General features: G+C 61.0%; 201 protein-coding genes, 1 other RNA gene and 1 pseudogene (2 of these 203 running past the window's edge). 100 read left to right on the forward strand and 103 right to left on the reverse strand.

The genetic code is table 11. The annotated features are described in order from the left end of the window. Positions 1–271, reverse strand: the 5' portion of a protein-coding gene (locus N5D61_RS03035; RefSeq protein WP_108239298.1) for a hemerythrin domain-containing protein. 173 nt of this gene lie to the left of the window's left edge; the window shows 271 of its 444 coding nt (coding positions 1–271); the start codon lies at positions 269–271; the stop codon falls past the left edge of the window. 209 nt (positions 272–480) lie between these two features. Here N5D61_RS03035 and N5D61_RS03040 point away from each other — a divergent pair, with 209 nt between their 5' ends. From N5D61_RS03040 to N5D61_RS03050, 3 genes are all read left to right on the forward strand, one after another. After that, positions 481–1,422, forward strand: coding sequence for an aliphatic sulfonate ABC transporter substrate-binding protein (locus N5D61_RS03040; protein WP_279890711.1), 942 nt, complete (start codon positions 481–483; stop codon positions 1,420–1,422). An 18-nt stretch (positions 1,423–1,440) separates the two neighbouring features. Continuing rightward, positions 1,441–2,766 carry an LLM class flavin-dependent oxidoreductase gene (locus N5D61_RS03045; protein ID WP_279890712.1) on the forward strand — a complete coding sequence of 442 codons (1,326 nt, stop codon included), beginning with the start codon at positions 1,441–1,443 and terminating at the stop codon, positions 2,764–2,766. Positions 2,767–2,979: 213 nt separating this feature from the next. Then, positions 2,980–3,699: a dienelactone hydrolase family protein gene (locus N5D61_RS03050; RefSeq protein WP_108239297.1), complete on the forward strand. Its 720-nt coding sequence runs from the start codon at positions 2,980–2,982 to the stop codon at positions 3,697–3,699. Between the two features lie 138 nt (positions 3,700–3,837). Here N5D61_RS03050 and N5D61_RS03055 read toward each other — a convergent pair whose 3' ends face one another. Then, a complete protein-coding gene (locus N5D61_RS03055; RefSeq protein ID WP_108239174.1) occupies positions 3,838–4,560 on the reverse strand; it encodes an SDR family oxidoreductase in 723 nt (240 codons plus the stop codon). 68 nt (positions 4,561–4,628) lie between these two features. Then, positions 4,629–5,816, reverse strand: coding sequence for an MFS transporter (locus N5D61_RS03060; protein WP_108239296.1), 1,188 nt, complete (start codon positions 5,814–5,816; stop codon positions 4,629–4,631). Between the two features lie 234 nt (positions 5,817–6,050). Between N5D61_RS03060 and N5D61_RS03065 the strand changes: the two genes are divergently transcribed. Together N5D61_RS03065 and ligD are read left to right on the forward strand one after the other, a co-directional pair. Further along, positions 6,051–6,968 carry a Ku protein gene (locus tag N5D61_RS03065; RefSeq protein ID WP_108239173.1) on the forward strand — a complete coding sequence of 306 codons (918 nt, stop codon included), beginning with the start codon at positions 6,051–6,053 and terminating at the stop codon, positions 6,966–6,968. A gap of 98 nt (positions 6,969–7,066) precedes the next feature. After that, positions 7,067–9,709 carry a DNA ligase D gene (ligD, locus tag N5D61_RS03070; RefSeq protein WP_108239172.1) on the forward strand — a complete coding sequence of 881 codons (2,643 nt, stop codon included), beginning with the start codon at positions 7,067–7,069 and terminating at the stop codon, positions 9,707–9,709. Between the two features lie 36 nt (positions 9,710–9,745). On the opposite strand, the gene N5D61_RS03075 is transcribed toward ligD, so the two are convergent. Beyond that, the gene (locus tag N5D61_RS03075; RefSeq protein WP_108239171.1) at positions 9,746–10,666 is read right to left on the reverse strand and encodes an AraC family transcriptional regulator; all 921 of its coding nucleotides are present in this window, start codon (positions 10,664–10,666) and stop codon (positions 9,746–9,748) included. A 113-nt stretch (positions 10,667–10,779) separates the two neighbouring features. On the opposite strand from N5D61_RS03075, the gene N5D61_RS03080 reads away from it, so the two are divergent. Continuing rightward, the gene (locus tag N5D61_RS03080; protein ID WP_108239170.1) at positions 10,780–11,121 is read left to right on the forward strand and encodes a carboxymuconolactone decarboxylase family protein; all 342 of its coding nucleotides are present in this window, start codon (positions 10,780–10,782) and stop codon (positions 11,119–11,121) included. Between the two features lie 117 nt (positions 11,122–11,238). Here the strand turns inward: N5D61_RS03080 and N5D61_RS03085 are convergent, their stop codons facing one another. The 3 genes from N5D61_RS03085 to N5D61_RS03095 all read right to left on the reverse strand — a co-directional run bounded on the left by N5D61_RS03085 (position 11,239) and on the right by N5D61_RS03095 (position 13,270). Beyond that, complete coding sequence (locus tag N5D61_RS03085; protein ID WP_279890731.1) at positions 11,239–12,102, reverse strand: SDR family NAD(P)-dependent oxidoreductase; 864 nt, start codon at positions 12,100–12,102, stop codon at positions 11,239–11,241. A gap of 63 nt (positions 12,103–12,165) precedes the next feature. Continuing rightward, positions 12,166–12,738, reverse strand: coding sequence for a TetR/AcrR family transcriptional regulator (locus N5D61_RS03090; RefSeq protein WP_279890732.1), 573 nt, complete (start codon positions 12,736–12,738; stop codon positions 12,166–12,168). A 196-nt stretch (positions 12,739–12,934) separates the two neighbouring features. After that, positions 12,935–13,270 carry a hypothetical protein gene (locus tag N5D61_RS03095; protein ID WP_108239167.1) on the reverse strand — a complete coding sequence of 112 codons (336 nt, stop codon included), beginning with the start codon at positions 13,268–13,270 and terminating at the stop codon, positions 12,935–12,937. A 286-nt stretch (positions 13,271–13,556) separates the two neighbouring features. On the opposite strand from N5D61_RS03095, the gene N5D61_RS03100 reads away from it, so the two are divergent. Next, positions 13,557–14,375, forward strand: coding sequence for an aldo/keto reductase (locus tag N5D61_RS03100; protein WP_347881573.1), 819 nt, complete (start codon positions 13,557–13,559; stop codon positions 14,373–14,375). 20 nt (positions 14,376–14,395) lie between these two features. Here the strand turns inward: N5D61_RS03100 and N5D61_RS03105 are convergent, their stop codons facing one another. The 5 genes from N5D61_RS03105 to N5D61_RS03125 form a co-directional block, all read right to left on the reverse strand. Then, on the reverse strand, positions 14,396–15,472 hold the full coding sequence (locus N5D61_RS03105; RefSeq protein WP_279890737.1) for a nucleoside hydrolase: 1,077 nt from the start codon (positions 15,470–15,472) through the stop codon (positions 14,396–14,398). A gap of 95 nt (positions 15,473–15,567) precedes the next feature. Next, positions 15,568–16,881 (reverse strand): MFS transporter, encoded by a 1,314-nt coding sequence (locus N5D61_RS03110; RefSeq protein ID WP_108240635.1) that lies wholly within the window; start codon positions 16,879–16,881, stop codon positions 15,568–15,570. A gap of 380 nt (positions 16,882–17,261) precedes the next feature. Further along, on the reverse strand, positions 17,262–17,894 hold the full coding sequence (locus N5D61_RS03115; RefSeq protein WP_279890740.1) for an N-carbamoylsarcosine amidohydrolase: 633 nt from the start codon (positions 17,892–17,894) through the stop codon (positions 17,262–17,264). 66 nt (positions 17,895–17,960) lie between these two features. After that, positions 17,961–18,779 carry an alpha/beta hydrolase gene (locus N5D61_RS03120; RefSeq protein WP_279890743.1) on the reverse strand — a complete coding sequence of 273 codons (819 nt, stop codon included), beginning with the start codon at positions 18,777–18,779 and terminating at the stop codon, positions 17,961–17,963. Next, a complete protein-coding gene (locus N5D61_RS03125) occupies positions 18,776–19,924 on the reverse strand; it encodes an FAD-dependent monooxygenase (RefSeq protein ID WP_108240638.1) in 1,149 nt (382 codons plus the stop codon). Before N5D61_RS03125 ends, N5D61_RS03120 begins: the two co-directional genes overlap by 4 nt. A gap of 340 nt (positions 19,925–20,264) precedes the next feature. Between N5D61_RS03125 and N5D61_RS03130 the strand changes: the two genes are divergently transcribed. The 4 genes from N5D61_RS03130 (at position 20,265) to N5D61_RS03145 (ending at position 26,242) form a co-directional block, all read left to right on the forward strand. Then, positions 20,265–21,314 carry a 2,5-dihydroxypyridine 5,6-dioxygenase gene (locus N5D61_RS03130; RefSeq protein WP_279890745.1) on the forward strand — a complete coding sequence of 350 codons (1,050 nt, stop codon included), beginning with the start codon at positions 20,265–20,267 and terminating at the stop codon, positions 21,312–21,314. A gap of 143 nt (positions 21,315–21,457) precedes the next feature. Continuing rightward, positions 21,458–21,916: a MarR family transcriptional regulator gene (locus N5D61_RS03135; RefSeq protein WP_279890747.1), complete on the forward strand. Its 459-nt coding sequence runs from the start codon at positions 21,458–21,460 to the stop codon at positions 21,914–21,916. A gap of 255 nt (positions 21,917–22,171) precedes the next feature. Then, positions 22,172–22,660 carry a (2Fe-2S)-binding protein gene (locus N5D61_RS03140; RefSeq protein WP_108576229.1) on the forward strand — a complete coding sequence of 163 codons (489 nt, stop codon included), beginning with the start codon at positions 22,172–22,174 and terminating at the stop codon, positions 22,658–22,660. A gap of 15 nt (positions 22,661–22,675) precedes the next feature. Further along, positions 22,676–26,242 carry a molybdopterin cofactor-binding domain-containing protein gene (locus tag N5D61_RS03145; protein WP_279890753.1) on the forward strand — a complete coding sequence of 1,189 codons (3,567 nt, stop codon included), beginning with the start codon at positions 22,676–22,678 and terminating at the stop codon, positions 26,240–26,242. A gap of 114 nt (positions 26,243–26,356) precedes the next feature. On the opposite strand, the gene N5D61_RS03150 is transcribed toward N5D61_RS03145, so the two are convergent. The 4 genes from N5D61_RS03150 to N5D61_RS03165 form a co-directional block, all read right to left on the reverse strand. Continuing rightward, positions 26,357–27,013, reverse strand: coding sequence for a TetR/AcrR family transcriptional regulator (locus tag N5D61_RS03150; protein WP_108239883.1), 657 nt, complete (start codon positions 27,011–27,013; stop codon positions 26,357–26,359). Continuing rightward, positions 27,010–28,353, reverse strand: a complete 1,344-nt coding sequence (gene pssA, locus N5D61_RS03155; protein ID WP_279890755.1) for a CDP-diacylglycerol--serine O-phosphatidyltransferase — start codon at positions 28,351–28,353, stop codon at positions 27,010–27,012. Before pssA ends, N5D61_RS03150 begins: the two co-directional genes overlap by 4 nt. A gap of 141 nt (positions 28,354–28,494) precedes the next feature. Beyond that, a complete protein-coding gene (locus N5D61_RS03160; protein WP_279890757.1) occupies positions 28,495–28,815 on the reverse strand; it encodes an EscU/YscU/HrcU family type III secretion system export apparatus switch protein in 321 nt (106 codons plus the stop codon). After that, a complete protein-coding gene (locus N5D61_RS03165; protein ID WP_279890759.1) occupies positions 28,815–30,425 on the reverse strand; it encodes a flagellar hook-length control protein FliK in 1,611 nt (536 codons plus the stop codon). Before N5D61_RS03165 ends, N5D61_RS03160 begins: the two co-directional genes overlap by 1 nt. Positions 30,426–30,566: 141 nt before the next feature. Here N5D61_RS03165 and ccmA point away from each other — a divergent pair, with 141 nt between their 5' ends. The 10 genes from ccmA to N5D61_RS03215 all read left to right on the forward strand — a co-directional run bounded on the left by ccmA (position 30,567) and on the right by N5D61_RS03215 (position 38,108). Beyond that, positions 30,567–31,202, forward strand: coding sequence for a cytochrome c biogenesis heme-transporting ATPase CcmA (gene ccmA / locus N5D61_RS03170; protein WP_279890761.1), 636 nt, complete (start codon positions 30,567–30,569; stop codon positions 31,200–31,202). Then, positions 31,199–31,870: a heme exporter protein CcmB gene (gene ccmB, locus N5D61_RS03175; RefSeq protein WP_279891116.1), complete on the forward strand. Its 672-nt coding sequence runs from the start codon at positions 31,199–31,201 to the stop codon at positions 31,868–31,870. Before ccmA ends, ccmB begins: the two co-directional genes overlap by 4 nt. A 117-nt stretch (positions 31,871–31,987) precedes the next feature. Next, positions 31,988–32,791: a heme ABC transporter permease gene (locus N5D61_RS03180; protein ID WP_279890764.1), complete on the forward strand. Its 804-nt coding sequence runs from the start codon at positions 31,988–31,990 to the stop codon at positions 32,789–32,791. Continuing rightward, positions 32,788–32,964, forward strand: a complete 177-nt coding sequence (ccmD, locus tag N5D61_RS03185; protein ID WP_108239878.1) for a heme exporter protein CcmD — start codon at positions 32,788–32,790, stop codon at positions 32,962–32,964. Before N5D61_RS03180 ends, ccmD begins: the two co-directional genes overlap by 4 nt. Further along, positions 32,961–33,428, forward strand: coding sequence for a cytochrome c maturation protein CcmE (gene ccmE / locus N5D61_RS03190; RefSeq protein WP_108239877.1), 468 nt, complete (start codon positions 32,961–32,963; stop codon positions 33,426–33,428). The genes ccmD and ccmE overlap by 4 nt, the downstream gene beginning before the upstream one ends. A 3-nt stretch (positions 33,429–33,431) precedes the next feature. Continuing rightward, entirely contained in the window at positions 33,432–35,405 is a 1,974-nt protein-coding gene (locus tag N5D61_RS03195; RefSeq protein ID WP_108239876.1) for a heme lyase CcmF/NrfE family subunit, read from the forward strand. Next, positions 35,402–35,938, forward strand: a complete 537-nt coding sequence (locus tag N5D61_RS03200) for a DsbE family thiol:disulfide interchange protein (protein WP_279890769.1) — start codon at positions 35,402–35,404, stop codon at positions 35,936–35,938. The genes N5D61_RS03195 and N5D61_RS03200 overlap by 4 nt, the downstream gene beginning before the upstream one ends. Then, complete coding sequence (locus N5D61_RS03205; protein ID WP_279890771.1) at positions 35,935–36,441, forward strand: cytochrome c-type biogenesis protein CcmH; 507 nt, start codon at positions 35,935–35,937, stop codon at positions 36,439–36,441. Before N5D61_RS03200 ends, N5D61_RS03205 begins: the two co-directional genes overlap by 4 nt. Continuing rightward, positions 36,438–37,637 carry a c-type cytochrome biogenesis protein CcmI gene (gene ccmI / locus N5D61_RS03210; protein WP_279890773.1) on the forward strand — a complete coding sequence of 400 codons (1,200 nt, stop codon included), beginning with the start codon at positions 36,438–36,440 and terminating at the stop codon, positions 37,635–37,637. Before N5D61_RS03205 ends, ccmI begins: the two co-directional genes overlap by 4 nt. 57 nt (positions 37,638–37,694) lie before the next feature. Beyond that, positions 37,695–38,108 carry a hypothetical protein gene (locus N5D61_RS03215; protein WP_108239873.1) on the forward strand — a complete coding sequence of 138 codons (414 nt, stop codon included), beginning with the start codon at positions 37,695–37,697 and terminating at the stop codon, positions 38,106–38,108. A gap of 104 nt (positions 38,109–38,212) precedes the next feature. Here N5D61_RS03215 and N5D61_RS03220 read toward each other — a convergent pair whose 3' ends face one another. The 8 genes from N5D61_RS03220 to N5D61_RS03255 all read right to left on the reverse strand — a co-directional run bounded on the left by N5D61_RS03220 (position 38,213) and on the right by N5D61_RS03255 (position 44,526). After that, entirely contained in the window at positions 38,213–39,211 is a 999-nt protein-coding gene (locus N5D61_RS03220; RefSeq protein WP_279890777.1) for a sulfate ABC transporter substrate-binding protein, read from the reverse strand. 111 nt (positions 39,212–39,322) lie between these two features. Then, positions 39,323–40,180 (reverse strand): ion transporter, encoded by an 858-nt coding sequence (locus tag N5D61_RS03225; protein WP_279890779.1) that lies wholly within the window; start codon positions 40,178–40,180, stop codon positions 39,323–39,325. Between the two features lie 46 nt (positions 40,181–40,226). Further along, positions 40,227–41,108 (reverse strand): urea transporter, encoded by an 882-nt coding sequence (locus N5D61_RS03230; RefSeq protein ID WP_279890781.1) that lies wholly within the window; start codon positions 41,106–41,108, stop codon positions 40,227–40,229. A gap of 95 nt (positions 41,109–41,203) precedes the next feature. Next, positions 41,204–41,575: a glutathione S-transferase N-terminal domain-containing protein gene (locus tag N5D61_RS03235; RefSeq protein WP_279890783.1), complete on the reverse strand. Its 372-nt coding sequence runs from the start codon at positions 41,573–41,575 to the stop codon at positions 41,204–41,206. Positions 41,576–41,627: 52 nt separating this feature from the next. Next, positions 41,628–42,173 (reverse strand): GTP cyclohydrolase I FolE, encoded by a 546-nt coding sequence (gene folE / locus N5D61_RS03240; protein WP_279890785.1) that lies wholly within the window; start codon positions 42,171–42,173, stop codon positions 41,628–41,630. Positions 42,174–42,688: 515 nt separating this feature from the next. Then, positions 42,689–43,249 carry a Smr/MutS family protein gene (locus N5D61_RS03245; RefSeq protein WP_108239868.1) on the reverse strand — a complete coding sequence of 187 codons (561 nt, stop codon included), beginning with the start codon at positions 43,247–43,249 and terminating at the stop codon, positions 42,689–42,691. A 96-nt stretch (positions 43,250–43,345) separates the two neighbouring features. Beyond that, entirely contained in the window at positions 43,346–43,666 is a 321-nt protein-coding gene (locus tag N5D61_RS03250) for a hypothetical protein (RefSeq protein ID WP_108239867.1), read from the reverse strand. A 236-nt stretch (positions 43,667–43,902) separates the two neighbouring features. After that, positions 43,903–44,526 (reverse strand): cysteine hydrolase family protein, encoded by a 624-nt coding sequence (locus tag N5D61_RS03255; RefSeq protein ID WP_108239866.1) that lies wholly within the window; start codon positions 44,524–44,526, stop codon positions 43,903–43,905. A gap of 254 nt (positions 44,527–44,780) precedes the next feature. Between N5D61_RS03255 and prmB the strand changes: the two genes are divergently transcribed. Beyond that, a complete protein-coding gene (gene prmB / locus N5D61_RS03260; protein ID WP_279890788.1) occupies positions 44,781–45,689 on the forward strand; it encodes a 50S ribosomal protein L3 N(5)-glutamine methyltransferase in 909 nt (302 codons plus the stop codon). 110 nt (positions 45,690–45,799) lie between these two features. Here prmB and N5D61_RS03265 read toward each other — a convergent pair whose 3' ends face one another. Together N5D61_RS03265 and N5D61_RS03270 are read right to left on the reverse strand one after the other, a co-directional pair. Continuing rightward, positions 45,800–46,573: a hypothetical protein gene (locus tag N5D61_RS03265; protein WP_256602106.1), complete on the reverse strand. Its 774-nt coding sequence runs from the start codon at positions 46,571–46,573 to the stop codon at positions 45,800–45,802. A gap of 136 nt (positions 46,574–46,709) precedes the next feature. After that, the gene (locus tag N5D61_RS03270) at positions 46,710–47,705 is read right to left on the reverse strand and encodes an alpha/beta fold hydrolase (RefSeq protein WP_279890791.1); all 996 of its coding nucleotides are present in this window, start codon (positions 47,703–47,705) and stop codon (positions 46,710–46,712) included. Between the two features lie 129 nt (positions 47,706–47,834). On the opposite strand from N5D61_RS03270, the gene aroC reads away from it, so the two are divergent. The 4 genes from aroC (at position 47,835) to N5D61_RS03290 (ending at position 51,799) form a co-directional block, all read left to right on the forward strand. After that, positions 47,835–48,926 carry a chorismate synthase gene (gene aroC, locus N5D61_RS03275; protein WP_108239862.1) on the forward strand — a complete coding sequence of 364 codons (1,092 nt, stop codon included), beginning with the start codon at positions 47,835–47,837 and terminating at the stop codon, positions 48,924–48,926. 37 nt (positions 48,927–48,963) lie between these two features. Beyond that, positions 48,964–50,109: an MFS transporter gene (locus N5D61_RS03280; RefSeq protein WP_279890793.1), complete on the forward strand. Its 1,146-nt coding sequence runs from the start codon at positions 48,964–48,966 to the stop codon at positions 50,107–50,109. A 101-nt stretch (positions 50,110–50,210) separates the two neighbouring features. Beyond that, positions 50,211–50,741 (forward strand): acireductone dioxygenase, encoded by a 531-nt coding sequence (locus N5D61_RS03285; RefSeq protein WP_108239860.1) that lies wholly within the window; start codon positions 50,211–50,213, stop codon positions 50,739–50,741. Between the two features lie 341 nt (positions 50,742–51,082). Then, a complete protein-coding gene (locus tag N5D61_RS03290; protein ID WP_108239859.1) occupies positions 51,083–51,799 on the forward strand; it encodes a LuxR family transcriptional regulator in 717 nt (238 codons plus the stop codon). Between the two features lie 158 nt (positions 51,800–51,957). Here the strand turns inward: N5D61_RS03290 and N5D61_RS03295 are convergent, their stop codons facing one another. Beyond that, a complete protein-coding gene (locus tag N5D61_RS03295) occupies positions 51,958–52,236 on the reverse strand; it encodes a DUF3509 domain-containing protein (protein WP_108239858.1) in 279 nt (92 codons plus the stop codon). A gap of 580 nt (positions 52,237–52,816) precedes the next feature. On the opposite strand from N5D61_RS03295, the gene N5D61_RS03300 reads away from it, so the two are divergent. The 9 genes from N5D61_RS03300 to N5D61_RS03340 all read left to right on the forward strand — a co-directional run bounded on the left by N5D61_RS03300 (position 52,817) and on the right by N5D61_RS03340 (position 61,521). Beyond that, on the forward strand, positions 52,817–53,353 hold the full coding sequence (locus N5D61_RS03300) for an ankyrin repeat domain-containing protein (protein ID WP_279890797.1): 537 nt from the start codon (positions 52,817–52,819) through the stop codon (positions 53,351–53,353). A gap of 93 nt (positions 53,354–53,446) precedes the next feature. Then, positions 53,447–53,974 (forward strand): hypothetical protein, encoded by a 528-nt coding sequence (locus N5D61_RS03305; protein WP_108239856.1) that lies wholly within the window; start codon positions 53,447–53,449, stop codon positions 53,972–53,974. A gap of 118 nt (positions 53,975–54,092) precedes the next feature. Beyond that, a complete protein-coding gene (locus tag N5D61_RS03310; protein ID WP_108239855.1) occupies positions 54,093–54,284 on the forward strand; it encodes a PLD nuclease N-terminal domain-containing protein in 192 nt (63 codons plus the stop codon). Positions 54,285–54,666: 382 nt separating this feature from the next. After that, positions 54,667–56,739: an LTA synthase family protein gene (locus N5D61_RS03315; protein ID WP_279890801.1), complete on the forward strand. Its 2,073-nt coding sequence runs from the start codon at positions 54,667–54,669 to the stop codon at positions 56,737–56,739. Between the two features lie 255 nt (positions 56,740–56,994). Next, positions 56,995–57,231, forward strand: a complete 237-nt coding sequence (locus N5D61_RS03320; RefSeq protein WP_108239853.1) for a hypothetical protein — start codon at positions 56,995–56,997, stop codon at positions 57,229–57,231. A 251-nt stretch (positions 57,232–57,482) separates the two neighbouring features. Further along, positions 57,483–57,821, forward strand: coding sequence for a ribonuclease E inhibitor RraB (locus N5D61_RS03325; protein WP_108239852.1), 339 nt, complete (start codon positions 57,483–57,485; stop codon positions 57,819–57,821). A gap of 494 nt (positions 57,822–58,315) precedes the next feature. After that, complete coding sequence (locus N5D61_RS03330; protein ID WP_108239851.1) at positions 58,316–59,725, forward strand: circularly permuted type 2 ATP-grasp protein; 1,410 nt, start codon at positions 58,316–58,318, stop codon at positions 59,723–59,725. A 12-nt stretch (positions 59,726–59,737) separates the two neighbouring features. Next, complete coding sequence (locus N5D61_RS03335; RefSeq protein ID WP_108239850.1) at positions 59,738–60,697, forward strand: alpha-E domain-containing protein; 960 nt, start codon at positions 59,738–59,740, stop codon at positions 60,695–60,697. Continuing rightward, on the forward strand, positions 60,694–61,521 hold the full coding sequence (locus N5D61_RS03340) for a transglutaminase family protein (protein ID WP_279890805.1): 828 nt from the start codon (positions 60,694–60,696) through the stop codon (positions 61,519–61,521). The genes N5D61_RS03335 and N5D61_RS03340 overlap by 4 nt, the downstream gene beginning before the upstream one ends. A gap of 50 nt (positions 61,522–61,571) precedes the next feature. On the opposite strand, the gene N5D61_RS03345 is transcribed toward N5D61_RS03340, so the two are convergent. Further along, positions 61,572–61,943: a rhodanese-like domain-containing protein gene (locus tag N5D61_RS03345; RefSeq protein ID WP_108239848.1), complete on the reverse strand. Its 372-nt coding sequence runs from the start codon at positions 61,941–61,943 to the stop codon at positions 61,572–61,574. Between the two features lie 701 nt (positions 61,944–62,644). On the opposite strand from N5D61_RS03345, the gene N5D61_RS03350 reads away from it, so the two are divergent. The 3 genes from N5D61_RS03350 to N5D61_RS03360 all read left to right on the forward strand — a co-directional run bounded on the left by N5D61_RS03350 (position 62,645) and on the right by N5D61_RS03360 (position 66,906). Then, the gene (locus N5D61_RS03350) at positions 62,645–63,850 is read left to right on the forward strand and encodes an acetyl-CoA C-acetyltransferase (RefSeq protein ID WP_108239847.1); all 1,206 of its coding nucleotides are present in this window, start codon (positions 62,645–62,647) and stop codon (positions 63,848–63,850) included. Positions 63,851–63,922: 72 nt separating this feature from the next. Then, a complete protein-coding gene (locus N5D61_RS03355; protein ID WP_108239846.1) occupies positions 63,923–66,064 on the forward strand; it encodes a 3-hydroxyacyl-CoA dehydrogenase NAD-binding domain-containing protein in 2,142 nt (713 codons plus the stop codon). A 119-nt stretch (positions 66,065–66,183) separates the two neighbouring features. Further along, positions 66,184–66,906 carry an amidotransferase gene (locus N5D61_RS03360; protein WP_108239845.1) on the forward strand — a complete coding sequence of 241 codons (723 nt, stop codon included), beginning with the start codon at positions 66,184–66,186 and terminating at the stop codon, positions 66,904–66,906. Between the two features lie 188 nt (positions 66,907–67,094). On the opposite strand, the gene N5D61_RS03365 is transcribed toward N5D61_RS03360, so the two are convergent. The 11 genes from N5D61_RS03365 to ccoN form a co-directional block, all read right to left on the reverse strand. Continuing rightward, positions 67,095–68,066 carry a magnesium and cobalt transport protein CorA gene (locus N5D61_RS03365; protein WP_279890809.1) on the reverse strand — a complete coding sequence of 324 codons (972 nt, stop codon included), beginning with the start codon at positions 68,064–68,066 and terminating at the stop codon, positions 67,095–67,097. A 92-nt stretch (positions 68,067–68,158) separates the two neighbouring features. After that, on the reverse strand, positions 68,159–68,917 hold the full coding sequence (locus N5D61_RS03370) for a 1-acylglycerol-3-phosphate O-acyltransferase (protein WP_279890811.1): 759 nt from the start codon (positions 68,915–68,917) through the stop codon (positions 68,159–68,161). A gap of 121 nt (positions 68,918–69,038) precedes the next feature. After that, positions 69,039–69,722 (reverse strand): sulfite exporter TauE/SafE family protein, encoded by a 684-nt coding sequence (locus N5D61_RS03375; protein ID WP_279890814.1) that lies wholly within the window; start codon positions 69,720–69,722, stop codon positions 69,039–69,041. A gap of 129 nt (positions 69,723–69,851) precedes the next feature. Then, the gene (ccoS, locus tag N5D61_RS03380) at positions 69,852–70,064 is read right to left on the reverse strand and encodes a cbb3-type cytochrome oxidase assembly protein CcoS (protein WP_108239842.1); all 213 of its coding nucleotides are present in this window, start codon (positions 70,062–70,064) and stop codon (positions 69,852–69,854) included. Beyond that, positions 70,043–72,517 (reverse strand): heavy metal translocating P-type ATPase, encoded by a 2,475-nt coding sequence (locus N5D61_RS03385; protein ID WP_279890816.1) that lies wholly within the window; start codon positions 72,515–72,517, stop codon positions 70,043–70,045. Before N5D61_RS03385 ends, ccoS begins: the two co-directional genes overlap by 22 nt. A gap of 4 nt (positions 72,518–72,521) precedes the next feature. Next, positions 72,522–73,061, reverse strand: a complete 540-nt coding sequence (locus N5D61_RS03390) for a FixH family protein (protein WP_279890818.1) — start codon at positions 73,059–73,061, stop codon at positions 72,522–72,524. A gap of 12 nt (positions 73,062–73,073) precedes the next feature. Beyond that, positions 73,074–74,483, reverse strand: a complete 1,410-nt coding sequence (ccoG, locus tag N5D61_RS03395) for a cytochrome c oxidase accessory protein CcoG (RefSeq protein WP_279891119.1) — start codon at positions 74,481–74,483, stop codon at positions 73,074–73,076. A 176-nt stretch (positions 74,484–74,659) separates the two neighbouring features. Next, entirely contained in the window at positions 74,660–75,640 is a 981-nt protein-coding gene (gene ccoP / locus N5D61_RS03400) for a cytochrome-c oxidase, cbb3-type subunit III (protein WP_279890820.1), read from the reverse strand. Continuing rightward, positions 75,637–75,828: a cbb3-type cytochrome c oxidase subunit 3 gene (locus N5D61_RS03405; protein WP_108239838.1), complete on the reverse strand. Its 192-nt coding sequence runs from the start codon at positions 75,826–75,828 to the stop codon at positions 75,637–75,639. The genes ccoP and N5D61_RS03405 overlap by 4 nt, the downstream gene beginning before the upstream one ends. Positions 75,829–75,833: 5 nt before the next feature. After that, a complete protein-coding gene (gene ccoO, locus N5D61_RS03410) occupies positions 75,834–76,445 on the reverse strand; it encodes a cytochrome-c oxidase, cbb3-type subunit II (RefSeq protein WP_108239837.1) in 612 nt (203 codons plus the stop codon). After that, a complete protein-coding gene (gene ccoN / locus N5D61_RS03415) occupies positions 76,445–77,887 on the reverse strand; it encodes a cytochrome-c oxidase, cbb3-type subunit I (RefSeq protein WP_108239836.1) in 1,443 nt (480 codons plus the stop codon). The genes ccoO and ccoN overlap by 1 nt, the downstream gene beginning before the upstream one ends. Before the next feature lie 1,037 nt (positions 77,888–78,924). Here ccoN and N5D61_RS03420 point away from each other — a divergent pair. Next, a complete protein-coding gene (locus N5D61_RS03420) occupies positions 78,925–79,620 on the forward strand; it encodes an alpha/beta family hydrolase (protein WP_279890824.1) in 696 nt (231 codons plus the stop codon). Here N5D61_RS03420 and N5D61_RS03425 read toward each other — a convergent pair. The 3 genes from N5D61_RS03425 to N5D61_RS03435 all read right to left on the reverse strand — a co-directional run bounded on the left by N5D61_RS03425 (position 79,567) and on the right by N5D61_RS03435 (position 84,052). Further along, entirely contained in the window at positions 79,567–80,082 is a 516-nt protein-coding gene (locus N5D61_RS03425) for a hypothetical protein (protein ID WP_279890825.1), read from the reverse strand. The two genes, N5D61_RS03420 and N5D61_RS03425, sit on opposite strands and share 54 nt — an antisense overlap. Before the next feature lie 114 nt (positions 80,083–80,196). Continuing rightward, the gene (locus tag N5D61_RS03430; protein WP_279890826.1) at positions 80,197–82,107 is read right to left on the reverse strand and encodes an Ig-like domain-containing protein; all 1,911 of its coding nucleotides are present in this window, start codon (positions 82,105–82,107) and stop codon (positions 80,197–80,199) included. A 76-nt stretch (positions 82,108–82,183) separates the two neighbouring features. Continuing rightward, the gene (locus N5D61_RS03435) at positions 82,184–84,052 is read right to left on the reverse strand and encodes a hypothetical protein (protein WP_279890827.1); all 1,869 of its coding nucleotides are present in this window, start codon (positions 84,050–84,052) and stop codon (positions 82,184–82,186) included. A 353-nt stretch (positions 84,053–84,405) separates the two neighbouring features. On the opposite strand from N5D61_RS03435, the gene N5D61_RS03440 reads away from it, so the two are divergent. Further along, positions 84,406–86,697, forward strand: coding sequence for an autotransporter outer membrane beta-barrel domain-containing protein (locus tag N5D61_RS03440; RefSeq protein ID WP_279890828.1), 2,292 nt, complete (start codon positions 84,406–84,408; stop codon positions 86,695–86,697). 106 nt (positions 86,698–86,803) lie between these two features. Here the strand turns inward: N5D61_RS03440 and N5D61_RS03445 are convergent, their stop codons facing one another. The 5 genes from N5D61_RS03445 to acnA all read right to left on the reverse strand — a co-directional run bounded on the left by N5D61_RS03445 (position 86,804) and on the right by acnA (position 94,311). Beyond that, the gene (locus N5D61_RS03445) at positions 86,804–87,457 is read right to left on the reverse strand and encodes a hypothetical protein (protein ID WP_108239833.1); all 654 of its coding nucleotides are present in this window, start codon (positions 87,455–87,457) and stop codon (positions 86,804–86,806) included. Positions 87,458–87,877: 420 nt separating this feature from the next. Continuing rightward, positions 87,878–88,531: a hypothetical protein gene (locus N5D61_RS03450; protein WP_146749685.1), complete on the reverse strand. Its 654-nt coding sequence runs from the start codon at positions 88,529–88,531 to the stop codon at positions 87,878–87,880. Between the two features lie 245 nt (positions 88,532–88,776). Next, positions 88,777–90,342, reverse strand: coding sequence for a PAS domain-containing methyl-accepting chemotaxis protein (locus N5D61_RS03455; RefSeq protein WP_279890829.1), 1,566 nt, complete (start codon positions 90,340–90,342; stop codon positions 88,777–88,779). Positions 90,343–90,445: 103 nt separating this feature from the next. Beyond that, a complete protein-coding gene (locus tag N5D61_RS03460; protein ID WP_108239830.1) occupies positions 90,446–91,237 on the reverse strand; it encodes a CPBP family intramembrane glutamic endopeptidase in 792 nt (263 codons plus the stop codon). 332 nt (positions 91,238–91,569) lie between these two features. Further along, positions 91,570–94,311, reverse strand: coding sequence for an aconitate hydratase AcnA (gene acnA, locus N5D61_RS03465; RefSeq protein ID WP_279890830.1), 2,742 nt, complete (start codon positions 94,309–94,311; stop codon positions 91,570–91,572). A 239-nt stretch (positions 94,312–94,550) separates the two neighbouring features. On the opposite strand from acnA, the gene rlmM reads away from it, so the two are divergent. Both rlmM and N5D61_RS03475 read left to right on the forward strand, forming a co-directional pair. Continuing rightward, the gene (rlmM, locus tag N5D61_RS03470) at positions 94,551–95,618 is read left to right on the forward strand and encodes a 23S rRNA (cytidine(2498)-2'-O)-methyltransferase RlmM (RefSeq protein WP_108238471.1); all 1,068 of its coding nucleotides are present in this window, start codon (positions 94,551–94,553) and stop codon (positions 95,616–95,618) included. Between the two features lie 78 nt (positions 95,619–95,696). Beyond that, positions 95,697–96,260 carry an XRE family transcriptional regulator gene (locus N5D61_RS03475; protein ID WP_279890831.1) on the forward strand — a complete coding sequence of 188 codons (564 nt, stop codon included), beginning with the start codon at positions 95,697–95,699 and terminating at the stop codon, positions 96,258–96,260. Between the two features lie 22 nt (positions 96,261–96,282). On the opposite strand, the gene guaD is transcribed toward N5D61_RS03475, so the two are convergent. The 4 genes from guaD to xdhA all read right to left on the reverse strand — a co-directional run bounded on the left by guaD (position 96,283) and on the right by xdhA (position 102,479). After that, complete coding sequence (guaD, locus tag N5D61_RS03480) at positions 96,283–97,587, reverse strand: guanine deaminase (RefSeq protein WP_279890833.1); 1,305 nt, start codon at positions 97,585–97,587, stop codon at positions 96,283–96,285. Positions 97,588–97,611: 24 nt separating this feature from the next. Beyond that, a complete protein-coding gene (gene xdhC / locus N5D61_RS03485; protein WP_279890834.1) occupies positions 97,612–98,457 on the reverse strand; it encodes a xanthine dehydrogenase accessory protein XdhC in 846 nt (281 codons plus the stop codon). 148 nt (positions 98,458–98,605) lie between these two features. Next, on the reverse strand, positions 98,606–101,014 hold the full coding sequence (gene xdhB, locus N5D61_RS03490) for a xanthine dehydrogenase molybdopterin binding subunit (protein ID WP_279890837.1): 2,409 nt from the start codon (positions 101,012–101,014) through the stop codon (positions 98,606–98,608). Further along, the gene (gene xdhA, locus N5D61_RS03495) at positions 101,007–102,479 is read right to left on the reverse strand and encodes a xanthine dehydrogenase small subunit (protein ID WP_279890839.1); all 1,473 of its coding nucleotides are present in this window, start codon (positions 102,477–102,479) and stop codon (positions 101,007–101,009) included. The genes xdhB and xdhA overlap by 8 nt, the downstream gene beginning before the upstream one ends. A gap of 307 nt (positions 102,480–102,786) precedes the next feature. On the opposite strand from xdhA, the gene N5D61_RS03500 reads away from it, so the two are divergent. From N5D61_RS03500 to N5D61_RS03540, 9 genes are all read left to right on the forward strand, one after another. Further along, positions 102,787–103,446, forward strand: coding sequence for a GntR family transcriptional regulator (locus N5D61_RS03500; protein ID WP_108238465.1), 660 nt, complete (start codon positions 102,787–102,789; stop codon positions 103,444–103,446). 3 nt (positions 103,447–103,449) lie between these two features. Continuing rightward, positions 103,450–106,938, forward strand: a complete 3,489-nt coding sequence (smc, locus tag N5D61_RS03505; protein ID WP_279890841.1) for a chromosome segregation protein SMC — start codon at positions 103,450–103,452, stop codon at positions 106,936–106,938. A gap of 392 nt (positions 106,939–107,330) precedes the next feature. Continuing rightward, complete coding sequence (zipA, locus tag N5D61_RS03510) at positions 107,331–108,188, forward strand: cell division protein ZipA (protein WP_108238463.1); 858 nt, start codon at positions 107,331–107,333, stop codon at positions 108,186–108,188. A 101-nt stretch (positions 108,189–108,289) separates the two neighbouring features. Next, complete coding sequence (gene ligA / locus N5D61_RS03515) at positions 108,290–110,650, forward strand: NAD-dependent DNA ligase LigA (RefSeq protein WP_279890843.1); 2,361 nt, start codon at positions 108,290–108,292, stop codon at positions 110,648–110,650. Positions 110,651–110,859: 209 nt separating this feature from the next. Next, positions 110,860–112,026, forward strand: a complete 1,167-nt coding sequence (locus N5D61_RS03520) for a putative zinc-binding peptidase (RefSeq protein WP_108238461.1) — start codon at positions 110,860–110,862, stop codon at positions 112,024–112,026. A gap of 165 nt (positions 112,027–112,191) precedes the next feature. Then, positions 112,192–113,997 (forward strand): GGDEF and EAL domain-containing protein, encoded by a 1,806-nt coding sequence (locus tag N5D61_RS03525; RefSeq protein WP_279890846.1) that lies wholly within the window; start codon positions 112,192–112,194, stop codon positions 113,995–113,997. A gap of 144 nt (positions 113,998–114,141) precedes the next feature. Further along, positions 114,142–114,238: signal recognition particle sRNA small type (gene ffs, locus N5D61_RS03530), an RNA gene on the forward strand. Between the two features lie 328 nt (positions 114,239–114,566). Then, a complete protein-coding gene (locus tag N5D61_RS03535; protein ID WP_108238450.1) occupies positions 114,567–114,974 on the forward strand; it encodes a hypothetical protein in 408 nt (135 codons plus the stop codon). Positions 114,975–114,980: 6 nt separating this feature from the next. Beyond that, on the forward strand, positions 114,981–116,942 hold the full coding sequence (locus N5D61_RS03540; RefSeq protein ID WP_279890849.1) for a hypothetical protein: 1,962 nt from the start codon (positions 114,981–114,983) through the stop codon (positions 116,940–116,942). 8 nt (positions 116,943–116,950) lie between these two features. Here the strand turns inward: N5D61_RS03540 and N5D61_RS03545 are convergent, their stop codons facing one another. Further along, entirely contained in the window at positions 116,951–117,157 is a 207-nt protein-coding gene (locus tag N5D61_RS03545) for a hypothetical protein (RefSeq protein WP_108238448.1), read from the reverse strand. A 115-nt stretch (positions 117,158–117,272) separates the two neighbouring features. Next, positions 117,273–118,604 (reverse strand): hypothetical protein, encoded by a 1,332-nt coding sequence (locus N5D61_RS03550; protein ID WP_279890851.1) that lies wholly within the window; start codon positions 118,602–118,604, stop codon positions 117,273–117,275. A gap of 358 nt (positions 118,605–118,962) precedes the next feature. On the opposite strand from N5D61_RS03550, the gene coaA reads away from it, so the two are divergent. From coaA to N5D61_RS03575, 5 genes are all read left to right on the forward strand, one after another. Beyond that, positions 118,963–119,889 carry a type I pantothenate kinase gene (gene coaA, locus N5D61_RS03555; protein WP_108238446.1) on the forward strand — a complete coding sequence of 309 codons (927 nt, stop codon included), beginning with the start codon at positions 118,963–118,965 and terminating at the stop codon, positions 119,887–119,889. Next, complete coding sequence (locus N5D61_RS03560; protein ID WP_279890855.1) at positions 119,889–120,257, forward strand: Rap1a/Tai family immunity protein; 369 nt, start codon at positions 119,889–119,891, stop codon at positions 120,255–120,257. The genes coaA and N5D61_RS03560 overlap by 1 nt, the downstream gene beginning before the upstream one ends. A gap of 96 nt (positions 120,258–120,353) precedes the next feature. Continuing rightward, entirely contained in the window at positions 120,354–120,935 is a 582-nt protein-coding gene (locus tag N5D61_RS03565; protein ID WP_279890857.1) for a helix-turn-helix domain containing protein, read from the forward strand. A gap of 46 nt (positions 120,936–120,981) precedes the next feature. Then, complete coding sequence (locus N5D61_RS03570) at positions 120,982–122,205, forward strand: MFS transporter (RefSeq protein WP_279890860.1); 1,224 nt, start codon at positions 120,982–120,984, stop codon at positions 122,203–122,205. Between the two features lie 129 nt (positions 122,206–122,334). Continuing rightward, complete coding sequence (locus tag N5D61_RS03575) at positions 122,335–122,619, forward strand: hypothetical protein (protein WP_279890862.1); 285 nt, start codon at positions 122,335–122,337, stop codon at positions 122,617–122,619. A 92-nt stretch (positions 122,620–122,711) separates the two neighbouring features. Here N5D61_RS03575 and N5D61_RS03580 read toward each other — a convergent pair whose 3' ends face one another. The 4 genes from N5D61_RS03580 to N5D61_RS03595 all read right to left on the reverse strand — a co-directional run bounded on the left by N5D61_RS03580 (position 122,712) and on the right by N5D61_RS03595 (position 126,594). Beyond that, positions 122,712–123,548, reverse strand: a complete 837-nt coding sequence (locus N5D61_RS03580; protein WP_279890864.1) for a PhzF family phenazine biosynthesis protein — start codon at positions 123,546–123,548, stop codon at positions 122,712–122,714. Between the two features lie 123 nt (positions 123,549–123,671). Then, on the reverse strand, positions 123,672–123,977 hold the full coding sequence (locus N5D61_RS03585) for a hypothetical protein (RefSeq protein ID WP_279890866.1): 306 nt from the start codon (positions 123,975–123,977) through the stop codon (positions 123,672–123,674). 12 nt (positions 123,978–123,989) lie between these two features. Further along, on the reverse strand, positions 123,990–125,708 hold the full coding sequence (locus N5D61_RS03590; RefSeq protein WP_108238440.1) for an acid phosphatase: 1,719 nt from the start codon (positions 125,706–125,708) through the stop codon (positions 123,990–123,992). A 112-nt stretch (positions 125,709–125,820) separates the two neighbouring features. After that, entirely contained in the window at positions 125,821–126,594 is a 774-nt protein-coding gene (locus N5D61_RS03595) for a transporter substrate-binding domain-containing protein (protein ID WP_108238439.1), read from the reverse strand. A gap of 156 nt (positions 126,595–126,750) precedes the next feature. Here N5D61_RS03595 and dnaX point away from each other — a divergent pair, with 156 nt between their 5' ends. The 4 genes from dnaX to recR all read left to right on the forward strand — a co-directional run bounded on the left by dnaX (position 126,751) and on the right by recR (position 131,207). Beyond that, a complete protein-coding gene (dnaX, locus tag N5D61_RS03600) occupies positions 126,751–128,919 on the forward strand; it encodes a DNA polymerase III subunit gamma/tau (protein WP_108238438.1) in 2,169 nt (722 codons plus the stop codon). Positions 128,920–128,985: 66 nt separating this feature from the next. Then, on the forward strand, positions 128,986–129,312 hold the full coding sequence (locus N5D61_RS03605) for a YbaB/EbfC family nucleoid-associated protein (RefSeq protein ID WP_108238437.1): 327 nt from the start codon (positions 128,986–128,988) through the stop codon (positions 129,310–129,312). A 197-nt stretch (positions 129,313–129,509) separates the two neighbouring features. Further along, positions 129,510–130,538 (forward strand): NADP-dependent oxidoreductase, encoded by a 1,029-nt coding sequence (locus N5D61_RS03610; protein ID WP_108238436.1) that lies wholly within the window; start codon positions 129,510–129,512, stop codon positions 130,536–130,538. Positions 130,539–130,604: 66 nt separating this feature from the next. Continuing rightward, positions 130,605–131,207, forward strand: coding sequence for a recombination mediator RecR (gene recR / locus N5D61_RS03615; protein WP_279890871.1), 603 nt, complete (start codon positions 130,605–130,607; stop codon positions 131,205–131,207). A 60-nt stretch (positions 131,208–131,267) separates the two neighbouring features. Here recR and N5D61_RS03620 read toward each other — a convergent pair whose 3' ends face one another. From N5D61_RS03620 to rarD, 4 genes are all read right to left on the reverse strand, one after another. Beyond that, a complete protein-coding gene (locus tag N5D61_RS03620) occupies positions 131,268–131,801 on the reverse strand; it encodes an adenine phosphoribosyltransferase (RefSeq protein ID WP_108238434.1) in 534 nt (177 codons plus the stop codon). 65 nt (positions 131,802–131,866) lie between these two features. Beyond that, complete coding sequence (gene fnr, locus N5D61_RS03625) at positions 131,867–132,601, reverse strand: fumarate/nitrate reduction transcriptional regulator Fnr (RefSeq protein WP_108238433.1); 735 nt, start codon at positions 132,599–132,601, stop codon at positions 131,867–131,869. 120 nt (positions 132,602–132,721) lie between these two features. Then, positions 132,722–134,104 (reverse strand): oxygen-independent coproporphyrinogen III oxidase, encoded by a 1,383-nt coding sequence (hemN, locus tag N5D61_RS03630; RefSeq protein ID WP_279890874.1) that lies wholly within the window; start codon positions 134,102–134,104, stop codon positions 132,722–132,724. A 155-nt stretch (positions 134,105–134,259) separates the two neighbouring features. After that, positions 134,260–135,144: an EamA family transporter RarD gene (rarD, locus tag N5D61_RS03635; RefSeq protein WP_279890876.1), complete on the reverse strand. Its 885-nt coding sequence runs from the start codon at positions 135,142–135,144 to the stop codon at positions 134,260–134,262. Between the two features lie 263 nt (positions 135,145–135,407). On the opposite strand from rarD, the gene N5D61_RS03640 reads away from it, so the two are divergent. Further along, positions 135,408–136,049, forward strand: a complete 642-nt coding sequence (locus N5D61_RS03640) for an HD domain-containing protein (protein ID WP_108238480.1) — start codon at positions 135,408–135,410, stop codon at positions 136,047–136,049. Positions 136,050–136,239: 190 nt separating this feature from the next. Beyond that, positions 136,240–137,391: an MFS transporter gene (locus N5D61_RS03645; RefSeq protein WP_108238430.1), complete on the forward strand. Its 1,152-nt coding sequence runs from the start codon at positions 136,240–136,242 to the stop codon at positions 137,389–137,391. A 51-nt stretch (positions 137,392–137,442) separates the two neighbouring features. Here the strand turns inward: N5D61_RS03645 and N5D61_RS03650 are convergent, their stop codons facing one another. After that, positions 137,443–137,877 carry a carboxymuconolactone decarboxylase family protein gene (locus N5D61_RS03650; RefSeq protein WP_108238429.1) on the reverse strand — a complete coding sequence of 145 codons (435 nt, stop codon included), beginning with the start codon at positions 137,875–137,877 and terminating at the stop codon, positions 137,443–137,445. Positions 137,878–138,114: 237 nt separating this feature from the next. Between N5D61_RS03650 and N5D61_RS03655 the strand changes: the two genes are divergently transcribed. Beyond that, positions 138,115–138,990 carry an alpha/beta hydrolase gene (locus N5D61_RS03655; protein ID WP_108238428.1) on the forward strand — a complete coding sequence of 292 codons (876 nt, stop codon included), beginning with the start codon at positions 138,115–138,117 and terminating at the stop codon, positions 138,988–138,990. A 30-nt stretch (positions 138,991–139,020) separates the two neighbouring features. On the opposite strand, the gene N5D61_RS03660 is transcribed toward N5D61_RS03655, so the two are convergent. After that, positions 139,021–139,497, reverse strand: coding sequence for a multidrug/biocide efflux PACE transporter (locus N5D61_RS03660; protein WP_108238427.1), 477 nt, complete (start codon positions 139,495–139,497; stop codon positions 139,021–139,023). Between the two features lie 108 nt (positions 139,498–139,605). On the opposite strand from N5D61_RS03660, the gene N5D61_RS03665 reads away from it, so the two are divergent. Next, complete coding sequence (locus N5D61_RS03665) at positions 139,606–140,493, forward strand: LysR family transcriptional regulator (protein ID WP_108238426.1); 888 nt, start codon at positions 139,606–139,608, stop codon at positions 140,491–140,493. Between the two features lie 70 nt (positions 140,494–140,563). Here N5D61_RS03665 and N5D61_RS03670 read toward each other — a convergent pair whose 3' ends face one another. The 4 genes from N5D61_RS03670 to N5D61_RS03685 all read right to left on the reverse strand — a co-directional run bounded on the left by N5D61_RS03670 (position 140,564) and on the right by N5D61_RS03685 (position 144,718). Then, positions 140,564–141,490, reverse strand: coding sequence for a LysR family transcriptional regulator (locus N5D61_RS03670; RefSeq protein ID WP_108238425.1), 927 nt, complete (start codon positions 141,488–141,490; stop codon positions 140,564–140,566). 178 nt (positions 141,491–141,668) lie between these two features. Next, on the reverse strand, positions 141,669–141,887 hold the full coding sequence (locus tag N5D61_RS03675) for a hypothetical protein (RefSeq protein WP_108238424.1): 219 nt from the start codon (positions 141,885–141,887) through the stop codon (positions 141,669–141,671). Between the two features lie 14 nt (positions 141,888–141,901). Then, positions 141,902–143,530, reverse strand: a complete 1,629-nt coding sequence (locus N5D61_RS03680) for a methyl-accepting chemotaxis protein (protein WP_108238479.1) — start codon at positions 143,528–143,530, stop codon at positions 141,902–141,904. Positions 143,531–143,692: 162 nt separating this feature from the next. Next, a complete protein-coding gene (locus N5D61_RS03685; protein WP_158541441.1) occupies positions 143,693–144,718 on the reverse strand; it encodes an AraC family transcriptional regulator in 1,026 nt (341 codons plus the stop codon). A gap of 534 nt (positions 144,719–145,252) precedes the next feature. Between N5D61_RS03685 and N5D61_RS03690 the strand changes: the two genes are divergently transcribed. The 6 genes from N5D61_RS03690 (at position 145,253) to N5D61_RS03715 (ending at position 151,939) form a co-directional block, all read left to right on the forward strand. Then, entirely contained in the window at positions 145,253–146,488 is a 1,236-nt protein-coding gene (locus tag N5D61_RS03690) for an OprD family porin (protein WP_108238422.1), read from the forward strand. A 79-nt stretch (positions 146,489–146,567) separates the two neighbouring features. After that, complete coding sequence (locus N5D61_RS03695; RefSeq protein WP_279890882.1) at positions 146,568–147,296, forward strand: DUF969 domain-containing protein; 729 nt, start codon at positions 146,568–146,570, stop codon at positions 147,294–147,296. Continuing rightward, the gene (locus N5D61_RS03700) at positions 147,293–148,243 is read left to right on the forward strand and encodes a DUF979 domain-containing protein (protein WP_279890883.1); all 951 of its coding nucleotides are present in this window, start codon (positions 147,293–147,295) and stop codon (positions 148,241–148,243) included. Before N5D61_RS03695 ends, N5D61_RS03700 begins: the two co-directional genes overlap by 4 nt. 295 nt (positions 148,244–148,538) lie before the next feature. Continuing rightward, the gene (gene rbsK / locus N5D61_RS03705) at positions 148,539–149,459 is read left to right on the forward strand and encodes a ribokinase (RefSeq protein WP_108238419.1); all 921 of its coding nucleotides are present in this window, start codon (positions 148,539–148,541) and stop codon (positions 149,457–149,459) included. A gap of 81 nt (positions 149,460–149,540) precedes the next feature. Next, a complete protein-coding gene (fucP, locus tag N5D61_RS03710; protein WP_279890885.1) occupies positions 149,541–150,872 on the forward strand; it encodes an L-fucose:H+ symporter permease in 1,332 nt (443 codons plus the stop codon). After that, complete coding sequence (locus N5D61_RS03715; protein WP_279890887.1) at positions 150,869–151,939, forward strand: aldose 1-epimerase family protein; 1,071 nt, start codon at positions 150,869–150,871, stop codon at positions 151,937–151,939. The genes fucP and N5D61_RS03715 overlap by 4 nt, the downstream gene beginning before the upstream one ends. Positions 151,940–152,319: 380 nt before the next feature. On the opposite strand, the gene deoR is transcribed toward N5D61_RS03715, so the two are convergent. Next, a complete protein-coding gene (deoR, locus tag N5D61_RS03720; RefSeq protein ID WP_279890889.1) occupies positions 152,320–153,090 on the reverse strand; it encodes a DNA-binding transcriptional repressor DeoR in 771 nt (256 codons plus the stop codon). A 133-nt stretch (positions 153,091–153,223) separates the two neighbouring features. On the opposite strand from deoR, the gene deoC reads away from it, so the two are divergent. After that, positions 153,224–153,904, forward strand: coding sequence for a deoxyribose-phosphate aldolase (gene deoC / locus N5D61_RS03725; protein ID WP_279890892.1), 681 nt, complete (start codon positions 153,224–153,226; stop codon positions 153,902–153,904). A 257-nt stretch (positions 153,905–154,161) separates the two neighbouring features. Beyond that, positions 154,162–155,061: an alpha/beta hydrolase gene (locus tag N5D61_RS03730; RefSeq protein WP_279891122.1), complete on the forward strand. Its 900-nt coding sequence runs from the start codon at positions 154,162–154,164 to the stop codon at positions 155,059–155,061. 129 nt (positions 155,062–155,190) lie between these two features. Here N5D61_RS03730 and N5D61_RS03735 read toward each other — a convergent pair. Then, positions 155,191–155,907: pseudogene (locus tag N5D61_RS03735) on the reverse strand (CatB-related O-acetyltransferase); the annotation flags it as partial. A gap of 223 nt (positions 155,908–156,130) precedes the next feature. Here N5D61_RS03735 and N5D61_RS03740 point away from each other — a divergent pair. Next, positions 156,131–156,967 carry an AraC family transcriptional regulator gene (locus tag N5D61_RS03740; protein ID WP_279890893.1) on the forward strand — a complete coding sequence of 279 codons (837 nt, stop codon included), beginning with the start codon at positions 156,131–156,133 and terminating at the stop codon, positions 156,965–156,967. 132 nt (positions 156,968–157,099) lie between these two features. Here N5D61_RS03740 and N5D61_RS03745 read toward each other — a convergent pair whose 3' ends face one another. After that, on the reverse strand, positions 157,100–157,987 hold the full coding sequence (locus N5D61_RS03745; RefSeq protein ID WP_279890895.1) for a LysR family transcriptional regulator: 888 nt from the start codon (positions 157,985–157,987) through the stop codon (positions 157,100–157,102). Between the two features lie 127 nt (positions 157,988–158,114). Between N5D61_RS03745 and N5D61_RS03750 the strand changes: the two genes are divergently transcribed. The 8 genes from N5D61_RS03750 to dctM all read left to right on the forward strand — a co-directional run bounded on the left by N5D61_RS03750 (position 158,115) and on the right by dctM (position 167,229). Then, positions 158,115–158,954, forward strand: a complete 840-nt coding sequence (locus tag N5D61_RS03750; RefSeq protein ID WP_108238412.1) for a MaoC family dehydratase N-terminal domain-containing protein — start codon at positions 158,115–158,117, stop codon at positions 158,952–158,954. Positions 158,955–159,042: 88 nt separating this feature from the next. Further along, complete coding sequence (locus N5D61_RS03755; RefSeq protein ID WP_279890898.1) at positions 159,043–160,206, forward strand: acyl-CoA/acyl-ACP dehydrogenase; 1,164 nt, start codon at positions 159,043–159,045, stop codon at positions 160,204–160,206. A 10-nt stretch (positions 160,207–160,216) separates the two neighbouring features. Then, positions 160,217–161,581 (forward strand): MmgE/PrpD family protein, encoded by a 1,365-nt coding sequence (locus N5D61_RS03760; RefSeq protein WP_279890900.1) that lies wholly within the window; start codon positions 160,217–160,219, stop codon positions 161,579–161,581. 138 nt (positions 161,582–161,719) lie between these two features. Continuing rightward, positions 161,720–162,919, forward strand: coding sequence for a CaiB/BaiF CoA-transferase family protein (locus N5D61_RS03765; protein ID WP_279890902.1), 1,200 nt, complete (start codon positions 161,720–161,722; stop codon positions 162,917–162,919). A gap of 167 nt (positions 162,920–163,086) precedes the next feature. Then, a complete protein-coding gene (locus N5D61_RS03770) occupies positions 163,087–163,917 on the forward strand; it encodes a CoA ester lyase (RefSeq protein WP_279890903.1) in 831 nt (276 codons plus the stop codon). Between the two features lie 300 nt (positions 163,918–164,217). Next, a complete protein-coding gene (locus tag N5D61_RS03775; protein ID WP_108238407.1) occupies positions 164,218–165,213 on the forward strand; it encodes a TRAP transporter substrate-binding protein in 996 nt (331 codons plus the stop codon). Positions 165,214–165,313: 100 nt separating this feature from the next. Then, entirely contained in the window at positions 165,314–165,946 is a 633-nt protein-coding gene (locus N5D61_RS03780) for a TRAP transporter small permease (RefSeq protein WP_108238406.1), read from the forward strand. Beyond that, complete coding sequence (dctM, locus tag N5D61_RS03785) at positions 165,946–167,229, forward strand: C4-dicarboxylate TRAP transporter large permease protein DctM (protein WP_108238405.1); 1,284 nt, start codon at positions 165,946–165,948, stop codon at positions 167,227–167,229. The genes N5D61_RS03780 and dctM overlap by 1 nt, the downstream gene beginning before the upstream one ends. A gap of 271 nt (positions 167,230–167,500) precedes the next feature. Here dctM and N5D61_RS03790 read toward each other — a convergent pair whose 3' ends face one another. After that, positions 167,501–168,430, reverse strand: a complete 930-nt coding sequence (locus N5D61_RS03790; protein WP_108238404.1) for a hypothetical protein — start codon at positions 168,428–168,430, stop codon at positions 167,501–167,503. Positions 168,431–168,819: 389 nt separating this feature from the next. Between N5D61_RS03790 and N5D61_RS03795 the strand changes: the two genes are divergently transcribed. From N5D61_RS03795 to N5D61_RS03805, 3 genes are all read left to right on the forward strand, one after another. Continuing rightward, positions 168,820–169,296: a GNAT family N-acetyltransferase gene (locus N5D61_RS03795; protein WP_108238403.1), complete on the forward strand. Its 477-nt coding sequence runs from the start codon at positions 168,820–168,822 to the stop codon at positions 169,294–169,296. 365 nt (positions 169,297–169,661) lie between these two features. Beyond that, complete coding sequence (locus N5D61_RS03800; protein ID WP_279890906.1) at positions 169,662–169,925, forward strand: DUF1652 domain-containing protein; 264 nt, start codon at positions 169,662–169,664, stop codon at positions 169,923–169,925. Between the two features lie 228 nt (positions 169,926–170,153). After that, complete coding sequence (locus N5D61_RS03805; protein ID WP_279890908.1) at positions 170,154–170,576, forward strand: hypothetical protein; 423 nt, start codon at positions 170,154–170,156, stop codon at positions 170,574–170,576. Between the two features lie 2 nt (positions 170,577–170,578). Here N5D61_RS03805 and N5D61_RS03810 read toward each other — a convergent pair whose 3' ends face one another. Further along, positions 170,579–170,899: a hypothetical protein gene (locus N5D61_RS03810; RefSeq protein WP_108238400.1), complete on the reverse strand. Its 321-nt coding sequence runs from the start codon at positions 170,897–170,899 to the stop codon at positions 170,579–170,581. Positions 170,900–171,134: 235 nt separating this feature from the next. After that, positions 171,135–172,280 carry an MFS transporter gene (locus N5D61_RS03815; protein ID WP_279890911.1) on the reverse strand — a complete coding sequence of 382 codons (1,146 nt, stop codon included), beginning with the start codon at positions 172,278–172,280 and terminating at the stop codon, positions 171,135–171,137. Positions 172,281–172,384: 104 nt separating this feature from the next. Here N5D61_RS03815 and N5D61_RS03820 point away from each other — a divergent pair, with 104 nt between their 5' ends. The 3 genes from N5D61_RS03820 (at position 172,385) to N5D61_RS03830 (ending at position 176,543) form a co-directional block, all read left to right on the forward strand. Beyond that, complete coding sequence (locus N5D61_RS03820; protein ID WP_108238398.1) at positions 172,385–173,134, forward strand: IclR family transcriptional regulator; 750 nt, start codon at positions 172,385–172,387, stop codon at positions 173,132–173,134. A gap of 852 nt (positions 173,135–173,986) precedes the next feature. Beyond that, positions 173,987–175,417, forward strand: coding sequence for a pyridine nucleotide-disulfide oxidoreductase (locus N5D61_RS03825; RefSeq protein WP_108238397.1), 1,431 nt, complete (start codon positions 173,987–173,989; stop codon positions 175,415–175,417). 184 nt (positions 175,418–175,601) lie between these two features. Beyond that, positions 175,602–176,543: a ketopantoate reductase family protein gene (locus N5D61_RS03830; protein ID WP_279890914.1), complete on the forward strand. Its 942-nt coding sequence runs from the start codon at positions 175,602–175,604 to the stop codon at positions 176,541–176,543. On the opposite strand, the gene N5D61_RS03835 is transcribed toward N5D61_RS03830, so the two are convergent. Beyond that, the gene (locus N5D61_RS03835; RefSeq protein WP_279890916.1) at positions 176,540–177,799 is read right to left on the reverse strand and encodes a YbfB/YjiJ family MFS transporter; all 1,260 of its coding nucleotides are present in this window, start codon (positions 177,797–177,799) and stop codon (positions 176,540–176,542) included. The genes N5D61_RS03830 and N5D61_RS03835 overlap by 4 nt on opposite strands. 158 nt (positions 177,800–177,957) lie before the next feature. Here N5D61_RS03835 and N5D61_RS03840 point away from each other — a divergent pair, with 158 nt between their 5' ends. Continuing rightward, positions 177,958–178,536, forward strand: a complete 579-nt coding sequence (locus tag N5D61_RS03840; RefSeq protein ID WP_279890918.1) for a helix-turn-helix domain containing protein — start codon at positions 177,958–177,960, stop codon at positions 178,534–178,536. A 100-nt stretch (positions 178,537–178,636) separates the two neighbouring features. Further along, positions 178,637–178,879, forward strand: a complete 243-nt coding sequence (locus N5D61_RS03845; protein ID WP_279890919.1) for a DUF465 domain-containing protein — start codon at positions 178,637–178,639, stop codon at positions 178,877–178,879. Positions 178,880–179,109: 230 nt separating this feature from the next. Here N5D61_RS03845 and csrA read toward each other — a convergent pair whose 3' ends face one another. From csrA to N5D61_RS03860, 3 genes are all read right to left on the reverse strand, one after another. Continuing rightward, positions 179,110–179,301: a carbon storage regulator CsrA gene (gene csrA / locus N5D61_RS03850; RefSeq protein WP_108238392.1), complete on the reverse strand. Its 192-nt coding sequence runs from the start codon at positions 179,299–179,301 to the stop codon at positions 179,110–179,112. A gap of 507 nt (positions 179,302–179,808) precedes the next feature. Further along, positions 179,809–181,161 carry a GntP family permease gene (locus tag N5D61_RS03855; RefSeq protein ID WP_108238391.1) on the reverse strand — a complete coding sequence of 451 codons (1,353 nt, stop codon included), beginning with the start codon at positions 181,159–181,161 and terminating at the stop codon, positions 179,809–179,811. 115 nt (positions 181,162–181,276) lie between these two features. Next, positions 181,277–181,792 (reverse strand): gluconokinase, encoded by a 516-nt coding sequence (locus tag N5D61_RS03860; protein WP_177411062.1) that lies wholly within the window; start codon positions 181,790–181,792, stop codon positions 181,277–181,279. 269 nt (positions 181,793–182,061) lie between these two features. Here N5D61_RS03860 and N5D61_RS03865 point away from each other — a divergent pair, with 269 nt between their 5' ends. Continuing rightward, positions 182,062–183,078 (forward strand): LacI family DNA-binding transcriptional regulator, encoded by a 1,017-nt coding sequence (locus tag N5D61_RS03865; protein ID WP_279890922.1) that lies wholly within the window; start codon positions 182,062–182,064, stop codon positions 183,076–183,078. A 40-nt stretch (positions 183,079–183,118) separates the two neighbouring features. On the opposite strand, the gene N5D61_RS03870 is transcribed toward N5D61_RS03865, so the two are convergent. The 3 genes from N5D61_RS03870 to N5D61_RS03880 form a co-directional block, all read right to left on the reverse strand. Continuing rightward, entirely contained in the window at positions 183,119–184,432 is a 1,314-nt protein-coding gene (locus tag N5D61_RS03870; protein WP_279890924.1) for a HAMP domain-containing sensor histidine kinase, read from the reverse strand. Next, positions 184,429–185,169, reverse strand: coding sequence for a response regulator (locus tag N5D61_RS03875; protein ID WP_279890925.1), 741 nt, complete (start codon positions 185,167–185,169; stop codon positions 184,429–184,431). The genes N5D61_RS03870 and N5D61_RS03875 overlap by 4 nt, the downstream gene beginning before the upstream one ends. Positions 185,170–185,345: 176 nt before the next feature. Further along, positions 185,346–185,873 carry a nucleoside 2-deoxyribosyltransferase gene (locus N5D61_RS03880; protein WP_279890927.1) on the reverse strand — a complete coding sequence of 176 codons (528 nt, stop codon included), beginning with the start codon at positions 185,871–185,873 and terminating at the stop codon, positions 185,346–185,348. A 150-nt stretch (positions 185,874–186,023) separates the two neighbouring features. Between N5D61_RS03880 and N5D61_RS03885 the strand changes: the two genes are divergently transcribed. Continuing rightward, positions 186,024–187,682 (forward strand): VRR-NUC domain-containing protein, encoded by a 1,659-nt coding sequence (locus tag N5D61_RS03885; RefSeq protein WP_279890929.1) that lies wholly within the window; start codon positions 186,024–186,026, stop codon positions 187,680–187,682. Positions 187,683–187,782: 100 nt separating this feature from the next. Here the strand turns inward: N5D61_RS03885 and N5D61_RS03890 are convergent, their stop codons facing one another. Genes N5D61_RS03890 through mfd form a run of 3 tightly spaced genes read right to left on the reverse strand, consistent with a single transcriptional unit; the run spans position 187,783 to position 194,566 of the window. Beyond that, entirely contained in the window at positions 187,783–190,488 is a 2,706-nt protein-coding gene (locus N5D61_RS03890; protein ID WP_279890930.1) for a DEAD/DEAH box helicase, read from the reverse strand. A gap of 13 nt (positions 190,489–190,501) precedes the next feature. Next, positions 190,502–191,092: a CsiV family protein gene (locus N5D61_RS03895; RefSeq protein WP_279890932.1), complete on the reverse strand. Its 591-nt coding sequence runs from the start codon at positions 191,090–191,092 to the stop codon at positions 190,502–190,504. Positions 191,093–191,101: 9 nt separating this feature from the next. After that, the gene (gene mfd / locus N5D61_RS03900; protein WP_108238382.1) at positions 191,102–194,566 is read right to left on the reverse strand and encodes a transcription-repair coupling factor; all 3,465 of its coding nucleotides are present in this window, start codon (positions 194,564–194,566) and stop codon (positions 191,102–191,104) included. A gap of 181 nt (positions 194,567–194,747) precedes the next feature. Between mfd and N5D61_RS03905 the strand changes: the two genes are divergently transcribed. Then, positions 194,748–196,211, forward strand: coding sequence for a glyceraldehyde-3-phosphate dehydrogenase (locus N5D61_RS03905; protein WP_108238381.1), 1,464 nt, complete (start codon positions 194,748–194,750; stop codon positions 196,209–196,211). A gap of 203 nt (positions 196,212–196,414) precedes the next feature. On the opposite strand, the gene N5D61_RS03910 is transcribed toward N5D61_RS03905, so the two are convergent. The 8 genes from N5D61_RS03910 to N5D61_RS03945 form a co-directional block, all read right to left on the reverse strand. Then, positions 196,415–198,019 (reverse strand): inorganic phosphate transporter, encoded by a 1,605-nt coding sequence (locus N5D61_RS03910; protein WP_279890936.1) that lies wholly within the window; start codon positions 198,017–198,019, stop codon positions 196,415–196,417. Positions 198,020–198,337: 318 nt separating this feature from the next. Continuing rightward, entirely contained in the window at positions 198,338–199,354 is a 1,017-nt protein-coding gene (locus N5D61_RS03915) for a transporter (protein WP_279890938.1), read from the reverse strand. Between the two features lie 151 nt (positions 199,355–199,505). Further along, positions 199,506–200,339, reverse strand: a complete 834-nt coding sequence (locus N5D61_RS03920; protein WP_279890940.1) for an aldo/keto reductase — start codon at positions 200,337–200,339, stop codon at positions 199,506–199,508. A 161-nt stretch (positions 200,340–200,500) separates the two neighbouring features. Next, complete coding sequence (locus N5D61_RS03925) at positions 200,501–201,943, reverse strand: TolC family protein (RefSeq protein ID WP_279890941.1); 1,443 nt, start codon at positions 201,941–201,943, stop codon at positions 200,501–200,503. Further along, entirely contained in the window at positions 201,940–202,845 is a 906-nt protein-coding gene (locus N5D61_RS03930) for an HlyD family secretion protein (protein WP_108238376.1), read from the reverse strand. The genes N5D61_RS03925 and N5D61_RS03930 overlap by 4 nt, the downstream gene beginning before the upstream one ends. Position 202,846: 1 nt before the next feature. Then, on the reverse strand, positions 202,847–203,056 hold the full coding sequence (locus N5D61_RS03935) for a DUF1656 domain-containing protein (RefSeq protein ID WP_279890943.1): 210 nt from the start codon (positions 203,054–203,056) through the stop codon (positions 202,847–202,849). Next, positions 203,053–205,152 carry an FUSC family protein gene (locus N5D61_RS03940; protein ID WP_279890945.1) on the reverse strand — a complete coding sequence of 700 codons (2,100 nt, stop codon included), beginning with the start codon at positions 205,150–205,152 and terminating at the stop codon, positions 203,053–203,055. Before N5D61_RS03940 ends, N5D61_RS03935 begins: the two co-directional genes overlap by 4 nt. Further along, positions 205,149–205,601: a MarR family transcriptional regulator gene (locus N5D61_RS03945; RefSeq protein ID WP_108238373.1), complete on the reverse strand. Its 453-nt coding sequence runs from the start codon at positions 205,599–205,601 to the stop codon at positions 205,149–205,151. Before N5D61_RS03945 ends, N5D61_RS03940 begins: the two co-directional genes overlap by 4 nt. Before the next feature lie 546 nt (positions 205,602–206,147). On the opposite strand from N5D61_RS03945, the gene N5D61_RS03950 reads away from it, so the two are divergent. Next, complete coding sequence (locus N5D61_RS03950) at positions 206,148–206,816, forward strand: polysaccharide lyase family 7 protein (protein ID WP_108238372.1); 669 nt, start codon at positions 206,148–206,150, stop codon at positions 206,814–206,816. 36 nt (positions 206,817–206,852) lie between these two features. Here the strand turns inward: N5D61_RS03950 and N5D61_RS03955 are convergent, their stop codons facing one another. Together N5D61_RS03955 and N5D61_RS03960 are read right to left on the reverse strand one after the other, a co-directional pair. After that, complete coding sequence (locus N5D61_RS03955) at positions 206,853–208,262, reverse strand: heavy metal sensor histidine kinase (protein ID WP_279890948.1); 1,410 nt, start codon at positions 208,260–208,262, stop codon at positions 206,853–206,855. Continuing rightward, a complete protein-coding gene (locus N5D61_RS03960) occupies positions 208,235–208,930 on the reverse strand; it encodes a heavy metal response regulator transcription factor (protein WP_108238370.1) in 696 nt (231 codons plus the stop codon). The genes N5D61_RS03955 and N5D61_RS03960 overlap by 28 nt, the downstream gene beginning before the upstream one ends. A 246-nt stretch (positions 208,931–209,176) precedes the next feature. Between N5D61_RS03960 and N5D61_RS03965 the strand changes: the two genes are divergently transcribed. The 3 genes from N5D61_RS03965 to N5D61_RS03975 all read left to right on the forward strand — a co-directional run bounded on the left by N5D61_RS03965 (position 209,177) and on the right by N5D61_RS03975 (position 211,361). After that, positions 209,177–209,782 carry a hypothetical protein gene (locus N5D61_RS03965; protein ID WP_108238475.1) on the forward strand — a complete coding sequence of 202 codons (606 nt, stop codon included), beginning with the start codon at positions 209,177–209,179 and terminating at the stop codon, positions 209,780–209,782. A gap of 192 nt (positions 209,783–209,974) precedes the next feature. Beyond that, positions 209,975–210,598 carry a cytochrome b/b6 domain-containing protein gene (locus N5D61_RS03970; protein ID WP_108238369.1) on the forward strand — a complete coding sequence of 208 codons (624 nt, stop codon included), beginning with the start codon at positions 209,975–209,977 and terminating at the stop codon, positions 210,596–210,598. Further along, complete coding sequence (locus N5D61_RS03975) at positions 210,591–211,361, forward strand: molybdopterin-dependent oxidoreductase (protein ID WP_108238368.1); 771 nt, start codon at positions 210,591–210,593, stop codon at positions 211,359–211,361. The genes N5D61_RS03970 and N5D61_RS03975 overlap by 8 nt, the downstream gene beginning before the upstream one ends. A 91-nt stretch (positions 211,362–211,452) precedes the next feature. Here the strand turns inward: N5D61_RS03975 and efeO (N5D61_RS03980) are convergent, their stop codons facing one another. The 5 genes from efeO (N5D61_RS03980) to N5D61_RS04000 form a co-directional block, all read right to left on the reverse strand. After that, entirely contained in the window at positions 211,453–212,274 is an 822-nt protein-coding gene (gene efeO / locus N5D61_RS03980; protein ID WP_108238367.1) for an iron uptake system protein EfeO, read from the reverse strand. Between the two features lie 27 nt (positions 212,275–212,301). Next, a complete protein-coding gene (gene efeB, locus N5D61_RS03985) occupies positions 212,302–213,618 on the reverse strand; it encodes an iron uptake transporter deferrochelatase/peroxidase subunit (protein WP_108238366.1) in 1,317 nt (438 codons plus the stop codon). 64 nt (positions 213,619–213,682) lie between these two features. Continuing rightward, positions 213,683–214,894 (reverse strand): iron uptake system protein EfeO, encoded by a 1,212-nt coding sequence (efeO, locus tag N5D61_RS03990; RefSeq protein WP_108238365.1) that lies wholly within the window; start codon positions 214,892–214,894, stop codon positions 213,683–213,685. Between the two features lie 8 nt (positions 214,895–214,902). Next, positions 214,903–215,772 carry an iron uptake transporter permease EfeU gene (gene efeU, locus N5D61_RS03995; RefSeq protein ID WP_108238364.1) on the reverse strand — a complete coding sequence of 290 codons (870 nt, stop codon included), beginning with the start codon at positions 215,770–215,772 and terminating at the stop codon, positions 214,903–214,905. Between the two features lie 159 nt (positions 215,773–215,931). Beyond that, positions 215,932–216,828, reverse strand: coding sequence for a LysR family transcriptional regulator (locus tag N5D61_RS04000; protein WP_108238363.1), 897 nt, complete (start codon positions 216,826–216,828; stop codon positions 215,932–215,934). Positions 216,829–217,078: 250 nt separating this feature from the next. Between N5D61_RS04000 and N5D61_RS04005 the strand changes: the two genes are divergently transcribed. From N5D61_RS04005 to N5D61_RS04015, 3 genes are read left to right on the forward strand one after another with little or no spacing between them, the layout of a single operon-like run. Beyond that, a complete protein-coding gene (locus tag N5D61_RS04005) occupies positions 217,079–218,371 on the forward strand; it encodes a citrate:proton symporter (protein ID WP_279890954.1) in 1,293 nt (430 codons plus the stop codon). After that, positions 218,372–219,730 (forward strand): DUF1446 domain-containing protein, encoded by a 1,359-nt coding sequence (locus N5D61_RS04010; RefSeq protein ID WP_279890956.1) that lies wholly within the window; start codon positions 218,372–218,374, stop codon positions 219,728–219,730. Next, complete coding sequence (locus N5D61_RS04015; RefSeq protein ID WP_279890958.1) at positions 219,727–220,056, forward strand: hypothetical protein; 330 nt, start codon at positions 219,727–219,729, stop codon at positions 220,054–220,056. Before N5D61_RS04010 ends, N5D61_RS04015 begins: the two co-directional genes overlap by 4 nt. 62 nt (positions 220,057–220,118) lie before the next feature. Here N5D61_RS04015 and N5D61_RS04020 read toward each other — a convergent pair whose 3' ends face one another. Beyond that, entirely contained in the window at positions 220,119–220,841 is a 723-nt protein-coding gene (locus N5D61_RS04020) for a DUF3142 domain-containing protein (protein WP_279890959.1), read from the reverse strand. After that, positions 220,841–223,006, reverse strand: a complete 2,166-nt coding sequence (locus tag N5D61_RS04025) for an outer membrane assembly lipoprotein YfiO (RefSeq protein WP_279890962.1) — start codon at positions 223,004–223,006, stop codon at positions 220,841–220,843. Before N5D61_RS04025 ends, N5D61_RS04020 begins: the two co-directional genes overlap by 1 nt. Positions 223,007–223,226: 220 nt before the next feature. Between N5D61_RS04025 and N5D61_RS04030 the strand changes: the two genes are divergently transcribed. Then, positions 223,227–225,416, forward strand: a complete 2,190-nt coding sequence (locus tag N5D61_RS04030) for a TonB-dependent siderophore receptor (protein ID WP_279890963.1) — start codon at positions 223,227–223,229, stop codon at positions 225,414–225,416. A 96-nt stretch (positions 225,417–225,512) separates the two neighbouring features. Here N5D61_RS04030 and N5D61_RS04035 read toward each other — a convergent pair whose 3' ends face one another. The 3 genes from N5D61_RS04035 to glcF all read right to left on the reverse strand — a co-directional run. Further along, positions 225,513–227,690, reverse strand: coding sequence for a malate synthase G (locus N5D61_RS04035; protein WP_279890965.1), 2,178 nt, complete (start codon positions 227,688–227,690; stop codon positions 225,513–225,515). A 101-nt stretch (positions 227,691–227,791) separates the two neighbouring features. Beyond that, complete coding sequence (locus N5D61_RS04040; protein WP_108238355.1) at positions 227,792–228,199, reverse strand: heme-binding protein; 408 nt, start codon at positions 228,197–228,199, stop codon at positions 227,792–227,794. Between the two features lie 44 nt (positions 228,200–228,243). Next, positions 228,244–228,764, reverse strand: the 3' portion of a protein-coding gene (glcF, locus tag N5D61_RS04045) for a glycolate oxidase subunit GlcF (protein WP_279890968.1). The gene runs 703 nt beyond the window's last position; the window shows 521 of its 1,224 coding nt (coding positions 704–1,224); its start codon lies off the right edge, out of view; its stop codon occupies positions 228,244–228,246.

A 228,764-nucleotide genomic window follows, 5' to 3' on the forward strand; every position in this document is an offset into this window, starting at 1 on the left:
TGGACATGTCGGTCTCGTCGAGCTCTTCCATCATCTCGTCCATCTCATGGTGTTCCGATATGGCGTGTCGGCTGAGATCGACGCCGTTGTCGTAGGCCATGAGAGGAATGTAGAAAAAACGTTCTTCGGCAGTTTCGTGGGCTTGCAGCTCGGCCTTCAACTGCTCGTAGGCGTCGGCTCGCTCTTTCGTGTCGCCGTGGGTCTTGATCAAGGCATCGGCGTAGCCGCGCTGACGGTCATGGCTTTCTCTCAGGGCTTCAAAAATATTCACGATCACTTCCTCGGTCGGGCTCACCTCATCCTAGACCTCGCGGGGGTGTGAGGCGTTCCACTCGGTGCCCGGCATAAGCTTAGATCTATACGTTTCTTTAATAATTCTCCGCGGTTTTTATAATCAAAAATAACTTACATGGCCGGCACTCATGCCTTTCGGTGCTGAACGCGTCGGGCCCTTCTCTACAACCGCCCCCAAGGATCGTCATGCCCCTTCGTAAACTTTTCCTGGCAGCTGCTCTGCTGCTGACCACCGTGGCGGCGCAGGCCGAGCAGGTGATCGATATCGGTTACCAGCGCTCATCGACGCTCTGGATCTTGCTCAAGAATGATGGCCAGCTCGAACAACGCCTCAAGCCCTTGGGTTTTACCGTCAACTGGCATGAGTTCAGCAGCGGCCTGTTGAGTGCGATGAATGCGGGAAGTGTCGACCTGCACGCCGATGTGGCGGATGCCTTCGCGCTGTTCACCCAGGCTGCCAATACCCCGTTGACCTACTACGCCCGAGAGAACCCATCGCCGAGCGCGCAGGCGATCATCGTCCAGGACGCCTCACCCATCCGCACGGTGGCCGATCTCAAGGGCAAGCGGGTGGCGGTCTCCAAAGGTTCGGGCAGCAATTTTCTGCTGATTTCGGCGCTCAAGAAAGCCGGGCTGACGCTGGCAGACATCACACCGGTGTATCTGGAAGCGCCGGATGGCGTGGCGGCATTTTCCAGCGGCAATGTCGATGCCTGGGCCATCTGGGACCCGTTCCTGGCGACGCAGCAACGCGAACACCATGTTCGGGTGATTGCCGACGGCAAGGACGGCATCGCCAACTACAACCGCTTCTACGTCGCCAATACGCGCTTCGCCAAGGCTCACCCGGATGTGCTGCAAGTGGTGTTCGACACCCTTCGCCACACGGGGCAGTGGGTCAAAGGCCATCCCCAGGAAGCGGCCAAGAAGCTGGCGCCGCTGTGGGGCAACATCCCGCCTGAGACCGTGGAATTGGCCAACAGTCGGCGCAGCTACGACATTGTCCCGGTCAAGGTGGACCAATTGGCCGAGCAGCAACGCATCGCTGACTATTACTACGAGGCCAAGCTGATTCCCAAGCCGCTGACCATTTCCGATATCGCCGTCTGGACGCCCCAGGCTCACTAAGCAGGGCAGGAGAACTTCATGAGTCGCCAAATTCACCTGTCGGCCTTCCTGCTCAGTGGGCCGGTCATTCACAGCCACGCCGTCTGGCGCCACCCGGAAACCCTAGGCAATTACCTGGACCCCGAGTATTACAGCCGCACCGCCCAGGTGGTGGAGGAGGGGTTGTTCGACTTCCTGTTCTTCGCTGACCGCCTGGCCGTGGGCGACCAGATGGGCGGATCCCGCGACACTGCGCTGCGCTATGGCGCACAGGATGCCACCCGGCTGGACCCGCTGCCGATCCTCTCTTATCTGGTGAGCCAGACCCGCAAGTTGGGGCTGGGGGCCACTCGGTCGACCACCTATTACGAGCCTGCGCATATCGCCCGCGAGTTCGCGACGCTCGATCATCTGTCGAAGGGGCGTGCTGCCTGGAACATCGTCACGTCGATGAATGACAGCGAAGGGCGTTTGTTCGGCAAGGACAAGCACCTGGAGCATGACTTGCGATACGACCGCGCCGACGAATTCGTCGAGGTCGCGCTCAAGCTCTGGCGCAGTTGGGCGCCGGGCGCATTGAAACTGGACCGTGAAAACGGCGTATTGGCCGATCCATCGAAGATCATCTCCGTGCAGCACCAGGGTGATTGGTTCCGGGTGGAAGGGCCCTTGAATATTCCGCGTGGCCCGCAAGGCCGCCCGGTCTTGATTCAAGCCGGCTCGTCGGGCCGCGGGCGGCGTTTCGGGGCGCGATGGGCTGAGGCGATTTTCACCATTCATCCGCATTTGAAAGCCATGCAAGCGTTTCGCGAAGATGTCCGCGGCCAAGTGGTACAGCAAGGACGCAGCGCGGACAGTTGCAAGGTGTTGACGGCGGTGATGCCTTTTATTGGCGGCAGCGAAGCGGAAGCTCGAGCCAAGCGCGACAAACACAATGCGCTGGCGCGGCCGGAGTTGGGGCTGGTGACGCTGGCGTCGCAGTTGAACGTCGATTTGTCGCCCTTTTCCCTGTCATCGACGCTGGCAGAAGTCGCGCGAGCGCCGTCCATTCATCCGGCTGCCGCGGAAAAGCTGCTGATGCAGGGGGCCGACACCACATTGGAAGCATTGGGAAGGATCTTTGCCAGCAGCGTCCGCGTGCCGCAATTGGTGGGCACCGGAGCCCAGATCGCAGATCAGTTGGCTGAACTCTTCACTCAGGGCGGGTGCGATGGTTTCGTAATTTCCCCCGCCTATTTGCCGGGGTCGTTCAGCGAATTCGTCGAGAGTGTGATTCCGCACCTGCAGCGCAAAGGATTGTTCCGCACGGCCTACGAAGGCTCGACGTTACGCGAGCATTTGGGGCTGGCTGCACTCCAGGACTGACGCTGAAGGGTTGGGCCTCGAACGCCGCACGGACATTCTGCAGGGCGTGCTGACCTGATCTGAGCCCATGGCCGGGCCCGCCTCAGGTGTTCGTACAGGCCTATTGGCGGGCTGTACAGCTTCCCGACAGCCTTTACCCGTCGATTGCGGGCTGACATCCGATGCCTGCTGCGTATGATGGGCCCGACGTTTTCCTCAAAGGGCCCGTTTTCAATGAAGAGTTTTTTCGCCGCGTTGCTGTGCGTGTTCACAGGCTTCGCCCATGCCGCCCCGGCCTTGCTGACTGATCTGGCGTTACCCTATCTCGCCGCAGCCCCTGCCGACACCCATGACAAGCCCCTGATCATCTTCTTGCACGGTTACGGCAGTGATGAGCGTGATCTGTTCGGCATCAAGGACGAGTTACCCCGCGATTTCAGCTACCTGTCGGTGCGTGCGCCGTTGGAGGTCGACGGCGGAGGGTACAAGTGGTTCACCCAGGACACCGATCAAGCCGAATACGAGGGCGTGACCCGCGATGTCGACACGAGCACTGACCTGCTCAGGACCTTCATCGAACAGGCGACGGAGAAGTACCGTACGCAGCCGGACAAAGTGATCCTCGTGGGTTTCAGCCAAGGCGCCATGATGACCTACCAGATCGGCCTGCAACATCCGGAACTGGTGCGCGGGATCGCGCCACTGAGCGGGAAAATCCTTTCGGCGCTCAACGCCAGGCTGCAACCGGACGACCGCCTGAAGTCTCTGCGTGTCTTCATCGGGCATGGCCAGGCAGACAACCGCGTGCCGTTCACGGGTGCCACTGAGGCGCGGACCGTGCTCGAGAACCTGCTGATCAACCCTGCGTTCCACGCCTACCCTGGCGCGGGGCACACCATCACGTCCAATGAGGTGGAGGATCTGAAGGGCTGGATTGCCGCACAGTTGAAGTGACCACCGACGCTCGAAAGCGTCGGTGGTTTGCGCTCGCGCGTTAAAGACGCGGGCGGGCGGGAACGGGGGGAATACGCTGGCGCCTCTGATTCTCGCGCGGCGCCGCTACACGCCGAAGGCCTCGGGCGGTCCAATCCTTCAAAATGCGGCTTTGCCGACCGAGGCGCCCCCATCGACGAACAGGGTCTGGCCAGTAATGAAGCCGCTCTGTTCCGACAACAAGAAGGCGATGGCTGAGGCAATTTCTTCCGGCTGGCCGAACCGCCCCATGGGCACGCCGGCGAGGTAGCGTTTCTCGCCTTCGCTTCCCACGGGGTTGTTCTGCCGGAACAGCTCGGTTTCGGTCGGACCGGGGGCGACGGCATTGACGGTGATGCCCGTCTGCGCAAGCTCCAGCGCCCATGAACGAGTGAAGCTGATCAGTGCTGCCTTGGCGGCGGCGTAGGCGGTGCGCTGGGTAATCCCGAGCACCGTCAGGCTGGAAATATTGACGATGCGGCCCCAGCCTTGCTGGCGCATGTGCGGCAGCAAGGCCTGAGTGGCCAGCAGGGCCGAATGCAGGTTGACGCTCATCACCGCGTCGAAATCGTCTAGCTGGATCTGCCCCAGCGCCTGCGGGCGCACCAGGCCGACATTGTTGACCACGCCATCGAATGGATAATGCTGCGCCAGCTCGGCCAGGCCACAGCGGGTCTGATCCTTGTCGCTCAGGTCCATGGCTTTGAGGACGCCGGGGAAGGTCGGGTCGTCGGCGTGGCGGGCGATGCCCACCACTTGGTGGCCGGCGGCGACAAGGGTCTCGGACAACGCACGACCGATGCCTTTACTGGCTCCGGTGATGAGGAAAGTGCGGCGGGTCATGACATCACTCCTTGAACTGTGTGAAAGGTGCTGACCGGTTCAGGCCAATCACCTGTGAGAACCCCGTCTCATGCGGGGCGCGCGGCGGTGGCGTTTTTCAGGAAGGCCAATAGCGCCAGCAGTGGGAAAGCGCTGCCCGCGATCACGATCCAGCCCCAGCCGCCGTGGTCGTACAGGGCGCTGGCGATCACCGAGCCGATCGCGCCGCCGATGAAAATACTGGTCATGTACAACGCGTTCAAACGGCTGCGGCTTTTGGCATCCAGGGCATAAACGGCGCGCTGGCCGACCACCATGTTCATCTGCACACAGAAATCCAGCACCACGCCCGTCAACGCCATGCCGATGACCGCGTAGGCCGGTTCTACAAGGCTGGGAAGAAAACTCAGCGCCGCGAACAGCATGGCGCACAGACTGGCGACCCGGCTGTGACCCGCATCTGCCAGGCGGCCGGCAATCGGCGCTGCGACGGCGCCAATGGCCCCGACCAGTGCGAACAGGGCAATCTGGCTCTGGGACAACCCATGGTTGCGCGCCAGCTCCAGCGGCACGGCGGTCCAGAACAGGCTGAACGTGGCGAACATGCACGCTTGATAAAACGCGCGCTGGCGCAACACCGGCTGCTTGCGCAGCAGGGTCCACAGGGATGTGAGCAATTGCCCATAACGGGCGCTGTGGGTGGGTTGGTGTTTGGGGATGGTCGTTGCCAGTACCAGGGAAATGACCAGCATCACGACGGCCGCGGTACCGAACACTGCGCGCCAGCCGAGATGATCGGCGATCAGACTGGAGGCCGGCCGCGCCAGCAGAATGCCAAGCAACAGGCCACCCATGATGCTACCCACCACCCGCCCACGGCTCTCTTCGGGCGCCAGATGGGCGGCGAGGGGAATCAGGATCTGCACGGCCACTGAGCTGAAACCCACCAGCAGGGAAGCCAATAGAAACACATCGGGGGACTGGGAGAACGCCGCGCTCAGCAAGCTCAGGAGCGCCACGCCGGTGGTGACCATCATCAAGCGACGGTTCTCCAGCAGATCACCCAAAGGCACCAGGAAAAACAGCCCCAGCGCGTAGCCAATCTGCGTCAGCGAAACAATGAAGCTCGCCACGGTGCTCGACAGGCCGATATCGGGCGCAATCAGGCCAATGATCGGTTGAGCGTAATAGATGTTGGCGACGATCGCGCCGCAGCAAAAGGCGAACAGTGTCGCCAGTCCCTTCGTCATGGTAGTGCCGTGGGACGGATGAGGCATCGAAGTCATGAGCTACTCGGTTGACCGTGAGGGTGTCGACAGCTTGCGCCATCGGAAGACAAGGGTTGAGGACCAGAGGCTAACGCTTTTCCATAGCCTTAAGAAGGTCTAGCGAATCGATATGAGCTATGCCTGAAAGGAATGGCATGACCTCGTCGGGAGGGCGTCAATCGGCCGAAACTTTTCCACTTTCTGTCCGGTCATTCCTGTACACACCCCAAGGGAATTCAGGCAATGGCTCGGGCAATCTGGAAGGGCGCGATCAGCTTCGGACTGGTGCACATACCGGTGGCGCTGGTGTCGGCAACGTCCCATCAAGGGGTCGATTTCGACTGGCTGGACAAGCGCAGCATGGACCCGGTCGGCTACAAGCGGGTCAACAAAGTCACCGGCAAGGAAGTGACCAAGGAAAATATCGTCAAGGGCGTGGAGCACGAGAAGGGCCGTTATGTGGTGATCAGCGAAGATGAAATTCGCGCCGCCCACCCACGCTCGACTCAGACCATCGATATTTTCGGCTTTGTCGACAGCGCGGACATCCCCCTGCAGAACATCGATACCCCGTACTTCCTGGCACCCGACAAACGCGGCGAGAAGGTCTACGCTCTCTTACGGCAGACGTTAGTGGACACCGGCAAGGTGGCACTGGCCCATGTGGTGATCCGCACCAGCCAGCACCTGGCCGCCGTGATGCCGCTGGACTCGGCGATCATGCTGGTGCTGCTGCGATGGCCTGCCGAGGTGCGTGGGCTGGACAGTCTCGAATTGCCCAAGGAAGTGACCGACGCGAAGCTCAATAAAAGCGAGTTGGACATGGCCAAGCGGCTGGTCAAGGACATGAGCGCCGATTGGACACCGGACGCCGACGAGTACCGCGATCGTTTTCAGGAACAGATCATGGCGCTGGTTGAAACCAAGGCCCGGGAAGGCAAGATCGAAGATGTGGAAACCGACGCCGGTGAGGACGAGCGCAAATCCGCTGATGTCATTGATTTGACCGAATTGCTCAAGCGCAGTCTGGGCAGCCGTGGAGGCTCTTCCAAGGCAGAGGCCAAGACCAAATCTGCCGGCAAAAGCAAGGCAGCCGCCGACGAGGCAGGCCCCACCAAACGACGAGCGCCGGCCAGGAAGAAAACCACCAAAGCGTCCTGACGGACGAAGCCTTGCGTACAGCCGTGCGTTGGCATCGATCTGTGAAACGGCTCTGTGAAACGGCTCTTTGAAATAACGGTGCAGAGGTTGAATCGACCATGGCCAGACCCGTGAGTGAATACGCCCGCAAGCGCAACTTCGACATCACATCCGAGCCCCCCGAATCCGACGTCTCGGCCAGTGACGAGAAGGGCCGCGCATTGACCTTCGTGGTTCACAAGCACGACGCCCGCAACCTGCATTACGACTTTCGCCTGGAGCTGGACGGCACCCTCAAGAGCTGGGCGGTCCCCAAGGGGCCTAGTCTGGACCCCAAAAACAAGCGCCTTGCCGTTCACGTTGAAGACCATCCGCTGGATTACGGCAGCTTCGAGGGCCACATCCCGGAAGGCCAATACGGCGGCGGGGATGTGATCGTTTGGGACCGCGGCGTCTGGCAGCCCCATGGCGACCCCCGCGAGACGTACAAGGCTGGCAAACTCAAATTTACCCTGATCGGTGAAAAGCTCACCGGGGATTGGGCGCTGGTGCGCACTCACTTGCCTGGCAGCGGCGACAAGGAACAGTGGCTGTTGATCAAGGAGAAAGACAGCGCCGTGCGGTCAGCCGACGATTACGACATTGTGGTGGACAAGCCGCTGAGCGTGGTCAGTGGCGCCACGGTGGGTGACAAGCGCGCGACAGCCAAGACGAACAAGCGTAAGACGGCCGCCGCCGCACCAGCGGCAGCGGAGAAGAAGGCGTCCGGCAACACGGCGTCGCCCCGATCCTCGTCGGCCGGTTCATCGCCTGTTCCAGAAAAGTTTTCGCCGCAACTGGCCACCCTCATGGACACGCCGCCAGAGGGCGAGTGGCTGTACGAAATCAAGTACGACGGCTACCGGATCCTGGCAAGGATCATCGGTGGTGAGGTGCGGATGATCACCCGCAATGGCCATGACTGGACCGACCGTCTGCCCCTGCAAGCCAAGGCCATCAGCGAGCTGAACCTGGGTGATGGCTGGCTCGACGGCGAAGCGGTGGTGCTCAACGACGACGGCCTGCCGGATTTTCAGGCCTTGCAAAACGCATTCGACCGCGGCCGCAGTAACGACATCGTGTATTACCTGTTCGACGTGCCGTTCATCAATGGCGAGGACATCCGAGAGCGGCCGGTGGAAGAGCGCCGTGCGGCCCTAAAAAAGCTGCTGGGTAAACAGAAAAAAGGCCCGTTGCGCTTTTCTGAGGCGTTCTCTGCCAGCCACCGGGACATCATCGAGAGCGCCTGCTCGCTGTCCTTGGAAGGGGTGATTGGCAAGCGGGCGGGCAGCGCCTACCAATCTCGCCGCAGCCCGGACTGGATCAAACTCAAGTGCACGTTGCGTCAGGAGTTCGTGATCGTCGGGTTCACCCAGCCCCAAGGCACTCGCAGCGGCTTCGGCGCGCTGCTGCTGGCGGTCAACGAAGAGGGGGCCGGGTTGGTGTATGCAGGTCGAGTGGGCACCGGTTTCAACCAGAAAATGCTTGGCGAAATGGCCGAACGCCTGAAGGCGATGGAACAGGACACCTCACCTCTGGCGAAGAAACTCACCAGCGCCCAGGCGAAGGGGGTGCACTGGGTCAAGCCGTCGTGGGTGGGCGAAGTCCAGTTCAGCGAATGGACCCGCGAAGGGATCATCCGCCACGCCTCGTTCATTGCGTTGCGCAACGATAAGCCCGCGAGTGAAGTGGTGCACGAATACCCCAGAACGCCGAAGGACATCAAAGCCCCGTTCAAGCCCCGCGCCGGAAAGTCAGCCTCAGGCAAGACGAAAGCGTCCACCGAGCAGGCCAAGCCCGCGGGCAAGCGCTCAGGCAAAGACAAGATCGAGGTGGCGGGCGTCCCGATCAGTCATCCCGACCGGGTCATCGACAGCCAGAGCGGCTTGCACAAGATCGATCTGGCGCATTATTACGAGTCAGTCGCCGACTGGATCCTGCCTCATCTGGATCACCGGCCAGTTGCGTTGTTGCGTTGCCCGGAGGGCGTGGAGGGCGAGCAGTTCTTTCAGAAGCATGCCGATCGGCTGGCCATTCCTCATATCAAGCAGCTCGATCCTTCGCTTGACCCCGGCCACGCACGGTTGATGGAGATCGACAGTGTGCAGGCCCTGGTGGGCGCAGCGCAGATGGGCACGGTGGAGCTGCACACGTGGGGCGCGACCTACGACAAGATCGAGTTGCCTGACCACTTTGTCCTGGACTTGGACCCGGACCCCGCCTTGCCATGGCGCAGCATGATCGAAGCGACGCAATTGACCTTGTCGGTGTTGGATGAAATAGGGCTGGATGCGTACATCAAGACCAGTGGCGGCAAAGGCATGCACATCGTCGTCCCGCTGGCGCGCAAGGCCGACTGGGAGACCGTCAAAGCCTTCGCCAAGGCGCTGGCACAGTTCATCTCCCAACAACTGCCTGAACGCTTCACCGCCACCTCCGGCCCCAAGAATCGCGTGGGCAAGATCTTCATCGATTACCTGCGTAACTCACGGGGAGCGAGTACCGTGGCCGCTTATTCCGCCCGCGCACGTCCGGGCCTTCCGGTGTCGGTGCCGGTGACCCGAGAGGAGCTCACTGGCCTGAAATCTTCTGCGCAGTGGAACATCGGCAATGTGCTCAAACGGCTGCGCAAGCTCAAGGCCGACCCGTGGGCCGGGTACAAGAACACCCAACGGATCACCAAACCGATGTGGAAGAGGTTGGGGGTCAAAGCGCCGGGGTGACGCGTCGGTGCCAGGCCATGGCCGAGGTGGCACCCATCACCCCGATTTAACGCTCGCCAGACTGCGCCGCATCTGCCCCGGCGCCAGGCCATAGGTGTCTTTGAACACTTTGGCGAATGCCGCTTGTGATTGATAGCCCACTTCAGCGGCGATGTCGCTCAACCCGCTGCGCGACCGGCTGAGCAGCCCGAACGCCATCTGCATCCGCACTTGGGTCAACAGGACCCAGGGTGAGCTGCCGCTGACCTTGCTGAACGTGCGCATGAACGTTGCGCGGGACATGGTCGCCAGTTCCGCCAGGCCTTCGACGGTCCATTGGTGGGCAGGGTTGGCGAGCATCGCCTGCCAGGCGCGGCTCAGACGGCGGTCGCTCAACAAGGCCAGGCTGCCATTGCCCTGGGGCGACTGAGCCAGATGGGCACGCAGGACCAGCGTGAACAGCGCCGAGGTCAGCGCATTGACCATGTATTGGCCGCCCGCCTGATCCGTATCGGCTTCGCTGCGCAGCAAGGCGACCAGCGCGCCAAGCGCGTGCTCTGTGCCCAGTGCGTGAGTCGAAATCAACACGTGATCGGGCAGCGCCGAGAACAGCATGGAACCCTGTTGGTAGTGGAAGCTGCCGCACAGCAAATCGAGATCGGCGCCGTCGCCGAATCGCTTGACCTCCAACAAACCACCGGGCTCTCTGCGCGGCACTGACGGCATGACCCGCTTCCCAGGGCTGCGAAGGGCATGGGCCGCGCCTCCCGGTAGCACGAGGATGTCGCCCGCCACCAGCTTCACGTCGCGACGGTCTGGCAATTCAACGTGGCATTCACCTGCCAGGACAATGTGATAAGGCGCGGTACCCGGGGCTTCGGGGGGATGATCCAGCGCCCAGTCGCCCTGAAACTGGCAGCGCAGATCAAGGCTGCCCCGGACATCCGCGAGGGTAATGAGCGTGTCGATCGCGTTCATATGAGACGTTCGAACAAAAAAATGAGTAAAACAGGCAAGTTCCACCAGCGCAACGGAGGGAAACTGGTCGTGTTCCCGGCGCAGTCTAGTCGCCGCTCTCAGGAGATACCACCATGTTCAGCAATTGGCCCGACCTCGTTTCCACCATCAAGAAATCCTTCGGTTCACTGTCCAAATCCAACCCGAAAATGGTCAAGGCCTACATGGCGCTGGGCGATGCCGCCGCGGAGAACAATGTCCTCGACGCCAAGACCCGCGAGCTGATTTCCATCGCGGTGGCGATCACTACCCGTTGCGACGGCTGTATCGGGGCCCACTCCGAAGCCGCCATCGCGGCGGGGGCCACTCGAGAAGAAGTGGCCGCGGCCCTGGCGACCGCCATCTCCCTGAACGCAGGTGCGGCCTACATTTACTCGATGCATGCGCTAGAGGCGTACGACGCCTTGAAGAAGTGAGGCGGTCCCGCTTCCCCGCAACACGGCTGAGCGGCGACGCGTCCCTCGGCCGTGTTGTTTGACTGCACGGGCTGGACGGCGCTGCCGTATTCCGTTTGGCGCAGTGCGCAGCGGCTGTCAGCTTTCGGGTAAGGCGGGCACGGGCCCGACGCAACTGAAATCTACCGATTCACTGACCTCTTTCCAGCGCTCGGCGGTGTCGGCCCTGTTCGCCTCTACGGGTGCCAGGTAGTGCCGCGCATCGCTTCCCAAGAGCAGACGCAGCGGTGGCTGGGGGTGTTCGACGAGCTTGAGAATCACTTGGGCGACCCGCTCAGGGTCGCTGTTTTCGTTGCCCATGATCGTCCGTAACAAGGCACGCATCTGGCCGACGTTCTGTTCATACGCCGACATGTAGGGCACGTCGCTGCCGCGGGCACGGACGGCCCATTGGGTGCGCATGCCGCCAGGCTCCAGGGTGGTCACGTGCACGCCCAGTGGCTTGAGCTCTGCAGCGAGCACATCAGAGAAACCGCCCACCGCCCATTTGGCCGACTGATAGGCGCTCAAGCCCACCGTGGCCATCCGTCCACCGACCGAGGAAATCTGTACGATCCGGCCCGCCCCCTGTTCCCGCAAGACCGGGACGGCGGCTCGGCACAGATTCACCACGCCGAAAAAGTTCGTCTCGAATTCCAGGCGGAAGTCCGCGTCGGCGATTTGCTCGAACGGCAACATGTGACCGAAGCCCGCGTTGTTGACCAGCACATCCAGCCGGCCAAAGGTCGACACCGCTGCGTCTACCGCCGCCTTGGCGGCGGAGGCGTCGGTGACATCCAGTTCAAATGGAAGGATGCGCGACGGGTAGCATTGCTTGAGATCCTCAAGGCGATCGATTTGACGGGCGGCGGCGAGCAGGCAGTCGCCTGATTGCAGCACGGCTTCGGCAATGTGGCGGCCAAGGCCACTGGCGCTGCCAGTGACTAACCAGACTTTAGACATGATGAACTCCTAGCAGGTGAATAAGGTTATGAGTAAGTAATCACTCATTTAAAAGCACATCTATCAGTCCTTTGCAATTGCATTCCAGTAAGCCTCGAAGCCTGCGTCGCAGTAGCGCTCGGCGTGCTCCGGTTCGTTGGTCATGAAGTCCATGGTGGTTTCTGCCAGCGACCGCATGATCGCGGCGATGAACGCCGTGGGCTGATCCCGCAGCACGCCGCGGGTGGTGCCTTCTTGCATGTGGCGCTGAATGTCGCCGAACGCCTCGCTTCCAGACCGTCGGCTCGCTTCGGTCAGGCGGTCGCACATCATCAGCAGAGCCATCGCTTTGCGTTCGAGAGGGTGGGCCACGCCCCAGTTGACGTAGGTGTGCCAGGCATGGTGCAAGCGGCGTTTGAGGTCTTGATCTTTCGGGTAACCCGGAATCATGGCATCGCGCAGTTGCGCTTTGACGTCCAGATACACCTGATTGAGGAGGTCGTCCTTGGTCTCGAAGTAGTTGAAGAGCGTGCCTTCGGATACACCCGCGCCTTTGGCAATCCTGGAGGTCGGTGCGCCGAGGCCCTGTTCGGCGAAAACGCGAACAGCGGATTTCACGAGTGCAGTACGCTTGTCTTCGCTTTTGGGACGAGCCATGGGAAATCAGGAATTGAGTGAGTAGTTACTCATTTATACGCCGGAGTTTCTCGGGTGACAAGCGGGTGGTGGACGCTTGGTCGGAAACTCCGGCACCAGGCAAGTCCTGGCAACTGCCGCGTCGTTCGTCAAACGGCAATGATCAACCTTGCGTCGAAAGGCAGCAGCCTGGGCCGGGCGGTCGTCCCGTAACGCATCAGCCGATCGAAGCGAGCCCGTCACCGGTCTCTGCCGGGTAGAACTCACCTTGTAAATTCAGCGTGTTCAAGCGCTGGCGCACCGTGTCTTCGATCTCGATAACCTGGTCCGGGTCGTCGATGTCATCCACCACCAGCCAGACACCGTGCAGGTTCTGGTCGTGGGTACCTTCGCTGAGCATGTCGTGGGTGTAGGCTTGGTTCGAGCGCCACAGGCACATTTCGTCTTCCCTATGGCCGCTCTCCGTGAGCGCTTCGGCAGAGGTCAGCCAGACTTCCTTGTAGGGGCGCAAATCCGCTTCGGCAAGTTCCTTGAGGGTGATCACTGTCTTCATTTCGGGCCTCCTGGGTCTGTGCATAACGTGTGACGCGTGCTCGCGCGCAGTGTTCCATCGTCCTGTGCCTGTGGGCCGATGGGCGGTTGAACCGATGCCGACAGCGGAGGGTCGATCAGTCATTGTCCGATCAGGAGGCACGGTCATGAGGGACTCGGCGCTGTTTACCCGTCGACGTTTGCTGAGAGTGGCTGCGGGGGTCTCGGCGGCGTTGGCGTTCGACGCACTGCCGGTCATGGCTGACGAACGAATAAAACCTTCAGGCAACAGCACAGGAGCCCGGAACATGTTGACCCGAGACATTCCCTCCAGCGCAGAGCCATTGCCGATGATCGGTGTCGGCACCTATCGCGGTTTCGACGTAGCGCCCGGTGACCCAGCGTATCAGGCGCTGCCTGAGGTGCTGTCCGAGTTGTTCAAGGCCGGCGGAACGGTGGTCGACAGCTCGCCCATGTACGGGCGAGCCGAACAGACCACAGGAGAGTTGCTGGCGATCCACCGGCCACGCTCGCCCGCCTTTCTCGCCACCAAAGTCTGGACCCGTGGCGCTCAAGCGGGCATTGCGCAGATGGAGGCGTCGTTTCGGCTGCTGCAGACAGATCGCATCGACCTGATGCAGATCCATAACCTGCTGGACTGGAAAGCCCACCTGCCGACATTGCGCCAATGGAAGGAACAGGGCCGTATTCGCTACATCGGCATCACCCATTACACCCCGTCGGCGTATGACGAAGTCGAAGCGGTCATCAAAGCCGAGCCACTGGACTTTCTGCAGATCAATTACGCGCTGGATGACCGCGCGGTTGAGTCGCGGTTGTTGCCCCTGTGCCGGGACCGCGGGGTGGCCGTCATCTGCAACCGGCCGTTTGGCGGTGGCGAGTTGCTCGGGCGCTTGCGGGGCAAGCCCTTGCCGGGGTGGGCGGGGGAGGTGCAAGCCAGCAGTTGGGCCCAACTGGCGCTGAAGTTTCTCATCGCTCATCCGGCGGTGACCTGTGCGATTCCTGGTACTGGAAACCCGAAGTACATGAAGGAGAACGCCACCGCCGCGCAGGGGCCGTTGTTGACCGATGCGCAGCGCCAGCAATTGATCGCGCTGGTGGGTTGAGCCAGCCGTGCCGACACGCCTCAGCGCTTGACCGGCACCGGCAGGGTGACCAGGTTGACGTACTCGTCCCAGAATTTTTTCTGATCCACCGCATACACCACCTTGGCTTTCTGGGTGCCCACCGGGGCGCCTTTCGCGTAGCCCAGCGAGCGGCCGTAATCCGGGCCGAAGTGGGTATCGATGTCCAGATTCAAGTCCTTGGAAGCGGTGACCAACTCCGGATACACGAGGTACAGGGCAGGCAGGCTGTCCCAGGTGAAGCTCTGATAATGGGGGTCCTTGTCGAATGCCGGACCGAGGACGGCTTTGTACAGGTCGGGAATGACACCGGGCTTGGCCACGATCCGCTTGTAGATCGACGCATCGAAGGTGACCTTCTCACACACGTCGTTGGGGAATACCACATGCTCGATCGGTGAGCGCAGGACGATCTTCGCCGCTTCGGGGTCGAACCACCAGTTGAACTCCGCGGCGGGCGTGGTGTTGCCGGGAATTTCGATGGCGCCCCCCATGTACACGATGCGCTTGATCAGCGGCACGATTTCCGGCGCACTGCGAATGGCCAGCGCGAGGTTCGTCAGCGGGCCGACGGCGAGGATCGTCACTTGGTGCGGGTTCTTCTTCACGCTGTCGATGATGAATTGAGTGGCCGATTCATCTCGCAAGCGGGTGTGACTGGCCAAGCCGTCTGGCGGTGCAACCAACTGCGCGGGCGACGTGGGGCGGGGATGTTTGAACGCCCCCGGCCATCCTGCACCGAACAGTGCTTTTTCCTGCTCGTAGGTGGCGAAGTCGTGCAGCAGCGGGTATGCCGCGCCGGAATATACGCCGATGTCCTTCTCCACTCCCATACGCTCGACGGCCTTGAGCGCATCGACCTGTTCCTGATCGACCCAGGCGTTGCCGCTGACCAGGGTCATGCCAAGCAGGTCGATGCGCTTCTGCGCGTGCAATTGCGCGAGCATGATGAAGGCCTGCCCATCGTCGTTGAGCACGTTGAAATCGGTGTCGAAAATAACTTTTTCCGCCGCCTGCAACGAGGTGGCGGACAGGCCCAGGGAGAGGGCCAGGGCGCAGCGTTTGAGGAATGCCTGCATGGGTGGGTTCCAGGGTTCGGGAAGGGAAGGGGGCTGAAAACGGTGGGGGCGCGTCTCGCCGACAACCTTCGGCCAGACGCCGTCCCACCCAACTTTCAGCGGTTGACGACCTTCGCAGGCAGCGCCACCACCAGCAGGCTGCTCAGCACCAGGCAGCCGGCGAAGAACCACAGCGCTCCCGCGCTGCTGCCCGTCACGTCGATGGCGATGCCCATCATCGAGTTGCTGACCAAACCGGCGATGTTGGCCAATGAGCATGCCAGGGCAAAACCGGTCGCTGCAGCGCGGCCCTTGAGGAAGGTCGCAGGCAGGCTGAAGAACACCGGTACCGCGCCGATGATGGCCGCCGAGGCGATGGCGAACAATGCCACGGTCGCCACCACGTTGTGGGTGAAGAACGGGCTGGCGGCCATGGCGACAGCGCCGACCCAGAAGGGCAGGATGATGTGCCAGCGACGCTCGCGGCGGCGATCCGAGCTGGCACCGATCATCAGCATCCCGATCAGCGCGGCGACACTGGGCAGGGCCGTCAGCACGCCAATGTGAAACGTATCGGTCACGCCGGCGTTCTTGATGAAGGTGGGCATCCAGAAACCCATGGCGTAGGCGCTGAGCAGGATCGAAAAGTCGATGCCGCCGAGCATCCACACCTTCAGGTTGAAGAAGCCGTCGCGAAACGTGTGCTTGCTGTCTTTGCCCTCCGCATCGTCCAGGCGCAGCTCACCATCCAGCAGGGTTTGCTCCTGAGTGCTCAGCCACTTGGCGTCTTTTGGCGCGTTGGGCAAAGCCCAGAACGTCAGGATGCCCAGCAGCACGCTGGGTATGCCTTCGATCAGGAACAGCCACTGCCAGCCGCGCAACCCGGCCGCTTGGTCGAAATGGCCCATGATCCAGCCTGACAGCGGCCCCCCGATGACACTCGACAACGGCAAGCCGATCATGAACAGCGCAATGATGCGGCCGCGGCGGTAGGTCGGAAACCACGTGGTCAGGTAGAACAAGACGCCTGGCAGAAATCCGGCTTCCGCAGCGCCCAGGAAAAAGCGCAGCACATAGAATTGCATCGGTGTGGTGACGAACAGGGTACACACCGACAAGGCGCCCCAGGTGATCATGATCCGGGCGATCCAGATCTTGGCGCCCACTCTCTCCAACACCAGGTTGCTCGGCACTTCGAACAAGATGTAACCGACGAAGAACAGCCCGGCACCCAGGCCGAAGGCGGTTTCGCTGAAGTGCAACTGGTCGAGCATCTGCAGCTTGGCGAAACCGATGTTGATGCGGTCCAGGTAGGCGGCCAGGTAGCAGAAACACAGGAAGGGAATGAGCTTCCAGGTGATCTTGTGATAAAGCGCTTTGATCGGATCCGCGGCGCTGGCCACGGAGGTTTCTACATTCGCAGAGGGCATGGGTTATCTCCTGGCAATTACAGGCTCGGTGCGAACCGCGATCGTCGCATCGTGCCTGTGGCCGGTGAACGCAGTGGCAGGTGATAGTGCCTGTGTTCGCTGCGTTCTCATACGGCCCTTTATGGTTTTTGTTAGCCGCACATCAAGTGCTTTGGCAAGCACCGAATGGCGACTTCCAAAGGCAGTGTCAGAAGACTGGACGGCGCACGCTGTCCAGTGGTGTGCGCATCCGGTTGCGCGACCCGTGCTCTGTGGCCGGGTTCTAATGGGGGCAGCTTTTTGCGGGAGCGCGCATGTCGGCGATGACGGGGTGGCATCCATCGCAAGGGTGACAAACCGACGGCTGTCGCGGGCAAGCGCGCTCCTGACGAAATTCCACGCTATTGGCTGAGCTGCTGAATCGCTTCCTGCTTGCTCACCACATCCCCGTATTTGCTGTCGATGTCGAACAGGTTCGCCTCATGCGGGTCGGGGTGACGGTCGCCCACGCATTCGCGCACGACAATGGTCCGAAACCCGTGTTGGACGGCATCCACCGCCGTCGCGCGGATGCAGCCGCTGGTCGAGCAGCCAGCCAGCACCACGGTGTCGATGCCTTGGGCATGGAGCATCGATGCCAGGGAAGTGCCGAAAAACGAGCTGGCGTACTGTTTGCTGATCACCACTTCCTCCGGCAACGGCAGGACCTCTTCGCAAAACGCCGCCAACGGATTGCCTTCGACCATGTCCTTCATCACTGGCGCTTTCTTCACCCACATGCCGCCATCAGCGAAGTGCGTCGGGTGGTAGCGGATGTTGGTGTGCACCACGGGAATGCCATGTTCCCGTGCACTGGCCAACAGCGCCACGCTTTCGGCGACGGCGCTGACCACCCCCGGCGCGAAAAGCGGTGCATCGGGTCGGGTGTAGCCTTGCATGAAGTCGATCATCAACAGCGCGGGTTTTTTCCCGAAGCCGATGCGATTACCCCATACGCCCTGATAATTGGCAGTGGCGGTTTGTTGTTCACTCATTCCGTTCTCCTTGGGAATACGGCGTGGAAGCTGAAGCAGGTTTCGTTGCCCGGAGGGACCAGGACCTCAAATCAGCGATGCGCCGAGAAAATCCCCGAACGCTGCGAAGAAGCCAGGCAGGTTGTCCCACGGGATCATGTGCCCGGCGTTTTCCACTCGAGCGATCAGAATCTTCGGTTGCAACTGCCGAATCTCGGCTTCGTCTTCCGGCAGAATCACGCCCCCGCGACCGGCCACGATCAGCAGGGCAGGCACGGGCAGGTGCGGCAGGTCGCGGTGGAAGTCCACGTCGTGGAAATCGTTGAATGCCCGCACGATGGCCGGCTCGTAGCAGGTGTGCAGCCACTCGGCGCGCAATTGCAATTGTTCCTCGGTCCAGGTCGGGCAGAACGCGCGCATCTCATCGGCATTCATGCCAGTCTGCGACTGTCGGATCGAATCGACGTACCACGGTAGCTTCGAGGGGTACTCCCGACGGCCGGGCCCGGAGACGGGTGGATCGATCAGCACCAGGCTTTTCAGACATTTGGCGTTGCGCACCGAGGTCCGTACCGCAAAGCGTGCGCCCATCGAATGGCCGACCAAATGATAGCTCGCGATGCCCATCGCTTCGGCGAAGGCGCTGATGTCATCGGCGCAGGTGTCGACGCTGTAATCCAGGTCCGGACCGGTGGAAGACAGGCCGCGTCCCCGGGCATCCAGCACGTAAGTGTCGAACTGTTCGCCCAGCGTTTCGGCAACGAACCCCCAGGTGACTGCCGGGCTGGTGATGCCGGGAATCAGGATCAGCGCCGGCTTGCCAGCGTGCTGGGTGCCGCCGTAGCGCAGGTAATGCTGGCGGATGCCGTTGGCGTGCACGTTGCCGCCACCCATGAACGTACTCATGCCGCCACCCCCGATTTCAGTGGCTGAGCGTACAGGTCGTAGCCGAACACCCAGGCGGGGTCTTCCTGAGTGCGCAGCCAGGTGTTGGCATTGGAGACCGCCTGTACGCGGGACGCCCGTTCCTTCCGGTTGGCTTCGTAGAGGGTGAAGGCGGTGCTGTAATCGGTCAGCCCGGTTTCCTGTAGGCAGCGGGTCAACATCGCGGCGTCTTCAATGGCCATGCCTGCGCCCTGAGCCATGTGAGGCTTCATCGGATGGCATGCATCGCCCAGCAGCACCAGACGTCCGCGGCTCCAGAGCGGCAGCGGGTTGCGGTTGAGCAGGGGCCACTTGGTCACCGTCTCGGTGGATTCGATCAGCGCCTGGACGGTGGGGTGGTAACCGGCGAAGGCTTCGTACATTTCTTCCTGGCTGCTGTCGACGAAATTACCGTCGAAGTCCCACGCCGGATGCGGCACGCCGGTTACGTAGTAATACTCGTCGCGTTTGCCCGTGGTGTGATAGACCATCATGTGACGATCCTCGCTCCACCACTTCACGCAGTTCTCGAAGTCCAGGTTGTACTTGGTCAGCACATCGCTGCGGATCAGGGCACGGTGAGCGACCCAACCGCTGTACAGCGGTTTTTCGACACCGAGCAATTCCTCGCGGATTTTCGAGTTGATGCCATCGGCACCGATCACGATATCCGCCTCGGCGTGGGTGCCGTCGGCGAAGTTCAGGCGTACGGACTGATCGCGTTCTTCAAGGCTGGTGAGGCATTTGCTGAAGTGCACGCTGCCTGGCGCCAGCGTCGACATCTGCAGCGCGTGCAAGTCGCCACGGTGCACGGTGATGTAGGCCGCCCCGTACTCCTTGCGGGAGAATTCGCCCAGTTTGATGCGTGAAAGATAGTCGCCGGTGGCGCCTTCTCGGCTGAACCAGAAGTCCGGATGCGAGCCCATGTCGCTCAAGTGTTGCTCGATGCCCATCCGGCGGAAGATTTTCATGATGTTCGGACCCATGTGGATCCCGGCACCGATGCGCGAGAACGCAGGCGCTTGCTCATAGACGTCCACTTCAAAGCCCGCTTGTTGCAACAGTGTGGCGGCAGCAGCGCCTCCCAGACCGGCTCCGACGATGGCGATTTTTTGCGTGGTTGGCATGGCGCGCTTCCTTTGAATGGCGTGATCATCGAATGGCGGGTGACGAAACATGTCATCGCCATATTGCGTTTTTTAAGTGTATACGCTGATTTTTTTAAAAGTGAATAGCTAATTCAAAAAAGACGCCACGACGTCGCAAACAGGCATGTCACCTTTATAAACCCTGTAAATACGAGGTCTGAGTAGATAGGTAACAAAGTGGCGTGCCTATTGCAGCCTCGCATCAATTGATGTCTTATCGCTTCTAATCAGTGTGTACGCTTTAAAAAATGCACTAGTCTGAAGCGCCATGCCTTGCAATGGTGCAGTGGGCAAGCAGCTCAATGACGAGGAGACGAAAATGCCGGTTAGCGATTGCGAATTGACCCAGATGTTCGAGCACGTGCTGAGTCTGTCGAAAGTCGACAGCACCCAGAGCGTGGCGGTACTCAAGAGCCACTATTCCGATGCGCGGACGGTGCGCGCGGCGATGGACGCCGCTCAGCGCCTCGGCGCGAAGGTGTACGCGGTGGAGTTGCCATCGTTCAACCACCCCAAAGCAATGGGCAACGACATGACCGCCTACTGCGGCGACACTGCGCTGACCGGGAATCTCGCTGCGCAGCGGGCGCTGGAGGCGGCCGACTTGATCGTCGACACCATGATGCTGTTGCACTCGCCCGAGCAGGAACAGATTCTCAAGACCGGCACGCGCATTCTGCTCGCCGTGGAGCCGCCTGAAGTGCTGGCGCGGATGCTGCCGACGCTGGCTGACAAAGAGCGAGTGTTGGCAGCGGAGCGCGTGTTGAAGTCCGCGCGTTCGATCCATGTGAAGTCCCGTGCGGGCAGCGATTTCCGCGCGCAGTTGGGGCAGTACCCGTCGGTGACCGAATACGGTTTCGCTGACGAGCCGGGGCGGTGGGATCATTGGCCCAGCGGCTTTTTGTTTTCCTGGCCCAACGAAGAAACGGCGGAAGGAACGCTGGTCATTGACGTGGGCGATATCGTGCTGCCGTTCAAGACCTACTCCCGCGAGCAGATCACGCTGGAGATCGAAAAGGGTTTCATCACCCGCATTCACGGCGGGTTCGAAGCGGAATACCTGCGCGATTACATGAAGTATTTCAACGACCCGGAGGTCTACGGCATTTCCCACATTGGCTGGGGCTTGCAGCCGCGTGCGCAGTGGACGGCCATGGGTCTGCACGACAAGAACGACGGCATGTGCATGGACGCGCGAGCGTTCTATGGCAACTTCCTGTTCTCCACCGGGCCGAACACCGAAGTCGGCGGCACCCGCAAGACCCCATGCCACCTGGACATTCCGCTGCGCCATTGCGACATCTACCTGGATGACCAGGCGGTGGTATTGGCGGGGGATGTAGTGGCGCCGGAGGCTTCGAAGGCCTGAGACACGGCGTGCAGCCGAGCCTGGATCGAGGGACGTGTGCGCACTTTCGCGGTCGCGATCCGGGCGGCTCGTAAGACTCCCTTTAAGTGCTCGCACCCGTTAATGTACTCACCACTCCCTACAGGTCGCCGAACGAGTCATCCGTGTCCACTGACAACCTTTCCAATCACGATAAGTCCTACACCTTTTCTGAGCAGGTGGGCCATTTACTGCGCAAGGCTTACCAGCGGCATCTGGCGATTTTCCAACAGAATGTCGGCGATTCGCAGCTGACGGCCGTGCAGTTCGTGACGCTGTGTGCCCTCCGCGACCATGGTCCGAGTTCCCAGACCGAACTGGTCAAGGCCACCGCCGTCGATCAGGCGACCATCCGCGGTATCGTCGACCGCCTCAAGGCCCGTGATCTGATCAGTCTCGATCCAGACCCTCAGGACCGGCGCAAAGTCATCTGCAGCCTCACCGCCAGCGGCCTGCAGTTGGTGCAGGAAACCGTACCGCGCGCGGCGCAGATCAGCGAAATCACCCTCAGTCGGCTCAACCCGGCAGAGCGTGTAGCGGTGTTGTTTTTGCTGCGCAAATTGATCGACGAGCCAGAAGAGTAGGCGCCTCCCTCCAGCGCCTGTCGGCATCTCACGCCGCACGAACGCTCACCGCTGAACGCCCTCGACCCGCTCCTGCCCAAGACGCAGGGGCACTGATAGGTTCGGGGGTTGCCGCGTAGCGAACGGAAAACCCTTTCACTGCAGAACTCCCTTTTCCTACAGCAATTTCCCCACTGGCACATTTCCTGCTCGCTTTTCATGAAGTGAATACTTCATTAAAAGCCGTGCGCCGTCAGTAACACTCGAGGAAATGCAATGAGCGATCAACAGGCAGCGGGGGAGATGACCCTGACGCTCCAAGTCAATGGCCAGGCCACCTCGGTCACCGCCATGGGGGACACGCCGCTGCTGCTGGTGCTGCGCAACGACCTACAGCTCAACGGCCCGAAATACGGCTGTGGTCTGGGCGAGTGCGGTGCGTGCACGGTGATCATCGACGGTGTCGCGGCCCGCTCATGTGTATTCCCGCTTGCGGGTGCGCAGGGACGAGACATCACCACCTTGGAGGGGATCGGTTCCCGCGATTGCCCTCATCCGGTGCAGCAGGCGTTCATCGACGAGCAGGCCGCGCAATGCGGCTATTGCATGAACGGCATGATCATGACGGCCAAGGCCTTGCTCGACCGCAACCCGCACCCCAGCGAAGCCGAGATCCGCAGCGAGCTCTCGGCGAACCTGTGCCGTTGCGGCACTCACATCGAAATTCTGCGTGCGGTCATGCGGGCCGCCCGCCACCCGCTCTGAACGGACCCGTCTCTCATGACCCAGACCCTGCCCACCCGCGATTTCCTGTTGGCCAAGAACGGCGTTCTGCTCGTGGTCGACGACATCCTTCCGCCATCAGGCCCGGTCGCCAAGGGCGGCACGCCTACGGTCAAGCCCAAGGAGCTGGGGTTGTTCATCGCCATCAACGACGACAGCACGGTCTACGCGTTCAACGGCCATGTGGACCTGGGGACCGGCATTCGGACCTCGCTGGCGCAAATCGTCGCCGAGGAACTGGACCTGCGGATGGACCAGGTCACGATGGTGCTGGGCGATACCGAACGCGCCCCGAACCAAGGTGCGACGATTGCTAGCGCGACCCTGCAGATTTCCGCCATCCCGTTGCGCAATGCGGCGGCCGAGGCCCGACGCTTCCTTTTGAACAAAGCCGCTGAGCGCTGGGGCGTCGGCGCTGAAACATTGGGGATCGAGCAAGGCGTGATCAAAGGCGGCGATGGGCGGGCGGTGGCCTTTGGGGAGTTGCTGGTCGATCAGCACATCGAGCTGCGCATCTCAGGCGACGCACCGCTCAAGCGCCTCGAAGACTACAAGCTGGTCGGCACCGTGGCGGCGCGGGTGGACATTCCCGGAAAGGCCACCGGCGAATTGACCTACGTTCATGACATGCGTCTGCCGGACATGCTCCACGGCCGGGTCGTTCGCCCGCCCTATGCCGGTTACGACACCGGCGAGTTCGTAGGCACCAGCTTGCTGAGCGTCGACGAGTCGTCCATTGCGCACATTCCCGGCATCGTCAAGGTCGTGGTGATCGGCGATTTCGTTGGCGTGGTGGCGATGCGTGAAGAGCAGGCCGTCAAAGCCGCCGAGGCGCTGAGCGTCAGTTGGAAGCCCTGGCGGCATCTGGCGCCGGATATGACGGATATCGAACAGGCCATCCGCGACAACCCGCGCGTGCAACGGGTGGTGCTGGACAAGGGCGATGTCGACCAGGCCCTGGCTGAAGCCAGCGAGCGGATGACCCGCACTTACCTGTGGCCCTACCAGATCCACGGCTCGATCGGACCGTCCTGTGGCCTGGCGGACTACCGTGAAGACGGCATCCGCATCTGGTCCGGCACCCAGAACCCCCACATGCTGCGGGCCGATATCGCCTGGCTGCTGGAGTGTCCGGAAGAGCGGATCGAGATCATTCGCATGGAGGCCGCGGGCTGTTACGGCCGTAACTGCGCGGACGACGTGTGCGCCGATGCGGTATTGCTGTCCAAGGCTGTTGGCCGTCCGGTGCGCGTCCAACTGACCCGCGAACAGGAACATGCGTGGGAACCGAAGGGGACGGCGCAACTGATGGAGGTCGATGGCGGCCTCGACGGCAACGGCGGTGTCGCCGCTTACGACTTCACCTCCAGCTACCCCTCGAACAACTCGCCCACGTTGGCATTGCTGCTGACCGGGCGGGTCGAACCGGTGCCGGTGATGTTCGAGATGGGGGATCGCACCTCGATTCCGCCGTACGACATCGACCACATGCGGGTGACCATCAATGACATGGCGCCCATCGTGCGGGCATCCTGGATGCGCGGTGTGTCGGCCTTGCCCAACACCTTTGCCCATGAATCGTACATCGATGAGTTGGCCTTCGCTGCCGGCGTCGACCCCGTGGAGTACCGGCTGCGTTATCTGCACGATGACCGGGCATCGGATCTGGTCAAGGCCACCGCCGAGCGGGCGCAGTGGTCGCCGCGCACGCAGCCGATGCAGACGCCGGAACAGGATGGCGTGCTACGCGGACGGGGCTTTGCCTATGCGCGCTACATCCACAGCAAGTTTCCCGGGTTCGGCGCAGCGTGGGCGGCCTGGGTCGCGGACGTCGCCGTTGACCGGCACACCGGCGATGTGTCGGTCACGCGGGTGGTGATCGGTCACGATGCCGGAATGATGGTCAACCCCGCTGGGGTTCAGCACCAGATCCACGGCAACGTGATTCAATCCACCAGTCGTGTGCTCAAGGAACGGGTGACGTTCGAGGAGTCCACCATTGCCAGCAAGGAATGGGGCGGCTATCCGATTCTGACCTTCCCGGAGGTGCCGAAGGTCGACGTCATGATGATGCCGCGCCAGACCGAACCGCCGATGGGGGCGGGGGAGTCGGCATCGGTGCCGAGCGCTGCGGCCATTGCCAACGCCATTTATGACGCCACCGGCATCCGTTTTCGCGAGTTGCCCATCACCCCTGAACGCGTCCTCGCGGCGTTGAAAAGTGCCGGGGACGCGGCCAATGGCGCACCACCGGCATCCCCCAAGGCCAAGCGCTCGAAATGGCTGTTCGGTTCGTTGTTCGCGGCATTGGGTGCGGCACTGGGCATGGCTGCGACGGCGTTGCCTTGGCGCGCTGAAATCGCCCCCATCACGCCACCTGCCGCAGACACCTGGTCGGCCGCGACGCTCGAGCGTGGCCGTTTACTTGCTGCGGCTGGCGACTGTGCGGTCTGCCACACTGCGCCAGGCGGTATCAGGAATGCCGGTGGGCTGGCGATGCAGACGCCGTTTGGCACCTTGTACAGCAGTAACATCACGCCCGACCCTGAGACCGGCATCGGCAAGTGGTCCTATCCGGCCTTCGAGCGGGCAATGCGCGAGGGCATCAGCCGTGACGGCAAGCATTTATACCCGGCATTCCCTTACACGGCGTTTCGCAATATCGACGATGCGGACATGCAGGCGCTGTACGCCTACCTGATGGCCCAAGCGCCAGTCAAACAGGTGCAACCGGCCAACGACCTGCGTTTCCCCTTTAGCCTGCGCCCGCTGATGGCTGGCTGGAACGCGCTGTTCCTGCGCAGCGGCGAAGTGCAGGCTCAGCCCCAGCGCAGCGAGCAATGGAATCGCGGACAGTACCTGGTCAACGGTCTGGGCCATTGTGCGGCGTGCCATTCGCCGCGCAATGTCATGGGCGCGGAAAAAGGCGGTGCGTCGTTTCTTGCCGGGGGGACAGTGGACGGCTGGGAAGCGCCCGCGCTCAACGGTCTGTCGAAAGCACCGACGCCTTGGACCGAAGACCAATTGTTCAATTACCTCAGTACGGGCTACTCCGATGCCCACGGGGTCGCGGCCGGTCCGATGGGGCCGGTGGTGGCCGAATTGTCGAAATTGCCCAAATCGGACGTGCGAGCGATGGCGGTCTACCTCGCCTCGCTGAACGGCTCGGCAACGGCGACCGCATCGGCCGCCGCACCCGAGCCGCAGCCCCGTGTTTCCGTGCAGTCGCTGAGCAACGGTCAGCGCGTATTCGAAGGTGCCTGTCAGGGGTGTCACGCCGATGGTCAAGGCCCGAAATTGTTCGGCGTAAGCCCGTCGTTGGCCACCAACACCAATGTGCACAGTGCCTTGCCCGACAACCTGATCAAAGTGATTCAACAGGGCATTGCCAATCCGGCGACGCGGGACCTGGGCTACATGCCCGGCTTCAAGGACAGCCTCACTGACACGCAGATCAGTGATCTTGCCGCCTATCTGCGCAGTCGTTTCGCGCCGAATGAGCCGCAGTGGACAGGGTTGCCGGAACGAGTGGCGTATCTGAAGGCCAATCCCGGAACCCATTGACCCCACAAAAATCTCTGGGGGCCCGCTCGCCTGCGATCGGAGTGTGTCAAACGACATACTCCGATCCGTGCCAGCGGCATCCCGGGCAAGCGCGCTCTTGGAGGTTGATTCGCGTTAAATCGTGGATTCAGGCAACACCCGAACCCCACGTACCACCAAATCCTGAATGAACACCAGCCAATCCTGCCGCTGCCCCTGGGCACCCATGTCCTGGCCGAGGAATGAAGTGAGGGTGTGCAGGTTGGAGTTATAGAAGTAGCACAGCGAGGCGATCATCAGGTACACGTGCTTGATGTCGACATCCTGGCGGAACAGTCCCTGCTGTTGGCCCGCTTCGATGATCGGGCGCAGTACGCCCACCGCTTCACCGGACAACCTTCGCAATTCGCTGGACTGCCGGGCGTGCTTGCCCTTGTGCAGGTTCTCGATGCTGAGGATGGCGACAAATTCCGGGTGGGTGACGTAATAATCCCAAACGAACGCCACCAGTTGGCGCAAGGTCTGCTCCGGGGTCGAAGGGTCCAGCTGCAACGTGCTTTCGGCCTGGTTGAAGCGTTCGTAAGTGTGTTCGAGCACCTTCACGAACAGCTTTTCCTTGCTGCCGAAGTAGTAATAGATCATCCGGTCGTTGGATTCGGCCTGCGCTGAAATCTTCTCGATCCGCCCACCCGAATAACCGTCGCGGGTGAACACAGTGATCGCCGCTTGCAGAATTCGCGCGCGGGTCTCTTCGGCCTGCTGGGCGCGCACCCCTGTGTTCTTGCCCATCAGAGGATCCGGTACAGCAAGCGCTCGACACGGACCCGGCTGACCCGACGCAGAAACGTGCGCACGCCCGTCGGGTATTCGCTGAGGGTATCGAGCTCATCGAACTTGCCGACGCGATGCGTATTGCGCATCAGTTGCCTGATTTCTTCGGCGCGGGGGGCAAGCCATTCGCTTCTGGGGTCGTCGATCAGTACCGCGTTTTCCAGGTCGAGCTGGAAGGCCCGTGGATTGAGGTTATTGCCGGTGAGCAAGGTGTAACGCTCGTCGGACCACAATCCTTTCAGGTGGAAGGTGTGATCGCCGTCTTTCCACAAGTGGATATTCAACGCTTGTTTCTCGACAGCGGCCTGATGCTTTTGCATGAACCGGCGCAGGCTGATTTCGTAGAGATAGGGCAGCGCGGAAATGACCTTGAACGGTTCCTGCGGCGGGATGAAGAAATCGTTTGCGGTCTTGTCACCGATGATGATGTCGATGGTCACCCCGCGTTTGAGCGCCCGGTTGATTTCTCGTTTGACCGCCAGCGGCATATTGAAATATGGGGTGCACAGCGTCAGATGGTGGCGCGTCTGGGCGATCAGTTCGCAGATCACTTTGCTCAGCGCGTTCTTGTTGCCGATGCCCAGCAGGGGGATAAGGCGCAATTCACCGTTTTCGCGAATGCCTTCGCTGACGTCGTAGCTGGCGCGCTTGAGCCGTTGACGGAACTGCCGGATCTCGCCGCGAAGGCTGCGTGACGAGGGGGGCGAGGGCAGGTCCAGGCGATGCACGGCCTCGGAAGGCAGAATCTCCTGATGCACCAGGCGCAGAAATGCATCGGCCAGCGCCTTGTTTTCCAGCAGTTGGTAGCGGTCCAGGCGGTATTTGCCCAGCTTGTGCAGGTAGACGTTGTTGATGCTGGCACCGGTGTAGATCACGCAGTCGTCGATCACGCTGCCTTTGAGGTGCAGCACGCCGAACAGCTCGCGGGTCTGCACAGGCACGCCGTAGATCGGCACCTCCTGGTCGTGCTCCAGATTCTGCGCCTGATACCAGGCCGCGTTGCCGGCTTGTTTGCCTGCGCCGATCAGCCCGCGTTGCGCGCGGAACCAGTCGACCAGCACCACCACCTCAAGCTCTGGGCGCGCAGTCTTGGCCGCATACAGGGCATCGAGGATCTCCTGACCGGCTTCGTCCTGCTGGAGGTAGAGCGCCACGATGCAGATGCGCCGGGTCGCCGAAGCAATCTTTTCCAGCAGCATGCGCCGGTAGTCGGCAGCGCTTGGCAAGAGGGTGAGCGCCGCGCTGGGCGCTTCGAAACCGCGCAGCGCTGCAAGGGTGGAACGTCGGAAGGGAGCCCGCATAAGCCTCTCGAGGGATCGGAAATCAACAGCGCACGAGCTTACACCAGAGTGTGCCGTGTGGTGGGTTTGGCAGCAGGATCGATTGGCCGTTCAATGCAATCCGGTGGTTCGCATCTGGCCGTCGCCTGCCCTCCAAAGCGGTCAAGGGGGCGTGATGTCCCGCTCCACCGGCGCCGGATCTGGATTGAATCCAGTCGGGTACTTCCCCTTCAAGCGCCAGGCGAAGGCGATGATTTCTGCAATCGTCAGATACAATTCCTGAGGAATGCTGTCACCCAGCTCCATTCGGGCGAGCAGGGTCACCAGTTCGGCGTTTTCGTAGATGGGCACTTTGTATTCCCGGGCGATCGCCAGGATGGCCTCGGCCAGGGCATCGTCCCCTTTCGCCGTCAGGGTGGGCGCCTGATGGCCGTCATAGTTCAGGGCCACGGCCTGACGCGGTTGCTGTTCGGGCGTTGTCATCAGGCGTTCTCGTCAATCCAGCGTTGTTCCAGTACCGGTCGCCCGCCTTGGGTCGGGGCGCCGCGGCTGCATGTCAGGTCCTTGACGTTCAGGCCGCAGGCCACCAGCCTCGCTCGCAGATTCTCCAGTTCGGAGGCGATCAGCTGGGCAGCGCCTTCCCGTTCAGCCCACATCTGGCTCGACAGGCTGCCCCCCACCAACTGCGCCTGGACCTGCAGCGGCCCCAGCGGCTCGAGGTCGAACGCCAGCTCGACCCGCCAGAGCTTTTCCTTTTCCTTGGGAGGGGTCACCGCGTCGGGGGTGTCTTCACGCTCCGCAGTGTCTTCACGCTGCAGCTTGACTTGCAGCGGCACCACGTCATGGGCGTTGCGCATGGGAATTTCCAGTTGCCAGGTGGTCACTTGGGTGCCATCGGCGTTGGTGCGCGTCTGCTCCAGCCCGCCCAACTGGTGGCTTTGCAGGCGTGAGATGGCGCCCGCTGCCAGCTTGAGCAGGGTTTCCAGGTCGTCCGGGTTCTGCGGGCTGCCCAGGGTTCTCGCCGGCAATGGGAAATGCGTCGGCGTGTTCGGCGCGGCCACCAGGCCCAGGGTTCCCAGCGCATTGCGCACGAACCCCGGCATCGCGCGGGCCAAGGTGTTGGCGGCCGCTGCATCGTTATAGGTCACGTTCCCGGGCACGCCGGGAAGGATTTGCGCAATGACGCGCAGCAGGTTGGCTTTCAGGTCCGGTATCAGCGTCGGGTTTTCCCCGGCAAGCAAGCGCGACTCCATGAACAGTCCGCTGGCGTTAAGGGCCTGGGCGACGCCTTTGGCGGTGGTGAGTTGTTGCAGGTCCGGAAGGTCGGCGAACAATTGCTCGATGCTGGCGCGTAATGACGGTGTCAGCGGATCCGGCGCCGTCGTGGAGGGCGGCGGCAGGTTCTGCAGCGCGGCGAACAGACTTTGCAGGGACGCCTGACGGCTTTGCTGGGTCGACAATTGCTGGGCCAGGGCCAACTCGTCGAGGCGATCCGGCAGGGCAATGAAGTTCAGCGCCTGGCTGCTCTGCACCTGGGCGGTCAACAGGCTGCCCACCCGCAGCGCTTGCGGGCTGTCCACGGTCAGGCTGCTGCCGGCCAGGGCCGTGTTGAGCAACAGGACGATCGAGCGATAGGTCGCTGCGGCGCCCGGCTGGCTGGCCAATTGCGCGACATTTTGCGCCACCACCTGCGTGGTCAGCACCTTGCCTTGCAGCAAGGTGCCAGCAGGAAGCTGCCGGGTGTCGATCTGCGTCAGGCTGTTGGCGATTGCTTTTTGCAGGTCCTGCAGGCTGATGGTCAGCGTATCCGCCGAGCCCTGGGCCACGTTCACTGTCGTGCCCGGCGTCAACGGCAGCGAGCTGCTGACGGGGAGGGTGGTCTGGCGCCCGCTGTCCATCGTCAATTTCAGCAACAGCTGGAAATCCTGGCCCAATTGTCTGAGGCTGACCACTTCGGCGTTGGCCACCTGGCCCGCATTCAACAAGCCTTCCCGAGGCTCCACCAGCTTGAGGACTTCCCCGGCGGGCACGCCCGCGCGTAGCAGTGCGGTGGCGGCGGCAACGGGTGCAAGATTGGGTATATCGCCTGTCATCAGATCCCGACTCGGTAAAATTGCGCTCTGGAGGGCTCAAGCTGGCATAATCCAGCACTCGCTAAGCTGCAACAAAGTATAACGGCCGCTGCGCCCTTGACTTGAACGGCTGCCTACCTGCCATCCGAAAAGAAGGTCCCCATGTCGATCCCCGTTCTGGAAGCCACAGGGCTCGCGTGCGAGCGCGACTGGCGACTGTTGTTCGAGCACCTCGATCTGCGCCTCTCGGCCGGGGACATGGTGCAGATCAGCGGCCCCAACGGCAGCGGCAAAACCAGCCTGTTGCGCCTGCTCAGCGGCCTGATGCAGCCCACCGCAGGTGATGTGCTGCTGGACGGTAGCCCCATGGCCGCGCAGCGAAGCAATCTGGCGCACCACCTGTTATGGATCGGCCATGCAGCAGGGATCAAGGACGTGCTCACGCCCGTCGAAAACCTCACCTGGCTCTGCGCGCTTCACCACCGGCTGGACACGGCACAGATCTGGAGCGCCCTCGAAGCCGTTGGACTGCGCGGCTTCGAAGATGTGCCGTGTCACACCTTGTCCGCCGGACAAAAGCGCCGGGTCGCGTTGGCCAGGTTGTTCCTGCCGGGGCCGGGGTTGTGGATGCTCGACGAGCCGTTCACCGCGCTGGACAAGCAGGGTGTGGCGCAATTGGAGGAGCACTTGGCGGTGCATTGCGAGCAGGGCGGCGTGGTGGTCTTGACGACGCACCATGTGCTGAGCCGCAAGCCGGCCACCTATCGCGATCTGGATCTGGGGCAATGGGCCGTATGAGTCATGTCTTCGCTTCGCTGATCGCCCGCGAAGCCCGGTTGCTGTTTCGTCGCCCCGCTGAATTGCTCAATCCGCTGGTGTTCTTCGCGATTGTCATCGCCCTGTTTCCGCTGGCGGTAGGGCCGCAGGCACAATTGCTGCAGACGCTGTCGCCTGGGCTGATCTGGGTGGCGGCCCTGTTGTCGGTCTTGCTGTCGCTGGACGGCCTGTTTCGCAGTGACTTCGAAGACGGCTCGCTGGAACAATGGGTGTTGTCACCGCACCCGCTGGCGCTATTGGTGCTGGCCAAGGTGCTGGCCCACTGGGCCTTTTCTGGCCTGGCGCTGGTGCTGTTGTCGCCGCTGCTGGCGCTCATGCTGGGGTTGCCCACGGCGTGCCTTCCCGTATTGTTAGGGTCATTGATGCTGGGCACGCCGGTATTGAGCCTGCTCGGGGCAGTGGGGGCTGCGTTGACGGTTGGGCTCAAGCGCGGCGGTCTGCTCTTGGCGCTGCTGATTCTGCCGTTGTACATCCCGGTGCTGATTCTGGGCAGCGGAGCCCTGCAAGCTGCACTTGAGGGCATGCCTGCGACCGGCTATCTGCTTTGGCTTGGCAGCCTGACAGCACTCGCTATAACGCTGACACCTTTTGCAATTGCCGCTGGCTTGAAAATCAGCGTTGGCGAATAATCGATTTCTGATCGATCGGACAACTTTTCTGCGGGTAACCCTGGTGACGCTTCGGACCACAGAAGCGCACGTACATGAAAGAGCCTTGATGAACAGCATGATGATAAAGGCGGCGCAATGAACACGCGCGCCAAGACGAAGACCGGCATCGGTTGGGCCTGGTTTCACAAGTTGGGGTCGCCCAAATGGTTTTACGGCATCAGCGGTCGCCTGTTGCCATGGCTGAGCATCGCCGCCGCGTTGCTGATCGCCATCGGCGTGGTCTGGGGCCTGGCGTTTGCGCCGCCGGATTACCAGCAAGGCAACAGTTTTCGGATCATTTATATCCATGTCCCGTCGGCGATGCTCGCGCAATCCTGCTATGTGATGTTGGCGGTCTGCGGCGTGGTCGGGCTGGTCTGGAAAATGAAGATGGCCGACGTCGCCCTGCAATGCGCGGCCCCCATCGGTGCCTGGATGACCGCTTTGGCGCTGGTCACCGGGGCCATCTGGGGCAAACCGACCTGGGGCTCGTGGTGGGTCTGGGACGCGCGGCTCACGTCGATGCTGATTCTGCTGTTCCTGTACTTCGGCCTGATTGCATTGGGTAACGCCATCAGCAACCGCGACAGCGCGGCCAAGGCGTGTGCGGTGCTGGCCATCGTCGGCGTGGTCAACATTCCGATCATCAAATATTCCGTGCAATGGTGGAACACGCTCCATCAGGGCGCCACGTTCAGCCTCACCGAAAAGCCGGCGATGCCCGCCGAGATGTGGCTGCCGCTGCTGTTCACCGCGCTGGGGTTCTACTGTTTCTTCGGCGTTGTGCTGCTGCTGCGCATGCGCCTGGAGGTGCTGAAGCGCGAGTCCCGTGCCACCTGGGTGAAGGATGAAGTGCAAAAGACCCTCGGCGGGCGTGCCGTCGAAGGAGGAGGGCGATGAGCTTCGATTCCTTCAGCGCCTTTCTCGCCATGGGCAAGCACGGGCTATTCGTGTGGAGCGCCTACGGCATCTGCTTCACCGTACTGGCCATCAATATTGTTTCACCCTGGCTGGCGCGTCGGCGTTACCTGCAACAAGAGGCGCGTCGCTTGCGCCGGGAGAGCACTACGTGAATCCGCTTCGAAGAAAGCGCCTGATGATCATTCTGGCCATCCTGGCTGGGGTGGGCATCGCCGTGACGCTGGCGCTCAGCGCTTTGCAGGAAAACATCAACCTGTTCTATACCCCAACGCAAATCGCCAGTGGCGAAGCCCCCCACGACACCCGCATCCGCGCCGGGGGGATGGTGGAAAAGGGTTCGCTACAGCGCTCCGCCGACTCGCTGGACGTAACCTTCGTGGTCACGGATTTCAACAAGGCCGTGACCATTCATTACCGGGGGATTCTGCCGGACCTGTTTCGCGAAGGGCAGGGCATCGTCGCGTTGGGCAAACTCAACGCCGACGGCGTGGTGATGGCCGATGAGGTGCTGGCCAAGCACGATGAAAAATACATGCCGCCCGAGGTGACCAAGGCCTTGAAAGACAGCGGCCAGCCAGCGCCCGGCGCAACTTCCCTCCCGGCAAAACAGGGGTAAACCATGATTCCCGAACTCGGTCATCTGGCGATGATCCTTGCCCTGTGTTTTGCCGTGGTGCAGGCCGTGGTGCCGTTATTGGGCGCCTGGCGCGGTGATCGCCTGTGGATGAGCCTGGCCCGTCCCGCCGCCTGGGGCCAATTCACGTTCCTGCTGTTTGCGTTCGGCTGTCTGACCTGGTCGTTCATGGCCGATGATTTTTCGGTGACCTACATCGCCGAGAACTCCAACAGCGCCTTGCCGTGGTATTACAAGTTCAGCGCTGTCTGGGGTGCCCATGAAGGGTCGTTGCTGCTTTGGGCACTGATTCTGGGGGGCTGGACCTTCGCCGTGTCGGTGTTTTCACGCCAATTGCCACAAGTGATGCTGGCGCGCGTGCTGGCCGTGATGGGCATGATCAGCACCGGTTTTCTGCTGTTTCTGATCCTCACCTCCAACCCGTTCAACCGCCTGCTGCCACAGATGCCCCAGAACGGCCGCGACCTCAACCCCCTGCTGCAGGACCCTGGGCTGATCGTCCATCCGCCAATGCTCTACATGGGCTACGTCGGGTTTTCGGTGGCCTTTGCGTTTGCCATCGCCGCCTTGCTCGGCGGTCGGCTGGATGCCGCATGGGCCCGCTGGTCGCGGCCATGGACCATCGTTGCCTGGGCCTTTCTCGGCATCGGCATCACCTTGGGGTCCTGGTGGGCCTATTACGAGCTGGGTTGGGGAGGCTGGTGGTTCTGGGACCCGGTGGAAAACGCCTCGTTCATGCCCTGGCTGGTCGGCACCGCGTTGATCCACTCGCTGGCCGTCACGGAGAAGCGCGGCGTGTTCAAAAGCTGGACCGTGCTGCTCGCCATCGCCGCCTTTTCATTGAGCCTTTTGGGAACCTTCCTAGTGCGCTCCGGCGTCCTGACGTCGGTTCACGCCTTCGCGTCCGATCCGGCACGCGGCGTGTTCATCCTGGTGTTCCTGCTGATGGTGGTGGGCGGTTCGTTGACCCTGTTCGCGGTTCGCGCGCCGGTGGTGAAAAGTCATGTGGGTTTCGGTCTGTGGTCACGGGAAACCCTGCTGCTCGGCAACAATCTGGTGTTGGTGGTCGCGGCGTCGATGATTCTGCTCGGCACCCTGTACCCCCTGGTGCTGGACGCTTTGAGCGGGGCGAAGATGTCCGTCGGTCCGCCGTATTTCAACGCCCTGTTCGTGCCGCTGATGGCCGTGTTGATGCTAGTCATGGCAATCGGCGTGCTGGTTCGCTGGAAAGACACGCCGCTCGCCTGGCTGCTGGGCATGCTCACGCCAGTGTTGATCGGCAGCGCGGTGCTGGGGGGAGTAGCCAGCCTTGCCATGGCCGATTTCCATTGGGCGGTGCTGGCGACCTTCTTCCTCGCGGCCTGGGTATTGCTGGCCGGCATTCGTGACCTGCTGGACAAGACCCGCCACCGAGGGCTATTCAAGGGCATGCGGGGCTTGACCCGCAGCTATTGGGGCATGCAGCTGTCGCACCTCGGCATTGCGGTGGTCGCGCTGGGTGTCGTGCTGTCGAGCCAAAGCAGTGCGGAGCGGGATTTGCGCCTGGCGCCGGGAGATTCGGTGGAGCTGGGCGGTTACACCTTCGTGTTCGAAGGGGCCAGGCACCTTCAAGGCCCGAACTTCACATCCGATCAGGGCACGATCCGCGTTTTGGACGCTGGCAAGGAAGTCACCGTCCTGCACCCGGAAAAACGCCTGTATACGGTGCAGCGCTCGATGATGACAGAAGCCGGTATCGACGCAGGCTTGACCCGTGATCTCTACGTTGCGTTGGGTGAACCGTTGGACAACGGCGCCTGGGCGGTGCGGGTGCACGTCAAACCTTTCGTGCGGTGGATCTGGTTCGGCGGCCTGATGACGGCGCTGGGCGGTGTGCTGGCCGCGCTGGACAAGCGCTATCGGGTCAAAGTGAGGGCGAAGGTGCGCGAAGCGTTGGGGCTGTCGGGGGCTGCGGTATGAAGCGTTGGGTGTTGGTGATTCCCCTGCTACTGTTTTTGGGCTTGGCGGGGGTGCTTTACAGGGGGCTTTATCTGGACCCCTCGGAGCTGCCGTCAGCGTTGATCGGCAAGCCGTTTCCGGCGTTTTCGCTGCCCGCGGTGCAGGGCGGCCAACCCCTGACGCGGGCGAACTTGCTGGGCAAACCGGCCCTGGTGAACGTCTGGGGCACCTGGTGCGTGGCCTGCCGTGTCGAGCATCCTGTGCTGACGCGGCTGGCGCAACAGGGGGTGGTGATCTACGGCGTCAACTACAAGGACGTTAACGCCGATGCGCTGAAGTGGCTCAAGGATTTTCACGATCCTTACCAACTGAACATCAACGACGAAGCCGGGAGCCTGGGGCTGAACCTGGGCGTCTATGGCGCGCCGGAGACCTTCCTGATCGACCGCAACGGCATCATCCGCTACAAGCACGTCGGTGTGATCGATGACGCGGTGTGGCGTGAAAAACTCGCCGGCTTGTATCAGGGGCTGGTGGATGAGGGCGCGCAATGAATGGCCTGATGCAGGTCCTGCTGAATAGCTGCGGCAGTCGAGTCTGTGTCGTGCTGTGGGTTGTGCTCGGGTGGGTCGGCACTGCCCACGCCGCCATCGACGCTTACACCTTCAAGGACGACGCCGAACGTGCCCGGTACACCGAACTGACGCGCGAGCTGCGCTGCCCCAAGTGCCAGAACCAGGACATCGCCGACTCCAATGCGCCCATCGCCGCCGATCTGCGTAAAGAGATCTATCGCATGCTGGGCGAGGGGCAGAGCAATCAGCAGATCATCGACTTCATGGTCGACCGCTATGGGGAGTTCGTGCGTTACAAGCCTGAGCTCAACGCCCATACCTGGTTGCTCTGGTTCGGCCCCGCGGGCCTGTTGCTGGGCGGGATGGTGCTGATCGGCGTGATCGTCGCTCGGCGTCGCCACCAGCGCGCTGAAGGTCCCCTTGAGCTTTCCGACGAGGAGCGTCAGCGCCTCGCCCATCTGTTGGATAACAAACCCGAATGATCGATTTCTGGCTAGCGGTCAGCCTGCTGTTGCTGGTGGCCTTGAGTTTCCTGTTGATCCCCCTGATGCGTGGTCGCCGCGCCCAGCCTGAAGAAGACCGTACGGCCCTCAACGTCGCGTTGTACCAGGAGCGTCTGGCCGAGTTGCAACAGCAGCAGGCCGAAGGCGTGCTGTCGGTCGCGCAGATGGACAGTGGGCGCGCGGAGGCAGCGCGTGAGCTGCTGGCGGATACGGAAGGCGCGGCTCCTGAGCGGACAGCGCGTCTGGGCAAACCGTTGCCGGTGCTCGCGGCATTGTCAGTGCCGCTCATTGGGCTCGCGTTGTACTTGCACTTTGGAGCTGCCGACAAAGTGGAATTGACCCGCGAGTTCGCTCAGCCACCGGCTTCACTGGCGCAGATGACCGATCGGCTCGAGCGGGCGGTCAAGGCTCAACCGGACTCAGCGGAGAGCCTTTACTTCCTCGCCCGGACCTACATGGCGCAGGATCGCCCCGCTGACGCCGCGGCCATGTTCGAGCGCGCCGTCGGTCTGGCAGGGCGGCAACCGGAGTTGCTGGGGCAATGGGCCCAGGCGCTGTATTTTGCAGGCAACAAGGCCTGGACGCCGCGAATTCAGACCTTGGCCGATGAGGCCTTGACGCTTGATCCCAAAGAAGTGACCAGCCTGGGCCTCAAGGGCATCAATGCCTTTGAAAGCCAGCATTTTCGGGACGCGGTGGACTACTGGACGCGGCTGCTGGCCGCGTTGCCGCCCGATGACCCCTCCCGAGCCGCGCTTGAGGGGGGCATCGCACGGGCCCGCGAGAGCGCTGTGCAGCGGGGTGAAGCGCCGCCAGCGCCTGCCACTGCCGCTGCAGCGCGTTTGAGTGTAAGGGTCAGCCTGGCGGAGGCCTTGAAAGACAAGGTCCAGCCCGGCGACACGGTATTCGTCTTCGCTCGCGCCGTGTCCGGTCCCCCTGCGCCGTTGGCGGTCAAGCGGGTCACCGTGGCGGACCTGCCGGTGGAGGTGCAACTGACCGACGCCGACGCGATGGTGCCGCAGCTGAAACTGTCCAACTTTCCGGAAGTCCAACTCGTGGCCCGGGTCTCCAGGGCGGGCCAGCCCACCTCGGGAGAGTGGGTCGGGCGCAGCCAGCCGTTGCCCAGCAACGTGACGGCCCGACAGGCCCTGACCATCGACAGCCCCGATCAATAGCGCGCGTAGCGCTTGGTTGCGAGGCCCAGACATCGTCCAGAACAGTAGAGAAGCACTATGTATCGCGTCGCACGATTTGCCTTGTTGAGTGTGGTTGTGGCGCTAAGCGCCGCGTGTGCGGTCCAGCGCCCGGGGCCGCAAAGTTCGGAGCCTATCCGCACGCTTCCCGTTCCGTCGCCCACCCCCCAACCCGGAACGCCTCGCACGCCTGCGCAGACGCCACCGTCGGTGCCGATCCCTTCCGGACCGAAAACCTCTTCCCATTTCGCCCCGCCACCCGGCGGCAACAGCCATTGGGACGCTAAATTGGGCGTGCATGTGCTGGATAACGTGCCCAATACTTTCTATCGCCAGCGCACCTATTACCGTTGGAACAACGGCTGGAGCTGGTCGACCTCGCCGAGCGGACCTTGGCAGGAAACCGATGCCAGCGGCGTGCCGCCGGGGCTGAGTCGGCAGTTTGGCAATTGACGGCGATCTTCGTCCTGGGAATGCCTCTAGGAGGCAGCCTCCTGAACGATGGGCAATAAAAACGGCGACCTGAAGAGGTCGCCGTTTTTCATTCGGTCAGTGGCTCATTTGGCCGGATAGATCTCGTCGAATACGCCGCCGTCGATGAAATGGGTTTTCTGCACGGTGCGCCAGTCGCCGAACGTCTTCTCGACGTTCAGGAAATCGACTTTCGGGAAACGGTCGGTGTACTTGGCCAACACCGCCGGGTCTCGTGGACGCAGGTAGTTGGCGGCAGCGATTTCCTGGCCTTCAGGCGACCACAGGTACGTCAGGTAGTCCTCGGCCAAGGCCCGCGTGCCTTTTTTGTCGACCACTTTATCCACCACGCTCACTGGCGGCTCGGCCTCTGCGGAAACGGTCGGGTAGACGACTTCGAACTGATCGCGACCGAACTCCCGGGCAATCATCTCGGCTTCGTTCTCGAAGGTCACCAATACATCGCCGATGTGGTTGGTCATGAACGTCGTGGTGGCGCCCCGGCCCCCTGTGTCGAGCACCGGCACATGGCTGAACAGCTCGCCGACGAACTTCTTGGCCGCCGCTTCATCGCCCCCGTTTTTCAGCGTATAGCCCCACGCCGAGAGGTAGGTGTAGCGGCCGTTGCCTGATGTTTTCGGGTTGGGCACCACCACCTCCACGCCGTCCTTGATCAGATCCGGCCAATCCTTCAGCGCCTTTGGGTTGCCTTTGCGCACGATGAACACAGTGGCCGAGGTGAACGGCGCGCTGTTGTTCGGCAGACGGGTGACCCAGTTCTTCGGCACGAGCTCGCCGTTATCCGCCAGGGCATTGATGTCGGTCGCCATGTTCATGGTGATCACATCGGCGGGCAGGCCATCGATGACCGAGCGCGCCTGTTTGCTGGAGCCGCCAAATGACATCTTCAGTGTCACGTCTTCTTTGTGCTCGGCCTGCCAGTGCTTCTGGAATGCGGCGTTATAGTCCTTGTAGAAATCGCGCATGACGTCGTACGAAACGTTCATCAGTTCGGGCGCGGCCTGCGCAGCGCTGCCGAACGCCATGCCCGCAGCCAGAAGTGAAGCGGCGAAGAGTTTGTTCACTGCAGATTCCTTTGTCGTGTGAGAGATTTATTCTTATGAAAAAAACGATGGCTAATGGCCGTGACTATAACGAAATCCTCATCAGCGACCCTAGACCAAAATCGCTGATGCTTATGCCTTTTGCTTAGGAGATGCTGGCGTCACACCGTCTCCCCTTGGAAACAGCGCGTGACCGCACCGGGAACAGAACGCGGCGCTCTGCTCGTGGGTGTTCTTGGCGCAGACGGGGCAATCGTGTTGCAACTGTTCGCCGCGCATGGCGTTGGCCAGCTCTGCAGTGAAAATGCCGGTCGGCACCGCAATGATCGAGTAGCCAATGATCATCACCAGCGATGAGAGCATTTGGCCGATGGGCGTTTTCGGAACGATGTCACCGAAACCTACCGTGGTCAGGGTCACGATTGCCCAATAGATGCCTTTGGGTATGCTGGTGAAGCCATGCTCCGGGCCTTCGATGACGTACATGAGGGTGCCGAACACTGTCACCAGCGTCGAGACGGTGACCAAAAACACGATGATCTTCTGCTTGCTGCCTCGCAGCGCTTCGAGCAGGTAATGGGCCTGCTTGAGGTAGGGGCTGAGTTTCAGCACACGAAAGATCCGCAACATGCGCACCACGCGCACGATCAGCAGGTATTGGGCATCGCTGTAGTAAATCGCGAGAATGCCGGGGACGATGGCCAGCAGGTCGATCAATCCGTAAAAGCTGAAGGCGTATTTCAACGGCCGTGGCGAGCAGTACAGGCGCAGCACGTACTCGACCAGAAACACAAAGGTGAACCCCCATTCGATGTTCGCCAGCAGCCTGGCGTAGTCCCGGTGCACGGCTTCTATGCTGTCGAGCATCACCACCAGCAGGCTGCTGAGGATGACCAGCAGCAGAATCTTGTCGAAGCGGCGACCGGCCGGGGTGTCGGTCTGAAAGACGATGATGCGCAATTGCTCGCGCCACGGGATGTTGCGGTCCATTGGGGCAGTTCCGAAGACGGGGTGGGCAGAGCCTGTTACAAATGCCTCAGCCGTGCAACCGAAGATCGTTGATCGATCGTTGCAGCACGCGACTGCCGGCTTGCACCAGCCAGCACGCCAGAACGAACGGCGCGGTCAGCGTCGCCAGTCCCAATCCGGAAAAGCCCGGCTGCAGCAGGATCGCCAGGACGATGGCAATTGCAGGCAGCCAAGGCTTGTCCCGGACATGACTGAACGCCAGTGCGGCCAGTGCGGGGTTGTAAGCTGACAGCCCCAGCAGGGCGACGTCGCGCTCCTGCTGCATGAGGGCAAAGGCGATGCCGCTTGCGCAACCCACGATTGCCCACAACGCGGCGGTTCGGTTGGCCGCGCACAGCCCGACCCCGATCAGGATGCCCGCCACAGGATGATCGAGCAGAAACACCTGACCCAGCCCCACGGGCAGCGCTTCAAACAGGTCCCGATCAGCCGGCGCAAGCCCGGGGGCGGTTGGGGCACAGGTCAGCAACACCCAACTGAACAGAACGAAAGGCGCAGTGTAAGCCTTCAGGCACGATGCTCGGGGTGCTCGCTCGAACCAAGCGTGAATCAGCATGGCGCTCAGCCCTGAAGCGGCAATGACCAACAGCGGCAACAGGGGCGACCCTTCGAACCGATAGCCAATCAGCAGTCCCAATAAAACGCCGTTGTAACTGTACAAGCCGGACTGCCGTGCGGCCTTCGAATACCCGCGACGCTGCGCCGTCAGCAAACCGGTGACCGCTCCCAGCAAAGCACTGCCAAGCGAAGCGGGGGCACTGATGAAGATGGCCAACAGGCACATGAGCCCACAGAAGGGGCTGCGCTGCAGAAGAACCTGGCTGAAACCGTTCAACAGGGCTTCTGCCCAGTCAGGACAATGGGACGCGATGGCAGGGGAAGAGCGCATATATGTATTCAATAGTTGTTTTTATTGTATACATATTCGCTAATGCTCGAGCGCCTATCAAGCCCCGTCGTCGAGGCTACTGAAAGGGAACACCATCAGACCGCTGAAAAGCGTTGGTCGAGGTACGCGATGATGGCCTTTGACTCGTACATCCAGACCGTCTGACCGCCATCTTCGATGCGCAGGCACGGTACTTTGATCTTGCCACCGTCGTTGAGTAGAGCCTGGCGATCCAATGGGTTGTTCTTCGCATCGCGCAACGCGACCGGTACGTTCAGCCGGCGCAGCGTGCGGCGGGTCTTCACGCAGAATGGGCAGGCGTGGAACTGATACAGCGTCAGCCCCTTGGCAGCGGCATCGACCGCCGCCTGGGCCTGGGGGGAGCGCTTTTTCTTGCGAGGACGAGTCAGAAAATCGACCAGAATGACCGCTTGGCCCAGGCCCACTCGCAATGCCTTCATCAACATGTTCGAAACCTCGCGACCGCAACGACCGTTACGGCGCTTCAGAATGACCGGATCACTTGATCAGGCTGAGGAACTCGGTGCGTGTCGCGGCATTTCCGCGGAACTCACCCAGCATCACCGAAGTGATCATCGATGAGTTCTGCTTCTCCACGCCGCGCATCATCATGCACATGTGCTTGGCTTCGATGACCACAGCGACGCCCAAGGCACCCGTGACCTGTTGCACGGCTTCGGCAATCTGACGGCTGAGATTTTCCTGGATCTGCAGGCGACGAGCGAACATGTCGACGATGCGCGCCACCTTGGACAGCCCCAGTACCTTGCCACTTGGGATGTACGCCACATGGGCCTTGCCAATGAAGGGCAGCAGATGGTGTTCACACAGCGAATACAGCTCGATGTCCTTGACCAGCACCATTTCGCTGTTGTCGGAGCTGAACAGCGCGCCGTTGGTGACCTCTTCGAGGGTTTGCTGATAGCCGCGGCAAAGGTACTGCATGGCTTTCGCCGCACGCTTGGGCGTGTCGAGCAGGCCTTCGCGGGAGATGTCTTCGCCCAGTTGGCCAAGGATCGCGGTGTAATTCTGTTCCAGTGTCACAGGGTTGTGTTCCGTGTGGGTTCAAAAAAAGCGCGGGCTGGAGGGCCTGCAAAGGCGCACATAGTAGCCTAGCAGGGCGGTCTGGGGTAAGGCGGGCGATCGACAAACCTGCGGCATCTCGCCGCCGTCTCCCGTGTCAGGTGACCTTTACCTAACCTTTACCGAGTGCGTATGTCGAAATGTGTCCGTGCGCTGTCTGATTGAATGGGTAACAAATGCCCGGATGAAGAGAGTGAGTCTATGTTGAGCCGAATTGCGAAAATCGCACTGGTGATCGCCCTGACGTCGTCGGTTTCGGGATGTTTCTTCGGACCCGGATGGGGGCATCGTGGTGGCGGATGGCACGACCATCGCTACTTTGACGGCGGCCCGGGACCGGGCTACTACCATCGCTGAGTCGGGATGAACCGAAAAGGCCGCGACTGGAGGGATCCCTCGTCGCGGCCTTTCACATTCAGTCTCATCAGTAGCGCCACGGTTAACCGTCCCCAGTATAGCGGGCACGTGACGCGGCCTTATTCATCCCGTCCTTCCATCATGGTGCGCTTGAGCATCACGTATACCGCGCCTGCACCGCCGTGCCGAGCGATGCAGGAGGTGAAACCCAACACCTGTTGATGCTGACGCAACCAAGTGTTGACGTGGCTCTTGATCATCGGGCGTTTGCCATCCAGACGCACTGCCTTGCCATGGGTGACCCGAACACAGCGAATTTCGAGCTTCGTCGCTTCGGCGAGAAACGCCCACAGGGTTTCCCGTGCCAGTTCCACGCTCATGCCGTGCAGGTCGAGGCTGCCTTCGAAGCCGATCTGACCCAGCTTGAGCTTGCGCATCTGGCCTTCCTGGACCCCATCGCGGGCCCAGTACAGGGTGTCTTCAGGGCCGACGTCGATCACGAACTGATCGGACAGGCCGTCCACGGTAATCGTGGCATCCGAGCGCACCGTTGCGGCCTGCCGCAGTCGGGCCAGATGCTTACGGTCGGTTTTGGGTTTGCCTACATCGGCCTGTTCAGTCTTGATCGGCTTGACGCCACGGATCTCGTTTCTGAACAGGGAAAAGTCGTCGTCTTGCATGTCGGTCTCCGCGAAGGCCGCCAGTGTAACCAAGTCATGCCGCTTGCGGCGCGACGTGAAGCGATTTGACGGCCAAGCGGGACGTAGGGAAGGAGGTCAATCGTGTTTCTTCATCAGGTGCGCCGACATACTCAGCTCGCCCGCACGACGGCGGCGCAGGCGACTGCGGCGCCATAGCCAGACGCCGAAGTACAGCAACAACAGGCCAAAGACGAGCGTGACCACTGCGCCAGCGGGGCTGGCGTTCAGATCACCCAGTGCGGGCGGGTGGCCGATCAGGCTCGCAACGGCCGCCATCGCCAGCAGTATGCCAAGCGTGGCCAGTAACGCCGAGATCGCCGCACCAATGCGCGCTCGCCAGCTACGCTGGCCCTTGGGACGCAAGCGACGGGCATCGAAACCATCGGATATCTTCATTCCGATTTCCTCCAGGGGTATCGGCGCTCTGACCGGCGTAGGCCGGTGTGGTTCCCGTCAGGCGGGCGCTTCGTGGCGAACTGGGGCGTTTTATGGATAAGCGGTTATGTGAAAGGGGTCACATTCGCGCGGGACTTTATTTGTACGCTTTTTCTTCAGGAACTGTCGGAAAATCATGTCCGAGGCGCAAACAATGCGCTAGGTCCTACATGGCCAGTTCCTGAGAGGGCGATGCTTCAGATCAGGTTTTTGGTCAGCGCCAGTTTGGCGAAGTTGTCATTCATGATGGCCATCTCCGCCTGCTGCACCCGTTCGGCCTTGATCACGCCGGTAGGGGTTGGCAGGTCGCGGGTGGCACAGGCATCTTCGACCAGGGTGCAGCGGAAACCGTAGTCCTTGGTCGCCCTGACGGTGGTGCTGACGCTGGAATGGCTCATGAACCCGCAGACCACCAGATCCAGACGTCCCAAATCTTCGAGCAGCTTGTGCAGGGTCTTGCGGTCGTCAGTGGCCAGTGTGCCGTTCAGGGCATTGGGCAACCGTTTTTCGATGACGTATTCGTCGCCCTGCGGGAGCAGTTCAGGGACGAATTTGCCGCGTTCGCCCTGCGGGTCGAACATGCCGCCCACTGTGCCGAGGTGGCGGACGTGGACGATCGGCGACTTGGCGGCACGTGCGGCGGCCACCAGCTTGACGATGTTGTCGATCGCCGCCTGGACACCGGTCAGCGCCAACGGGCCGCTCAAGTATTCCTTTTGTGCATCGATGATGATCAGCGTGGCATTACTCAAAGTGGCCGCTGCGTACTCACGGCCACTGAGTTGAAACATGGTCTTGGGACCGGTGTTTGAAACAGACATCTGGGGCTCCTTCGAGTGGGGCTTTTGCCACATTGTCCACTGGCAGAGCGATTCTGTGAATCTCAATGCGCACAGGCATCGCTTTTGCGCCGGGCGTAAAGCCGTCGAGCAGGTCGCGGTTTACCATCATATTGCCTGCAAAACGCCGAAAACGCCGAGGAAAGTTTTCCAGGCTGCCACTGGGTCTGGCGCGGGCATCGTTTGTTGAGGTGAGGGCTGTTAGAATCGCCCGTCGTTTTTTCAAGGAGTCTGCTGTGATCACTTCCCGCCTGCGCACCCTGCGCGATCATATCCGTTGGGCCGTCAGTCGCTTTCACGGGGAAGACCTGTTCTACGGTCACGGTACGGACAACGCTTGGGACGAAGCCCGTCAACTGGTGCTGGGTGCCCTGCATTTGCCTTGGGAGATTTCCGACAGTTACCTGGATTGCAATCTGGAAGACGACGAACTGGTCAATCTCCAGCGCTTGATCAAGCGCCGCGTCGAAGAACGTATTCCCACGGCCTACCTGTTAGGCGAAGCGTGGTTCTGCGGCATGTCCTTTATCGTTGACCCGCGCGTGCTGATTCCCCGGTCCCCGATTGGCGAGTTGATCGAGAGCCGCTTCGAACCCTGGTTGGCCCATGACCCTGCTCGCATCCTTGACCTCTGCACCGGCTCCGGCTGTATCGGCATCGCATGCGCCGACATGTTCCCGGACGCAGAGGTGGCGCTGGCCGATCTGTCGTTCGACGCGCTGGAGGTCGCGAACCGCAACATCGAGCGCCACGGCCTCGAAGAGCGCGTGTACACCGTCCAGGGCGATGGCTTCGACGGGTTGCCGGGGCAGCGTTTCGATCTGATCGTGTCCAACCCGCCCTACGTGGACGCTGAAGACTTCGCCGACATGCCCGACGAATACCAGCACGAACCTGAATTGGCGCTGGCCTGTGGCGCCGACGGATTGAACCTGGTCCGGCGCATGCTGGCCCAGGCTGCCGATCACCTGACCGAGAAGGGGCTTCTGATCGTCGAAGTGGGGAACAGTCAGGTCCATGTCGAAGCGCTGTACCCGGAAGTGGATTTCGCCTGGCTGGAGTTCCAGCGGGGTGGGCATGGTGTGTTCATGCTCACGGCGGAGCAGTGCCGGGTTCATCAGGCGTTGTTTGCAGCGCGCGTCTGACTTTTTCTGATGACCGGGTAGGGATACTTGCGCGAGTGATCGCGCAAGTGTCACTGGACCAGCCGGTGCGCAAAAAAAACGCAGACCGGCCGATCACAGGGGTGGCGGTCTTATCGGTGCGTCGCAATCCAGATCAGTAACCCGGCCTGAAACACCGCAAAGGTCACCAGGCAGGCGATGGTGAAACGCAGCCCGCTGTCGTCGCGGCGGTACTTGTTGACCTTTTCCTCGGCTTTCTTGATCTCCACTTCCTGTTCGAGAATTCGCTGTTCAGCCTGCTGCAACATGTGCGCGGCCTCGAGGATCTCGACGATCTGCACCTTGTCGGCGTTCCAGGTGTTGTTGAGGTTGCCGACCTTGGCGTCCTTGATGCTGCCCTTGAGGTGTTGAGGGTCAGCATAAGCCACTTCGAAGCCTTGTTTTTTAAGGAAGTGATCCCGGCGTTGGCGCGTGTCCTCGTTCAGCGCGTCCTTGTTCGCCAGCGCCGTGCCTTCGATGCGGTATTCGGACCAGCGCTTCTGCGCCCAATGGACTCCTTGGGCCAGCATGAAGCGCCCCAATCCTCGGTTCCAGGGTTCGATCTGCAAACCGGATTCAGGGCCCACCCGTACCGTCTTCAGCGTGTGGTCAACCCAGATGTCCAATCGATTCTGTTCCTTGCGGGTCTTCTGCCCGGGAAGGTGATAGCTCATGCGCAGCAGGCTGAACTCCCGGTTATGGCGTTCGGCACGGCCGAATTCCACGAAGCGCAGCGGGCGACCCCCCGTTGCGCGGTCGGTCGGCAGGGGCGCCAGGCGCAGCATCGAAAAGTGCTCGGCCTGGACCTCTTCCCACAACACCGGGGAGGCGACTTCTCCGTCTTGTCCTTCAGTCGGGGCGGCCATTTCGGCCTGCGTTGTAGCTTCTGTCATGACGGCGATCCTGATGTCCACATGGCCTGGCAAACACACTGCCAGCCTTTCGATATCGGCCGTTTACAGCAAAACTGAAGAGAAAGCCCATCGCGGCTCGCTGATGTGTTCAGGTGGCAGGCAGGGAACCGATGAATTTCAGGATCCGGTCAGTCAGTTCGCTGGCCAGCGGCAGTTGCGGATCCTTGTAGGAGGCCAACTGGCGCTTCATGTCCATCGGCACGATACGCAACACATGGTTCATGCCGTCGATGATCGCCAGTTGCGAATCGGGCTTGGCCTTGTGCAACAACTCGGCGTCACCCACCCCGACCTGCATGTCGTTGCGGCCCTGCACGATCAGTGTCGGGATGCGCAACCGACCGAACGCCTCGGCAGGTTTTTGCCGAAACAGTGAAATCAGGTAGGGCTGCACACTCGGGCGAAACACCACCTGCAAGGGCTCGGGGACGTCGTCGTCGGTCTTGCCCGCCTTGATGGCCTCGATCAACGCCTCGCTGCGCGCCAGCAGAGGCGGGGGCAGTCGGTACTGCAATTGTTCGCGCACCACCTGGTCCACCGGACGGCCCGTGCCGGCGACGGAAATCAATGCCGTGGCGCCTGCGCGCTCTGCCGCCAGTGTGGCGACCAGCGCGCCCTCGCTGTGGCCCATCAGAATCAACTGGCCCAGGCGTGGATCGGCTTTCAGTTTCGCAGCCCAGGCGACTGCGTCGTCGACGTATTTTTCGATGCTCAGGTCGCGTTCATTGGGTGTGGCGGGCCGGCTGGCGGCTACGCCACGTTTGTCGTAGCGAACGCTGGCGATGTTGTGACGGGCCAGAATCAGCGCCAGTCGCTTGAGGCTGTCGTTGCGCCCCCCATCGGAATTGTTGCCGTCCCGGTCGGTAGGGCCGGAACCGGCGATGATCAACACCACCGGCACCGGTTGGGTGGACTTGGGCAACAGCAACGTGCCGAACAGCTCGCCGCTGCCGGTCTCCAGCGAGATCGGGCGTTGCAGGACCACCGGCGTCCCGGCGTGAGCAATGGAAGAGAGTAAAGTGAGGGTCAAAGCGATTACTCGCAGCGGCAGCAAGCCGCGAATCAGGGACATACCACGTAGCATCGCAAGGCCATCGTCAAGAAAGTGTCAATTGGACGCGACTATTTGCATAAGGTTCGAGGGTGAACTGCGCGTTCAGCCTGCGTATACTGGCGCCCTCGTGATTTTGGTCGTTTTTTCGGAGCCTCCCGCATGTCCGGCAATACCTTCGGCAAGCTGTTCTCGGTCACCACCGCTGGCGAAAGCCATGGTCCGGCGCTGGTCGCCATCGTTGATGGCTGCCCGCCAGGTGTCGAGCTGTCGGTGGAAGACCTGCAGCGGGATCTGGACCGTCGCAAACCGGGTACCAGCCGCCACACCACTCAGCGCCAAGAAGCCGACGAGGTCGAAATCCTGTCCGGTGTTTTCGAAGGCAGGACCACCGGGACGTCCATCGGGCTGCTAATCCGCAACACCGACCAGAAATCCAAGGATTATTCGCAGATCAAGGACCTGTTCCGGCCTGCCCACGCCGATTACACCTACCACCATAAGTACGGCGTGCGTGATTACCGCGGCGGTGGCCGCAGTTCGGCGCGGGAAACCGCCATGCGCGTGGCCGCTGGCGCCATCGCCAAGAAATACCTGCTGACGCAAGGCATCACCGTGCGTGGCTACATGAGTCAACTAGGTCCGATCGAAATCCCTTTCAAAACCTGGGATTCGGTCGAGCAGAACGCCTTTTTCAGTCCGGATCCGGACAAGGTGCCGGAACTGGAAGCCTACATGGACCAACTGCGCCGGGATCAGGACTCGGTCGGCGCGAAGATCACCGTGGTGGCCGAAGGCGTCATGCCTGGCCTGGGCGAGCCGATCTTCGACCGTCTGGATGCTGAACTGGCCCACGCCTTGATGAGCATCAACGCGGTCAAGGGCATCGAGATCGGCGCAGGTTTCGACAGCATCGCCCAGCGGGGCACCGAGCACCGAGACGAATTGACCCCTGAAGGGTTCCTTTCGAACAACGCCGGCGGCATCCTCGGTGGCATCTCTTCGGGCCAGCCAATCATCGCGCACCTGGCTTTGAAGCCGACATCCAGTATCACCGTGCCCGGCCGTTCGATCGACGTGAACGGCCAGGCGCTGGACATGGTTACCAAGGGCCGCCATGACCCCTGCGTCGGCATCCGTGCCACACCGATTGCCGAAGCGATGATGGCCATTGTGTTGCTTGATCACCTGATGCGCCACCGGGGGCAAAACCAGGACGTGCGCGTCACGACACCGGTTCTGGGCCAACTGTAATGCCGGTCTGCGGCGCGGCCGCCACGGGCGCTTGACGGTGGCCGCGCTTCCTTATTGGCGACTGTCGAGTTTCTATCTTTTCTACTTCGCCTTGCTCGGTTCGACGGTGCCGTTCCTGGCGCTGTATTTTCACCACTTGGGCTTTTCCAGCGCGCGGATTGGCGAGCTCGTGGCCATTCCCATGTTGATGCGCTGTATCGCGCCGAATGTCTGGGGCTGGCTGGGGGATCACACGGGGCAGCGTCTGGCGATCATGCGCCTCGGGGCGGTCTGCACCCTCGGCTGTTTGTCCCTGATTCTGGTCGACACCTCTTACGCCTGGCTGGCAATGGTCATGGCGTCGTACGCGTTCTTTTGGCATGCAGTGCTGCCGCAATTTGAAGTCATCACGCTCGCCCATCTGCAGGGGCAGACGGCCCGTTACAGCCAGATCCGCCTGTGGGGGTCGATCGGCTTCATGCTGACGGTGGTGGGGCTGGGACGCCTGTTCGATTGGCTCAGTCTGGATGTCTATCCACAAACCTTGCTGCTGATCATGACCGTGGTCGTGATCAGCAGCAGTTGGGTGCCCAACACACCGCCTGCGACGAGCAGTCAGCCTGTGGCGGAGGCGGGATTGCTGGCGCGATTGCTCAGCCCAGGCGTGCTGACGTTTTACGCCTGTGTGGCGTTGATGCAGCTCAGTCACGGCCCGTACTACACCTTTCTGACCCTGCACCTGGAACATTTGGGCTACAGTCGCGGCGTTATTGGCCTTGTGTGGGCGGTGGGTGTGCTCGCTGAGGTGCTGATGTTTCTGGCGATGAGCCGCGTTCTGAAACATTTCAGTATCCGTCAGGTGTTGATTGCCAGTTTTTCCCTGGCCGCTTTGCGCTGGTTGCTGCTGGGAAGCTTTGCGGACCAACTGCCGATGCTGATCGTCGCGCAATCCTTGCATGCGGCCACCTTCGGCAGCTTTCACGCGTCGGCGATCCAGTTTGTGCAACGCAGCTTCGGTGCGCGCCAGCAAGGGCAGGGGCAAGCCCTATACGCGGCATTGTCCGGCACGGGTGGCGCGCTGGGGGCCTTGTTTTCCGGCTATGCCTGGAATGCGCTTGGCGCTCGCGGCACATTCGCCATGGCCAGCCTGATCGCCCTGATTGCGGCGCTGCTGGCGTTTACCCGCATGCGAAAAGAGCCCTGAATGTGCCGCCTGTGCTGTGACAGAATCCGTTCGTCTGACTCATCCTGCGTCTGGCCGAGCCTGGCTCGGCGAACGTCGACTGCATCAAGGAACCCCTGCAAATGAGCATTCTTTTCGTCAATCACGTTGCATCCCCTGGGTTGCCCGACAAAGTCCTGACCCATCCGGAGGATATTGCGTCGACGCTCCGCGAGCAGGGCATCCTCTTCGATCGTCTGGCGTTGAACGCCACGATCAACACGGGTGCGAGCCCGGAGGACGTGCTGGATGCCTGCCGCGCCCAGATCGATCAACTGATGACCCAGCAGGGTCATGCCGGAGTTGAGGTCATCCTTGTCGACGAGGCCACGCAACGCGGGAGCTGGCGCGCCGAACATCAGCACAGTGCGGACGATTTGCGCGTGGTGGTAGCCGGGCGCGGGCTGTTGTCGTTGCGCGTCGGCGACTTCGTCTATTCCGTGCTCTGCGAGAAAAACGACCTGATCGCGGTTCCCGCCGGCACCCGTCGGTGGCTGGACCTGGGGGACCATCCACGGTTCGTCGCCATCCGGCTGTTCAAGGATGAGAGCGGACGGCAAATGGTTGTGACCGGCGATTCTATTGCCGAGGCATTTCCTGGGCTCGACGATTGAGGGGCAGGTTGGCGCCCCTTTCCACCGCTCGTTGAGCTGCTTTTACCTCAGACGGCTCCTGCTTCGGCAGGGGCCGTTTTGTTTCATAAAAGGCAAAAATGTAAGCACGTTTTGGTAATTTTGTGGGAAGTGGCCTGTTTCCTAGTCAGGCATGCCTGTTTGTTTTTCCCCTTGTGTTTAACCCGCTCAGACTGTGTAACCCTTCGCCTGTCGGACCCTGGCGGTTTCTGAACAGAGGCTTGAACGTGACCATTTGCGCAGTGGGTCAACGGAAACCGTAATTTTTACAACTCTAAAAGGGCAATCAGGGACGGCACAGGACGTTTTAAACGGAGGGGAAGATGAAAAACGTACAGACAGGGACGCTGAGCCCGTTGATCGAACACATGGTGAGCAGCATCACCGATCAGGATGGCAGTTCCGCGATCGAAAATGCGTTGGAGTGGTTGAGGCAGGAATGCCGCTGTGAGCGCGCCATGCTTTACCAGTACCGTGAGGGCACATTACTCAGTTGCATCACGTCCAACGTGGACAGCTACTGGAGAGAGCTGTACGCGCAAGGGCGGTTGATGATCGAAGACCCGGTGGTCCGCTGTTATCGCCAGACGCTGGGTTTTCTGAACTGGGAGGACGCTTTTCAACATTACCCACCTTCGTCAGCCTACATCGCGGCCGTGCAGGATTGCGCGCTGTTGCCCGCGGTTTCTTATGGATACAGCAGTGAAAACCGGGCCAACCGGGGTGTCGTGACCGTCTGTTCGCTCAACGGCATGCAGCGTCCATTGAGTCACAATGATCGCTACCTGCTGACCAGCCTGGTCCCCATGCTGCATGTCGCCGGAAAGGGCCGGGAATTTCAGACCCGCGCACTCACTCCCAAGGAGCTCGAGATTCTCAAATGGGCTCGGGAGGGAAAGACGGCTTGGGAAATCGCTTTGATCAAGGAAGTGTCGGAAGCAACGGTGAAGCACCATTTCAAAAGTATCTACGCCAAGCTGGGGGTGACCAATCGCGCTCAGGCTGTCGGTGAGGCGCTCTGCCGAGGAATTATCCGATAACGGATGGCCTCCCCGTGAGGGTGCCAGGCAGGCGACGAGGTAACGAAAAACCGCGATGGCCATCAGGCGATCGCGGTTTTCAGAATCAGATGCACGGAATCATGCGGGCGAGCGGCGAGGCGTGTCAGGCGTACATCCCGCCGAGCCAGTACGCTGATTCAGCGAGTGTGGTAGGTCGGCAAATCGAACCGGTGCTGACTTTGCAACATTGAAATGGCGGGCAATTCGCTTGCCTGAGCCGCCAGATCGCGGCGAATGGCGCTGATGACCCATTCCAGCTGCACCGGCGTATGAAGCTGAGCGTAAGAAACCGAGCGACGCACGGATTTGCCTTCGCCGTTGCGCAGCGTCAGCAGTACGCCACCGTCAGGGCGCGGCTGGGTGGTGACTTCGTAGTCGGAAAATACGGAAGCGAATTTTTCTTGGATGAAAGTCATGTCTAGCGGCTCCATTGCTCAGTGATTACAAGCTTGGAAGTACTAGTGCAGTGACTGTGCCAGTCTGAGGTGAGAAATAAATCTCTTTAAAATCAAACAGTTATAAAATTTATGCTTTTTTGGTTTCGTGCATTTTGCATGAAAGCCTCTCCGGGGTACTGCATTTTGCCGGAGCGACGATCAGCCAAGGGGGAGGAGGAGGGGGCAGATACTGAGGCTGTTGAAGGATGAGACAGCGATCCTCGGGATTTATTTCACGGTGTGTCGGCAATTTTCCAGAACGTGGATCTTTGGCTTTTCTATCGGGTTGATGGGGAAACTTTGTTGGCTGAATGGGGACGAATTATGCGAATTTGCCAACACTTCACACTCGCGCCGACTTTGGCCCTGTGTGAAAAGTCTTGAGACGAAGGTCAGGCAAGGCGAAAACCGCCGAGGAAGCGGAGTTTACGGGTTGTAAACGAGCATTCCGAGGCGTTTTTTAACGCAGCATCACCGAGTATCAAGGCTTTTCAGGCAGAGCCTGGAGTCGCGCAGCCCACCATGGATGCCAATCAGGCGTGCTTTAGGAGTAACGAAAATGTCTGACACCTCGAAAACGCCGGATACCGCTACACGCATGTCCGACGACGAAGCCCTCGAATTTGCCGAGCAGGTGTTCGACCGCGCGCGGGCGGGTGATGCCCACATGCTGGACCGTCTGTTGGAAAGCGGCCTGACCCCGAATTTGCGCAACCATAAAGGCGACACGCTGCTGATGTTGGCTGCGTATCACGGGCATCAAGAAGCGGTGAAAGTGCTGCTCAAACACAAAGCCGATCCGGAAATACGCAATGACAACGGTCAGAGCCCGATTGCCGGCGCGGCCTTCAAAGGTGACCTCGACGTGGTGAAGCTCTTGGTCGAAGGCGGGGCAGAGGTGGAAGGTGCTTCAGCTGACGGTCGGACAGCGCTGATGATGGCGGCAATGTTCAATCGAACGGCTATCGTCGATTATCTGATTTCCCAAGGAGCCGATCCCCACATCCAGGACGCCAAGGGTGTAACGCCCTTGATGGCCGCGCAAACCATGGGTGCGACGGATACGGCCGAGCAACTTACCCGCCTGGGTGTTTGACGAGCCGCCTTACCTGGCTGGAGTGCGCAATAGAGGCGCAAAGGATTTCCGGTTATCCTTCGCGCCTGTTTTTTGCCCTCGGATACCATCGTCATGAAAGCTTCGCTTCTCGAATTCATCAGCAAGATCAGCTCGGGCTGCATGCGCGAAGAGGACATCGAAAAGATCGCCGATGAAGCCGAGCAGGCTTATGCCGACCCTGACGCATTTCTCGCCGCTAACCCGGACATCAACTACGACGACACCTTCCCAATTCCGTTGGGGGAGTGGGTGATCGTGGGCAGTCTCCCGGAAACCGTTCTGTTCCAGGCGGACAATTATGTGGACCTTCTGGCTGAGATCACCGCCTCGTTCGGCCCTCAGGTTGTGTTCAACATCAAACCGAAACAACTGGCGAAAGCCGAGTCACTAACCGCGTTGAACCGCATCCAGATCCAACTCAGCAGCATGAACAAGGAAATGGGAGGCTATGTGCTGATGAACCTCAGCGAGCCACTGGACGATGAGCTTCAGACCGTACTGGTCTATGGCAATGATAAGGCCCGAGTCATGGAACTCGGCGTAGAGCTGGGCATTCTGATCGAGCCCGCGCTCGATGCACTCAAAGCTCGAGAGGCTTAAGGCCTACCTGTCTATCGGCAGATGCGCCGATCCTTCTTCAAATATCGCACGCCGCCTATGGAACCCTCATTTAGCGCGCCACTCCTAACTGGGCAAGCTTTCAATAAGGAGCGTCACCATGGGTTCCACCTTCAATGGTCTGGTTGGATTGATCATTCTTGCCCTCGACATCTGGGCCATTCTCAACGTGTTGAAGAGCGGCGCAGAAACCGGCATGAAGATTCTCTGGGTTCTGCTGATCGCACTGTTGCCAGTGCTGGGGCTGATTATCTGGGCCATCGCGGGCCCGCGGGGCAACGTCCGAGTCTAGATCCGGATTGGCCTTACGTTTCAAAGCAACGCCTGATGACCCGTTCATCGGGCGTTTTTCGTTTCTAGGTGGCGTTATGGTCGTCAGTGCTTCCCCGTGCGCAAACTCCTAAAAAAGGCTTTGTAAGAAAATATTAGAAATCCTCCTGGACCACGGAATTTTCACGGCCTTTTCCGGAGAATGCCGGCCGCTTGACGTGCCTCCGGCTGAACGACGCCTGAAGTGACGCAGCGCATCATGGTGAAGAATGCATCGCATAGGTGGTAAAGGCCGGGCGATCACGTACTATTTGCCACCCGCGACCCTGTGCTGCCTTTCGTTGTCACAGGCGCACCGTGCTCATCAACGCCCATAAACCTGCTTCCAACGGATCCCAAGACACATGGCCAAACCGGACGCTTCGGCCCGCGCGCCGCAACCCACCGTCAAATCGCACCTGGCGTACACGCTTTTGAGCGGCCTGGCGCTGATGGTGCTGTACACCCTGCTGCGCGTCGCGCTGCTGGTCTACAACCGTGAAGGCATCGGCGCCACGCCAGCCTCGACATTCATCGAGGCGTTCGGCAACGGCTTGCGTTTCGACCTGCGGCTGGTGGTCTACATCTTGATTCCGTTGCTGCTGGCCCTGTTCAGTGCGCGGTTGATGGCCGCCCGGGGCCTGTTTCGTGTCTGGCTGACGCTGGTGGCGAGTCTGACCACGTTCTTCGGCCTGATGGAGATGGACTTCTACCGCGAGTTTCACCAGCGCTTGAATGGTCTGGTGTTCCAGTACGTGAAAGAAGACCCGAAAACCGTCCTGAGCATGATCTGGTACGGCTACCCGGTCGTGCGCTACCTGCTGGCGTGGGCGTTGCTGACCTGGCTGTTGAGTCTGGTGTTCAAGGGCATCGATCGCGCCACTCGGCCGCGCGGCGGTTTCAATGTGGGCAGCGCCAGCAACCGTGCCGTGGCCCCGTGGTACGCCCGGATCGGCGTGTTCGTCGTCTGCCTGCTGATCGCCGTGATCGCCGCCCGAGGCACCCTGCGTCAAGGGCCGCCGCTGCGTTGGGGTGATGCCTATACCACCGAATCGAACTTCGCCAACACCCTGGGCCTGAACGGCACCTTGACCCTGATCGCCGCTGCCAAGAGTCGGCTCTCCGAAGATCGCGACAACATCTGGAAGGCCACACTGCCGCAGCCCGAGGCGCAGCAGACCGTGCGTGACATGCTCCTGACCGCCAACGACAAACTGGTCGATGCCGACAAGGCTGCGGTCCGTCGTGAGTTCACACCACCGGCCGGCAATACGCTGCCGATCAAGAACGTGGTCGTCATTCTGATGGAAAGCTTCGCCGGTCACTCGGTGGGGGCACTGGGCGACGAATCCAACATCACGCCTTATTTCGACAAGCTGGCTGAAGAAGGCCTGCTGTTCGATCACTTCTTCTCCAACGGCACGCACACGCACCAGGGCATGTTCGCCACGATGGCGTGCTTCCCGAACCTGCCGGGCTTCGAGTACTTGATGCAGACGCCGGAAGGCAGCCACAAACTGTCGGGTTTGCCTCAATTGCTCAGCGCGCGTAAATACGACGACGTGTACGTCTACAACGGCGATTTCGCCTGGGACAACCAGTCCGGCTTCTTCAGCAACCAAGGCATGACCAACTTCATCGGGCGCAACGATTTCGTCAATCCGGTGTTTTCCGACCCGACGTGGGGCGTGTCCGACCAGGACATGTTCGACCGCGGCGCTCAGGAGCTCAAGGAGCGTGATGCCAAGGGCAAGCCGTTCTACGCACTGTTGCAAACCCTGTCCAACCACACGCCTTACGCACTGCCGGCCAACCTGCCGGTGGAGCGCGTGACCGGCCATGGCACGCTGGATGAGCACCTGACGGCCATGCGCTATTCCGACTGGGCGCTTGGCCAATTCTTCGAGAAGGCCAAGAAAGAGCCGTATTACAAAGACACTCTATTCGTCGTCGTCGGGGACCATGGGTTCGGCAATAACGAGCAGATCACCGAAATGGACCTGGGTCGCTTCAACGTGCCCATGCTGATGATCGCACCGGGCCTGCAGGACAAGTTCGGCAAGCGCAGCAGTATCGTCGGTACGCAGATCGACATCGTGCCGACCATCATGGGCCGCCTGGGCGGCGATACCGTGCACCAATGCTGGGGCCGTGACCTGCTGAACCTGCCTGCGGGTGACCAAGGCTTCGGCGTCATCAAGCCGTCGGGCAGCGAGCAGACCGTGGCTATCGTCACCGGCAACCGCATTCTGATCGAGCCCAAGGAAATGGAGCCGAAGATCTACAGTTACGAACTGGGCACGCACCCTCACGCCGAACTGGTGCCCGATGCGCCGGACGTCGCGGAGCTGCGCAAGAAGCTCGACAGTTTCCTGCAGACCGCAACCAAGAGCCTGCTGGACAATACGGCAGGGGTGAAGGACGCCAAGCCACAGTAAGCCATCCACTGCAAACGCCCCGGTTACGGGGCGTTTTTCATTGAGGCGCGTGTAGGTGCAGACACTGGGCACGCTCACGTGAGCGCGCTGACGGCTCTGTCGTCACGTGAGCACAAGCTTACCCCCAAGGCGCTGAAATGGGCCTTGTTTCCCTCTGAATCAGTGTGCACCTACCGCTCATTTGGGTGGAACGCCGTTCTCGGCCAAAGGTCAAGATCAGTAAGCCGGTTGTCGGCCCTGACTGAGGAGACATTGATGAAAGTCTGGACCATTTCGTTTCTCGATAAAGAAGGTGTGCCGCAGACCCTCGATCTCGAATCCGAGCACCGTCCCAGTGAAGAAGAAGCGGCCCAGCACTTGCGCCCGCATCTGTTTCCGGTCACTCATGAGCTCGATCTGAACGATTTGGAAGGGCGGACCGAAGATCCGACTGTCAAGACACTCAAGGAACAGAACGCGGTACAGATCATTTCCATCATCGAAGCAACCTGAAAAAACCTTTCAAATGACCGTGCGTTGCCAATTGGCAACGTGTTGGCATTGGGCGTAATCTGCAGACGGGGCCGGCGAAGTATCTACCCGTGCCAGCACGTGTGACGACTGCCTGTTGGGTAAAAACTGCACCGGCCTTGTCAGCGACATGCTTGAGTCCCGGGTGGCGGATGACCTGCTGCTCGATGCCTCCCACGGAGGCGTTTGGGGATCGTTGAAACTCTATCTATCGTTGCATAGGAGGACGTTTCATGAGCACGACCTATCAAGAAGACATCAGCAGCCATGTGCTGCGCCGCATGAAGGAAAGCGGTTTCGATTTCGCGCGCATCTATCCCATCGAGTTTTACGCCGTTTTTCCCGATGAGGAACGGGCGCGTCAGGCTGCCGAAAAGTTTCGTGGCGAATCCCTCAACACACAGATCAATGCCCGTGAGGACGGCGCATGGCACCTGCAAGTCAGCAAAGTGATGTATGCCACCTACGATGGCATTGGTGATTTCGAACAAGACCTGCAAAGCGCGATTTTTGGTCTGGATGGACAAGTCGAGGGCTGGGGCGTCAAGCAGGAAGTCAGACGGTATCACTGACTCGAGGGGGACTACGTGGTCGCATGGCTCTCTCGCGTTGGCGATCTTTGATCGCCCCGCCCGGTGAGCTGTGCTGATCCCCCGCCGACAGGTCCATGGCCAAGCAGAGTCGAAAGTGGGTTCGCGGCACGGCCGTCGAAAACAGGGCAAAAAAAAAAGCCGCTCGGGTAGGAGCGGCGGAAAGGGAATTTCGTTGAAGCGATCGTTTACGCAGATGTCGCTCATGCAGCCAGGAGTGAGATTTTGCTGCGGGATGGAGGGAGTATGGGCAAACCCATCCCAGCCCGGAAATCAACTCTGGCTATGCGTCTCATAGATTTTCCGGTGCCGGTGCGCTTCGCTGTGAAGCGCGGGGGAATGAGTGTGGGCAGTTCTTGCACAGGAATGGTGCGGATGCGCCCGGTGCATTAAGTAACTCATTGAATATTAGGCGTTTATGCCGCTGGCACGGGCCTTGCGATGGTCCTTGTGTCCAAGGTGACAAGGAGTACGGCATGATCCGCACCTTTTATGATGAGATGTACGATGTGGACGGCGTTGTCCGGCCACATTATCGGGAATTCGCCCGCTGGTTGGGCGAAGCGCCTCCTGAGCTTCTGGCTCAGCGTCGGCGTGAGGCCGATCTTTTGTTTCATCGCGCCGGGATTACCTTCACGTTGTACGGTGACGAGCAGGGGACCGAGCGCCTGATCCCCTTCGATACGATTCCTCGCAGCATCCCTGCCAGTGAATGGCGGGTGGTCGAGCGCGGGTGCATTCAGCGGGTCAAGGCGTTGAACATGTTCCTCGCTGACCTCTATCACGATCAACGCATCATCAAGGCGGGCATCATCCCGGCCGAGCAGGTGCTGGCCAACGAGCAATATCAGTTGGCAATGCAGGGCTTGAACCTGCACCGAGACCTCTACGCGCACATTTCCGGTGTCGACCTCGTACGTGATGGCGACGGGACCTATTACGTCCTGGAAGACAACTTGCGCACCCCAAGTGGCGTGAGTTACATGCTCGAAGACCGCAAGATGATGATGCGCCTGTTCCCTGAGCTGTTCGCCGCGCAGCGCATCGCCCCCGTCGATCATTACCCGAACCTGTTGCTCGACACCTTGAAGAGCGCCAGCCCGCTGGAAGACCCCAGTGTGGTGGTGCTGACGCCGGGGCGCTTCAACAGTGCCTTTTTCGAGCACGCGTTTCTCGCTCGGGAAATGGGCGTCGAATTGGTGGAAGGCGCCGATCTTTTCGTGCGCGACGACCACGTCTACATGCGCACCACTGACGGCCCCAAACCCGTGGACGTGATCTACCGTCGGCTCGACGATGCCTTCCTCGATCCACTGGCCTTCAACCCTGAGTCCATGCTGGGCGTCCCGGGTTTGCTGGCGGCTTACCGCTCGGGCAACGTGGTGCTGGCCAACGCAATCGGGACCGGTGTGGCGGATGACAAATCGGTCTATCCCTTCGTCACCGACATGATCCGCTTCTATCTCGACGAGGAGCCGATCCTGAAAAACGTACCGACCTGGCAATGCCGCAAACCTGAAGAACTGTCTCATGTGCTGGCCAATCTGGGCGATCTGGTGGTCAAGGAAACCCAAGGCTCGGGCGGTTACGGCATGCTCGTCGGGCCCGCTGCGACCGCGGCGGAGATCGAAGCCTTCCGGGCGCGGCTTATCGCCAAGCCACACGCGTACATCGCTCAGCCCACCTTGTCCTTGTCGACCTGTCCGACCTTCGTCGAGAACGGTATCGCCCCGCGCCACATCGACTTGCGGCCGTTCGTGCTGTCCGGTCGCGAGACCCGCGTGGTGCCGGGCGGCCTGACGCGCGTAGCGCTGCGCGAAGGCTCGCTGGTGGTGAACTCGTCGCAGGGTGGCGGAACCAAGGACACCTGGGTGGTCGAGGATTAAGGAAGCCTGCCAATGCTAAGTAGAACTGCCTCGGATTTATATTGGATGTCACGGTACCTGGAGCGGGCTGAAAACCTCGCCCGGATGCTGGACGTCAGTTACTCGCTGTCTCTGATGCCTCAGGACGGTCGCGGCGATGGCCTCAACGAACTGGCGATGCCCCTGTTGATCACCGGGACGCTGGATGACTACCGTGAGCGCCATGGCGATTTGCACGCCGAGCGCCTGTTGCATTTCTTCGCACTCGATGCCAGCAACCCTGGCAGCATCCTCAGTTGTCTGGCGGCGGCGCGGGCCAGTGCGCACGCCGTGCGCGGGCGAATCACAGCGGACATGTGGGAGAACATCAACGCCACTTACCTGGAGATACGCGGAATCGCCGAGCAGGGCCTGAGTCGCTACGGCCTCAGCCGTTTTTGTGAGTGGGTCAAGGAGCGTTCTCACCTGTTCCGTGGTGCGACCTACGGCACCATCATGCGCAACGACGCCTTCCGTTTCATTCGTCTGGGGACGTTCATCGAGCGCGCCGACAACACCCTGCGCATGCTCGATGCGCGTTATGAGATGCTGGAACTGCGCGGTCCGTCCGCCAACGCCGCGGCTGACAGCTCGGCAGCGGGTTACTACCAGTGGAGTGCCTTGTTGCGCGCGCTGTCGTCGTTCGAGGCGTACACCGAGGTGTATCGGGATGCCCCTGGCGCGCGCCAGGTGGCTGAACTGCTGCTCTTGCGCGCGGACATTCCTCGCTCACTGCGGGCGTGTCTCGAGGAACTCGACATGATCCTTTCCAGCCTGCCCGGCGCCAACGGGCGCCCCGCCCAGCGTCTGGCCGCCGAGCTGCATGCCCGCCTGCGTTATACAGGCATCGACGAAATCCTGAATGAGGGTCTGCATGAATGGTTGAACGAATTCATTCCGCTGCTGGCCCAACTGGGTAACGTTATTCACACTTCTTATCTGGAGGCAGCATGAGACTGTCCATTAGTCACGAGACCACCTATCACTACGACGATCAGGTCCGCGCCAGCATCCAGTATTTGCGTATGACCCCTCACGACAGCGAGCGCCAACAGGTGCTTAGCTGGCAATTGGCGTTGCCGCGCCCGGTCCGGGCGCAGGTCGATCCGTTTGGCAACATCCTCCACGTGCTGACCATGGACGAGCCGCATGAAGCCATTGTCATCGGCGCCCGGGGGCAAGTGGATATCGATGAAAAACGCGAAGCCGAACATGAGAGCCAGTCATCGCTGCCGTTCTTGCGCTTCACCCGCCTGACTGAGGCGGACGAAGCCATGCGGGCCTTCGCTGCCAGGGAGACGAAAAAGCGCACTGACCGCAGCGCGCTGATCGACCTGATGCAGGCGCTGAATCAGCACATTGTCTATACGCCAGGCGCGACTGCGGTGGAAACCAGTGCCGCCCAGGCATTCGCCAATGGCGCCGGTGTGTGTCAGGACCACACTCATGCCTTCCTGGCCTGCGCTCGCAGTTTGGGCGTGCCTGCTCGTTATGTGTCGGGCTACCTGTACAGCGACAGCAGTGAGCACCTGTCCAGCCATGCCTGGGCGGAAGCGTGGCTCGAGGATGCGTGGTACAGCTTCGATGTGACCAACCAGCTGGCCATTCCGGAGCGCCATCTGAAGCTGGCGGTCGGTCTCGACTACCTCGACGCCTGTCCCGTCCGTGGGATGCGCCGAGGCGGTGGCTGTGAGCAGATGCATGCGAAGGTGGTGGTGACCCCGTCGTCCCCGGTCGCGCAGCCGGTCGTGCAGATGCAGGTGCAGCGGCAGTCCTGAATAAGGCGTCGCCGGTGCGGGTGATCGACCGTACGTAGGCGAGGTTCGCTTCACTCCGCAGGATCGTCGGCGACGTCGTACAGTGCATTGTGCAGCTCTTCGTAGGAGCCACCATTGATGATACTGGTGTAGCCGGCCTTGATCAGATTGTCCTGCGCCTTGCCCGCCCGCGCGCCGGTAGAACTGAAAATGACCAGCACCAGATTGCGGTCGGTCATGACCTGTTTCAGCTGGTTCACCAAGCGCCGGTCGTCGACCCGGATGGCATTGAGCACCGTACCTGCCTCGTAGTCGCTCTGACTGCGCACGTCGATCGCGAGTTTGCCCTCACGGATGGCTGCCACCGCTTCGGCCTGCTCCACAGGCCCTGCGGATGCGTCGATGCTCAGCCCCAGTGCGACAACTGACAGCCACTGACGCATATGCGTCCTCCCGTGTTACTTCACTCGTGCACTGCGCTGCGTCTGTGCCCGTGGCTCGCCGTCAACCGCAGATACTCACTGTGAGACCGTCCCCTGTCAGAACAGCGTGGCACAGATGTGCCGTGCCGCAAGCTTTTGACGAGGCTCAACCGAACAATCGAGTCAGGTTGGGCAAAATCAGCAACAGTGTAGTGGCAAAGACGATCAGCCCTGCTTGACGTATTTTCGAATGCTTGAACATGGCGCATGCCTTTTTTGTTATTCCTGAGCGACAAAAGCTGACCTGCATCCCTGAAAAGGGACACGGCAGCTGGCCTAGGTGAAATCGGAAGAGCAGGTGTCCCGATCACAAATCGGAGACGCAGCGCATTAAGCTTCGTTTTTATCGCGCCACTGCTACAGACCTAACCTTAGAAGCCTCGTGCGATGCGGCTTAGATCGGTTTGATATGAGACATGCGATCTTGTTAGGAAGAATAGCGATAAAGCCACTGGCCAGCCGTCCACAGTCTCGTCCTAGACGCTTCCGGGCCCCTCGCGGGTCATCCGATAGCTGACTACCGTTCGTCCGAGTCGGAAATTTCTGACAACAGGCTAACCTTGATCGAGATCAACCCAAACTGTGCACTTTCGATCTTGAGCGCGTGCCGTCATTATCCAGTGCCACAGTGACAACAAAAAAGCAGGCCAGCGAGGGACAGAATGACCGAAGCTTTCATCTTCGACGCGTTGCGCACGCCCAGGGGCAGAGGCCGGGCGGACGGTTCGCTGTACAGCGTCAAACCGGTGGACCTCGTGGCAGGGCTGTTGCGTGAGGCGCAGTCAAGGAGCGACCTGGATACCGCCCAAGTGGATGACATTGTGCTGGGGTGTGTGACGCCGGTGGGCGATCAGGGCGCCGACATCGCCAAAACTGCGGCACTGGTCGCCGACTGGGCGGTCAGCGTCGCGGGCGTTCAGGTCAACCGGTTTTGCGCCTCAGGGCTTGAGGCGGTGAACCTGGGGGCCATGAAGGTGCGTTCCGGCTTCGAAGACCTGGTGGTCGTCGGCGGCGTCGAATCCATGTCGCGCGTGCCCATGGGCAGTGACGGCGGCGCATGGGCGCTCGACCCACAGACGAACCTGCACACCCATTTCACCCCGCAAGGCGTCGGTGCTGACCTCATCGCGACCCTCGAAGGGTTCAGCCGTGAAGATGTCGATCGCTTTGCCTTGCAGTCCCAGCAAAAAGCAGCGAAGGCTCGGCAGAACGGGGCGTTCGCGCGTTCGCTGGTACCGGTTCGGGATCAGAACGGCCTGGTGCTGCTCGATCACGACGAGTTCATTCGGAGTGATTCCACCCTGGAGGGGCTGAGCGGACTCAAGCCCAGCTTCGCGGCTATTGGCCAGAAAGGCTATGACGCCACTGCGTTACGGGTCTACAGCCACGTCGAGCGTATCGATCACGTGCACACCCCCGGTAACAGTTCGGGCATCGTCGACGGCGCCGCCTTGATGTTGCTGGGGTCGGAAGACAAGGGGCGGGAGTTGGGGCTGCGGCCTCGGGCCAGGATCGTCGCCACTGCCGTCACCAGTACCGATCCGACGATCATGCTCACCGGTCCAGGGCCCGCCACACGCAAGGCCCTGGCGCGTGCGGGTCTCGGGATCGAGGCAATCGACCTGTTCGAAGTCAACGAAGCCTTCGCCTCGGTGGTGCTCAAATTCATCAAGGATTTGAATGTCGATCCGCAGAAGGTCAACGTCAACGGAGGGGCGATCGCCTTGGGCCACCCCTTGGGGGCCACCGGCTGCATGATCCTGGGGACGTTGCTCGACGAATTGGAGACTCGACAACTGCGCTATGGCCTCGCGACGCTGTGTGTGGGTGGGGGGATGGGGATTGCCACCATCATCGAACGGACATGACCGCTGAGCGTCACCCGTCCTGGCAGCCTGGCTGCCCTCTCTTATAAAAACAGCTTCAGGAAGAACGACCGCATGAGTGACGCCATCCAGTATGCAATCGACTCCGACCAGATTGTCACACTCACGCTGGACCTGCCCGGCCAGCGGACCAATACCATGAATGAAACCTACCGCTTGGCGATGGACGAAACGCTTGCCCGGTTGCAGGCGGATAAGGAGCGCGTCGTCGGGGTCATCATTCGTTCGGCCAAGCAGACGTTCTTTTCGGGTGGCGATCTGCATGAGCTGATCAATGTCGAGCCTTCCCGCGCCGAGTGGTTTTACCGGATGACCCTGGGCATAAAAGCCCAGTTGAGGGCACTGGAAACCTACAGCAGGCCGGTGGTCGCCCTGATCAATGGCGCCGCGCTGGGGGGAGGGCTTGAATTGAGCCTGGCGTGTCACCATCGCATCGCCCTTGATGAAAAACAGGTTCGCCTCGGCTTACCGGAGGTGACGCTCGGGCTGCTGCCCGGCGGCGGAGGCACGGTTAGACTGGTGCGCATGCTGGGCTTGGAGAAGGCGCTGCCGCTGCTGATGGACGGCCGCACCCTGAGCGCCCGACAGGCCCTCAATGCCGGCTTGCTCGATCAATTGGCCAGCGATGAGGACGACCTTTCGAATAAAGCCCGCACATGGATTCTGGCCAATCCTTCGCCAGTCAAACCGTGGGACCAGCCCGGCTTTGAGATTCCAGGAGGCGGTCCGTCGCACCCCAAGGTCGCTCAAATGCTGGCCATCGCTCCGGCAATGCTGCGCAGCAAAACTCAGGGTTGTTATCCGGCACCGGAAAAAATCCTGGCGGCTGCGGTGGAAGGCGCGCAGGTGGATTTCGCCACCGCCGAGAAAATCGAGGCGCGGTACTTCACTGAACTGACCACCGGCCAAATTGCCAAGAACATGATGGGCACCTGGTTCCAACTGAACGCACTCAAGGCCGGCAGCTCCAGGCCTGCGGCGCCGCCGGTGTACCACATGCGCAAGGTCGGCATCCTCGGGGCGGGAATGATGGGCGGCGGGATCGCCTACGTCACCGCCCTGGCTGGCGTTCAGGTGGTGCTCAAAGACATCAACTTCGCTGTCGCGCAGAAGGGCAAGGACTACTCGGTCAGGTTGCTGGAGGAACAGGTCGCCAAGGGGCGTATGAAGCCCGAGCAGCGAGACGCGATCCTCGGGCGGATCAAGCCCACAGGTCGCGACAGTGATCTGGAAGGCTGCGACCTGATCATCGAGGCCGTGTTCGAAAACCGTGAACTCAAGGGTCAGGTCACCGCCGCCGCCGAACAGGTGGTCGTGCCCTATGCGGTGATCGCGTCCAACACTTCGACCCTGCCGATCACCGGGCTGGCCACGGCGGTCAGCCGGCAAGAGCGTTTCATCGGCATGCATTTCTTCAGTCCCGTGGACAAGATGCGGTTGGTGGAGATCATCAAGGGCGCGCGGACCAACGACATGACGCTCGCCCGGGCCTTCGATTTCGTGCAGCAGATCAACAAGACCCCCATCGTCGTCAACGACGCGCGAGGCTTCTTCACCTCGCGTGTGTTCGCAACCTTTACCCATGAAGGTATCGCGATGCTGGGCGAGGGCGTATCGGCGGTGATGATCGAGACCGAAGCGCGCAAGGCGGGCATGCCAGTAGGGCCTCTGGCCGTGTCGGATGAAGTGTCGCTGAGCCTGATGAGCCACATTCGCAGGCAGGCTCGCGAAGATCTGGCCGCTCAGGGTGAGACGGCGCCGGAGCGTCCGGGAGCGGCGATCATCGATGTGCTGCTTCACGAATACGACCGGGCGGGCAAGGCAGCGGGGGGGGGCTTTTATGACTACCCGGAGGGGGCACCGAAACGCCTGTGGCCAGGGCTCAAGGCACGTTTCGAAAAGCCTGAGGTTCAGGTCACGGGACGCGATATTCAGGACCGCCTGTTATTCATTCAGGCCATCGAAACCGTGCGTTGCGTGGAAGAAGGGGTGTTGCGTTCGACCACCGACGCCAACATCGGCTCGATGTACGGCATTGGCTTTCCCGCCTGGACCGGCGGAGCCTTGCAGTACATCAATCAATACGGCTTGAAGGCATTCGTTGCCCGCGCCCGGGTGTTGGCGCAGCGATATGGGGAGCGTTTCGATCCGCCTGCGCTGCTGTTGGAGAAGGCACTGGGGGAAGAGGTGTTTTAAAACCTTCTCGGTGCGTCAGGACGATCGCCATGGGCATGCACACACGGGCCTTGCCTTGATTCGGGCTTCGAGGCAGGCTTGGTCGTGTGCATTTTCGCCTTGTCGCTTCAGGTATTTTTATGTCGTTACGCATCTGCATTCTGGAAACCGACGTGCTTCGCCCGGAATTGGTCGACCAATACAAAGGGTATGGCCGGATGTTCGAATCGCTGTTCGCCCGCCAGCCGATCCCCGCGGAATTCGTCGTCTACAACGTCATGCAGGGCGATTACCCGCCAGATGAAGAGCGCTTCGATGCGTACCTGATCACCGGTTCCAAGGCTGACTCCTTCGGCTCCGACCCTTGGATTCAAACCCTCAAGACCTACCTGCTGGAGCGCTACAAGCGCGGCGACAAATTGCTGGGCGTGTGCTTCGGGCATCAGCTGCTGGCGTTGCTTCTGGGCGGCAAGACCGAACGAGCGACCCAAGGCTGGGGCGTCGGCATTCACCACTACCAGTTGGCTGCGTCTCAACCGTGGATGACGCCTTCGATGGAAAACCTGACGCTGCTGATCAGCCATCAGGATCAGGTCACCGCCTTGCCGGAAGGCGCTACGGTCATCGCATCCAGCGATTTCTGCCCGTACGCCGCCTATCACATCAATGATCAGGTGCTTTGCTTCCAGGGTCACCCCGAGTTCATCCACGACTACTCGCGCACCTTGCTCGACATTCGCCAGGAGGCACTGGGCGAGCAGGTGTACAGCAAGGGCATTGCCAGCCTTGAAGAAGAACACCACGGCACGACGGTGGCGGAGTGGATGATGCGGTTTGTGGCGAATAAGCCCGCGGCGGCTTGAATCATTGGGTATCGCATCATTGCTGTAGGAGCGCGCTTGCCCGCGAAGGTGTCGGCACAGTCCACCCCTCGTTGAATGACGCGACGCCGTCGCGGGCAGGCGCGCTCCTACGGTTATGGCGCAGTACATAACGCCCGTTGAATGACGCGACGCCTTCGCGGGCAAGCGCGCCTACAGGCATGGCGCAGTCAGAGCCAGCCGGAGCGTTTGAAGCTGGCGAACAGAATGCCGCAGCCGCCCAGAATGACGCCCAGCACGATGAAGTAGCCGTAGTGCCAGCTCAGTTCCGGCATGTTCTGGAAGTTCATCCCGTAGATCCCCGCAATGGCAGTGGGAAAAGCGAGAATGGCCGCCCAGGCAGCGAATTTGCGCTGGGTCAGGCTTTGCCGTGACGACTCCAGCAGCAGCCCGATTTCGATGGTCTGGCTGGCAATGTCGCGCAGATTGGCCAAATCCTCCATCTGCCGTTTCACGTGGATTTCTACGTCGCGGAAGTAGGGACGCATGTTTTTGTCGATGAAGGGAAAGCTCAACTTCTGCAATTCTTCACCGATCTCCACCATTGGCGCCACGTAACGCCGCAGACGCAGCAGGTCACGCCGCAGGCTGTGGATTCGGTGAATGTCGGCCTCGTTGAGGTCGGTGCTCAGCACGCTGTGTTCCAGCTCCTCGAGTTCGCAATGGATGGCTTCGGTGACGGGTTGGTAGTTTTCGGTGACGAAATCCAGCAGCGCATACAGCACGAAATCCTCGCCATGCTCCAGCAGCAAGGGTCGAGCCTCGCAGCGTTGGCGCACCAGGCCGTAAGATTTGGAATCGCCGTTGCGCGAGGTGATGACGTAGCCCTTGCCCGCGAAGATATGGGTTTCGATGAAGATCAGCTTGCCGTTTTCGCGGATTGGCGCGTAAGTGACGATGAACAGCGCATCGCCGAACGTCTCCAGCTTTGGTCGGCTGTGAACTTCCAGGGCATCCTCGATGGCGAGTTCGTGCAGGTTGAACTGCTTTTGCAGCGACGCCAACTCTTCGGCGTTGGGCTGCTCAAGGCCGATCCACACGAAATGCCCCGGCTTAGCGGCCCACGCGGCGCCTTCGTCGAGGGTGATATTGGTGACTTTCTTTCCGGCACTGTAAACGGCGGCAGCGACAACTCGGCCCATGGTGATTCGCTTCTTCTGATCTTGGGGATTCATGCGCAGCTTAGCGCGTGATCCCCTTCAGAGTCGGCGGATTCGGGCGAGTTCTAAGGCTTTTATGCGACCCGTTCAGTTGCGGTTTGGTCAGCCGCTTTCAGCGCGTGCAGTTCAGCGTCCATCTGCTGGATGCAGGTATGCATCTGGCTGTGACAGCGCGCGATCAGCTCGGGAATATCTGCCTGGCTCAAGCCTTCGGTCGAGAGCGCGGGCAAAGCACGGATCATGACCTGGCCACTGTCCCAGCGGTTCAGGGACATGTCGCGCACATAGGTGCTCACGCATACCGGGACGATGGGCACGCCTGCGTCGATGGCCATCTGGAACGCGCCGCGTTTGAACGGCAACAGCCCCTTGCCCTGATTGCGCGTGCCCTCCGGGAAGACCCAGATGGAGGTGTCCTTGTGCTGCAGGGTCTCGGTGGTCTGCCGAATGGAGTGCCGAGCGCGCAGCGGGTTGCCACGGTCGATGAGCACATTGCCCGCGAGCCAGAACAGTTGCCCGAAGAACGGCACCCATTTCAGGCTTTTCTTGCCGATACACACCGTCCGGGGTGGCACGATGTTGCCGAGGATGAACAGGTCATAGTTGGACTGATGATTGGCAACGATCACACACGGGCGCGTGCGATCGAAACGCGGCCCCATGTCGGCCTTCAGGCGCAACCGCAGAATCCACATCGCTGGCAACGCATAGAGGCGGGCGCACAGACGACTGTTGTCAGGGTTGAACGGGCGACAGATGCCCACTACCAGGCCCAGCATGCCCGCAGCAACGAAATGCACGATCATCAACGACATACGCAGCACGAACAGCATGAGGAGCACCCCGTAACAAAAGGTTGCGCAGTGTACGGATGTGCACTCGAATCGGCAATTGCCGGGCAGACCGGCGGTGAGCGCGAGTTTTAAAAGATGTTTCCGCGCGATAGGCGGCGCTTCAATGCCCCATCAGCCAGTGTTGGTGGGGGCCTGGCAAAGTCCATAGGCCGAACAGCATCACCAGCACACCGGCCGCCACCCTTACACGTCGCTGGCGCAAGACTGCCGTCACGCGCTCTGCGGCCAGCCCGGTGGCCAGCAGCACCGGCCAAGTGCCAATTCCGAACGCCATCATCAGTAACGCGCTGTGAAGAGCGTTGCCTTGGTTCGCCGACCACAACAAGGTGCTGTAAACCAATCCGCAGGGCAGCCAGCCCCACACCCCACCGAGCATCATGGCCCGGGGAACGCTCGACACCGGCAGCAAGCGGGAGGCCACGGGTTGAAGGTGGCGCCATAGCCAGCGCCCTGGCCGCTCGATATGGGTCAGCCCATTCCACCAGCCCGCCAGGTAAAGCCCCATGCCAATCATCAGGAACGCAGCGACGACCCGAAGCATCATCGCCCCGGGGCTGTTGGCCACTGCCCAGCCCGCCAGCCCGATCAATAACCCGGCACAGGCGTAGCTGAAGACACGGCCCAGGTTATACCCCAACAGCAAGCGAAAGCGTCGGCTGCGCTGTTCGTTGGGTATGGCCAGCGTCAAGGCGCCCATCAGCCCGCCGCACATGCCCAGGCAATGCCCTCCGCCGAGCAGGCCGAGAATGAAGGCGCAGAGGATTTGAGGCAGCAGATCGGGCATGGGGTCAGTCTGGGGAAAGGAGGGCAACGTGTCGGCGCGCTTGCTGACGCCGGCAGGTGTTTTCGTTCGCGTTCAGGCCTTCCCTTGTCCGTTTCAGGTCAGTGAATACGCCTCGGCTGCTGAGCCTGATCATGCTTTTTTCTCGTGCGGTGTCGGCACTTCTCTGCCCGATGCTTCATCAACGCCCGCCTTGTGGTTAGGGTCCTGATCGTCAAACAGAATGCTGTGAGCCGGGCCCTCCATGTCATCGTACTGGCCGCTGTCCACGGCCCAGAAGAGCACGTAGATCGCGACAAGCACGATCACCACGGCCACCGGAATCATGATGTAGAGCGCAGGCATCCGGCCTCCGAAGGTGAGCGGGCGGGTGTGTTTCCGGTTGACGGCATGCGGATCAGGCGCAGTGCATTGAGCACCACGACCAGCGAACTCACCGACATGCCCGCCGCCGCCCAGAGCGGGGTGATCCAGCCCAGGGCGGCGAAGGGCAGCATGACGCCATTGTACAGCCCGGCCCAGACAAGATTCTCGACAATGATGCGCCGGGTTCGCCGAGCGAGGGTGAAAGCCTGTACCAGGGTTTGCAGACGGTTGGACAACAAGACGGCGTCCGCGCTGGTCTTGGCCAGATCGGTGGCCGAACCCATGGCCACACTGATGTCCGCAGCGGCCAGGACCGGCACGTCATTCACGCCGTCGCCGATCATCAGTACCTTGCGACCTTGCGCTCTCATTGTCTGAAGGACGTGCAGCTTTTCCTCCGGACGCAGGCTGCCCTGGGCTTCATCGATCTTCAGCTGTGTCGCGAGGCGGCCAACCATCGGCGAGCTGTCCCCTGACAACAGAAGTGTTTTCCAGCCGCGCGCTTTGCAGGCGTCGATGAGTGTCGCCGCGTCATCCCGCAGCCGATCGTCCAGTACCAGCCACGCAAGGATTTCCCGTTCATCGCCCAACAGCAGCCACTGACCCGCTCGATCGGGCAGATCGGGCGATTGATGGCCGCTCAACGCGCTGACAAAGGCAGGCGTGCCGATGCGGACCCGACGCGTGTCGATCACGCCTTCAAGCCCTGACCCTGGCGTAGCGACGACGTGCTCGGCTGACCGTGATGCCGTGCCGAACGCGCGAGCGATAGGGTGTTCGGAGTGATGCTCCAAGGCCGCGGCGAGGCTCAGGCAGTCGTCGCTGTTCATACTCCCCAGCGGATGGACAGCCCTGAGCGTCAGACGGCCTTCCGTCAGCGTGCCGGTTTTGTCGAAAATCACCGTGTCGATCTGGCTCAACCCTTCGAGCACATGCCCTCGGGTCAACAGCAAGCCGAGGCCGTGTAACGTCCCGGTGGCGCTGGTCAGTGCGGTGGGGGTTGCCAGCGACAGCGCACAGGGGCAGGTGGCAACCAGCATCGCGAGGACGATCCAGAAGGCACGTTGCGGTTCCAGGTGCCACCACAGCAGACCGATCGCTACAGCGCTCACCAGCGAGACCAGCAGAAAGCACTGGGCCGCGCGATCTGCCATGAGCGCCATCGGAGGCTTGTCCGATTGCGCCCGATCGAGCAGGCGCACGATGGCGGATAAACGGGTTTCGTTGCCAAGGGCGAGGACGTCGACGGTCAACGGGCTTTCGACGTTCAAGGTGCCGGCCGTCACGCGGTCGCCTGGGAGGCGAGGTTGCGGCAGGTATTCGCCGGTCAGCAGCGACTCGTCGACGCTCGAACGGCCCGAGACGATCCGCCCATCGGCGGGGATTACGGCGCCTGGCTGCACCCACACCCGGTCGTTGAGGCGAAGCTCGCTGAGCAGGACACGTTCGCTGCGACCGTCTTCGTTGACCCGCAGGCACGAGGCAGGCAGCAGATTGACCAGCCGCGCCGTCGCCACCGCCGTGCGCTCGCGGGCGCGCCGTTCCAGATAGCGCCCGGCCAGCAGAAACAGAGCGAACATGCCGACGGCGTCGAAATACAGTTCGCCGTTCCCGGTGATCGCGGTCCAGATTCCCGCCACGTAAGCCATCCCGATCGCCAGCGAAACGGACACGTCCATCGTCAGATGCGGGGTGCGAAGGTCCCTCAATGCGCCTTTGAAGAACGGCGCACAACTGTAGAACACGATGGGCGTGGTCAGAAACATCGCGACCCAGCGCAGGATGGTGTGCATCTGCGGGCTGAGGTCGATATTGAACTCCGGCCAGGTGGCCATGGTGGCCATCATGGCCTGAAACCACAGCAGCCCGGCGACACCCAGTTGGCGAAGGCTGCGTCGGTTATCCTGCGCCAGCCGCTCGGAGGCGTCATCCGGTTGGTAGGGGTAAGCGGCATAACCGATGCTGCGGACCTCGTCGAGCAGTTGGCTGAGCGGCAGTTGTCCATCATCCCAGCTCACCTGCAGACGATGGCTGGACAGGTTCAGCCGAGCCTCGGTCACCGCGGGCAGTGTGCGCAGATGACGTTCGATCAGCCAGCCGCACGCCGCACAGGTGATCCCTTCTATCAGCAGCGTGGTCTCGGCGAGGTCCGTCTCACGATGGACGAAGGAGGCCTGGACATCCGGCCGGTCGTACAACGCCTGTTCGTCCGCCAGGTACGTTGGCAAAGTCTGCGGATTGGTCGAGGCTTCGCTGCGATGGCTGTAATAACTTTCCAGCCCGCCGGCGATGATGGCTTGTGCCACTGCTTGGCAGCCCGGGCAGCAGAACGTGCGGGTTTCGCCGAGCACCACTGCGCTGAACCGACTCCCGGAGGCACTGGGCAGGGCGCAATGAAAGCAGGGGACGGGGGCGAGGCGGGCGGCATTCACGGCTTCATCTCTTATGGGCTTCTGCGCCCTGGAGGGGCTCGTCGCCCAATATCAGGTCCTGGTCGCTGCGCAGCGTTTCCTCCTCGAACAAGCGCCAGGTCCGGCTGTCCTCCACCCCGAGCAGTTCGACGAAGCGGCGGCCTTCGACACCGTCGGCCAGCGGCCCGATGTAGCGCCCCGGTTGCGCGGGTTCGCGGGCGAGGATGACGTTGCGATCCTTCTCCGGTTGAGTGGGCGAGATCAGGTTCAGCACCAGGGTTTCCGGCTGGCTGTCGCCGGTCAGGCGCAGACTGGCCTCCCCCTTGGTGCCGTCCAGGGTCACCGTGGCGCGCAGTCCCAGATGCTGCGCCAGCAGCTCGCGATCCAGCGACCGATTGATGCCTTTACCCGCCTCGTAATAATGGTCGCTGACCAGGTTGTCCGGATGGTTGACGGCGATCGTCACCATCGACAGGGTCAACGTGACCGAGCAGATCAGGATGCCAATGAGTATCCATGGCCAAAGGTGCTTGTACCAAGGGCTCGACGCGGTGGCTGCAGTCATGGGGCGCATCTCTCAACGAACCTGGGGGCCGATGAATCGGCTCTTGGCGTGGACCTCGGTGTCGCTGCTTTCGGCGTCCCTGAGGGTGAAGTGGACCTCATTGGTGCTCGATGGCAACTGTTCGGGGTCGACCGACAACTCCACCGGCATCGTGACAATTTCGCCTGCCGCCACCCTGATTTCCCGGCGAGCGTGCAGCTTCAGATCCGGGAGGCCAGTGGCGTCGATGACATAGGTGTGGTCTTTCTGGTCCTTGTTCATCACTTTCACGCTGTAGACGTTTTCAATCCGGCCCTCCGCGTTTTCGCGGTACAGCATCCGGTCCTTGCTGACGTCGAAACCCACCAGCGAGCGCATGAAAAACGCACTGGTGAGCGCTGCGATCATCACCAGCAACACCACGGCATAGCCCATCAGCCGAGGACGCCAGGTATGGGGGACCTGCCCGGAAAGCGCGTGCTCGGTGGTGTAACTGATCAAGCCGCGGGGGTAATGCATCTTGTCCATGACCGCATCACAGGCATCGATACAGGCGGCGCAGCCGATGCATTCGATTTGCAGGCCATCGCGGATGTCGATGCCTGTGGGACAGACCTGAACGCACAGGGTGCAATCGATACAGTCCCCCAGACCTTGAGCCTTGTAGTCGGCGTCCTTTTTTCGCGTACCACGCTGCTCGCCGCGACGTGGGTCGTAGGAAACGATCAGGGTGTCCTTGTCGAACATCACACTCTGAAAGCGGGCATAGGGGCACATGTAAATGCAGACTTGCTCCCGCAGCCAGCCGGCATTGCCGTAGGTGGCCAGGGTAAAGAAACCCACCCAGAAGTAAGCCCAGCCGTCTGCCTGGCCAGTGAAAAAGTCCACCACCAGCTCGCGAATGGGCGAAAAATAGCCGACAAAGGTCAGGCCCGTCAGCAGGCCGATCACTAGCCACAGCCCGTGCTTGGCCGATTTGCGCAGCAGCTTGTTGGCGCTCATCGGTGCCTTGTCCAGTTTGATGCGCTGGTTGCGGTCACCTTCCGTGACCTTTTCACACCACATGAATACCCAGGTCCACACGCTCTGAGGGCAGGTGTAGCCGCACCAGACACGGCCGGCGAAGACGGTGATGAAGAACAGGCCGAAAGCCGCGACGATCAGGATGCCTGACAGCAGGATGAAGTCCTGCGGCCAGAAGGTCGCGCCGAAGATGTAGAACTTGCGCTCGGGTAAATTCCACCAGACCGCCTGATGGCCGCCCCAGTCGAGCCAGACGGTGCCGAAATACAGGACAAAGAGCACGATCCCGCCGCCGATGCGCAGGTTGCGAAAGACACCGGTGAAGGCCCGCGTGTAGATCTTCTCTCGCGAAGCGTAGAGGTCAACGGTATCCCCCTCGTTCGAAGGGGGCACATTGTGGACCGGAATCTGGTTGCTCATCGGCGTGTGCTCATCGAAGCGTCCCTCGGCGCGGGGGAGTGGTCCCGGCCAATCGGCGTCGGTCGGGTAAGACCGCCAGGCCATGCACCAGCGCCCTCGCGGCGATCAGCGCATTGTATCCGCTGCGAGGCGCCGGAACGTGCGCACCTCGGGTGGCGAGGGCTCGGCACCTTGCTTCACTCCTGCTCACTGGCAGCCTTGTCACCGTGGGACAAGCTGTACACGTACGCTGCAAGCAAATGCACCCTGTCATTGCCTTGGGTGACTTCCTGCGCAGGCATCTGGCCCTGACGGCCATAGCGGATGGTCTGCTGCAGTTGCGCGAAGCTCGAACCGTAAATGAACGCGCCCGGGTGGGTCAGGTCGGGCGCACCCAGTGCCGCGGTGCCTTTGCCCTCTGGGCCGTGGCAGGCGACGCAGTTGGTGGCGAAGATTTTCTGCCCGGCAATCGGATCGGCCTTGGCGTCGGCTGGCAGCTTGCGACCGTCCAGTTGGGTCAGGACGTAGGCGGCGACGTCGCGCACGCCCTGGTCGCCGACCACCTCACCCCACGCAGGCATGACCGCGTGACGGCCGCCCATGATGGTGGCTTTGATCGTCTGCGCATCGCCGCCCCAGCGCCAGTCGGCGTCGGTCAGGTTGGGGAAGCCATAAGCCCCCTTGGCGTCGGAGCCGTGGCAGACCGAGCAATTGGAAGCGAACAGTCGGCCACCCATCTTCAGGGCTTGTGGATCCTTGGCCACCTCCTCAATGGGCATCGCCGCGTATTTCGCGAAAATCGGGCCGAAGCGGGCGTCGGCCCGGATCATCTCCTTCTCCCATTCGTGCACGCCGGTCCAGCCGGTCTTGCCATCGGAAAACGCGATCTGCTTGTCGTTGTCGGCGTAGCCATAGCCTGGCAGTAGGCCGGTCCAATTGCCGAGACCGGGGTAGAGGGCCAAGTAGCCCAAGGCAAAGACAATGGTGCCCACGAACAGCATGAACCACCACTTGGGCAGCGGGTTGTCGTATTCCTCGATGCCGTCGAAGGCGTGACCGACGGTTTCCTCGGTGGTGTCGTGGCGCTGGCCCTTGCGGGTCGCCAGCAACAGCCAGGTCAGGCAGAAGAGCGTGCCCAACGACAGTACGGTGACGTACAGGCTCCAAAACGTGCTCATTTTTCATGGCTCCGGGCAGCGGACGTTTGCTCGAGGTGCTTGATCGCCTCGGGATCGTCTGCAAAGGGCAATAGGGTCGCGTCGTCGAATTCGGCTTTACGTCTGGGGCTGAATACCCACAGCGTCAGACCGATGAAGGCCACCATCACCACGACGGTGCCCAGGCCGCGAATCGTTCCGATATCCATGGCGATCACCGTTTGCTTTTGATGAGCGTGCCCAGGCCTTGCAGGTAGGCCACGAGCGCGTCCATTTCAGTTTTGCCCTTGACCGCTTCCGCTGCGCCAGCAATGTCGGCGTCGGTGTAGGGCACGCCCAGGCTGCGCAGGACTTCCAGTTTGCGACCGGTCAATTTGCCGTCGAGCTTGTTCTCCACCAGAAACGGGTACGCCGGCATGATCGATTCCGGCACCACGTTGCGCGGGTTGTACAGGTGCGCGCGGTGCCAGTCATCGGAGTAGCGACCGCCGACCCGCGCCAGGTCTGGCCCGGTGCGCTTGGAACCCCACAGGAACGGATGATCCCAGACGCTCTCGCCGGCCACCGAATAATGCCCGTAGCGCTCGGTTTCGGCGCGGAAAGGCCGGATCATCTGCGAATGACAGCCCACGCATCCGTTGGCGATGAACACGTCGCGGCCTTCGACCTCCAGCGCTGGCCGCGGCTTCATCCCTTCGATGGGCAAAGTGGTCACGTCTTGAAAGAACAGAGGAACGATCTGCGTCAGGCCGCCCACTGCCACGGCGATGACCATGAAGATGGACAGCAGACCGATATTTTTCTCGAGCATTTCGTGCTTGATCATCAGTGCGCTCCCACCACGGCGATTCGGGCTGCCTGATCGGCTTCTTCGGCGTCGGCGGCACGCACGGTGCGAAAGACGTTGTAGGCCATCAAGAGCATGCCGCTGGCAAAAAAGGCACCGCCCAATGCGCGCACCATATAGCCGGGGTGGCTGGCTTGGAGGGCTTCGACGAAGGAATAGGTGAGGGTGCCGTCATCATTGATCGCGCGCCACATCAGGCCTTGGGTAATGCCATTGACCCACATCGAGGCGATGTACAGCACGGTACCGATGGTTGCCAGCCAGAAGTGGGCGTTGATCAGACCCATGCTGTGCATCTGCGGGCGCCCGTACAGCCGCGGAATCATGTGGTACACCGCGCCGATGGAAATCATCGCGACCCAGCCCAGCGCGCCGGCATGAACGTGGCCGATGGTCCAGTCGGTGTAATGGGAAAGCGAATTCACCGTCTTGATGGCCATCATGGGCCCTTCGAAAGTGGACATGCCGTAAAAGGCCAGTGAGACCACCAGGAAGCGCAGGATCGGGTCAGTGCGCAATTTATGCCAGGCGCCCGAGAGGGTCATCATGCCGTTGATCATGCCGCCCCAGCTCGGTGCCAACAGGATGATCGACATCACCATGCCCAACGATTGTGCCCAATCGGGCAGCGCGGTGTAGTGCAAGTGGTGCGGACCGGCCCAGATGTAAAGCGTGATCAGCGCCCAGAAATGCACGATCGAAAGCCGGTAGGAATAGATGGGGCGTTCGGCCTGTTTGGGGACGAAGTAGTACATCATCCCGAGAAAGCCGGTGGTCAGGAAAAAGCCCACGGCATTGTGGCCATACCACCACTGGATCATCGCGTCCGTCGCCCCCGAGTAAGCCGAATAGGACTTGAACAGGCTGACCGGCAGTGACATGTGGTTGACGATGTGCAGCATCGCGGTCACGACGATGAATGCGCCGTAGAACCAGTTGCCGACGTAGATGTGTTTGGTCTTGCGCTTGACGATGGTGCCGAAGAATACCGCCGCGTAGGTGATCCAGACGATGGCCAGCAGGATCGCGATGGGCCATTCCAGTTCGGCGTATTCCTTGGTGGTGGTGTAGCCCATTGGAAGGGTGACGATGGCGCCGATGATCACCGCTTGCCAGCCCCAGAAGTGGAAGGCCGCCATGCCGTCGGAAATCAGCCGCGTCTGGCAGGTGCGCTGCACGACGTAATAGGACGTGCCGAACAGGGCGCAGCCCCCGAAGGCGAAAATCACGAGGTTGGTGTGCAGCGGGCGAAGGCGTCCGAAGGTGGTCCAAGGGAGGCCGAAGTTGAGGTCGGGCCAGACCAGTTGCGAGGCGATGAAGACACCGAGCCCCATGCCAATGATTCCCCACACCACCGTCATGATGGCGAACTGGCGAACGACCTTATAGTTATAAGCAGTCGGACTGATTGCTGTGCTCATGCTAGGTCCCACGGTTTGGAGTTTTATTAGTGTGGTAACGGCCGCAATATCGAATAAGCGTAGACCTTTCGGGGGCGCCGAGGGCATGCATCAGGGTCAACGGTCGACTTGCGGATTCCGGCAGTCGGCTGCGCGCACGCGCGTCATGGCCATCTGCCCAAAGTGGGCCGAAAGGTTCGGGAACAGGTCGGTGAGGCAGCGCGCGGAGGGTGGGAGAAATTGGATACAACCCTGCGGGTGACGACAGGGCTGCGCTGTCGATCTGCAAGAGGGCTGACGGGTCGTGCACAATCCTGTCACTGAGCCTGTGGCCAGCTGTCGCCGGACCACTGTGAGGCGTAGCTTAGACGCGTTTCATCTGAGATGGAAGCCGTATTTCAGAGAGGTGCGACACTTCGTCACGTCACAGGTGCGGCTGCCGCGCCCCGTTGCGGGACGCGGCGATCACAGAGGTTGACTGGCTACTGAAACGATTCTCTGCGGGCGTTCCTTGCGCTTTTGCAGTGCATTTCAGATCAATTCTGTATACAAAAGCCGTAGACATTTTCACTTTTCTGCCCAGTTATCTGGCCCGAGCTGGCAGGAAGGCTGGCGATCGTCACGGTGAATCGACCGGCACCGGTCAGCCTTGGGGTCGACGATGAATCCGCCCGGTTGTGTGCGGGTTGGGGCGCTCATGGCGTCGGCGCAGGTTGGCCGAAGTGTCAGGGAACAGGGTAAACAGGCAAAGCTGAACCGAGGCTGTCGCGGCGGGTATTTGCTGCTGCAACGGCGGAGTGTGCCTAGGCTCTGTACGAAAAGCCCTGATACTCGGTGATGCTGCGTTGAAACCAGCCTCGGAATGCTCATTCACACACCGTAAACTCCGCTTCGTCGGCTGTTATCGCCTTGCCTGACCTTCGTCTCGAGACTTTTCATACAGAGCCTGAGGGGCTGAGAGGAGGCCGAACACCGCTTGCGCTGCATTGGCAGGACGACCTCGGCATAATGGCTCTACTCAACCTTTATCGATGAAGATCGCGACCGCGGAGACACCGATGGCCAACGACGTTCAGCGCATTGACGCCGCTTCAATCCAGGATCTGGCACGTGCCCGCGGCTGGCTTTGGAATGCACCTGCACAGCGCATAGAGGGGCACGCGACCACGCTGATACTCGCCCACGGGGCGGGCGCGCCGATGGACAGCGAGTTCATGAACGACATGGCCGAACGCATTGCCTTGTCAGGCATCGGGGTGCTGCGGTTCGAATTCCCTTATATGGCCCAACGGCGTGCGGGTGGCGGAAAGCGACCGCCCAACCCGCAGTCCGTGCTGCTCGAGTGCTGGGACGAAGTCTATTCGGCGGTGCGTTCAACCCTCGGCGGTCGGCTCGCCATTGGCGGAAAATCCATGGGAGGGCGCATGGCCAGTCTGATCGCGGACTCATTGCAGGCCGATGGGCTCGTCTGTCTGGGGTATCCCTTCTACGCCGTCGGCAAACCCGAAAAACCTCGCGTCGCGCACCTCGCCGACCTGCAGACGCCCACCCTGATCGTCCAGGGTGAGCGTGATGCATTGGGTAATCGCGAAACGGTCGAGGGGTATACGCTTTCTTCGCAGATCACCCTTGAATGGTTGCCCACCGCCAACCATGACCTCAAGCCATTGAAGTCGGCGGGCATCGGTCAGGCCGCGTGCCTACAGCACGCAGCCGATTGCATTGCCCGGTTTCTGATGCCCGGAGCGCGCTGATTCCGGTGGGCACAGCACATCGAACTCGCCACGGGTGACGGCGAAGCCTACTGCCGGAATCGCAAACTCGAAGGCACCGCGCAGACGACCTGTAGCACCCGGGCACTCGATCAGGTTCAGCGACCCTTGCTGGAAGTCTCGCGAGTGGTAGACCTGCGAGGACTGCTTTGGGGTGAGGTGGTAGATCACCGTCAAACGGTCATTGCGTAGCAAATCATAGGTACCAGGTTCCAGTGATCGGTCCAGGAACAGCCCGAACAGGGTTCGACGGCAGCCGACCTTGCCAACAGCGTGGATTTTCCAGATGTTGCGCGTGCGGACCCCTTCCAGTTCAGTCTGCAGGCAGGCCAGGCCGCTGAGGCTCTGTGCCTGAAACGGCTTGCCGTTCACCAAAGCCTGGAACCGGTTGGCGGGCCCCAAATCCGTCGCGTCGAATGGGCGGGTACGTCTGTTATTTTCCATGGTCTTTCATCTTATTCAGGGCAAGGGCCTTGGGCTGCAGTCGAAGGCCGTGACGAGTCACGATGCCTTCGACAAGGGCCATCAGGTCACGAGGGGCAACCTGAAAGGCGTCGATCAGCGGATCGCTACGCCCAGGCTGGCGTTATGGTGCAACAGCATGAAGTCTTTGCCGGTGTTCAGGTTTTTGACGTAATACCACTTGGCCCCAAAGACGTTCTTCGCCACAGTCGAGGACCAGTAATTGCCCATGCCCATCGGCCATCGGTTGCCATACGCGTTAAAGATCTCGATCAGCTCATGGACCGATGGAATGCGGCAATTGGCTTGGGCGGCGGCTGCCGACATTTGTGCCAGACTGCCGGAGCCGACGCCTACGCAATTGATGACCCCGCTGACCGTTACGTCATAGCTTTTACTTTCACCCGCAGCATCGGTCACGGTGATTGTCGCCGAGCCATTGTCGCGAACCGACGTCAAACCGTTTCCATCCACCACGGCGACGCCCGGGTTGCTGCTCGCGTAGTTATAAGGAGGCTGGCCTGCGGTGGGGATCCGCGTCACCGTCGTGCCGGCAGGGAACGTGGGCAACACGTCTGGCCGCCCTGGAATCAGATACACCTTGCCTGCCAGCGCGACGGGCGTGGTGTCGAGCTTCATGCCCTCGCGCACGGCCAGCTCCAGACGATGAGATTGCGTTTCCTGCCCGTTACGCTCGACCAGATAAGACACCGTCGCGGTTCCGCCTTCGGCTGCCTCGATGTAAGCCTTCGGAATGCCGAACCTCAGGTGTGTGCTGTCACCGACGGTCTGAGCTTCGCCAATGAACGTGGAGGTGCCGTCCCAGCGCACCTTTACCCTGTCTGTCGGCAGCATGCCCCGATAACTCGCGCGCGCAATCGCGTCCGGGCCAGTGATCAGTGAAGGCCGCAACACACCATCGGGGCCCACGGTATCCACGGTGGGCGCAGGCAGATCCAGCGTCGCACTCAGCACCTTCACCGTCACCGGCTCGGCGTCCTGAACCACCCCGCTGCGGCGGGTCACGCTGTACGCCACCTCCACCGTCTGGCCGTCGTTGACCGACACCAAGGCGCTGGCGAACACCAGCGAGACGGGTTGCCCCGCCTGTGCGGCGCTGATCAGTCGTTCTTTGCTGTCGGACCCTTTAGGCCCATTCCAACGCACCACGACCTTTTCACCTTCGCGCAGGCGGGCGGTCGCATCAATCACTACCGTCGCGCCAGCCGTGGTATTCGCGGGGTCGAGGATGCCGTTTTGGGCTTCTTTTACGGTGGGGGTGGGGAGGGGCGTCACCACTGACAACTGCAGCTCCACCGAAATAGGTTCAGAGTGCATCGACACGTTACCGGCCAGGTCGGTGACGGTGTAGTAAACCTCCGAGCGCTTTCCGTCCGCCTGCGCCAGGAAGGCGCGGGAGAAGTCAACCATCACGCGATTCAGGCCCATATCATTGGGAGTCACAGTAACGAGCGGACCTTCGAGGGTTCCCCAGTAAGTGCGAATGACGTCCCCTTCGGCCATCCCGCTGTAGCTGGCAATCCGACCGGGCAGTAAGTTATTGATGGCTTCGAGTTCGTCCGACGTCAGTCCTTCCTGAATTACGGTTGGGAAGCTGATGGGGGCGAGTTCTGGACTTCCTGGTGCGCTCAGATCCACGATCAAGGGGATGCTGCCAGAGTAGTCTTCGACTAGCGTGTTTGGGCTGTAAACTCGATACGACACGGTATGCGTGCCTTGGGTCAGCATGTCCACGGGGATATGCACGGCTAATAGGTCGCCGGGCTTGTCTGACGCAAGAATCTCTTTTTCCGGGGGCACTCGCTGACCATCGAACATCAATTGGTAAGTGTATTTGGCTTGCGCTGCTGGCCAGACCGGAAAGTTAACCACAATAGGTGTCAGCAGGTGCTCGATGTGGACCAACCCATTTTCTAAAGCTACTGGGATTACCGGCAATTCCAATGGAATGGGGTCGCGGGAAACACTGTTGTCTATCGTATTCAATTTTGGGACTCCACGTATCCAATAGTTGGAATGACAGCTAAGAGCAGCATTCCAACTTGGATTTTATGATGTTGATTTAGGGGCGAAGGCTGCAAACGTTTTCATTGGTGCGGCGCATGTCGACTGGCACTCGTGTCGTTTTGGAAGTCACTGCGCTTTGGTTACTCCCGGCGGCAGGTTCGACACGTACATAAGCTTCACAATATCCATTGCAAATTGTTCTTAATGTGTTGTATGGAACAGAAAATTTATAGCCATTGACAATGTCGATGTCATCCAGAACGCGGGTTGCTGTCAAAGTGGCTGCTTCGATAATGTTGTTGTCGATATCAAACCCCTTGAATGTAAAGAAAAGTTTTTGATTCTCTGCGATATTTTTATAAGGCTTGATCAAACCCTCCGTCCCGTCGGGCGCTACGATTAATGAGATATAGCCGGCTGGGGTTAGCTCGAAAAGTGGGCCTTCTATACCCTCCGCGCCTCCTGGCAATTCTTCTTTTGAACGGACCGTTACTGTTTGTACAGGCGAAGACGTAGCATTAGGATTTCCGCTGCGTGTCACTGAGTAGTGCACGGGGATTTCGGCACCAGTTCCTTGCGCCTTCATTATTGAATTGGCAATCGGGATGACGAGGTCACGCTTTGCTGCAACGTCTTCTTCGCTAATTTGGTGCCACTGAAGACGCTGTTGATCGCCCCAATAAAGATTCAAGTCATCGTTAATTCGGAAATCATCGCTCCAAGCCACGATGGCTCGACTATTCAATTGGTAGTCGTCCTCATCGATAAAGTTATCTTCCTTATTGGGATTCTCAATGCTAGTGCCCTGAATGATAGGAGGAGCGCTAGGCACTGGAATCGGCAGAGAGATATAGACATTCGCAACCGCAGGGAGGGAGGAGCCGCTCAACTGGTTTTGACGACTAACGCTGTAACTCAAGGACACCTGACCAATAGGCACAGCTGCAATGGTCTCGTAGGGTACGCGCAGCGACAGGACGATGCTTTCATCTTCATTGCCGGCGGGGAGTTCAACTGGATACATAGGACGGTCCGCTCCCCAGTAGAGCGTAATCTGGTCGAATGCAGCGGCGCCCGGATAGTGAGGGATGTCCACTTGGACGCCTGCCCGAGCCTCTGCATAATCGATCAGATCTCCAGTCTCTGGATCGAGGATCGGTGCGGGAAAGTTGTTAGGAATCTCTTCCAAGAGGAGCAGGATTTCGGCGGTTAGTGAATTGTCGGACACATTGCCAGCACGATCGGAAACGGTGTAATACACTTGTTGCGGGCCGGATTCAATTGTTTCAAGAAACTCTCTCTTGAAGTCAAAGATAACCTTGTTAAAGCCCATGTCATCTTCAGTGACGGTTGCGGTCGGACCTTGTTTAAGCCCCCAGTAGGTCTGGATGACATCATGTTTGGCCATGCCGTTATAACCTGCGACCTCGACGGTTAGCTTGTTTCCAAGTCGCTCCAGTTCCGCCAGCGTCAAACCATTTTGAACTTCTACAGGGAAGTGGATCATCCCCAGGTGCGGTTTGCCAGGTGCTGTTCTGTCAATAACAATAGGCATCACGGCAGAATAATCACTCACACCTGTATTAGGGCTGAAGGTTACAAACCCAAGTGCGTGGACTCCCTCCGTTTGGAGTTCTACTTCGAGTTCTAGCGTGAGCGGGTCTCCGGGGTTTTCCGATGCGTTGATCGGCTTGGCGGGGCCGTGTGCCTTACCATCCCAGACAAGTTGGTAGGTGTAACCAGGACCCGCGCCTTCCCAGACCTTTAAATTTACAGTTATCGGTGCATCCAGTGCGCTGACTGGAATCAAACCAAAATTGTCCGCGTCGTGAAAGGCTACTGGAATGTCAGGCGCTTCAATCGGGATGGGTTCGCGATCATTATCAATACGGAGAATGGTTGGTTTTTGCTTAATAGTGCTCATGGTTGTCCTTGGTATGTTTTAGTATTGAAGTCAATCAGATATTTCGTGATTTTATATAGGCGGGATGTCCCTGCGCTGTAAATAAACTAATCCCATAATTCTTAAGAGGTCAATGCGGGGAAATTTCAATTTGTAGGAAAATTTTCGACTATGTAGGAAATTCCAAGCGACCCGCAGAATAGTCCTGCGTTGATTTACGCCTGAACCCTTGTCTCCCCGGCTCCAAGTATTTTTTAAAGTAGGAAAAACCCCCGCTCTTCTAGGAAGTTTCCTACTCGACATTTTTTTGTTTTCCCTTCCGCAATATTTCTTTTTTTTTCAAAAATCGACTTTTATCTCATGGAGCGCTAAGGGTGTTCATTCGGAACGTGTCGTCCATTCAATTCAGATACAGCTTGCTTGCGATGGCTGTCAGTACCTTTTCACCGATTGCTTGGGGTGAAGGACAAGGTTCTAAAGAGGTTGGGGAGGTAGTAGACAAGGCGGGCGTGGAGGAAATCATCGTTAACGGCAACCCCTTACGATACGTAGTGGTTGATGGTGTGACCCATACCGTAGACGGCTCAAAGCCTGCTGAAAGTTATTTAGTAAGGAATCAGGGCACTCTGATTGTACAAAGCGGCGCCGTTGTCAATCATATAACCCTCGATCGATCCTCGGCATCCGTTAGTGGAGTAGTTCGCGAAGGCATTGAGGTTTATATGGGCGAATTGAACGTCCGGGGCGCTCGGATTGCCAGCGACACCAATGAAGGTCTAGCGCTAAATGCATACCGGCGGGACCCCGCGTCCCACGCCATCGGTCATGTCATTGATAGCGAGATCCGAGGCGTGGGCTACGGCATCTTGGTTTCACCCATGGGGAAATTGACGCTTGAGGGGTCGAATGTCGAGGGCGTTGCTAACGAAGTAAGAACGAAAGCGGGCGGGATTTCGCTCGCGGGCGGCATCGTGCAAATCAGAAAGGGTAGCCGTGTTGCAGGGGATACGAGCGCCGTCAGAATTTTTGATGGTACGACGAGCGATTTCGAAGAGAAAAATCGACTTGAAGTGAGTGGTTCGACGCTCATTGCACGCGAAGGCGCAACTATAGAAGTCATCAAGAATCCAGACAATACTAATGAAGTTACCAATGCCGACATTACGATCGCTGATCATTCGATTCTTGAGGCTGGAAATAATCATCTTGTTGAAGTGAGCGGTCAGAGCACTGCGAAGGTACAAATCAATAACAGCAATCTCACCGGCGATCTCGTGGCCGATGACGGCAGCACCCTCAACGTCGCACTCGGCAATCATGCTCGCTTGGACGGCAACATTGTGAACGGTAACGAGTTGACCATTGACTCCAGCGGTCGCTGGCAGCTAGCAGCGGATAACACGCTGAATTCGTTGAGCATTGACGGAGGCAGTGTCGGTTTTTCGACCGACAGCTACCATACCCTGACCTTGGGTCGGCTATCTGGACGGGGCGTGTTCGATATGCGCATCGATTTGAGCGCGGGCGTTGGTGATTTTCTTAATGTTGCGGGCGCTGCTTCCGGAGATCACCTGTTGAACATTCGGAACACCGGCGTGGAGGCCGTACCCGAAGAGTTCGAAGCATTACGAGTCGTTCATACAGAGAGTGGTGATGCACGCTTTGGTCTGGTCGGCGAACGCGTCGACCTCGGTGCATACTCCTATGCGCTCGAACAACAAGGCACTGACTGGTTCATCGTTGGTTCAGGCAAGACCATCAGCCCTTCAACGCAGAGTGCGTTGGCACTGTTCAATGTCGGCCCGACCATCTGGAACGGCGAGTTGAGCACGTTGCGCAGTCGCATGGGTGAGGTGCGGGGGCGTGAGGTGGGCGGTGGCTGGTTGCGCAGCTATGGCAGCCGTTTCAATGCGTCGCTGGGCTCCGGAGTGAGCTATCAACAGAAACAGCGAGGCTTGTCGTTCGGAGCCGATGCGCCGCTTCCGGTGAGCGATGGGCATTTGCTCGTTGGTCTGATGGGGGGCTACAGCACGTCCGATCTGAACATGGGCCAAGGCACGTCGGGTGAAGTGGACAGCTATTATCTGGGCGCTTACGGCACTTGGCTTTCCGATGATGGCTACTACCTCGATGGCGTGATGAAGGTGAACCAGTTCCACAACCAGTCCAAGGTGGCAATGAGCGACGGCAGCAAAGCGAAGGGTGACTACAGCAACAAAGCAGTCGGTGGTTCGCTGGAGTTCGGGAAGCACATCAAGCTGCCGGACGCGTATTTTGTGGAGCCGTTCGCGCAAATCTCGAGTGTCTGGATCGAGGGCAACCGTTATACGTTGGATAACGGACTGAAGGCGAAGACCGATCAGACACAATCCGTGCTGGGCAAAGTGGGCGCGACGCTCGGGCGTCAATATTCGCTGGATGATGGGGGTGTCGTTCAACCTTATGTCCGTGTCGCAGCAGCCCATGAGTTCTCCAGAGGCAATGGTGTCCGCGTCAACGACCAAGGTTTCGACAGCGATACATTCGGCTCCCGAGCGGAGCTCGGAGCGGGACTTTCGGTGTCGTTGTCGGAGCGCTTGCAGGTGCACGCTGATTTCGACTACATGAAGGGTCAACATGTCGAGCAGCCATGGGGCGCGAACCTGGGTCTCCGGCTGGCCTTCTAAGCGCTGTTCCTAGCGGTTACCCATGAGCCCCGACGACATACCCTCGTCGGGGCTTTGTGTTGGGTGCCATCCCGATAGGAGGCGTATGGACGCACCCATGGACAGGTTACGGCCTCAACCTGCGTCGACGAATGGCGCGCATGGGATGAGCCGATCTTGGCCTTGTCTTGCTGCCGTATACCTTGATGGTGAGGGTCTCGGAAATCCCGACCAATCGAGCCCGTCGGACCACCTCATAGCGCACGTCGATCTCCCCGGTTTCATACTTGGCCAGGCGGTCGAGGCAGACGAACTGGCGCATACGCGGACCGTGACGATCGTCCGCTACAGGCACGACAGTGAAAAGGGTGTTGCTCCCCCAGCGCATCTTCAGATGGTCCCCGCTCCAGATCCTGGAAGAGCGAGGGATATTCACGTAAACGCCAGCCATCAGTTGCTCCTGGGTCAGCACGCTCGAAGGATGCCCTTCGATGGATGGGGCTGCCAGCGTCGGGTTTGCGGTCTTGATCGCTTCGTCCAAACGCCAGGCCATGTCCAGAATACTGTTCAAACCACGGGAGTACTCGGCTGGAATTTGATCCTGTGTCGAGAGAGACCTGGGCCCTGCATGGAATTCTTCATAGTGCGGAACAGACCAAACCTGTTCGTTGGGGGCAGTAGGTTCCCTATCCACGGCATCCCGTTCCGTCGATTCAGTAGAGTGTTGTGATTTGTTTTGCTGTGGCTGAGCGGATGAAGGGATATCCTTTTCGTCTTCCATGGAAGCTCCTGGGGCATTGAGGGAAGTCAACGTCTATGAGATGCGCACTGCAATGGGCTTAGTAGGGAAAGGCAGCTAAGTTATACATGTTTAATTTTAATTCTTTCCGTGTCAATCATGCCGTGTGCAAAGGTTGCAATGAGGGGAATACGATTTCATCGGTATGGCTTTGAAACTTCCTCCGGTTGGGTTCGTAGTTACAGCCGTGTTTTCGGGGTCGAGTCACGCATCGACAATGAAGATCAGCAAAAAAAAATTTATTTCAACGGGGAGCGATACCAAATTTATGTAGGAAAAAAGGAATTAAGCGGTGAAATTTAATTGGAATCCTTTCTGCTTTTTTATGCGCACGGTTAATCGCTCACGCGGATGCGTGGAAGATTAACCGTACGCTATTCAATTGAGTGTTGTATACGCCCTTTACAGGGTTAACGACATCACCAAGGCCATCGACGAAATCGACTCATTGCCGGCTCGGTCGGTCACGGTGTAGGACATGGAGACGTTGTCGGTCCCGAGGTCCTTTAGCGCTTCACGATCAAATACGATTTCGATGGGGCGCAGCGTCAGTTCGTCCGGCTGAACCACATGCTGCGGGCCCGGCACGCCGTTGCACAGCGTCTGAATCGTGTCCCCGGGCTCCATGCCCGCATAACCGGGCAGTAAACCGATGAGGTGATGGCCGAAGGTCGCGCCGGGGAAAATCATGGGTGCGAGCAGGGCGCCGCCGGGAGATGTTCGGTCAATGCGAATCTGCCTCGGCGGAGAGTCCGCCGAGATTCCACCTAAAACGTTCGTCGCTCGATACGACACCTCGTAAAGTCCATCTTCTGCCAGCGCTTGCCGATTGAGCGTGATACGTAGCTCAGTGCCAATAGGGGGAATGGGGCTAGGCAGTTGCTGTGTCGCTCCAGTCAATTGTCCGTTTAGCAATAATTGAAATGTGTCCCCTGGATTGGAATAGCTCCAAACCGGGACATGCACCTCAATGTCCTGAGATAAGCTTGCAACGGGAATCAGTCCGTCGTGGTCAGCAACTGGAATGGTGGGGGAGGCGAGTGAAGTATGATTCATGTCATGCATCTCTTCTACTGTTGAGTTCTAAATTGTTTTTATGTCAATGAGATCAACGAAAACACCCGAGTGGTGGTATCTATATATCGCTGTCTGGAGCACAACTAATAGTGATCTCGAATTCTTGTCAATCCGACACGCCTTAAATAACGCCAAATGCAGTAACTTCAGAAATGTCCTACTTTTCAGGCGCAAAAAAAAGCCCTGATCGTTTCCGGTCAGGGCGTGTTTCTTACGTTCGATGGTTAACGGTTGAAGCGTTCCACCAGGGAGTACTGGCTGTTGGCCGTGCTGGTGAGTTCAGCGCTGAGATTCGCCGACCGACGCGCTTCGTCGGAGGTCTGATCGGCCAGGTGGGCGATGGTGCTGATGTTGCGGCTGACCTCTTCGGCCACCGAGCTCTGTTCTTCCGTGGCGGCGGCGATCTGGGTGGTCATGTCGGTGATGTTGGCCACCGCATCGCTGATACCGATGAGTGCCTTGTCGGCCTCCATCACTTGTTCGACGCCTTCTTCGGCCTGACGACGCCCGGTTTCCATGGTTTGCACGGCGGTGTTCGCGGTGCTCTGCAACTTGGCGATCAGCGAGTGAATCTGGCCGGTGGACTCGGCGGTGCGCTGTGCCAATTGGCGGACCTCATCGGCGACCACGGCGAAGCCACGACCCATTTCGCCCGCGCGGGCAGCCTCGATCGCGGCGTTGAGGGCCAGCAGGTTGGTCTGGTCGGCGATACCTTTGATCACGTCCACCACGCCGCCGATTTCATCGCTGTCCTTGGCCAGTTGGGTCACGGTCAGGCCGGTCTCGCCCACAGAGTTCGACAGGCGTTGTATGGCTTCGCGGGTTTCGCTGGCAATGTCACGGCCACGGCGGGTCAGTTCATTGGCCTGTTGCGTGGCGTCGGCGGTGCGCTGCACATGGCTGGCGACTTCCTGAGTGGTCGATGCCATCTGATTGATAGCGGTGGCCACCTGTTCGGTTTCTACCCGCTGGCGCTCCAGGCCGCTGGAACTGGCCTGAGCCAGGCTGTCGGATTGCCTGGCCTGAGCGTTGAGGTGCTCTGCGGTGTCCTGCAAGCGGGTGAGGCAGGTTTTCAGCCGCGCTTCCTGGCTGAGAATGGACATTTCCAAGCGTGCCTGAGCACCCCGGCTGTCGGTGTACATCTGGGCGATCAGCGGGTCGGAGGTGGTCTGTTCGGCCAGCCGCAGTAGGCGTTTGATCCCCCGTTGCTGCCAGGTCAGGCCGAGCAGGCCCAATGGCACGGACAGGGCCGCGGCAAGCGCGAACCCCCAATGGGAGTTGAGCCAGACGCCTATCAGAAAGCTCAGTTGGCTGACCATGATGAAGGGCAGCCAGTCTTGCATGATAGGCAGCCATTTATCACGGCCAGGCACCGCGGATTTGCCGCTGTTCAGACGCTTGTACAGCGCTTCGGCACGGCGTACCTGTTCGGCGGTGGGTTTGATCCGCACGGACTCGAAACCCACCACCTGCTGCTTGTCGAAGATGGGCGTGACGTAAGCGTTGACCCAGTAGTGATCGCCGTTCTTGCAACGGTTCTTCACGATGCCCATCCACGGCAGCCCCTGTTTGAGCGTGCCCCACATGTGTTCGAACACCGCGGGCGGTACGTCGGGGTGGCGTACGGTGTTGTGCGGTGCCTTGAGCAGTTCTTCGTGGGAAAAACCACTGATCTCGACGAAGGCGTCGTTGCAATAAGTGATCACGCCTCGTGCGTCGGTGGTCGATATCAACCGTTGCTGTGCTGGGAAGGTCCGTTCGCGTTGGGTGATAGGCTGGTTATTGCGCATAAGCTGTTCAATCCGGGAAGGCTTTGAAGATGTATCGGCGCGCTGCCGGTAAAATTAAGCCATTTGTGAACAGCGTCACGGGCGGCCATTCGCTGGCCGCCGTTCAGTGATCGAACAGGGGATAGGTGAACAGGCTGAAATGCGCCAGATTGAGCCCGAAGTGGGTGATGACTGCAGCCGGCAGGCCGCCGTAGCGCCACGCCAGGCCGTAGCCGACGCCGGCCATGCCAGCCAGGATCGTCCACTGCCAGCCTGCGCCCAGATGGGCGCACCCGAACAGGGCGGAGGCGACGAGCAGCGCCAGTGTCTGGTGGCCGGGCACGCGGTGCAGCAGGCGAGAGAGGCCGCCCTGGATATAGCCGCGAAACAGCAGCTCCTCGGTAAGCGTCACCAAAAGCAAATTGTTGAGTACCCAGAGGGCGCTCTGCTCGGGCCATTTGGGCGCCCAGCTCACGAGCCCCATGCTGATGGCAGTCGTCAGGCACGTGACCGCGATCAACGGCAGGATCGCCATGCCCACGCCCAGTCCGCGGCGCCAAGTGAGGGCGGTGAACGCCCAGGGGCAGGCCAGCACCACCCACACGCCGATCAGCGGCTTGTCGAGATGCAAGTACATCGAATAAGGCGCCGCTTCCGGGGTCAAGCGCACGCCGGTGATCACCCTCGCGCTGAAAAAACCGGGTAACCAGTGAACCGCGAGCCCAACGGCCAGCGCGATGAACAGCCCATGGCCAAACGCGCGCACTGCAATGTGTCGGAAATGTCTGACGCAAATGCCTGCCATGATCAACAGACCAAAGGTGATGATCACCGGCAGGCTCAGTTGCCCATAAACCAGTGCGATGCAGTAACCGAGCGCGAGCAGCGTCAACGTGCCCCAGCGTAGCGCCGACATGATGTCGTTCCTGGATGTCGGAAGAGGTCGGCGATTTTAACGTTGATTAAACAGGCCTGCATGGGGAAGGGGATGAAGCTGTTCTGAATATCTCAGCGAGAATTCGCCAAAGGATGTAGGGAGCTTCCCAACGCGGAGCGTTACAGCGGCACCGGGTGGTCAGCAATTGCGGTAGGGAGCTCAAGTCCCATACCGCGCTGAACGGGGCAAGCCTACGATCGACCGCGCTGCGGACGGTCGCAGACGAGCCCCGGCTTCATCCGCCTTCAATCGGACGCGCTACCTGGGGCTAGACGCGGCGTCGGTGAAGGAGGGGCACTTAGCGGTGATTTTCATGACGCAATCAACTGCCGCAACACGTAATGCAGAATGCCTCCGGCCTTGAAGTATTCCACTTCGTTGAGCGTATCGATGCGGCACAGCACGTCCACGCGTTCCTGTTCGCCGTTTTCCCGGGTGATGTGCAACGTCAAGGTCATGCCCGGCTGCAGGGTAGCCCCGGTCAGACCGGCGATGTCGAGCACTTCTTTACCGGTCAACTCCAACGTCTTACGACTCTGGCCATTCTTGAACTGCAGGGGCAATACCCCCATGCCGACCAGATTGGAGCGGTGGATTCGTTCGAAGCTTTCAGCGATCACCGCCTTGACGCCTAGCAGATTGGTGCCTTTCGCCGCCCAGTCACGGCTGGAGCCAGTGCCGTACTCTTGCCCTGCCACGATCACCAGAGGCGTGCCTTCCTGTTGATAGCGCATGGCTGCGTCGTAAATCGGCAGCTTCTCATCGGTGGGGACGTGCAACGTAAAGCCGCCTTCTTCGTTGCCCAGCATTTCGTTGCGTATGCGGATATTGGCGAAGGTGCCGCGCATCATTACTTCATGATTGCCCCGGCGCGAGCCGTAGGAGTTGAAATCTTTGGGTTCGACGCCTTTGCTGCGCAGGTAACGGCCTGCCGGGCTGTCTGCCTTGATATTGCCCGCCGGGGAGATGTGGTCGGTGGTGACCGAGTCGCCGAGGATGGCCAACACGCGCGCTGCGTGAATGTCGGCCACTACGGGAAGCGGCCCGGCGACATCGTCGAAGAAGGGCGGGTGCTGAATATAGGTCGAGTCATCCTGCCAGACATACGTCGCGGCCTCAGGCACCTGAATGGCTTGCCATTGCTCATCACCGGCGAACACCTCGGCGTATTCCTTGTGGAACATGCCGGTGCTGACTTTCATCACGGCCTCGGCAATCTCCTGCTGTGTTGGCCAGATGTCCCGCAGGTAGACGGGCTGGCCGTCGCTGCCTTCGCCGAGCGGCTCGCTGCTCAGGTCGATTCGCACACTGCCTGCCAAGGCATAGGCCACCACCAGTGGCGGGGACGCCAGCCAGTTGGTCTTCACCAGCGGGTGGACGCGGCCTTCGAAGTTGCGATTGCCCGAGAGCACAGACGCCACTGTGAGGTCCGACTGCTGAATGGCTTTCTCGATAGGGTCGGGCAGCGGCCCCGAGTTGCCGATACAGGTGGTGCAGCCGTAGCCCACCAGGTCGAACCCGAGTGCGTCCAGGTACTCGGTCAAACCGGCGGCATGGTAGTAATCGGTGACCACTTTCGAGCCAGGCGCCAGCGAACTCTTGACCCAGGGCTTGCGTTGAAGGCCTTTCTCCACGGCTTTTTTTGCCAGCAGGCCCGCTGCCATCATCACGCTGGGGTTTGACGTGTTGGTGCACGAGGTGATCGCGGCAATGACCACCGCACCGTTCTTCAAACGGTAGCGAGCGCCTTCATACTCGTATTCCGCTTCGCCGACCAGTTCGGCATTGCCCACCGCCACACCCCCGCCACCCTCACTCTCCAGGCGGCCTTCCTCATGCTTGCTGGGCTTGAGCGCCAGGCCAAGGAAATCGCTGAACGCTTGGGAAACATCCGGCAGTGCAACTCGGTCCTGTGGCCGTTTGGGCCCGGCGAGGCTGGCGACCACCGAGCCCATGTCCAGCTCGAGCGCGTCGGTGAAAACCGGCTCCTGACCGGGAAGGCGCCACAGCCCTTGGGCCTTGGTATACGCCTCGACCAGTTCCACGGTCGCTTCCGGCCGACCGGATAGGCGCAGGTACTCGAGGGTGACCTCGTCGACTGGAAAAAAGCCACAGGTCGCGCCGTATTCCGGCGCCATGTTGGCGATGGTTGCCCGGTCTGCCAATGGCAGATCGGCGAGCCCGTCGCCGTAGAATTCGACGAACTTCCCCACCACGCCTTTCTTGCGCAGCATCTGGGTCACGGTGAGCACCAAGTCGGTCGCGGTGATCCCTTCTTTCAGCTTGCCGGTGAGCTTGAAGCCGATCACTTCAGGAATGAGCATCGACACGGGCTGGCCGAGCATCGCGGCTTCCGCTTCGATGCCGCCAACGCCCCAACCCAATACGCCGAGGCCATTGATCATGGTGGTGTGGGAATCGGTACCGACCAGCGTATCCGGGAAGGCGTAGGTACGGCCGTCTTCTTCCTTGGTCCACACCGTGCGGCCCAGGTATTCGAGGTTGACCTGGTGGCAGATGCCGGTGCCCGGCGGCACCACGCTGAAGTTGTCGAAGGCGCTCTGGCCCCAACGCAGGAAGGCGTAGCGCTCGCCATTGCGCTGCATTTCGATGTCGACGTTTTCGCTGAATGCGCGGTCATCCCCGAATTTGTCCACCATCACTGAGTGGTCGATCACCAGATCCACCGGGGACAGTGGATTGATGCGCTGGGGATCGCCACCGGCCTTGGCCACCGCGGCGCGCATGGCCGCGAGGTCAACCACGGCGGGCACGCCCGTGAAGTCCTGCATCAGCACGCGGGCGGGGCGGTATTGGATTTCACGATCGGACTTGCGCTCGGCGAGCCAGGCCGCCAGCGACTTCAGGTCTTCTCCGGTCACCGTCTGGTTGTCTTCCCAGCGCAGGAGGTTCTCCAGCAGGACCTTCAGCGACATGGGCAATGTGTCCAGATTACCCAGGGTCTTCGCCGCTTCGGGCAAGCTGAAGTAGTGGTAGGTCTTGTTGCTGACATCGAGTGTCTTGAGGCTTTTCAGGCTATCGAGGGAGGGCATGAACTAACTCCTTGACGGTTGCGCACGGTATGAACGGGGCACACGAATCGGGTCGGTAAGACGAGGTGCTTCAGAGCGCTCTGCGGGGCGCCTTTCATTGATGCCAATGAGTACTGGACCCCCTGGCCGAGCCAGTGGTTCCTGATTCCGCTATCATGCGCGGCTTTGGTGTCGTTGAGATTTATCCTCGAGTATAGGTCGCGCCGGCAAAACCTCTGGCACGCCATGGAGCCCACCCCGTGAACACCCTTTTCATGCATTGCCGCCCCGGTTTCGAAGGCGAAGTCTGCTCGGAAATCAGCGAGCACGCCGCCAGGCTGGGCGTATCCGGCTATGCGCGGGCCAAGCCTGACACGGCCTGCGCCGAATTCATCTGCACCGAGCCCCACGGCGCTGAACGCCTGATGAACGGGCTGCGCTTCACCGACCTGATTTTTCCTCGGCAATGGGCGCGTGGCGTCTTTGTGGCGTTGCCGGAAACCGACCGGGTGAGCGTGATCCTGGAGCACATGGCCGATTTTGCGACCTGTGGCAGCCTGTGGCTGGAGGTGGTCGACACAAACGATGGCAAAGAGCTTTCGACCTTTTGTCGCAAATTCGAGGGCCCCTTGCGCAAAGCCTTGGAAAAAGCCGGGAGACTGGTGGACGACCCGCGCCTGCCGCGTTTGCTGCTGACGTTCAAAAGCGGCCGGGAAGTCTTTCTCGGGTTGGCCGATGCGGGCAATTCAGCGATGTGGCCCATGGGTATTCCGCGCCTGAAATTTCCGCGCGAGGCCCCGAGCCGCTCGACGCTCAAGCTGGAAGAGGCGTGGCACCACTTCATCCCGCGCGACCAATGGCCGCAACGGCTGTCGGAGGACATGACCGGTGTCGATCTTGGCGCGGCGCCCGGTGGCTGGACGTACCAACTGGTCAAGCGGGGCATGCTGGTCACCGCCATCGACAACGGCCCGATGGCGGAAAGCCTGATGGATACGGGGTTGGTCCAGCATTTGATGGCCGACGGTTTCACCTACAAACCGCGCCAGATTGTGGATTGGATGGTGTGCGACATCGTCGAAAAGCCCGCACGCAGCGCGGCGTTGCTGGAAACCTGGCTGGGGGAGGGGCTGTGCCGCGAGGCAGTGGTGAACCTCAAATTGCCGATGAAACAACGCTACGCCGAAGTACGGCGATTGCTGGACCGCATCGAGGAGGGTTTCAAGGCACGTGGGGTGAAGGTGTCGATTGGTTGCAAGCAGCTCTACCACGACCGTGAAGAAGTCACCTGCCACCTGCGCAGGCTGGATCTGAAGCCCAAGGCTTGATGGACCCCGAGCGCGAGGCAAGCCTATCTGGCGCGCAGCCGTCACCCGAACATTACATCGCCATTCAGGAATGACTCCATGCAGAAGGACACTTCCTCCCGCGCATCGGTACTGCAGCATGTCAGCGTCAATGTCCGGCGCCTGCGCCATGAGGCTGACATGAGCCAGGCCGCCCTCGCCGAAAAGTCAGGGGTCAGCCGGCGCATGTTGGTGGCCATCGAAGCGGGGGAGCGGAACGTGAGCCTGGCGACCTTAGACAGGCTGGCCGAGGCACTGGACGTGGCGTTCAGCGACCTGATCCAGGGGCCTGAGGAGCGTGATCCCAGTCGCATCAACGAGTTGGCGTGGGCGGGGTTACACGTGGGCAGCCAAGCGGTGCTCTTGGCCAGGGCGTCCGCGCGCCGCGGGGTGGAACTCTGGGAATTCAGCCTGGCACCCGGCGAGGCGTACGCGTCGCAAGCCGACCCTGACGGCTGGAGCGAGCAGGTGTATGTCATCGAAGGATGCCTGACGGTGGACCTGCCGGATCAGACGCAGCAGGTCCAGGCGGGGGCGTTCTACATGTTCGCCAGCAACCGTCCCCATGCTTATCGTAACGAGGGCGCGGTTGCGTTGCGGTTTGTCAGAACCGTTGTGTCGTGACGGGCGCCTCGCCTTCGCCCACTCAGCGTTTGTGCACGAGGGCTCCCGCCGAATAGGTTTCGCTGACGGTCCGGTCGTCGCCCAGCGTCATCAGCACGAACAGCTTCTCTTCAATGCTGGTCGCCTGCTTCATCCGGTACGAAAGCAGCGGCGTGGCGTTGAAATCCAAGACCACGAAGTCCGCTTCGGACCCTTCCTGCAGGTTCCCGATCCTGTCTTCCAGGCGCAGTGCCCGGGCCCCGCCCAGGGTCGCCAGGTAAAGCGACTTGAATGGACTGAGCTTGGCCCCCTGCAATTGCATCACCTTATACGCTTCGTTCAGGGTCTGGAGCAGCGAGAAGCTGGTACCGCCACCCACGTCTGTGCCCAGTCCGACGTTCACCTTGTGCTTTTCCGCCATCGGCAAGTTGAACAGGCCACTGCCCAAGAAGAAATTCGAGGTGGGGCAGAAGGCGATGGCCGAGCCGGTCTCTGCCAGGCGCTGGCACTCCTGCTCGCAAAGATGAACACCATGGGCGAACACCGAGCGCTCGCCGAGCAGCTTGAAGTGGTCATAGACGTCCAGGTAGTTCTTGCGTTCCGGGAACAGCGCCTTGACCCACTCGACCTCCTTGAGGTTTTCGCTGATATGGGTCTGCAGGTAGAGGTCGGGGTATTCGCCGAGCAACTGACCCGCCAGTTGCAGTTGCTCGGGCGTGCTGGTCGGCGCAAAGCGTGGCGTCACCGCGTAATGCAGGCGGCCTTTGCCGTGCCAGCGCTCGATCAGTGCCTTGCTGTCCAGGTAGCTCGACTCCGCCGTGTCCACCAGATAATCGGGGGCGTTTCGATCCATCATCACCTTGCCCGCGATCATGCGCAGGTTGAGCTTTTCGGCGGCGGTGAAAAAGGCGTCGACCGATTCCTTGTGCCGACTGCCGAACACCAATGCGGTGGTGGTGCCGTTGCGCAGCAGTTCCTTGATGAAGATGTCGGACACCTGCGCAGCGTGGGCGGGATCGGCGAACTGGCGTTCGACCGGGAACACATAAGTATTGAGCCAATCGAGTAACTGTTCGCCGTAGGAACCGACCATGCCGGTCTGCGGCAGATGAATATGGGTGTCGACGAAACCGGCGGTGATCAGCGCGTCGGTGTAGGTGACCACTTCCACGTCTTTGGCCAGCGTACCCAACAGTTCATCGGCATGCCCGACAGCGGTAATGGTGCCGTTTTCGACCACCATCAGGCCGTCGTCAAAATACTCGTAGGAGGCTTCGATCCCCACCTGCGCCGGGTCGGCGAGGCTGTGAACGATGGCAGCGCGGTAAGCTTTGGTGGTAGAGGTCATGGTCGAAAGTCGTTCTTCAAGGATTTATTGAGCCTGGCTGCGGCGCGAAGCCGGCGTCAGCCTGGCGATGGGTTCAGCGGTGGCGGGGGTGCCCTGCTCACCAAAATTCAAGTTGTAGGTGGCGATCACTTCGGCGGCGACGGAGATGGCGATCTCCATCGGCAGTTTGCCTTTCACGTCGGCCAGCCCCATGGGGCAGCGCATGCGCTGTACCAATGCCGGATCGAAACCGCGATCCCGCAGGCGGTGCTCGAACTTCATGCGCTTGCTCTTGGAGCCAATCAGTCCGAACCAGGTGAAATCACCGCGCTCGAGTATTGCGGCGGTCAATTCCAGGTCCAGTGCGTGGTTGTGGGTCATTACGATGCAGTAACTGCCGGGCGGCAGATGATCCACTTCGTCGACGACCTCCTCATTGACGATCCGGTTGACGCCTTCGGGCAAGTGCGCGGGAAATTCGCCTTCACGCGAGTCGATCCAACGCACGCGGCAGGGCAGGCTGGCCAGCAATGGCACGAGCGCACGGCCTACATGGCCAGCGCCAAACACCGCGATGTGCGCTTGAGGCTGCCCCATCGGCTCGAACAGCAGCACATTCACGCCGCCGCAGCATTGGCCCAAGCTGGCGCCCAGGCTAAAACGTTCCAGGCGCGTCTGCTGAGTACCAGCGGCCAGCATCTCGCGAGCGATGGCCATGGCCTTGTATTCCAGATGGCCGCCGCCGATGGTGTCGTAGATCCGCTCGGCGGTGACCACCATCTTCGAACCCGCGTTGCGCGGCGTCGAGCCACGCTCTTCGATGATGGTCACCAGCACGCAGGCCTCCCCCTGGGTTTGCAATTCGGCGAGGGCGCTGATCCAGTTGTTCATGTGTTTCTCCCGATCACCCAAATGGCAGATCAAACATAGGGGGATGCTTTTCCAGAGGTCGTCGCGGGCAAGCGCGCTCCTACAATTGAAACGCGATCCTCCGTAGGAGCGCGCTTGCCCGCGACCACGGTCTTCCAGACACCTCAAATCAAACCGGTGACACCGTCAACTCATGGGCCACACCTACGGCGTCCGGGCTGGCGGCCTTCAACTTGCGCATCTGCTCACAACCCCAGAGCACCCGTTCCGGGGTCGCAGGGGCGTCGATCTTCGGCTGATGCCGGTAATCGCCGAGGCTAGCCACCGCGTCCTTGATCGCGCACCAGGCTGCGATGCCCAGCATGAAGGGAGGTTCGCCCACCGCTTTGGAATGGAACACTGTGTCTTCGGGGTTCTTGCGGTTTTCCACCAGTTTCACCCGCAGATCGGCCGGCATGTCGGCCACCGCCGGGATCTTGTAACCGGCGGGGCCATTGGTCATCAGCTTGCCTTTGGCATTCCATACCAGCTCTTCGGTGGTCAGCCAGCCCATGCCTTGAATGTAGCCGCCCTCGACCTGGCCGATGTCGATCGCCGGGTTCAGTGACGCGCCGACGTCGTGCAGGATGTCAGTTCGCAGCATCTTGTACTCACCGGTCAGGGTATCGACCACCACTTCGGTGCAGGCTGCGCCAAAAGCGAAGTAATAAAACGGACGCCCTCGGGCCTGGCTGCGGTCGTAATAAATCTTCGGCGTCTTGTAATAGCCAGTGCTCGACAGCGAGACCTGGCCCATCCACGCCTGCTGCGCCAAAGTGTCGAAGCTGATCACCTGCTCGCCTACGCGCACGTGGCCATTGCGGAACTCAACCTGAGACGGTTCGCACTGGTAGTGGCTTGCCGCAAATTCGGTCAGCCGCTTTTTGAGGGTTTCGGCCGCATTCTGCGCCGCCTTGCCGTTCAAATCCGCGCCGCTGGAAGCCGCGGTGGGCGACGTGTTCGGCACCTTGTCGGTGTTGGTTGCAGTGATTTGCACGCGGCTGATGTCGACCTGAAACACCTCGGCCACCACCTGTGCGACCTTGGTGTTCAAACCCTGGCCCATCTCGGTGCCGCCATGGTTCAAGTGAATGCTGCCGTCGGTGTAGATGTGAATCAGCGCGCCGGCCTGATTGAGAAAGCTCGCGGTGAAGGAAATGCCGAATTTCACCGGGGTCAACGCCAGGCCCTTCTTCAGAATCGGACTGTTGGCGTTGTAGGCCATGATCGCCTTCCGACGCTCGGCATATTGGCTGCTTTCCTCCAGCTCGGCCGTCATTTCTTCCAGCAAGTTGTGCTCGACTTCCTGGTAATAGTGGGTGACGTTGCGTTCGGTCTTGCCGTAATAATTGGCTTTGCGTACCGCCAGCGGATCCTTGCCCAGATGCCGGGCAATGGCGTCCATCACTTCCTCGATGGCGACCATGCCTTGCGGGCCGCCGAAACCTCGATACGCCGTGTTGGACGCGGTGTTGGTCTTGCAGCGGTGGCCGTTGATGGTGGCGTCGCCCAGGTAATACGCATTGTCGGCGTGGAACATGGCGCGGTCGACGATGGACGCGGACAAGTCCGGCGAATAACCGCAATTACCCGCCAGCTCCAGTTGAATCCCGTGCAGCCGACCGTCCTGATCGAAGCCGACGTCGTATTCGACGTAGAACGGGTGACGTTTGCCGGTCATGATCATGTCTTCCATGCGCGGCAGACGCATCTTGGTCGGCTGGCCGGTCAGGCGGGCAACCACCGCGCACAGGCACGCCGGGCTCGCTGCCTGGGTTTCCTTGCCGCCGAAGCCGCCGCCCATTCGGCGCATGTCCACCACCACCTTGTTCATCGACACACCGAGTACTTCGCTGACCAGCTTCTGCACCTCAGTGGGGTTCTGGGTGGAGCAGTAGACGATCATCCCGCCGTCTTCCGTGGGCATCACCGAAGAAATCTGCGTCTCCAGGTAAAAGTGTTCCTGGCCGCCAATGTGCAGCGTGCCTTGAATGCGGTGCAGGGCCGATGCCAAGGCGGTGTCTGAATCGCCCCGTTGATGGGTATGGCTATCGAGCACGAAATGCCGTTTGCGCAAGGCTTCGACCACGTCGAGCACCGGCTCGAGGTCTTCGTACTCGATGATGGCCGCCATGGCCGCCTTGCGCGCCGTTTCCAGATCCCGGGCGGCAACGGCAATCACCGGCTGGCCGACGAATTCGACCGTGTCGATGGCCAGCAGCGGATCACCCGGCAGCAGGGGACCGATGTCTTTCAGGCCAGGAATGTCTTCGTGCGTAATCGCAAGGCGCACGCCTTCGAACGCATAGCATGGGGCGACGTCAACGCTGACGATGCGCGCATGGGCGCGGTCGGAAAGGCGCGCATAGACGTGCAGTTGATTGGGAAATTCCAGCCGATCGTCGATGTAAATGGCCTCGCCCGAAACGTGCTTGTCGGCGCTGTCGTGTTTGACGCTGCGCCCCACACCTGTGGTGAGGTCCTGCTGGAACAGAGCGACCCGTTCTTCCGGGGATGTCACGGGATGATGGTTAGACATGAGCAGTCACCCGAGTCTGGATGTGTGGCGTTTGCAATTCGATGAAATATTTACGCAGCAGATTCTGCGCGGCCAGCAGCCGATATTCCTTGGTGGCGCGGAAGTCCGACAGCGGCGTGAAATCCTGTTCGAGGGCCGCACAGGCGCGCTCCACGGTTGCCGATGTCCATGGCTGGCCAATCAGGGCCTGTTCGCAGTGCGCAGCGCGTTTCGGGATCGCGGCCATTCCGCCGAAAGCGGCGCGGGCGTCGACGATGGCACCGTTCTCGACGTGCACGCGGAACGCCGCGCACACTGCCGATATGTCATCGTCCAGGCGCTTGGACACCTTGTAGGCCCGGAATGCCTGCTTGATATTGGGCTTCGGCACGATGATCTTTTCGATGAATTCGCTTTCTTCGCGCGCCGTGACGCGGTAATCGATGAAGTAATCTTCCAAGGCCAGTGTGCGGGTATGACGGCCTTTGCGCAGGACGATCTGCGCCCCCAGCGCGATCAGCAGCGGTGGCGAGTCGCCGATGGGCGAGGCGTTGCCGATGTTGCCGCCCAAAGTGCCTTGGTTGCGGATCTGCAACGACGCAAAACGGTGCAACAGCTCCCCGAAATCCGGGTAGTCGCTGCTCAGGGCATCGTAGCAATCGGTCAGCGCTACGGCCGCCCCGATTTCGATACGGTCGTCGAAATGCTCGATCTTCTTCATATCGGCAACGTGGCCGACGTAGATCATCACCGGCAGGGTGCGATGGAACTGAGTGACTTCCAGCGCCAGATCAGTGCCTCCCGCCAGCAGGCGCGCCTGTGGATAGGCATCGTAAAGGTCCGCCAGATCGGCCACGGTCAGTGGCACCAGGCAGCGTTTGTCGCCGCTGTTCAACTCTGCGGTTGTGTTGGGTTTGATGGCTTTGAGCCGGGCGATGGTTTGCGCTGTGCGGGCATCGAACTGGTCGTGTTGGCGTGACTGGCCGCACGCCTGCTCGGCGGCGGCGAGGATGGGGCGGTAACCCGTGCAGCGGCACAGATTGCCCGCCAACGCCTCGTGAGCCTGTGCATGTCGCTGGTCCGATGAGCTGACCTCGGAGGTGTTTTTCTGCAAGGCAAACAAGGACATCACGAAACCCGGCGTGCAGAACCCGCACTGTGAGCCGTGGCAATCGACCATGGCTTGCTGCACGCTGTGCAGTTGGCCCTGATGCTTGAGGTCTTCGACACTGATCAGTTGCTTGCCGTGCAGAGAAGCGACGAAGGTCAGGCAGGCGTTGAGGCTGCGATAACGCAACTGTTCCAGACCGTCTTCTGCAGTGGTCAGCTCACCGACGACCACCGTGCAGGCCCCGCAATCGCCACTGGCGCAGCCTTCCTTGGTGCCGGACTTGTGCACGTGCTCGCGCAAGTAATTGAGCACGGTCAGGTTGGGGTCCAGAGCATGCTCGGTTTTCAGCTCCTGGTTCAGCAAAAACTGGATCACGGATTACGCCTCGTCTTCTTGTAATAGAACGCTGTCGTGGAAGGTGTTTCGGAATTTGTCATCGAACCTGTCGATGAATCTATCAGTTCTGACTATTGGGTCAATTAAAATCTGACCTAAGGGTCAAGAATAATGAAATTCCTTCGCGCACCGATCATCGGCAGCCAGAAGTTGCTATCACCCGCCGCAGGCGACCCCTGACGTTTTGCTTAATTCGTGCCAGTTTGCGCGTATGGCCCTGCGCCACAGGTGTTCAGTGCGTTACACTGCGGCGCTTGGGTTAATGCTATGGGTTGAAAGGAAAGACATGACGTTCAAGGCACCGGACAGCCTCGCTGAGCAGATCGCTCATCACCTCGCCGAACGGATCATCCGCGGCGAGCTTAGGCCGGGTGAGCGGATTCAGGAGCAGAAAGTCACGCAAGCGCTCAACGTCAGTCGCGGATCGGTGCGCGAAGCGCTGCTTATTCTCGAACGCCGTCACCTGATCGTCATCCTCCCGCGCCGCGGCGCTCAGGTGTCCGTTCTTACGCCCCACAACATTCAAAGCCTGTGCGCGTTGATGAGCGAACTGTATATCCTGTTGGGCCTTGCCGTGGCAAAAGCCTGGCAGCAGGAGATTGACCTGGCGCCATTTTTGCAAATTCAGCAACGCCTGACGGCCAGTTGCGCCCGTGGCGACGTGAAGAGTTTCGTCGAAGACAGTTTCAACGTGATGCGCGCTGCCTACCCATTCGCCAACAATCCGTACCTGGAAGAGACCATCGAGAACCTACAGCCCTCCATGAGCCGCTTTTATTACTTGGCACTGGAACAGCGTCAGGCGGAAATGAGCGAGTACCTGACGCTGTTTGCCCGGTTGCTCGAGGCGGTGATCGCCCGCGACCTGCCGCGCATCCGTGAGGTGCTGGCCGCCTACTGCGAGCGCAGTTGCCAATCCGTGCTGTCTGCGCTGGCGGTCGGCTGAATCATGCGCCTCAAGTGCATCAGGCTGGCCGGGTTCAAATCGTTCGTCGACCCGACGACTGTGAACTTTCCCAGCAACATGGCGGCCGTGGTCGGCCCCAACGGATGCGGCAAATCCAACATCATCGACGCGGTGCGCTGGGTCATGGGCGAAAGCTCGGCGAAGAACCTGCGCGGCGAATCGATGACCGACGTCATCTTCAACGGCTCCACCAGCCGCAAACCGGTGAGCCAGGCCAGCATCGAGCTGGTGTTCGACAACTCGGACAACACGCTGGTCGGTGAGTACGCGGCCTATGCGGAGATCTCCATTCGGCGCAAGGTCACCCGCGACAGTCAGAACACCTACTACCTTAACGGCACTAAATGCCGTCGCCGTGATATCACCGATATCTTCCTCGGCACCGGACTTGGCCCGCGCAGCTACTCGATCATCGAACAGGGCATGATTTCCAAGCTGATCGAAGCCAAACCGGAGGATTTGCGCAACTTCATCGAAGAGGCGGCAGGCATCTCCAAGTACAAGGAGCGCCGGCGGGAAACCGAGAACCGCATTCGCCGCACCCATGAAAACCTCGCACGCCTGACTGACCTGCGCGAGGAGCTCGAACGCCAGCTTGAGCGTCTGCACCGCCAGGCCCAAGCCGCGGAGAAGTACCAGGAATACAAGGCCGAAGAGCGTCAGTTGAAGGCTCAACTGTCGGCGTTGCGCTGGCAAGCGCTGAATGAACAGGTGACGCAGCGCGAAGCGGTCATCGGTAATCAGGAGATCAGTTTCGAAGCGCTGGTCGCCGAGCAACGCAACGCCGATGCGGCCATCGAGCGGCTGCGCGACGGGCATCACGAGTTGTCCGAGCGCTTCAACCAAGTGCAGGGCCGGTTTTACTCCGTCGGCGGCGACATCGCGCGCAATGAGCAAAGCATTCAGCATGGCCAGCAGCGGTTGCGTCAGTTGCAGGACGACCTGCGCGAAGCCGAACGGGCGCGGCAGGAAACCGAGTCCCATCTGGGGCACGACCGCACCTTGCTTGCCACCCTCGGCGAAGAGCTGGAAATGCTCGAGCCTGAGCAGGAAATGACGCTTGCGGCAGCGGAAGAGTCTGCAGCCAGCCTGGAAGAAGCCGAAGCCGCGATGCACGGCTGGCAGGAGAAGTGGGATGCCTTCAACCTGTCGTCTGCCGAGCCGAGACGCCAGGCCGAAGTCCAGCAGGCGCGCATTCAGCAACTGGAAACCGGCATGGAGCGTCTGGCCGAACGTCAGCGCCGTCTGGCCGAAGAGCGCCAACTGCTGGCGGCCGACCCGGAAGACGCAGCGATCCTTGAGCTCAGCGAGGACCTGGCTGCCCGGGAGATGGTGCTTGACGAATTGACGGCCGAAGAGGGGCAGGAGGTCGAAAGGATCGAGCAACTGCGCCTGGATCTGCAGCAGGCCAGTCAGGCCCAGCAGCAGGCACAGGGCGATCTGCAACGGCTCAACGGCCGAATGGCCTCGCTGGAAGCCCTGCAGCAGGCCGCGCTGGATCCCGGCAAAGGTACGGCCGAATGGCTGCGCGACCATCATCTGCATGAACGCCCCCGACTGGCTGAAGGTCTGCGCGTCGAGGCCGGCTGGGAGCTGGCGGTGGAAACGGTGCTGGGCGCTGACCTCAATGCCGTGCTGGTGGACGACTTCGCGGGGCTGGACCTCTCGGGATTCCGTCAGGGGGATTTGCGGCTGGTCAGTGCTGGCGGCGAGGCACCACGCATGCCGGGCAGTTTGATGGATAAGGTCGACAGTGATATCGACCTCAGCCACTGGCTTGGGCAGGTCCGGCCGGTGGAGACCCTCGACGATGCGTTGGCGTCGCGAGGAACGCTGGGAGCGGGGCAGAGCCTTATCAGCCGCGACGGCTACTGGGTCGGGCGCGACTTTCTGCGGATCCGCCGTGCCAGCGAGGCCGAAAGTGGAGTGCTTGCCCGGGGGCAGGAATTGCAGCGCCTTGAGGCCGACCGCGAAGCGCGCGAAGCGGCGCTGGAGGCCTTGGAAGAACAGGTGCTCGCGCTGCGCGAGCAGCAACGCGTGCAAGAAGACAATCGGGAGCAACTGCGTCGTCGCCTGCAAGACGAAGCCCGGCAGCAAAGTGAGCTCAAGGCGCAGTTGTCGGCGGCCAAGGCCAAGGTCGAGCAACTGACACTGCGCCGCACCCGACTGGATGAAGAGCTGAACGAGCTTGGCGATCAGCGCGCGATCGAGCAGGAAAGCCTGGGTGAGTCGCGCCTGCAATTGCAAGACGCTCTCGACAGCATGGCCCTCGACACCGAACAGCGCGAACTGCTGCTGGCCCAGCGCGACAGCCTGCGTGAGCGGTTGGACCGTGTGCGCCAGGAAGCTCGACAGCACCGCGACCACGCCAACCAATTGGCCGTGCGCCTGAGCTCCCTGCGCGCCCAGCATGATTCGACTCGCCAGGCACTGGAGCGTCTGGAGATGCAATCCGAGCGCCTGACCGAGCGTCGCGAGCAATTGAGCCTGGGCTTGGAAGAGGGCGCCGCGCCGCTTGAAGAGCTGCGCCTGAAACTCGAAGAATTACTGGAGAGGCGCATGATCGTCGACGACGAAATGCGCACTGCGAAAAATGCCCTGGAAGACGCCGATCGCGAGCTGCGCGAGGCGGAAAAGCGTCGGACCCAGGCCGAGCAGCAGTCGCAACTGTTGCGGGGGCAACTGGAACAGCAGCGTCTGGAATGGCAATCCTTGACCGTGCGCCGCAAGACGTTACAGGAGCAATTGCACGAAGACGGCTACGATCTCAATGGCGTGCTGGCGACTTTGAATGCAGATGTCAGCGAAAAGGATGCCGAGGAAGAGCTTGAACGGCTTGCGGCGCGGATTCAGCGCCTTGGTGCAATCAACCTCGCGGCCATCGAGGAATATCAACAGCAGTCCGAGCGCAAACGCTACCTTGACGCGCAGGACGCCGACCTGGTCGAGGCGCTGGACACGCTGGAAAACGTGATCCGCAAGATCGACAAGGAAACGCGTAATCGCTTCAAAGAGACCTTCGATCAGATAAACAGCGGGATTCAGGCACTTTTTCCAAAAGTTTTCGGTGGTGGCAGCGCTTATTTGGAACTGACGGGCGAAGATTTACTCGATACAGGGGTGACGATCATGGCGCGTCCGCCCGGCAAGAAAAACAGCACGATTCATCTGCTGTCCGGTGGCGAGAAAGCCTTGACCGCACTGGCACTGGTCTTCGCCATTTTCAAACTCAATCCGGCGCCGTTCTGCATGCTCGACGAAGTCGATGCGCCACTGGACGATGCCAACGTGGGCCGCTATGCCCGATTGGTCAAGGAGATGTCGCAGACTGTGCAGTTCATCTATATCACTCACAACAAGATTGCCATGGAGATGGCCGATCAATTGATGGGTGTCACCATGCATGAGCCGGGGTGCTCCCGCCTCGTGGCGGTGGACGTAGAGGAGGCGATGGCGCTGGTCGATGCATAGCTGAACCGGTCTGAATGGGAGTGACGCTGAAAGGCGGAAGGAATGCTCGGTGGGATCGCATTGAATTACGGCACGGCCTGCCCGCTGACAGCGGTACCCGAGATTGATGAGCTGTCCCATTGACCGGGTGGCCCATTCGGGTTCGGACGAATTGACAAGGGGAAAGTGGGGCATTGAAGGCTCGGTACAGAAAACACGCGCACTGCCTGACACAGGCATGCGACATGCCCGAAGTAACTGACGGTGTAAAGTTGCCTTTGGTCGTGCTAGCTTAATGTCCACTTTTTTCGTTTGCGTGGGTAAAAGGCCATTCAGAACAGAGAGTTGGCTCCACGTTTTAAAGGGGTTTAAGCCCTTAATTTTCAGAATTTTCAGTAGAGGCACGGGATTACATGGAAATCGGTCTGCGAGAGTGGCTGATCGTCATCGGCATTATTGTCATTGCCGGTATTCTTTTTGACGGCTGGCGCCGGATGAGGGGCGGTAAAGGCAAGCTGAAATTCAGGCTGGACCGCAGCTTCTCGAACCTGCCAGACGATGACGACAGCTCGTCGGCCGAGGTGCTGGGCCCTGCACGGGTTCTTGAAACCCAGAAGGAGCCTCAGCTGGACGAGCATGACCTGCCCACCTTGAGTGCCGCCCGCGAACGCCCTGAGCGTCCCGAACGTGAAAGCAAGCGCAACAAGCGCAAGGATGAGCCCCAGCAGGGCGATCTGAACCTGGAGGCCGGCGGCCCAAGCCTGTTCAGTGCCCGCGACGATGACTTTCCTGACGACAAGGCCGCTCCGCGTGTCGCCGAAGAGAGAGATCAGGTGCCGGTGGAAGAGGTGCTGGTGATCAGCGTGATTTCCCGCGATGAAAGCGGCTTCAAAGGGCCGGCGTTGTTACAGAATATTCTGGAAAGCGGCCTGCGGTTCGGCGAAATGGACATCTTCCACCGTCACGAAAGCATGGCGGGCAACGGCGAAGTACTGTTCTCTATGGCCAATGCGGTCAAGCCCGGCGTGTTCGATCTGGACGACATCGACCACTTCAGCACCCGTGCCGTCAGCTTTTTCCTGGGCTTGCCTGGCCCGCGCCATCCCAAGCAGGCGTTCGATGTCATGGTTGCTGCCGCCCGCAAGCTGGCCCATGAATTGAATGGCGAGCTCAAGGACGATCAGCGCAGTGTCATGACCGCGCAGACCATTGAGCATTATCGCCAGCGCATCGTCGAATTCGAACGCCGCGCGCTGACCCAGCGTCGCTGATCGAACGCCGCAGATTTTCTTTGTAGGAGCGCGCTCCTGCAAAGTCATGCAATACCAGATGAGCAGCCCCGGCTGCTCTTTTGCTTTCCGAGAATGCCTTTATGAACGCCGAACAACGAATCCTTGAACTGCGCGCCGAACTGGATCTGCATAACTACCGCTATCACGTTCTCGACGAGCCGAGCATTCCGGACGTTGAATACGATCGCCTGTTCCACGAACTCAAGGCGCTGGAAGCGGAAAACCCGCACCTGGTCACGCCTGATTCGCCCACCCAGCGTGTCGGCAGCGCGGCGCTGTCGGCCTTCACCCAGGTGCGTCATGAAATTCCGATGCTCAGCCTGGGTAACGCGTTCGAAGAGGTCGATATGCGCGAATTCGACCGTCGCGTCAGCGAAGGGCTGGATCTGCCGGTGGGGGATCTGTTCGGCGGCGCAGGTGCGGTGGAATACAGCTGTGAGCCCAAGCTCGATGGGTTGGCCGTCAGCCTGCTCTATCGGAACGGCGCACTGGTGCGCGGCGCGACTCGCGGCGACGGCACGACCGGAGAAGACATCAGCGTCAACGTGCGCACGGTGCGTAATATCCCCCTCAAGCTGCACGGCCAGGGTTGGCCCGAAACGCTCGAAGTGCGCGGTGAAGTCTTCATGTCAAAGGCCGGCTTCGAGCGCCTGAACGCCAGCCAACTGGAAATCGGCGGCAAGACCTTCGCCAACCCACGCAACGCCGCCGCGGGCAGCCTGCGCCAGTTGGACTCGAAAATCACCGCCAATCGTCCGCTGGAGTTCTGCTGTTACGGCATCGGCCAAGTGTCCCATGACATCGCCGACACCCACATAGGCAACCTCAACCAACTGAAAGCGTGGGGCATGCCCATCAGCCGGGAGCTGAAAATCGCCAAGGGCATCGAAGATTGTCTGGCCTATTACCATGATATTGGCGAGCGTCGCCTGTCGCTTCCTTACGAGATCGATGGCGTGGTATTCAAGGTCAACAGCATTGCCTCGCAGCGCGAGCTGGGCTTTCGCGCCCGCGAGCCGCGCTGGGCGATTGCCCACAAATTCCCGGCCATGGAAGAACTGACCGAATTGCTCGACGTCGAGTTTCAGGTCGGTCGGACGGGGGCGGTGACGCCGGTGGCGCGTTTGAAACCGGTCAAGGTTGCCGGTGTCACGGTCGCCAATGCCACCTTGCACAACATGGATGAAGTGGCGCGGCTGGGCTTGATGATCGGCGATACCGTGATCATTCGTCGTGCGGGCGACGTGATCCCTCAGGTGGTGCAGGTGGTGCTCGAGCGCCGCCCGGCCGATGCGCGCAAAGTGGACATTCCGCAGGCATGCCCGGTGTGCGGCTCTCAGGTCGAGCGCACGCAGTTGATCAAACGCAGCAAGGGCAGGGAAACGGTGAGCGAGGGTGCGGTTTACCGTTGCGTGGGCCGCCTGGCCTGCGGTGCTCAGCTCAAACAGGCGATCATCCACTACGTCTCGCGTCGGGCGATGGACATCGAAGGCTTGGGCGACAAGACCATTGAACAACTAGTGGACGAAAAGCTGATCGGTTCGCCCGCCGACCTCTACACGCTCGAGTACGAGCAGATCATCGAACTGGAAGGGTTCGCCGACGTCTCGACCCGTAAATTGCTCAAAGCCATCGAGGACAGCAGGCAACCGACGCTGGCGCGATTCATCTATGCGCTGGGCATCCCGGATGTCGGCGAGGAGACGGCCAAGGTGCTGGCGCGGTCCCTGGGTTCGTTGGAGCGCGTCCAGGCGGCACTCCCGGAAGTCCTGACTTACCTTCCCGATATCGGCCTGGAAGTAGCGCACGAAATTCACAGCTTTTTCGAAGATGAACACAACCAGAACGTGATTGGCGCGTTGCTGGGCAAGTGCGGGATTGCATTGCAGGACATCGGTGAGCTGGGCGCCGAGTTCGCGGCCAGCGCGACCTTGGGCGGCATGCTGGACAAACTGAACATTCCGTCCGTGGGCCCGGGGGCAGCACAGAAGCTCGCCGACAAATTCGCGACCCTGGAGGGCGTGATCAAGGCCGACTGGCTCGACATGCGTCAGACCCTGCCCGAAAAACAGGCGCAGGCCGTCCGAACCTTCTTCGACAGCAAGGAGAATGCAGAGCGCGCGCTGCGCATCGAGCAACAGCTCAAAGACTTCGGCATGCACTGGCAGAGTGAGAAAAAAGTCGTCGAGGGCTTGCCATTGGCAGGCCAGACCTGGGTACTGACTGGATCGCTGGAATTGATGAGCCGGGATGTTGCCAAGGAAAAGCTCGAAAGCCTGGGTGCCAAGGTCTCCGGCTCGGTATCTGCCAAGACCCACACCGTTGTCGCCGGGCCGGGGGCGGGGTCGAAACTGACGAAGGCCAATGAACTGGGCTTGAAGGTACTGGATGAAGACGCGTTCGTGGCCTTTTTGAAGCAGCACAATGTCGAGGTCCAGTGAAGGGCCCCTCTACGGCGATTGGCCTTCACCGTGACCGGTCGTCCCGATGCCGTAGCCCCCGACCAACGCCGCGGTGGGGCTGGGTGAGAGGCCCCGTCGAAGGCGTGCTGTTGTGCTTCTGGAGGTCGGTAATCGTCCTTTGAAAATCCATGGAACCGCCGCCCGCGCGAAGGATCTAGAGCTTGCAGCCCCCCCATCAGGAGATCCCCATGTTCCAGTTCTTCGAGCAGCTCAGCACGCGGATCGCGGCGCCTTTCGCCGGGGACAGCAAGCGCAACAGCAAAGTCTGGCAATGCCGTTGTGGCCAATCGGTATTCTTTCGCAACAGCCAATGCCTGGCCTGTCTGGCAGCGTTGGGCTACCTCCCGGAACAGAGCCGGATCGCGGCGCTCGATCCTGGCCCGGACAGTGCCACATGGCGCCTGAGCGATGATCCACAGGCCGGGCTTTATCGCCGGTGCGCCAACCTGGACACCGCCGCAGCGTGCAACTGGCTGTTTCCAGCGCACGATGCCGGGGACTTCTGTGTGGCGTGCAGCCTGAATCGCACCATCCCCGATCTGTCCGTGCCCGAGAACCCCGAGCGCTGGCGCAAGATCGAAATCGCCAAGCGGCGGCTGGTGGCGCAACTGATCACGCTGGGGCTGCCCGTGGTGCCGAAGTCGGTCGATGAGGAGAAGGGCCTGGCGTTCGAATTTCTCGGTGTCGATCTGGAGGGCAATCTGCCCACCACCGGACATGCTAACGGTCTGATCACCCTTAATGTCGAGGAGGCGGACGACGCCATCCGTGAGAAGGTTCGAGTCCAGATGCACGAACCGTATCGCACGCTCCTCGGCCATTTCCGTCATGAAGTGGGTCACTACTACTGGGATCGCTTGATCGCGGGTACCTACTGGCAGGACGGCTTCCGCAACCTGTTCGGCGACGAGCGCGCCAGTTATGCCGAGGCGCTCGATCGCCACTACCAGCAGGGCGCCCCCGCCGACTGGCAACAGCACTATGTCAGCGCCTATGCCACCATGCACCCGTGGGAAGACTGGGCGGAAACCTGGGCCCACTACCTGCATATGATGGACGCGGTCGACACGGCGCTGAGCTTGGGAATGAGTGCCCGTGACATGGACCTCGACTACCAGCCTTTCGAATTGCATACCCTTTACGATCCGCAGCATCCGGGCGGTCCGTCGTTTCTGGCTTTCGTCAATGCCTGGATCGAGCTGGCGGGCATGCTCAATGAGCTGTCCCGATCGATGGGGCAACCGGATTTCTATCCGTTCGTGCTGCCGCCTGACGTCATCACCAAACTGCACTTCATTCATCTGGTGATCCAGGGCGCAGGCGGGAAGGCAGACGAGGTGTTGCAAGTCCAGTAATTTCATTCATTTGAATGGATTGTGCGGGCGCTGCAACTTTATTTCGGCAGGCCGGTCATCACCGCCGGTCTGGCGACGCCTGCACGACGCTGAAACTGGTGCTAACTTTCCTAGCAATATCGTTTTGATACTACTGGCGAAAGCAGTTTGCAGGGACCCGCAGTTATGGCCGACAGCGCACCCATTCCGTTCAACGAGGCATCGCGGCTGTCCAGGATCACCCATATGGGGCTATTGAGCTCTGCGTCCGACGATGTGCTCGATCACATCGTCGACATGGTGGCGCTTTATTTCAACGCGCCGATTGCGCTGGTTTCGATCGTCAGCGAGCATCGACAGTGGTTTCGCGCAGGCACCGGGCTCGACGAGAAAGAGACCCCCCGCGAGATTTCCTTCTGCGCCTATTCCATTCTGTCCGCCGAGGTGCTTCAGGTGCCTGATGCGCGCCATGACCCGCGCTTCATGGACAACCCGATGGTGCTGGGCGAACCCTTCATCCGCTTCTACGCGGGGGTGCCGCTGGTTACTTCCGACGGCTTGGCACTCGGCACACTTTGCGTGATCGACAGCCAGCCCCGTGCTCCCCTGGATGCGCGCGACATCACCATGTTGGAAATGTACGGCCAATTGGTGATGAAGCGCCTGAACAACCTGCGCAATGCCAGCTACGTCGACCAGCCCACTGGCCTGTTCAACCGCCTCCGGCTGGAGGAAGACATTCTGGCCCTCGCCAATCGAGGCGATTACGCCCTGGTCGCGCTGGACATGGTCAACCCCGTCTTTCTCGACAGCCTCATCAAGGCGTTGGGTTACAGCTTCGCGCAGGAGTTGGTGCGCTGCATGGTCGATGCTTGTCGCGAGCAATTGCCCGCTGACACGGCGCTGTACAAGGTCAGTCCGACTCGGATCGCGCTGCTGACCCAACACACCAGCCCCGACCACGCCGAAATGCTGTTTCGCCGGCTCATCAAACATTTTCAGCGGCCGTTGGTGTGTCGCAACATCCCCATTCAGATGGAGCTGGGCATCGGCGTGCTGCCGCTGGGCCTGGAATGCCGTGACGAGAAGGACTGGATCCGGCTGGTGGTCGGCGCCGCTGACGAGGCGCGAGGCAAGGCACAAGGCTGGCGCTGGTACGAACCGCATCTGGACTTCGCCCAGCAGCGGGCGTTTTTGCTGCTGGCTTCACTGGCCGACGCCGTACGCAGCCCGGACCAACTGTCACTGGTATTCCAGCCACGGCTCGAAGTGAGCACCGGGCGCATCGTCACCGTCGAGGCTTTGTTGCGCTGGCAGCACCCCGTGCTGGGGCCGATCAGCCCCGCTGAATTCATTCCCCTGGCCGAAAAGACCGCGCTCATCCGCAGCCTGAGCCTGTGGGTGCTGCGCCATGCCGTCGAGCAGGCGCGCGCCTGGCAGCGACAGGGCTATGCGTTCAAGGTGGCGATGAACGTGTCGGCCATTGACCTGGCCAATTCGCAGTTCAGCGATGCGCTGTTCGAACAACTCGCCATCAGTGGCCTGGACCCGGGTCGCTTCGAACTGGAATTCACCGAAAGCGTGCTGTGCGACAACCCGACGTTGACGCGCGAGCAACTCGAACGCTTGCGTGCGCTCAACATCGACATCGCCATCGATGACTTCGGTACGGGGTACAGCAACTGGACCTATTTGCGCCAACTGCCCGCGACCACCGTCAAACTCGATAAATCGCTGGTGGAAAATGTCGACGCCAACGAAAAAGATCGTCGACTGGTCGAGGCCATCGTCGACCTTGCCCGCCGCCTGGGTTACCGCGTCGTGGCAGAAGGCGCCGAGACCGAAGACGTCTACGAAATCCTTTGTCAACTGGGCTGCCACGAAGTCCAGGGCTTCCTCATCGCGCGCCCGATGACCGCTGGCGCGCTGGAACACTGGGTCAACGGCGAACACAACAGCAAGGTCAGGCAACTGCGCGCGCTGGGTCGCTGAGCGCGTCCGTCAGCCGGGCGACAGCCACTGAATTCAAGTGCTTGAGCAGACTCGGAATTTTTATCCAGGCCAAAGGTTGTAACTTCGCGCCAGACCGGTACAATGGCGCGGCTCGCCGACTGGCGAGTGTCGTTATGGTGACCCCATCGGTCCCCCCGCAACGATTACCCGTCAACCTGGTCAGGCCCGGAAGGGAGCAGCCACAGCGGGAACATTGTGTGCCGGGGTGTGGCTGGTGGGGTTGCCTCCTTTCTTTTATCCCGCTTTTCCGCCCTCTCTTTGATCACGTCACTCGGCAGTGCTTTACCGCTGGGTTTGGCGCATTCATACGTCAGAACACGCAGTTGGCTCGGGCTCATGCTCGCCAACGATCAAACGTGGCGAAAATGTGGTTCCTTGCACGGCAACCCTCGCTGCGACGTTCAATCGCTGCACGCCACCGCTTCGTTCGACATTGGCCTGCAGGGCAGCACGCGCTTGACCGTCGACCGATACCCTGCAGGGCGGGGTCAGGGCGAAGCGTGCCGTTCAGTGGCATAATCCCCACCCGCCAACGAGAGACTTCACACGTGGACGAGATCGACAACCTGACCCGTGCCAAGCTGCGCGAATGGCAGATGCGCCGTCTGGAGATCAAGGACCGGATGCAGTCGCAGCCCGAGAAAACGCTGGAGTTGTCGCGTCTGTTGGACCTGATGGACGAGGAGCACGCAGCGATTCTGGCGGCGTCGACGCGTCAGGAAGCCGGTGGGCCGGGCGAGCTGCCGGTTGCGTCGGAAAACGCGAGCTTCGCGCTGCAACTGAGCCTGTGTGCGAGCAGCCTGGACGATTTGCGTAAGTTGCTCGACATGGCCGTGCATGAAGTACAGCGGGAGATCGACGGTGGCGATCAGCGCCGTCAAGCGGGCGGCATGTCGGGCTCGCTGGGCGACTACCGATTCGAGTTGACCGTGCCTTCCGTTTCTTTGAAGTCCTGAGGCTGTATGCAACCTGAACATCTCCTGCTTCAAGGCCCGGTCTTTCTGCCGGTCACCGCTGAAACGTGCGAGCGACTGAAAAACGAGGGCGTGCACGCGCTCGACCCACTGAGCGAGCCTGAACTGGCGGCCGTTCTGGTGATCCAGAACCTGGCGCAGGCGTCGGAGAACGAACTGACCTGTGCTGCCGCCGAGAAGGTGCTGGGGCGTTTGCTCGCCTGGTCGGTGGCGCAAGGGGCTGCCGCAGGCGGGTTGTTGGCGGAGGCACGGCGGTTGTTCGACGCCCGCCAGTTGTATTTCGGCCTGAACGCTATCAAGGGCCTCAATCTGCGGCTGTTGCTGGAAGAAGAAGTGGCGGCCAGGGATTACCTGCTGGCGGATGGGCAGTGGGACCTTGAGTACAAGACTCGCCACCATCGTCAGAACGATCCATTCAGCGAGCGGTTGATCACGCCCCGCTATCACGAGCGCTGGCTGAGCGCTGCGCAGGACAAGCTGGTCCGAACGTTTCGCGCCAATCTTGACGAGGATCTGCACGTTCAGGGTTATGCCGGAATCGGCAAGAGTCATTTGCTGGGCGTGCTGATGGAGTGTCTGCCTCCGGCGCGGACGCTGCTGCTGGCGCGCACGCCTGGCAAGCTCGCTGCGCTGCGCGAGCGGCTGAAAGGCGCGCAGGGCAAGGGCAAAGGCCCCGGCTCGACTTTCAAGGCTTTCGCTCAAGCGTTGCTCAATGGCCCGCGCTTTGAGCCCGAGCGCGTGACGGAGAGCGTGCCGAGCAAGCAAGCGCTGGCGCAAACCCTGAACATTCTCGGCTTTCGCGATCAAGGTCCCCAGGCCACGCTGGACCTGTGCCTCAAAGTGCTCGAGTGTTATTGCCAATCCTGGGAGCACAGCCTGGCGGGCAAGCACCTGCCGCATTTCAATCTGGCCCTCAGCCCGCTGGAGCAGCAGGTCTTGCTCGAATACGCCAGTCGCCTCTGGGTTTACCTCGACAGGCATCCCGAATGGGGGAGCCAGACTGGATTCGAGGCGTTGTGGATGTTGAAACGGGCAAACCTGAACGGTTGTGCGATGCCTGATCGCTACAGTCACGTTCTGGTCGACGAAAGCCAGGACATTGCCCCGGCATTGCTGCAAATCATCGAACGTGGCAAGCAGGTGCTCATTACGTTGGGTGACGAGTACCAGCACCCCGGGAGAGCGATGGTCAAACGCGGCCCCCGGGTGCGCCAGACCGACATCAGCTACTCGGTGCGTTCGGGGCGTAACGTCGAGCGGTTGGTCAATCCGTTGATCCATCAGCATTCGGAGAAGGGCAAGTTGCCGTTCGAGGGCGCGCGGGATGCAGATGTCGGCATCGAGCAATACCCCGAGGGTTTCGTGCCGCCCGAGGGCTGCGTGATCCTGACCGCGTCGCCTTGGGACATGATGAAGTGGGCCGTGGAGCTGCATGCCGCCCGCTGCGCCTTCGGTTATCAGGATGCGGCGTCGCAACGGGACTTCGAGCACTTCATGAACACGGCCGTCGGCCTGTTCAAACCGGACTTCTACGCGCCCGAGCGAAGTGCGCTCGGGCTTCACGCGTATTTCAGCGACATGACCGACTGGCAGCGGGTGCGTGCTGCGAATCGGTTCGATGAAGCTTTCCTGTGGGTCGAGCAGCGCCTGGATCAGGGCTTCAACATGGCCGACGTCACGCGCTTGAGCCGCCTGTCTGGCGACCCGTCCAAGCGCTGTGTCCTGATGCGCGCGGAGGAGGCGGGGGGCATGGAGTTCGAGCAGGTGTTGCTCACGCCGGAACTGCTGACCAACGTGAAATTCAAGGACGCGTACGATTTCGATCAGCGCATCTGTGCGGTCTACATCGCTATTTCAAGGGCAACTCGACAGCTCTATGTGCCCTACGATGTGGTCGAATGGATCGAATACCACAACTACCAGAAATTCCGAGAATCCCACGGCTATTGACGCCCTGTTCATGCGCGTCGGCCAGCCCGGTCATGGGCGAATCGTTTGCCGGCGGGGGTTCGCTCGGCCACGACACAGCCATTTTCGACCGACACTTGCGCAAAACCCTGATCCCGGAGATACAGCAGCGCGGTGAAATCCAGCGGGGAAACTCGTGACGCCACCTCATCGGTGAGGGTATTCAGAAGTCGCAACGCCAAGGATTCGAGCCGCATCGAAAATGCCTCCGCTGGTGAGTAGTGGCTATTCGTCACCAGAGGCGATGCGGGAGTTCAATCTATTTGCTGCGTCGCTGCGATTCTTTCGGCGCACGCGTGGGGTGACGTTTTCTCAGGCGTGCGATCCCGAAGAGGATGCGAGCAGAAGGCCGATGGCGTGGTCGATGTCATGGCCTTCGCGGGTCAGCTCGACCAGCTCACGCAGCATCTGCGGGCCGTTGTCGTTGATCAACGCCTCACCCAGCCAACGCCGCACCGGTTCAGCCTGGGGCGTTGTTTGGATGACGGCTGATGTCTCAGCGCGCAGGGCTTTGAGCCGGCTCAGGACTTCTTTGCCAGGCGTGTCCTCATCGATGCCGAACATCTCGGTAAACAGCATGCCCAGCGTACCCGAGGGCTGGTGGTCAGGGCGGTCCCATTTGCGAATGTTCGTCTCGTCTTTCTCTGCCTTTTCCAGGGCCCTGCGAATTTTCCCAGGGAGGGTCGCCGTGGCGCGGGCTTCGGAGTAATAAACCAGCCTCGCCAGGCTGGCGGCGTCTTTCACGCATTTCCAGGCCACGAACCAGACTTGAGACACGCTCCAGGTTTTCAGGGCTTCGCGCAGCGTGCTTCTGATTTCCTTGAACTGATCGACATCCACGTCATGATTGAACGCCGTGCACTTATCGAAGAAATAGCGCATGGCATCGGCCGTGGCAAAGTCCAGCCAGAGATCGAACAGGGCGGACGTGTCCGAATATTCCCGTTCGATGAGTACCGACAGAGCCTCGTCGGTTGCTCCGAAATGGATATCCGGAGCCAGGCGGTAGGCGACATAGGACTTTTGTAACCACAGTTCACCGTCCTGCAGGTAGTAGGTGCCTGGAGAAGCGTCGAGCGGCGCTTCGCGGATTGCGTCTGCGCTGCGCAGCCTGTCGATGAAGACGCTGACGTCCAACGGGGCGATCGCTTTGCAATCACTCACGCAGAATGCTGCCGAGCCCAGTCGCGGGGACAGGGCGGCATTCAGCGCAAGCAGCAACAAGGCTTGGTCATCGCTCAGTTGTTGGTAGTCGATGGGTGTGGAAGGTAACTGAGCGATGTAGGCGCTCAATTGAGCCTCCAGCGCGGCGGTTTCGGCAGCGCGGGCCTCGCGTTGCACTCTCTCGCGTATCGTCCTGCAGTCGGAACAGGGGAGGGGGGACTTTTGCGGAAACCTCTTGACGGCGGAGCGGCTGGTCACTTCCCGGCAGGCACCGCAATCAGGGCAGGTCAGGTTTTCGTCGTAAGCGCGACACCATTCCCGCACATGCGCGGCCAACGTGCCGCTGTGGACGATGTCACGAAAAGGCACCAGATCCACTACTTTTTCCACGAACTCCCCGGTTTCACTCATCGCCCAGTAGCGAACGGCGAGCTCCATCTTCTCGGGGTCGGTGGTTTTCATTTCCAGCTTGATCGGCATATCCAGGGCAATCCCGTGTTCATCGGTCGATAAGGGCAAGGCCGTCGGCGGTGTAGAGCGGCGGCATTCGCACGGCCTACATTGGAAATAACCTGTCACGACCAGCGTCATGATCGTGGCTGGCCGAAGGGTTGGATGTAGGCCGACCGACACGCGCTCCGTAGGCAACATCTGGAAACTGTCCCGTCCCCGATGGCGAATCTGTGGGCAATCGGGCGGGCACCTTGGGCATCGGCCAGTCCCGACGCCATCGCGTCGATAAAAGCGTGGGAAATCAAAGAAATCTGCCCGGTTTTTGGGTCAATACGATAGTCTTCGCACCATTGTCGATTCCGACACCTGGATTGGAAGGCTATAGATGGCGCCTGATGACTATCTCGTAATGACCAGCAAGGAGTGGGCGGGGCTGCGCGCCAGCACGCCACTGACGTTGTCCGAAGAAGACCTGGCGGCGTTACGAGGCGTGAACGAAGATATTTCCCTGGAAGATGTCGTCAACATCTACCTCCCGCTGTCCCGCCTGATCAACCTGCATGTCAATGCTGCGCGCAATCTGGCCAGCATCAAGGACACATTCCTCGGCCGACCGGCGAAAAAACAGACCTATGTGGTGGCGGTGGCCGGCAGCGTCGCGGTGGGCAAAAGCACCTTCGCTCGGGTGCTCCAGGCGCTGATGGCGCGTTGGCCCGACCATCCTCGGGTTGACCTGATTACCACCGACGGGTTTCTGCATCCCAACGCGAAGCTGGCGGCGGATGACATCATGCACCGCAAGGGTTTTCCGGAAAGCTACGATCGCAAGCGCATGGTCAAGTTTCTCTCGGACCTGAAAGCGGGGGTGGCCAAAATCAGTGCCCCGGTTTATTCCCACATCAGTTACGACATCGTGCCGGACACGTTTCTGGAGGTCAGCCAGCCTGACATCCTGATCTTCGAGGGCCTGAACGTGCTGCAAACCGAAGGCAACGACGGCCAGAAGCCCGGGACGATCGTGTCCGACTTCTTCGATTTCTCGATTTACCTGGATGCCGACGAAGGCGACATCGAGCGCTGGTACGTCGAGCGCTTCCTCATGCTGCAACGGACTGCTTTCCGCGCGCGAGGCGCCTATTTCCGTGAATTGGCCGACCTGCCGCCGGAGAAATCGCCAGATGCCGCGCGCAAGATCTGGCGGGAGATCAACCGTCCGAACCTGCTGGAAAACATCCTGCCGACCCGCGAGCGTGCCAGTCTGGTGGTGCGCAAGGCGGCAGACCACTCGGTCAAGGAACTGTGGCTGCGTTGATGATGCGGTCCACGTTGTGCGGCTTCGTGCTCATGGTCCTGTGCTTCAGCACCGCCGCTCTGGCCGATGGCAACAAATTGCTGCTGGAGTGCCAGGACGGCATCAACAGCATGAATGGCGGCATGGCGAAGAATCCGGTGGGTGTCGGCCATTGTGTCGGCGTGCTGCAGGCCACCATCGATACACTGGACATTCTCCATGAGGCGGATGGCACACCGAAATTCGTTTGCGTGCCCGACGGCGGGATTCCCATGGTGCAGTCGATGCGCATCGTCGTTCAGTCACTGGAAGAGCATCCGGAAAGTCTGCACCTCAACGAATCGGTACTGGTGGTCGCTGCCCTGAAAAACGCTTTCCCCTGCCGCTGAATATGCTCTTCGTCGGGAAGCCGAGGCCGAGCATTGCGCGTCTGTCTTCGGGGGCTATCCTTACCGGTCAGTACAGTCACTGATCAAGTTCATACCATGGCGACGTCCCGCGACGCTGGCGCTAATCATCAGCGGCTGATCGATGCCGCCTCGACGCTGTTCTTTCGAGACGGCATCAACGCCACGGGCATTGCTGCGGTGGCAGAGGCGGCGGGCATGTCGAAGATGACGCTTTACGCGCATTTCGCCTCCAAGGACGAGCTGATTGTGGCGTTCCTCGACAAGCGCAATGAGCGCTGGGAGGCTGCTGTACAACAAACGCTGACCGCCAGCGAGTCTCCCGCGCAGAAGCTATTGGGCTTGTTCGATCTGCATCGGCAGTGGCTGCGCGAAGGTGGCTTGCGGGGCTGCCCTTACGTGAATTCCGCTGCCGAGTTCCCTGACCGTAACCACCCGGTGCGTCTGGCAGTGGAGCGGCACAAAACCGGGGTGAAGCAGCACCTGCTCGACCTGGCGGTGATGGCCGGGCTCAAACGTCCTGACGTGCTGGTTCGGCGACTCTTCTTGCTATTGGAAGGCGCATTTCTGACAGGGGCGCTGGAAAACGACGACAGCGTTTTTCTACTGGCCAAAGACCTCGCCGCCGAACTGATCGAGGCCGCTCAACCCACGGCTTGATCCTTCAAGGTGACGTTCCCCTCTCATTGACGAAAGGATGCTGACGATGCGTATCAATGCGTTGATTGTGATGTTGCTCACCGGCTTGGTGGCCGCGACATTCGGCTTCGGTATCTACCTCTTCTCTCAACTGGTGCCTGACATGCGCGCCAGCCTGGGTTTCGACATTTCCTACGTGGGCAGCATCACGGCGGCAGGCCAGTTTGGCTACATGGTCAGTGCGTTGCTGGCGGCCTGGTTGACTGCGCGGGTGGGTGGTGGCTGGGTTATTTTCGGATCTGGCGTGGTGTGCGCGCTCGCGTTGCTGGGGTTGTCCCAGGCGCACAATGTGATTCTCATCGGCGCTTTGCTGACGGTGCTGGCAGGGACTGCCGCGTCGGTATTCGTGCCAATGATGGCTGTGATCGCCCGTTCGGTTGCGTTCAAGTACCGCGGCATGGCCATGGGGCTGGTGTCCAGTGGCACCAGCTATGGCGTGTTCATCAATAGCCTGCTGGTGCCGATTTACGCACCTGGAGGGGAGTGGCGGACGGTGTGGTGGATCGTTGGCGTCATTACGATGCTGCTGGCTGTTGCGGTCTTGTTGGTTTTCAGGAAAGCCGAGTTGTTCACGCGCGAACCCGAAGCAGCGGCCGCGAATGTTCCTGCGAAACGTATCGGCGTTTCCTCGCTGATGCAGCCTTGGGTGCTGACGGTGTGGGCGATGAACTTCCTGCTCGGCTTTTCGACTTTTCCGTTTCAGAATTACTTGTCGTCCTACCTGCGGACGGAGCTGAATTTTGACGTGGCCTACACCGCGCAGATCTGGGCGAGTATCGGCTTCGTTGGCATGTTCGCCGGCCTTTCTGTGGGCTGGCTGTCAGACCGCATCGGCTTGCGGTTGACGATGATACTGGTTTATGTCTGCGTCGCACTGGCTGCGCTGGTCCTCGTCGTGCACCCGGTCGGTTACTGGCCGCTGGTCGCGGGCGTGCTGTTCGCGGTGGCGTTCTACCCGATCTTCGGCCTTATTCCCGCCTACGTCTCGAAGATGGCCAGCAGCGCGGCGCTTGCCGTGACGCTGTTCGGCGTGGCCAACATCATGCAGGGCGTGGGCGGGATGATCGGCAACTTTTGCGGCGGCTGGCTGGCCAGCGCCAATGGCTCATTCGTTGGCGTGTACGTGGCGATTGGCGTCGTGGCGGTGTTGTTGGCGTTGCTAACGATGCGACTGCCTTGCGAGTCACAGGCCTTTCAACGCGCGACCAGCGCCACACTTTCCAAAGTTTGATCGTAGTGGAATGACACATAGGGCGATAGGGCGATGCTATATCTTTAATCGCGAAAAAATCTAATGCGATCTGTCTTGTTCTTTATACTTTGGAAGTTGCTGAGCTCAAACTAAATTTAGAGGTGTGCTATGGACAGGCAATATATTGAGAAGGTGTTGATCGATTGGCTGGAAGGCAAGAACGTTGATAGAACGTTAATAAAGTCCGAAGCCAGACTGATGGAGGACTTGAAACTTGATTATTTGGATCATGCTGAAATCCGGTTGGACTTGGAGAAGGAAATGGGTATATCGATTGGCGATGATGAGTATCTCAAGGCTCAAACGGTGAAACAGCTTATCGATCTCGTTGCGTCGAAATCTCCGTCATCTCAAGATGACTTAGAAGATGAGTATGATCATTACGGCGATTAATTACCAAGTGGTGAGTGATCCAGACAATAAATGACTAAATTTAAACAGAGCGGGTTAAAGTGCCCGCTCTGTTACGAATCGACCGTTATATTTTAAATCATCAACTTACCTTCAATGCATTGCTGCACATCGCCGCCAATCCAGATCTGCTCACCCACCTGTTTGATGTTGATCCGCCCGCGATGCCCCATTGCCGTGCCTTGCCGGGCGGTGTAGATGCTTGGCGCCAGACCGGCGGGAATCAGCCATTGGGCGAGGCTGGCGTTGAGGCTGCCTGTGACCGGGTCTTCGGCGCCAAGGTCGCCGGTAAATGCGCGGACCTCGAAATCGGCTTCCTTGTCGGCTCCAGTCCATGGGGCCACCACACCGACGTTGAGGCCCTTGAACGCCGTGTAGTCGGGGCGAATCGCCAGTAGCGCGTCGCGGTCGGCCAGCATGACTGCCACCCAGCCAGGCCCATTGTCCGCCCATTGGCTGGCGACGATCTGCTCGACGGGGATGCGTAACCCCGCAGCGATGGTTTGCAACGTTTCTGTCTCCACCGGCCCGCTGCGCAGCAGAGGCGGCGCGGAAAACGCCAGGCGCGAGCCATCCCGGCGAATCCTTACCAGCCCGGCGCCGCATTCCTGAACGATTTCCTCCCCCTTGGGTACGCCACCGTTGTCGAGCCACACGAAGCAACTGCCCAGCGTCGGATGCCCGGCGAAGGGCAGCTCCCGAGTCGTGGTGAAGATGCGCACGCGGTAATCGGCGTCCGGATGCGTGGGACGCATTAGAAAGGTGGTTTCGCTGAGGTTGGTCCAGCGTGCGAAGGCGGCCATCTGCGCGTCAGTCATATCATCCGCAGCACCGACCACCGCCAGCGGATTGCCTTCGGTGGGCGTGCTGGAAAAGACGTCGACTTGCTGGAACTTCAGTGTCTGCGGCATAGCACTCTCCTTGATGGTGCAGTTGGGCGCGGTCACTCTAGGCAGCCGCGACCGCGCTGTACATGCACAGATGTGCACTCGATTTCGGTAAATGTGTGTGGTTTGGCGAGTGGTGCAGGGCAATCAGGTTTGCGTGAGCCAAGTCGCGACATCGAAGGACGGGCACGCCTTGATGAACTCGTTGGGCGTGATTTTTCCATCGTTGTTCAGATCGGGTGACAAGTCCCGATGGCCCAGAATGCGCGCAGCGCGATATTGATGGCGCAGTCGGGCCAGCAGTTCGGTGGTCTTGCGGCGTTTCGGAATGTAGAAGGGGGGGCATTCATGGTGCTGCTTCCCTGCAGAGTGAATGAAGTTCTGAAGGAATACGTCCCAAGCGGGTGAGTCAATCTGGTAAACGTTGCAGAACGTCTCGGAGCCGTTCTGCAACGCAGGGCTTGATCAGGCTGGAAAATGCAACGCGTTGGTCAGGTCGCCCATAGGGACCTGTCCGCGGGCGATCATGGCTTCGTCTCGTTCCTTGAGACCGTCCAGTTTTTCCAGACTGTGGACACGAGTGATCAGGCGCAGGATCGACGCGGTGTCATAGACCGTGTGGTCGACCGTCCCCTTGCGTGCAAACGGCGACACTACAATGGCCGGAATGCGCGTGCCGGGTCCCCAACGGTCGCCTTTCGGCGGCGCGACGTGGTCCCACCAGCCGCCGTTTTCATCGACCGTGACGATGATCACCATGTTCTTCCACTGCGGGCTTTCACGGAGGATCTTCACGGCGCGGTCGATGTGCCGGTCTCCGGCAGCGACATCAGCGTAACCGGCGTGCATGTTCAGGTTGCCTTGCGGTTTGTAGAAGGTGACGGCGGGGAGCTTGCCCGCCTGAGCGTCCGCGAAGAAACGGTTGGTGCTGAAGTCGTCCCCCAGGCCTGCGTCGCGCAGGCGTTTGCTGCGTTCGACCGGGTTCTCGGGGCCTTGCTGCTTGAAGTAATTGAAAGGTTGGTGGTGGTACTGGAAATTGGGGATCTTGGGAATGCCCGTCGAATCCTTGTAGGCATCCAGCGTCACTTGCCATGCGCCGGCGTACCAAGCCCAGTCGACGTGCTTTTTCGACAGTTTGTCGCCGATGTGGTCGTGGCTCTGTGGCACCAGCACGTTGGCCAGGTTCGGCTGCGAATAATCCGGTTTGTCTTTGTCACGCAGCCAGGTCGGCCAATAGGGCGGGGCCATGGTATTGACCGCATAGCCGTCCGGGGTCAAGGCGCTGGGGCCGAACTGCGGCGGGCCGACCATGGCGCTGGCAGGGGATTTTTCCAGCGGCTTGAGGCGATAGTCCAGCGGGTCATCGCTTTGCAGAGATGCTATCTGCGATTTGGCTGGAGAAGTGGCGGCGTCCGGGTAGTACGGTGCCTTCGCGCAGATCAGGTAGTGGTGATTGAGGAACGAACCCCCAAAGGCGCCTTGAAAGAAATTGTCGCAAAGCACGAACTCCTTGGCGACGTCCCAAAGGCGCAGGGAATACTGGCTTTGCCCGTAATAGCCCATGGGCAGGCCGCCGGAGTCGGCCCAGGCCACGAAGCCGTCGTTCTTGCCCCCGTTGATCTGCATCTGGTTTTGATAGAAGACGTGCCATAGGTCGCGGGTCACGACACCCAGCGGCAGGTCTTCGCCGTTCGGTCCTTTTAGCGGGTAGGGCGCATTGGGCAGGTTTTCCTGAAATTGCACCCCTGTGGCGTAGCTCACGCCGTCAATGCTCTGCGGACCGACCTGGCACACCCCACCCCAGCAGACGGGCAGGTTGTCCAGAACCTTGCCGTCGCGGTCCCGTTGGCGATAGTCCTCTGGCTTGACGGCAGAAAGGGGTTTTTCCACGCCTGGGAAATTGGCGAACAGGTTGTTGAAGCTGCGGTTCTCGGCGTAGATCACCACGATGGTCTTGATGTTGTCCTGCAACGCTTTGTCCAGCGCCGCGCCGCTGAGGGCGGTGTCCAGCGAGGCGGCCTGGCCCTGGCCACCCGACTCACTGGCGGTGACCACACTGCTCAGCGTGGCGCCCGCGCCAAGGACCGCGACGCCACCGAGAAAGCGGCGACGGCTGGCATCGGTCGGGGCGTTGGCGGGCATCGGTTCGGCGGAAGGCGGGTTGGGGATGTGTTTATCGCTCATCACGGTTCCTGTCAGCGGGTCGAAACGGTGTTACCCATTATGTCGACGGAGGCTAATCGCGGAGTGTGACGGTTGTGCGACAGCTTACCGGGCCGCCGACCCTGCATCCGCCTCATCGCGGCGCCGCAGGACCATCCGCTGGTAAACCGGACACCGTGTTATAGCGGCTCATGATCCGGTCGATCTCTCCGGACATGCGCATGCGCAGGAGGATCCGCATCAGACGTTGGGCGGGAATGTCGGTGTCGTTGCGCACGATGCAGCCCACGGGTTGTTCGTCGATCACCGCCACGCCGCGCAATTTCTGGTCGTCGGGCAGGTTACGGTTGAACCAATCCAGCGACCACTGGTTGCCAACCGCGTAGCGATAGCGATGGATCTGAAGTTTTTGTAGGACCTGGACTTCACTGCGCGCATCATCGCGGACCAGGCGGTGGTCATCGAACGCTTTCTGCAGCGTCGGGTAGGCGTACCCTAAAACCGTGCCGATGGTCTCATTGGTCAGGGAGTCCGGCGCGCGCGGGCTGGCGTTGTCGGGGGTGCTGATCAACAGGTCGCGCTGGATCAGCAGCGGCAGGCTCCAGGTGTAATCGCCTGACAGGTTGGGCATCCAGGATTGCGCGGCGTAGCAGCGGACATCGATCGCCCCGCGTTCCAGCGTGCGTTGCACGCGCTTGATAGGCACAACGCGGTATTCCGCCGAGAGGTTGGCGTGGGCGGCCATGCTTTGCATGATGTCGAAAATGATCCCACCGGTGGGCTGGTGGTCGTCGATCTGCACCAGTGGCATCGCCCAGGCGTCGGCGATGGAAAACCGCAACGGTCCCTGTCCGGCCTCTACGGCCCCTGTCATCAGCCACATGGTGCTCAGTGCCAGCAGACGCATTCAAGTCCCTCATATGAGCATGACGAAGCGATTGGGCAGTGGTGGCAGTTTAGCCTCAGTCTGTCGATTCGCGGGCGCTCAGATTGCCCGGATGCAATTTTGGCCTCGCTCCGCTAGGATTAGCGGTCTTCCGCAACCCAGTCGCGACGGTTTTCGATGAGTTATCAGGTTCTTGCACGTAAATGGCGTCCGCGCTCGTTCCGCGAAATGGTCGGCCAGACCCATGTGCTCAAGGCCTTGATCAATGCGCTGGACAGCCAGCGCCTGCACCACGCCTATTTATTCACTGGCACGCGCGGCGTCGGCAAGACCACCATCGCGCGCATCATCGCCAAATGCCTGAACTGTGAAACCGGTATCACTTCATCGCCTTGCGGCGAATGTTCGGTGTGCCGCGAGATCGACGAAGGCCGTTTCGTCGACCTGATCGAGATCGACGCCGCGAGCCGCACCAAGGTCGAGGACACCCGTGAACTGCTGGACAACGTGCAGTACGCCCCTAGCCGTGGTCGCTACAAGGTCTATCTGATCGACGAAGTTCACATGCTCTCCAGCCACTCGTTCAACGCCTTGCTCAAGACGCTGGAGGAGCCGCCGCCCTACGTCAAGTTCATTCTGGCCACCACCGACCCGCAGAAACTGCCCGCGACCATTCTGTCGCGCTGCCTGCAATTCTCACTGAAGAACATGACACCGGAACGTGTGGTCGAGCACTTGACCCATGTGCTGGGCGCGGAAAACATTCCGTTCGAGGACGATGCCCTGTGGTTGCTGGGCCGTGCTGCGGACGGTTCGATGCGCGATGCCATGAGCCTGACGGATCAGGCGATCGCGTTCGGCGAAGGCAAGGTACTGGCTGCCGACGTCCGGGCGATGCTGGGCACGCTGGATCACGGCCAGGTGTACGACGTGCTGACCGCACTCATCGACGGCGATGCCCGTGCGCTGCTGGAGGCCGTGCGTCATCTGGCCGAGCAAGGCCCTGACTGGAATGGCGTGTTGTCGGAAATCCTCAACGTGCTGCACCGCATCGCCATTGCCCAGGCGCTTCCGGAAGGGGTCGACAACGGTCATGGCGACCGCGACCGCGTGCTGGCCCTGGCCCAGGCACTGCCGGCCGAAGACGTCCAGTTCTACTACCAGATGGGCCTGATCGGTCGGCGCGACCTGCCGCTGGCGCCCGACCCGCGTGGCGGTTTCGAAATGGTCCTGTTGCGGATGCTGGCGTTTCGGCCCGCCGACAGCGAAGGTGCCCCCCGGCAGCCGCTAAAGTCAGTGGGGATCAGCCCGGCCACGGCTGATTCCCAACGAGCGGTGGCCGGCGCGGCGCCCTCGGCTTCTACACCTGCCTACGTGCCTGCGGCGGCTGGGGCTGCCGCACCTGAGCCAATGGAAACGCAACCGGTAGCGGCTGTGGCGCCTGAGCCGGGCCCCGTCATGGCGGCCGAAAATAGCACGGCGCTTCCGCCGGATGACGTCGATTTGCCCTGGAATGAGCCCAAGGCGGTGCCCCCCGCCGTCGCTGCGGCACCTGCAATTGAATCGGAGCCGGTGACGGAGCCTTTGGTCCCGGACGTGCCCGAGCCAGTGCTCGACACCGTTGCCGAGCAGCCCGAATTGACGCCGATGCCGGCACCGGCGCCCGCCAGCCCCGTGCCCGATGCGCCTGAAATGGCCTCGCCAGAACAACTGCAAGCCGCGGCTGAAGTGGTCACACCGGCGATGCTCGACCCGCTGCCGGATGCCGCGTCCTATGCGCCTGCGCCGATGCAGCGCGACGACGAGCCGCCTCCCGATGACGACTATTACGAGCCGGATGTCGACATCGACCCGGCGTCGTTCGCCTATCTGGACGACTTGGCGCATGATGCCGTCGAGGCCGTGGAAAAAGAGCCGGAGTTGCTGCCTGCCGCCCAACCCGCCACGGGGCTTGCGGCGGAATGGCTGGAATTGTTCCCCAAATTGCCGATTTCCGGCATGACAGGCAACATCGCCGCCAACTGCACCCTGATTTCCGTCGAGGGTGACCGCTGGCTCCTGCACTTGGATCCTGCGCACAGTGCGCTGTTCAACGCCACGCAACAGCGCCGTCTGAACGAGGCATTGAACCAATATCATGAACGGACGCTCCACCTGACCATCGAGCTGATCAAGCCCGAACAGGAAACCCCGGCTCAGGCCGCTGCCCGACGGCGTGCCGACCGTCAGCGTCAGGCTGAAGCGTCGATCAACAGCGACCCATGCATTCAGCAGATGATGGAACAGTTCGGCGCGTTCATTCGCGAAGACTCCATCATTCCGGTGGATGCGCCCGTTAACCCGTAATGACCGTGAGGCGCTAAGCTCCACTGGCGCCTTGCAACGAACCATCGACTTTCGAGGAGAACTCCCATGATGAAAGGTGGCATGGCTGGCCTGATGAAGCAGGCTCAGCAAATGCAGGAAAAAATGGCCAAGATGCAGGAAGAACTGGCCAATGCCGAAGTGACCGGCCAATCGGGTGCTGGCCTGGTGAGCGTGGTGATGACCGGTCGTCACGACGTCAAGCGTGTCAGCCTGGACGACAGCCTGATGCAGGAAGACAAGGAAATCCTCGAAGACCTGATCGCAGCCGCCGTCAACGACGCCGTGCGCAAGATCGAGCAGAACAGCCAGGAAAAAATGTCTGGCATGACGGCGGGCATGCAGTTGCCACCGGGCATGAAGCTGCCGTTCTGATCGCGTCTGCGTTGCACTGTCTCTCGATGCCAGGCCCAGTGCCTGGCATTTTTGTGTCCGGGGTTTGGAGGGAAACGCGCGCGGCGTTTTCCTTTGGGAGCCGTCATGGAGGGGGACGTCGTGATCGGTCACATCCGCCCGAACGCCATCCAACGCCCATGGTCTGCTTTTTATAGCCATTCAAGGAGCCATTCCCGATGTCGCAAGCATTGATCCTCAACCAACGCGTTGTTCTGGCCTCCCGCCCTCAGGGTGCGCCCACGCCGGAAAACTTTCGACTCGAGCGCGAAGCGCTGCCCGACCTGCAAGATGGGCAGGTCCAACTGCGCACGCTTTACCTTTCGCTCGACCCCTACATGCGTGGCCGAATGAGCGATGCGCCGTCCTATGCACCTCCGGTCGAGATCGACGCGGTGATGGAGGGTGGGGCGGTGAGCGTGGTCGAGCAGTCGCGCAATCCCGCCTTCTCGGTGGGCGACCTGGTCGTCGGTCAGACCGGGTGGCAAAGTCACAGCCTGTCGGATGGCAAAAACCTGCTGCCTGTGCCCAAGGATTTGCCCAGCCCGTCGTTGGCAGTGGGGGTGCTGGGCATGCCCGGCATCACCGCCTACATGGGGCTCATGCATATCGGCCAGCCCAAGGCTGGCGAAACGTTGGTGGTGGCCGCAGCATCGGGCGCCGTAGGGTCGGTCGTCGGCCAGATCGCCAAACTCCACGGTTTACGCGTCGTCGGGGTGGCAGGCGGTGTCGATAAATGCCGCTACGTCATCGACGAACTGGGCTTTGATGACTGCATCGATCACCGCAGCGAACATTTTGCCGAGCAATTGAGCGAAGCCTGTCCCAGTGGCATCGACATTTATTTCGAACTGGTGGGCGGCAAGGTCTTCGAAGCGGTCATTCCTCTGCTCAATGAGCATGCCCGGGTGCCACTGTGCGGACTGATCGCGCAATACAACGCCCAACGGCTGCCCGACGGCCCCAATTACTTGCCCCTGCTGATGCGGACGCTGTTGACCAAACGGGCGCGGGTTGAGGGCTTCATCGTCTATGAAGCGTATTACCATCGCCTGGATGAGTTCATGCAGGCCATGGTGCCTCTGGTCAAGGAGGGCAAAGTCAAGTTTCGCGAGGATGTCGTGGAAGGCCTTGAACATGCGCCGGACGCTTTCATTGGCATGCTGGAGGGAAAGAACTTCGGCAAGCTGGTGGTCAAGGTGTCCTGAGCGTTTGACGCTTGTCAGAGGCGCGGGTATAAACCGCGTCTCGTGTTTTCGTGAGATTTTTCCTCGATGAGCTTCAGCCCCCTGATTCGCCAATTGATCGACTCCCTGCGCATTCTGCCCGGTGTCGGTCAGAAAACCGCCCAGCGCATGGCGTTGCAGTTGCTCGAACGCGACCGCAGTGGCGGATCGCGTCTGGCGCAGGCCCTGAGTCAGGCCATGGAGGGCGTGGGCCATTGCAAGCAGTGCCGTACGCTGACCGAAGATGAACTCTGCCCACAATGTGCCGATGTCCGTCGCGACGACACGCTGCTGTGTGTGGTGGAAGGGCCGATGGACGTTTATGCCGTCGAGCAGACCGGCTACCGGGGGCGGTACTTCGTGCTCAAGGGGCATTTGTCGCCGCTGGACGGGCTGGGGCCGGAGGCCATCGGGATTCCGCAATTGATGGCACGGATCGAAGAGCAGGGCTCGTTTCGCGAAGTCATCCTGGCGACCAACCCGACCGTGGAAGGCGAGGCCACCGCTCACTACATCGCCCAGATGCTCACCGACAAGGGCCTGGTGACCTCCCGCATCGCCCACGGCGTGCCGCTGGGAGGCGAACTGGAACTGGTGGATGGCGGCACGCTGGCCCACTCCTTCGCGGGGCGCAAACCCATCAAGCTTTGAGCGGCACACGGCGCACTGCGCCGAATGGGCGCGTGGCGATCGTCCCGTGAGGGCCTGAATTCAAAACCGTGTCAGACAGAAGGTCGGGATCTCCATCGCTTCCAGCCGTTGTGAGCCGCCCAGTTCCGGCAGGTCGATGATGGCGGCGGCTTCATGCACCTTGGCCCCCATTCGACGAATGAGGTTGGCAGCGGCTATCAGCGTCCCGCCGGTCGCGATCAGGTCATCGAACATCACCACTGAGTCGCCATCGCAGAGGCTGTCGGCGTGGACCTCAAGAAACGCTTCGCCGTACTCGGTTTGGTACCCTTCCGCCAGCACGTCGGCCGGCAGCTTCCCCTGCTTGCGAAACAGCACCAGCGGCCGGTTGAGTTCGTAGGCAATGATCGAACCGATCAGAAAGCCCCGTGCGTCCATGGCGCCGACGTGGGTGAAATCCGACTCGATGTAGCGGTGCACGAAGCTGTCGATCACCAGTCGCAGCGCTTTGGGCGACTGAAACAGCGGCGTGATGTCGCGAAAGATCACGCCTGGCTTGGGAAAGTCCACCACCGGGCGGATCAGGGATTTGAAGCTGAATTCGTCGAAGATCATCGAAGCGGTCCTGGGCAGGCGGCACAAAGAGCGTAGTTTAAGCCTGCCCGGACCGGACTGTCATATCAGCTTTCCAGCGAACCGCCTGCCAGCGCGCAAAGCTGGATGGGGTCAAGGATATGGACTTCCTTGCCTTCGGCGGCGATCAGTTCGTTCTGCTGAAACCGGGTAAACACACGCGACACGGTCTCCACCGCCAGCCCCAGGTAGTTGCCGATTTCGTTGCGCGACATGCTCAGGCGGAACTGATTGGCGGAAAAACCGCGGGCGCGGAAGCGGGCTGACAGATTCACCAGAAAGGTGGCGATGCGTTCATCGGCGGTCTTTTTCGACAGCAGCAGCATCATCTGCTGATCGTCACGGATTTCACGGCTCATGACCCGCATGAGCTGGCGACGCAACTGCGGCAATTGCACCGACAATTCGTCCAGTCGCTCGAAGGGGATTTCGCATACCGATGTCGTCTCCATCGCCTGCGCCGAAACCGGGTAGGCCTCGGCGTCCATCCCCGACAGGCCGACCAGCTCGCTGGGCAAGTGGAAGCCGGTCAGTTGCTCTTCGCCGCCATCGCTCAGGCTGAAGGTTTTCAAGGCGCCGGAACGTACGGCGTAGACCGAATCGAATGCGTCGCCCTGGCGGAACAGAAAGTCGCCTTTCTTCAATGGCCGACCGCGTTTGACGATTTCGTCCAGTGCGTCCATGTCTTCCAGGTTCAGGGACAGCGGGAGGCACAACGGGGCCAGGCTGCAATCCTTGCAGTGAGCCTGGGTATGAGCACGCAGTTTGACTGGCTCAGACATCGGGTAATTCCTTGTGAGAAAACACACATTAGTCGTAAGGGTAGCGCAGGGTCTGTCCTTGCGACCAGCACGCGCCCTCCGTGGTGTGAAATTGATTCCTGCCGTCTTTGCGGGTATTCCCTAGATGACTCGGGAAAAGCGCTGACGGTTTTGTAAGTCGAGATAAGCGTCGAATGCCATGCACACCGAGCGCACCAGCAGGCGCCCGGCAGGCGTCACGCGGATGCCCTGGGCATCCAGCTGAATGAGCCCGTCTTTGGCCATCGTCAGCAACTTCGGCCAGGCCTCGTTGAAGTAATCGCGGAAGACGATGCCAAAGGCGGCTTCGATCGGTGCGAAGTCCAGCGCGAAATGGCAGATCAATCGGGAGATCACGGTGCGCCGGATACGATCGTCGAGGGTGCACATCAACCCCCGTTTGGTGGCCAGCTGATCGGTGCCGATCACGTTTTGATAATCGGTCAGGTCACTGCTGTTCTGAGCGTAGAGGTCGCCGACCTGACTGATGGCCGACACACCCAGCCCGATCAGGTCGCAGTGCCCATGGGTGGTGTAGCCCTGGAAGTTGCGCTGCAGCGTGCCTTCTTCCTGAGCGATCGCCAGATCGTCGTCGGGCAACGCGAAGTGATCCATCCCGATGTAGCGATACCCTGCGCCGGTCAATTGCTCGATGGTGCGCTGCAGCATTTCCAGCTTGTGCTCGGCGTTCGGCAGTTGCGCACTATCGATACGCCGCTGTGGCATGAAGCGCTCCGGCAAGTGCGCGTAATTGAATACCGACAGCCGATCGGGCTGCAGGGCAATGACCTCGTCCACCGTGCGGGCAAAGCCTTCCGGCGTTTGCAGGGGCAGACCGTAGATCAGGTCGATGTTGACCGAACGAAACTGCAAAGTGCGGGCGGCTTCGATGATGGCCCGGGTCTCGGCCAGGCTTTGCAGGCGATTGATGGCCCGTTGCACCAGCGGGTCCAGATCCTGCACGCCCAGGCTTACGCGATTGAAACCCAGCTCCCGCAGCAGGCCCATGGTCGACCAGTCCGCCTCGCGTGGGTCGATTTCGATGCTGTAGTCGCCGGAATGCGCATCGAGCAGCGTGAAATGCTTGCGCAGGTGGCCCATCAACTGGCGCAGCTCGACATGGCTCAAGAAGGTGGGGGTGCCGCCGCCGAAATGCAGTTGCTCCACCACCTGCCCCTTGCCGACGTGGCCGGCAATCATCTGGATTTCCTGTTCCAGGCGCTGGAGGTAGACCTGCGCCCGGCCTCGATCCTTGGTGATGACCTTGTTGCAGGCGCAGTAATAGCAAATGTTGGCGCAGAACGGGATGTGCACGTACAGCGACAGGGGCCGATCCGCTTTGCGGCTCTCGCGCAAGGCGTGCAGAAGATCGAAGGCGCCCACCTGAGGGTGAAATTGCACAGCGGTGGGGTAGGACGTGTAGCGCGGCCCGGTCAGGTCGTGGCGGCGGATGAGGTCAAAGTCCCAACGGAGGTCGTCGAGCATGCGGGGGTTCCCGGAAAGGTGGGCGGTAAAGGCAGTCTACCCACCTCGCAACTGACGACTATTGATCTGCGTCAATGCCGCCGAGGGCATCGACGCTTCTTCATCTGGAGGCTGCGACGCTCGATCGGGGCATCCAGTGCGCGCCCACGTTCTGCTTACAGCCCGTTCCGTCGCTTCTGCGCCAGCACATGCCGGACACCTTCGGCCATCAGCACCATGACGCCCAGCCAGATCGGCAGGTAGGTCATCCACTCGTCCCGGCCGATGGTTTCGCCCAGCAACAGGGCCACACCCACCAATAACACCGGCTCGACGTAGCTGAGCAGCCCGAACACGCTGAACGCCAGCAGGCGGCTGGCGAGGATGTAACTGACCAGCGCCAGCGCGCTGATAGCGCCGAGAATCGGGATCAACAGGTAAAAGCGCGGCTGCGCTTCGACGATGCCGGGATCACCCTTGACGATGAACAGCAACGCCGCCGGCAGAATCAGCAGCATGTCCCACCACAGGCCGCCGAGGTGATCGGTCTGGCATCGGCGTCGCAGGATGAAATACAGCGGATAACCCAGACAGACCAGCAGCGTCTCCCAGGAAAAGGTGCCCAAGCGCAGCAGCTCGTTGCCGACGCCCACCAACGCGCAGCAGGCCGCGATTTTCTGCAAATGGGACAGCCGCTCGCCGTACACCACGCGCCCGGTGAGGATCATGGTTAGGGGCAAAAGGAAGTAGCCCAGGGAGACCTCAAGGCTGCGCCCGTGGAGCGGCGCCCACAGAAACAGCCACAACTGCACCCCCAACAAGCTCGCCGACAACGCCATTGCGCCGAGCAGCGCGGGCGTCTGGCGAATGCGCGCGCCCAACGCCCGGACCCGCTTCCAGTCGCCGCTGGAAAGCATGAAAACGGTCACGCAGGGCAAGGTGAGCAGCATGCGCCAGCCGAAAATTTCTTCTCCACTCAAGGGTTTCATCCATGAGGTGTAGTAGTACATGACCGCGAAGAGGCAGGAGGCCATGACCGATAGCGCAACACCCTTGTACACAGGGGCTCCTTGGTTCGGTTCGATATTGATCAGTGAGGTTCGAGGCCCACCGCGTGCTCTGGCGGCCCGCTGGCGAGGCGCGCGCAGTTTAACGCAAGGCCGGTCCGGCGTTGGGCTGTGTTCTGTTAAACCCGACTCCGGCTGGCAGTAAACGATGCACGTTTGGCAGAGAACGAGACCGCGTGCCGATTGAGCGAACAATGCCCCTGCTCGACACTTGTCCTCAACGCGCCGACCCGACGCGACCCACCGAGGAATACGCCATGACCCAAGCCATCGCCGGCATCAACATCCCGGACAGTGCCCTGGCTCGCGCCACCACCGACTATATTCGTGACGAAGAAGACGACCTGCTGTTCAACCACTCCCGCCGTGTGTTTCTGTGGGGCGCGTTGACCGGTGAGCGCAAAGGCCTGAAGTACGACGCCGAGCAGCTGTACGTCGGCGCCATGTTCCACGACTTGGGGCTGGTCAAGAAACACAGCAGCCCCGACCTGCGTTTCGAGGTCGACGGCGCCAACGCCGCGCGCACTTTCGCCCAGTCGTTCGGCTTGTCAGAAGGGGACTTGGAGCAGATCTGGTTGTCCATTGCGCTGCACACCACGCCAGGTGTTCCCGAGCATTTGCGACCGAACGTGGCCCTGGTCACTGCAGGCGTGGAAATGGATGTACTGGGCATCAACTACCACCAGTTCAGTGATCAGCAGCGCGAGGTGGTGACCCATGCACACCCCCGTGGCGAGGCCTTCAAGGAGTGCATCCTCTGCGCCTTCGCCAACGGTTTTCGCCATAAACCGGATACCACGTTCGGCACGGTCAACGCCGACGTACTGGTCGATGAAGAGCCCTCGTTCAAGCCGCTGAACTTCGTCGAGATCATTCGCAAGTCGCCCTGGAAGGCTTGAAGGGTACACGGGGGGGCATCGCGACCGGCTGTGGGTCGGTCGCAGCCTTGCCGGCCAGGTTGGCGGGCAGAAGCTGAGGCCTTTGTGAGGGCATCCTTCTCGACTTTCCCGCTTCGGCATCTCGCCAACCTTTGTTACGCTGCCTTTTTGCCCGCTCATGAGGAGCGGCATGCAAGTAAAGGGAGCGGCAATGACTTCCATTGGCACCGCGGCGCCGGTCGTGCCGGGGCGGCTGGAGCAGTATTCCACCCGCGTGGCGTTTTTCATCGCCGGTTTCAGCCTTTCCGCCTGGGCACCGCTGGTGCCTTATGCCAAAGCACGGCTCGCACTGGATGATGCCAGCCTTGGCTTGCTGTTGCTGTGTCTGGGGATCGGCTCGATTCTTTCCATGCCCCTGGCGGGCGCACTGACCGTACGCTACGGCTGCCGACGCATGATTCTGTGGGTCGGCTGTCTGGCCTGCCTGTGCCTTCCGCTACTGGCGACGGTGACCACATTGCCGTTGATGGTGGCGACACTCTTTGTGTTCGGTGCGAGCATGGGTGTGCTGGACTGTGTGATCAACTTCCAGGCGATCATCGTCGAGCGGGCCAGTGGCAAGACCATGATGTCGGGCTTCCATGGCCTGTTCAGTTGCGGGGGCATTGCAGGCGCTGCGGGCGTTTCGGCTTTGCTGAGCGTCGGTGTCTGGCCGTGGCTGACCATGGTGCTGGTGTCGCTGCTGATCGGCGTTGCGCTTTATAAGGCCTATCCCCACCTGCTCGGCTACGGCAGCGAGGCGGGCGGTCCGGTGTTCGCGATCCCCCAGGGCGTGGTGCTGTTCATTGGCCTGCTGTGTTTCACGGTCTTCCTGACCGAAGGCGCGATGCTGGATTGGAGTGCCGTTTTCCTGAGTGCACAGCGCGGCGTCGAACCGTCCTATGCGGGCTTTGGCTACGCAGTGTTCGCCTTGGCGATGACCCTTGGCCGATTGGGCGGCGACCCGATTGTCCGGCGGTTGGGCCCCCATCGGATCATCCTGTTCGGTGGTTTCTGTGCGGCAGCGGGCATGGCCGTCGCCACGCTGGTTGCCCATTGGCAAGTGGCGTTGCTCGGGTACGCGCTGGTCGGGATTGGTTGTTCCAATATCGTTCCGGTGTTCTACAGCGCGGTCGGGCGCCAGAAGACCATGCCCGAGAACGTTGCCGTCCCGGCCATTACCACGTTGGGGTACCTCGGTATCCTCATGGGGCCGGCCGGTATCGGTTTCGTTGCCCACCTGAGCAGCCTAGACGTGGCATTCATGATCCTGGCCGTCATGCTGCTGGGGGTGGCTCTCAGCGGGCGGTTCTTGCGGGTGTGACCGGCCTGCTGCAAGCCGGCGACGCGCACCTGCTGCAGCGTGCCGATGCTGCTAGGGGACCATTGCGAACCCGACGCCAAACCGGTTCCATGCGTTGATGGTGGCGATGGCCAGGGTGATGTTGACCACCTCCGCTTCGCTGTAGTGCTCCAGCAGCGCTTCATACTGATCCTGAGGCGCGTGATGGGTCGACAGTTGCGTGAGGCTTTCGACCCAGGCGAGTACTGCCTTTTCCTTGGCATCGAAGAAGGGGGTTTCTGCCCAGACGCTCAGGGTCTGCAAGCGGGTTTCCGTTTCGCCGGCCTTGCGCGCGTCGTTGGCGTGCATGTTGACGCAATAGGCACAGCCGTTGAGTTGCGAGGCGCGCAGGCGGATCAGTTCCATGAGTGAGTGGTCGAGGCCGGTGCGGGCCAAGGCGGTCTCCAGGCCTACCATGGCTTTGTAGGCTTCCGGTGATTTCTGTGCCCAGGCGATGCGTGCGTTCATGGGGTTCACTCCATTCAAAAAGGTAGGAAATGTCGTTTGACGTGGCGCTACCTTACGCTGGGCGGGCGGCGCGCCGAATAGCCAATGGCACGGGATTACGGGAGACCAATTGCCCGTCCGTCCCCCCATGGCGCGCATGCGAGCCAACACGTTTCATGAACGCCGTCGCCACGTTTCGCGCCTTGCCGCTCAGGCTCATCGCTTTAGCATGTGGCCAACAATCATAAGGAGTGACCCATGTTTGCCGGATTCCAGAAAGACCTGCGCCTGGTCAATGGCGTGCGGATTGCCTACCGCATCGGTGGCCATGGCCCTGGTCTGTTGCTGCTGCACGGGCATCCCCAGACCCACGTCATCTGGCACAAGATCGCCGAGCGTCTCAGTCAGCACTTCACGGTGGTGGCGGCGGACTTGCGTGGTTACGGAGACAGCGACAAGCCCTTGGCCACCGACGACCATTCCAGTTATTCCAAGCGTGAAATGGGGCGTGACATGGTGGCGCTGATGCGCGAGCTGGGCCTGCCGACCTTTTCGATCCTGGCCCATGACCGGGGCGCCCGGGTCGCGCACCGGCTGGCGCTGGACCATGAGCAGGCCGTCACGCGCATGGCCTTGCTCGACATCGCGCCCACGCTGGCCATGTACAGCCAGACCAACGAGGCTTTCGCCCGAGCGTATTGGCACTGGTTCTTCCTGATTCGCCCGGCGCCGCTGCCTGAAACCTTGCTCGAGGCCAACCCCGAGCAGTACGTGCGCAGCGTCATGGGCACACGCAGTGCGGGGCTTACCCCATTCACCGATCAGGCCTTTGCCGAATATGTGCGCTGTGCCCGCTTGCCAGGCGCCGCGCGTGGCGTCTGCGAAGACTACCGCGCCAGCGCCAGCATCGATCTGGATCACGACCGCGCCGACCTTGCTGCCGGTCACCACCTGCAACTGCCTTTGCTGGTGCTGTGGGGCGCGGAAGGCACGGTGGGCCAATGCTTCGACCCGCTCAAGGAGTGGCGACAGGTCGCCAGCGATGTACAGGGCAAGGCGCTGCCGGGCGGCCATTACCTGGCAGAGGAGATTCCTGACGCGTTACTGGCCGAAGTGCTGCCCTTTCTGGTGTGAGCAGCGAGGTCACGCCTTGCACGGGGGCGATCATCGACAGGTATCCGGGCCCAGCATTCTTCTGGCCAGCAACCGCTCCCGCACCTTGTCGTACACCAGGTTGAACACCATCGTGTACGGCAGGAACGACAGCAGCAGCCCGATATCCAGCATGAACGCCTCCAGCAAACTGATCGAAAGCCACCAGGCAGCGAGCGGCACAACGGCGACCACCAGCCCGGCTTCGAACGCGATGGCATGCAGCGCCCGTACCTTCACGGTCATTGGAAACCCGAGCCGGGCGCGCAAGCGATCGAAGCTGGCGTTGAACACCATGTTCCACAGCATCGCAAGGGTGGAAATCATGACCGTCATCGCGCCCATCTTGCCCAGTGGCTGATCGAAGACCCAGGCCAGGGCAGGCGCGAACAGCAGCACGCCGATGAGTTCAAACAGCGCGGCATGGAAGGCGCGCTCTTTGAGCGACTTGGTGGGCGTCGTCGGTGTCTCGGTTGAGTGCACGGGCATGGGTCGGATTCACTGTTTGGCTGGGCAGGGCTGCATTGTCGCGGTGCAGTCGGCTACAGTGAAAATCGTTACCATCGGAAAAACCGATGGACCTGCCAAGGATCTCTCATGAGCTATTCACCGGAGGCGCTCGAAGCCTTTGCCCAAGTCGTCGCCCTCGGGTCGTTCAGTGCGGCGGCCCGACGGCTCGGCAAGAGTCAGTCGACCATCAGCGAAGCGATTTCCCGGCTGGAGATCGACTTGGGTGTCACCCTGTTCGATCGTTCGTCGAAGCAGCCGACCCTGACGGAGGCGGGCAGGGCGCTGGAAGACCGTATCACCGATGTGCTGGTGTCCTCCGACAAATTGCGGCGGGCGGCAGGCCGGTTGGTGGAGGGCGTCGAGTCGCGCTTGACCCTGGTGCTCTCGGATGCCAACCAATTCGCCGAATTCGAAGCGCGCATGACCGAGCTCGATCAGCGTTTTCCCGACATTGAGCTGGAGTGCGTGTTCGCCGAACACGGCGATGCGATCAACCTGATTCAGACCGGGCGCGCCACGCTGGGGCTGTTGTCCGCGCAACCCGGTTACCCCCCGGAAATCGGCTATGCGACGATCGTCGAGCGCGCGGACTTTGGCTTGTTCGTTTCCCATGGGCATCCGTTGGCCGGCGAGCCGCAGGTGGATTATCGGCAACTGGCCAAGCATCGCGCGTTGCGGCTGAACACGCTCCTTGACGAGTGCGTCACCACCGATGACCTGCCAGAGGGGGCGCAACGGACTTGGTCAGCGCCCAATTACCTGTTGTTGATGGACATGGCCGTTTTCGGTTTTGGGTGGTCGGCTCTGCCGCGCTGGCTGGTGCGAAGTTACGCCCAGGGCCGCTTGAAAGAGTTGCAGGTCCCCGGCTGGCCGCGCAGTTCGGCGGTCGACGTGATCTGGTCGCGGCAAAAAAGCCCGGGCCCTGCTGCGGCGTGGTTGCTGGACACCTTGCTGGAAGGGCGGGGGGACTACTGAGCAGCGGAGCACCCAGGCCATGGGACGGCTGCGCAGCCGATGGAAGCTGGTTTCGCGGCGGGCCGCCACTTCAATCATCACCCCCTTCCAGCACAAAGCCGTCGGGCATTTCCTGCGCGTATTCACTGACCACCTCGCGGGTCAGGCTGACGATGTCCTCCACCCGTTCCATTCCGGCGCCCGTGCGCCAACTGGCGACGATATCCATCTGCGGCGGCAGTGGCACGTTGTCGATCAGGGTCAGTACCCCTTGCGCCAATTCGCCACGGACCAAGGCGACCGGCAAGGCGCCGATGCCGAAGCCGTCACGCACCAAACGGGTGATGGCCGATGCCGAGTTCACGCAATTGATGCGCGGTGTGATGATGTCGGCGGTGTGTAGCATGTTAAGGATGTCCTGATGCGGCCGGGAGTTGCGTGAGAAGGTCACGATACGCGCCTGGGCGATTTCCTCGAGCGTCACGTCGGCGCGGTCGAACGTCGACCCGGCGGGCACGACCCATTGCAGGGGATAGCGCGCCAATCGCGCATTGCGCACGGCGTCGAAGCGCAGCACGTCGGTCTGGAAAATGATGTCTTGATAGCCCTTTTCCAGTTGCATGCACAGATTGCTGGCGGTCTCGGCGGTCAGCTCGATTTCCAGGTTCGGGTAACACTTCATCAGCCGTGTTACCAGCGGGCTGAGCCAAGTGTGTATCACCGTATCCATGGCGCCGATGCGGATCCTGCCGCGCACTTGGGTGGGGTCATTGATCGCCGCTTTCATGCTTTGCATCGTGTCCATGATGTGTTCGGCGTACTCCAACACCCGCACACCCTCGGTGGTCAGGGAGACGCCCTTGGAGTCGCGGACGAACAGCCTCACGCCCATTTCGTCCTCCAGCGCGGCGATCCGGCTGGAGATAGACGCCTGGGTGCTGAACAGCTTCTCTGCCGTGAGCCGGAAGCTTTTCAGCCGAGCGACCCAGACAAAGGTTTCCAGAAACTTGAGGTTCACCGAGCGTTTTCCTTGAGCGATTGAGCGGTGCCGAACGGGGCAGGGGGCCGAAGAGCCCACCGCGAACGGCGATCATCAGTCAGGGAAAAAGCAGGTTACATGCCAGTGAAACAATGGAAATTCTGATCGGGCGCCACGGTTTTATTTGTTGGACGCCCGATCAAATCCGTGCGAGCAGCTATTTCACCAGGCGTAGCGCAGGTCGGGAGCGCTGTGCCTGATGTTGCTGACGGACGATGTCCTGCATCCTCAGGTTCAGTTCCTCGGTGGCTTTGAGCAGTTGGCGTAGGGCTTCGAGCAGGGTCTTCTGGCCATGAATGTCCAGATCGTGCCGGGATCCGGCAATGCTCTCCAGCAGGCTGGTCAGGCTTTGAGTCAATTCGTCGATTGGTTCCATCGCAGCGTTCCGTGTCATTGGAAGGTAAAGCCGTCGAGACGCTGTTTGAGCGCCACCGCGATCTGTGCCAGTTCTTCGCTCGCCGCCCGGGTCTGGTCGGCGCGCACCGAGGACTGCATGGAGAGGTCGCGAATGCGGATGATGCTGCGATCCACGTCCTTGGCCACCAGCGCTTGTTGCTCGCACGCAGTGGCGATCAGGGTGTTGCGCTCATCGATGCGGTTCACCGAGGTGGTGATGCCCTGCAGCGCCGCGTTGGCGGACACCGCCTGTTCCCGCGTCTGAGCAGCCTGGGTCGCACTGTCGGTCAAGGCTGTGACGGTTTCGCGGGTGCCACTCTGGATGTGGCCAATCATGCGCTCGATGTCCATCGTCGAAGTGCTGGTGCGATGGGCCAGCGAGCGCACCTCATCAGCGACTACGGCAAAGCCGCGACCGGCTTCGCCTGCACGCGCCGCTTCGATGGCAGCGTTGAGCGCCAACAGGTTGGTCTGCTCGGCAACGGAGCGAATCACCTCAAGTACTTTGCTGATTTCGAGCGTGTTGCTCGCCAGCACACCGGCACGCTCGGAAGCGCCGCTGACGCTGCTGTCCAAGCGGGTGATCGCGCCCAGCGTGGCGTTGAGTTCCTGCTGGCCGTCCTGGGCCAGGTGCAACGAACTTCTGGACTCATCGGACGTGCTCAAGGCATTGCGCGCGACTTCGTCGACGGCCTGGCTCATCTCGGTGATGGCGGTGGCAGCCTGCTCGATTTCGCTGTTCTGGGCTTGCAGATCGGTGTTACTGCTGTTGACCAGCGCACTGAGTTCCTCCGCAGCGGCGGAAAGCTGCGCTGCGGCGTGGTAGACACCCGACAGCGTGCCGCTGAGGTTGTCGCGCATGACGACCACCGCTCGCAACAATTGAGCCGCCTCATCCTGCTCTTCGATGTGCACTGACGTCGCCCGCAGATCGCCCTGCGCAATCTGTTCGGCAAACGTCAGCGCCTGGGACACGGGCTGAGCGATGCTGCGCGTCAAACTGTGTGCGATGAGCGCTGCACCCAGTGTGACCACAATGATCACTCCCAGCGTGACCTGCAGTGACATCCGGTAAGCCGCGGCTCCCGACTCACTGGCGGCCTGTTGAGAGGCGTCATTCATACGCTCCAGTTCGCCCAGCGCATCACTCATCTGCTGCGCGAGGGTGGTCAGCTCGTTTTCGATGAATGCCTGCGCCTGCGTCGCGTGGCCTTGCGCCAGTTCATCATGCACCTTGAGCGCGCCCGCTCGATACTGATCGAACAGCGTGCCGACACGGTTGAAGATCTGCCCCTCGTGCTCGGTGGAAATCAACGGACGGTAGGTATCTTGCGCGGTCTTGAAGTCGCGGATGTCGTCCATCAGCAGTTGATAGTTCTTGGCCAGTGCCGCTTCGTTGGTCGAGACCAGCAAGCGCAGGGTGCTCAAGCGCGCCTTGGCCACCGCGAGAATGATGTCATCGCCAAAGGCAATGCCCGGCAGGGCATCTTGTTCGATCACCAGACTCGCCTGACGAATCATTTTGGCTTGATACATGGCAAAGGCACCCACCCCGATCAGCGCGAGGATCACCAGTGCAAAGCACAGTCGAATACGTGTGGCGAATTTGAAACGTCTGAGCATCATTGAATGTTCGTCCCCAGTGAACGGCAAGTCCCGTCACGGGGTTTTACCGTGTAAGCGGTAGGTTTTAACCGGGGCGTCACCTCGGGGACAAACGAAAACAGCTTGCGGATAACAATAAAGGCGCCAGTGATCCGTTCTAGATGGAACTTGAACCGCGTTTCATTGGGTACCGGACGGGGAGATCCCTCGTTCGATCCGATAACTTCCCGGCGACATCGAAAACCATCGCTCACAGGCTTTATTGAAGGCGCTCTGGTTTTTGAATCCGATGCAGTAAGCCACTTGTTTCAGACTCAGATCGGTATTTAGAAGCAAATGACGACTGTGTTGCTGGCGTACCTCGTCCAGCACTTTATGAAAACGCTGACCTTCTTTTTCCAATGCGCGGGATAACTGATGCGCAGACATCTCCATGCCTTGAGCCACCTCTTCGAGCGCCAGCGTCTTGCCCTGGAGCAAGTACTGGAGGATGAGCTGCCTGAGGCGTGTCGTGATCACCGCCGCTTGCCATTCGCGATGGCGTCGTCGCAGGTATTCGTCATGGATCTGCTGCAGTGACGGGTCGAAGGTCGCCACCGGCAATTCGCCATCGCAGCGGCGGAAGGTCAGCGATGTGACCGGGGCGGAAAACTTCAGGTTGGTGCCGAACAGTCGCTCCAGTTGACGCTTGTCTGTGGGTTCGCGGTAGCTGAATTCGGCCTGGATCGGCTCGATACGAGCCTTGGGCGCCAGCCAGTGCAGCAAGCCAAGCGTGAGGGCGGCCACCGCGTCGATGAAAGCCCGCGGCAGCGCCGTGTTGCATGGGCTGGTGGACAATCCGGCAATCTTCATCGCCGTCGGGTGAACGTCCAGGAACAGGCTGAAGCCGCTGCCGATCAGGGTGTGGTGCTCGGCGATCCGGGCCAGCGCGTCGTGCAGCGTTGGGCACGACATGATCGCGTAGCCCAAGACCCCCAGGTGCCCGGGGTGCGCGCTGTGATACGCCAGCAGACCGATATCCTCGTTGCCAGTCTGCAGGTGCGCGCGGGAAAAGAATTCGGTGAGCTCGTTCATCGGTACATGGGGAGGCGGCGGCAACTCATGCGCCTGCTCCGGCGAATGAACAAGATGGTGCTCAACACCTTTTTCGACGTGACAAATAGCGTCGATAAACGCTTGCGCGAAAACCGGAGAGATACTCTGCATGGTCATTCCGTATCGTGATCGGTCGGCCGGTGACGGTGTTGTTATAAGGCCTGGTTTGTTGACTGATTGCTCAGGATTTAAGAAGGAAAGTTGCGTGGTGAATCGAAGAGGTCATGCGCTCCCTGAAAGATACATTTAGCGGTCGATATAAGCCGGATCTGGAACCAACTACTGGCCATCCCTCTACAGCGAGTCCTAGTTTCCGGCCCCTACACTAGCGAATGGATAGCAAGTGTAAAGTGAATATGATTATCGCGTCACTCATTGCCCTCCAAATGAAGGGGAGACGATGAACGGTGCTGAACAGATTTTCTTATAGGGCATAGCGGTTTTTTCCCGTTGGACGGCATGCAGCGGTCTGCCGAAAGATGCTCGGCGACACGAGAAAGGCACGACGCCGCGTCGGTAGACACCGATGCAATCCACGCGCCAAGCCTTCAGGGTCGCGGTGTTCAGGCGCCCGACCTCATTCATTAGCTGCGCTCTGCCAAGCAGTCGGTCGACACCGCTGCGCGCTCACGGGAAGAGGCTTCAATGACCCATAACAATCAGAAATACGTCTGTGCATTGATCTTTGGCAGCGTCACGCTGACACAGGGCATCACCGCCCACGCCGATTTCGTTGCCGACAGCAAAGGCGAACTGGAAGGCCGCAATTTCTACTTCAATCGTGACTTCCGTCAGGAGGGTGCTCGCGACAAGGCGGAGGAATGGGCCCAAGGGCTTCTGCTGCGTCTGCGATCGGGTTACACCGCAGGCACCGTAGGAGTTGGGCTGGACGCGCTGGGCATGGTGGGGTTGAAGCTCGATTCGGGTGACGGCACGGCGGGCACCGGCTTGCTGCCTGCGGACCGCTCATCCGGTGGCTCCCAGGACGACTACGCCAAGTTGGGGCTGACCGCCAAGATGAAAGCCTCGAAAACCGAGCTGAAGGTTGGCTCGTTGTTTTTCAAGGACCCGGTGATCAACGCCAACGACACCCGCCTGTTGCCGCAAACCTTTCGCGGTGGGCTGCTGACCTCACAGGAACTGGCCGGCCTCACGTTGAACGCAGGCCATATCGACCGCATCAAGGCCAACAGCTCGAGTGACTTCACCGAGATGACCGGCAATCGCATCGGCGGCACCAGCAACAGTTTCAATTTCGGCGGAGGTGATTATCAGGTCACGCCGCAACTGACGCTGAGCGCTCACTATGGGCAACTGGAAAACGTCTATCAGCAGTACTACGGCGGGCTGATTCATGTATTGCCCCTCGGCACGGGCCAGAGCCTGAAATCGGACATCCGCTACGCCAGCAGTCGCGAGGACGGATCTTTCCGCGCCCTGGACAACACGGCATTCGGGTCAATGTTCACCTACCGACTCACCGCACATGCCTTTGGCGTCGGCTACCAGCGAATGAACGGCGATGACCCCTTTCCGTACATCGCGGGCAGTGATCCCTATCTGGTCAACTTCATTCAGATCGGTGATTTCGCCAATGCCCGGGAGCGCTCCTGGCAGTTGCGCTATGACTACGATTTCGCGGCGTTGGGGCTGCCCGGCCTGACGTTCATGAGCCGGTATGTGTCGGGCGACAACGTCGAACGTGCGGCAGGCGGCGAGGGCAAGGAGTGGGAACGCAACACGGACATCGGGTATGTGGTGCAAAGCGGGGCGCTGAAGAACCTGGGCGTCAAATGGCGCAACGCGACGGTGCGCTCGAACTTTGGCAATGACCTGGACGAGAACCGGTTGATCGTGAGCTACACCGTCCCGCTTTGGTAAAAGCCGGCGCCGCCCAACCCTCTCCATTTCGCGTGGGCTGTCCAGTCCTCACGCGGCCCATAACCTCGAGAGATTCATCATGCAAACCGCTATCAACCTCTGGCCGCTGCTCGGCGTGCTCGTCATCGTGTTGGGCTTCGTCCTGCGTTTCAATCCCATGCTGGTGGTCGCGCTGGCGGCACTGGCCACGGGCCTTGCGGCGAGCATGCCGCTCGAAACCATCCTCGCCACCATCGGTACCGGCTTCATCAAGACCCGCACCTTGCCGCTGATCATTTTGCTGCCGCTGGCCGTCATCGGTTTGCTGGAGCGGCATGGCTTGCGGCTGCACGCCCAGAACTGGGTCACACGGTTCACCCGACTCACTGCCGGGCGGCTGCTGATCGCTTATCTGTTCGTGCGGGAGAGCACGGCGGCGTTGGGCTTGACCAGCCTGGGCGGGCACCCGCAGATGGTTCGTCCGCTGCTCGCACCGATGGCGGAAGGTGCAGCCGAATCGCGCTTCGGCAAGTTGCCCGACGCCCTGCGCGTCAAGCTGTTGTCCCTGTGTGCCGCCACCGACAACGTCGGGCTGTTTTTTGGCGAAGACATCTTCGTGGCCTTTGGCGCGATCGCCCTGATGCACACGTTCCTGCTGGGATCAGGTATCGACGTGGACCCTATGCACATTGCCTTCTGGGGCATCCCGACAGCGCTGTGCGCGTTCGTGATCCACAGCATCCGCTTGCACCGCTTCGACCTGCGCCTGAATCGCGAACTCAAGGCCCTGCCACGCCCATCCGCCACGTCTGAGGAAGTGTCGTCATGATCCTGTCCATTCAATACTTGTACTGGCTGGCCGGCCTGATCCTGGCGATCACGGCCTTGATGACAGCAGCAGATCGCAGCAACCCCAAGCGCTGGACCACCGGGCTTTTTTGGGGGCTGTTCGCGACTGCTTTTTTGATCGGCGAGCGCCTGCCCGCTGTCTGGGTGGGCGCCGGGGTGCTGCTCATGGCGTTGATCGCGGGATTAGGCGGTGTCGGATTCGGTCGCCACGATAGCCTCCCGGACGCGGCGCGACGCGAAAGTGCAGGGCGCTTGAGGAACAGGTTGTTCGTCCCCGCACTGGCCATTCCGCTGGTGACGGTGGTGGGCGCGGTGGGGCTGAAGGCCATCAAGTTTGGCGACGTCTATCTGCTGGATCCGGCCAACAGCACCTTCGTGTCGTTGGGCATCGGCAGCCTGGTGGCGCTGGCACTGGCCTGTTGGCTCACCCGCGACACCCCGGTCCAGGCCATGCGCGAGTCCCGTCGCCTGACCGAGGCCTTGGGCTGGGCGCTGGTGCTCCCACAAATGCTGGCGATGCTGGGGCTGGTCTTTAACGACGCCGGCGTCGGCAAAGCGGTGGCGCATCTGGCGACCGCGTACATCAACCTGGATGTTCGGCTGATCGCCGTGATGGTGTATGTGCTCGGGATGGCGCTTTTCACCGTCGTCATGGGCAACGGATTCGCGGCGTTTCCGGTGATGACCGGCGGTATCGGCGTACCGGTGCTGGTGGGCATGTACGGGGCCAACCCTGCGGTGATGGCGGCTATCGGCATGTTCTCCGGTTACTGCGGCACGCTGATGACGCCAATGGCGGCGAATTACAACCTCATTCCGGCAGCGCTGCTGGAACTGCCGGACAAATATGCGGTGATCAAGGCGCAGGTTCCCACTGCGCTGGCGATGCTGGTGGCGAACATCGCGCTGCTCTATGGCTTGATGTAAATGCGCCCAAGAGAGGGAAAGGGAAGTTCCGAACGCCCACGTGCAGCGGTGACGAAAGCCCCATCGCAAACGATTGCGACCGCCGGTGGTCTCAGCTTTCGACGAGGCAAACCTCTCTATCTCCGGGTCTTTAGCGGGTCAGGCAGCGATGCCTGACCCGCTTTGCATTGCGAGGCTGACCGCTTTCAGAAAAAAGAGGTTGAATAGTCACAATAATTGTTATTTAAATAACAAAAATAATAGCGCTCGGGCGATTTGGTTTCAGGTCGTCAGAACGTGCACAAGGTAACGACACATGAAAAAGATCGCGGTCATTGGCAGCAACATGGTGGACCTGATCACCTACGTCGATCGGATGCCGGTCCAGGGCGAGACGCTGGAAGCACCGGATTTCGCCATGGGATGCGGCGGCAAGGGTGCCAATCAGGCGGTGGCAGCGGCCAAACTGGGGGCCGACGTGCTGATGTTGAGCAAGGTCGGTGACGATGCTTTCGCCGACAACACCCTCGCCAATTTCCAGCGCCATGGCATCGATACGCTGTTCGTCCAGCGTGTGCCCGGCGTTTCCAGCGGCGTGGCGCCCATCTTCGTGCAGCACGATTCCCACAACAGCATCCTCATCGTCAAAGGTGCCAACGCCCACCTCAAGCCCGCGGATATCGACGCCGCGCACGCCGCGTTGCGCGACTGCTCGCTGATCGTGTTGCAACTCGAAATCGCCTTGGAGACCGTTTACTACGCCATCGACTTTGCCAAGGCGAACGGCATTCCGGTCTTGCTCAACCCTGCGCCCGCCGTCAAAGGCCTGAGCCGCGAACACCTGCTGAAACTCGACTTCCTGATCCCCAATGAAACCGAGTTGGCCCTGATCACCGGCGAGGTAATCGACTCCCTCGAAGCGGCGAGGGCTGCAGCACTGCAATTGACGCGGGACGGCATTCGCCACGTCATCGTGACGCTGGGCGACAAGGGGGCGCTGTACGTGGGCGAGGAGGGCGAGTTCCGCGTCGAGGGTCTCAAGGTGGATGCCCGCGACACCACGGGTGCCGGTGACGCTTTCATCGGCTGCTTCGCGCGTCACTGGAGCGAGGACGGCGACATGCGCCACGCGATGACGCAAGCCGTGGCCTATTCCGCGTGCTCGGTCACCGGGCGAGGCACGCAGAGTTCGTACCCGGACGCCGACGGGTTCGCACGTTTTCTCGACGCCCTGTAAGCCATTCATGAGCCGCCGCACTCTGGCCGGACGTTGGTGGCCGACGGGGTGAGGTCTTTCTGCACTTCACGGAGAACAACAATGACAAAGCCCGCGCTCCAACATTCCCCGGACGGGTTCTACCTGAACCGCACGCCGTGGTTCGCCTTTATCCTGCTGTGCTGCTGCTTCGCGCTGTGGGCAGCGGCGGCGAGCATGAACGACGTGCTGATCGCGCATTTCAAGAAAGCCTTCCTGCTCAGCGATTTCCAGACGGCATTCGTGCAGTCGGCGTTTTATCTGGGCTACTTTTTCGTAGCGATACCGGCGGCCATGGTCGTCAGACGTTTCAGCTACAAGACCACCATTCTCATCGGCCTGCTGCTGTACATGGTGGGCTGCTCGCTGTTCTTCCCGGCGGCGTCGATGGCCAAATACGGCATGTTCCTGATGGCGCTGTTCGTCATTGCCGCGGGACTGTCGTTTCTTGAAACGGCCTGCAACACCTACTCGACCCTGATGGGCCCTCGTGAAACCGGCACCCGTCGCCTGAACATCTCACAGACGTTCCACCCATTCGGCGCCATGGCCGGGGTGTACGTGGGCAGCTTCGTGATGTTCAAGGACACCGACGCCAGCCGCGAACAACTGACTCAGATGAGTGCGTCCGAGGCGGCGATTCAGCAGTTGGAGATGATCCAGTCGACGCTCCTGCCGTACAAATGGATGATCGCGGTGCTGATCCTGATGTTCGTACTGATCGCCTTCACCCGGTTCCCGGCGTGCAAAGGCAACCTCAAGGACATCGCCAAGACAAGCAGCGTGGCGCAAAGCCTGTCTCGCCTGTGGCGTAACCCGCGTTTCACCTTTGGAGTGCTGGCGCAGTTTCTTTACGTCGGGGCGCAAGTGGGGGTTTGGAGTTTCACCATTCGTCTGGCCATGCAGATGGGCGGCATGAACGAGCGCAGCGCGTCGTGGTTCCTGCTGACCACCTTCGCGGCATACTTTGTCGGCAAGATGATCGCTAACCTGTTGATGCGCAAAATGCACCCGGCCAAAGTGCTGGCGATTTACGGCGTGCTGACCATCGTGCTGCTGGCCTACACCATCCTGGTGCCGAACATCAGCGCCGTTTACGCGGCGGTGGGCGTGAGCATTTTCCTCGGCCCCTGCTGGCCGACCATTTACGGCCTGACCATCGACGGCCTGGGCGAAGACACGGGGGTTGGCGGCTCGCTGCTGGTGATGAGCATCGTCGGCGGCGGGGTGATGCCGATCTTCCAGGGCCTGCTGTCCGATGCGACCCATGGCAACATGCAAATCGCCTACAGCGTGCCGCTGCTGTGCTTCGTGGTGATCGTCGCCTACGCGATCAAATGCCTGCGTGATCCGCGCAGCGAAACGGCGCCGGTCGGTGCGGTGACCGCTTCATGAGCACGATCATCTCTCTGTATCCCGAGCTGTTCAGCGGCGTTGAAAAAACGCTGCTGGCGTCTGCCGACTTTCGTGTGCTGATCTGGACCTACCCTAGTGGCGTGAAGGCGCTGGCGTTGGAGAACAATCGCGGCCGTGTGGTGGTGTTGCCGTATCAGGGGCAGATGATCTGGTCGGCGGTGTTCGACGGCTGCGACCTGACCATGCGCAACATGTTCGACCAGCCGCGCCCGACCCCGACGGTCATCGGCACCTACGGCTGCTTCATGTTCCACAGCGGGCTTCTGCGCAACGGCTGCCCGACGCCGGAGGACGATCATCCACTGCACGGCGAAATGCCTTGTGCGCCGATGGACATCGCCTGGCTGGAAGTCGGGTCAGACGCGAGTGGGGCGTTTCTGCGCCTCGGCGGCGAGTGTGAATACGTGATGGGTTTCGGCGATCACTACCGCGCCCGCCCGAGCGTGACAGTGCGTCCGGGCTCGGCATTGTTCGACATCGGCATGGACGTGCAGAACCTGGCGGGCAAGCCAATGGCGCTGATGTACATGGCGCACATGAACTACGCGTACGTCGCCAACGGACGGTTTGTCGAGCCGTTGGGTATTGAAAAGACCAGGGTGCGCAGCAGCGTGCCGGCCCACGTGAAACCGACACCCGCGTGGTCGGCGTACATGGCGGAGTTGACGGAAGATCCTTCGCGTTTGCAGCTGTTGAATACCCCTGAGTGGTACGACCCGGAGATCGTCTGCTTCTTCGACGGGGTAAAGGCGGATGCCAACGGTGACGCGCATTTCCTGCTCACCCATGAAAACGGCGCCGCGTTCTACACCCGCTATAAACCGCAGCAGTTCGATCACGCGGCGCGCTGGATTCTGCACAACGCCGATCAGCAGGTGGCCGCGTTCGTGCTGCCCGCGACCTGCGAGCCGGAAGGGTATCGGGCGGAAAAGGCCAAAGGCAACGTGCGGGAATTGGCGGCCGGGGAGCGCGTGTCGTTCAGTGTGAGAACAGGGTATCTGGCGGCTGGGGAGGTGGGGCAACTGATGGGTGAATTGAAACGCTGATGGCCTCGTCGCGAATGAATTCGCTCCCACAGATTGCCCCGCATTCCGACGATGTCCAGCGCCTTGTAGGAGCGCGCTTGCTCGCGACGTGGTTATGTCAGCTGGCCTATTCGGTACCGATAGACCCTGTCGCGGGCAAGCGCGCTCCTACAGGTCGCCCCGCATCCTGCCTAACGTAGCGGGGCGCTCCTACAGGTCGGCCCGCATCCTGCCTAACGTAGCCTGGCGCTCCTACAGGTCGCCCCGCATTCCGACTAACGATACCCCGCGCCTTGTAGGAGCGCGCTTGCCCGCGACGGGGTTGTGTCCAGCTTGCCCATTCGGTCCCGATAGACCCTATCGCGGGCAAGCGCGCTCCTATAGATGGATATACGGCAGGGTCACACCACCAACTGCGCCCCGTAGCCCTGGATCAAGTCGCGATACACCTTGGGCACTTTCTTGTCGCTGACCACTACATGAAAAGCATCCAGCGTAGCGAAATGCGCCGTGCGCACAGCGTCGAACTTGGAGTGGTCGGCCAGCAACATGCAGTGGCGTGCCTGACGCAGGACCTTTTGCTTGACCTCGACCTCGTTGAAGTTGAAGCAAGTGACACCAAACTGGTCGCTGACTCCAGCCGCTGAAACGAATGCCCATGTCAGGCGAATGCCGTCCAGGATGCTCGCCTCGCTGTGGTGTTCGAAGACCTGATTCTTGCGGTGGAAGCTGCCGCCGCACAACACGATGTTGCAGTTGGGTTTCTGTTGGAGTTTGAGCAAGACGTTCAAGGAGTTGCACACGGCGGTGAACTCCATCTCGTCCGGGATGAAATCGATGACGAAGGGGAGGGTTGTGCCACAGTCGAAGAAGACCGTATCCCCCGGCTTGATGAACGCCGCCGCCAACTTGCCGATACGACGCTTTTCCTCGACGTGTCGTGTGCCTTGCTCGGTGACTTTGTAATCGTTGGCTTCGGAGGGATCGAATGCCAGGGTGATGTGCCCGCCCAGCAAATGGAATTTCTCTGGGTGCCGGCTCAGATCGCGCCGCAGGGTCATTTCCGAGACATCCAGCAGCGCTGCCATTTCACGCAGGTGAATGGCTTTCTGGTCCTGCAGGGCTTGCTGAATCAATTTGATGCGGTCGGATTTCTTGTTGTCCACGGTCATCCCGGTTGTCGATTGAATTGATGTAAAATTAACACAATATGTTATATTTCAAACACTATGGGGTGACGGGCGAATCATCCTCGCGTGCCGCTCGAAGCTTACCGCTAATCGCTGCTCTTGAAGGAATGAGTCAATGAAGATCGAACCCGCCGCCCTCGCGCAGTACATCGACCACACCTTGCTGGCCGCTGACGCTTCTCGCGCCCAGATTGCTGCGCTTTGCCGTGAGGCGCAGGAGAATGGATTCTATTCGGTGTGCGTGAACTCTGGACAGGTGCCCTATGCGGCATCGCTGCTCAAAGGTCAGACGGTGAAGGTGTGTGCGGTCGTCGGGTTCCCGCTGGGCGCAGGGTTGAGTGACACCAAGGCGTTCGAAGCGCAGCAGGCTGTGGCCGCCGGCGCGGGTGAAATCGACATGGTGCTGAATGTCGGAGCGCTGAAGGACGGCCTGCTGGACGTGGTGCGCGATGACATCGCCGCTGTCAAACATGCGTGCGCAGCGGTCCCTCTGAAAGTGATTCTGGAAACCTGCCTGCTGGATGACGCACAGAAGGTCGCGGCCTGTGAAATCTGCCGGGAACTGGGGGTTGCATTCGTCAAGACGTCCACCGGATTCAGCCGTGGTGGGGCGACACTCGAGGACGTGGCGCTCATGCGCAAGATCGTGGGCGCCGATGTCGGCGTCAAGGCTTCAGGGGGCGTTCGGGACTACGCCACCGCCGTGGCGATGATCGAGGCCGGTGCCACGCGGCTGGGCACCAGTTCGGGGATTGCCATCGTCAGTGGCGCCACCGCGCCGACTTCGGGCTACTGAGTCGTTTTATTGTGTCATTCAGTTGCGGGACACCGCTGACTGATTGACCACAGGCCCGCTCTCGGTGGGCCGAGCGCTTGCCCGCCCCCCGTGTTGCTCCGGGCGGGGGGGCCGCGATTCATTTCTTCCGGCAGAAGGCACTGATCTTCCGCGGCAATGAATGGCACACTGCCGGGGTCATTGTTTCTGCTCCGGACGCCCCCATGCCGCAACTTTCCCTCGCGCGTTTGAAGGCACGCTGGTTTTTCTGGTCGTGCATGCTGCTGATTGTCGTAGGCCTGCCCGTGGGCTGCGCGGCGCTGCAGCACAAAGAGCGCGAACTCATCTTCATGATCGAGCCGGGCACTGCCAGTTGGTATCACGGCATTCCGGCGGACGTGCAGGAGCTCGAACTGCGGGCCCCCTCGTTTGGCGTCACGCAGAACATCCACGCCTGGTGGTGGCCAGCAGAACAGAAAGACGCCTCCGCCATCCTTTACCTGCATGGCTCGCGCTGGAACCTGACCGGACAGTTTTTCCGCATCGAGCAGTTGCATGCACTGGGCTTTTCCGTACTGGCCATCGACTACCGAGGTTTTGGGCAAAGCAAGGGGCAACTGCCGTCGGAAGCCTCTGTCTACGAAGACGCGCGCATCGCCTGGGAACGCCTCGAACACCTGCAACCCGATCCTGCCAAGCGCTTGATTTACGGCCATTCACTGGGCGGCGCCGTGGCGGTGGACCTGGCCGCTGAGCTCGGGCGGGATGCGCAGAAGCGCGATGAGCCGGTCCAGGCGCGGGGATTGATCGTCGAGTCGACGTTCACCAACCTGGCCGACGTCGCGGCATCGGTTGCCAGCACCCGGACTTCACTGCCGGTGCGCTGGCTGGTCTCGCAGAAGTTCGACTCCATCGACAAGATCGCCGACATCCGCATGCCGGTGTTGATCGTCCATGGCAGCGCCGATCAATTCGTTTCGCCGCGCTTCAGCGAGGCGCTGTTCGAGGCCGCCCAGGAGCCAAAGCGGCTATTGATGGTGCCCGGCGGCAACCACAACAACAGCATGAACCTGGGCAAGCAGGCGTACCGACAGGCGATTCAGGCGTTGCTCGAGGCGAAGGCGCCGTCGGTGCATGCGACCGCAGCCCCGGCGAACGACCTCAAGCAACCCGGATGACCCCATGCCGGTGTCCATTCATTTTCGAGCGGTGGCTGCTGTCAGCAGTGATACAAGGCCCGGCCGGTCCGCCCGCGCGGGACTACGCGCCGTTGTCTGGGCAGCCGCTTCAGCCGGATCTGCGTGGCGATGCGTCACGCTGAACGGCTTGTTGCACACCGTTACCGACCCCGGATCGCGGTCCGGGACCACGACACCTTGCAACGCTTCCAGCAGTTTTTCGGGATCTTCCAGGGGCAACCTGGCCAAGTGTTCTGGCGGCAGGTTCCACCATTGGCTGGCCAGCAGGCCTTCGATGACGGCCGGCTCGAAGCGATAGCGCTGCACGCGAGCGGGGGAGCCGGTGACCACCGCATAGGGAGGCACATCGCGGGTCACCAGGGATCGGGCGCCGATGACAGCACCGGTGCCAATGGTGACGCCCTCCAGGATCAGCGCGTCCATGCCGATCCATACGTCGTGTCCGATCACGGTCTGCCGGGTCAGTTCAGTCGTCAGCGGCGCCCCGCAGTGGCCGTGGCGCTGCGCAGCCAGTGCACTGTGAGTGCTCAGCCAGTTCAAGGGGTGCGATTTGCGGTTTTGTCCGAGGGTGACATTGCGGGCAATGGAGCAGTAGCGGCCGATGTGCGAGACATCTTGCAATTCCGTGCCGCTGACGATGTCGGTGTAAGCACCAATGCGCAGCGATCGCGCATTGATCTTGACCTGATGCAGTTTGACGCCGTATTCGAGGGTCAACTGCAGTTCGTTTCGCAAGCCCCGGATGCCACTGTCCAGTCGGCATTTGTTGCGAGCGAGGGCGCGTTTGAGTTGGTGGTCCAGCCATAGGCGGCGGAAGTAATTCATGAGTCCAACATTCCTGGTCGGAGCCTCGTGCCGATTGATTGGCCGAGCGCATTGTTGTTGTTTGGAATGACGGTCAGATGGTCGCACAGTTCCCGTGGGATGCAAGAGCCCCGATGATCTGGCGATAAGTGTCCGTGGGCTTGCGCGGGAACGGGCATTCACAACCGCGACCGCAAGTGGTATCTGTGAACGCCTGCCGCCTTTTCAACGATGAGCCCGCGCCATGGACAAGTATTCAAACGGTGAAGCCCACCTGACCCATTCGGAGCGGGACTGGGTGGTGCGCGCCGAACCCTCGCCGCAGTTGGAGCGCATCGAGGCATACTTCCATGGCCATGGCTTCGACATGCACCGGCACGACACCTATGCCATCGGCCATACCCTGTCAGGCGTCCAGAGCTTTCGCTACGGCAAGGAACTGGTGAACAACTTGCCGGGCCAGACCATGGTCCTGCACCCCGACGAACCCCATGATGGGCATGCGGGTACAGAAGATGGCTTTCGGTATCGGATGTTCTATCTGGAACCTGCGATGATCCAACAGGTGCTGGGTGGTAAACCCTTGCCGTTCATCAAAGGCGGGGTGTCCAATGACCCGCGTCTGTTCAAGGCCACGCAGGCGCTGTTGCGTGACCTGCACACCGCCCTCGACCCGTTGGAACTTGACGACGCCGTCTACGACATCGCTATCGCCCTGCAAAACGCCACGGGTGCGCGCAGAGGGCGACAGCGTGTGGATTACATCGCCGCCGAACGCGCCCGTGAATTGCTCCTGGCCAGCCTCGAACACGGCGTCAGCCTCGATGCGCTGGAACAGGCCAGCGACACCGACCGCTGGCGCCTGTCCCGGGACTTCCGTGCGTTGTTCGGCACCAGCCCCTATCGATACCTGACGCTGCGTCGGCTGGACTTGGTGCGCCATTCGATCGCCTGCGGTATGTCCCTGAGCGACGCCTCGGCCATGGCCGGTTTCGCCGACCAGAGCCACATGACGCGCCATTTCGTGAAGACCTTTGGCTATCCGCCCGGGAAGTGGTTGCGGATGTTGAACGGTGCCTGACGAATCAAACCTGACACCGAATCTGTAGGAGCGCGCTTGCCCGCGACGGCGTCCAGCAGGACACCGCTTCTGTGCCCGAGCTGACGCCATCGCGGGCAAGCGCGCTCCTACAGTCTGCGGCGGCAGAGCTATTTACGAACCAGGCATCAACACCTTGATCAACGCCCTGACCACCCCCGGCAGGGCGTCCAGTTCGCGCACCAGAATGCTCCGCTCCCGCACCGCCCAGGCCTCGTCCAGCGTGATGGTCACCAGTTTCATGGTCCGGCTGTGGCGCGTGGCGGCGGACTCGGGGATGATCCCGATCCCCACGCCCGCTTCCACCATTCGGCAGATGGCTTCGAAGCTCGACACTTGAATCCTGAGGGACAGGTTCAGCCCCAGTCGCTCGACGTGATCGCGCAAAAAGCTGAGCAATGTGCTGCCTTCGTGCAGGCCGATGTGCTGAAAGGCCAGGGTCTGCTTGAGTGTCACCTGTTTTTGCTTGGCCAGCTCATGCCCTTCGGGCACGGTCAGGACCAACCGATCGGTGCTGAAATGCAGGATTTGCAGGCCCGCCGCCTCGACCGGTCCGGCGATGATGCCCATGTCGGAGCTGCCGTCGAGCACACCCCGCACGATGTCCCGCGACAGGCGCTCTTGCAGGTCAACGGTCACCCCTGGGCGTTCGGCGAGAAAACCCGCGAGCACTTCCGGCAAGAATTCGGTCACGGCAGTGGTGTTGGCGAAGATGCGAATGTGGCCCGCCGAGTCGGTGCCGTAGTGGGTGAATTCGCTCTTGAGGTAATCGACCTGGCTCATGATCAACCGCGCGTGCTTGAGCAGCCGGTGCCCGGCAGGGGTGAGTTCTACCCCGCGACTGTCGCGGTACAGCAACCGGGTGTCGAGCTGGCTTTCCAGCGCCTTGATCCGGGCGCTGGCCGCCGCGGGGGAAAGAAAGGCGCGGCGTGCGCCCTGGGTCAGGCTCGGGGATTCGCCGATATGGATGAAGAGGCGCAAGTCAGCCAGGTCGAAGTGCATGGGACGGTCCACGAGCGAAAGAGGCGTTCAGCATACATGAACGCCGGTATACGCAAATGCAAATTCACAGAATGCCCGCTCGATCCCATCATCTGCGCATAACAACAAACGCAGAAGGTTCTCTCCCATGAGTGATTCAGATTCGCCGGTGGATTTCAGTGCCTGGATCGGACGGACCGAAGAGGCTCAGGATCACCTGAGTCTCAACCTGATCAAGCGCATCGCCGCCACGTTCGGCGAGCCTGTGCCGGCCGCGGGCGAGGCGCTGCCTGCCCTGTGGCAATGGTGTTTTTTCCAGGAGCCGGTGTTCGAGTCGCAACTGGGCGGCGACGGTCATCCTGCCCGTGGTGGCTTTCTACCGCCCGCCGACAATCGCAACCGCATGTGGGCCGGCGGCCGTGTCGAATTCCTTCAGCCCCTGACAGTGGGGGCTGACGCCCATCGCCTGTCGACCATCCTGCACATCGAAGAAAAACACGGCCGCACTGGGTCGTTGCTGTTCGTCACCCTGCGTCACGATTACTCACAGAACGGCGAGCTGTGCGTGCGCGAAGAACAGGACATCGTTTACCGCGAACCCAATCCCCCGAAGCTCAACAGCGGCGACGCGCCGGAGCAGGGCGACTGGAGCGAAACCATCCACCCGACGCCGACCCTGTTGTTCCGCTACTCCGCTGTGACCTTCAACGGCCATCGCATCCACTACGACTACCCCTACGTCACTGAAACCGAAGGTTACCCAGGGCTAGTGGTTCACGGGCCGATGATCGCGACGTTCAACCTGCGCGCGTTCATCCACGCCAACCCAGACAAACGCGTGCGCCACTTCGCCTATCGCGGCGTGCGCCCGCTGAACGTGCCGACGCCGTTCCGTGTCGGTGGCCGCATCAGCGAGCCAGGAAAAGCGCAGTTGTGGGCGGGCAATGAAGCCGGTGTCGCGCAAAGCGCCGAAGTGCTTTTTGACTGAGCCGGGTTCGACCCAACTCTCTTTTTTTATATAGCCATGGCCAGCCCCGCACTTGCGACGGGGCTTTTGGCAGACGCGAGTGAACACCATGAGTCCATACGATAACGAAGACCTCAATGCCATCCGCGAAGGCGTGCGCGCCCTGTGCGCCGAGTTCCCGGCCGAGTACTGGCGCAAGATCGATGAGGAGAAGGGCTTCCCGGAGGCCTTCGTCAAAGCGCTGACTGACGCGGGCTGGCTGTCGGCGATGATTCCTGTGGAATACGGCGGCTCGGGCCTGGGCCTGGCCGAAGCCTCGGTGATCCTCGAAGAAGTGAACGCCTGCGGCGGTAATTCCGGCACCGTGCATGGCCAGATGTACAACATGTTCACTCTGCTGCGCCACGGCAGCGAAGCGCAGAAAAGCTACTACCTGCCAAAGCTCGCCAGCGGCGAACTGCGCCTGCAATCGATGGGCGTCACCGAACCGACCACTGGCACCGACACCACCAAGATCAAGACCACCGCCGTCAGGCAGGGCGACAAGTATGTGATCAGCGGCCAGAAAGTCTGGATTTCACGGGTCCAGCATTCGGACCTGATGATCTTGCTGGCGCGCACCACGCCACTGGCCGAGGTGAAGAAGAAATCCGAAGGTATGTCGATCTTCCTCGTCGATCTGCGCGAGGCCATCGGCAACGGCCTGACCGTTCAGCCCATCGCCAACATGGTCAACCACGAAACCAACGAGCTGTTCTTCGACAACCTCGAACTGCCTGCTGACAGCCTGATCGGTGAAGAGGGCAAGGGCTTCAAGTACATCCTCGACGGCTTGAACGCCGAGCGCACGCTGATCGCCGCCGAGTGCATTGGCGATGGTCGCTGGTTCACCGAAAAATCTGCTGCTTACGCCCGCGATCGCGTGGTGTTTGGCCGTCCGATTGGCCAGAACCAGGGCGTTCAGTTTCCGATTGCCGAAGCCCATATCGAAATTGAAGCGGCTGACCTGATGCGCTGGCGCGCCTGCGAGGAATACGACAGCGGCAAGAACGCCGGTGCGGCGGCGAACATGGCCAAATACCTTGCGGCGAAAGCATCGTGGGAAGCAGCAAACGCCTGCTTGCAGACCCACGGCGGTTTTGGCTTTGCCAACGAATACGACGTCGAGCGCAAGTTCCGCGAAACCCGTCTGTATCAGGTCGCGCCAATCTCCACCAACCTGATCCTTTCCTACGTTGCCGAGCATTTGCTCGAGCTGCCACGCAGCTTCTGAGGACATCCAGATGAGTCATACCCAGGCAAGCCACACCCAGGTATTGGCGAGCTTTCTCGCCGAGCTGCATTACGAGCAGATTCCCGGGCCTGTGCTGGACCGCACCGAAGACCTGTTTCTGGACTGGGTCGGTTCGGCGCTGGCCAGCAAGGGCGCGCGGCCCATTCCGATCTTCGAACGCTATGCCGAGCGCATGGGCCCGGCCAGTGGAAAGGCAAAGGTGCTGGTCAATGGCCGCGGCACCACTGCGTATTTCGCTGCATTGGTCAACGGCGCAGCCTCGCATCTGGTCGAGCAGGATGACTTGCACAACAGCTCAGTGCTGCACCCGGCGACCGTGGTGTTCTCTGCAGCGCTGGCAGCCGCGCAGGAGTTGGGCAAATCCGGCCAGGACTTCCTGCTGGCGTCAGTGGCCGGCTACGAGGCTGGCATTCGTATCGGCGAATTCATGGGGCGTTCGCATTACCGCATCTTCCATACCACGGCGACGGTGGGCACCCTGGCTGCGGCCGTGGCGGTCGGGAAATTGCTGAATTTCAATCAGGAGCAGTTCATCAATCTGCTCGGAACGGCAGGCACCCAGGCGGCGGGGCTTTGGGAGTTCCTGCGCGATGCGGCCGATTCCAAACAGCTGCACACGGCCAAGGCCGCTGCCGACGGAGTGCTCTCGGCGTACCTGACCGCTGACGGCCTGACCGGTGCGCGCAACATTCTGGAAGGCGATCAAGGCATGGCGGCGGGCATGTCGAGCGACAGCGACCCCTCGAAACTGTCCGACCGTCTGGGCTCGCGTTGGGCGCTGGTCGAGACCTCCTTCAAGTTCCATGCGTCCTGCCGTCATACCCACCCGGCAGCGGATGCGCTGTTGCACCTGATGCAGCGCGAAGGCCTGCGGCACGAGCAGATCGCTCGGGTCATTACCCGCGTCCATCAAGGCGCCATCGACGTGCTGGGCCGGGTCGACGTGCCGCAAACCGTCCACCAGGCAAAATTCTCCATGGGCGCCGTATTGGGCTTGATCGCGGTGCACGGCAGTGCGCAACTCATCGAGTTTCGCGACCTGGCGCTGACCGACGCTGCGGTGGCCGCATTCCGCGAGAAGGTCACGATGGAGCTGGACCCGGAAGTCGATGGCGCGTACCCCGCCCGCTGGTTGGGCCGGGTCATCGTCACCACCACTGACGGCCGCACGCTGACCGCCGCGATCGATGACCCGAAGGGCGATCCGGGCAACACCCTGTCCCGGCCTGAGCTGGAGGACAAAGTCCAGCGCCTGCTGGCGTTCTCGGGCGCACGCACCGCAGAGCAGGGCAGAGCATTGATCGAACGGGTCTGGCAGCTCCGCGATGCGCGGGATCTGGCGGATTTGATCTGATAGCACATACGTGATCGTTCCCACGCTCCGCGTGGTAACGCCTCCCTCGGACGCTCCGCGTCCACGGCGATGACGCAGAGCGTCATGGGATACATGCCCACGCGGAGCGTGGAACGATCATGGGAAGAGGTTAATAGCATGACTCAACAAAACCCTCGTCCTCTGGACGGCATTACAGTGATCAGCCTGGAACACGCCATCGCCGCGCCGTTCTGTACGCGGCAGTTGGCCGATCTCGGCGCGCGCGTCATCAAGGTGGAGCGTCCCGGCGTCGGCGACTTCGCGCGCGGCTATGACCAGCGCGTCGACGGGCTCGCCTCGCATTTCGTGTGGACCAACCGCTCCAAGGAAAGCCTGACGTTGGACCTCAAACAGGACGCCGCTGGCGACATCCTCGAAGCGCTGCTGGGCGAGGCCGATGTGCTGGTGCAGAACCTGGCACCGGGTGCCGCAGCGCGCATGGGGCTGTCGTTCGACGCATTGCACGCGCGCTTTCCCCGCCTGATCGTCTGCGACATCTCCGGCTACGGCGAGGGCGGCCCGTATGAAAAGAAGAAAGCCTATGACCTGTTGATTCAGAGCGAGGGCGGTTTTCTCTCGGTGACCGGCGGACCGGGTGACGAGGAAATGGCCAAGGCCGGCTGTTCGATCGCCGACATTGCGGCGGGTATGTACGCCTACACCGGGATCCTTTCGGCGTTGCTGTTGCGCGACAAGACGGGCGAGGGCAGCCGCATCGACGTCAGCATGCTGGAGAGTCTGGTGGAGTGGATGGGCTACCCGATGTACTACGCCTACAAAGGCGCACCCCAACCGCCGCGGGCCGGGGCCTCGCATTCGACGATCTACCCTTACGGTCCCTTTCCGACCGGTGGAGGGGGAACCATCATGCTCGGCCTGCAAAACGAGCGGGAATGGGCGCTGTTCTGCGAAAAAGTGCTGTTGGACAAAGCATTGGCCACCGACGAGCGGTTTTCCGCCAACTTCAAACGTTCGGAAAACCGCGAGGCGCTGCGTCAGATCATCGTGGACGGCTTTGCCTCGCTGAGCCTCGACGAAGTGGTGGCGCGCCTGGAAGACGCGCAGATCGCCAGTGCGCGGGTCAACGACATGCAAGGTGTCTGGGAACACCCGCAACTCCAGGCTCGGGACCGCTGGCGCACGGTGGACAGTCCCGCGGGGCCGCTGCCTTCGCTGCTGCCGCCAGGGCGCAATGGCGCCTTCACACCGCGCATGGACGGGGTGCCCAACCTGGGCCAGCACACGGCGAGCATTCTCGGCGAACTGGGGTTCAGCGCGGAAGAGCAGGCGCGGATGAGTGACGCCGGGGTGGTTTGAAGGCTCACACCCGCACCGTAGCGTGCGCTGGATCTGGGCGGCACTCCGACGATGGCGTCGATACGGCCAACATCGCCGTATCTGACACGCTGCATCGCGGGCAAGCGCGCTCCTACAGACGATGCGTCCTTACGTTGTGCGCATGACTTATTAACGAGGTATGAACCATGCCCCCATCCATTGTCCGCTCCGCACTGTTCGTGCCCGGCAGTCGGCCTGAACGCTTCGCCAAAGCGCTGGGTGCCGGCGCCGATGCGGTGATCGTCGATTTCGAAGACGCGGTCGAAGAACCGCTCAAGCGTCAGGCCCGGGATAACCTCGGCGCGTTTTTACAGGACACCCCCCACGCCTCGGTATGGGTCAGAGTGAACGCGCCGGAGCATGCCGAGCATCTGGCCGATCTGGCGTTCTGTACGCAGCAGGCAGGCGTTGCCGGCGTGCTGCTGCCTAAAGTGGAGAGCGCTGCGCACGTCGTCGCGGTGCATGCCACCGGCAAGCCCGTGTTGCCCATCATCGAAAGCGCCAAAGGCCTGTTGGCACTGGAGCAGATCGCCCATGCGCCGGGGGTCCAGCGGCTGTCGTTCGGCGGGCTCGACCTGGCCCTGGACCTGAACCTGAACAGCGGCACCGAAGCGGCCCGGCTGTTTCTCGACCAGGCGCGGATGGCCGTGCAGTTGCATTCTCGAGGTGCCGACCTCGCTCCCCCGCTCGACGGCGTGCACCCGGCCATCGGCGACCCCGAAGGTCTGCACCGTGCGATCCGGCACGCCTATGACATGGGTTATGGCGGCGCACTGTGCATCCACCCGGCACAGGTGCCGGTGATTCACGCCGCCCTGGCGCCCAGTGCAATGGATTTGGCCTGGGCCAGGCGTGTGGTCGACGCCAGCGTGGCGGCCAAGGGGGCCGGGGCTTTTCAACTGGATGGCCAGATGGTCGATGCGCCGGTGCTGCTGCGTGCGCAGCGGCTGTTGGCGTTGGGCAGCGATCCGCATTAAAGGCAGGCGGCCCTGGACGCAGGGAGGCTCCTCGCCGCGTGGATCGCGGGCTCATCCCGTCGCGGTGGAGCAGCGGAGGCTTTCATGGAGTGGCACTTTCCAGTGGGTCTGCTAGTTTTCGGGTGACGTCAGCTCTGGCCCGGGGGTGGGGAAGGCAGTGGGTCCACGGGCAGCGTTCAGCATTGCCGAACGCTGGTTTATAGAAAAGCTGATTCTCGAAACACGCTTCGTTGGGCATCGTGAGATGGCACAACGCTCTCGCAGAACCGATTCCTCTACAACAATAAAAAGGTGATATCGATGTTGAAGCTGACCAAGGCGCTTTTCTGCGCCGCCGCAGTGTCCGTGGCCGGCATGGCTTACGCAGACCCTGTCGTGATCAAGTTTGCCCACGTCGTGGCGGAAAATACGCCAAAGGGCCAGGGCGCTTTGATGTTCCAGAAACTCGTTGCCGCCGATCCCGCCTTGAAAGACAAGGTCAAGGTCGAGGTCTATCCGAACTCTTCACTGTTCGGTGACGGCAAGGAAATGGAAGCGCTGTTGCTCGGCGACGTGCAAATGCTTGCGCCTTCGCTGGCCAAATTCGAGCAGTACACCAAGAAAGTCCAACTTTTCGACTTGCCGTTCCTGTTCAACGATCTGGCTGCTGTCGACCGCTTCCAGCAAGGCCCGCAGGGCAAGGCGCTGCTGACTTCGATGGATGACAAAGGCATTCACGGATTGGCTTACTGGCACAACGGCCTGAAGCAGCTGTCGGCGAACAAGAAACTGGTCGAACCCAAAGATGCCCGCGGCCTGAAGTTCCGGGTGCAGGCTTCCAGTGTGCTGGAAGCGCAGTTCGTCGCGCTGCACGCCAATCCCCGCAAGATGAGCTTCGCTGAGGTCTACCAAGGCCTGCAGACCGGTACCGTCAACGGCACCGAGAACACCTGGTCTAACTATGAAAGCCAGAAAGTCAACGAAGTGCAGCCGTTCTTCACCGAGTCCAACCATGGGCTGATCGACTACATGGTGATCACCAATTCCAAGTTCTGGAATGGCCTGCCTGCGGACGTTCGCGACGAACTGCAGAAGATCATGGATCAGGTCACCGTCGAGGTGAACAAACAGGCCGAAGCCCTGAACCAGACCGCCAAGCAGAAAATCATCGATGCGAAAACCAGCGAAATCGTGACGCTGACCCCGGAACAACGGGCCAAGTGGCGGGAAGTCATGAAGCCGGTCTGGGACAAGTTCTCCGAAGAGATCGGTGCCGACCTGATCAAGGCGGCAGACGACGCCAACAAGGCGCCTTGATCACCCCCGGTTCGGCCTGATCGAAACGGGCCGTGATGTCTGCGTGGCCACCTCGCCGTTCCGGGGCGGTGGCCACTCTCTCGACGTTCGGAGAATTCTTATGCAATCGCTGACGCGACTCTGGGAGCACCTGGAGGAGGGCTTCATCGCCTTCCTGCTGGCGGCCATGACGCTGGTGACGTTTGTTTACGTGGCGCTGAATAACATTTACACACTGTTCTACACCCTCAGCGACCAATGGGCGGTCAGCAGCGACTTTTTTGCAGGGATTGGCGATCACCTGATGGGCTATGCCCAAGGCATGACCTGGAGCGTGGCCCTGACCAAGGCGCTGTTCGGCTGGCTGATCTTCTTCGGGATTTCCTACGGCGTGCGCACGGCGGGGCACCTGGGGGTCGATGCGCTGGTGAAGAAAACCAGCAAACCTGTTCAGCGGATGCTCGCCTTGCTCGCTTGCGCCTGCTGCCTGGCGTACGCCGGGCTGTTCCTAGTCGCCAGCTACAAATGGGTGTCGGCACTGTTCGTCGCCGGAATCGGGGCCGAAGACCTTGACCGTTACGGCATCAAGATCGCTTACATCACCCTCATCGTGCCGATCGGCTTTGCGCTGGTCATCGCTCGCTATCTGGAAATCCTCCATCGCATCTGGACCCATCGTCAGACCGGCCTGGGGCTGGCCGACGAGGCCGCAGAAGCCAGCAAACTGGCCAATCCTGACGGGGAGCAACACTGATGACCGTGCTTTGTCTGTTTCTCTTGCTCTTCGTTTTCATGTTCCTGGGTGTGCCTATCGCGATTTCGCTGGGCCTGTCCGGTGCCGTGTCGATCCTGCTGTTCAGCCAGGACTCATTGAGCTCGCTGGCGATCAAGCTGTTCGAGACGTCCGACAGCTACACCTTTCTGGCGATCCCTTTTTTCCTGCTGTCCGGTGCGTTCATGACCACGGGCGGCGTGGCCCAGCGTTTGATCGACTTCGCCAACGCCTGTGTCGGCCACATTCGCGGCGGCCTGGCGATCGCCGCGGTGTTGGCCTGCATGCTGTTCGCCGCGCTCTCCGGTTCCTCTCCGGCGACCGTGGCAGCCGTGGGCTCGATCGCGGTTGCGGGCATGGTGCGCTCGGGCTATCCCCGGGAATTCGGCGCCGGGATCATCTGTAATGCCGGTACGCTGGGGATTCTGATCCCGCCTTCGATCGTGATGGTGGTCTATTCGGCGGCGACCGAGACCTCGGTCGGCAAGCTGTTCATCGCCGGTGTGGTCCCTGGCATCCTGCTGGGCGTGATCCTGATGGTCGTCATTTACATCGTGGCGCGGGTCAAAAAGCTGCCAGCCCAGCCGCGTGTCTCGTTCCGTGAGTGGCTGACCACGGCTCGCCGCGCTTTCTGGGGGCTGTTGTTGCTGGTGATCATCCTGGGCGGCATTTACAGCGGCATGTTCACGCCCACCGAGGCAGCCGCGGTTGCGGCCGTCTACTCCGCCTTCATCGCCTTGTTCGTCTACAAAGACATGCGCTTGCGCGACTGCCCAAAGGTGCTGCTGGAATCGGGCCGGTTGTCGATCATGCTGATGTTCATCATTGCCAACGCAATGTTGTTCGCCCACGTGCTGACCACCGAGCAAATCCCACAACAGATCACCAACTGGGTCATCTCCGAGGGCCTGACGCCCATCGGCTTCCTGATCATGGTCAACGTGGTGCTGTTGGTCGCTGGCAGCTTCATGGAACCCTCGGCCATCGTGTTGATTCTGGCGCCGATTTTCTTCCCGATCGCCACCAAGCTGGGCATCGATCCGATTCACCTGGGGATTGTCATGGTGGTGAACATGGAAATCGGCCTGGTGCACCCACCGGTGGGCCTGAACCTGTTCGTCACCTCCGCGGTGACGGGGTTGACGCTGGGGCAAACGATTCGCGCAGCCTTGCCATGGCTGTCGATCCTGCTGTTGTTCTTGATCCTGGTGACGTACGTACCGTTCATTTCTCTGGCATTACCCAATTGGCTGGGAATGCCTTGACCGAACTGTGAGCGCAGTGCCTTTGGCCCTCGTTGACGTCAGTCTTCGAGGGCTTTTTTCATGGAGGGTAGGGGGGCGAGGGGTTGGCCCAGGAAAGCGCGCGACCCAGAGGGCGGGCATAAAAAAATCCGCGCAGGCCCTGTGTAGCTCAAGGGCGATGCGCGGATTGTCTACGAGGCGATCAGTGCATAAACAGGGCGATCAGGATAATTACCGGAATCGGTACACCCAGAAACCACAGCAGTAGGGAACGCATGATGTTTCTCCTTGATCAACGGACGGTAGAAGTGGTGTAGGCGCGAGTTTCGACGTAGGTCACGGCGTCACGGCGACGGCCGCCCCAGAGTGCGGCCAGACTGGCCACGAAGGCGCCGCAGAGCAGAGCGACAAAGGTCCACAGCGCGGTCGCCGAGGCCACCTTGGCGGCGGTGTCGGCAGCCTGCTGAGCTTTGAGTTTTGCGTCAGCGACCGCTTGCTTGGCCTGGCCGTAGACCTGATCGACACGGGCCTCTGCGTCGGCTTGGCTCAGATTGGTACGCTGAGCGACCAGTTGCGCGAGATAAGCGCGATCTTCAGGCGCCAATTGCCCGTCGTTGGCCAGTGTCTTGGCGAAGATACGTACCACCACACCACGCGCGGCATCATCGCTGACGGCGGCGGGACGGTCGTCACGGAACAGCGAATCGACGAAGTAGCCGTATTGCTCGCTTGAGGTATTCCCTGCGGCACTGCCCGCTGCAACGGCTGCGGTGCCTGCAACACCTGCTACCGCACTGGCGCCAGCTTTCACACCGCTGCCGACCAACCCGCTGACGGAGCCGACGATCAACACCGCCGCCACCAGCGTTGCGATCGCCCATGAAAGGAAGCCATGCGCCGTATCACGGAAATAAACCTCGTCGCCGTGCAGGTTGGACCACTTCACGCGCAGACGACCGGCCAGGTAGCCGCCCAGCCCGGAGGCAAGGATCTGCGTCAGTGCCAGCCAGACCACGGTGGAAATCCCCAGCGTCTTGGCGCTGGCACCTTCATTGGCCCATGGGGACATGGCCGAGAAGCCAAGGCCCGACCCGAGCAAGACAAGAATCATGGATAGCGCAGCCGCACCGGCGGCTCCGGCGAAAATGGCACCCCAGGACACACCCGAGGCATTGGAGGTTTCTTCGACAGCGGCAGGATAGGCATCAGGTGAGACGTTCATGGGGTCATGCTCCGTGCAAATAATGGTTTTTGCTTCAGGCAAGACATTGCAGTGCGTGTGCCAGCGTAGGCTGTTTTATAAATGCGTTTAAAAACAAGGAGTTGAGGAAAAACGCCTGGGCGGCCTCCATGCAAATTGCATGACGTGGTGTAGTTCCACATGCGTTCTGCCCGGTCGAGATAAGTTCAGTGAGGTCAGCAAGTTGCAGCGTTTCGTTAGCGTCAAATGCAATGATCATCTCACCCCGCGGTCAGATGCGTGCGGCAACCATTCAGCGCTCAGCGCTGGTTGAAGCAAAAATACGCTTTAGAACCGTACGGGCGATGCCAGGGTGCCAGCTCATGGCCTATAGTCTCGGCTCAGGCCCGTCTCTTCGAGAGGTAATTCTCATGTTTCAACATCGTCCCCTAGAAGAAAAAGACATACCGGCCGTGTGCGACATGCCACAGAGTGTGGATGAGCTCTTTTATATGTTTCCTAAAGCGGCATTCCCGCTGACGCCGGCGCAGCTGAAGGACGCCATCGAGCAACGCTCGGACAACACGGTGATCGAGCTGAACGGCGAGGTCGTGGGGTTTGCCAATTTCTCGCGCTACGATTTCCGCGGTCGCTGCTCGATGGGCAACGTCATCATTGCGCCGCATGCCCGCTCGAAAGGGGTAGGTCGTTACATGCTCGGTTGCATGATGGAGCTGGCCTTCGGCAAGCATGAGGCGAAAGAGCTAACGGCGTCATGTTTCAACCATAACGTCCCCGGGCTGCTCTTTTATCCCAAGTTGGGCTTCAAACCTTTCGCCATTGAGGAACGTCTCGACAAGCGAGGAAATCGGGTGGCATTGATCCACTTGCGCCTTCCCCACGCCTGATGGTCGTCCACTCGTCGGTCGACTTGCATCTGGCCGACGAGTGGGTGCTCTTCAATTCTGCCGGTCATCGGCCCTTTTACCCCGCCCGTCATTGCATATCTCACATCCATCGCGTTTTTTCCTTTTACAACGTATTGATGAAACGTTTTATCAATAAAGGCCCGTCATTTATCAATAACAAATGGATGTAACTGCATTGGGTTGCCCCAAAAAAGGGCGAGGCGTATAAGTTGTGTATTCGCCAAACGACAGAGGTTCATCTGACGAATCGGGATAAAATGTCTTTATCCATGGAAGTTCCTAATAAAAGACGGGCGGTTGCTGCTTTTTTTGGAATTAGCTTTCGCCCAAGGAGGATGTCGTCAATGCTTGCTTATACCCTTTCAAACCTGGAGCTGCGTGGCATTATTGAAAGCGGCTTCCTGCCTCACCGTTGCCATTGCACGATCATGGATAACACGATGACCGTCGAGGTCATCGACCCCTTGACTGCGCGCGTGGAGCTGTTTGCCAGCGGCATCCGTCTGGACAGACTGGATACCAGTCGGGCCCTTTGTGAGCTTATTTCCGAATTACGCGCAGAAGTGTCCTTAGGGCAATCGAATGATCGACAGGCGCTGGCCAGTTGATAGTTTTATAACCACTGCTGCATAACAAATACGCCCATGCGGTCATTCCGACATGGGCGTTTTTTATCTAAACCTTCTTCACCTGTCATATTCCCCGGCACTGATCTCTGGATAAAGCCACGTGTGGTGAGTGTGCAGGCGAAAGTCCTGCTTCCAAAGCGCAGCATTATTTTTTATCTTAACGGCGCAACCGGCGACCGATCGCCGAACTCAGTTCGAGGAATGCGCATGGTCGACCACCAGGCCGAAGGTACTCACGGGAATATTCAAGGAAACGTCCACAAGCATTTGCTTCGCAGGCAAAAAGTCATGTTGGGGCTTGGCCTGCTGCTGGCAGTGGTGGTGATGTCCGTGGCGGCCATCGTGCTCATGTTGCAGCGCCTGGAGGCGAAAAATGCCACCTTCCAGCCCCCCATGACAGCCCTTGAGCGCCAGCGTCTGCTGCCGACCGATCCAGTATTGGACACGGCGCCGAAAATCGATGGTTTGCGTTACCGTGACCAGGTCGAACGCACGCTTGAGGATTTCGCCCCGACCAGCGATGCCTCGCAAGAGGAGCATCCACCGTTGAGCCATGCGCTGATTCTTCAGTCAGCCGATTTGCACGCCGATGCGCACGCGAACCTGCCTGCGGGCCGGGCGGGGCCCTGAATTCAGTGCACCCGTCGTGGCTGCTCATCCTCGAACAGCAGCCGGAAAGCCTCTTGATCCCCATCCTTGACCGAACCGTGTTCGCGGATCGGCCCAGCTTCGATTCGCCCGTCCAATGCCACACGGATGATCGACGAACGGGATAGGTAATCCGGCACAGCGCCCAGAATGACCAGTTCACGTAAGGATTGCCCATTTTGCTCGACGGTGGACAGCCTCACCCTGCAGGTGGCCTGCATGGGAACTGGCCCGAAGAGGGTGTCACGCGAATAGTCGATTTCAGCGATGCTGGACCGACGGTTTTTCTCAGCATTCATATCCATGAGGGCAGCTCCTTCGTACTTTCGGCGTCAGCGACAGATGGCGTATGGAGCGGCGTGAGCGCGAGATAGTTCGTCCTTTTTCTACCAAAGGCGCTACCGCTCATCGGGCATTGCCAGCTTGGCCTGGGATGCTGCTCCAGCAGATGACGTAAATTGATGATCGTCATGTCTTCGGGAGTCGGCGCACTGAGCGTCAGTCGCGCAAGATGACCCATCGAACGCTTTCCCGGATGTCTCAGGTGGCTTGTCTAGATCTCCGAGTCCTGATGCTAACCGCCAGAATACCCACGGCCACTCCAGCTATACCTGCTGCGCCAAGGAACCCATGAGCCTGGCCACCCGGTATGAAGTCCATGAATGATGAGATGAACTGACCGGCAAAAATTGCCACGGAAAGCCAGGCCAGATTGCGGCCTCTCTGTGCCGGGTGGCTGAACTCGATGGTCAAGTGGTTGACCATTGGAATGGTTAATCCAAATCCGAGACCCAGGCAAAGCCCTCCCTCGATCATCGGTGCCAAGCCTTCTGCGGTCATGAATGCCAGGTGTGCCAGGGCATAGCTTATGAAGCCAACAATCAACGTGCTGTAGTCGCCCATCTTCCGCGCCGCGATTGGCATGATAGCGGCCGCGCACACCGCGATCAGCGACACATAAGACAAAAAGTACCCCACCTGGGCCTCGTTTAGTCCGAGACCGTGCAGTCGAAGGGGAAGCATGATGATGGCGGTGAAAAACACGGCCATGGACAGCACAGCTGAAGCGTATACGACCCTCAAATCAGCCGATGGCGTCGCTGTCTGCTGACGTTGTACGCATGCATGTTGGCCGACAATAGGTTGAGGTACGCACGTCAGCACCAACGCGAGAAGCACCCAAGAGGATAGGTAAAGCACGAAAGGCCACTGCCATCCGACGTTCGCCAGCACGCCAGCTACGAAGAGAAAAATCACCCCACCGAGTTCGATGGACATGCCTTGCTTTGCAATCATGTTCAGACGAGCTTTGCCTTCGTAGAACTCCGAAATCAGACCCGTTCCGGCCGCCATGATCAGTACCGTCGATCCGCCAAGAAAAAATCGGTCGACAAACACGAGTGGCCCAAGGATCAGGAATCCCGCCACTCCGAGTAGTCCATAAGTAAAGAGCCCAAAGCACAGGGCCTTATACAGGCCGATACGGTCGATGAGCTTGCCCGCCAGCGGGCCAAAGATAATGACTCCCAGTGACGGAAGGGTGACCAGCCAACTCGCTGCATTCCCCACCCCGAGCTGCCGCGCAATGGTGGGCAAGCCGGGAACGATGACACACCCCACCATAATGGTCAGGCTTGCTACCGCCAGCAGAACGAAGGATCCTGCGCGCGTAAGTTGTAACTTCATGATTTGTCCGATTAGTGGAACAGCTATCCGCCAGGTGGTACAAAGCATGTGGGGTGATCCTCCCGCTGTCAATGGGAGGACCGACAAAAGACGAAGGAGGAAGTGTGACGTCCGAAGCAGAGGGTAGTGGTAAGCAGGTGATAGCAAGAGCGGCTGCGGTGCTTAAAACTTTGGAAAACCAGCGAGAAGGATTGAGCCTCGGTCAGATCTCTAAAGCTTCCGGATTGCCACGTACAACGGTGCATCGCATTGTGTCAGCGCTTGAGGCTCAGCAAATGGTATTGACTGGCAGCTCGGGGGTCCGCCTTGGGCCTGCGCTTGTCCGACTTGCAGCGTCTGCCCACACCGACTTGGTGGCAATCGCCAGGCCGTACGTTGAGGGCCTGGGACGTCGCACGCGAGAGACGGTGGATGTCTCCGTCTACCGTGGGCTCCATGCCATATCTGTCGATCAATATCCATCTGATCAGGAGTTGCGTGTCGTCTCTCCTTTGGGTACCGCGTTTCCTATACATTGCACCGCCCACGGCAAAGCACTGCTAGGCATGTTTCCAGACGAGTTTTTATCTCAGTTGCTGAGCGAGCCGCTTGAGCAACGGACCGCTTCAACCATCGTTTCACTGAGATCCTTGATCACGGAAGTGAACGTCGGCAGGCAGCAAGGATGGGCCGTCGACAAGGAGGAGCATGCTGAAGGTGTCTGCGGCATCGGCGTAAGTATCCGCAGTGGACTGTCCGAACATTACGCGATCTCACTTGCAGTGCCTGCGCTGCGTTTTCACAACAATTTCCAATCGTTGAAAGCTGCGCTGCTTCAGTGCAAAGCAGAGATAGAAGCGTTGATTGGAGGGTAATCAATCCGAGAATGGTCAGACCTTCTCGACCAATGACGCGGGGGCAAAAGCGACTGCCCTTGTCGCGAGCACACAGCGTTTGCCCCTGCTAGTTCAATTAACAGCGTCATTTTTTTGCCAGACCGTCGGCGTCATGATGAGGAACAACTGAAAACAACCGAGCGGATAAAACTAACGAGGACGTGACGAAAAAATGGCAAGTTCCTGATGTGTTAACGGGTGCAATCAATCTTCACGGCGTGATGGACTGAATAACTAACGGCTTTTTTTCATATTAAAAACGCATGCAAAAGAAAGGTAGCGATATTATTATGGCGTCAATAATTAAATACGATAAAAATCAATAGGTTATAAGTGGTAAATCCATATAAAGCTCTTTTCTCGAAAATTTGACACTCCCCCTGTTTTTTGAAACCATGGCGTCACCCACCTAGCGCTTAAATAGCGTGAACTTTCACTTCTGGGCTTGGCCCTTATCCGCGAAAGGCTTGAAACAGAGCGCTCGGCGAGATGGCGGTAGCGTCCCCGACTGAAATGCCATGCGCCGACCGTGTTGTCGCCTGAGACAACCAGGCTCATTCGATTTTGGTCTCTCTTGATAAAAAGCGCATACGGCTGCCTGAGCGCCATTTCAGGTAAGCGGTACTTCTTCATATACAAACTTTCATACTGTCGTTGACGACCACGGTATCGGTAGTCGTTTCTCAATTGGAAGTGTGCCAACAACAAGTGGTCGCAAATAAAAACAATCAGCAGTGCATCTAGGCAGGCGTTGAGCAGTGCCTGCAGGGTTGGGTCCCGGCAAACAGTGGGCAGCGTCCCAATATATCGACTAAGTTCGGAGTCACGATTATGTATGGAGATCATCTGGAAACCGTGTGCGGTTGCGTCGTCGGGGGAGCGGGGCCAGCCGGTATGGGGTTCTTGTTCAACGCCTTGAAGAGCGGCGCGATGCCAGAGCTGGCCAGGGAAGGCCTGATCATTGTCGACGCCAGCCCTAATCCCGGAACGGGGCGGTTGGGGGATTATCGGATCACGGCCAACTCAGTCGGCGATGTTTTCCTGGACTGTCTGCGTGACCCCGCGCTGCGCGATGTGTTCGAGCCGCTGGAGCATTCGCCAGCGTATTGGCGTATCCGCCGCCAGGCGCAAAGCGCGCCGCAGTTGGCCGATGTGGCCGAATTGCTGGCGGAGGCTTCCACCCTGGTCCTGAATTTCATCGTCGAGCACTACGGCGTAAAGCTCTGGACGCGTACCACCATCACGGAAGTGGTGCAGGACGATGATGAGTACCATGTGTGGGTGGAAGCCGAGGGGCGGACGCGCCGAATTCGTTGCCGCGCGTTGGTCCTCAATCTGGGGGGGCGCCAGGATCCGCAACACCTGCTCGACAGCCTGGCCGACCAAGGCTTGGCTGTACCCCCGTCCGCCCGGGTGCTCAGTGCCGATACGCTGTTGCGCATGAACGCCGTGGAGCTGCGTGATGTGTTCGCTTCAACGCTGGCGCGCAAGGGCCGCATCTGTGTCGTGGGAGGGTCCCACAGCGCGTTCTCCGTTCTCGAGAATCTCGCCGATGCGTTGGAGTTCGCCGGTTTGACCGAGGTGACGCTGGTGCATCGCTCGCAGATACGTCTGTTTTACGAAACCGCCGAAGCGGCGCTCGAAGCGGGCTATGCCTTCGACCCTCAAAAGGATGTGTGTCCGGTGTCGGGCCGCGTGAATCGTTCGGGTGGCTTGCGCTATCGGGCGCTGGATGTCGGGCGCGAAGCGCTGGCCAAAGGGCGCATCGGCAAGACGGGCGTGCGGTTGCACATGTGGCAGACGCTCGAAGGCCCGGTTGGGCATTTCGACCAGGCGCGTCAGGCGCTGGCGGAGTCGGAGGTGGTGGTGCAGTGCACCGGCTATCAGCCGATGCTGCCTGTGCTGAGTTACGCCGGCGGCGGCGCCATCCGGCTGATGGAGGTCAAGGGCGGGCTGGATTCCGACCCTTCGGGTTGCCCGCTGGACAGCAGCGGTCAACGCTTGTACGGCCTGCACCTGTTCGGCTTGGGCGCAGGGCTGGGGGTCGATCCTCGCCTGGGCAGCGAAGCGTCGTTCGACGGCCGGATCTACGGCGTTTGGCAATTCCACAACGACGCCAGTGGCGCGGTGATCGATGCGGTCCTGGCTCGCCTGCAACAGCCGGTGGTCCAGCCGGTCAGTGTGGCGCGCCGGCGCGTGGCCAACCGCGAAGAGCAGCGTCAGCCGTTCATCTGGCCCGTCCTGGCCAATGCGCCGTCCTGACGCCGCCTGCTACCCGGTATCCCGAGTCCCTTGGAGGGATTCGGGATTTTTTTTGCCTGAAATATTTCAACGATCATGCGCAGCAATATGTTGGTCATCATGCTGCTTTTGGATAGAGTCGACGGCTTCATCTATTCTGGGTGTCCGGACACCTCTGATTGACTCCACAAGGAACCGACAGAACATGCGAATTTTGATCGTGGGTGCAGGTGCGATTGGCGGTTATTTCGGGGGGCGGTTGCTCGAGGCGGGGCGCGACGTGACGTTTCTGGTGCGTCCCACCAGGGCAGAGGAGCTGGACCGCGACGGCCTGATCGTACGCAGCCCGTTGGGCAATATCGTGTATCCATCGCCGCCTCTGGTGATGACGCCCATGCTGGATCAGACCTTCGACCTGATCCTCCTCAGTTGCAAGGCCTATGACCTCGACGCGGCGATGGAGTCCTTCGCGGCGGCAGTGGGCGCCGAGACGCTCATCCTGCCACTGCTCAATGGCATGGCTCATCTGGACCGCCTGGCCGAGCGCTTCGCTCCGGGCAACGTGCTGGGCGGGCAGTGCCTGATTTCACTGGACCGCGATGCCTCCGGCGCGATCCTGCACTTGAACGACACGAATCAGTTGTCGTTCGGCGAATTGAGCGGTGCCGTGTCGCAGCGCATCTTGAAAGTCGCCGACGCACTGGCCGACGCTGGATTTGACGCCAACCTGAGCCAGCAGATCGTCCAGGAAATGTGGGAAAAATGGTGTTTCATTGCCACGGGAGCAGGTGTGACGGGCGCTTTGCGCGCGAGCATCGGCGATGTCATGGCCAGCGGAGGGGAGGCATGGGTGCTGCAGTTATTGGCTGAATGCGCGAGCATCGCCGAAAACGCCGGGTACCCCCTGCGCCGCGACGTGCGGCAACGCTTTCAAACGATGCTGACCACTCGGGGTTCGAAGATGACCGCCTCGATGCTGCGTGACATCGAGCGGGGCGCACCGATCGAAGTCGAGCATGTGATCGGCGACCTTGTCGCCCGGCGTTCGAGCGCCGATAAGCATGCCAAAGGCGGGTTATCGACGCTGGACACGGTTTATCTGCACCTTAAATCCTACGAAGCGCGGCGATTGCGCGAGCGCGGCTAAGCGCCTTCGATCGGGCGATTCGGGTGTTTCTTACTGCTGGCGAAGGCGCGCACCAGCAGTTCCAGCAGCAGGGCAAGCAGCAATGCGCCAGTGCCGATCAGAAACAGCAGACGATGATTGCCGCCGCTGCCATTGAACAGTAGGGAGTACCCGTAGCCGGAGACGGCTTGCAGCAGCGCGAATGCCGTGGTCGCTCGGCTCCAGGCCGCACCTTGTGCGCTGGGATCATGAGGCAACAGCTCATGGATCCGCGCCAGAACCAGCGGCACGATGCCGGGCGGGAAGGTGCCGATGACCAACGTCAATGCGGCAATCACCAGGCCGTCATGGGCGGAGTAAAGCAGGCCGACGACCAGCGCCTGAATCACCAAAACCAGTCGGATACCACGGGTCGGGCCCATCCAGTCGGCAATGGCACCGTAGAGCATGGGACCGATCAACGCGCCGACCCCATACACGATCCAATACAGCGCCCCGACGTGTGCACCCATGCCCAAGTCTCGGGCGACGAAATCCACCAGAAATACCATCAGTGGCACGAGCCCAATCGCCATCAGCCCGAACTGGGCGTACGTCATTCTGAGGAATAGCGCATGGTGATGAGGGCGGGGTGCCGATGCGTGCCCAGGGGCGGAAGAGACAGGCGCCGCCGCAGTCGGCCAGCCGGTCCAGCTCACGGCGGTGAGCAGCGCACAGAACAGGCTCAGGCCCAGCCATGTTACGCGCAACCCCATGTCCAGCAGCAGAGGCACCAGCGTGCCGGATGCCGCAATACCCAGCCCCAACCCGAAGAAGATTGCGCCGCTGGCCAGACCTTTGCGGGTTCCCGGAATGTGCGGAAGGACCGTGGAGGCCACCAAAACCATGATCGCCCCACCGGCGAGACCGGAAACGAAGCGCCATGCGAAGAACCAGAGAGTGGAGAACGGCACGGCACAGCCGGCAAAGGATAGCGTGACCAGCACCATCATCAGTCGCAGGGTGTGGCGGTTCGTCAATCTGCGCGCCAAGGGGCGCCCCAGCAGCGCGCCGATGAAATAGCCCGCCAGGTTGGCAGCGCTCAGGACGATGATGGCTGAGGTGGCGAACCAGTGATTCTCGATCAACGGCGGAATCAGCGGCGTGTAGGCAAAGCGCGCGAGGCCGATGCCGACCAGCGTGGCACACAGCCCGGCGATGATGGCATGCCAGGGGATGGGCGCGGCGGAGGAGGAGAGTGCTTGTGGTGTGTCTTCTGAAACCGAGGAAGGCTGCATATGCGCACCCGAATGCAATGGGGGAATGTTTGACACCTATGTCATGTTTGCCATGCTAGTCAAAATTGACAGCGCTGACAAGAATGAGGTCAACTTCACTCCTACCTGTTCGTGGCTCGATTGGCGGCAGGTCAATGCACAGTGGGGGAGCTGAAGTCATGGCGGGTGTGAGGCAATTCGACGAGGACCGTACACTGGATCTGGCGTTGAACGTGTTCTGGCAGAAAGGCCTCAGCGCGACGTCGATGCAGGATTTGGCGCAAGCCACCGGCGTGTTGCGGGGCTCGCTGTACAACGCCTATCAGGGCAAGGAGCAGTTGTTCCTCAAGGTGTTCGACCGCTATCGACAACGCATGACCGGCCACATGGCCGCGGCCCTGGCTGACCCATCGATCAAGGTGGCGCTCGAAGGTTTTTTCGATTTCATCATTACCTCGATGACCGAAGGCACGCCGACCCGCGGCTGTTTGACCACCAAGACGGCTGTCGACGGTATCTCCGAAGTCGAGACCATTCGCACAGCCCTGCAGGGAATGCTCGATGACATCGAAGCCTTGCTGCAGACCCGATTCGCCCTCGAAGAACAGAACGCTACACTCAACCTGACGGCCAGCGAGGCGTCGCGCCTGGTGTCGACCTTCACGCGCGGCGTCGTCGTCATGGAGCGTGTGTATCAGGACGAAGCCCGTTTGCGCAGCACCGCTGCGTCGATGGTCAAGGTGTTGATCCGGCCGTGAAAGCCACCCACCGCTCCGTGCGCTGCGTGGCAAAAAAACCGAACCTTCGCCGTGAGCTACCCTCAACTACTCGACATCTGGCGCAAGAGGAGAGCCCGACATGCCGGTCAAGCACGATTTGTACGCGGATTTGAGTATCGCCAAGGAAGAGGTGATCAAAATGCGGGGCAAGGATCCCAAGCTCAATAGTTTGATCGACAGTTATGAGTCGCTCGATGCCGACATCGTCGAAGCCGAGTCTGGATCCGCGGGGGATGTTTCGGACGATCAGCTCAAACGGCTTAAGGAAGAGCGGCTATTGGTCAAAGATAAAATCGTCAAACACGTTTCTTACAGCCAATGAACCGAGGGTTCGTTGATTAACGGCGCGGCCCGAGTCTCCAGACTCGGGCCGTTTTCGTTTCGGGCCCTGGTCAAGTTGCCCTTCCGGCGCTGCTTAGTTGCACTGCGTTCAATGCGCTGAAGTCGTGAATGGATCCAATAGACGAAAAAAAACGGCGCCGGGGAATACGCCGTTTATTTTATCGGCCCACATTACGGCCGATGCCAATCAGAGAAGATGAACCGGACGGCTCACTGCTGCTCTTGGTTGTTCGGTGCAATTTCGGCCTGGATGCGTTTGTAAATCTCTTCACGGTGCACCGAAACGTTTTTCGGCGCATTGATTCCGAGACGGACCTGCAAGCCCTGTACGCCCAGAATGGTGACGGTGATTTCGTCACCAATGTTTATGCTTTCGCCGACTTTGCGGGTGAGTATTAACATAATCTTTTCCTTGATGGCCTCGTGGAACGCCTCTGCCAAGAGGCTGGCCGTAGCCTTGGGTGATGGTGGTTGCCGATTGCATCCAAATGCGTCATCCGTAAGACGCCTTTGGCATGATTTTAATTCCCCAGGTTCATCTTCTTGTCATTGGCTCGGGTTCCTGAGGCCAGACGGTGTACGAATTTTGCCTGCTTTTGGCGGTAATTCCCCGTATGGATTCGCTATTACCCTCATAGCCAAGTCCGGGGCGGCGCCTATTGCACACTCCTTTCGCATTTATTGCAAAGAACTCATGCCAAGTGGCGATGAAATTTTCATTAGGCCGCTTGTACGTCATTTCCTAGTGTAGTGTAGGAGAATTCCGTATAGCGCGAACGCAAAGTATAAGAGAGTGCACCGAAATCTCGCCATCCCCACGGCGGGATCGGAGGTTTCAGGAAGGGATGACGTGAAAGAGAAAAGACATGCCCACCGCGGCGGGTGGGCATGGGATGCAGCCGTCTGGAATCAGACCACCAGCGACAACAGCATGATGAGGATGATACCGACCACCGACAGGATGGTTTCCATCACTGTCCAGGTCTTCAGGGTTTCGGTCACGGTCATGTTGAAGTATTGCTTGACCAGCCAGAAGCCTGCGTCGTTCACATGGGACAGGATCAAGGAACCTGCGCCGGTGGCCAGTACCAGCAGTTCCCGGTTGACCCCAGGCACCATCGCGACCACGGGTGCGACGATACCAGCACCGGTGATGGTCGCCACGGTAGCAGAGCCGGTGGCGATCCGAATCACGGCCGCCACCAGCCACGCCAGCAGAATGGGCGAAATCTGCGCCTGCACCGCCATGTGGCCGATCAGGTTACCGACGCCGCTGTCCACCAGCATTTGTTTGAAACCACCCCCGGCACCCACGATCAGCACGATGGCCGCCACTGGCGCCAGGCTCTGGTCCAGCAGCTTGATGATCTGCTCGCGGCTGAAGCCACGGGCCGAGCCGAAGGTGTAGAACGCCAGCAGCAGCGCAAAGAGCAGGGCGGCGATCGGGTGCCCGATGAAGTCCATCCAGATGCGGAAAATGTGACCGTTGGGCAGCGCCACGTCAGCGAAGGTCTTCAACAGCATCAGGAAAACCGGCAGCAGGATTGTCAGCAGGGTAATGCCGAAGCTGGGCAGGTTTTCGTTAGTCGATTCCTTGGCAATCTGATCCATCAGGTCTTTGGACGGGTTGCCGGGAATGTGTTTGGCAATCCATTTTCCGAAGATTGGACCGGCAATGATCGCTGTTGGGAACGCTACGATCAGGCCATAGAAAATGGTCTTGCCGATGTCGGCGTTGAAGATGCCGATCGCCAGCAAAGGGCCCGGATGCGGAGGGACGAGGCCGTGAACCGCGGACAGGCCGGCCAGCAGCGGAATGCCGATCTTGACGATGGACACGCCGCTGCGACGAGCCACGATGAACACCAGCGGAATCAACAGCACGAAGCCGATTTCGAAGAACAGTGGGATACCCACCAGAAACGCCGAAAACATCATGGCCCAGTGCACGCGCTCCTTGCCGAAGCGGCGAATCAAGGTCTGGGCGATCTGGTCGGCGCCGCCGGAGTCAGCCATCAGCTTGCCGAGCATGGTGCCCAGCCCGAGGATGATGCCGACGAAGCCCAGCACGCCCCCGAAGCCGTCCTGGAAGGATTTCATCACTTTTTCGACCGGCATCCCGGAGGTCAGCCCGAGAAAACCAGCCGCAATGGTCAATGCAATAAAAGGGTGGACCTTGAACTTGGTGATCAATAGCACGAGGCCGATGATGGTCACCAGCGCATCTACGAGTAGATACGTGTCTTGAGTCATACCGAACATGGGGTGTCTCTCCGTTGTATTTTGTTTTTTTGGAGCTACTGCTCAACGCTGTTGTTCACTGCCTTGTGTACACGAAAAGACAGCGCTGTCTTTTTCGCTCACGCCGGTCCCGCGATCAGGAGCCGGTAAGAGCGGTGGCAGATGAGGTTTGCGATGCGCTCCACCATGCCGCTGCGTCAGCGCCGATGGTCTCGATCGGCTGAGTCGCATCCACGACCAGCGTGCGGTCTTCTCCGTAAGGCGGTTCCAACGTCGCGAATTGACTGTCGACCAGGCTGGCCGGCATGAAGTGGCCAGGGCGGTGCGAGCAGCGCTCGGTCGCCAGTTCCTTGGTGAGTTCCAGAAACACGAACCCCAGGCCCGGCACGGCGGCGCGCAAGCGATCGCGGTAGATCAGTTTGAGGGAGGAGCAGGTCAGGACCGGTTTCTCGCCATTGCGCAACGCCGCCGCAACTTCTTCCCCAAGGCGGGTCAACCAGCCGGCGCGGTCGTCGTCGTTGAGGGGATGGCCAGCGCTCATCTTGTCGATGTTGGCTTTGGGGTGGAAGGCGTCGCCTTCGATGAGGCGGCCGCCGCTGCGTTTGGCGATTTCAGCACCCACGGCACTTTTGCCGCAGCCTGAAACACCCATGATCACGAGGGCGGAGATTGCATGTGGAGCAGTAGTCATAAAAACCTCGCCCCGAAGACAGCGCTGTCTTTGCCGAATCGTGTGCAAGGCCGGCAAGGCTGTTTCCGGGTGTAGTCATTGTTATGGGTATCTCGCTGATCCATGAGATACATCTCTTCTTTCGACAGGACGATCGAAAAGTTGCGGGCCTCCGTGGGATAGCGCTACCTTAGAGCCCATCAGAAACAATCGCAACCCCTTGAGCTTTTCCTACGTTCAGTTGGCAACGCATGACACGCATTGGTTCCCGTTCCACCGGTCGTCCTACCCTTACCGAAGTCGCAAAACTGGCCGCTGTCTCGCCTATCACGGCGTCTCGCGCGCTGCGTGGCGTGGCCACGGTGGCGCCGGAGCTGGTAGAGAAAGTCCAGGCAGCTGCGCAAAGTCTAGGCTATGTCGCCAACCCTGCCGCGCGAGCGCTCGCGTCGTCGCAAAGCCAGTCGGTAGTGGTGTTAGTGCCGTCGTTGTCCAACCAGTTGTTCATCGAGACCCTCGAAGCGATTCAGAACGTCCTGCGCCCGCGTGGCCTGGAAGTGGTGATCGGCAACTACCATTATTCGCCCGTCGAAGAGGAAAACCTGCTCCGCAGCCACTTGGCGAACCGGCCGCGGGGTATCTTGCTGACCGGCTTCGATCGCAGCCACGCGGCCCAACAATTGTTGGCGGCCAGCGGGGTGCCCTGTGTCCACATGATGGAACTGGACCCCAGTCGTGCCGAGCCTTGCGTGGGGTTCTCCCAGCAGCAGGCGGGGGCAGCAGCGGCGCAGCACCTGTTGAGCCGCGGGCGTCGACGCCTGGCGTATGTGTCGGCGCAGCTGGACCCTCGGGTCATTCAGCGTGGCGCCGGCTTTCGCAGTGCGCTGGAAGCGCAGGGTCTGTACGACGAAGCGCTGCAGATGGCCACTTCGCTGCCGTCATCCATTGGCCTGGGTGGCGAGATGTTCGCCCGGCTGCTGGATGAGCACCCGGACGTGGATGGCATCTTTTTCTGCAACGATGACCTGGCCCAGGGGGCGACGCTGGAGGCATTGCGACGGGGGATCCGCATCCCTGAACAGGTGTCGCTGATCGGCTTCAACGACCTGCCGGGCTCTGCACACATGGTGCCGCGTCTGACCTCGATCCGCACGCCCCGCGAGCAGGTGGGGCAACGCGCCGCGCAGTTGTTGCTAGGGTTGCTGGACGGCAACGTGCAGCAGGCCCAGGTCGATCTGGGCTTCGAGCTGGTGATCCGGGAAAGCACCTGAACCCCCGGAAAACCGGAGCCGGGGTGGCTCCATGGGAACGTCAGGCCAGGGTGCGCGGCAGCTTGAGCTCGGCACACAGGCCGCCGCCGTCACGATTGGACAGCGTCAGCGAGCCGCCCAATGCCCTTGCCAGTTGCTGAGCGATGGCCAGTCCCAGCCCGGTCCCCCCTGTGTCGCGGTTGCGCGAACTCTCCACCCGGTAGAACGGCTTGAGCACTTCAGCCAGCTCCGCCTGCGAAATGCCTGGCCCGCGATCCAGCACCTGAATCGACACCCCCTGGTCGCCCTGAGACTGCACCTGAACCTCCGCCGCGCCAGCGAATTTCAGCGCATTGTCGGTGAGGTTCACCAGCACCCGACGCAACGCATGGGGGCGAGTGTCGATTACCGCTTGTGCTTTACCACTCAACTGCACCGATTGGTTCATGTCCTGATAGTCGAATACCAGGCTGTCGAGAAAGGCATCCAGATTCACGCGTTTGGCGGTTTCGGTGGAGGTGTCCATGCTGCGGGCATAGGCCACGCCCTCTTGAACCAAATGCTGCATTTCGTTCAGGTCGCTCCACAGCTTGTCTTTCTCGATGCCGTCGTCCATGAATTCGGCGCGCAGCTTCATGCGGGTGATGGGCGTTTGAAGGTCGTGGGAAATGGCCGCCAGCAACTGCATCCGCTCCTTCACGTAGGTGGCGATGCGTTGTTGCATGGAATTGAACGCCACAGCCGCGTAGGCGACTTCCGTGGGGCCGCTTTCGTCGAGGCGGATGCCCTCGCCGTTAGGGTCCAGCGTGTCCACGGCTTGGGACAGGCGGGTCAACGGGCGGATCGCCGTTCGCACCGCCAGCCAGGTGCAAGTCACCAATAACACCAGTTGCCCGATCAGCAGCAATGGCAGCCAAGGCGACAATGGCGTGATGGCCGGGCGCACATCGATAGTGAGCGGGTTGCCGTCGCGCAGGGTGAGGTGCGCCTGATAATGCGGGCGGCTGTCGGGGATCGTGTTGAACACCACTGGATAATCGCGGCCCAGTGCCGCCTGCATCGTATGCACCGAAATCGGTGCTTTGTTCATGTCCATCGGCGTACCGGTCTGGCCGGTACCCAAGACGTAGCGATAGTTCGGGTGTTCGAAGCGCGGCAGCCATGCGGCCCGCTCTTCGGCGGGCAAGCGCTCGAGCATGGCGAGGGTGGTGGTCAGATCCTGCTGCATGTTGCCCAGCATCATGGTCATCGCGCTTTGGTAGCGCTCGTAGAATTGCAAGCCGAAGGACATGCCGTGGGCCAGCACCAGGCTGATCAGGAAAATCAGCGACAACCGCGATGCCAGCGTGCGCGGCCAACCGAAGCCTGCCTTCATACCGGGTCCCCGAGGATTTCCACCGCGTAGGTGAACACATAGCCTTCACTGCGCACGGTCTTGATGTAGGCGGGGTCGCGGGCATCGTCCAGCAGGCGCTGACGCAAGCGACTGACCAGCAGGTCGATGGAGCGATCGAACAGGTCGGCGTCGCGGCCTTGGGTCAGGTTGAGCAACTGATCACGGCTGAGCACCCGTTGCGGGTGGTCGAGGAAGGTGCGCAGCAGGCGGTATTCGGCGCCGCTGAGGGCGACTACCGTGCCTTCGGCGTCCAACAGGTGGCGTGCCGTGGTGTCAAGGCGCCACTTGCCGAAGGCCAGCAGCCGCCCGGATTCGCTGACAATGAGGTTCGGCGGCAACATGCGGGTGCGACGCAGCACGGCATTGATCCGCGCCAGCAGCTCCCGCGCGGCAAACGGCTTGACCAGGTAGTCGTCAGCGCCCATCTCCAACCCGATGATGCGGTCGGTTTCGTCGCTACGCGCAGTGAGCATCAGCACCGGCGTGGTCTTGTGCTTGCCGGAACGCAGTTCTCGACACAACAGCAGGCCATCGTCCCCCGGCATCATGATGTCCAACACAATGAGGTCAACCGGAGTCGACTCGAGAAAGGCGCGCATCTGCCTGCCGTCGGCCACCACGGTGGTGCGCAGGCCGTTCTTTTTCAGGTAATTGCCCACCAGCTCCCGGATTTCCCGATCATCATCCACGATCAGAATGTGGTCGACGTGCTCCATGGTCTCGTTACCCTCATTGTCATTGGTCTGCGGCGTATCTTACCCAGTCGCGACAGGGTTGCCCGTGACCCTTTGTATTGCACTGTATCTGACACTGCGTAGCCTACATGGCGATTCAAAAAAACCGGCCCGGTGTCGAGAAGGTCACGTCGCCTGGCAGGCGCCCGCCACGGTAGTCAGCGATCAAGGTCATGACCGGCAGGCTCGCCAAGCCAGCGTGCCAAGGCTGCGATCGCAAGTTCAGGGGTCGCGCTGCTGCCTGCCCAGGTGCAGGCGAGCATCAGGTTTTTCGGCAATTGGAAGTCTTCGACCTGGAACCCTTGGGCGTCGAAGCCCTGCGCATCGTGCTTGACCTGGTGCCGCAGGCTGCCGAGGTCGTCGAAATAGGCCCAGACCGGTTTGCCCAGCGCGACCGCCATGCCCACTTCGAATGCAGTCCCTGAGTCTGGTTCGGCCCCGCGGAAGCAGTTGAGGTTGGCGACGACGGCATCGCAGCGGCGGATCATGGCGATGTTGGCATTGCAGATCAGCGTGGCCGTCTCTTCGGGCGGCAGGCCCGCCGGGACTTCATTATCGAACGGGTAGAGCCCCACCAGCCCCTGGGCTTCGCACAGGGCCTTGAGGTAGCGCCCCCTGTCGATGGCGTCATTGCGGAACACATCGAATCCGGCGAGGTAGACCTGGGGAGAGCGAGAGAGCGGCATCGGGAGGTCCTTGGAAGAAGATCCGGGCATTCTAGCGGCAACTTCAGTTGCCATTGATCAGCTCATGCAGCCAAGACGGCAATCGGGGGTGGACTCTGTACGGATAAACAGTATCCTCACCGTTTTCATGGCTGCCAGTGTGACCCCGTTGTGAGCCTTTCGCCCCTCGACAATCCGTTTTACTACCTCGAGAATTTTCGCCAGGCTCTCACGTGGATCGCCCAGCGTTATGACGACCTGCTCGACCCTGAAGAGCAGCGCTTCATTGGAGCATTCGCCGATTTGCCCCAAGCCGCCCAGGCGCTGCTGGTGCGCATGATCATGCGCAAGGGCACGTTGTTCCGTACCAGCAAGCTGAACTACGCAGAGATCGGTGACGTTCATCGGGCGGTGGCGCCGTTGATCGACCGCGGCTGGGTCGACGACGCGCCTCACCTCGACCTCCAGGCGCTGTTTGCATTGTTGCGCAAGGAGGAACTGACGCGGTGCTTCACTGCTCACGCCCCCAAAAGCAACGAAAAGAAGACCCAACTGCTGGAGCGGTTGGTGCCGCACTATCCGGCGCCACTGCCGCTGGCCGAATGGTTTGCAGGCATGGAAGAGGTGGTCTTTTCGCTGGAGATCATGCCCCTGTGCGATCGCCTTCGGCTGTTGTATTTCGGCAATCTGCATCAGGAATGGTCCGAATTCGTCCTCGCTGACCTGGGCATCTACCGTTACGAAAAAGTCGAATTTTCCGTCGAGTCGCGAGGCATCAGTCAGCGCGCCGATATTGACGTCTGCCTCGCATTGCACCTTTGCCGACAGGCGCTGGATGACAGCGCCGTGCTCAGCGAACTGGCGGCTCAGGCACTGGCCATCCGCACGGATAACCCCTGGCTGGCGATGCGTCGCGCCAAGCTGCTGTACCAGATCGGTTACCAGGCCGAACGCGATCAGGACCTGACCCTGGCGCTGGCGGTCTATGAACAGTCCCGTTATCCCGGCGCGCGGGTGCGCAGAATCCGGGTGCTGGAGCGTTCCGGTCACTACGCGCAAGCGCTTGTCCTGTTGCAACAGGCGCAAGCGGCCCCTGAAAACGAAGCGGAATCCCAGCACTTGTTGCGTATCCAGCCTCGTCTGCTGAAAAAGCTCGGTCAGGGCGCGACGGGCAGGCGCGTGACGCGCGCGGTGACCCGGCTCGACCTGAGCGTGACGCCGCTGCCTGGTCACAGCGTCGAGAAACTGATTCAGTTGCACCTGAGCGAAGAGGGCAGTGAAGTGCATTACGTCGAGAATGCGCTGATCAATTCACTGTTCGGCCTGCTGTGCTGGCCAGCGGTGTTCGCGCCGGTGCCGGGGGCGTTCTTTCATCCCTTCCACAGTGCGCCAAGCGACCTCTACAGCCCGGACTTCTACACCCGGCGTGCGGACCTGTTCGAGGCGTGCCTGAGCCAGCTCGGTGACGAGCGTTACCTCTCGACGATCCGGCAGTGTTATCTGGATAAATTCGGCCTGCAATCACCGTTCGTGTTCTGGGGAGCGCTGACCCCGGCGCTCTTGGAACAGGCACTCCATTGCCTTGCGCCGCATCATCTCGAATGCTGGTTCCGCCGGTTGCTGCAAGACATCAAAGCCAACCGTACAGGGATGCCCGATCTGATCCAGTTCTATCCGGCGCAGCGCAGCTACCGCATGATCGAGGTGAAAGGGCCGGGTGATCGGCTGCAGGACAACCAATTGCGCTGGTTGGACTTCTGCGCCGAGCATGGCATGCCGGTGGTGGTGTGTTACGTGCAGTGGACACAGGACTCGGCCCTGGCAGGTTGAGGCCTTCGAGCGTGAAGGCACGCAGGGGCGTCGTCGACCGGCCTCGGACGTCGGGCTTCAGCCGGTCACTGCGGCCACGCTCCTGCGCGGCAGCGTGACGTCAGCGTTTCACTTTTTTCGGCGGCGCAGGCAGCGGGGCGAACAGCGCTTCGATGTCTTCCTCTTGCAGCTTCCAGTCCCCCGCCTTGCGGCCATCCAGAATGCCCGCTGCCAGTGCCGACTTCTCCTGCTGCAGGTGCTGGATTTTTTCTTCCACCGTGCCGCGGGCGATCATCTTGTAGACGAAGACCGGCTTTTCCTGCCCGATCCGGTAAGCGCGATCGGTCGCTTGGTTTTCCGCCGCCGGGTTCCACCAGGGGTCGTAATGGATCACCGTGTCGGCGGCGGTCAAATTTAGGCCTGTACCGCCTGCCTTGAGGCTGATCAGAAAGATCGGGCGTTTGCCACTTTGAAACTCTTGCACCGGGGTGCGCCGGTCGCGGGTCTGGCCGGTCAGCAGGGCGTAGGCGATACCGCGTTGAGCCAGTTCGGCTTCGATCAGTTCGAGCATCGAGGTGAACTGCGAGAACAGGAGAATCCTGCGATTTTCCGCGAGCAATTCTTCGATCATATCCATCAGGCTTTCCAGCTTGGCCGAGCTGGAATGGCGCCCCGTCGTCGGGGCGCTCTTCACCAGCCGCAGGTCGCAGCAAACCTGCCGCAGCTTGAGCAAGGCTTCCAGGATGATGATCTGGCTGCGCGCCGCCCCCTTGGCGGTGATCTCGTCACGCACCTTTTTGTCCATCGCCAGGCGCATGGTCTCGTAGACGTCACGCTGCGCATCGTTGAGCTCGACCCAATGCACGATTTCCGTCTTCGGCGGCAACTCGGTGGCGACCTGTTCCTTGGTGCGCCGCAGCAGGAACGGCCTGATGCGCGCGTTCAGGTGCTGCAAGCGCGCCTCGTCGCCCAGGCGCTCAATGGGGGTGCGGTAATTGCTGCCGAATTGTTTGGCATCCCCCAGCCATCCGGGCATCAGGAAGTGGAACAACGACCACAGCTCCCCCAGATGGTTTTCCAGCGGGGTACCACTCAGGCACAGGCGCTGGCGGGCGTTCAATTGGCGCGCCGCCTGCGCCGCCTTGCTGCCAGGGTTCTTGATGTACTGCGCCTCATCCAGCACCAGCACATGGAACAGCTGTTTGCCCAGGATTTCGACGTCCCGGGGCAGCAGTGCGTAGGTGGTCAGAATCAGGTCGTATTCGTTCAGGCGGTTGAAGTCCAGGTGCCGGTTGGCGCCGTACAGGGCCAGCACTTTGAGTGGCGCTGTGAAATGCTTCGCTTCGTCCATCCAGTTCGGGATCAGGCTGGTCGGCATGACCGCCAGCGCTGGATGGGTCAGGCGCCCAGCCTCCTTTTCCTTGAGCAAGTGGGCGAGGGTCTGCAGGGTTTTGCCAAGCCCCATGTCGTCGGCCAGCACGCCGCCCACTTCGAGCTCACGCAGGGCCTGCATCCAGCTCAGACCTTCCAGCTGGTAGGGGCGCAGTGTGGCATTCAGGCCATCGGGGGGCGTCACCCGCGCGTCCTTGATGTTGACCAGGCGTTCGGCGAATTGCCGCAGACGGTCGCCGCCTTGCCACACCAAGGGCATATCGTCGAGGTGGGTGAGGCGCCCGGCATCCGCCGTTTTCACCCGGATGGAGTGGTTGCCGTCCTCGCGCCAGTAAAAGTCGCCCAGTGTCGCAAGCACCGGGCGCAGCCGTCCGTAGGGCAGCGCAACCTGAATCGGACCGCCGCCGCGCTGGGTGAAGTGATTGAGCTGCACCAGCAATTGTTCGTCGTCGCGACGCTTGGCGATCCCCTCCAGGCTCATCAGTTCCGGGTGGGTGCGCAGCAGGTTGATCAGGATCGGCAACAGGCTCAGGCGCTCGCCGTTGACGATGATCCCCAGTTCCAGATCGAACCAGTCGCGTTCCGGCTGTTCGTCGACAACGGCATACCAGTCCTCGACCGGGGTCACGTCAAAACCGAAGTCCGGCGCCATTTCGATCTGCCAGCCGCTCGCGCGCAGTTTCGGCAATTCGTCGAGCATGAAAGTCAGCCAGGCCTTGTCGGTGGGCAGTTCCAGCATTTCGCCGGCGCTGTCGGGCAGGGCCTTGCTCTGGCGAGTTGCGATGCGAAAACCCAGATCCTGAAGCTGTTTGCGGTACTGCGCCTCAAGGTCCAGGTGGCGGCGCAGGCGCAGGGTTTCCTCCTTCAGATGCCAGAGCAGATCGCTGGGCCGCCCCGGTGCCGGGATGCCTGAGGCGTACAGCTCACGATAACGAAACGCCAGGGCGGCGCGATGCTGGACGTGTCGTTGCATTTTGCCGTTGCGAGGTTCGTAGGCGCTGAATTCGAAACTGGCGAGTGTCAGGCGTGGCTGAGGCTTGATCTTTTTCTCGATACGCTCCGGCAACGGCGAGCTGGGCGTGGCAGGGGCCTCGGCGACCGGTCTTTCCCGCTCGACGGCGGCCAGAACCCCGGGTTTGTTTTCCGGGTCGCTCAAGTAATACAACGCGGCCGCGCAATGCTTGCAGTTGTTTCTCACCGGGCAGGTGCAAACCCCCACCACGAAGTGGCGAGTGCGGTCGGGGTCCTTGAATTGCAAGGTCTGCACGTAGGTCTGCAGCGCAGACCCCCGGCACGCCGTGCGCACCAGATCGGGCATCAACTGCTGGACCACGATGCGGTGTTCACGGGCATAGCTGAGCCCGCGTTCCAGGCTCTGAGCCTTGAACAACGGTTCCCATGGCAGGGACAGGGCTTTTTCCAGTAACGATGACACGTCTTGCCCTTCGTCAGCGGGGGGCTGGAAGCGGAGAAACCTTGATCAGCATGGCCAGGCTTCCATTGTCCAGATAGGTCAATTCACCATTTCTGACACGTGTTGCCTGACGCATGCGTTCGCTGCTCACCAGCACCCCATGATCGTCGAGCTGGTTGACCCAGAAATTGGCGTCGATGTCGGTAAAACGCGCCAAGCTCAGGCTCACGGTGCCTTCGATCGGATAATGGCCGAATTGCGCCTGCCCGTCGCTGATCGCCACTCGGCTCGGGGTGGCGCTCAGGGGCTGCTGCCAGGCCCGGTGAAGCAGGACCTGATAGCCCTGGCTGGCGGCCAGTTTGCCCACCAGAGTGTCGAGGGTCGTGGAGGTCTTGCTCTCGGCGCCCAAGGCCTGCGCACCTGCGGCCCAGTCTTCCGGTGCCCTTTGGTTGGTGGCAGCCGGCTCACCGTTCTGACGGAACAGGATGAGCTCCACCTGGTAATTGAAATTGCCCGCGACAAACGAGGTGTCCGGTGCAGCGACCGCATCCGTGTCCAGGTCTGCGGCCAATGCAATCGGAGCGACCAGCGTCAGCAGCAGGGCGAGTGAGCGAAACACGCGCATGGTGAGTCCTTATGACGATTTCGTAGAGGGCTGCGGTGTCAGGCGTTCGAGCAGCGCTTCGATGATGTTGAAACGCTCCTCGGGTCGTTCCATCGGTACCATGAACTTGAACAGCGTGGCGCCTTCGAATTTGTAACGCTTGGGCTGGGCTTGAATCAGCTTGATCAGCGTCAGCGGGTCGACAGGGGTCTCGGCGCCAAACTCGATGCGGCCCCCCTGTGGCCCTGCGTCGATTTTCCGGATGCCCAGTTGATCGGCCTTGAGTTTGAGCAAGGTCATGCGCACCAGGTTCTTGGTGGGTTCGGGCAGCAGGCCGAAACGGTCGATCATTTCCACCTGAAGGTCTTTGAGCCCGTCTTCGTCGGCCGCGTTGGCGATGCGTTTATAGAGAATCAGCCGCGCATGCACGTCCGGCAGGTAGTCCTCCGGAATCAGCCCCGGCACCCGCAAATTGATTTCCGGCCCGCCGCCCAGTGGCTGCTCCAGGTTCGGCTGCTCGCCCTTGCGGATCGACTTCACCGCACGTTCGAGCATCTCCATGTACAGCGTGAAGCCCACGGCCTGGATCTGGCCGCTCTGGCCTTCGCCGAGCAATTCGCCTGCGCCGCGGATTTCCAGGTCGTTGGTCGCCAGCACGAAGCCCGCGCCCAGGTCCTGGGTGTTGGCGATGGCTTCCAGGCGCTTTTCCGCATCGGGGGTGATCTGCTTGCGCGGCGGCGTCAGCAGGTAGGCGTAAGCCTGGTGGTGACTGCGCCCGACACGGCCACGCAACTGGTGCAACTGGGCCAGGCCGAACTTGTCGGCGCGTTCGATGATGATGGTGTTGGCGCTGGGCACGTCGATGCCCGTTTCGATGATGGTCGATGCGATCAGCACATTGAAACGCTTGTGGTAAAAGTCACTCATCACCTGCTCGAGCTCGCGCTCGTTCATCTGCCCGTGACCGACGCCGATACGCGCTTCGGGCACCAGCTCGGCCAGATCGGCGGCGCACTTCTCGATGGTCTTGACGTCGTTGTGCAGGTAATAGACCTGACCGCCACGCAGCAGCTCACGCAGCAGCGCTTCCTTGACCGTGGGCTTGTTCTGCTCCATCACGAAGGTGCGCACCGACAGCCGGCGGGCGGGTGGCGTGGCGATGATCGACAGGTCGCGCATGCCAGCCACGGCCATGTTAAGGGTGCGGGGAATCGGCGTGGCAGTCAGCGTCAGGATGTCGACCTCACTGCGCAGCGCCTTGAGCTGTTCCTTCTGACGGACCCCGAAGCGGTGCTCTTCGTCGATGATCACCAAGCCCAAGTTCTTGATCTTGACGTCGTCCTGCAACAGCTTGTGGGTGCCGATGACGATGTCGATCTTGCCCTCGGCCAGGTCGGCGATGGCGGCGTTGACCTCCTTGGTCGATTTGAAGCGGCTCATGACCTCGACCTTCACCGGCCAGTCGGCGAAGCGGTCGCGAAAGCTGTTGTAGTGCTGTTGGGCAAGCAGGGTGGTGGGCACGAGGATCGCCACCTGTTTACCGCCATGTACGGCGATGAACGCGGCGCGCATGGCCACCTCGGTCTTGCCGAAACCCACGTCGCCGCAGACCAGGCGGTCCATTGGTTTGGGCGCCAGCATGTCGGCGCGCACCGCTTCGATGGTGGTTTGCTGGTCCGGCGTTTCTTCGAAAGGAAAGCCTGCGCTGAAGGTTTCGTAGTCCAGTTTCGGATCGGCGAAGGCATAGCCTTCGCGGGCGGCGCGACGGGCGTAGATGTCGAGCAGCTCGGCCGCCACGTCGCGCACCTGCTCGGCGGCCTTGCGCTTGGCTTTCTGCCAGGCCTCGGAACCCAACCGATGCAACGGCGCCAGCTCGTCGTCGCTGCCGGTGTAGCGGGCGATCAGGTGCAGGTTGGCGACCGGTACATACAGCTTGGCGTCGTCGGCATAGGCCAGCATGAGAAATTCGGCGACCTGGTTTTCCACCTCCAGCGTGGCCAGGCCCAGGTAGCGTCCCACACCATGATCGATGTGCACCACCGGCGCGCCCTCGCGCAGCTCGGCAAGGTTCTTGATCACGGCATCGTTGGCGTGCCCGTCCATCCGCTTGTCGCGGCGACGACGCTGCATCACGCGTTGGCCGAACAACGGACTTTCGGCGATCAGTGCCAGCGCCGGTTGATCGAGCGCCAGGCCTTCGTCCAGCGGCGCGATGGTGATCGCCAGCCGCTCCGTGCTGTCGACGAACCCCTGCCAACTGTCCACGGTCTTCGGGCGCAGTTTCAGGCGGTCGAGCAATTCCAGCAGCACTTCCCGACGGCCCGCCGATTCGGCAGTGAACAGCACCCGGCCCGCGAACCCGTCCAGGAAACGGGACAGTGCCGCCAGCGGCTGGTTGGCCTTGGCTTCGATGGCCAGGTCCGGTAACGCCTGGGCCGGGAAGCGCTCGCGACCCACGCCGGTGTCCACATCGTCCTGGCTGACCACCACCCGTGGCCAGCTTTTCAGGCGAGCGAAGCAGTCTTCCACCGGCAGGAAAAGCTCGTCAGGCGGCAGCAGCGGCCGATCCGGGTCGACACGACGTTCTTCATAGCGGTTGCGCACGTCTTTCCAGAAAGTCTCCGCCGCCGTTTCGATCCCTGGCAACGAAAACACCTGAGTGTCCTGGGGGAGATAGTCGAAGAGGGTGGAGGTTTCCTCGAAGAACAGCGGAATGTAGTACTCGATGCCCGCGGGCGTAATGCCGCTGTTGAGGTCCTGGAAGATCGGGCTGCGGCGGAAGTCGACGTCGAAGCGCTCGCGGAAACGCGCCTTGAATCGCACCACGGCCTCTTTCTGCAACGGAAATTCCTTGGCCGGCAGCAGGCGCACCGAATCGACCTTGTCGATGGAGCGCTGAGTGTCCGGCTCGAAGGTGCGCAGGGTTTCGATTTCGTCATCGAAGAGGTCGATCCGGTAGGGCAACTTGCTGCCCATGGGGAACAGATCGATCAGCGCGCCGCGCACGGTGAATTCGCCGTGTTCATAGACCGTGTCGACGTAGCGGTAGCCGCTGGCTTCCAGGCGCGTGCGCATGGCTTCGACGTCGAGTTTCTGGCCCACGTCCAGCACCAGACTGCTGCCGAGCAGGAACTGCGTCGGGGCCAGGCGGTGCAAGGCGGTGGTGATGGGGACCACCAGCACGCCGTGCACCAGCTCCGGCAGCCGATAGAGGCTGGCGATGCGCTGGGAAATGATGTCCTGGTGGGGCGAAAACAGGTCGTAGGGCAGGGTTTCCCAATCAGGGAAGTGCAGCACTGGCAGGTCGGGGGCGAAGAACTTCAATTCCTGCTCCAGCCGCTCGGCGCTCTGGCTGTCGGCGGTCAGCAGCAGGGTGAAGCGTTTCGCGGCGCTCGCGGCCTCGGCAATCGCCAGACTCTGGGCGGCACCGGGCAGGTTGCCCCACAGTTGTTTGCCGGAGGCGGCGGGAAGAATCGGTAGGCGCAGAACGGGCACGGAAGGTAAGGCTCCAGGCGTTGCGGCAAAGCCGGGGATTGTAACTAAATCGGCATTGCGCTGTCAGTTTTGTGCTCGTCTTCGTAGGCGCCGAATTATGTAGTGCCAGGCTACATGAAAACTCCGGATTGCTTATAAACAAAGGCTTGAGCATAATGTAGTCCCTTTTTTCAGCCCCTACATGTGGAAGGTTCCCGTGACTCAGAAGCCCGACCAGTGTCTTGGTGAATGGATCGATCGTGAAGCGCTCGCCGAGGCGATGATCCCTCTTATCGGTCAGCTCTACCGCAACAACAATGTGGTGAGTTCGATCTATGGCCGTACTCTGATCAACCGTTCAGTCATCGCCATTCTCAAAGCGCACCGCTTTGCCCGTCACCGTCAGGCTGACGCGACCGAATTGTCCGTACACGAAACTTTCCCGCTCATCAAAGCGATGAGCGAACTCAAGCTGGGCGCCGCCTCGGTGGACCTGGGCAAGCTGGCCGTCAAATACAAGGCCGAGGCAAACGGCCGCACTGCCGAGCAGTTCGTGCGCGAGGAACTGGCCGAAGTCGTCGGTCAGCAGAATGCCGGCGCACGCAAGGGCACCGACGTCGTGCTGTACGGTTTCGGCCGCATCGGCCGCCTGCTGGCGCGTATCCTGATCGAGAAAACCGGGGGCGGCGATGGGCTGCGCCTGCGCGCCATCGTCGTGCGCAAGGGCGCTGAAAACGACCTGATCAAGCGTGCGAGCCTGCTGCGCCGCGATTCGGTGCACGGCCCGTTCGACGGCACCATCACCGTCGACGAAGCCAACAACACCATCACCGCCAACGGCAACCTGATCCAGGTGATCTACGCCAAGAATCCGACCGAGGTGGATTACACCCAGTACGGCATCAAGGACGCTTTGCTGGTCGACAACACCGGTGTATGGCGCGATGCCGATGGCCTGGGCCAGCACCTGCAATGCCCGGGCGTCGATCGCGTGGTGCTGACCGCACCGGGCAAGGGCAAGCTGAAGAACATCGTTCATGGCATCAACCATCAGCAGATCACCGCCGATGACAAGATCATCTCGGCGGCGTCCTGCACCACCAACGCCATCGTGCCGGTGCTCAAGGCGATCAACGACAAGTTCGGCATCGTCAATGGCCACGTCGAAACCGTTCACTCGTACACCAACGACCAGAACCTGATCGACAACTTCCACAAGGGCGACCGTCGTGGCCGCAGCGCCGCGCTGAACATGGTCATCACCGAAACGGGTGCGGCCACCGCGGCAGCCAAGGCCCTGCCTGAGCTGGCCGGCAAGCTGACCGGCAACGCCATCCGCGTGCCGACGCCAAACGTCTCCATGGCCATCCTGAACCTGAACCTGGGTCAGGAAACCACGCGTGACGAAGTCAACGAATACCTGCGCCAGACGGCGCTCTATTCGGACCTGCACAAGCAGATCGACTTCGTGAACTCGCAGGAAGTGGTCTCCACCGACTTCGTGGGCTCGCGCCACGCCGGGGTGGTCGACGCCGAAGCCACCATCTGCAACGACAACCGCGTCGTGTTGTACGTCTGGTACGACAACGAATTCGGTTATAGCTGCCAGGTGGTCCGCGTGATGGAAGACATGGCCGGGGTCAACCCGCCCGCGTTCCCGACATAACGCAACCCCGCTCTACGCGAGCAGCTTCGCACCCAGAACGCCACGACCGGGTCATTCGGTCGTGGCGTTTTTGTTGGCGGCGTTTGCGTTCCAAGCGGTGCTGGGGGGTAGACCGCGGATCGTGAAGATTTCGTTCGGGGGGATGCAGCGCAAAAAAACAGGCGCCGGAGCGCCTGTGAAGGAGAGCGGGGAAACGCTTCGCGTCAGAAGAGTTGGGTGAATAGCCAATAAAGCCCGCCCGACAGCAGAATCGCCGCAGGCAAGGTCAGTACCCAGGCCAGCGCCAGATTGCGCAGCGTGCGCAACTGCAGACCCGAGCCATTGGCGGTCATGCTGCCGGCCACGCCGGACGACAGCACGTGGGTCGTCGACACGGGCAGGCCGTACATGTCCGCCGCGCCGATGGTCAGCATGGCGACCACTTCCGCCGACGCGCCCTGGGCGTAGGTCAGGTGGGTCTTGCCGATCTTCTCGCCAACGGTCACGACGATGCGCTTCCAGCCCACCATGGTTCCGAGCCCCAACGCGATGGCGACAGCGACCTTGACCCACAGCGGGATGAAGCGGGTCGCGTTGTCGATCTGTTGCTTGAACAGTTGCACCTTGCCCTGGGTGTCGGCGTCGAAATGGACGGCCTTGTGCTTGTCCATGAGCCGGATGGCTTCGGAAGTCAGGTACATGTCGTTGCGCACGTTGGCGGTGGCTTCGGCGGGCACCTTGGCCAGGGAGCCGTAGCTGGCGACCTGGTCACCGATCTTGCCGGCCATGACGGCCAGAGCCGGGATCAGCTCGGGCGTGGGCTGTTTGTCGCGGATGTAGTCGGACAAGGTCTTGCGAGAGTCAGCCGGCGCGGGCAGAGGCGCGGTCTTGATCAAGGCTTGCTGGGTGACCTGCGCCACTGCGGCGAACTGCACCGATTCATCGGCGGGCATCGCACGGTTGAGGGCATAGGCCATTGGCAGCGTGCCGACCAGGATCAGCATGATCAGGCCCATGCCTTTCTGACCGTCGTTGGAGCCGTGGGCAAAGGACACGCCAGTGCACGTCAGGATCAACAGCCCCCGAATCCACAGCGGTGGTGGGGTGTTGCCCTTAGGTGCCTTGTACAGCGCGCGATTCTTGACGAACGCACGCAGCGCCAGCAACAACAGCGCCGCGCACGTGAAGCCCACCAGCGGCGAGAGCAGCAGCGAATAGCCAATCTTGGTCGCCTGGGACCAGTCCACCCCACTGGTGCCATCGCGACCGTGCATCAGCGCGTTGGCCACGCCGACCCCGATGATCGAGCCGATCAGCGTATGCGAAGACGACGCGGGCAAGCCCAGCCACCAGGTGCCGAGGTTCCATACGATGGCGGCGATGAGCAGGGCGAAGATCATGGCGTACCCCGCAGAAGAGCCGACCTGCAGGATCAGTTCCACCGGCAGCAGGGCGATGATGCCAAAGGCCACCGCCCCGCTGGAAAACAGCACCCCGAGAAAGTTGAACGCGCCAGACCAGAGCACCGCGACGTTCGGCGGCAGCGAGTGGGTATAGATCACCGTCGCGACCGCATTGGCCGTGTCGTGGAAGCCATTGACGAACTCGAAGCCCAGCGCGATCACCAGCGCGACGCCCAGCAGCAAAAAGGGCACCCAGGTCGTGACCACCGTGCCCAGGTCATCCATGTCCGATTTCAGACTGAAGGCGGTGTAGAGCAGGCCCAGCGCGAGAACGGCAAAAAACACCACCATCGTCAGCACACCAGGCTTGCGCCCGAATTGAACGCTCGGCCCGGCAGCGTCGCGGGCCAGAGAGGGAGTTGCCATGATTCACAATCCTGTCGAGGTGAAGTGGCAACCATGATCATTTCAAAATGTGACAAGGATGCGACGCAGGTCAGGGTTCGAGAGGATTTGTGGCGATAACGGATGGGTGGCGTTAGGAAACGTTAGACACGCGCTGCTTTTGATGCTGCCGAAGGCGTAGGAGCGCGCTTGCCCGCGATCTGCCGCAGAGCGGCAGCAAAACCCTGCCAACGCGGTGTACCAGAAAGAGCCGAGGTGTCTGATTTCACTGCCGCGCTGCGGCAGATCGCGGGCAAGCGCGCTCCTACGGCCTTCGGCCAGAGGCGGATTAGCGGAGGTTCAATACTCCCGACTTTTGCGAAACGCCCAGCGCCCGGCGATGAAAGTGAACGACGCCACCAACACCACCAGAATCCAGAACCCATGGGGGTCGCTGGCCAGCGGGATGCCTCCGACGTTCATGCCGAAGAAGCCTGCCACGATGTTGATCGGCAGTGCGAGTACGGTCACGACGGTCAGGGTGAACAGCGTACGGCTGCTCTGCTCGTTGAGGTTGGCGGCGATTTCTTCTTGCAGCAGTTTGATGCGTTCGCCCAATGCCGTGAGGTCGCTGATCACCAGCGCTGACTCTTCCGTGGATTGACGCAGCTCTTGCAAATCTTCCTCCTGCAACCACTGGGGCGGGCGATGCAGCAACCGCATCAACGAGCCTGGCTCCAGCGCCAGCAAGCGTTGCAGGCGCACCAGCACCCGACGCATCGCGCCCAGTTCGGTGCGGTTGTTGCTCAGACGCTGTGCCAGCAATTGGTCCTCGATGCGATCGACGCTGAGGCTGGTCTTGCGCATGAACTGCGCCAGCACGTCGCTCTGATCGCGTACCAGGTGCGCGAGCAACTCCAGCGGAGAGCGAAAAGTTTCCCCCTGTTTGACCGAGGACCGCAGCCGGTCGACGGAGCGCAAGGGCTGATGCCGGGCAGAAATCATCAGGTGGCTGCGCACGCACACCCATAGCGTGGCAATGTCGGTCGACACACGGTTGAAATCGAACACCACGTCGTTGACCACCGCCAGCAGGGCGGAGTCGACGTGTTCGATGCGGGTCGAGCGTGAGCCTTCGCGCAAGGCTTCCAAAAATTCTTCGGGCAGGTCCAGATGGGTTTTCAGCCAGCGCTCGCAGCTGGCGTGGGCGAGGTTCAGGTGCAGCCAGATGAAAGTGTTCGGGTCGGTGGGGTTGCGCAAGGCGTCCAGAGCGGCCGCCGAGTCAATCTGTTGCGCAGCCTCTCCTGGACGAAATCGAAAGCCATACAACAGACCGAAAATGTCCGCGTCGTGGGTCCGGGCAATGCTTGAATTCATGAAGGCTCGCAGGCGAAAAATGCCCGAAAGGGCATGGGCTCGAAAGCGGCATCATCGCAAGGCTTTTTGACGTTTTTGTGACTCTTTGAGTCTGCTGCTGCCCGTCGCTTTCATTGGCCTTGATGCCCGGCCTGCTGGCCTGTCGCCGCGCTCAGACCATTTCCAACGGCCGCTTGCGCGTCGGTACGGGCCAGGACGTGTCGATCAGCAGTTCGTCGTCCAGGGTCAGCTCGATGTTCACCGCCTCGGCGTTCGACCGCAGGTGATGGGGGTCGACTGCTTTCGGGATGGCGATCACGCCGTCCTGGCGCAGCACCCACGCCAGGCTGATCTGCGCGGGAGTGGCGCCATGGCGCTTGGCGACTTCGAGAATGGCAGGGTTCATCAACAGGTCGCCCCCTTGCCCGATCGGGCAGTAGGCCATAAGCGGCATGTAGGCATTCTGCATCCAGGGGAGGAGGTCGTATTCGATACCGCGCTGCTCCGGGTTGTACAGCACCTGATTGGTGGCGCAGGCCGTTGGGGAGTCGACGGTTTCAAGCTCCAGCAGGTCCGAAACGTCGAAATTGGACACCCCCCAGCGGCCGATCTTGCCAGCCTCGCGCAGGCGTTCGAAGGCTTCGACGGTTTCATCGAGCGGGTGCGAGCCCGGCCAGTGCAGCAGGTAAAGATCGATATGATCGGTTTTCATCCGCTGCAGACTGCGCTCGCAAGCGGCGGGAATGCCGTGGCGGCTGGCGTTATGCGGGTAGACCTTGCTCACCAGCGTGACCTGATCGCGGCGGCCTGCGATGGCCTCACCCACCACTTGCTCGGCACCGCCTTCGCCATACATCTCGGCGGTGTCGATCAGGGTCAGCCCAATATCGATGCCCAATTGCAGGGCGGCGATTTCTGCTTGGCGCCGCTGCAGGTCTTCGCCCATGCGCCAGGTGCCCTGACCGATGACGGGTACGGTTTTCTCAGCCAATTGCAGCGTGCGCATGGGATGCCTCCTGCGGGGTGGGTATAGAGAGATCAGGCAGTGCGGGCGGCGAAGGGTTCCATTCGACGAGCTGTTGCAAGCGACAGGTGGCACGCGTCAAACGCAGGATGGCGGCGGGTGGGGTACCCTGCAGCAGCAGCCTCACGCCTACAGGGGGGTGTTCATTTCGGATTCTGCGCAGCCACCTGCTTATTCTCCCAGCCCCCGCCCAGCGCCAGGAACAAGTCAATCTGCCCCATGGCCACCTGCGTGTTGGCTGCGGCCAGTTGCGCGGTCACGTCGGTGTAGGTGCGGGTGGCTTGCAGGTCGGCGAGGAAGGACTCGCGACCGGCCATGAAGAACCGATGGGTCTGGTCCGCCGCCTGCCTGGCCGAGGCTTCGGTATCGGCCAGTGCATCGCGACGTTCCAGCAACGCGGTGTATTGAGACAGGCTGGTTTGCGCCTCGCGTATGGCGTTCAGGACCACGCCGTCGAAGTGGGCCAGGGCGGCCTGGTTCGATGCTTCGGCCATATGAATCCGCGCACGCGCGCCATTGGACGGCAGCGTCCAGTTGATCAGCCCGCCGAAGCCCCAGCGGTTGGTGGACGGATCGCCGAGGTCGTCGACAATGCCGACGGTGCCGACCGTTGCCCCGATGCTGATGTCCGGATAAAGCTCGCCGGTGGCCACGCCGATTGCCGCGCTCGACGCGGCCAGCCGCCGTTCGGCCTGGCGCACGTCCGGGCGTCGCTTGAGCAGCGCGGCACCATCGCCGACCGGCATGACCTGAGCGATGCGCGGCAGCTCGGCGCAGTCGGCCACGGCTTTGGGCAATTGATCCAAAGGTTTGGCCAACAGCATCGACAGGCGGTACATCCCGGCTTTTTGCGCAGCGGTGTAGCGAGGCAGGTCGGCGCGCAGAGATTTGTACTGGGTCTGGGAGCGGGTGACCTGAGTTTCGTCGCCGCGTCCGGCATCGCGCAGGCGCTGAGTCAGGGCCAGGCTTTGTTGCTGCAGGTCCAGCGAGTGCAGCGCGATGTTGCGCTCTTCGTTGGCCGCACACACCTGCGTATAGGCACGCACCACATCGGCCACCAGCGTAATCCGTGCGGTGTCGACCGCTGCCTGCGCCGCATCGGTATTCGCCTCTGCCGCTTCGATGCCACGTTGCAGCACACCGAACAGGTCGAATTGATAAGAGGTCGTCAGCCCGATGTCGGCGACATTGGCCACGGGTACTTTTTCGGGTAACAGAAACGCCTGACCGGATTCCTGCAAGCGTTGGGCGCCGGCCTTGGCACTGTTGGTGAAGCCGCCCGCGGCCTGGGCTTCATTGGTCTGGTAGCGTGCCCTTTGCAGATTGGCGGCCGCGACGCGCAGGTCCGTGCTGGACGCCAGCGCCTGGCGTACCAGTTCATCGAGGGTGGGGTCCTTGTAGAGCCGCCACCAATCCGCAGGGACCGGTGCCGACACGGCATTCGACGAGCTGCCGGCGATCGGGCCCTGCAGATCGGGACGATTGACCGCCGCATCCTTGGGCAACCGGTAGTCCGGACCGACCACCGTACAGGCCGACAGCAGCAAGCCCAGGCCCACGCCCAATAGGGCCGCGCTGCGTTTCATCGCGTACCTCCTTGCGGCGCGGTTTGCCTGTGCGCCGCGTCGTCGATGATCGACACCGTGGCCGTGCGTCCAGCGATCATGCGGAAGTCTTCGGGCACTTCGTCGAAAGCGATGCGCACCGGAATCCGCTGGGCCAGGCGTACCCAACTGAATGCCGGGTTGACGTTGGGCAGCAGGTTGTTGCCGCTGGTGCGGTCGCGGTCTTCGATACCCGCAACGATGCTGACCACGTGCCCTCGCAGGCGGGCATTGTCACCTATCACGCGGATGTCGACGGCAGAACCGATGTGAATGCCGTCCAGCTTGGTTTCTTCGAAATAGCCGTCGATGTGGTACGAGGCGCTGTCCACCACGGACAGCACGGGCTTGCCGGCACTGACGAACTCACGATCACGGGGCGCCCGATCATTGAGGTAGCCATCGACCGGGCTGCGAATCACGGAGCGGTCCAGGTTCAACTGGGCTGCGTCCACCGCCACCTGGGCTTCGCTCAGCGCTGACAACGCGCGTGCCTCCCTGGACTGGCTCTCCTCCAGTTGCTCACGGGCCACCAGATTGCCGAGCGCTTTGTTGCGCCTGTTTTCGCGCTGGGCCTGTTCCCAGGTTTCCTTGCGCTCGGCCACGGTCGCCTGAGCCTGGCGCAAGGCCAGGCGAAAGCGATCCTGGTCAATGGTGAACAATACCTGGCCTTTGTGGATCGCTTGGTTGTCGGTGACCGACACTTTTTCGATCAGGCCGGATACGTCCGGAGCGATCTGGATCACGTCGGCGCGAATGTGACCGTCGCGGGTCCAGGGGGCATACATGTAATACATCACCATGCGCCACACGACGATGGCGGCAAGCAGAACAACCAGCAGTGTCAGGACCACACGGCCCAGGGTCAGTAAAGGTTTTTTCATTTCAGCTCATCAGATAGCGACTGAGGGTATCCACCACGCCGAGCAGCAGGGCGTACAGACCGACGTTGAACAAAGCCCGGTGCCACACCAGGCGATAGAAGTGCATCCGGGACAGCACGGCGTGCAGCCCGAGGAAAATCACATAGGTGATGCCCATCAACACCAGAAACGTGGGCAGGAAAATCCCGCTGATGTCCAGATCACCGATCATAGCGGCGCTCCATCGATGCCATACGGCGGTTGCTCTTCTCGCTCGGCCAGCACGTCGACGATTTCCACGCCCGGCAGCAGCGACAGCCGCAGCCCGCTCAGGGCGTGCAGCAGATGCAGGCGCGACGGGTCATCGCCCATCCACTGGAACGTGAGCGCGCGGCGGGCGCGGTCCATGGTCATCAGCAGCCCCTTGGGCGCTGGCAGACGCTCTCGTGCCTTGAGGCAGGCGCGGAAATGCGCGCCGACTTCGGTGGCGACCTGCCGCAACAATTGGCGAGGCACAGGGTGAACCCGTGGCATATACGCCAGCAGGTCCAGCATGTTCAGCGCGACCCGCACCTCGCGCAGGGCGACGTTGGTGTCCTGCGCAGTAATGGCCAGGCGTGGCAAATGCTGCATCAGGCGATCCAGCATGCGCACCCCCATGTGCCGGTGCTCGGCCAGGGTCGCTTCCTCGCTGAGCGATACGATGTCATTCCAGCTGAAACGGGTCAGGCGCCGGGTGGCGACTTCAGTGCCGAAAGGCCGCACGATCAGGGTCCAGACGAAGGCGAACGCCAGGCCCGCCGGGCCCGCGAGGTTGGCATTGAGGAAGTTCAGGAAGTCCGCGTCGTAGGCACTCTGGATACTGATGAACGATGAGGTGTTGACGATCGTCAGCAGCGTGCCGAGGTAAAACTTCGGTTGCACGGTGAGGGTGCCGACCACGATAAAGGGCACGGCGAAGACCAGCACCAGCATCGGGAAGTCATGCAGGTTCGGCAGCACCACGAACAGGTACAGGCTGGCAAAGATCACCGACAGAAAAGTCCAGTAGAAAAACCGGTAAATCTGCGGCGCCGGATCGTCCATGGCGGCAAAGAAGCTGCACGCCACCGCCGCCAGCGCCACGGCACTGGCGCCGTCTTGCCAACCCAGCAGAATCCAGAGCACCGAGGCGGCAATGATGGCGGTGACCGAGGTGGCGACCGAGTACAGCATCATCCCCTTGTCGAGAAACGGCGACAGGCGCCCCAGACGCCAGTGGCGATACACCGCGCGCCAAGGGCGGTGATCATCGGTTTCGATGGCGTGTTGCAGGCTGCGACAGTCCTGCCACAGGTCGATCCACTCGCGCAGGCGATACAGCGTGGTGGAAAGCAGCAGTTGCCGGCGATCGTCCACCTGGGCGGGCGTCGGCTGCAAACGCTCGAGTTCTGCGTGCAGCGCCTGCCAGTATTCGATCGGCGCACCGTCGGCGGTCTTCTCCACCCAGTCGCGACATTCGATGATCAGTGGCGCGAGATCAGCCACCAGTTCGGGGGTGCGACGTTCCAGCGCCCACAGCGCGTCGTCGAGGGCGTCGATCGTCGGCAGTAGATGAATCATGCGCCCGCGCAATTCCTTGGCGTTGCGAACGGTCTGCCGGTGAGTGCCTTCGTGAGGCAGTTGCCCGATCATCAGCTCCAGTGAGTTGAACGTCGCGACCATCGCCGTGCGCAGGGCGCCGACCGCTTCAGGGGTGGCGTTACGGGCGAGGAACAGGTCACTGTAGGCCGAGGCGTCCTTGAACCACTTGCCCATGGAGTCGACCAGCACCGGGGCCAGACGCCGGGGCCAGAACATCGCACCGATTACCGCAGCACACACGATGCCCAGCAGGATTTCCTCGGTGCGCGCGACCGCGATGTCGAACACGGCCTGGGGGTTATCCACCACCGGGAAGGAGATCAGCGGCATGGTGTAACCAGCCAGCATCAGCGCGTAACTGTTGGCCGTGCGCAGGTGCAGGGACAGGAACAGCAGCGTGCCGGTCCACAGGGCAATGACCACCGCGAGCAGGAAGGGCGTCTGGACGAACAGCGGCACGATGAGCACCGAGGCCGCGGCCCCGAGAAAGGTACCGCCGGCCCGATACAAAGCCTTGGAACTGGTGGGCGCTACGAAAGGGCTGGACACGATGTACACGGTGGCCATGGCCCAGTAAGGGCGTGGCAGTTCGAAAATCAGCGCCAGGTACAGCGCGAGCATGGAGGCGGCGAACGTCCGAACGCCGTAAAACCAATCGCGAGCCGGCGGAACGTCCTGAAAGAAGCCTTTGAAAAGAGCGTTCAAGAGGCCAACTCCGGCCCGGTCGGGCTGGCGTTGGCGAACGCTTGGAATACGCGAAGGGTGGCTTCCAGGTCAGCGGGGTCGATGTCGCTGAACACGTCGCGGCGCAGCCGGATCAGTTCGTCTTCGATGGAGTTGGCCAATGTGCGGCCTTCGTCAGTCAGGCTCAGCGCCTTGGCGCGGCGATCGGTCGGGTCTTCCGTGCGCTGCACCAGGCGTGCCTTGCCCAATTGGTCGAGCAGGCGCACCAGCGAAGGGCTTTCCAGCCCGCAGGCCTGGGCCACAGTCACTTGGCGTACACCTTCACCCAGGCGCGCGATCATCAGCAGCGGGCCGGCACAGGCTTCCGATACGCCATAGTTCATCAAGGTGGTCTGACAGACGCGGCGCCACTGACGTGATGCTGCGACGACGCCGCCAGTGATGTGCATTTGCAGTGAATCGAGGGTCATGAGCGTGCCACTGAATAGATCGTCGAACAGGATTTGGTTAGGCAGTGAATGATTAGACGCCGTATTATTAGGTTGCTAACTATTAATATCCGGTAACAAAGCATTTTCGTCAAACGAAAATGGGATGAGCGGTCAGCGCAGGTTCGTCAGAGAGGTCGGCTCGAAAAATAACGAAGGGCCGATTTGAGCGCGAGGCGCCTGAAGCGACATTGAATAGGCAAAAGGGTTCAGCCGTTCGTCGCCTTTTTCATCTTAACCGATGAATTATTTTGTGAAGTCTAAAGGCAGCGTTCAAAAAAATGGCGCTATTCAAGCGCCCGAAATCTGGCGAGCTGATCAAAATTTGGCCAATTTATCTGCTTCCCGAATTGATTTCACAATGATGGCCCAGAGAGATTCAGAGGCTCTTTCGGCGGTTTCTTGACTGGGGACGGCGCTAAAGAACAAACGATTCAGCCGATAGCAAAGGCGACAGGCAAACGGGCGCAAAGCCTTGAGCCAGACACCTCCCTTTGCTGGTGCGCAACGCGCACCCACGAGCGCAACATGATCGACCTTGCTACCTGGAACCTCTCCGTACCTGTAGGCGTTCCTGCCGCCACCATCGACACGCCCAAGCTGATCGCGGGGTATCAGGATGGTTACTTCCGTTCTGGTGACACCTTGTTCTTCTGGGCGCCGGTGACCGGCTCGCGCACCGATAATGCGGTCTACCCGCGTACCGAGCTGCGGGAGACCTACGCCAACGGCGCGGTGCACAACTGGGTTTACACCCAGGCGGACAATTTTCTGCGCGCAGCCTTGTCCGTCGATCAAGTCCCATCCTCGGGCAAAATCGTCATCGGGCAGATCCACTGCTACGGCAGCACTGAGCCGCTGATCAAACTGGAATTTCAGTACAAGGAAAAGACCCAGACCGGCAACCTGGTGGTGAAATTCCGTCAGACGCCGACCTCGGAACCCGCCGTGGTGCAGTTGGCGACCGGGGTGCTGCTCAAGGAGCGTTTCACCTACACCATCCACCTGACCCCGACGGGCAACCTGGTCGTCAACGCCCACGACATGCAGTGGAGCAGCAAGCTGGACGCGACCTGGAACAGCAAACAGCTGTATTTCAAGGCGGGGGTCTATACCCAGGACAACACTGGGTATGCGAGCGAGGGGGGAGCGGCGACGTTCTACAAGTTGCAGATTGCCCACGACAAGAAGGCATAAAGGCCCATCGGCCAAGCGATGACGGGGGCTGCCGTTTCAGCGAAGCAGCGGGCCCGTGTGCTTGAAGGTCAGGGCGAAGCGAATGCGACCCTTCGAAGGCTGCTCGACGCTCACTTCGCCCCCGTGCAGCTGCATGATCGCCGCGACGATGGCCAGTCCGAGGCCGTTGGAGTCCGAACTCTGATGCCGCGAGGCGTCGGCGCGGTAGAACCGATCGAACAGCTTGCCCTGCGCCGATTCGCTGAGCGTCGGCCCCTGGTTCTCCACCTCGATTCGGCACTGGACGGGATCCTGGACGACACGGATGTCGATTGCACTGCATTCATCCGCGTAGCGAATCGCATTGGCGACCAAGTTGCTGAGCGCCCGGCGCAGCAGCAGGGGGTCGGCATTCACGACCCCGTCGCCGGAGGTGTTCAGGGTCATCTGCCGCTCTTCTGCCAGCCCTTCGAAATAGCCGGTGACCCGTTGCAGTTCGTCGCTCAATGTGAGCGGCTGACGATTCAGCGCCCCTTGTGCGTCATCGGCGCGGGCCAAGAACAGGATGCTTTCGACCATGCGCGAGATACGCTCCAGTTCTTCGAGGTTGGAAGCAACCAGCGCCTGGTATTCATCGACCGATCGAGGCTGGCGCAGGGCGACCTGGCAGTGGCCCATCAGCGAGCCCACCGGTGTGCGGATTTCGTGGGCCAGGTCGGCGGAGAACTGATTCAGCCGCCCATAGCCGTCCGCCAGACGATCGAGCATGGCGTTGTACGCCTCGCTCAGTTGTTGCAGCTCCACGGGGGTGTCTCGACTGTCCATCCGGCTGTCGAGGCGGGCCGGGGTAATCGCGGTGGCATGTTCAGCCATGCGACGCAGCGGCCGCAGGCCACGGCGCAGCAACAGGTAGCCGAGCAACGCTGTGACGAGGAAGGCCATCGCCACGGCGACCAGGATGCGGTTGCGGAAGTTAGCCAGCTCCGCCATCTCTTTGACCGCCAGGTGGGCGGCGGTCAAGTGCACCGTCTTGCCATTGGAGAGGGCGGCCACCGTGGCAGCACGCATCGGGACATCGCCCTTCGTCGAGCCGCTGCGCAGGTCGTTGACGTTCAGCGGGCGACCGGGAGGGACCACCGGCATGTCAGGCAGATGCGCCTGCAGCGGATTGACCGAAATCACCGGCGCTCTGCCGGGCTCGGCAATGATGAAAATGTCGTCCTCGCTGTCGAGCATGTTTTCGAACAGTTGGGGGCTGCCGCGCAGCGTATCGAGGCTCAGGTCGTATTCCAGCAGTTTGCGGAAATGATCCAGACGCGCCAACACCGCGTGGTCGCTGCGGGTCATCACCGAGGCCTTCATGGTTTCGTAGAGGTACATGCCGGCGCTGGCCACCGAGAACATCGCCACCACGGCGAAGGCCAGCGTCGAACGCAGCGTCAGAGAGGGCTGGCGTCGGGCTCGCATGGCCGCACCTCGCAGACGTAACCGATGCCGCGCACCGTGTGAATCAACTTGACCGGGTAGGGGAGGTCGACCTTGCTGCGCAGGCGCTTGATCGCCACGTCCACCACGTTGGTGTCGCTGTCGAAGTTCATGTCCCAGACTTCGGAGGCGATCTGCGCGCGTGACAGCACATCCCCCTCGCGGCGCAGCAGCAGGTGCAGCAGGGCGAATTCCTTGTTGGTCAGGGTGATCACCTGCTGCTGGCGCGTCACGCGTCGGCGCAGCAGGTCCAGTTCCAGGTCGGCCAGGTGAAAATGATCGGCCTCTCGCACCACGCCACGGCGCAGAATGGTTCTGATGCGCAGCAACAGTTCGGTGAAGGAGAAGGGCTTGACCAGGTAGTCGTCGGCGCCCAATTCCAGGCCACGGATACGGTCTTGCAGTTGGTCGCGAGCGGTCAGGAACAGCACCGGCACATCCTGCTTGGCCCTCAGCACTTCGATGATCTGCCAGCCATCGATGCCCGGCAGCATGACGTCGAGCACCAGCAGGTCGTAGCGCTGCTCCAGCGCCAGGTGCAGGCCGTCGGCACCGTGTTGCGCCCAGTCGACCTTGTAACCGGATTCGCTGAGGCCTTTCTTCAGGTATTCGCCGGTCTTGGCGTCGTCTTCGATCAGCAGGATGTGCATCGTGTGGCTCGCTTGGCATCGGCGTCGCAAAAGGCGCTCGCGCCGTGTGGTGTGCGGAGTGTAACCAACCTGGCCGCGGCGGACGGTTACATTTTTGTCATCGACCGGTGGCGATTCCGGCCGGTGCCTGAATGACAAAAATGTCATCGGGCGGTCATGGTGAAGTACCGGTTCGGCGAAGACGATAGGGCACACAAACGCAACGATCCGCTTAACCTCCCTGCCTGAAGGAATGTCGCAATGAACATGAAGACTGCACTGTCCTCCACCTTTGGTCTGCTGATGCTCAGCGCTGCCGTGATGGCCTCGGCCGCCGACATGCCGGTCGTCAAACCGCTGCGCGGAACCGTCGACAGTGTTGACGGCAACACGTTGAATTTCACCACCCGCGCCGGTGCCCATCAGAGCATCGGCTTGACTGACAAGACCGGCATCCGCCTGGTTTCGAAGGCTGACATCGCCTCCATCAAACCGTCCGACTTCATCGGGTCTGCGGCCATTCCGCAATCCGATGGCACCTTGAAGGCGCTGGAAGTCACCGTGTTCGAAGCGAGCCTGAAAGGCAGCGGTGAAGGGCACTATGGCTGGCAGAACGCCGATGGCAGCACCGGGACCATGACCAACGGCACCGTGGGTAAACTGACCAACGCCAACGGCCGTACCCTGAGTGTCAGCTACAAGGGCGGTGAGAAGCAGTTGGTGGTGCCTGCGGACGTGCCGATCGCCTATGTCGAAGCCGGTAAGGTCGAACAACTGACCAAAGGCGCCAAGGTCGTGGTGTTCGCCGCTGAAGACGGCAAGACCGCTCGCGGTGTGGCCGTGGGCAAGGATGGCTTCCAGCCACCGATGTAAGCAGGCAGCCGCACCGTCCCATTCGTGAGCAGGCTGGCTTGCACAGGTCCTCGTCTGAACAGCGTTTCAGGCGCCCAGATGAGCCCGTGCAAGCGCCCGCAAAAGGCGCTTGTTCACGATGGCTCGACGCCTGGCACGACTACACTTCGGGTTCCGAATGCAGGTTGAGCCCTCCGTGATGAGCATCACACCATGAAAAAAACCACCCTTCACCCTTGGCCCGTTCGCCTCACGCACTGGATCAACGCCTTCGGCATGGTCTGCATGTTCATGAGCGGCTGGGGCATCTATAACGCGTCGCCCTTGTTCGGATTTTCCTTCCCTCGGGACTTCACCCTGGGCGGCTGGCTCGGCGGGGCGCTTGCCTGGCACTTCGCCGTGATGTGGCTGTTGGTGATCAACGGTCTGGCGTACGTGCTCTACGGGCTGTTCAGTCGCCACTTCAAACGCGACCTGCTGCCGGTAACGGCGCGCGCGGTCCGACGCGACCTGGTGGACGCCTTACGCTTTCGTCTCAAGCACGAAAAGGGCGTCTATAACGCCGTGCAGCGTTTGATGTACTGGCTGGTGCTGGCCGCTGGCGTGTTGATCGTGGCCTCGGGCCTGGCGATCTGGAAACCCATTCAACTTCAAGAATTGACCGCGCTGTTCGGCGGCTATGATTTCGCTCGCTACGTACATTTCGCAGCCATGGCGGCCATCGGCGCGTTCGTGGTGGTGCACTTGGCGCTGGTTCTGCTGGTGCCGAAAACCTTGCTGCCGATGATCGTGGGCGGTACGCGCACGCTGGATAACGGGAAGGTCGAGCATGATTGAACCGAACAAACGCGCCATTCAGCGCATCAAGCTGGAGCCGGCGCAGCAGACGCAACTGGAAAACCTGCAGCGACGGCACTTTCTCAAAGGCGGTCTGACGGTGGGCGCCATGGCTCTGCTCAGCGGCTGCAATCTGCAGGATGGCGACCAGGTGGACAAGGTGTTGTGGGCCATGTCGCGCTGGAATGATCGAGTGCAGGCCTGGCTGTTCGGCGGGCAAAAGCTGGCGCCGACGTTCAGCAAGGACAAGATTCGCAACCCGTTCCCGTTCAATGCGTTCTATAGCGAGGACGACATCCCCGATCTCGATGTCGCCGACTGGAAGCTGGGCGTTTCAGGCCTGGTGCGCGACAAGGCTCCGTGGACCCTTGAAGGCTTGCGCAAGCTGCCGCAACGCACCGACATCACCCGGCTGATCTGCGTCGAGGGCTGGAGCGCGATCGGGCAATGGGGCGGGGTACCGTTGAAGACCTTTCTCGAATACATCGGCGCGGACACCACGGCGAAATTCGTGGGCTTCAAATGTGCCGACCGTTACTACTCCAGCCTCGACATGCCCACCGCGCTGCATCCGCAGACCCTGCTCGCGCTGGATTTCGGTGAGGTGGCGCTGCCCCCCAGTTACGGCTATCCACTGCGGATCAGGGTGCCCACCAAACTGGGCTTCAAGAATCCCAAGCACATCGTCGAGATCTTCGTGACCAACGATTACCCCGGGGGGTATTGGGAGGATCAGGGGTACAACTGGTTCAGTGGGATCTAAGCCAACACTGTCCGGATGTTCTGCTTCCTGACGGAGGCATGAAAAAGCCGCCTGCCGAGCGATCGGCAGGCGGCTTTTCATCGCGCAAGACTCAGTTCAGACCGAGTTTGCCACGCATCTGGGACAGGTCTTCTGCCAGGGTATTGACCGGGCCTGCCAAGGCCTTGCGGTCTTTCTCGCTGACCTTGTCGTAGGTCTCGTAGCCGCCGTCCTTGGTCTTGTACTTGGCCAGGATCTTGTCCACGGTGCCGAAGTTCTTGTCGACCTTGGCCACGAAGGCCTTATCGGATTTCTCCAACTGCGGCTTGAACAAGTCGACGATTTTCTTCGAGCCGTCAACGTTGCCCTGGAAGTCGTACAGGTCGGTGTGGCTGTAACGGTCTTCTTCACCGGACAGCTTGGTCGCGGCCACTTCCTCCATCAGTGCCGCGGCGCCGCCTACCACTTTCTCCGGCGGGAAGGTCATGTCCGCAATGCGCGATTGCAGCTCTTTCACGTCCGCCAGCAGTTTGTCGGCGAACTTGTCCTGGTCCTTGGTGGTGTTCTGCGAGAACAGCGCGTATTCCAGGCGGTGGAAGCCGGTGAAGTCATCGGCCTTCACGCCGTTTTCGTGGTCGTCTTCGCGCGAGTCGATCGAGGCGTCCAGGTCGCTGAACAGCTCGGCGATGGGCTCGATCGACTCGTAGGACACACGGGTGGTCGGGAACAGTTTCTTGGCGGTGGCCAGGTCGCCCTTCTTGATGGCGTCAGTGAACTTTTGGGTGTCGGTCACCAGTTTGTCGACGTTTTCCGACACATAGATTTTGTAATCGGAAACCGGCGTCACCAGGTCCAGTGGCGCGGTGGCCGCGAACACGGAGGGGGTCTGCAACAAACCGAGGGTAACCAACAGCGCGAGAGGCGACTTTTTCATGGAGCTCTTCCTGTGAGGTAAGGGTTGTCAGGCAGTTTTTGTTGTTGAGGCGGGGGCCGCTGCCAGCAGTGAGCGGCCGATGAAATCGTTGTTGTCCTTGACCCCCGGCAGGGTGAAGAAGTAACCGCCGCCCACGGGCTTGAGGTATTCCTCCAGTGGTTCGCCGTTAAGGCGGGTCTGCACGGTAATGAAGCCTCGCTCCAGGTCTTGCTGGTAACAGATGAAGAGCAGGCCCATGTCCAGTTGGCCGTTCTTCATCACCCCGTTGGAATAGTTGAACGGGCGACGCAGGATCAGGTTTTTCTGCGAGTCGTGGGTGCGCGGGTTGGCCAGGCGGATGTGAGCGTCGAGCTTGGTGAGCTTGCCTTCCGGATCTTTGCTGTAGTCCGGGACATCCGCTTCGGTCTTGCCGTCCATCGGCGCGCCGGTGGTCTTGACCCGGCCGAAGATCGCTTCCTGTTCCTGCAGCGGGGTACGGTCCCAGCGCTCGACGAAGTTGCGAATGATGCGCACCGCCTGATAGCTGCCATTGACAGCCCACGCGGGCTCGTCACTGCCCGGCTGCACCCAGACCACCTCGTTCATGGCCTTCTGGTTGTTCGAATCGGGGTTGGCCGAGCCGTCACGGAAGCCGAGGAAATTGCGCGCGCTTTCCGGGGCCTGGCCTGGTTTGAGCGGCGCTTGCGCCGGCACCGTGCCTTCCTGTTTCCAGCGAACCAGCAGCAAATCAGGCAGGTTTTTGACGATATCGCGCAACGCGTGAATGTTGCTGTCCGGCGCGTTAGAGCAAAACTGGATGCTCAGGTCGCCATGGCAGCAGGCCGCTTCCAACGCGTCGTTGGGGAAGCCGACCATGCGCTGCAGACGCTTGGGCTTGACGCCTTCCAGGCCGAAGCGTTCGTCGAACAGGGAATCGCCGACCGAAACGGTGATGGTCAGGTTATCCGGGGTGACCACCGGGCCGAGAATGCCGGAGTCCAGAGGTGGCAGTTTGGGATCGACCTGAGGCACCGCGCCGCCGGTCATCAGGAACGCGATTCGCTCGTTGAGCGTGCGGAACAGCCGCTCCAGGTCGTCACGGTCCTGAGCCAGCACGTCGAACGCGACCATCATACCTGCCGCCGGGCGAGGCGTGACAATGCCGCTCTGGTGCACACCATGGAATGCGTTGTGGTCGTGGGTCTTTTCGCTTTTCGGCGCCTCGGTGACCTGCGCTGGCGCGGTGGCTGCCATCGCATTGCCGGCCAGGCTGGCGCCGGCAATGGCGGCACCGGCAGCGCCCAAGCCCATCAGGACGCGGCGGCGCTCGGTGGAAATCGGGGCGTTTGGATCAAAATCTTTCATGTGGATGCTGTCTTCGCTCGGGTTTCAGGGCCGGGCGGGCACACGCGTACCCGCCAGGGCACGCTTACAGGCCGGTGAGGCCCAGGGCCGGATCGATTCCATCGAGTGCATCGGCCAGAGCCTTGGCCTTATCCGCGATTTGTTTTCGTTGTTCGGCAGTGACCTGGTCGTAGGGCTTGAAGCCGCTGTCGGTCTTGAGCATCAGCAGTTGATCGTCCAGCGCGGTCGCGGCGTCGTCGATCCTCTTCAGCACATCGCCGGAGGTCTTGGCCAGCAGGGGGCGCAACAGGTCGATGACCTTGCGGGTGCCTTGCAGGTTGGCGACGAAACCGGTCACATCGACATGGCTGTAGCGCTCTTCCTCGCCGTTGCTGCGGATCTCCGCCAGGCTGCGCATGTTGCGCACCACCATGCTCGCCAACTGTTCCGGCGCGATGGTCTGGGCCAGTAATTGCGTTTTCAGGGTGGCGACATCGGCTTGCAGCTTTTGCACGACCGGGGTCAGGCCATCCAGCGATTTCTGCGCGAACAGACCGAATTCGATGCGGTGGAACCCGCTGAAGCCCGGATCCTGCTCGCGTTTTTCAAAATAGTCGGCGCGGGCATTGATGGCGTTGTCCAGTTCCGCCAGGCGTTGGGCGGCCGGGGCGATGCGTTGATAGGCAGCGCGGGCGGGGGCATAGGCTTGTTGCGCGGCGGACAGGTCACCGCCTTCGATGGCCGTTTGCAAGTCGGTGAGGGCGCGGATCAATGCGCTGCTCTGCGTACTCAAGTAGACACGGTATTCGGACAGCGGACCAATGAACGCGACCATCGAGGGGCGGGCCTTGGCCGCGGCATCGGATTCGGCGGTGGGCGTTACGTGCAAGGTCCCGCGGGGGTTGCTCAGCAGGCCGCAGGTGATCGCATAGTCGCCCGGTTGCAGGTTGGCGTTGATGATCTGGCTCAGGCCAGGGACGATGTTTTCCCGTTCTTCAACCACCAGCACACCGTCGAGGATTTCCCATTCCACGGCGCGATCGGACGCGTTGACGATGCGGAAGGCATTTTTGCCGGCCGGAACGGTGATTTCGTTGGGTTCGCAGTTCTTGGCGTGGATGGTCACCACGGTTTCGTTACCGCTGTTGGCGATGCGTTTTTTCTGTGCAGCCTGCGAGGCGAAATAGAACATCGCGCCGGCGGCGATCATCAGCAGCACCGAACCTGCAACGGCGAATTGCAGGGCGCGCTTGGGTTTGGCTTTCGCTTCGGGAAGGCCGGAAGGACGGGTGGTCATGGTTGCCCTTATTTGTTCGAAACGGAGGAGGTGTGGCCGTGTTCGTGAGCCGGGCGGGTGGGCAGACTCACCACCCGCGCCTGCGGCTTGAAGAACAGGAACAGCGCGAAAACCAGGTAGGCAAGGTAGGCCACCAGCACGCTGACGCTCGGCGCGTCCTGGTAACCGAACATGCCCGCCAGTACCGAGCCCGCAGGGCCATCCATCGGCAGGATGGGGCTGATGTCGAAGACGATGTCCTGGAAGTGGTTCCAGACCCCGGCTTCGTGCAGCGAACGCACCGAGTTGGCCAGAATGCCCGCCGCGACCACCAGAATGAACAGGCCGGTGTAGCGGAAGAAGCGGCTCAGGTTCAGGCGCAGGCTGCCTTTGTAGATCGCCACGCCGATCGCCACCGCGATGATCAGGCCAAACAGCGCGCCGAGCGGGCCGGAGGCGCCTTCGCTCTGCTGGAACACCGCCAGAAGGAAGAATACGGTTTCCAGGCTTTCACGGGCGACGGCGAAGAACACCATGGCAATCAGGGCGTAGGTCTGGTTTTTCGAACCGGCGAGGGCGGCGTCGAGTGATTGGTGCAACTCGTGTTTGACCGAACGCGCGACTTTACGCATCCAGACCACCATTGAACTGAGAATGACCACCGCGAGCAGGCCGACCAGGCCTTCGAACAGTTCCTGCTGTTTCTGCGGGAACTCGGCACTGACCATTTCCAGGCCGCCGCCGACGAACAAGGCCAGGGCTGCGGCAAGGAACACGCCGATCCACACGGCGGGCATCCACTCGCCACGGCCGGTTTGTCTGAGGTAACTGGCAATGATGCCTACGATAAGCGCGGCTTCAATCCCTTCGCGCAGCATGATCAAAAAAGGAACGAGCATTTATCACCGGACTGAATCTGATAAGGTGTGCAGCTTGAACGCGGTCGCAAGCCATTCGCATTCAGCTAATGTGTAACATAATGATACTCATTATTGAATGGGCATACCTGTTTTTTTGCTTTTTTCGGATTTTGTGCAGGTGTTCAGCCCCCGTTCAGCTCATGGGGCGGCCTGGGCTCCCAGGGCCTGCCGCATCGTCTCCACAAACCGCTGCGCGGCAGGGCTGAAGCTCGACCCCGTCCGGGTGATCAGCCCGATCTCGCGTTTGACCCCCGCATGCTCGACCTGCACCTGAGCCAGGTCGCCACGGCCCTCGTCGGCCGATTCAGGCAGCAGCGTCGCCCCCAGGCCTTGGCGCACGAGGGCCATGACCGTGGACATGTAATTCGCTTCCAACCCCGGTGTGAGGGTCAGGCCCGCATCGGCGAAGAGTTGCTCGACGCGTTCTCGCACGCTGCTGTCCCGACCGGTGAGGATGATCGGCTCGGCGGCGATGTCGGCCAGTGTCACCGAACGGCGCTGGGCCAGCGGATGGGTCAGTGGCACGAACAGGCTCAGGCGGTCGATGAGGATGACCTGGAAATCCAGGCCATGGCTCATCCGCGCCCGCACTCCCAAGCCGAAATCCACCTCGCCCTCGCGCACCAGCGAGTCGATCCGCTGCGCCACCACGTCGCGCAGGCGCACTTCGACACCGGGATAGTGATCACGAAAGGTTTTGAGGATCGGCGCCAGGGTGCCAGCGCACAACGAGGGCAGGGCGGCGATGGTCACCACGCCTCGACGCGAGGCCGCCAAATCGCGTGAACCGCTGACGATGTTGTCCAGGTCCAGCAGCAGTTTCTCCATCGGCCCGCGGTTGTTCTGCCCGGCAGCCGTCAGGCTGACCTGGCGCGGGCTGCGCTCCAGCAGCGCGACGCCCAGCCACTCCTCAAGCTGCTGAATCTGCACGGTCAAAGCCGAGGGCGACAGGTTCAATTCCATCGCGGCCTTGGCGAAGCTGCCGGTGTTGGCCACGGTGAGAAACGCGCGGATATGCTGGATCGAGTTTTTCATGACGGGCCTCGCCGTTGACGGCGGTCCCCACGCGTGGCGCGCAGATACCGCGGCATCTCGAAAGGTCTCTCGCACGCATCGCGCGGATGCGGCTCGCAATGCGCTTCGTCGCCTCAGGAGCATTTCGATTTTCCGAACGCAACCCGGCGAACATTTCAATTTACAAATCTTACCCTCATTTCGATACTCGCTGAAAACAACAACAGCTCGCTCCACCGTCTCCCGGTCAGGCGCGACGAGGATCAGCCCCATGCTCGCCACCCTCGGTGTCATCACCATTCTTTGTCTGCTTGCCGCCGTCATGAGCAAGCGCCTTTCCCCCCTGGTTGCCCTGATCGCTCTGCCCATCCTCGCTGCGCTGATTGGCGGCTTCGGCCTGCAGACCAGCGGGTTCATCATCACCGGCATCAAGAACGTCGCCCCAGTGGTCGGCATGTTCGTCTTCGCCATTCTGTTCTTCGGTGTGATGACCGACGCCGGGATGCTTGACCCGATCATCGATCGGATCCTGCGCACGGTGGGTACGCGGCCGACACGCATCGTCGTCGGCACCGCGTTGCTCGCGTTGCTGGTGCACCTGGATGGCTCCGGGGCCGTGACCTTTCTGGTGACGGTGCCGGCCATGCTGCCGCTGTATACCCGGCTGGGCATCGACCGCCGGATTCTGGCTTGCGTTGCCGCCATGGCCGCGGGGGTGAATTTTCTGCCATGGACCGGGCCGGTCCTGCGCTCGTCGGCGGCGTTGCACGTGCCGGTCGCCGACTTGTTTCAGCCGCTGATTCCGGTGCAGATCGTTGGCCTGGCGTTTGTCTTCATCAGCGCCTGGTGGCTGGGCCGCCGTGAGGAAAAGCGCCTCGGTCTGGGTGCGGGGGGCTCGGTCGACGTTGTGCCCGAACGCGTGCTGACCGAGCAGGAAAGCGCGCTGCGCCGCCCGCGCTTGTTCGCCCTGAACCTGCTGCTGACCCTCGTGGTGATGGCCGTGATGATCGCAGGGTGGGTCGATCCGGTGGTCATGTTCATGATCGGAACGGTGTTGGCACTGTGCATCAATTACCCCAACGTCGATGCGCAACGCGCCCGCATTGACGCCCATGCCAAAACAGCGCTGACGATGGCCAGCATTCTGCTCGCCGCCGGGGTGTTCACCGGGATCATGCAGGGGACGGGAATGCTCAAGGCGATGGCCGAAGTGGCTGTGGCGCAGATTCCCGCCGGCCACGGCAAGTTGATCCCGATGGTCGTGGGCTTTCTGTCGATGCCACTGAGCCTGCTGTTCGATCCGGATTCCTTTTACTTCGGTGTGATGCCGGTGATCGCCGAGGTTGGACGCGCACTGGGCGTCGACCCGTTGCAGGTGGCCCAAGCGTCGTTGCTGGGTGTGCACACCACCGGCTTCCCGGTCAGCCCCCTGACCCCCGCGACCTTCCTGTTGGTGGGCCTGTGCAAAGTCGAACTGGCCGATCACCAACGCTTCACCATTCCGTTTCTGTTTGGCGCATCGGTGTTGATGACCTTCACCGCGATGCTGTTGGGAGTGTTTTGAATGAAAACCCTAAGGATCGGCTCCGGCGCCGGCTACTCCGGCGACCGTATCGAGCCAGCGGTGGAGCTGGCCGACCAGGGTGACCTGGACTATCTGGTGTTCGAGTGCCTGGCGGAACGGACCATCGCCCTGGCACAACAGGCACGCCTGACCGAGCCCGAGGCCGGTTACGACCCGTTGCTCGGCGAGCGCATGCGTCGTGTGTTGCCCTTCGTCGCACGTGGGCGCCAGGCGGGGCACAAGCGTCTTCGCATCATCAGCAACATGGGCGCGGCCAACCCGCTGTCTGCCGCACGCGAGATCCGCCGCATCGCAGCGGATCTGGGCCTGACTGGCCTGAAGGTGGCTGCGGTCACCGGCGACGACGTGCTGGGGCAGTTGAGTCCTCAGCAGCGGTTGGACAATGGCGTGACCCTTGCCGCGCTGGGCGAACGGGTCGTCTCGGCCAATGCGTACCTGGGGGTGGAGGGCATCATCGACGCGCTGGAGGCGGATGCCGACGTGGTGATCACTGGGCGGGTCGCCGACCCGTCACTGTTTCTCGCGCCCCAGGTGTTCACATTCGGCTGGGCCCGCGACGATTGGACGAAGCTGGGACGCGGCACCCTGATCGGGCATCTGCTGGAGTGCGCGGGGCAGATCACGGGTGGCTACTTCGCCGATCCCGGCGTGAAGGACGTGCCGAACCTGGCGCGACTGGGCTTTCCCCTGGCCGAAATCGATGCTGAGGGCCGGGCGGTGATCAGCAAGGTGTCAGGCTCCGGCGGACGCATCGACTGCGCGACCTGCACCGAGCAACTGATTTACGAAGTTCACGACCCCCAGGCGTATCTCACGCCGGACGTGACGGCGGACTTCTCCGAGGTTTCATTCAGCCTGCTCGCCCCCGACGAAGTGCGGGCCGACGGAGCGGACGGGAGTGTTCGACCCGAGACGCTCAAGGTTTCGGTAGGGTACCTGGACGGCTGGATCGGCGAGGGGCAGATCTCCTACGGCGGGCCCGGTGCGGTGGCCCGCGCGCGACTGGCTCGGGACATCGTGTTGGAACGTTTGACGCTCATCGGTGTGGTCTGCGACGACGTGCGTGCCGAACTGATCGGTGTCGATTCCATGCATGGCGCCGAACTGGGTGGGCGTGCGACGGGCGAACCCTGGGAAGTGCGTCTGCGCGTGGCGGGGCGCTGTGCAGACAAGGCCGATGCCGTGCGCATCGGTAACGAAGTGGAAACCCTGTATACCAACGGGCCCTATGGTGGCGGTGGCGCCAGCAAGTCCGTGCGCCAAGTGGTGGCCGTGGCGTCGCTGCTGTGGCCCCGCGAGGCGGTCAAGGCCGAAGTTCATCTGGAGGACGCCCCATGAGTGCTGTCAAATTACGCGAGCTGGCCCATTCCCGTACGGGCGACAAGGGCGACACCTCCAACATCTCGGTGATTGCATTCAGGCCGCAGGATTACCCACGGCTGCTCGAACAACTGACCGCCGAGCGCGTCGCCGAACATTTCCGCGAATGGCTGAGCCCTGACGCAGGTGTGGTGCGCCGGTATGAACTGCCGAAGGTTAATGCGCTGAATTTCGTCCTGCCGGGGATCCTGAAAGGTGGGGTCACCCGTTCGCTGGCGCTGGATGCCCATGGCAAGGCATTGGGCGCGGCGCTGCTGGATATCGAGATTGTCGACGGCCCTTGACGGGTCACCGTGCGTTTGGCCAGTGCGTCCGTCCCTCGGTGCGAGCGTATCGCGGTGGGGCCTCAGTCGCGATTCCGGGGTTCATTCTGCAGAAACACCACATACCCTCGGAACCACGGGCTGTGCTGCACGCTGTCCGGTGCTGTCCAGTCGCCGCCCTGGATCAGACCGATCTTGAACGGCAGCCCCAGCCGACTCACCCTAGGCAGGTACGCGGCGTAGTCAGGGATACTGTGGCGGCCCTGATAGGTCTGGACCACCACCTCATCCACCACGCCTTGCAGTTGGCCGATGGCGAGAGGATCGGCATGACTGCTCCAGTCCAACAGGCCGGTGATGCTCAGTTGGTAACGGGAGGGCAGCCGCTGACGCAGGTCTTTGAGGAACACCACGTACTCCTGCAAATAACGTGTCCGGGCGTCGAAGTCGATCTGGATGCCCGCGATCGCGTTTCCTGCCTGTTGCCAGCGTTCCACCTGGCTGAGCAACCGACGATAGACCGAAGCCGGCCAGCGCAGGGTGTGGGCGCGGTAGACAATCCACAGGTTCGGCTGAGGCAAGCGGGTCACGCTCATGCCCTGGGCGATGAACTCGACCCGTTCCCGATCACGCCGAGGCGCGAAGATCTGCCCTTGCAACAGGTAAAGCGTCTGCGCCTGATTCAGCACGGACTGCGGGGAGACACCGCTCCACAGCCAGAAAGCATCGTGGTCTCGGGCATCGACGGCTGCCCAAACCGAGCCGCTGCACAGCCAGCCGATCAAGGCCCAACGCAGCCACCGCATCACCAGTAGTACTGCAGGGATTGGCCCCATGGCGTGGCGGCGTAGGTGCTCTTCAATTGGCGGAACCACCCTTTGCGAACCGAGGGTTCAACGTCTTTCCCGCCGCAACTGTTGTAACCCGACGGCGCGTAGCAGTTGATCGCACGGAACAGCGCATACGCCTTTTCATCGCGCGGAGCGTTGCTGTCGGCGATGACTGTCCGGTAACCGTCGAGCCGGGAAAACAGTGGGCCCTCGAACCCCGGCTGCGAACTGCCGAGTAAAGACGCGGAAGGCCGGTCGTCCAGCGGTATGCCGTCCAGCCCGTTGCGCAGGATGAATTCGCCCAGGCAGTTCAGGCCTTTGGGATCCTGTGCGTTGGCCTGCAGCAGCGCGGCGGTTTCGGCGACGCTGGGGCAGCTGTACCCCGATTCCGCCTTGTCGCCCTTCCAACGGAACAGTTGCAGTGTCTGGCCTTCGCCATAGACGTAGCCGAGGCTGGTGCCCAGGCGAGTGTCGGCGGGCTGTGCCGGCAGCGTTTTGAGGTCTTCGGCAAATGCCGCGTACTGCTGGTGCAACAGGTTCTTGTACAGGAGCACGAACTGCGCCGTGGCTTTTTCAGTGTCGCTGTTGCCCTGCGTGATCTGCTGGCGCAACAGCGGCGCATCGGCCACTTTGCTCAGCAAGATCGATCGGACCTGGGCGGACTGGATCGGCGAATCGCTGGCGAACACCTGGGTCAACTGGCCACTGCGTTCGTAGTTCATGGCCAGTGCCAGCTCCAACTGGTCCCGCTGCAACGGTTGGCTGGCCAAGGGCATCAGTTCCTGCCACAGGCGTTGAGCGGCAGCCAGATCGCCATTGGCCTCCAGCGCCAGGCCGCGCAAGGTCTGCTGGCTGAAGGCGAGCGCGTCAAGGCTCGTTGGCGTCGACCGGGGCAGGTTCTTCAGTGCCTGGTCCGGTTGCTTGTCCAGGTAGAACGCGAACACTGCTTGCAAGTAATCGAACATCGCCGGCCATTCGGCGAACAGGTCTTTCTGGGCCAGGAGTTCTTCCCGCGTCAGTTTCCGCGGCGCATCGGCACGCATCAGCATCAGGTCAACGGTGGCCGTCAGGAGGGAAGAGGGCGTGGCCGTCGTCGAAGCCATCAACAGCTTGTTGTCGGTTTCCTGAATCAGGTCGTCCGCCGGCAGATTGCCTTCGTCAGCGCTGGCGCGCATCAGTTGCCCGTCGTAATCCTTGGCCAGCGCGTTCAGATCACCGGCCAGCCAGTGCGCCCGACGCATCAGGCCTTTAGCGGAACGGGCGTAGCGGCCTTCAGGGTAGGCCGTCAGGTAATGCGTGAGTGCTTCGCTGACCTGATTGAAAGGGGCCGGATCAAGGTCGCTTTTGATCGTGCCGTACTCATCGAAAGCGTCCCGCTGTGCGTCATTCAGGCGTGTGCGAGCAACCATGTACAGCGCGGTTTCCTTGAGCCAGGGCTGGCTGCTCTCGCTCAGACTGGCGAACCTGCTTTCGGCCTGGCTGAAGCGGCCACTGTAGAAATCCGCGGCCGCTTGCAGGTAAGCAAGGAACGCCTTGCCATCGTCGGACTGCACCTGGGCTGGCAGCAGCGCGGCCAGCTTCTCGCCGTCCCAGGTGCAGCTTTCCAGCAATTGCAAGCGGCTGCGCGCCAGCGCTTGACGCTCGGTGTCAGGGAGGGCTGGGGTTTCCAGCAGGTGCCCGATGAAATCGGCGGCGCTGTCGTCTCTGTTGCTGCGACAGCGGCTGCCTTCACCTTGCAGGAACGCCTGCCCGGCACTGTCGCTGCTGTCGCGCGGGATGCCGAGCCGTTCGAGCACGTCGTTCAGCGCTGCAGCACCGGATTCCTCGCTCTCGTCACCTTCGATTTCACCTTCTTCCAGGCGCGCGACGGGGAACGGCACGGGGCCATAGCCTTCGGACAGTTCATCGTCGGTCAGGGCGGCAGGCTTGAGCGCCAGGGCATGACGGTCCGCCAACAACAGTCGCAGGTTGACCCGGCTGTCGTTGCCCGGATTGAGAAACGCCAGGTTGTTGCAGGCGTCCAGCGAATCGCGCAGCAACGTCCAGACGGGGTAACAGGCGTCATCACCGCTGGCCTGGGCCGTGCCGCACAGGGTGGCCCCCAGGATCAATGCAAGCGGAGGCAGAGAACGGATACGCATGAACAATCCTTGATTTCATTACGCGGGAGGGGAGCGGAACGGGCGAATGATACAGATTGTTTCGAAAATGCGGATGGCTGGCATTTTGGTACCCCGCCAGCGCAGCCAACATTTTTTTCGGCAAACAGGTGAGGTAAAGCCGGCTGGCATCCGTGTAGTGAGAATCAGATGCGTTTCTGACGAATGCAACCCTTTCACGACACTTCAGGTTTATCCGTTCATGACAGCTCAATCCGGTTTTCGTGTGCCTGCTTTGCCCGCCCTTCGTCCCGCTGCTTTAGGGGTGTGTTCGGTCACGGCGTTGCTGTGGTCGCTTGGCGTGGGTTCGCTGGCCAGCGCTGAAGAACTGCAGTTGGAGGCAACCAACATCGATGCCACCTCACAGACCGATATCAGCGAAACCGAGCACAGCCGCATCAGCTATCAGGCGCGCAAGGCATCGGTGGGGACGCGTACCGAAGCACCGCTGGTGGAAGTGCCGCAAACCGTGAACGTGGTCACCAACCGGGTCATCGAGGACCGTCAGCCAAGCAGCCTGGACGAAGCGATCAACGCGGTGAGCGGCGTCAAGCAGGGCAACACCCTGGGTGGCACGCAGGATGCGATTCAGAAGCGCGGCTTCGGCACCAACCGCGACAACTCCATCATGCGAGACGGAATGCAGTCGGTGCAGGCGCGTAATTTCACGCCGACCACCGAGCGCATCGAAGTGCTCAAGGGGCCGGCGTCGATGCTCTACGGTGTGCAGGACCCCGGTGGCGTGATCAACGTCGTCACCAAGAAACCGCAGTTGGTCGAAGGCCGCTCGCTTTCCGTGTTCGGCACCAGCTTCGGCGGCGGGGGCGAGCAGATCGACGTCACGGGTCCGATCGGCACCAACGGCCTGGCCTACCGCTTCATCGCAGACCAGCAGAACTACGACTACTGGCGCAATTTCGGCAGCATCGACCAGTCGGTGATCGCGCCGTCCCTGGCCTGGTATGGCGACGACACCACCGTCTCGGTGGCCTATGAGCACATGGAATACTCGGTGCCGTTCGACCGTGGCACGCAGATCAACACCCGAACCGGCAAGGTGCTGGACATCCCGCGTACCCGCCGACTGGACGAACCGTTCAACGTCACCACCGGTCGCTCTGACTCACTCGACCTGCGCATAGACCATCGCCTCAATGACACCTGGACGCTGCGCACCGGTTACGCCTACAGCCGCAACTATTACAACGACTACCAGTCACGTTTCATCTCGGCCAACTACACCACCGGTGCCGTGACGCGCCGTGGCGACGCCACCCGGGATGCCGTGCAGTACGCCCATACCGCCACCGTCAACATGCTGGGCAACCTTTATTGGGGGGACATGCGCCACGAGGTGATGTTTGGCGCCGATTACATGAAAAACGATCGTGACTTGGGCGACCTGTACCGCAGCGCGAACAGGACCAACTTCAACTACAACAACCCGGTCTACGGCGCGACCGCTCAACCGAGTACCGTCAGTGCGCCGAACAGCGATCAGACCGATCACTTGCGCACCCACGCCTTCTTTGTGCAGGACGCCATTCACCTCAATGATCAATGGATCTTCCAGGCCGGGCTGCGTTACGACGCCTTCGATGAACTCACCGGCAAGGGCCGGCCATTCGTCGTCGGCGCCGACGTCAAGGACAGCAAGGTCGTCCCGCGTGTGGGGCTGGTGTACCTGATCCAGCCGGACTGGTCAGTGTACGGCAGCTACACCGAGTCGTTCCGTCCGAACACCTCGATCGCCTCTCCGATTGGCGACCTGCCACCGGAGGAGGGCAAAGCCTACGAAATCGGCACCAAGTTCCAGAACGACGCGCTCACCGCCACCGTCGCCCTGTTCAACATCAACAAGCAGAACGTGCAGACCAGCGAACCGTGCGGGGTGAATGGCAGCGAGACCTGCACCCGGGTCTCGGGTGAAGTTCGGTCCCGAGGGCTGGAGGCGGACATCACCGGGCAACTCAATGCGGTCTGGAGCATCACCGGCAGCTACGCCTACACCGACACCAAGGTGCTGGAAGACCCTGTGCTCAAGGGCGAGCCGCTGGACGGGGTGTCCAAGCATACGGGCGCGCTGTACCTGACTCGCGACTTTGGCCATGTCGGCATAGGTGAGCTGCGCGCCGGAGCCGGTGCGCGCTTTGCCAGCCGTTGGGGCGTGAACGATGGGGCGGGCAAAGAGTATTACCTCCCGTCCTCGAAGGTGGCCGACGCTTTTGTCGCCTACAAGATGAAGCTCGACGAGCGCGACCTGACCCTGCAACTGAACCTGAAAAATATGTTCGACGAGAAGTACTACACCTCCGCCAGCGGCCTCGGGTCACCGGCCATTGCCATCGGCGAACCGCGCCAGTTGGTGGCACGGGCCAAACTGGAGTTTTGAGGCATCGAACGGGCGGCCAGCGTGGTGGACGCTGGCCGTCAGAGGGCAGCCCCGCCTGCCTACCCCCGCTGATCCAGCCCGTCGCCCCAGAGGGGCTTACGCCTCTTTCTTATACGCCAAGCGGAACTGATGCAGCAGCGGTTCGGTGTAGCCGCTGGGCTGTTCGCATCCCTTGAAGACGAGCGCACAAGCGGCCTGGAACGCCACCGACTTGTCGAAGTTTTCGCTCATCGGGCGATAAGCAGCATCCCCTGCGTTCTGCCTGTCAACCACCTTGGCCATGCGCTTGAGGGTGTCCAAGGCCTCGTGCTCATGGATCACCCCGTGACGCAGCCAGTTGGCGATGTGCTGGCTGGAGATGCGCAGCGTGGCGCGGTCCTCCATCAAACCGACGTTATGAATGTCCGGCACTTTCGAACAGCCCACGCCTTGTTCGACCCAACGCACCACGTAACCCAACAGGCCCTGTGCGTTGTTCTCGACCTCCTCGCGAATTTGCTCTTCGGTCCATTTGGCCTCGGCCGCCACCGGAATGGTCAGCAGATCCAACAGCAACTGCTCGCGCTCGCTCTCCGGATCGATCTGCTCCAGCGCCTGCTGTACGGCCTGCACATCGACCTTGTGATAGTGCAGGGCATGCAGGGTCGCGGCGGTGGGCGACGGCACCCAAGCGGTGGTGGCGCCGGCCTTGGGGTGGCCGATTTTCTGCTCCAGCATGTCCGCCATGAGGTCGGGCATGGCCCACATGCCTTTGCCGATCTGAGCACGGCCACGCAGGCCGCACGCCAACCCGACCTGCACGTTGTTGCGCTCGTAGGCCTTGATCCACGGAGTGGCCTTCATCTCGCCCTTGCGCAGCATCGGCCCGGCTTCCATGGAGGTGTGCATCTCATCGCCCGTGCGGTCCAGGAATCCGGTATTGATGAAGGCCACCCGCGCCGAGGCTGCCGCAATGCACGCCTTGAGGTTGACGCTGGTGCGCCGCTCTTCGTCCATGATGCCCATTTTCAGGGTGTTGCGCGGGACCTTCAGCGCGTCCTCGATCCGACTGAACAACTGATCGGCAAAGGCCACTTCGGCCGGACCATGCATCTTCGGCTTGACGATGTACACGCTTCCCGCACGGGAGTTGGTGCGTTCGTGCAGGTCGTGCAGGGCGATCAGGCTGGTGATCACGCCATCGAGGATACCTTCCGGGATTTCCCGGTTGCCGTCGTACAGGATGGCCGGGTTCGTCATCAAGTGGCCGACGTTACGGATGAACAGCAGTGAGCGGCCATGCAGGGTGAGAGCACTTCCGTCAGGGCGGGTGTACTGGCGGTCGGCGTTCAGGCGCCGGGTGAGGGTCTTGCCACCCTTGACCAGGTCCTCGGTCAGGTCGCCTTTCATCAGCCCCAGCCAGTTGCGGTAGACCACCAGCTTATCGTCGGCATCGACGGCCGCCACCGAATCTTCACAGTCGATGATGGTGGACAGCGCGGCTTCCAGGAGCAGGTCTTTGATGCCCGCCGGATCGCTGCTGCCGATGGGGCTGTTGGGGTCGATCTGGATCTCGATGTGCAGGCCGTGGTTTTTCAACAGGATGGCGCTCGGCTCAGTGGCCTGGCCCTGATAGCCGACGTATTTTTCCGGTTGTGCCAACGGCGAACGGCTGCCGTCGGCGAGGGTCACGATCAACTCGCCGCTGTCGATGGCGTAGCCTTGAGCATCGGCATGGGACCCGGCCGCCAGCGGTACGGCCTCATCCAGCAGGGCGCGGGCGAAGGCAATGACCTTGGCGCCGCGCAACGGGTTGTAGCCGGCCTTGATTTCCGCGCCGTTGCTGCTGTCGATGGCATCGGTCCCGTACAAGGCGTCGTACAGCGAACCCCACCTGGCGTTGGCGGCGTTCAAGGCATAACGGGCGTTGGCGGCAGGCACCACCAGTTGCGGGCCGGCCTGTTCGCTGATTTCACTGTCGACGTTGCGGGTCGTGGCAGCCACCGTATCGGGCACCGGTTGCAGGTAGCCGATGGCATCCAGGTAAGCGATGTAGGCGGGCATGTCGGTGATCGGGCCGGGGTTGGACCGGTGCCATTTGTCGAGCTGGGCCTGAATGCGGTCGCGCTCGGCCAGCAACTCGCGGTTGATCGGCGCCAGGTCGTGGACCAGCGAGTCGACATCGGCCCAGAACACTTCAGGGTCCAGCCCGGTCCCGGGGAGCACGTCCTCGTCGACAAAACGCTTCAGATTGGCCGCCACCTTGAGGTTATGGCAGTTGACGAATTCGGTCATCTCGGGCTCTCCATCATGAAAATAGGGTGTTGCAGTCGGGCGTGGCCAGCTGCCCCATAGGCATGAGCGCGCTCACTCCCACAGGGTTCCTGCATCGATGTTCATCCTGCGTTGACGGCGGCGACCCCCGCCTTGGCCACCTGTGCATCCTGATCGGCCTTGACGCCGGAAACGCCCACCGCACCGACGGTTTCGCCGTTGACGATGACCGGCACGCCGCCCTCCAGGGAGGTCAGCAGCGGGGCGGTCACGAACGCCGTGCGACCGCCGTTGACCATGTCCTCGTACCCTTTGGACTCGCGACGACCCAGTGCCGAGGTGCGGGCTTTTTCGATCGCAATGTAGGCGCCGATCGGGGCGCAGCCGTCCAGACGCTCGAAGCCCAGCAGGTGGCCGCCATCGTCGGTCACGGCAATGGACACCGCCCAGCCCTGGGTCTGCGCCTCGGCACGGGCGGCGGCGAGGATCTGTGTGACGTCGGTCTGGGTCAGTACGGATTTGCTTTTCATGGGTGCTCCTGAGTCAGTGTCGTAAAGGGGCAGGGCGGCTGCGATCAATTGGGATGCAGCGCGTCCTCGATAAGTTCGATCCAGTGTTTGACTGGCGTGCGACCGGCGCCAGCCAGGTGGGTCTGGCAGCCGATATTGGCAGTGGCGATGACGTCGGGTCGGCCGCTTTCCAATGCGTTCATCTTGTTGTCTCGCAATTGCCTGGACAACACCGGCTGGGTGATCGAGTAGGTGCCGGCCGAGCCACAGCATAGGTGACTGTCGGGCACTGCGGTCAAGTTGAAGCCCAGTCGGCTCAAGACCGACTCCACCGCGCCGCCGAGTTTCTGGGCATGCTGCAACGTGCACGGGCAATGGAACGCCAGCTTGGCGCTGGTGCAGGCACCGAGCTTTTCCAGCGGTTCGGCGCGCAACACTTCGACCAAATCCTTGGTCAGGGCGCTGATCCGCGCGGCCTTTTCGGCGTAAGCCGGGTCGTGGCGCAGCAGGTGGCCGTAATCCTTGACGAAGGCACCGCAGCCGCTGGCGGTCTGCACGATGGCTTCGGCACCGGCCTGTACGCTGG

Origin of the sequence: Pseudomonas sp. GD03842 (assembly GCF_029841165.1) — a bacterium.
GTDB lineage: Bacteria > Pseudomonadota > Gammaproteobacteria > Pseudomonadales > Pseudomonadaceae > Aquipseudomonas.

Excerpts from the sequence above, each read along its gene's own strand:
- N5D61_RS03040 (WP_279890711.1), top strand. The coding sequence starts at position 481 with ATGCCCCTTCGTAAACTTTTCCTGGCAGCTGCTCTGCTGCTGACCACC.
- N5D61_RS03045 (WP_279890712.1), top strand. The coding sequence starts at position 1,441 with ATGAGTCGCCAAATTCACCTGTCGGCCTTCCTGCTCAGTGGGCCGGTC.
- N5D61_RS03050 (WP_108239297.1), top strand. The coding sequence starts at position 2,980 with ATGAAGAGTTTTTTCGCCGCGTTGCTGTGCGTGTTCACAGGCTTCGCC.
- N5D61_RS03055 (WP_108239174.1), bottom strand. The coding sequence starts at position 4,560 with ATGACCCGCCGCACTTTCCTCATCACCGGAGCCAGTAAAGGCATCGGT.
- N5D61_RS03060 (WP_108239296.1), bottom strand. The coding sequence starts at position 5,816 with ATGCCTCATCCGTCCCACGGCACTACCATGACGAAGGGACTGGCGACA.
- N5D61_RS03065 (WP_108239173.1), top strand. The coding sequence starts at position 6,051 with ATGGCTCGGGCAATCTGGAAGGGCGCGATCAGCTTCGGACTGGTGCAC.
- ligD (WP_108239172.1), top strand. The coding sequence starts at position 7,067 with ATGGCCAGACCCGTGAGTGAATACGCCCGCAAGCGCAACTTCGACATC.
- N5D61_RS03075 (WP_108239171.1), bottom strand. The coding sequence starts at position 10,666 with ATGAACGCGATCGACACGCTCATTACCCTCGCGGATGTCCGGGGCAGC.
- N5D61_RS03080 (WP_108239170.1), top strand. The coding sequence starts at position 10,780 with ATGTTCAGCAATTGGCCCGACCTCGTTTCCACCATCAAGAAATCCTTC.
- N5D61_RS03085 (WP_279890731.1), bottom strand. The coding sequence starts at position 12,102 with ATGTCTAAAGTCTGGTTAGTCACTGGCAGCGCCAGTGGCCTTGGCCGC.
- N5D61_RS03090 (WP_279890732.1), bottom strand. The coding sequence starts at position 12,738 with ATGGCTCGTCCCAAAAGCGAAGACAAGCGTACTGCACTCGTGAAATCC.
- N5D61_RS03095 (WP_108239167.1), bottom strand. The coding sequence starts at position 13,270 with ATGAAGACAGTGATCACCCTCAAGGAACTTGCCGAAGCGGATTTGCGC.
- N5D61_RS03100 (WP_347881573.1), top strand. The coding sequence starts at position 13,557 with ATGTTGACCCGAGACATTCCCTCCAGCGCAGAGCCATTGCCGATGATC.
- N5D61_RS03105 (WP_279890737.1), bottom strand. The coding sequence starts at position 15,472 with ATGCAGGCATTCCTCAAACGCTGCGCCCTGGCCCTCTCCCTGGGCCTG.
- N5D61_RS03110 (WP_108240635.1), bottom strand. The coding sequence starts at position 16,881 with ATGCCCTCTGCGAATGTAGAAACCTCCGTGGCCAGCGCCGCGGATCCG.
- N5D61_RS03115 (WP_279890740.1), bottom strand. The coding sequence starts at position 17,894 with ATGAGTGAACAACAAACCGCCACTGCCAATTATCAGGGCGTATGGGGT.
- N5D61_RS03120 (WP_279890743.1), bottom strand. The coding sequence starts at position 18,779 with ATGAGTACGTTCATGGGTGGCGGCAACGTGCACGCCAACGGCATCCGC.
- N5D61_RS03125 (WP_108240638.1), bottom strand. The coding sequence starts at position 19,924 with ATGCCAACCACGCAAAAAATCGCCATCGTCGGAGCCGGTCTGGGAGGC.
- N5D61_RS03130 (WP_279890745.1), top strand. The coding sequence starts at position 20,265 with ATGCCGGTTAGCGATTGCGAATTGACCCAGATGTTCGAGCACGTGCTG.
- N5D61_RS03140 (WP_108576229.1), top strand. The coding sequence starts at position 22,172 with ATGAGCGATCAACAGGCAGCGGGGGAGATGACCCTGACGCTCCAAGTC.
- N5D61_RS03145 (WP_279890753.1), top strand. The coding sequence starts at position 22,676 with ATGACCCAGACCCTGCCCACCCGCGATTTCCTGTTGGCCAAGAACGGC.
- pssA (WP_279890755.1), bottom strand. The coding sequence starts at position 28,353 with ATGCGGGCTCCCTTCCGACGTTCCACCCTTGCAGCGCTGCGCGGTTTC.
- N5D61_RS03160 (WP_279890757.1), bottom strand. The coding sequence starts at position 28,815 with ATGACAACGCCCGAACAGCAACCGCGTCAGGCCGTGGCCCTGAACTAT.
- N5D61_RS03165 (WP_279890759.1), bottom strand. The coding sequence starts at position 30,425 with ATGACAGGCGATATACCCAATCTTGCACCCGTTGCCGCCGCCACCGCA.
- ccmA (WP_279890761.1), top strand. The coding sequence starts at position 30,567 with ATGTCGATCCCCGTTCTGGAAGCCACAGGGCTCGCGTGCGAGCGCGAC.
- ccmB (WP_279891116.1), top strand. The coding sequence starts at position 31,199 with ATGAGTCATGTCTTCGCTTCGCTGATCGCCCGCGAAGCCCGGTTGCTG.
- N5D61_RS03180 (WP_279890764.1), top strand. The coding sequence starts at position 31,988 with ATGAACACGCGCGCCAAGACGAAGACCGGCATCGGTTGGGCCTGGTTT.
- ccmD (WP_108239878.1), top strand. The coding sequence starts at position 32,788 with ATGAGCTTCGATTCCTTCAGCGCCTTTCTCGCCATGGGCAAGCACGGG.
- N5D61_RS03195 (WP_108239876.1), top strand. The coding sequence starts at position 33,432 with ATGATTCCCGAACTCGGTCATCTGGCGATGATCCTTGCCCTGTGTTTT.
- N5D61_RS03200 (WP_279890769.1), top strand. The coding sequence starts at position 35,402 with ATGAAGCGTTGGGTGTTGGTGATTCCCCTGCTACTGTTTTTGGGCTTG.
- N5D61_RS03205 (WP_279890771.1), top strand. The coding sequence starts at position 35,935 with ATGAATGGCCTGATGCAGGTCCTGCTGAATAGCTGCGGCAGTCGAGTC.
- ccmI (WP_279890773.1), top strand. The coding sequence starts at position 36,438 with ATGATCGATTTCTGGCTAGCGGTCAGCCTGCTGTTGCTGGTGGCCTTG.
- N5D61_RS03215 (WP_108239873.1), top strand. The coding sequence starts at position 37,695 with ATGTATCGCGTCGCACGATTTGCCTTGTTGAGTGTGGTTGTGGCGCTA.
- N5D61_RS03225 (WP_279890779.1), bottom strand. The coding sequence starts at position 40,180 with ATGGACCGCAACATCCCGTGGCGCGAGCAATTGCGCATCATCGTCTTT.
- N5D61_RS03230 (WP_279890781.1), bottom strand. The coding sequence starts at position 41,108 with ATGCGCTCTTCCCCTGCCATCGCGTCCCATTGTCCTGACTGGGCAGAA.
- N5D61_RS03235 (WP_279890783.1), bottom strand. The coding sequence starts at position 41,575 with ATGTTGATGAAGGCATTGCGAGTGGGCCTGGGCCAAGCGGTCATTCTG.
- N5D61_RS03245 (WP_108239868.1), bottom strand. The coding sequence starts at position 43,249 with ATGCAAGACGACGACTTTTCCCTGTTCAGAAACGAGATCCGTGGCGTC.
- N5D61_RS03250 (WP_108239867.1), bottom strand. The coding sequence starts at position 43,666 with ATGAAGATATCCGATGGTTTCGATGCCCGTCGCTTGCGTCCCAAGGGC.
- N5D61_RS03255 (WP_108239866.1), bottom strand. The coding sequence starts at position 44,526 with ATGTCTGTTTCAAACACCGGTCCCAAGACCATGTTTCAACTCAGTGGC.
- N5D61_RS03265 (WP_256602106.1), bottom strand. The coding sequence starts at position 46,573 with ATGGCCGCCCCGACTGAAGGACAAGACGGAGAAGTCGCCTCCCCGGTG.
- N5D61_RS03270 (WP_279890791.1), bottom strand. The coding sequence starts at position 47,705 with ATGCTACGTGGTATGTCCCTGATTCGCGGCTTGCTGCCGCTGCGAGTA.
- aroC (WP_108239862.1), top strand. The coding sequence starts at position 47,835 with ATGTCCGGCAATACCTTCGGCAAGCTGTTCTCGGTCACCACCGCTGGC.
- N5D61_RS03285 (WP_108239860.1), top strand. The coding sequence starts at position 50,211 with ATGAGCATTCTTTTCGTCAATCACGTTGCATCCCCTGGGTTGCCCGAC.
- N5D61_RS03290 (WP_108239859.1), top strand. The coding sequence starts at position 51,083 with ATGAAAAACGTACAGACAGGGACGCTGAGCCCGTTGATCGAACACATG.
- N5D61_RS03295 (WP_108239858.1), bottom strand. The coding sequence starts at position 52,236 with ATGACTTTCATCCAAGAAAAATTCGCTTCCGTATTTTCCGACTACGAA.
- N5D61_RS03300 (WP_279890797.1), top strand. The coding sequence starts at position 52,817 with ATGTCTGACACCTCGAAAACGCCGGATACCGCTACACGCATGTCCGAC.
- N5D61_RS03305 (WP_108239856.1), top strand. The coding sequence starts at position 53,447 with ATGAAAGCTTCGCTTCTCGAATTCATCAGCAAGATCAGCTCGGGCTGC.
- N5D61_RS03310 (WP_108239855.1), top strand. The coding sequence starts at position 54,093 with ATGGGTTCCACCTTCAATGGTCTGGTTGGATTGATCATTCTTGCCCTC.
- N5D61_RS03315 (WP_279890801.1), top strand. The coding sequence starts at position 54,667 with ATGGCCAAACCGGACGCTTCGGCCCGCGCGCCGCAACCCACCGTCAAA.
- N5D61_RS03320 (WP_108239853.1), top strand. The coding sequence starts at position 56,995 with ATGAAAGTCTGGACCATTTCGTTTCTCGATAAAGAAGGTGTGCCGCAG.
- N5D61_RS03325 (WP_108239852.1), top strand. The coding sequence starts at position 57,483 with ATGAGCACGACCTATCAAGAAGACATCAGCAGCCATGTGCTGCGCCGC.
- N5D61_RS03330 (WP_108239851.1), top strand. The coding sequence starts at position 58,316 with ATGATCCGCACCTTTTATGATGAGATGTACGATGTGGACGGCGTTGTC.
- N5D61_RS03335 (WP_108239850.1), top strand. The coding sequence starts at position 59,738 with ATGCTAAGTAGAACTGCCTCGGATTTATATTGGATGTCACGGTACCTG.
- N5D61_RS03340 (WP_279890805.1), top strand. The coding sequence starts at position 60,694 with ATGAGACTGTCCATTAGTCACGAGACCACCTATCACTACGACGATCAG.
- N5D61_RS03345 (WP_108239848.1), bottom strand. The coding sequence starts at position 61,943 with ATGCGTCAGTGGCTGTCAGTTGTCGCACTGGGGCTGAGCATCGACGCA.
- N5D61_RS03350 (WP_108239847.1), top strand. The coding sequence starts at position 62,645 with ATGACCGAAGCTTTCATCTTCGACGCGTTGCGCACGCCCAGGGGCAGA.
- N5D61_RS03355 (WP_108239846.1), top strand. The coding sequence starts at position 63,923 with ATGAGTGACGCCATCCAGTATGCAATCGACTCCGACCAGATTGTCACA.
- N5D61_RS03360 (WP_108239845.1), top strand. The coding sequence starts at position 66,184 with ATGTCGTTACGCATCTGCATTCTGGAAACCGACGTGCTTCGCCCGGAA.
- N5D61_RS03365 (WP_279890809.1), bottom strand. The coding sequence starts at position 68,066 with ATGGGCCGAGTTGTCGCTGCCGCCGTTTACAGTGCCGGAAAGAAAGTC.
- N5D61_RS03370 (WP_279890811.1), bottom strand. The coding sequence starts at position 68,917 with ATGCTGTTCGTGCTGCGTATGTCGTTGATGATCGTGCATTTCGTTGCT.
- N5D61_RS03375 (WP_279890814.1), bottom strand. The coding sequence starts at position 69,722 with ATGCCCGATCTGCTGCCTCAAATCCTCTGCGCCTTCATTCTCGGCCTG.
- ccoS (WP_108239842.1), bottom strand. The coding sequence starts at position 70,064 with ATGCCTGCGCTCTACATCATGATTCCGGTGGCCGTGGTGATCGTGCTT.
- N5D61_RS03390 (WP_279890818.1), bottom strand. The coding sequence starts at position 73,061 with ATGACTGCAGCCACCGCGTCGAGCCCTTGGTACAAGCACCTTTGGCCA.
- ccoG (WP_279891119.1), bottom strand. The coding sequence starts at position 74,483 with ATGAGCAACCAGATTCCGGTCCACAATGTGCCCCCTTCGAACGAGGGG.
- ccoP (WP_279890820.1), bottom strand. The coding sequence starts at position 75,640 with ATGAGCACGTTTTGGAGCCTGTACGTCACCGTACTGTCGTTGGGCACG.
- N5D61_RS03405 (WP_108239838.1), bottom strand. The coding sequence starts at position 75,828 with ATGGATATCGGAACGATTCGCGGCCTGGGCACCGTCGTGGTGATGGTG.
- ccoO (WP_108239837.1), bottom strand. The coding sequence starts at position 76,445 with ATGATCAAGCACGAAATGCTCGAGAAAAATATCGGTCTGCTGTCCATC.
- ccoN (WP_108239836.1), bottom strand. The coding sequence starts at position 77,887 with ATGAGCACAGCAATCAGTCCGACTGCTTATAACTATAAGGTCGTTCGC.
- N5D61_RS03420 (WP_279890824.1), top strand. The coding sequence starts at position 78,925 with ATGGCCAACGACGTTCAGCGCATTGACGCCGCTTCAATCCAGGATCTG.
- N5D61_RS03425 (WP_279890825.1), bottom strand. The coding sequence starts at position 80,082 with ATGGAAAATAACAGACGTACCCGCCCATTCGACGCGACGGATTTGGGG.
- N5D61_RS03435 (WP_279890827.1), bottom strand. The coding sequence starts at position 84,052 with ATGAGCACTATTAAGCAAAAACCAACCATTCTCCGTATTGATAATGAT.
- N5D61_RS03445 (WP_108239833.1), bottom strand. The coding sequence starts at position 87,457 with ATGGAAGACGAAAAGGATATCCCTTCATCCGCTCAGCCACAGCAAAAC.
- N5D61_RS03450 (WP_146749685.1), bottom strand. The coding sequence starts at position 88,531 with ATGAATCATACTTCACTCGCCTCCCCCACCATTCCAGTTGCTGACCAC.
- N5D61_RS03455 (WP_279890829.1), bottom strand. The coding sequence starts at position 90,342 with ATGCGCAATAACCAGCCTATCACCCAACGCGAACGGACCTTCCCAGCA.
- N5D61_RS03460 (WP_108239830.1), bottom strand. The coding sequence starts at position 91,237 with ATGTCGGCGCTACGCTGGGGCACGTTGACGCTGCTCGCGCTCGGTTAC.
- acnA (WP_279890830.1), bottom strand. The coding sequence starts at position 94,311 with ATGCCCTCCCTCGATAGCCTGAAAAGCCTCAAGACACTCGATGTCAGC.
- N5D61_RS03475 (WP_279890831.1), top strand. The coding sequence starts at position 95,697 with ATGCAGAAGGACACTTCCTCCCGCGCATCGGTACTGCAGCATGTCAGC.
- guaD (WP_279890833.1), bottom strand. The coding sequence starts at position 97,587 with ATGACCTCTACCACCAAAGCTTACCGCGCTGCCATCGTTCACAGCCTC.
- xdhC (WP_279890834.1), bottom strand. The coding sequence starts at position 98,457 with ATGAACAACTGGATCAGCGCCCTCGCCGAATTGCAAACCCAGGGGGAG.
- xdhB (WP_279890837.1), bottom strand. The coding sequence starts at position 101,014 with ATGTCTAACCATCATCCCGTGACATCCCCGGAAGAACGGGTCGCTCTG.
- N5D61_RS03500 (WP_108238465.1), top strand. The coding sequence starts at position 102,787 with ATGACGTTCAAGGCACCGGACAGCCTCGCTGAGCAGATCGCTCATCAC.
- smc (WP_279890841.1), top strand. The coding sequence starts at position 103,450 with ATGCGCCTCAAGTGCATCAGGCTGGCCGGGTTCAAATCGTTCGTCGAC.
- zipA (WP_108238463.1), top strand. The coding sequence starts at position 107,331 with ATGGAAATCGGTCTGCGAGAGTGGCTGATCGTCATCGGCATTATTGTC.
- ligA (WP_279890843.1), top strand. The coding sequence starts at position 108,290 with ATGAACGCCGAACAACGAATCCTTGAACTGCGCGCCGAACTGGATCTG.
- N5D61_RS03520 (WP_108238461.1), top strand. The coding sequence starts at position 110,860 with ATGTTCCAGTTCTTCGAGCAGCTCAGCACGCGGATCGCGGCGCCTTTC.
- N5D61_RS03525 (WP_279890846.1), top strand. The coding sequence starts at position 112,192 with ATGGCCGACAGCGCACCCATTCCGTTCAACGAGGCATCGCGGCTGTCC.
- N5D61_RS03540 (WP_279890849.1), top strand. The coding sequence starts at position 114,981 with ATGCAACCTGAACATCTCCTGCTTCAAGGCCCGGTCTTTCTGCCGGTC.
- N5D61_RS03545 (WP_108238448.1), bottom strand. The coding sequence starts at position 117,157 with ATGCGGCTCGAATCCTTGGCGTTGCGACTTCTGAATACCCTCACCGAT.
- N5D61_RS03550 (WP_279890851.1), bottom strand. The coding sequence starts at position 118,604 with ATGCCGATCAAGCTGGAAATGAAAACCACCGACCCCGAGAAGATGGAG.
- coaA (WP_108238446.1), top strand. The coding sequence starts at position 118,963 with ATGGCGCCTGATGACTATCTCGTAATGACCAGCAAGGAGTGGGCGGGG.
- N5D61_RS03560 (WP_279890855.1), top strand. The coding sequence starts at position 119,889 with ATGATGCGGTCCACGTTGTGCGGCTTCGTGCTCATGGTCCTGTGCTTC.
- N5D61_RS03565 (WP_279890857.1), top strand. The coding sequence starts at position 120,354 with ATGGCGACGTCCCGCGACGCTGGCGCTAATCATCAGCGGCTGATCGAT.
- N5D61_RS03570 (WP_279890860.1), top strand. The coding sequence starts at position 120,982 with ATGCGTATCAATGCGTTGATTGTGATGTTGCTCACCGGCTTGGTGGCC.
- N5D61_RS03575 (WP_279890862.1), top strand. The coding sequence starts at position 122,335 with ATGGACAGGCAATATATTGAGAAGGTGTTGATCGATTGGCTGGAAGGC.
- N5D61_RS03580 (WP_279890864.1), bottom strand. The coding sequence starts at position 123,548 with ATGCCGCAGACACTGAAGTTCCAGCAAGTCGACGTCTTTTCCAGCACG.
- N5D61_RS03590 (WP_108238440.1), bottom strand. The coding sequence starts at position 125,708 with ATGAGCGATAAACACATCCCCAACCCGCCTTCCGCCGAACCGATGCCC.
- N5D61_RS03595 (WP_108238439.1), bottom strand. The coding sequence starts at position 126,594 with ATGCGTCTGCTGGCACTGAGCACCATGTGGCTGATGACAGGGGCCGTA.
- dnaX (WP_108238438.1), top strand. The coding sequence starts at position 126,751 with ATGAGTTATCAGGTTCTTGCACGTAAATGGCGTCCGCGCTCGTTCCGC.
- N5D61_RS03605 (WP_108238437.1), top strand. The coding sequence starts at position 128,986 with ATGATGAAAGGTGGCATGGCTGGCCTGATGAAGCAGGCTCAGCAAATG.
- N5D61_RS03610 (WP_108238436.1), top strand. The coding sequence starts at position 129,510 with ATGTCGCAAGCATTGATCCTCAACCAACGCGTTGTTCTGGCCTCCCGC.
- recR (WP_279890871.1), top strand. The coding sequence starts at position 130,605 with ATGAGCTTCAGCCCCCTGATTCGCCAATTGATCGACTCCCTGCGCATT.
- N5D61_RS03620 (WP_108238434.1), bottom strand. The coding sequence starts at position 131,801 with ATGATCTTCGACGAATTCAGCTTCAAATCCCTGATCCGCCCGGTGGTG.
- fnr (WP_108238433.1), bottom strand. The coding sequence starts at position 132,601 with ATGTCTGAGCCAGTCAAACTGCGTGCTCATACCCAGGCTCACTGCAAG.
- hemN (WP_279890874.1), bottom strand. The coding sequence starts at position 134,104 with ATGCTCGACGACCTCCGTTGGGACTTTGACCTCATCCGCCGCCACGAC.
- N5D61_RS03640 (WP_108238480.1), top strand. The coding sequence starts at position 135,408 with ATGACCCAAGCCATCGCCGGCATCAACATCCCGGACAGTGCCCTGGCT.
- N5D61_RS03645 (WP_108238430.1), top strand. The coding sequence starts at position 136,240 with ATGACTTCCATTGGCACCGCGGCGCCGGTCGTGCCGGGGCGGCTGGAG.
- N5D61_RS03650 (WP_108238429.1), bottom strand. The coding sequence starts at position 137,877 with ATGAACGCACGCATCGCCTGGGCACAGAAATCACCGGAAGCCTACAAA.
- N5D61_RS03655 (WP_108238428.1), top strand. The coding sequence starts at position 138,115 with ATGTTTGCCGGATTCCAGAAAGACCTGCGCCTGGTCAATGGCGTGCGG.
- N5D61_RS03660 (WP_108238427.1), bottom strand. The coding sequence starts at position 139,497 with ATGCCCGTGCACTCAACCGAGACACCGACGACGCCCACCAAGTCGCTC.
- N5D61_RS03665 (WP_108238426.1), top strand. The coding sequence starts at position 139,606 with ATGAGCTATTCACCGGAGGCGCTCGAAGCCTTTGCCCAAGTCGTCGCC.
- N5D61_RS03675 (WP_108238424.1), bottom strand. The coding sequence starts at position 141,887 with ATGGAACCAATCGACGAATTGACTCAAAGCCTGACCAGCCTGCTGGAG.
- N5D61_RS03680 (WP_108238479.1), bottom strand. The coding sequence starts at position 143,530 with ATGCTCAGACGTTTCAAATTCGCCACACGTATTCGACTGTGCTTTGCA.
- N5D61_RS03685 (WP_158541441.1), bottom strand. The coding sequence starts at position 144,718 with ATGCAGAGTATCTCTCCGGTTTTCGCGCAAGCGTTTATCGACGCTATT.
- N5D61_RS03690 (WP_108238422.1), top strand. The coding sequence starts at position 145,253 with ATGACCCATAACAATCAGAAATACGTCTGTGCATTGATCTTTGGCAGC.
- N5D61_RS03695 (WP_279890882.1), top strand. The coding sequence starts at position 146,568 with ATGCAAACCGCTATCAACCTCTGGCCGCTGCTCGGCGTGCTCGTCATC.
- N5D61_RS03700 (WP_279890883.1), top strand. The coding sequence starts at position 147,293 with ATGATCCTGTCCATTCAATACTTGTACTGGCTGGCCGGCCTGATCCTG.
- rbsK (WP_108238419.1), top strand. The coding sequence starts at position 148,539 with ATGAAAAAGATCGCGGTCATTGGCAGCAACATGGTGGACCTGATCACC.
- fucP (WP_279890885.1), top strand. The coding sequence starts at position 149,541 with ATGACAAAGCCCGCGCTCCAACATTCCCCGGACGGGTTCTACCTGAAC.
- N5D61_RS03715 (WP_279890887.1), top strand. The coding sequence starts at position 150,869 with ATGAGCACGATCATCTCTCTGTATCCCGAGCTGTTCAGCGGCGTTGAA.
- deoR (WP_279890889.1), bottom strand. The coding sequence starts at position 153,090 with ATGACCGTGGACAACAAGAAATCCGACCGCATCAAATTGATTCAGCAA.
- deoC (WP_279890892.1), top strand. The coding sequence starts at position 153,224 with ATGAAGATCGAACCCGCCGCCCTCGCGCAGTACATCGACCACACCTTG.
- N5D61_RS03730 (WP_279891122.1), top strand. The coding sequence starts at position 154,162 with ATGCTGCTGATTGTCGTAGGCCTGCCCGTGGGCTGCGCGGCGCTGCAG.
- N5D61_RS03740 (WP_279890893.1), top strand. The coding sequence starts at position 156,131 with ATGGACAAGTATTCAAACGGTGAAGCCCACCTGACCCATTCGGAGCGG.
- N5D61_RS03745 (WP_279890895.1), bottom strand. The coding sequence starts at position 157,987 with ATGCACTTCGACCTGGCTGACTTGCGCCTCTTCATCCATATCGGCGAA.
- N5D61_RS03750 (WP_108238412.1), top strand. The coding sequence starts at position 158,115 with ATGAGTGATTCAGATTCGCCGGTGGATTTCAGTGCCTGGATCGGACGG.
- N5D61_RS03755 (WP_279890898.1), top strand. The coding sequence starts at position 159,043 with ATGAGTCCATACGATAACGAAGACCTCAATGCCATCCGCGAAGGCGTG.
- N5D61_RS03760 (WP_279890900.1), top strand. The coding sequence starts at position 160,217 with ATGAGTCATACCCAGGCAAGCCACACCCAGGTATTGGCGAGCTTTCTC.
- N5D61_RS03765 (WP_279890902.1), top strand. The coding sequence starts at position 161,720 with ATGACTCAACAAAACCCTCGTCCTCTGGACGGCATTACAGTGATCAGC.
- N5D61_RS03770 (WP_279890903.1), top strand. The coding sequence starts at position 163,087 with ATGCCCCCATCCATTGTCCGCTCCGCACTGTTCGTGCCCGGCAGTCGG.
- N5D61_RS03775 (WP_108238407.1), top strand. The coding sequence starts at position 164,218 with ATGTTGAAGCTGACCAAGGCGCTTTTCTGCGCCGCCGCAGTGTCCGTG.
- N5D61_RS03780 (WP_108238406.1), top strand. The coding sequence starts at position 165,314 with ATGCAATCGCTGACGCGACTCTGGGAGCACCTGGAGGAGGGCTTCATC.
- dctM (WP_108238405.1), top strand. The coding sequence starts at position 165,946 with ATGACCGTGCTTTGTCTGTTTCTCTTGCTCTTCGTTTTCATGTTCCTG.
- N5D61_RS03790 (WP_108238404.1), bottom strand. The coding sequence starts at position 168,430 with ATGAACGTCTCACCTGATGCCTATCCTGCCGCTGTCGAAGAAACCTCC.
- N5D61_RS03795 (WP_108238403.1), top strand. The coding sequence starts at position 168,820 with ATGTTTCAACATCGTCCCCTAGAAGAAAAAGACATACCGGCCGTGTGC.
- N5D61_RS03800 (WP_279890906.1), top strand. The coding sequence starts at position 169,662 with ATGCTTGCTTATACCCTTTCAAACCTGGAGCTGCGTGGCATTATTGAA.
- N5D61_RS03805 (WP_279890908.1), top strand. The coding sequence starts at position 170,154 with ATGGTCGACCACCAGGCCGAAGGTACTCACGGGAATATTCAAGGAAAC.
- N5D61_RS03810 (WP_108238400.1), bottom strand. The coding sequence starts at position 170,899 with ATGGATATGAATGCTGAGAAAAACCGTCGGTCCAGCATCGCTGAAATC.
- N5D61_RS03815 (WP_279890911.1), bottom strand. The coding sequence starts at position 172,280 with ATGAAGTTACAACTTACGCGCGCAGGATCCTTCGTTCTGCTGGCGGTA.
- N5D61_RS03825 (WP_108238397.1), top strand. The coding sequence starts at position 173,987 with ATGTATGGAGATCATCTGGAAACCGTGTGCGGTTGCGTCGTCGGGGGA.
- N5D61_RS03830 (WP_279890914.1), top strand. The coding sequence starts at position 175,602 with ATGCGAATTTTGATCGTGGGTGCAGGTGCGATTGGCGGTTATTTCGGG.
- N5D61_RS03835 (WP_279890916.1), bottom strand. The coding sequence starts at position 177,799 with ATGCAGCCTTCCTCGGTTTCAGAAGACACACCACAAGCACTCTCCTCC.
- N5D61_RS03840 (WP_279890918.1), top strand. The coding sequence starts at position 177,958 with ATGGCGGGTGTGAGGCAATTCGACGAGGACCGTACACTGGATCTGGCG.
- N5D61_RS03845 (WP_279890919.1), top strand. The coding sequence starts at position 178,637 with ATGCCGGTCAAGCACGATTTGTACGCGGATTTGAGTATCGCCAAGGAA.
- csrA (WP_108238392.1), bottom strand. The coding sequence starts at position 179,301 with ATGTTAATACTCACCCGCAAAGTCGGCGAAAGCATAAACATTGGTGAC.
- N5D61_RS03855 (WP_108238391.1), bottom strand. The coding sequence starts at position 181,161 with ATGTTCGGTATGACTCAAGACACGTATCTACTCGTAGATGCGCTGGTG.
- N5D61_RS03860 (WP_177411062.1), bottom strand. The coding sequence starts at position 181,792 with ATGGGTGTTTCAGGCTGCGGCAAAAGTGCCGTGGGTGCTGAAATCGCC.
- N5D61_RS03865 (WP_279890922.1), top strand. The coding sequence starts at position 182,062 with ATGACACGCATTGGTTCCCGTTCCACCGGTCGTCCTACCCTTACCGAA.
- N5D61_RS03870 (WP_279890924.1), bottom strand. The coding sequence starts at position 184,432 with ATGAAGGCAGGCTTCGGTTGGCCGCGCACGCTGGCATCGCGGTTGTCG.
- N5D61_RS03875 (WP_279890925.1), bottom strand. The coding sequence starts at position 185,169 with ATGGAGCACGTCGACCACATTCTGATCGTGGATGATGATCGGGAAATC.
- N5D61_RS03880 (WP_279890927.1), bottom strand. The coding sequence starts at position 185,873 with ATGCCGCTCTCTCGCTCTCCCCAGGTCTACCTCGCCGGATTCGATGTG.
- N5D61_RS03895 (WP_279890932.1), bottom strand. The coding sequence starts at position 191,092 with ATGCGCGTGTTTCGCTCACTCGCCCTGCTGCTGACGCTGGTCGCTCCG.
- N5D61_RS03905 (WP_108238381.1), top strand. The coding sequence starts at position 194,748 with ATGTGGAAGGTTCCCGTGACTCAGAAGCCCGACCAGTGTCTTGGTGAA.
- N5D61_RS03910 (WP_279890936.1), bottom strand. The coding sequence starts at position 198,019 with ATGGCAACTCCCTCTCTGGCCCGCGACGCTGCCGGGCCGAGCGTTCAA.
- N5D61_RS03915 (WP_279890938.1), bottom strand. The coding sequence starts at position 199,354 with ATGAATTCAAGCATTGCCCGGACCCACGACGCGGACATTTTCGGTCTG.
- N5D61_RS03920 (WP_279890940.1), bottom strand. The coding sequence starts at position 200,339 with ATGCGCACGCTGCAATTGGCTGAGAAAACCGTACCCGTCATCGGTCAG.
- N5D61_RS03925 (WP_279890941.1), bottom strand. The coding sequence starts at position 201,943 with ATGAAACGCAGCGCGGCCCTATTGGGCGTGGGCCTGGGCTTGCTGCTG.
- N5D61_RS03930 (WP_108238376.1), bottom strand. The coding sequence starts at position 202,845 with ATGAAAAAACCTTTACTGACCCTGGGCCGTGTGGTCCTGACACTGCTG.
- N5D61_RS03935 (WP_279890943.1), bottom strand. The coding sequence starts at position 203,056 with ATGATCGGTGATCTGGACATCAGCGGGATTTTCCTGCCCACGTTTCTG.
- N5D61_RS03945 (WP_108238373.1), bottom strand. The coding sequence starts at position 205,601 with ATGACCCTCGATTCACTGCAAATGCACATCACTGGCGGCGTCGTCGCA.
- N5D61_RS03950 (WP_108238372.1), top strand. The coding sequence starts at position 206,148 with ATGATCGACCTTGCTACCTGGAACCTCTCCGTACCTGTAGGCGTTCCT.
- N5D61_RS03955 (WP_279890948.1), bottom strand. The coding sequence starts at position 208,262 with ATGCGAGCCCGACGCCAGCCCTCTCTGACGCTGCGTTCGACGCTGGCC.
- N5D61_RS03960 (WP_108238370.1), bottom strand. The coding sequence starts at position 208,930 with ATGCACATCCTGCTGATCGAAGACGACGCCAAGACCGGCGAATACCTG.
- N5D61_RS03965 (WP_108238475.1), top strand. The coding sequence starts at position 209,177 with ATGAAGACTGCACTGTCCTCCACCTTTGGTCTGCTGATGCTCAGCGCT.
- N5D61_RS03970 (WP_108238369.1), top strand. The coding sequence starts at position 209,975 with ATGAAAAAAACCACCCTTCACCCTTGGCCCGTTCGCCTCACGCACTGG.
- N5D61_RS03975 (WP_108238368.1), top strand. The coding sequence starts at position 210,591 with ATGATTGAACCGAACAAACGCGCCATTCAGCGCATCAAGCTGGAGCCG.
- efeO (WP_108238367.1), bottom strand. The coding sequence starts at position 212,274 with ATGAAAAAGTCGCCTCTCGCGCTGTTGGTTACCCTCGGTTTGTTGCAG.
- efeB (WP_108238366.1), bottom strand. The coding sequence starts at position 213,618 with ATGAAAGATTTTGATCCAAACGCCCCGATTTCCACCGAGCGCCGCCGC.
- efeO (WP_108238365.1), bottom strand. The coding sequence starts at position 214,894 with ATGACCACCCGTCCTTCCGGCCTTCCCGAAGCGAAAGCCAAACCCAAG.
- efeU (WP_108238364.1), bottom strand. The coding sequence starts at position 215,772 with ATGCTCGTTCCTTTTTTGATCATGCTGCGCGAAGGGATTGAAGCCGCG.
- N5D61_RS04000 (WP_108238363.1), bottom strand. The coding sequence starts at position 216,828 with ATGAAAAACTCGATCCAGCATATCCGCGCGTTTCTCACCGTGGCCAAC.
- N5D61_RS04005 (WP_279890954.1), top strand. The coding sequence starts at position 217,079 with ATGCTCGCCACCCTCGGTGTCATCACCATTCTTTGTCTGCTTGCCGCC.
- N5D61_RS04010 (WP_279890956.1), top strand. The coding sequence starts at position 218,372 with ATGAAAACCCTAAGGATCGGCTCCGGCGCCGGCTACTCCGGCGACCGT.
- N5D61_RS04015 (WP_279890958.1), top strand. The coding sequence starts at position 219,727 with ATGAGTGCTGTCAAATTACGCGAGCTGGCCCATTCCCGTACGGGCGAC.
- N5D61_RS04020 (WP_279890959.1), bottom strand. The coding sequence starts at position 220,841 with ATGCGGTGGCTGCGTTGGGCCTTGATCGGCTGGCTGTGCAGCGGCTCG.
- N5D61_RS04025 (WP_279890962.1), bottom strand. The coding sequence starts at position 223,006 with ATGCGTATCCGTTCTCTGCCTCCGCTTGCATTGATCCTGGGGGCCACC.
- N5D61_RS04030 (WP_279890963.1), top strand. The coding sequence starts at position 223,227 with ATGACAGCTCAATCCGGTTTTCGTGTGCCTGCTTTGCCCGCCCTTCGT.
- N5D61_RS04035 (WP_279890965.1), bottom strand. The coding sequence starts at position 227,690 with ATGACCGAATTCGTCAACTGCCATAACCTCAAGGTGGCGGCCAATCTG.
- N5D61_RS04040 (WP_108238355.1), bottom strand. The coding sequence starts at position 228,199 with ATGAAAAGCAAATCCGTACTGACCCAGACCGACGTCACACAGATCCTC.